222 protein-coding genes and 1 tRNA gene (1 of these 223 running past the window's edge) are annotated in these 226703 nt (G+C 70.3%); 150 read left to right on the forward strand and 73 right to left on the reverse strand.

The window, feature by feature from the left end:
* Nucleotides 1–146: 146 nt before the first annotated feature.
* Complete coding sequence (locus QRO03_RS12385; protein ID WP_285137803.1) at nucleotides 147–2261, reverse strand: S9 family peptidase; 2115 nt, start codon at nucleotides 2259–2261, stop codon at nucleotides 147–149.
* Nucleotides 2262–2450: 189 nt separating this feature from the next.
* On the opposite strand from QRO03_RS12385, the gene QRO03_RS12390 reads away from it, so the two are divergent.
* The 4 genes from QRO03_RS12390 (at nucleotide 2451) to QRO03_RS12405 (ending at nucleotide 6584) form a co-directional block, all read left to right on the forward strand.
* A complete protein-coding gene (locus QRO03_RS12390) occupies nucleotides 2451–3668 on the forward strand; it encodes an inorganic phosphate transporter (protein ID WP_285137804.1) in 1218 nt (405 codons plus the stop codon).
* Nucleotides 3668–3997 (forward strand): peptidase, encoded by a 330-nt coding sequence (locus QRO03_RS12395; RefSeq protein ID WP_285137805.1) that lies wholly within the window; start codon nucleotides 3668–3670, stop codon nucleotides 3995–3997. The genes QRO03_RS12390 and QRO03_RS12395 overlap by 1 nt, the downstream gene beginning before the upstream one ends.
* A gap of 39 nt (nucleotides 3998–4036) precedes the next feature.
* A complete protein-coding gene (locus tag QRO03_RS12400; RefSeq protein ID WP_285137806.1) occupies nucleotides 4037–4936 on the forward strand; it encodes a phosphodiesterase in 900 nt (299 codons plus the stop codon).
* 184 nt (nucleotides 4937–5120) lie between these two features.
* Nucleotides 5121–6584: an aspartate ammonia-lyase gene (locus QRO03_RS12405; RefSeq protein ID WP_285137807.1), complete on the forward strand. Its 1464-nt coding sequence runs from the start codon at nucleotides 5121–5123 to the stop codon at nucleotides 6582–6584.
* 141 nt (nucleotides 6585–6725) lie between these two features.
* Here the strand turns inward: QRO03_RS12405 and QRO03_RS12410 are convergent, their stop codons facing one another.
* Nucleotides 6726–7592, reverse strand: coding sequence for a fumarylacetoacetate hydrolase family protein (locus QRO03_RS12410; protein WP_285137808.1), 867 nt, complete (start codon nucleotides 7590–7592; stop codon nucleotides 6726–6728).
* A gap of 84 nt (nucleotides 7593–7676) precedes the next feature.
* On the opposite strand from QRO03_RS12410, the gene QRO03_RS12415 reads away from it, so the two are divergent.
* From QRO03_RS12415 to QRO03_RS12425, 3 genes are all read left to right on the forward strand, one after another.
* Nucleotides 7677–8837, forward strand: a complete 1161-nt coding sequence (locus QRO03_RS12415; protein ID WP_285137809.1) for a PrsW family intramembrane metalloprotease — start codon at nucleotides 7677–7679, stop codon at nucleotides 8835–8837.
* A gap of 224 nt (nucleotides 8838–9061) precedes the next feature.
* Nucleotides 9062–9427, forward strand: a complete 366-nt coding sequence (locus tag QRO03_RS12420) for an FKBP-type peptidyl-prolyl cis-trans isomerase (RefSeq protein ID WP_013583439.1) — start codon at nucleotides 9062–9064, stop codon at nucleotides 9425–9427.
* Nucleotides 9428–9577: 150 nt separating this feature from the next.
* Nucleotides 9578–10138 (forward strand): YceI family protein, encoded by a 561-nt coding sequence (locus QRO03_RS12425; RefSeq protein ID WP_285137810.1) that lies wholly within the window; start codon nucleotides 9578–9580, stop codon nucleotides 10136–10138.
* A 215-nt stretch (nucleotides 10139–10353) separates the two neighbouring features.
* Here the strand turns inward: QRO03_RS12425 and QRO03_RS12430 are convergent, their stop codons facing one another.
* From QRO03_RS12430 to QRO03_RS12440, 3 genes are all read right to left on the reverse strand, one after another.
* On the reverse strand, nucleotides 10354–11271 hold the full coding sequence (locus tag QRO03_RS12430; RefSeq protein WP_285137811.1) for a DMT family transporter: 918 nt from the start codon (nucleotides 11269–11271) through the stop codon (nucleotides 10354–10356).
* Between the two features lie 248 nt (nucleotides 11272–11519).
* A complete protein-coding gene (locus QRO03_RS12435; RefSeq protein WP_285137812.1) occupies nucleotides 11520–12824 on the reverse strand; it encodes an MFS transporter in 1305 nt (434 codons plus the stop codon).
* Complete coding sequence (locus QRO03_RS12440; protein ID WP_285137813.1) at nucleotides 12821–13042, reverse strand: DUF167 domain-containing protein; 222 nt, start codon at nucleotides 13040–13042, stop codon at nucleotides 12821–12823. The genes QRO03_RS12435 and QRO03_RS12440 overlap by 4 nt, the downstream gene beginning before the upstream one ends.
* 226 nt (nucleotides 13043–13268) lie before the next feature.
* Here QRO03_RS12440 and rpsO point away from each other — a divergent pair, with 226 nt between their 5' ends.
* Complete coding sequence (rpsO, locus tag QRO03_RS12445; protein WP_019180606.1) at nucleotides 13269–13538, forward strand: 30S ribosomal protein S15; 270 nt, start codon at nucleotides 13269–13271, stop codon at nucleotides 13536–13538.
* A 421-nt stretch (nucleotides 13539–13959) separates the two neighbouring features.
* On the opposite strand, the gene QRO03_RS12450 is transcribed toward rpsO, so the two are convergent.
* A complete protein-coding gene (locus QRO03_RS12450) occupies nucleotides 13960–15036 on the reverse strand; it encodes an isopenicillin N synthase family dioxygenase (protein WP_285137814.1) in 1077 nt (358 codons plus the stop codon).
* Nucleotides 15037–15228: 192 nt separating this feature from the next.
* Between QRO03_RS12450 and efeU the strand changes: the two genes are divergently transcribed.
* From efeU to QRO03_RS12480, 6 genes are all read left to right on the forward strand, one after another.
* Entirely contained in the window at nucleotides 15229–16293 is a 1065-nt protein-coding gene (efeU, locus tag QRO03_RS12455; RefSeq protein WP_285137815.1) for an iron uptake transporter permease EfeU, read from the forward strand.
* A 59-nt stretch (nucleotides 16294–16352) separates the two neighbouring features.
* Nucleotides 16353–17582: an iron uptake system protein EfeO gene (gene efeO, locus QRO03_RS12460; RefSeq protein ID WP_285137816.1), complete on the forward strand. Its 1230-nt coding sequence runs from the start codon at nucleotides 16353–16355 to the stop codon at nucleotides 17580–17582.
* Nucleotides 17579–18895, forward strand: coding sequence for an iron uptake transporter deferrochelatase/peroxidase subunit (efeB, locus tag QRO03_RS12465; RefSeq protein WP_285137817.1), 1317 nt, complete (start codon nucleotides 17579–17581; stop codon nucleotides 18893–18895). The genes efeO and efeB overlap by 4 nt, the downstream gene beginning before the upstream one ends.
* A gap of 220 nt (nucleotides 18896–19115) precedes the next feature.
* Entirely contained in the window at nucleotides 19116–20345 is a 1230-nt protein-coding gene (locus QRO03_RS12470; RefSeq protein WP_285137818.1) for an LLM class flavin-dependent oxidoreductase, read from the forward strand.
* Between the two features lies 1 nt (nucleotide 20346).
* Nucleotides 20347–20991, forward strand: a complete 645-nt coding sequence (locus QRO03_RS12475) for a CE1759 family FMN reductase (protein ID WP_285137819.1) — start codon at nucleotides 20347–20349, stop codon at nucleotides 20989–20991.
* 235 nt (nucleotides 20992–21226) lie between these two features.
* The gene (locus QRO03_RS12480; protein ID WP_285137820.1) at nucleotides 21227–21829 is read left to right on the forward strand and encodes a class I SAM-dependent methyltransferase; all 603 of its coding nucleotides are present in this window, start codon (nucleotides 21227–21229) and stop codon (nucleotides 21827–21829) included.
* A gap of 208 nt (nucleotides 21830–22037) precedes the next feature.
* Here QRO03_RS12480 and QRO03_RS12485 read toward each other — a convergent pair whose 3' ends face one another.
* Together QRO03_RS12485 and QRO03_RS12490 are read right to left on the reverse strand one after the other, a co-directional pair.
* Complete coding sequence (locus QRO03_RS12485) at nucleotides 22038–22736, reverse strand: Pr6Pr family membrane protein (protein WP_285137821.1); 699 nt, start codon at nucleotides 22734–22736, stop codon at nucleotides 22038–22040.
* A 144-nt stretch (nucleotides 22737–22880) separates the two neighbouring features.
* Nucleotides 22881–23663, reverse strand: coding sequence for a DNA/RNA non-specific endonuclease (locus tag QRO03_RS12490; RefSeq protein ID WP_285137822.1), 783 nt, complete (start codon nucleotides 23661–23663; stop codon nucleotides 22881–22883).
* A gap of 46 nt (nucleotides 23664–23709) precedes the next feature.
* Between QRO03_RS12490 and QRO03_RS12495 the strand changes: the two genes are divergently transcribed.
* Nucleotides 23710–24471, forward strand: coding sequence for a fructosamine kinase family protein (locus QRO03_RS12495; RefSeq protein WP_285137823.1), 762 nt, complete (start codon nucleotides 23710–23712; stop codon nucleotides 24469–24471).
* Nucleotides 24472–24728: 257 nt separating this feature from the next.
* On the opposite strand, the gene QRO03_RS12500 is transcribed toward QRO03_RS12495, so the two are convergent.
* The gene (locus QRO03_RS12500; protein ID WP_285137824.1) at nucleotides 24729–25343 is read right to left on the reverse strand and encodes a DedA family protein; all 615 of its coding nucleotides are present in this window, start codon (nucleotides 25341–25343) and stop codon (nucleotides 24729–24731) included.
* A 133-nt stretch (nucleotides 25344–25476) separates the two neighbouring features.
* Between QRO03_RS12500 and QRO03_RS12505 the strand changes: the two genes are divergently transcribed.
* Complete coding sequence (locus tag QRO03_RS12505) at nucleotides 25477–27444, forward strand: glycosyltransferase (RefSeq protein ID WP_285137825.1); 1968 nt, start codon at nucleotides 25477–25479, stop codon at nucleotides 27442–27444.
* A gap of 156 nt (nucleotides 27445–27600) precedes the next feature.
* On the opposite strand, the gene QRO03_RS12510 is transcribed toward QRO03_RS12505, so the two are convergent.
* Entirely contained in the window at nucleotides 27601–28902 is a 1302-nt protein-coding gene (locus QRO03_RS12510) for a coiled-coil domain-containing protein (protein ID WP_285137826.1), read from the reverse strand.
* 303 nt (nucleotides 28903–29205) lie between these two features.
* On the opposite strand from QRO03_RS12510, the gene QRO03_RS12515 reads away from it, so the two are divergent.
* The 5 genes from QRO03_RS12515 (at nucleotide 29206) to QRO03_RS12535 (ending at nucleotide 34815) form a co-directional block, all read left to right on the forward strand.
* The gene (locus QRO03_RS12515; RefSeq protein ID WP_285137827.1) at nucleotides 29206–31503 is read left to right on the forward strand and encodes a polyribonucleotide nucleotidyltransferase; all 2298 of its coding nucleotides are present in this window, start codon (nucleotides 29206–29208) and stop codon (nucleotides 31501–31503) included.
* A 232-nt stretch (nucleotides 31504–31735) separates the two neighbouring features.
* Nucleotides 31736–32761: an aldo/keto reductase gene (locus tag QRO03_RS12520; RefSeq protein WP_285137828.1), complete on the forward strand. Its 1026-nt coding sequence runs from the start codon at nucleotides 31736–31738 to the stop codon at nucleotides 32759–32761.
* A 78-nt stretch (nucleotides 32762–32839) separates the two neighbouring features.
* Nucleotides 32840–33442: a histidine phosphatase family protein gene (locus QRO03_RS12525; RefSeq protein ID WP_285137829.1), complete on the forward strand. Its 603-nt coding sequence runs from the start codon at nucleotides 32840–32842 to the stop codon at nucleotides 33440–33442.
* A gap of 111 nt (nucleotides 33443–33553) precedes the next feature.
* Nucleotides 33554–34366, forward strand: a complete 813-nt coding sequence (dapB, locus tag QRO03_RS12530) for a 4-hydroxy-tetrahydrodipicolinate reductase (protein ID WP_285137830.1) — start codon at nucleotides 33554–33556, stop codon at nucleotides 34364–34366.
* Nucleotides 34363–34815 carry a hypothetical protein gene (locus QRO03_RS12535; RefSeq protein ID WP_285137831.1) on the forward strand — a complete coding sequence of 151 codons (453 nt, stop codon included), beginning with the start codon at nucleotides 34363–34365 and terminating at the stop codon, nucleotides 34813–34815. Before dapB ends, QRO03_RS12535 begins: the two co-directional genes overlap by 4 nt.
* A gap of 153 nt (nucleotides 34816–34968) precedes the next feature.
* Here QRO03_RS12535 and QRO03_RS12540 read toward each other — a convergent pair whose 3' ends face one another.
* From QRO03_RS12540 to QRO03_RS12555, 4 genes are all read right to left on the reverse strand, one after another.
* Nucleotides 34969–35889, reverse strand: coding sequence for a TIGR01777 family oxidoreductase (locus tag QRO03_RS12540; RefSeq protein ID WP_285137832.1), 921 nt, complete (start codon nucleotides 35887–35889; stop codon nucleotides 34969–34971).
* Nucleotides 35882–36307 carry an OsmC family peroxiredoxin gene (locus QRO03_RS12545; RefSeq protein WP_285137833.1) on the reverse strand — a complete coding sequence of 142 codons (426 nt, stop codon included), beginning with the start codon at nucleotides 36305–36307 and terminating at the stop codon, nucleotides 35882–35884. Before QRO03_RS12545 ends, QRO03_RS12540 begins: the two co-directional genes overlap by 8 nt.
* A gap of 134 nt (nucleotides 36308–36441) precedes the next feature.
* A complete protein-coding gene (locus tag QRO03_RS12550) occupies nucleotides 36442–37011 on the reverse strand; it encodes a DUF4395 domain-containing protein (protein ID WP_285137834.1) in 570 nt (189 codons plus the stop codon).
* Complete coding sequence (locus tag QRO03_RS12555) at nucleotides 37004–37441, reverse strand: TlpA family protein disulfide reductase (protein WP_285137835.1); 438 nt, start codon at nucleotides 37439–37441, stop codon at nucleotides 37004–37006. The genes QRO03_RS12550 and QRO03_RS12555 overlap by 8 nt, the downstream gene beginning before the upstream one ends.
* Nucleotides 37442–37618: 177 nt before the next feature.
* Between QRO03_RS12555 and QRO03_RS12560 the strand changes: the two genes are divergently transcribed.
* From QRO03_RS12560 to QRO03_RS12570, 3 genes are read left to right on the forward strand one after another with little or no spacing between them, the layout of a single operon-like run.
* Complete coding sequence (locus QRO03_RS12560; RefSeq protein WP_285137836.1) at nucleotides 37619–38428, forward strand: thymidylate synthase; 810 nt, start codon at nucleotides 37619–37621, stop codon at nucleotides 38426–38428.
* On the forward strand, nucleotides 38425–38922 hold the full coding sequence (locus QRO03_RS12565) for a dihydrofolate reductase (RefSeq protein ID WP_285137837.1): 498 nt from the start codon (nucleotides 38425–38427) through the stop codon (nucleotides 38920–38922). Before QRO03_RS12560 ends, QRO03_RS12565 begins: the two co-directional genes overlap by 4 nt.
* A 1-nt stretch (nucleotide 38923) precedes the next feature.
* The gene (locus QRO03_RS12570; RefSeq protein WP_285137838.1) at nucleotides 38924–39676 is read left to right on the forward strand and encodes an SDR family NAD(P)-dependent oxidoreductase; all 753 of its coding nucleotides are present in this window, start codon (nucleotides 38924–38926) and stop codon (nucleotides 39674–39676) included.
* Nucleotides 39677–39713: 37 nt separating this feature from the next.
* Here QRO03_RS12570 and QRO03_RS12575 read toward each other — a convergent pair whose 3' ends face one another.
* Nucleotides 39714–40250, reverse strand: a complete 537-nt coding sequence (locus QRO03_RS12575; protein WP_285137839.1) for an NUDIX domain-containing protein — start codon at nucleotides 40248–40250, stop codon at nucleotides 39714–39716.
* Between the two features lie 96 nt (nucleotides 40251–40346).
* On the opposite strand from QRO03_RS12575, the gene dapA reads away from it, so the two are divergent.
* The 10 genes from dapA (at nucleotide 40347) to QRO03_RS12625 (ending at nucleotide 50865) form a co-directional block, all read left to right on the forward strand.
* Nucleotides 40347–41324, forward strand: coding sequence for a 4-hydroxy-tetrahydrodipicolinate synthase (gene dapA, locus QRO03_RS12580; RefSeq protein WP_285137840.1), 978 nt, complete (start codon nucleotides 40347–40349; stop codon nucleotides 41322–41324).
* A 77-nt stretch (nucleotides 41325–41401) separates the two neighbouring features.
* Entirely contained in the window at nucleotides 41402–43078 is a 1677-nt protein-coding gene (locus tag QRO03_RS12585) for a ribonuclease J (RefSeq protein ID WP_285137841.1), read from the forward strand.
* Nucleotides 43079–43240: 162 nt separating this feature from the next.
* Nucleotides 43241–43732 (forward strand): GNAT family N-acetyltransferase, encoded by a 492-nt coding sequence (locus tag QRO03_RS12590; protein WP_285137842.1) that lies wholly within the window; start codon nucleotides 43241–43243, stop codon nucleotides 43730–43732.
* Nucleotides 43733–43782: 50 nt separating this feature from the next.
* Entirely contained in the window at nucleotides 43783–46512 is a 2730-nt protein-coding gene (locus QRO03_RS12595; protein ID WP_285137843.1) for a DNA translocase FtsK, read from the forward strand.
* Nucleotides 46512–47096, forward strand: coding sequence for a CDP-diacylglycerol--glycerol-3-phosphate 3-phosphatidyltransferase (pgsA, locus tag QRO03_RS12600; protein WP_285137844.1), 585 nt, complete (start codon nucleotides 46512–46514; stop codon nucleotides 47094–47096). The genes QRO03_RS12595 and pgsA overlap by 1 nt, the downstream gene beginning before the upstream one ends.
* Nucleotides 47093–47620, forward strand: coding sequence for a CinA family protein (locus QRO03_RS12605; protein WP_502883041.1), 528 nt, complete (start codon nucleotides 47093–47095; stop codon nucleotides 47618–47620). The genes pgsA and QRO03_RS12605 overlap by 4 nt, the downstream gene beginning before the upstream one ends.
* Before the next feature lie 192 nt (nucleotides 47621–47812).
* Nucleotides 47813–48121 carry a helix-turn-helix domain-containing protein gene (locus tag QRO03_RS12610; protein WP_055957830.1) on the forward strand — a complete coding sequence of 103 codons (309 nt, stop codon included), beginning with the start codon at nucleotides 47813–47815 and terminating at the stop codon, nucleotides 48119–48121.
* A gap of 12 nt (nucleotides 48122–48133) precedes the next feature.
* The gene (locus QRO03_RS12615; protein WP_285137845.1) at nucleotides 48134–48358 is read left to right on the forward strand and encodes a DUF3046 domain-containing protein; all 225 of its coding nucleotides are present in this window, start codon (nucleotides 48134–48136) and stop codon (nucleotides 48356–48358) included.
* A 474-nt stretch (nucleotides 48359–48832) separates the two neighbouring features.
* Entirely contained in the window at nucleotides 48833–49894 is a 1062-nt protein-coding gene (gene recA / locus QRO03_RS12620; RefSeq protein WP_285137846.1) for a recombinase RecA, read from the forward strand.
* A complete protein-coding gene (locus QRO03_RS12625; protein WP_285137847.1) occupies nucleotides 49894–50865 on the forward strand; it encodes a regulatory protein RecX in 972 nt (323 codons plus the stop codon). Before recA ends, QRO03_RS12625 begins: the two co-directional genes overlap by 1 nt.
* 144 nt (nucleotides 50866–51009) lie before the next feature.
* Here the strand turns inward: QRO03_RS12625 and QRO03_RS12630 are convergent, their stop codons facing one another.
* Entirely contained in the window at nucleotides 51010–53691 is a 2682-nt protein-coding gene (locus tag QRO03_RS12630; protein ID WP_285137848.1) for a LuxR C-terminal-related transcriptional regulator, read from the reverse strand.
* Between the two features lie 201 nt (nucleotides 53692–53892).
* On the opposite strand from QRO03_RS12630, the gene miaB reads away from it, so the two are divergent.
* Genes miaB through dapF form a run of 4 tightly spaced genes read left to right on the forward strand, consistent with a single transcriptional unit; the run spans nucleotide 53893 to nucleotide 57695 of the window.
* Nucleotides 53893–55440 carry a tRNA (N6-isopentenyl adenosine(37)-C2)-methylthiotransferase MiaB gene (gene miaB, locus QRO03_RS12635; RefSeq protein ID WP_285137849.1) on the forward strand — a complete coding sequence of 516 codons (1548 nt, stop codon included), beginning with the start codon at nucleotides 53893–53895 and terminating at the stop codon, nucleotides 55438–55440.
* Nucleotides 55437–56366, forward strand: a complete 930-nt coding sequence (gene miaA / locus QRO03_RS12640) for a tRNA (adenosine(37)-N6)-dimethylallyltransferase MiaA (RefSeq protein WP_285137850.1) — start codon at nucleotides 55437–55439, stop codon at nucleotides 56364–56366. Before miaB ends, miaA begins: the two co-directional genes overlap by 4 nt.
* Nucleotides 56363–56806 carry a GNAT family acetyltransferase gene (locus tag QRO03_RS12645; RefSeq protein WP_285137851.1) on the forward strand — a complete coding sequence of 148 codons (444 nt, stop codon included), beginning with the start codon at nucleotides 56363–56365 and terminating at the stop codon, nucleotides 56804–56806. Before miaA ends, QRO03_RS12645 begins: the two co-directional genes overlap by 4 nt.
* Before the next feature lie 34 nt (nucleotides 56807–56840).
* Complete coding sequence (gene dapF, locus QRO03_RS12650) at nucleotides 56841–57695, forward strand: diaminopimelate epimerase (protein ID WP_285137852.1); 855 nt, start codon at nucleotides 56841–56843, stop codon at nucleotides 57693–57695.
* 151 nt (nucleotides 57696–57846) lie between these two features.
* Here dapF and QRO03_RS12655 read toward each other — a convergent pair whose 3' ends face one another.
* Nucleotides 57847–58491 (reverse strand): class I SAM-dependent methyltransferase, encoded by a 645-nt coding sequence (locus tag QRO03_RS12655; protein ID WP_285137853.1) that lies wholly within the window; start codon nucleotides 58489–58491, stop codon nucleotides 57847–57849.
* 100 nt (nucleotides 58492–58591) lie between these two features.
* Between QRO03_RS12655 and hflX the strand changes: the two genes are divergently transcribed.
* Nucleotides 58592–60109, forward strand: coding sequence for a GTPase HflX (gene hflX / locus QRO03_RS12660; RefSeq protein WP_285137854.1), 1518 nt, complete (start codon nucleotides 58592–58594; stop codon nucleotides 60107–60109).
* Nucleotides 60110–60250: 141 nt separating this feature from the next.
* Here hflX and QRO03_RS12665 read toward each other — a convergent pair whose 3' ends face one another.
* The 3 genes from QRO03_RS12665 to lexA all read right to left on the reverse strand — a co-directional run bounded on the left by QRO03_RS12665 (nucleotide 60251) and on the right by lexA (nucleotide 64069).
* Complete coding sequence (locus QRO03_RS12665) at nucleotides 60251–62143, reverse strand: S9 family peptidase (protein WP_285137855.1); 1893 nt, start codon at nucleotides 62141–62143, stop codon at nucleotides 60251–60253.
* Nucleotides 62144–62190: 47 nt separating this feature from the next.
* Nucleotides 62191–63252, reverse strand: coding sequence for a hypothetical protein (locus tag QRO03_RS12670; protein ID WP_285137856.1), 1062 nt, complete (start codon nucleotides 63250–63252; stop codon nucleotides 62191–62193).
* Nucleotides 63253–63382: 130 nt separating this feature from the next.
* A complete protein-coding gene (gene lexA / locus QRO03_RS12675; protein ID WP_285137857.1) occupies nucleotides 63383–64069 on the reverse strand; it encodes a transcriptional repressor LexA in 687 nt (228 codons plus the stop codon).
* 259 nt (nucleotides 64070–64328) lie between these two features.
* On the opposite strand from lexA, the gene QRO03_RS12680 reads away from it, so the two are divergent.
* The 6 genes from QRO03_RS12680 to QRO03_RS12705 are packed head-to-tail and all read left to right on the forward strand — an operon-like array spanning nucleotide 64329 to nucleotide 68688.
* Nucleotides 64329–64679, forward strand: coding sequence for a LysM peptidoglycan-binding domain-containing protein (locus QRO03_RS12680; RefSeq protein WP_285137858.1), 351 nt, complete (start codon nucleotides 64329–64331; stop codon nucleotides 64677–64679).
* Between the two features lie 55 nt (nucleotides 64680–64734).
* Complete coding sequence (locus QRO03_RS12685; protein WP_285137859.1) at nucleotides 64735–65829, forward strand: histidinol-phosphate transaminase; 1095 nt, start codon at nucleotides 64735–64737, stop codon at nucleotides 65827–65829.
* Complete coding sequence (gene hisB / locus QRO03_RS12690; protein WP_285137860.1) at nucleotides 65826–66440, forward strand: imidazoleglycerol-phosphate dehydratase HisB; 615 nt, start codon at nucleotides 65826–65828, stop codon at nucleotides 66438–66440. Before QRO03_RS12685 ends, hisB begins: the two co-directional genes overlap by 4 nt.
* Entirely contained in the window at nucleotides 66437–67087 is a 651-nt protein-coding gene (gene hisH / locus QRO03_RS12695) for an imidazole glycerol phosphate synthase subunit HisH (RefSeq protein WP_285137861.1), read from the forward strand. The genes hisB and hisH overlap by 4 nt, the downstream gene beginning before the upstream one ends.
* A gap of 46 nt (nucleotides 67088–67133) precedes the next feature.
* A complete protein-coding gene (gene priA / locus QRO03_RS12700) occupies nucleotides 67134–67880 on the forward strand; it encodes a bifunctional 1-(5-phosphoribosyl)-5-((5-phosphoribosylamino)methylideneamino)imidazole-4-carboxamide isomerase/phosphoribosylanthranilate isomerase PriA (RefSeq protein ID WP_285137862.1) in 747 nt (248 codons plus the stop codon).
* Nucleotides 67864–68688, forward strand: coding sequence for an SseB family protein (locus QRO03_RS12705; RefSeq protein WP_285137863.1), 825 nt, complete (start codon nucleotides 67864–67866; stop codon nucleotides 68686–68688). The genes priA and QRO03_RS12705 overlap by 17 nt, the downstream gene beginning before the upstream one ends.
* Nucleotides 68689–69051: 363 nt before the next feature.
* Here QRO03_RS12705 and QRO03_RS12710 read toward each other — a convergent pair whose 3' ends face one another.
* Nucleotides 69052–69477 carry a DUF1844 domain-containing protein gene (locus QRO03_RS12710; RefSeq protein WP_285137864.1) on the reverse strand — a complete coding sequence of 142 codons (426 nt, stop codon included), beginning with the start codon at nucleotides 69475–69477 and terminating at the stop codon, nucleotides 69052–69054.
* Between the two features lie 245 nt (nucleotides 69478–69722).
* Here QRO03_RS12710 and infC point away from each other — a divergent pair, with 245 nt between their 5' ends.
* The 30 genes from infC to QRO03_RS12860 all read left to right on the forward strand — a co-directional run bounded on the left by infC (nucleotide 69723) and on the right by QRO03_RS12860 (nucleotide 99497).
* The gene (gene infC, locus QRO03_RS12715; protein ID WP_502883045.1) at nucleotides 69723–70355 is read left to right on the forward strand and encodes a translation initiation factor IF-3; all 633 of its coding nucleotides are present in this window, start codon (nucleotides 69723–69725) and stop codon (nucleotides 70353–70355) included.
* A 48-nt stretch (nucleotides 70356–70403) separates the two neighbouring features.
* A complete protein-coding gene (rpmI, locus tag QRO03_RS12720; RefSeq protein WP_013583375.1) occupies nucleotides 70404–70598 on the forward strand; it encodes a 50S ribosomal protein L35 in 195 nt (64 codons plus the stop codon).
* 29 nt (nucleotides 70599–70627) lie between these two features.
* Nucleotides 70628–71011, forward strand: coding sequence for a 50S ribosomal protein L20 (gene rplT, locus QRO03_RS12725; RefSeq protein ID WP_055957776.1), 384 nt, complete (start codon nucleotides 70628–70630; stop codon nucleotides 71009–71011).
* A gap of 165 nt (nucleotides 71012–71176) precedes the next feature.
* Entirely contained in the window at nucleotides 71177–71974 is a 798-nt protein-coding gene (locus QRO03_RS12730) for a TrmH family RNA methyltransferase (protein WP_285137865.1), read from the forward strand.
* A gap of 76 nt (nucleotides 71975–72050) precedes the next feature.
* Nucleotides 72051–72812, forward strand: a complete 762-nt coding sequence (locus tag QRO03_RS12735) for an amino acid ABC transporter ATP-binding protein (protein ID WP_502883042.1) — start codon at nucleotides 72051–72053, stop codon at nucleotides 72810–72812.
* Between the two features lie 134 nt (nucleotides 72813–72946).
* Entirely contained in the window at nucleotides 72947–73849 is a 903-nt protein-coding gene (locus tag QRO03_RS12740) for a glutamate ABC transporter substrate-binding protein (protein WP_285137866.1), read from the forward strand.
* A 63-nt stretch (nucleotides 73850–73912) separates the two neighbouring features.
* Nucleotides 73913–74569, forward strand: a complete 657-nt coding sequence (locus QRO03_RS12745; RefSeq protein ID WP_285137867.1) for an amino acid ABC transporter permease — start codon at nucleotides 73913–73915, stop codon at nucleotides 74567–74569.
* Nucleotides 74566–75459: an amino acid ABC transporter permease gene (locus QRO03_RS12750; RefSeq protein ID WP_285137868.1), complete on the forward strand. Its 894-nt coding sequence runs from the start codon at nucleotides 74566–74568 to the stop codon at nucleotides 75457–75459. Before QRO03_RS12745 ends, QRO03_RS12750 begins: the two co-directional genes overlap by 4 nt.
* Before the next feature lie 51 nt (nucleotides 75460–75510).
* The gene (gene pheS / locus QRO03_RS12755; RefSeq protein ID WP_285137869.1) at nucleotides 75511–76551 is read left to right on the forward strand and encodes a phenylalanine--tRNA ligase subunit alpha; all 1041 of its coding nucleotides are present in this window, start codon (nucleotides 75511–75513) and stop codon (nucleotides 76549–76551) included.
* Nucleotides 76551–79061 (forward strand): phenylalanine--tRNA ligase subunit beta, encoded by a 2511-nt coding sequence (pheT, locus tag QRO03_RS12760; protein ID WP_285137870.1) that lies wholly within the window; start codon nucleotides 76551–76553, stop codon nucleotides 79059–79061. Before pheS ends, pheT begins: the two co-directional genes overlap by 1 nt.
* 513 nt (nucleotides 79062–79574) lie before the next feature.
* Nucleotides 79575–80624 (forward strand): N-acetyl-gamma-glutamyl-phosphate reductase, encoded by a 1050-nt coding sequence (gene argC, locus QRO03_RS12765; RefSeq protein ID WP_285137871.1) that lies wholly within the window; start codon nucleotides 79575–79577, stop codon nucleotides 80622–80624.
* Entirely contained in the window at nucleotides 80621–81778 is a 1158-nt protein-coding gene (gene argJ, locus QRO03_RS12770) for a bifunctional glutamate N-acetyltransferase/amino-acid acetyltransferase ArgJ (RefSeq protein WP_285137872.1), read from the forward strand. Before argC ends, argJ begins: the two co-directional genes overlap by 4 nt.
* A complete protein-coding gene (gene argB / locus QRO03_RS12775; protein WP_285137873.1) occupies nucleotides 81775–82677 on the forward strand; it encodes an acetylglutamate kinase in 903 nt (300 codons plus the stop codon). The genes argJ and argB overlap by 4 nt, the downstream gene beginning before the upstream one ends.
* Nucleotides 82674–83891 carry an acetylornithine transaminase gene (locus QRO03_RS12780; RefSeq protein WP_285137874.1) on the forward strand — a complete coding sequence of 406 codons (1218 nt, stop codon included), beginning with the start codon at nucleotides 82674–82676 and terminating at the stop codon, nucleotides 83889–83891. Before argB ends, QRO03_RS12780 begins: the two co-directional genes overlap by 4 nt.
* Complete coding sequence (gene argF, locus QRO03_RS12785; protein WP_285137875.1) at nucleotides 83888–84811, forward strand: ornithine carbamoyltransferase; 924 nt, start codon at nucleotides 83888–83890, stop codon at nucleotides 84809–84811. The genes QRO03_RS12780 and argF overlap by 4 nt, the downstream gene beginning before the upstream one ends.
* The gene (locus QRO03_RS12790) at nucleotides 84790–86022 is read left to right on the forward strand and encodes a heparan-alpha-glucosaminide N-acetyltransferase domain-containing protein (RefSeq protein ID WP_285137876.1); all 1233 of its coding nucleotides are present in this window, start codon (nucleotides 84790–84792) and stop codon (nucleotides 86020–86022) included. The genes argF and QRO03_RS12790 overlap by 22 nt, the downstream gene beginning before the upstream one ends.
* Before the next feature lie 9 nt (nucleotides 86023–86031).
* Complete coding sequence (gene argH, locus QRO03_RS12795) at nucleotides 86032–87462, forward strand: argininosuccinate lyase (RefSeq protein WP_285137877.1); 1431 nt, start codon at nucleotides 86032–86034, stop codon at nucleotides 87460–87462.
* A gap of 50 nt (nucleotides 87463–87512) precedes the next feature.
* Nucleotides 87513–88160: a SatD family protein gene (locus QRO03_RS12800; protein WP_285137878.1), complete on the forward strand. Its 648-nt coding sequence runs from the start codon at nucleotides 87513–87515 to the stop codon at nucleotides 88158–88160.
* Complete coding sequence (locus tag QRO03_RS12805; protein ID WP_285137879.1) at nucleotides 88157–88867, forward strand: hypothetical protein; 711 nt, start codon at nucleotides 88157–88159, stop codon at nucleotides 88865–88867. Before QRO03_RS12800 ends, QRO03_RS12805 begins: the two co-directional genes overlap by 4 nt.
* A gap of 141 nt (nucleotides 88868–89008) precedes the next feature.
* The gene (tyrS, locus tag QRO03_RS12810) at nucleotides 89009–90322 is read left to right on the forward strand and encodes a tyrosine--tRNA ligase (RefSeq protein WP_285137880.1); all 1314 of its coding nucleotides are present in this window, start codon (nucleotides 89009–89011) and stop codon (nucleotides 90320–90322) included.
* A 1-nt stretch (nucleotide 90323) separates the two neighbouring features.
* Nucleotides 90324–91109, forward strand: coding sequence for a DUF4184 family protein (locus tag QRO03_RS12815; protein ID WP_285137881.1), 786 nt, complete (start codon nucleotides 90324–90326; stop codon nucleotides 91107–91109).
* Between the two features lie 70 nt (nucleotides 91110–91179).
* Nucleotides 91180–92082 (forward strand): ParA family protein, encoded by a 903-nt coding sequence (locus QRO03_RS12820; protein WP_221189099.1) that lies wholly within the window; start codon nucleotides 91180–91182, stop codon nucleotides 92080–92082.
* Complete coding sequence (locus QRO03_RS12825; RefSeq protein ID WP_285137882.1) at nucleotides 92066–92938, forward strand: segregation and condensation protein A; 873 nt, start codon at nucleotides 92066–92068, stop codon at nucleotides 92936–92938. Before QRO03_RS12820 ends, QRO03_RS12825 begins: the two co-directional genes overlap by 17 nt.
* Nucleotides 92928–93575 carry an SMC-Scp complex subunit ScpB gene (gene scpB / locus QRO03_RS12830; RefSeq protein WP_285137883.1) on the forward strand — a complete coding sequence of 216 codons (648 nt, stop codon included), beginning with the start codon at nucleotides 92928–92930 and terminating at the stop codon, nucleotides 93573–93575. The genes QRO03_RS12825 and scpB overlap by 11 nt, the downstream gene beginning before the upstream one ends.
* Nucleotides 93572–94375: a pseudouridine synthase gene (locus tag QRO03_RS12835; protein WP_285137884.1), complete on the forward strand. Its 804-nt coding sequence runs from the start codon at nucleotides 93572–93574 to the stop codon at nucleotides 94373–94375. Before scpB ends, QRO03_RS12835 begins: the two co-directional genes overlap by 4 nt.
* 55 nt (nucleotides 94376–94430) lie before the next feature.
* The gene (locus QRO03_RS12840) at nucleotides 94431–95564 is read left to right on the forward strand and encodes a prephenate dehydrogenase (RefSeq protein WP_285137885.1); all 1134 of its coding nucleotides are present in this window, start codon (nucleotides 94431–94433) and stop codon (nucleotides 95562–95564) included.
* 46 nt (nucleotides 95565–95610) lie between these two features.
* Nucleotides 95611–96327, forward strand: a complete 717-nt coding sequence (gene cmk / locus QRO03_RS12845) for a (d)CMP kinase (RefSeq protein ID WP_285138027.1) — start codon at nucleotides 95611–95613, stop codon at nucleotides 96325–96327.
* The gene (der, locus tag QRO03_RS12850; RefSeq protein WP_285137886.1) at nucleotides 96317–97840 is read left to right on the forward strand and encodes a ribosome biogenesis GTPase Der; all 1524 of its coding nucleotides are present in this window, start codon (nucleotides 96317–96319) and stop codon (nucleotides 97838–97840) included. The genes cmk and der overlap by 11 nt, the downstream gene beginning before the upstream one ends.
* A 144-nt stretch (nucleotides 97841–97984) precedes the next feature.
* Entirely contained in the window at nucleotides 97985–98419 is a 435-nt protein-coding gene (locus tag QRO03_RS12855) for a DUF805 domain-containing protein (protein ID WP_285137887.1), read from the forward strand.
* A 175-nt stretch (nucleotides 98420–98594) separates the two neighbouring features.
* A complete protein-coding gene (locus QRO03_RS12860; RefSeq protein ID WP_285137888.1) occupies nucleotides 98595–99497 on the forward strand; it encodes an NUDIX domain-containing protein in 903 nt (300 codons plus the stop codon).
* 36 nt (nucleotides 99498–99533) lie between these two features.
* Here the strand turns inward: QRO03_RS12860 and QRO03_RS12865 are convergent, their stop codons facing one another.
* From QRO03_RS12865 to QRO03_RS12875, 3 genes are all read right to left on the reverse strand, one after another.
* A complete protein-coding gene (locus QRO03_RS12865; protein ID WP_285137889.1) occupies nucleotides 99534–100325 on the reverse strand; it encodes a bestrophin-like domain in 792 nt (263 codons plus the stop codon).
* A gap of 80 nt (nucleotides 100326–100405) precedes the next feature.
* Nucleotides 100406–100789, reverse strand: a complete 384-nt coding sequence (locus QRO03_RS12870; RefSeq protein ID WP_285137890.1) for an RNA-binding S4 domain-containing protein — start codon at nucleotides 100787–100789, stop codon at nucleotides 100406–100408.
* Nucleotides 100790–100833: 44 nt separating this feature from the next.
* Nucleotides 100834–101412 carry a GNAT family N-acetyltransferase gene (locus QRO03_RS12875; RefSeq protein ID WP_285137891.1) on the reverse strand — a complete coding sequence of 193 codons (579 nt, stop codon included), beginning with the start codon at nucleotides 101410–101412 and terminating at the stop codon, nucleotides 100834–100836.
* A gap of 144 nt (nucleotides 101413–101556) precedes the next feature.
* Between QRO03_RS12875 and QRO03_RS12880 the strand changes: the two genes are divergently transcribed.
* Nucleotides 101557–101630 (forward strand) — tRNA-Pro (locus tag QRO03_RS12880).
* 415 nt (nucleotides 101631–102045) lie between these two features.
* On the opposite strand, the gene QRO03_RS12885 is transcribed toward QRO03_RS12880, so the two are convergent.
* Nucleotides 102046–102354 carry a hypothetical protein gene (locus QRO03_RS12885; protein ID WP_285137892.1) on the reverse strand — a complete coding sequence of 103 codons (309 nt, stop codon included), beginning with the start codon at nucleotides 102352–102354 and terminating at the stop codon, nucleotides 102046–102048.
* A 149-nt stretch (nucleotides 102355–102503) separates the two neighbouring features.
* Nucleotides 102504–102857, reverse strand: coding sequence for a DUF7882 family protein (locus QRO03_RS12890; protein ID WP_285137893.1), 354 nt, complete (start codon nucleotides 102855–102857; stop codon nucleotides 102504–102506).
* A 314-nt stretch (nucleotides 102858–103171) separates the two neighbouring features.
* On the opposite strand from QRO03_RS12890, the gene QRO03_RS12895 reads away from it, so the two are divergent.
* Both QRO03_RS12895 and QRO03_RS12900 read left to right on the forward strand, forming a co-directional pair.
* Nucleotides 103172–104122 carry a manganese catalase family protein gene (locus QRO03_RS12895; RefSeq protein ID WP_285137894.1) on the forward strand — a complete coding sequence of 317 codons (951 nt, stop codon included), beginning with the start codon at nucleotides 103172–103174 and terminating at the stop codon, nucleotides 104120–104122.
* A 229-nt stretch (nucleotides 104123–104351) separates the two neighbouring features.
* The gene (locus QRO03_RS12900) at nucleotides 104352–105617 is read left to right on the forward strand and encodes a DUF3500 domain-containing protein (RefSeq protein ID WP_285137895.1); all 1266 of its coding nucleotides are present in this window, start codon (nucleotides 104352–104354) and stop codon (nucleotides 105615–105617) included.
* Nucleotides 105618–106119: 502 nt separating this feature from the next.
* Here QRO03_RS12900 and QRO03_RS12905 read toward each other — a convergent pair.
* Complete coding sequence (locus QRO03_RS12905; RefSeq protein ID WP_285137896.1) at nucleotides 106120–107247, reverse strand: recombinase zinc beta ribbon domain-containing protein; 1128 nt, start codon at nucleotides 107245–107247, stop codon at nucleotides 106120–106122.
* Nucleotides 107248–107272: 25 nt separating this feature from the next.
* Nucleotides 107273–107641, reverse strand: a complete 369-nt coding sequence (locus QRO03_RS12910) for a DUF732 domain-containing protein (RefSeq protein WP_285137897.1) — start codon at nucleotides 107639–107641, stop codon at nucleotides 107273–107275.
* 106 nt (nucleotides 107642–107747) lie between these two features.
* On the opposite strand from QRO03_RS12910, the gene QRO03_RS12915 reads away from it, so the two are divergent.
* On the forward strand, nucleotides 107748–108539 hold the full coding sequence (locus QRO03_RS12915; protein WP_502883043.1) for an SDR family NAD(P)-dependent oxidoreductase: 792 nt from the start codon (nucleotides 107748–107750) through the stop codon (nucleotides 108537–108539).
* Between the two features lie 91 nt (nucleotides 108540–108630).
* Here the strand turns inward: QRO03_RS12915 and QRO03_RS12920 are convergent, their stop codons facing one another.
* From QRO03_RS12920 to QRO03_RS12930, 3 genes are all read right to left on the reverse strand, one after another.
* Entirely contained in the window at nucleotides 108631–109167 is a 537-nt protein-coding gene (locus QRO03_RS12920; protein WP_285137898.1) for a DEAD/DEAH box helicase family protein, read from the reverse strand.
* A 118-nt stretch (nucleotides 109168–109285) separates the two neighbouring features.
* The gene (locus tag QRO03_RS12925) at nucleotides 109286–110275 is read right to left on the reverse strand and encodes a zinc-binding metallopeptidase family protein (protein ID WP_285137899.1); all 990 of its coding nucleotides are present in this window, start codon (nucleotides 110273–110275) and stop codon (nucleotides 109286–109288) included.
* A 55-nt stretch (nucleotides 110276–110330) separates the two neighbouring features.
* Nucleotides 110331–110519, reverse strand: coding sequence for an alternative tryptophan synthase beta-subunit (locus tag QRO03_RS12930; RefSeq protein ID WP_285137900.1), 189 nt, complete (start codon nucleotides 110517–110519; stop codon nucleotides 110331–110333).
* 172 nt (nucleotides 110520–110691) lie between these two features.
* Here QRO03_RS12930 and QRO03_RS12935 point away from each other — a divergent pair, with 172 nt between their 5' ends.
* From QRO03_RS12935 to QRO03_RS12945, 3 genes are all read left to right on the forward strand, one after another.
* Nucleotides 110692–111036 (forward strand): YnfA family protein, encoded by a 345-nt coding sequence (locus QRO03_RS12935; RefSeq protein WP_285137901.1) that lies wholly within the window; start codon nucleotides 110692–110694, stop codon nucleotides 111034–111036.
* Between the two features lie 23 nt (nucleotides 111037–111059).
* Nucleotides 111060–111269 carry a hypothetical protein gene (locus QRO03_RS12940; RefSeq protein ID WP_285137902.1) on the forward strand — a complete coding sequence of 70 codons (210 nt, stop codon included), beginning with the start codon at nucleotides 111060–111062 and terminating at the stop codon, nucleotides 111267–111269.
* A 374-nt stretch (nucleotides 111270–111643) separates the two neighbouring features.
* Nucleotides 111644–112456, forward strand: coding sequence for a shikimate 5-dehydrogenase (locus tag QRO03_RS12945; RefSeq protein ID WP_285137903.1), 813 nt, complete (start codon nucleotides 111644–111646; stop codon nucleotides 112454–112456).
* Between the two features lie 169 nt (nucleotides 112457–112625).
* On the opposite strand, the gene QRO03_RS12950 is transcribed toward QRO03_RS12945, so the two are convergent.
* The 4 genes from QRO03_RS12950 to QRO03_RS12965 all read right to left on the reverse strand — a co-directional run bounded on the left by QRO03_RS12950 (nucleotide 112626) and on the right by QRO03_RS12965 (nucleotide 117830).
* Complete coding sequence (locus QRO03_RS12950) at nucleotides 112626–114449, reverse strand: Na+/H+ antiporter (RefSeq protein WP_285137904.1); 1824 nt, start codon at nucleotides 114447–114449, stop codon at nucleotides 112626–112628.
* A gap of 63 nt (nucleotides 114450–114512) precedes the next feature.
* Entirely contained in the window at nucleotides 114513–115775 is a 1263-nt protein-coding gene (locus QRO03_RS12955) for an MFS transporter (RefSeq protein ID WP_285137905.1), read from the reverse strand.
* Nucleotides 115772–116362: a helix-turn-helix domain-containing protein gene (locus tag QRO03_RS12960; protein ID WP_285137906.1), complete on the reverse strand. Its 591-nt coding sequence runs from the start codon at nucleotides 116360–116362 to the stop codon at nucleotides 115772–115774. Before QRO03_RS12960 ends, QRO03_RS12955 begins: the two co-directional genes overlap by 4 nt.
* A 4-nt stretch (nucleotides 116363–116366) precedes the next feature.
* Nucleotides 116367–117830 (reverse strand): aminotransferase-like domain-containing protein, encoded by a 1464-nt coding sequence (locus tag QRO03_RS12965; protein WP_285137907.1) that lies wholly within the window; start codon nucleotides 117828–117830, stop codon nucleotides 116367–116369.
* Between the two features lie 19 nt (nucleotides 117831–117849).
* On the opposite strand from QRO03_RS12965, the gene QRO03_RS12970 reads away from it, so the two are divergent.
* Entirely contained in the window at nucleotides 117850–118164 is a 315-nt protein-coding gene (locus tag QRO03_RS12970; protein WP_285137908.1) for a hypothetical protein, read from the forward strand.
* 54 nt (nucleotides 118165–118218) lie between these two features.
* Here the strand turns inward: QRO03_RS12970 and QRO03_RS12975 are convergent, their stop codons facing one another.
* From QRO03_RS12975 to QRO03_RS12985, 3 genes are read right to left on the reverse strand one after another with little or no spacing between them, the layout of a single operon-like run.
* Nucleotides 118219–121572 (reverse strand): ATP-binding protein, encoded by a 3354-nt coding sequence (locus QRO03_RS12975; protein WP_285137909.1) that lies wholly within the window; start codon nucleotides 121570–121572, stop codon nucleotides 118219–118221.
* Nucleotides 121569–122300, reverse strand: a complete 732-nt coding sequence (locus tag QRO03_RS12980; protein WP_285137910.1) for a DUF4194 domain-containing protein — start codon at nucleotides 122298–122300, stop codon at nucleotides 121569–121571. Before QRO03_RS12980 ends, QRO03_RS12975 begins: the two co-directional genes overlap by 4 nt.
* Nucleotides 122293–123768, reverse strand: coding sequence for a DUF3375 domain-containing protein (locus tag QRO03_RS12985; RefSeq protein ID WP_285137911.1), 1476 nt, complete (start codon nucleotides 123766–123768; stop codon nucleotides 122293–122295). Before QRO03_RS12985 ends, QRO03_RS12980 begins: the two co-directional genes overlap by 8 nt.
* 282 nt (nucleotides 123769–124050) lie before the next feature.
* Between QRO03_RS12985 and QRO03_RS12990 the strand changes: the two genes are divergently transcribed.
* The gene (locus QRO03_RS12990) at nucleotides 124051–125403 is read left to right on the forward strand and encodes a hypothetical protein (protein WP_285137912.1); all 1353 of its coding nucleotides are present in this window, start codon (nucleotides 124051–124053) and stop codon (nucleotides 125401–125403) included.
* A 23-nt stretch (nucleotides 125404–125426) separates the two neighbouring features.
* Entirely contained in the window at nucleotides 125427–126980 is a 1554-nt protein-coding gene (locus QRO03_RS12995; RefSeq protein WP_285137913.1) for a S8 family peptidase, read from the forward strand.
* A gap of 177 nt (nucleotides 126981–127157) precedes the next feature.
* Here QRO03_RS12995 and QRO03_RS13000 read toward each other — a convergent pair whose 3' ends face one another.
* The 3 genes from QRO03_RS13000 to QRO03_RS13010 form a co-directional block, all read right to left on the reverse strand.
* Nucleotides 127158–128570: an APC family permease gene (locus tag QRO03_RS13000; RefSeq protein ID WP_285138029.1), complete on the reverse strand. Its 1413-nt coding sequence runs from the start codon at nucleotides 128568–128570 to the stop codon at nucleotides 127158–127160.
* 215 nt (nucleotides 128571–128785) lie between these two features.
* Nucleotides 128786–130180: an aspartate aminotransferase family protein gene (locus QRO03_RS13005; RefSeq protein WP_285137914.1), complete on the reverse strand. Its 1395-nt coding sequence runs from the start codon at nucleotides 130178–130180 to the stop codon at nucleotides 128786–128788.
* Entirely contained in the window at nucleotides 130177–130647 is a 471-nt protein-coding gene (locus QRO03_RS13010; RefSeq protein ID WP_285137915.1) for an Lrp/AsnC family transcriptional regulator, read from the reverse strand. The genes QRO03_RS13005 and QRO03_RS13010 overlap by 4 nt, the downstream gene beginning before the upstream one ends.
* Nucleotides 130648–130862: 215 nt before the next feature.
* On the opposite strand from QRO03_RS13010, the gene QRO03_RS13015 reads away from it, so the two are divergent.
* Nucleotides 130863–132848, forward strand: a complete 1986-nt coding sequence (locus tag QRO03_RS13015) for an ArnT family glycosyltransferase (protein WP_285137916.1) — start codon at nucleotides 130863–130865, stop codon at nucleotides 132846–132848.
* 138 nt (nucleotides 132849–132986) lie between these two features.
* Here QRO03_RS13015 and QRO03_RS13020 read toward each other — a convergent pair whose 3' ends face one another.
* From QRO03_RS13020 to QRO03_RS13035, 4 genes are all read right to left on the reverse strand, one after another.
* Nucleotides 132987–133784 (reverse strand): alpha/beta fold hydrolase, encoded by a 798-nt coding sequence (locus tag QRO03_RS13020; protein ID WP_285137917.1) that lies wholly within the window; start codon nucleotides 133782–133784, stop codon nucleotides 132987–132989.
* A gap of 110 nt (nucleotides 133785–133894) precedes the next feature.
* A complete protein-coding gene (locus QRO03_RS13025) occupies nucleotides 133895–134458 on the reverse strand; it encodes a flavin reductase family protein (protein WP_285137918.1) in 564 nt (187 codons plus the stop codon).
* Nucleotides 134455–135846, reverse strand: a complete 1392-nt coding sequence (locus tag QRO03_RS13030) for an NtaA/DmoA family FMN-dependent monooxygenase (protein WP_285137919.1) — start codon at nucleotides 135844–135846, stop codon at nucleotides 134455–134457. The genes QRO03_RS13025 and QRO03_RS13030 overlap by 4 nt, the downstream gene beginning before the upstream one ends.
* The gene (locus QRO03_RS13035; RefSeq protein WP_285137920.1) at nucleotides 135843–137270 is read right to left on the reverse strand and encodes a purine-cytosine permease family protein; all 1428 of its coding nucleotides are present in this window, start codon (nucleotides 137268–137270) and stop codon (nucleotides 135843–135845) included. The genes QRO03_RS13030 and QRO03_RS13035 overlap by 4 nt, the downstream gene beginning before the upstream one ends.
* A gap of 124 nt (nucleotides 137271–137394) precedes the next feature.
* Between QRO03_RS13035 and QRO03_RS13040 the strand changes: the two genes are divergently transcribed.
* The 6 genes from QRO03_RS13040 (at nucleotide 137395) to QRO03_RS13065 (ending at nucleotide 141450) form a co-directional block, all read left to right on the forward strand.
* Nucleotides 137395–137976: a helix-turn-helix domain-containing protein gene (locus tag QRO03_RS13040; protein WP_285137921.1), complete on the forward strand. Its 582-nt coding sequence runs from the start codon at nucleotides 137395–137397 to the stop codon at nucleotides 137974–137976.
* 162 nt (nucleotides 137977–138138) lie between these two features.
* A complete protein-coding gene (locus QRO03_RS13045) occupies nucleotides 138139–138549 on the forward strand; it encodes a ribosomal maturation YjgA family protein (RefSeq protein ID WP_285137922.1) in 411 nt (136 codons plus the stop codon).
* A gap of 93 nt (nucleotides 138550–138642) precedes the next feature.
* Nucleotides 138643–138939 (forward strand): DUF1905 domain-containing protein, encoded by a 297-nt coding sequence (locus QRO03_RS13050; RefSeq protein ID WP_285137923.1) that lies wholly within the window; start codon nucleotides 138643–138645, stop codon nucleotides 138937–138939.
* An 8-nt stretch (nucleotides 138940–138947) separates the two neighbouring features.
* The gene (locus QRO03_RS13055) at nucleotides 138948–139406 is read left to right on the forward strand and encodes a prepilin peptidase (RefSeq protein ID WP_285137924.1); all 459 of its coding nucleotides are present in this window, start codon (nucleotides 138948–138950) and stop codon (nucleotides 139404–139406) included.
* Between the two features lie 179 nt (nucleotides 139407–139585).
* The gene (locus QRO03_RS13060) at nucleotides 139586–140659 is read left to right on the forward strand and encodes a YihY/virulence factor BrkB family protein (protein WP_285137925.1); all 1074 of its coding nucleotides are present in this window, start codon (nucleotides 139586–139588) and stop codon (nucleotides 140657–140659) included.
* A 44-nt stretch (nucleotides 140660–140703) separates the two neighbouring features.
* Nucleotides 140704–141450, forward strand: coding sequence for an NAD(P)H-hydrate epimerase (locus QRO03_RS13065; RefSeq protein ID WP_285137926.1), 747 nt, complete (start codon nucleotides 140704–140706; stop codon nucleotides 141448–141450).
* A 70-nt stretch (nucleotides 141451–141520) separates the two neighbouring features.
* Here QRO03_RS13065 and QRO03_RS13070 read toward each other — a convergent pair whose 3' ends face one another.
* The gene (locus QRO03_RS13070) at nucleotides 141521–142276 is read right to left on the reverse strand and encodes a glutamine amidotransferase (RefSeq protein WP_285137927.1); all 756 of its coding nucleotides are present in this window, start codon (nucleotides 142274–142276) and stop codon (nucleotides 141521–141523) included.
* 68 nt (nucleotides 142277–142344) lie between these two features.
* On the opposite strand from QRO03_RS13070, the gene QRO03_RS13075 reads away from it, so the two are divergent.
* Both QRO03_RS13075 and QRO03_RS13080 read left to right on the forward strand, forming a co-directional pair.
* Nucleotides 142345–142572, forward strand: coding sequence for a response regulator (locus QRO03_RS13075; protein WP_285137928.1), 228 nt, complete (start codon nucleotides 142345–142347; stop codon nucleotides 142570–142572).
* The gene (locus QRO03_RS13080) at nucleotides 142569–143213 is read left to right on the forward strand and encodes a CYTH domain-containing protein (RefSeq protein WP_285137929.1); all 645 of its coding nucleotides are present in this window, start codon (nucleotides 142569–142571) and stop codon (nucleotides 143211–143213) included. Before QRO03_RS13075 ends, QRO03_RS13080 begins: the two co-directional genes overlap by 4 nt.
* A 100-nt stretch (nucleotides 143214–143313) precedes the next feature.
* Here QRO03_RS13080 and lpdA read toward each other — a convergent pair whose 3' ends face one another.
* Nucleotides 143314–144711 carry a dihydrolipoyl dehydrogenase gene (gene lpdA / locus QRO03_RS13085; protein WP_285137930.1) on the reverse strand — a complete coding sequence of 466 codons (1398 nt, stop codon included), beginning with the start codon at nucleotides 144709–144711 and terminating at the stop codon, nucleotides 143314–143316.
* Between the two features lie 9 nt (nucleotides 144712–144720).
* Nucleotides 144721–145362, reverse strand: coding sequence for a copper resistance CopC family protein (locus tag QRO03_RS13090; protein ID WP_285137931.1), 642 nt, complete (start codon nucleotides 145360–145362; stop codon nucleotides 144721–144723).
* 267 nt (nucleotides 145363–145629) lie between these two features.
* On the opposite strand from QRO03_RS13090, the gene QRO03_RS13095 reads away from it, so the two are divergent.
* From QRO03_RS13095 to QRO03_RS13105, 3 genes are all read left to right on the forward strand, one after another.
* Entirely contained in the window at nucleotides 145630–146115 is a 486-nt protein-coding gene (locus tag QRO03_RS13095; protein ID WP_285137932.1) for an FHA domain-containing protein, read from the forward strand.
* On the forward strand, nucleotides 146115–146801 hold the full coding sequence (gene ftsR / locus QRO03_RS13100) for a transcriptional regulator FtsR (RefSeq protein WP_285137933.1): 687 nt from the start codon (nucleotides 146115–146117) through the stop codon (nucleotides 146799–146801). The genes QRO03_RS13095 and ftsR overlap by 1 nt, the downstream gene beginning before the upstream one ends.
* A gap of 96 nt (nucleotides 146802–146897) precedes the next feature.
* The gene (locus QRO03_RS13105; RefSeq protein WP_285137934.1) at nucleotides 146898–147443 is read left to right on the forward strand and encodes a MerR family transcriptional regulator; all 546 of its coding nucleotides are present in this window, start codon (nucleotides 146898–146900) and stop codon (nucleotides 147441–147443) included.
* A gap of 202 nt (nucleotides 147444–147645) precedes the next feature.
* Here QRO03_RS13105 and QRO03_RS13110 read toward each other — a convergent pair whose 3' ends face one another.
* Nucleotides 147646–148458 carry a ParA family protein gene (locus QRO03_RS13110; protein WP_285137935.1) on the reverse strand — a complete coding sequence of 271 codons (813 nt, stop codon included), beginning with the start codon at nucleotides 148456–148458 and terminating at the stop codon, nucleotides 147646–147648.
* Nucleotides 148459–148526: 68 nt separating this feature from the next.
* Here QRO03_RS13110 and QRO03_RS13115 point away from each other — a divergent pair, with 68 nt between their 5' ends.
* The 3 genes from QRO03_RS13115 to QRO03_RS13125 are packed head-to-tail and all read left to right on the forward strand — an operon-like array spanning nucleotide 148527 to nucleotide 154970.
* Nucleotides 148527–151934 carry a pyruvate carboxylase gene (locus QRO03_RS13115; RefSeq protein WP_285137936.1) on the forward strand — a complete coding sequence of 1136 codons (3408 nt, stop codon included), beginning with the start codon at nucleotides 148527–148529 and terminating at the stop codon, nucleotides 151932–151934.
* 46 nt (nucleotides 151935–151980) lie between these two features.
* The gene (locus QRO03_RS13120) at nucleotides 151981–154482 is read left to right on the forward strand and encodes a nucleotide-binding protein (protein WP_285137937.1); all 2502 of its coding nucleotides are present in this window, start codon (nucleotides 151981–151983) and stop codon (nucleotides 154480–154482) included.
* Nucleotides 154479–154970 (forward strand): peptide deformylase, encoded by a 492-nt coding sequence (locus tag QRO03_RS13125; protein ID WP_285137938.1) that lies wholly within the window; start codon nucleotides 154479–154481, stop codon nucleotides 154968–154970. Before QRO03_RS13120 ends, QRO03_RS13125 begins: the two co-directional genes overlap by 4 nt.
* 152 nt (nucleotides 154971–155122) lie before the next feature.
* On the opposite strand, the gene QRO03_RS13130 is transcribed toward QRO03_RS13125, so the two are convergent.
* Nucleotides 155123–156949 (reverse strand): AMP-dependent synthetase/ligase, encoded by a 1827-nt coding sequence (locus QRO03_RS13130; protein ID WP_285137939.1) that lies wholly within the window; start codon nucleotides 156947–156949, stop codon nucleotides 155123–155125.
* A gap of 155 nt (nucleotides 156950–157104) precedes the next feature.
* Here QRO03_RS13130 and QRO03_RS13135 point away from each other — a divergent pair, with 155 nt between their 5' ends.
* The 3 genes from QRO03_RS13135 to QRO03_RS13145 are packed head-to-tail and all read left to right on the forward strand — an operon-like array spanning nucleotide 157105 to nucleotide 160103.
* Nucleotides 157105–158040, forward strand: a complete 936-nt coding sequence (locus QRO03_RS13135) for an ROK family glucokinase (RefSeq protein ID WP_285137940.1) — start codon at nucleotides 157105–157107, stop codon at nucleotides 158038–158040.
* A gap of 2 nt (nucleotides 158041–158042) precedes the next feature.
* The gene (locus QRO03_RS13140) at nucleotides 158043–158756 is read left to right on the forward strand and encodes a lysophospholipid acyltransferase family protein (RefSeq protein WP_285137941.1); all 714 of its coding nucleotides are present in this window, start codon (nucleotides 158043–158045) and stop codon (nucleotides 158754–158756) included.
* 9 nt (nucleotides 158757–158765) lie between these two features.
* Nucleotides 158766–160103, forward strand: coding sequence for a class II 3-deoxy-7-phosphoheptulonate synthase (locus QRO03_RS13145; protein ID WP_243222654.1), 1338 nt, complete (start codon nucleotides 158766–158768; stop codon nucleotides 160101–160103).
* A gap of 118 nt (nucleotides 160104–160221) precedes the next feature.
* Here QRO03_RS13145 and pknB read toward each other — a convergent pair whose 3' ends face one another.
* Complete coding sequence (gene pknB / locus QRO03_RS13150) at nucleotides 160222–162171, reverse strand: Stk1 family PASTA domain-containing Ser/Thr kinase (protein ID WP_285137942.1); 1950 nt, start codon at nucleotides 162169–162171, stop codon at nucleotides 160222–160224.
* A 60-nt stretch (nucleotides 162172–162231) separates the two neighbouring features.
* Entirely contained in the window at nucleotides 162232–163227 is a 996-nt protein-coding gene (locus tag QRO03_RS13155; RefSeq protein WP_285137943.1) for a LysM peptidoglycan-binding domain-containing protein, read from the reverse strand.
* Nucleotides 163228–163376: 149 nt separating this feature from the next.
* Here QRO03_RS13155 and QRO03_RS13160 point away from each other — a divergent pair, with 149 nt between their 5' ends.
* Nucleotides 163377–163721, forward strand: coding sequence for an Rv2175c family DNA-binding protein (locus tag QRO03_RS13160; RefSeq protein ID WP_285137944.1), 345 nt, complete (start codon nucleotides 163377–163379; stop codon nucleotides 163719–163721).
* 66 nt (nucleotides 163722–163787) lie between these two features.
* On the opposite strand, the gene QRO03_RS13165 is transcribed toward QRO03_RS13160, so the two are convergent.
* Nucleotides 163788–164867, reverse strand: coding sequence for a polyprenyl synthetase family protein (locus QRO03_RS13165; RefSeq protein WP_285137945.1), 1080 nt, complete (start codon nucleotides 164865–164867; stop codon nucleotides 163788–163790).
* A gap of 64 nt (nucleotides 164868–164931) precedes the next feature.
* On the opposite strand from QRO03_RS13165, the gene QRO03_RS13170 reads away from it, so the two are divergent.
* The 19 genes from QRO03_RS13170 (at nucleotide 164932) to QRO03_RS13260 (ending at nucleotide 183961) form a co-directional block, all read left to right on the forward strand.
* Nucleotides 164932–165327, forward strand: a complete 396-nt coding sequence (locus QRO03_RS13170; protein ID WP_285137946.1) for an SCO2097 family morphological protein — start codon at nucleotides 164932–164934, stop codon at nucleotides 165325–165327.
* Nucleotides 165328–165638: 311 nt separating this feature from the next.
* Nucleotides 165639–166070, forward strand: a complete 432-nt coding sequence (mraZ, locus tag QRO03_RS13175; RefSeq protein WP_055957500.1) for a division/cell wall cluster transcriptional repressor MraZ — start codon at nucleotides 165639–165641, stop codon at nucleotides 166068–166070.
* 99 nt (nucleotides 166071–166169) lie between these two features.
* Nucleotides 166170–167123, forward strand: coding sequence for a 16S rRNA (cytosine(1402)-N(4))-methyltransferase RsmH (gene rsmH / locus QRO03_RS13180; RefSeq protein ID WP_285137947.1), 954 nt, complete (start codon nucleotides 166170–166172; stop codon nucleotides 167121–167123).
* Nucleotides 167120–167746 carry a cell division protein FtsL gene (ftsL, locus tag QRO03_RS13185; protein ID WP_285137948.1) on the forward strand — a complete coding sequence of 209 codons (627 nt, stop codon included), beginning with the start codon at nucleotides 167120–167122 and terminating at the stop codon, nucleotides 167744–167746. Before rsmH ends, ftsL begins: the two co-directional genes overlap by 4 nt.
* A gap of 5 nt (nucleotides 167747–167751) precedes the next feature.
* A complete protein-coding gene (locus tag QRO03_RS13190; protein ID WP_285137949.1) occupies nucleotides 167752–169545 on the forward strand; it encodes a peptidoglycan D,D-transpeptidase FtsI family protein in 1794 nt (597 codons plus the stop codon).
* A gap of 64 nt (nucleotides 169546–169609) precedes the next feature.
* Nucleotides 169610–171022, forward strand: coding sequence for a UDP-N-acetylmuramoyl-tripeptide--D-alanyl-D-alanine ligase (locus tag QRO03_RS13195; RefSeq protein WP_285137950.1), 1413 nt, complete (start codon nucleotides 169610–169612; stop codon nucleotides 171020–171022).
* A complete protein-coding gene (gene mraY, locus QRO03_RS13200) occupies nucleotides 171019–172125 on the forward strand; it encodes a phospho-N-acetylmuramoyl-pentapeptide-transferase (RefSeq protein ID WP_285137951.1) in 1107 nt (368 codons plus the stop codon). Before QRO03_RS13195 ends, mraY begins: the two co-directional genes overlap by 4 nt.
* Nucleotides 172122–173642: a UDP-N-acetylmuramoyl-L-alanine--D-glutamate ligase gene (murD, locus tag QRO03_RS13205; protein WP_285137952.1), complete on the forward strand. Its 1521-nt coding sequence runs from the start codon at nucleotides 172122–172124 to the stop codon at nucleotides 173640–173642. Before mraY ends, murD begins: the two co-directional genes overlap by 4 nt.
* Nucleotides 173643–173653: 11 nt before the next feature.
* A complete protein-coding gene (gene ftsW, locus QRO03_RS13210) occupies nucleotides 173654–174907 on the forward strand; it encodes a putative lipid II flippase FtsW (protein ID WP_285137953.1) in 1254 nt (417 codons plus the stop codon).
* A gap of 120 nt (nucleotides 174908–175027) precedes the next feature.
* Entirely contained in the window at nucleotides 175028–176101 is a 1074-nt protein-coding gene (locus tag QRO03_RS13215; protein WP_285137954.1) for a UDP-N-acetylglucosamine--N-acetylmuramyl-(pentapeptide) pyrophosphoryl-undecaprenol N-acetylglucosamine transferase, read from the forward strand.
* Between the two features lie 191 nt (nucleotides 176102–176292).
* Nucleotides 176293–177699, forward strand: a complete 1407-nt coding sequence (murC, locus tag QRO03_RS13220; RefSeq protein WP_285137955.1) for a UDP-N-acetylmuramate--L-alanine ligase — start codon at nucleotides 176293–176295, stop codon at nucleotides 177697–177699.
* 2 nt (nucleotides 177700–177701) lie between these two features.
* Complete coding sequence (locus QRO03_RS13225; RefSeq protein WP_285137956.1) at nucleotides 177702–178631, forward strand: FtsQ-type POTRA domain-containing protein; 930 nt, start codon at nucleotides 177702–177704, stop codon at nucleotides 178629–178631.
* A gap of 280 nt (nucleotides 178632–178911) precedes the next feature.
* Complete coding sequence (gene ftsZ, locus QRO03_RS13230) at nucleotides 178912–180099, forward strand: cell division protein FtsZ (RefSeq protein WP_285137957.1); 1188 nt, start codon at nucleotides 178912–178914, stop codon at nucleotides 180097–180099.
* Nucleotides 180100–180170: 71 nt separating this feature from the next.
* On the forward strand, nucleotides 180171–180854 hold the full coding sequence (locus QRO03_RS13235; RefSeq protein WP_285137958.1) for a YggS family pyridoxal phosphate-dependent enzyme: 684 nt from the start codon (nucleotides 180171–180173) through the stop codon (nucleotides 180852–180854).
* A gap of 31 nt (nucleotides 180855–180885) precedes the next feature.
* Entirely contained in the window at nucleotides 180886–181359 is a 474-nt protein-coding gene (locus tag QRO03_RS13240; RefSeq protein WP_183417950.1) for a cell division protein SepF, read from the forward strand.
* Nucleotides 181360–181365: 6 nt separating this feature from the next.
* Nucleotides 181366–181668 (forward strand): YggT family protein, encoded by a 303-nt coding sequence (locus QRO03_RS13245; protein WP_055957458.1) that lies wholly within the window; start codon nucleotides 181366–181368, stop codon nucleotides 181666–181668.
* A gap of 135 nt (nucleotides 181669–181803) precedes the next feature.
* On the forward strand, nucleotides 181804–182436 hold the full coding sequence (locus tag QRO03_RS13250) for a DivIVA domain-containing protein (protein WP_285137959.1): 633 nt from the start codon (nucleotides 181804–181806) through the stop codon (nucleotides 182434–182436).
* A 9-nt stretch (nucleotides 182437–182445) separates the two neighbouring features.
* The gene (gene lspA / locus QRO03_RS13255; RefSeq protein WP_285137960.1) at nucleotides 182446–183036 is read left to right on the forward strand and encodes a signal peptidase II; all 591 of its coding nucleotides are present in this window, start codon (nucleotides 182446–182448) and stop codon (nucleotides 183034–183036) included.
* Between the two features lies 1 nt (nucleotide 183037).
* Complete coding sequence (locus QRO03_RS13260; protein ID WP_285137961.1) at nucleotides 183038–183961, forward strand: RluA family pseudouridine synthase; 924 nt, start codon at nucleotides 183038–183040, stop codon at nucleotides 183959–183961.
* Nucleotides 183962–184025: 64 nt separating this feature from the next.
* Here QRO03_RS13260 and QRO03_RS13265 read toward each other — a convergent pair whose 3' ends face one another.
* Nucleotides 184026–184499, reverse strand: a complete 474-nt coding sequence (locus tag QRO03_RS13265) for an NUDIX hydrolase (protein WP_285137962.1) — start codon at nucleotides 184497–184499, stop codon at nucleotides 184026–184028.
* A gap of 148 nt (nucleotides 184500–184647) precedes the next feature.
* Here QRO03_RS13265 and dnaE point away from each other — a divergent pair, with 148 nt between their 5' ends.
* The 5 genes from dnaE (at nucleotide 184648) to QRO03_RS13290 (ending at nucleotide 192712) form a co-directional block, all read left to right on the forward strand.
* Nucleotides 184648–188112 (forward strand): DNA polymerase III subunit alpha, encoded by a 3465-nt coding sequence (dnaE, locus tag QRO03_RS13270; RefSeq protein ID WP_502883046.1) that lies wholly within the window; start codon nucleotides 184648–184650, stop codon nucleotides 188110–188112.
* A gap of 95 nt (nucleotides 188113–188207) precedes the next feature.
* Nucleotides 188208–189644 carry a hypothetical protein gene (locus tag QRO03_RS13275; protein ID WP_285137964.1) on the forward strand — a complete coding sequence of 479 codons (1437 nt, stop codon included), beginning with the start codon at nucleotides 188208–188210 and terminating at the stop codon, nucleotides 189642–189644.
* Nucleotides 189645–189876: 232 nt separating this feature from the next.
* Nucleotides 189877–191178 carry a histidinol dehydrogenase gene (gene hisD, locus QRO03_RS13280; protein ID WP_285137965.1) on the forward strand — a complete coding sequence of 434 codons (1302 nt, stop codon included), beginning with the start codon at nucleotides 189877–189879 and terminating at the stop codon, nucleotides 191176–191178.
* A gap of 2 nt (nucleotides 191179–191180) precedes the next feature.
* A complete protein-coding gene (gene nrdR / locus QRO03_RS13285) occupies nucleotides 191181–191681 on the forward strand; it encodes a transcriptional regulator NrdR (RefSeq protein ID WP_285137966.1) in 501 nt (166 codons plus the stop codon).
* 5 nt (nucleotides 191682–191686) lie between these two features.
* The gene (locus tag QRO03_RS13290; RefSeq protein WP_285137967.1) at nucleotides 191687–192712 is read left to right on the forward strand and encodes a quinone-dependent dihydroorotate dehydrogenase; all 1026 of its coding nucleotides are present in this window, start codon (nucleotides 191687–191689) and stop codon (nucleotides 192710–192712) included.
* Nucleotides 192713–192915: 203 nt separating this feature from the next.
* On the opposite strand, the gene QRO03_RS13295 is transcribed toward QRO03_RS13290, so the two are convergent.
* The gene (locus QRO03_RS13295; protein ID WP_285137968.1) at nucleotides 192916–193488 is read right to left on the reverse strand and encodes a DUF3043 domain-containing protein; all 573 of its coding nucleotides are present in this window, start codon (nucleotides 193486–193488) and stop codon (nucleotides 192916–192918) included.
* Nucleotides 193489–193534: 46 nt separating this feature from the next.
* Here QRO03_RS13295 and QRO03_RS13300 point away from each other — a divergent pair, with 46 nt between their 5' ends.
* The 6 genes from QRO03_RS13300 to QRO03_RS13325 all read left to right on the forward strand — a co-directional run bounded on the left by QRO03_RS13300 (nucleotide 193535) and on the right by QRO03_RS13325 (nucleotide 199397).
* Nucleotides 193535–194929 carry a dipeptidase gene (locus QRO03_RS13300; protein WP_285137969.1) on the forward strand — a complete coding sequence of 465 codons (1395 nt, stop codon included), beginning with the start codon at nucleotides 193535–193537 and terminating at the stop codon, nucleotides 194927–194929.
* Nucleotides 194930–195000: 71 nt separating this feature from the next.
* Nucleotides 195001–195366 (forward strand): iron-sulfur cluster insertion protein ErpA, encoded by a 366-nt coding sequence (gene erpA, locus QRO03_RS13305; RefSeq protein WP_285137970.1) that lies wholly within the window; start codon nucleotides 195001–195003, stop codon nucleotides 195364–195366.
* A gap of 166 nt (nucleotides 195367–195532) precedes the next feature.
* Complete coding sequence (gene ctaC, locus QRO03_RS13310) at nucleotides 195533–196414, forward strand: aa3-type cytochrome oxidase subunit II (RefSeq protein ID WP_183417937.1); 882 nt, start codon at nucleotides 195533–195535, stop codon at nucleotides 196412–196414.
* A gap of 2 nt (nucleotides 196415–196416) precedes the next feature.
* Complete coding sequence (gene ctaD, locus QRO03_RS13315; protein ID WP_285137971.1) at nucleotides 196417–198180, forward strand: aa3-type cytochrome oxidase subunit I; 1764 nt, start codon at nucleotides 196417–196419, stop codon at nucleotides 198178–198180.
* A gap of 4 nt (nucleotides 198181–198184) precedes the next feature.
* Nucleotides 198185–198601, forward strand: coding sequence for a cytochrome c oxidase subunit 4 (locus QRO03_RS13320; protein ID WP_285137972.1), 417 nt, complete (start codon nucleotides 198185–198187; stop codon nucleotides 198599–198601).
* A gap of 4 nt (nucleotides 198602–198605) precedes the next feature.
* Entirely contained in the window at nucleotides 198606–199397 is a 792-nt protein-coding gene (locus QRO03_RS13325) for a PP2C family protein-serine/threonine phosphatase (RefSeq protein ID WP_285137973.1), read from the forward strand.
* 83 nt (nucleotides 199398–199480) lie between these two features.
* Here the strand turns inward: QRO03_RS13325 and QRO03_RS13330 are convergent, their stop codons facing one another.
* From QRO03_RS13330 to ctaE, 6 genes are all read right to left on the reverse strand, one after another.
* Complete coding sequence (locus QRO03_RS13330; RefSeq protein ID WP_285137974.1) at nucleotides 199481–200437, reverse strand: alpha/beta fold hydrolase; 957 nt, start codon at nucleotides 200435–200437, stop codon at nucleotides 199481–199483.
* A 32-nt stretch (nucleotides 200438–200469) separates the two neighbouring features.
* Nucleotides 200470–200877, reverse strand: coding sequence for a rhodanese-like domain-containing protein (locus QRO03_RS13335; RefSeq protein ID WP_285137975.1), 408 nt, complete (start codon nucleotides 200875–200877; stop codon nucleotides 200470–200472).
* A gap of 171 nt (nucleotides 200878–201048) precedes the next feature.
* Nucleotides 201049–202893, reverse strand: a complete 1845-nt coding sequence (qcrB, locus tag QRO03_RS13340; RefSeq protein ID WP_285137976.1) for a cytochrome bc1 complex cytochrome b subunit — start codon at nucleotides 202891–202893, stop codon at nucleotides 201049–201051.
* Nucleotides 202890–203948: a cytochrome bc1 complex Rieske iron-sulfur subunit gene (gene qcrA, locus QRO03_RS13345; RefSeq protein ID WP_285137977.1), complete on the reverse strand. Its 1059-nt coding sequence runs from the start codon at nucleotides 203946–203948 to the stop codon at nucleotides 202890–202892. The genes qcrB and qcrA overlap by 4 nt, the downstream gene beginning before the upstream one ends.
* 39 nt (nucleotides 203949–203987) lie before the next feature.
* The gene (qcrC, locus tag QRO03_RS13350) at nucleotides 203988–204800 is read right to left on the reverse strand and encodes a cytochrome bc1 complex diheme cytochrome c subunit (protein WP_285137978.1); all 813 of its coding nucleotides are present in this window, start codon (nucleotides 204798–204800) and stop codon (nucleotides 203988–203990) included.
* Nucleotides 204801–204816: 16 nt separating this feature from the next.
* A complete protein-coding gene (gene ctaE, locus QRO03_RS13355) occupies nucleotides 204817–205449 on the reverse strand; it encodes an aa3-type cytochrome oxidase subunit III (protein WP_183417929.1) in 633 nt (210 codons plus the stop codon).
* 185 nt (nucleotides 205450–205634) lie between these two features.
* Here ctaE and trpD point away from each other — a divergent pair, with 185 nt between their 5' ends.
* Together trpD and QRO03_RS13365 are read left to right on the forward strand one after the other, a co-directional pair.
* The gene (trpD, locus tag QRO03_RS13360; RefSeq protein ID WP_285137979.1) at nucleotides 205635–206696 is read left to right on the forward strand and encodes an anthranilate phosphoribosyltransferase; all 1062 of its coding nucleotides are present in this window, start codon (nucleotides 205635–205637) and stop codon (nucleotides 206694–206696) included.
* 3 nt (nucleotides 206697–206699) lie between these two features.
* Nucleotides 206700–207692 carry a PHP domain-containing protein gene (locus QRO03_RS13365; protein WP_285137980.1) on the forward strand — a complete coding sequence of 331 codons (993 nt, stop codon included), beginning with the start codon at nucleotides 206700–206702 and terminating at the stop codon, nucleotides 207690–207692.
* On the opposite strand, the gene QRO03_RS13370 is transcribed toward QRO03_RS13365, so the two are convergent.
* Nucleotides 207693–208604 (reverse strand): 5'-3' exonuclease, encoded by a 912-nt coding sequence (locus QRO03_RS13370; RefSeq protein ID WP_285137981.1) that lies wholly within the window; start codon nucleotides 208602–208604, stop codon nucleotides 207693–207695.
* An 80-nt stretch (nucleotides 208605–208684) separates the two neighbouring features.
* Between QRO03_RS13370 and QRO03_RS13375 the strand changes: the two genes are divergently transcribed.
* The 3 genes from QRO03_RS13375 (at nucleotide 208685) to QRO03_RS13385 (ending at nucleotide 210677) form a co-directional block, all read left to right on the forward strand.
* Nucleotides 208685–209083: a YchJ family protein gene (locus QRO03_RS13375; protein ID WP_285137982.1), complete on the forward strand. Its 399-nt coding sequence runs from the start codon at nucleotides 208685–208687 to the stop codon at nucleotides 209081–209083.
* A gap of 155 nt (nucleotides 209084–209238) precedes the next feature.
* On the forward strand, nucleotides 209239–209904 hold the full coding sequence (locus QRO03_RS13380) for an SDR family oxidoreductase (RefSeq protein ID WP_285137983.1): 666 nt from the start codon (nucleotides 209239–209241) through the stop codon (nucleotides 209902–209904).
* Nucleotides 209901–210677, forward strand: coding sequence for an isocitrate lyase/PEP mutase family protein (locus tag QRO03_RS13385; RefSeq protein WP_285137984.1), 777 nt, complete (start codon nucleotides 209901–209903; stop codon nucleotides 210675–210677). The genes QRO03_RS13380 and QRO03_RS13385 overlap by 4 nt, the downstream gene beginning before the upstream one ends.
* A 144-nt stretch (nucleotides 210678–210821) precedes the next feature.
* Here QRO03_RS13385 and QRO03_RS13390 read toward each other — a convergent pair whose 3' ends face one another.
* The 3 genes from QRO03_RS13390 to QRO03_RS13400 form a co-directional block, all read right to left on the reverse strand.
* Entirely contained in the window at nucleotides 210822–211472 is a 651-nt protein-coding gene (locus tag QRO03_RS13390; protein WP_285137985.1) for an LON peptidase substrate-binding domain-containing protein, read from the reverse strand.
* 149 nt (nucleotides 211473–211621) lie between these two features.
* On the reverse strand, nucleotides 211622–212689 hold the full coding sequence (locus tag QRO03_RS13395) for an FUSC family protein (RefSeq protein ID WP_285137986.1): 1068 nt from the start codon (nucleotides 212687–212689) through the stop codon (nucleotides 211622–211624).
* 3 nt (nucleotides 212690–212692) lie between these two features.
* Nucleotides 212693–213061, reverse strand: a complete 369-nt coding sequence (locus tag QRO03_RS13400; protein WP_285137988.1) for a winged helix-turn-helix transcriptional regulator — start codon at nucleotides 213059–213061, stop codon at nucleotides 212693–212695.
* 92 nt (nucleotides 213062–213153) lie between these two features.
* Here QRO03_RS13400 and QRO03_RS13405 point away from each other — a divergent pair, with 92 nt between their 5' ends.
* Entirely contained in the window at nucleotides 213154–214014 is an 861-nt protein-coding gene (locus tag QRO03_RS13405) for an SDR family oxidoreductase (protein WP_285137989.1), read from the forward strand.
* 106 nt (nucleotides 214015–214120) lie between these two features.
* Here the strand turns inward: QRO03_RS13405 and QRO03_RS13410 are convergent, their stop codons facing one another.
* Nucleotides 214121–214477: a DUF2834 domain-containing protein gene (locus QRO03_RS13410; RefSeq protein ID WP_285137990.1), complete on the reverse strand. Its 357-nt coding sequence runs from the start codon at nucleotides 214475–214477 to the stop codon at nucleotides 214121–214123.
* 52 nt (nucleotides 214478–214529) lie between these two features.
* Here QRO03_RS13410 and QRO03_RS13415 point away from each other — a divergent pair, with 52 nt between their 5' ends.
* From QRO03_RS13415 to QRO03_RS13425, 3 genes are all read left to right on the forward strand, one after another.
* Complete coding sequence (locus QRO03_RS13415; protein WP_285137991.1) at nucleotides 214530–214871, forward strand: TraR/DksA family transcriptional regulator; 342 nt, start codon at nucleotides 214530–214532, stop codon at nucleotides 214869–214871.
* Nucleotides 214872–215037: 166 nt separating this feature from the next.
* On the forward strand, nucleotides 215038–215253 hold the full coding sequence (locus QRO03_RS13420; RefSeq protein ID WP_285137992.1) for an SCO4848 family membrane protein: 216 nt from the start codon (nucleotides 215038–215040) through the stop codon (nucleotides 215251–215253).
* A gap of 123 nt (nucleotides 215254–215376) precedes the next feature.
* Entirely contained in the window at nucleotides 215377–216624 is a 1248-nt protein-coding gene (locus QRO03_RS13425; protein WP_285137993.1) for an MFS transporter, read from the forward strand.
* Between the two features lie 119 nt (nucleotides 216625–216743).
* On the opposite strand, the gene yidC is transcribed toward QRO03_RS13425, so the two are convergent.
* Together yidC and QRO03_RS13435 are read right to left on the reverse strand one after the other, a co-directional pair.
* Entirely contained in the window at nucleotides 216744–217418 is a 675-nt protein-coding gene (gene yidC / locus QRO03_RS13430; protein ID WP_350224134.1) for a membrane protein insertase YidC, read from the reverse strand.
* A gap of 215 nt (nucleotides 217419–217633) precedes the next feature.
* Entirely contained in the window at nucleotides 217634–217912 is a 279-nt protein-coding gene (locus tag QRO03_RS13435) for a DUF6412 domain-containing protein (RefSeq protein ID WP_285137994.1), read from the reverse strand.
* 61 nt (nucleotides 217913–217973) lie between these two features.
* On the opposite strand from QRO03_RS13435, the gene QRO03_RS13440 reads away from it, so the two are divergent.
* A complete protein-coding gene (locus QRO03_RS13440) occupies nucleotides 217974–218486 on the forward strand; it encodes a glycine cleavage system transcriptional repressor (protein ID WP_285137995.1) in 513 nt (170 codons plus the stop codon).
* A gap of 39 nt (nucleotides 218487–218525) precedes the next feature.
* Here the strand turns inward: QRO03_RS13440 and QRO03_RS13445 are convergent, their stop codons facing one another.
* Nucleotides 218526–218909, reverse strand: coding sequence for a DUF3054 domain-containing protein (locus QRO03_RS13445; RefSeq protein WP_285137996.1), 384 nt, complete (start codon nucleotides 218907–218909; stop codon nucleotides 218526–218528).
* A gap of 161 nt (nucleotides 218910–219070) precedes the next feature.
* Here QRO03_RS13445 and QRO03_RS13450 point away from each other — a divergent pair, with 161 nt between their 5' ends.
* Nucleotides 219071–219574 carry a metallophosphoesterase family protein gene (locus tag QRO03_RS13450; protein ID WP_285137997.1) on the forward strand — a complete coding sequence of 168 codons (504 nt, stop codon included), beginning with the start codon at nucleotides 219071–219073 and terminating at the stop codon, nucleotides 219572–219574.
* A 184-nt stretch (nucleotides 219575–219758) separates the two neighbouring features.
* On the opposite strand, the gene QRO03_RS13455 is transcribed toward QRO03_RS13450, so the two are convergent.
* The gene (locus QRO03_RS13455) at nucleotides 219759–220862 is read right to left on the reverse strand and encodes a fatty acid desaturase family protein (protein WP_502883047.1); all 1104 of its coding nucleotides are present in this window, start codon (nucleotides 220860–220862) and stop codon (nucleotides 219759–219761) included.
* A 251-nt stretch (nucleotides 220863–221113) separates the two neighbouring features.
* Nucleotides 221114–221317, reverse strand: a complete 204-nt coding sequence (locus QRO03_RS13460; protein ID WP_013583139.1) for a cold-shock protein — start codon at nucleotides 221315–221317, stop codon at nucleotides 221114–221116.
* Nucleotides 221318–221848: 531 nt separating this feature from the next.
* On the opposite strand from QRO03_RS13460, the gene QRO03_RS13465 reads away from it, so the two are divergent.
* Together QRO03_RS13465 and QRO03_RS13470 are read left to right on the forward strand one after the other, a co-directional pair.
* Entirely contained in the window at nucleotides 221849–222223 is a 375-nt protein-coding gene (locus tag QRO03_RS13465; RefSeq protein ID WP_285137998.1) for a biopolymer transporter Tol, read from the forward strand.
* Nucleotides 222224–222274: 51 nt separating this feature from the next.
* Entirely contained in the window at nucleotides 222275–222766 is a 492-nt protein-coding gene (locus QRO03_RS13470; protein WP_285137999.1) for a pyridoxamine 5'-phosphate oxidase family protein, read from the forward strand.
* A 35-nt stretch (nucleotides 222767–222801) separates the two neighbouring features.
* Here QRO03_RS13470 and QRO03_RS13475 read toward each other — a convergent pair whose 3' ends face one another.
* Entirely contained in the window at nucleotides 222802–222933 is a 132-nt protein-coding gene (locus tag QRO03_RS13475) for a hypothetical protein (protein ID WP_285138000.1), read from the reverse strand.
* 112 nt (nucleotides 222934–223045) lie between these two features.
* On the opposite strand from QRO03_RS13475, the gene QRO03_RS13480 reads away from it, so the two are divergent.
* Nucleotides 223046–223201 (forward strand): DUF2256 domain-containing protein, encoded by a 156-nt coding sequence (locus QRO03_RS13480; RefSeq protein WP_285138001.1) that lies wholly within the window; start codon nucleotides 223046–223048, stop codon nucleotides 223199–223201.
* Nucleotides 223198–224637, forward strand: coding sequence for a cryptochrome/photolyase family protein (locus QRO03_RS13485; protein ID WP_285138002.1), 1440 nt, complete (start codon nucleotides 223198–223200; stop codon nucleotides 224635–224637). Before QRO03_RS13480 ends, QRO03_RS13485 begins: the two co-directional genes overlap by 4 nt.
* 192 nt (nucleotides 224638–224829) lie before the next feature.
* Here the strand turns inward: QRO03_RS13485 and QRO03_RS13490 are convergent, their stop codons facing one another.
* A complete protein-coding gene (locus QRO03_RS13490; RefSeq protein WP_243222698.1) occupies nucleotides 224830–225045 on the reverse strand; it encodes a hypervirulence associated TUDOR domain-containing protein in 216 nt (71 codons plus the stop codon).
* 180 nt (nucleotides 225046–225225) lie between these two features.
* Between QRO03_RS13490 and QRO03_RS13495 the strand changes: the two genes are divergently transcribed.
* A protein-coding gene (locus QRO03_RS13495) for a catalase (RefSeq protein WP_285138003.1) crosses the window boundary here: on the forward strand, nucleotides 225226–226703 show its 5' portion. 52 nt of this gene lie beyond the right edge of the window; the window shows 1478 of its 1530 coding nt (coding positions 1–1478); its start codon is at nucleotides 225226–225228; the stop codon falls past the right edge of the window.

The raw sequence follows: 226703 nt of genomic DNA on the forward strand, positions 1-226703 counted from the left end.
GACGCAGACGCCGCGACGCAGACGCCGCGACGCAGACGCCGCGACGCAGACGCCGCGACGCAGACGCCGAACACGAACGCCCCGCCGACCGAGGCGGCAGGGCGTCCGGGGCGGCGGGGCGCGCAGGCCCGGCAGCGCGCCGGCGGTCAGTCGGCCAGGCCCAGCACGTCGAGCAGCCAGGCGAGTTCGAACGCGCGCTCGCGCCAGGCGTTGTAACGGCCGCTGACGCCGCCGTGACCGGCGACCATCTCGCACTTCAGCAGCGCGTCGGCGCCGACCTCGCGGAGGCGCGCGACCCACTTCGCCGGCTCGACGTACAGCACGCGGGTGTCGTTGAGGGAGGTCACGGCCAGCATGCGCGGATACTCGACGCCCTCGCGCACATTCTCGTAGGGCGAGTACGACTTCATGTAGGCGTACACGTCGGCGTCGTGCAGCGGGTCGCCCCATTCGTCCCACTCGATCACGGTGAGGGGCAGGGAGGGGTCGAGGATCGTGGTCAGCGCGTCGACGAAGGGCACATCGGCGAGGACACCGGCGAAGAGCTCGGGGGCGAGGTTGGCGACGGCGCCCATCAGCAGCCCGCCGGCGCTACCGCCCTCGGCGACGATGCGGTCGGGGGTCGTGTAGCCCTCGGACACGAGGTGACGCGCCGCCGCGACGAAGTCGGTGAAGGTGTTGCGCTTGGCCAGGAGTTTTCCGTCTTCGTACCACTGTCGTCCCATCTCGCCGCCGCCGCGGACGTGCGCGACGGCGAAGACGACACCGCGGTCGAGCATCGACAGTCGGGCCACCGAGAAGCCGGGTTCGATGGAGTGCTCGTACGAGCCGTACCCGTAGAGGTGCACGGGCCGGGGGATCGCGCCGGGCTCGCCGAAGGAGCGCTTCCACACCAGCGACACCGGCACCCGGGTGCCGTCGTCGGCGGGCGCCCAGACGCGCGCCTGGCCGTAGTCGGCGGGATCGAAGCCGCCGAGCACGGGCTGGCGCTTTCGCAGCACCAATTCGCCGCCGTCGATGACGTAGTCGTAGACGGTGCCGGGCGTGACGAACGATCCGTAGCCCAGTCGCAGCACGGGGGGTGCCCACTCGGGGTTCCCGCCGGTGCCCACGCTGTAGAGCGGCTCGTCGAACGAGATCTCGTCGACCGTGCCGTCGGCGTACGACAGCATGCCCAGGCGGGCGAGGCCGTCGCGACGGTAGCCGACCACACCCCAGTCGCGGAACGTGTCGACGCCGAGCAGTCGGTGACCGGTCCGGTGGGGGATGACGGTCTGACGCTCACCCCGAGGATCGGATGCCGCGACGCGCACGAGCTCGAAGTCGAGCGCACCGTCGTTGTGCAGGATGTAGAGCACGTCCTCGCCGTCGACGACGGCGTGCGACGACGAGTACTCGACGCCCTCGCGTCGCGGCCACACCACGCGCGGCTCTGCGCGGAGGTCGTCGGCATCGAGGAGCCACTCCTCCGACGTGATCGAGGACCCCATCTCGATGACGAGGAAGCGGTCGCTGCGCGTGAAGTCGGCGCCCACCCAGTAGCGGTCGTCGCTCTCGTGGAACAGCTTCACATCGGCGTCGACGGGGGTGCCGATCTCGTGCAGCCAGACGGTGTCGGGGCGCCAGGCGTCGTCGACGGTGGTGTAGACGATGAAGCGGCCGTCGGGCGAGAAGGAGGCGCCCGAGAACGTGCCGGGGATCTCGTCGGCGAGCGTCTCGCCCGAGACGAGGTCGCGGACGCGGACGGTGTAGCGCTCGTCGCCGGCGGTGTCGATGCCGTACAGCATGCGGGTGCCGTCGTTCGAGATCTCGAAGCTGCCGAGGGAGAAGAACTCGTGGCCCTCGGCCTCGACGTTGCCGTCGAACAGCACCTGCTCACCGGGAACGGGCCGATCGGGTGACAGCGTGGGCGGGGTCCAGTCGTCGGGGGAGTCCAGCGGAGCGCGGCACTGGATGCCGTACTGCGCACCCGCCACCGTGCGGCCGTAGTACCACCAGTCGCCCCGGCGGGCGGGAACGGAGAGGTCGGTCTCGAGCGTGCGGCCCTTGATCTCGCCGAAGATGGTGTCGCGCAGCGGCGCGAGGTGGGCGGTGCGCGCCGTTGTGTAGGCGTTCTCGGCCTCCAGGTGGGCGACGACCTCGGCGTCGTCCTTCGCGCGGAGCCACTCGTACGGGTCGTCGAAGGTGTCGCCGTGGTGGGTGCGCGCCGCGGAGCGGCGTTCGGTGACGGGTGGGGTCGGCTGGTGCTGGAGGTCGGTCACCGTTCCACGCTACTGCGCCGTCCCGACATCGAGCCGGGCGGCGCACTCCGTGCGCGTTTGACCATCGCCCCCGCCGGTGAAAGGATGACGACGCGACCTCGGTGAACGAGTGTCGAACTCCAGGTGAACTCTTCGTTCGTCACGCCGATCCCGTCGGCATCCCTTCCTCCTTCTCACGGAAAGCGAACGGTGGAGAGCGCAGCCCTCATCATCGTGCTGGTCATCGCGCTGGCACTCTTCTTCGACTTCACCAACGGTTTCCACGACACCGCGAACGCGATGGCCACGCCCATCGCGACCGGCGCGTTGAAGCCGAAGGTGGCGGTCCTCCTCGCCGCGTGCCTCAACCTGGTCGGCGCCTTCCTGTCGACCGAGGTCGCCAAGACGATCTCGGGCGGCATGATCCGCGAAGACCAGCTGAGTCCCGACATCTTCCCGCCGATCATCTTCGCCGGCCTCATCGGCGCGATCACGTGGAACATGCTCACGTGGCTGCTCGGACTCCCGTCGAGTTCGTCGCACGCCCTGTTCGGCGGCCTGATCGGGGCGACGCTGGTGGGCGTCGGCGCGAGCGCAATCGACACGGGCGTCGTGCTGAGCAAGGTCATCCTGCCGGCGCTCATCGCCCCGCTGACGGCGGGCATCATCGCCTTCACCGTGACCAAGATCGCCTACGGCGTCACCCGTCGCTACGACGCGAAGGCCGACGGACGCGACGGCTTCCGCTGGGGGCAGATCTTCACCTCGTCGCTCGTGGCTCTGGCGCACGGGACCAACGACGCGCAGAAGACGATGGGCGTCATCACCCTCGCCCTCATCACCGTCGGATGGCAGTCCAGCGCGAACCCCGACCCGCAGCTCTGGGTCATCTTCGCGTGCGCCATCACCATCGCGCTCGGCACCTACATGGGCGGCTGGCGCATCATCCGCACCCTCGGCAAGGGACTGACCGACGTCAAGCCCGCACAGGGGTTCTCGGCCGAGACCTCGACGGCGGCGACGATCCTGGCATCCAGCGCCCTCGGTTTCGCCCTGTCGACGACGCAGGTGGCTTCGGGATCGGTCATCGGCTCGGGCCTGGGTCGACGCGGATCGACCGTGCGCTGGAACACCGTCGGACGCATCATGATCGGCTGGGTGCTGACGCTGCCCGCCGCGGGTGCGGTCGGTGCGGCGGCGGCCCTCATCGTGGTGTGGCTGGGCGGCTGGGGCGTCGCGGTCGACGCGGTGATCGCGGTCATCATCATCCTGGGACTGTTCCTGCGCTCGCGCCGCGACTCGGTCACCTCGGCCAACGCGATGAGCGAGGTCGCCGACTCGGGAGCCGCGGTGAAGGTGCCGCGCAAGCCCGGACCGACGCGCCACCAGCGTCGCCTCGACCGCGACAAGGCCGGAAAGGACGCCTGATGGTCATCGACTGGGGAGCGTTCCTGCAGGTCTTCGTCGCAGCGATCGTGGGTGCGTCGATCGTCGTCACCTCGTACGCGCTGGGACTGCGCCTGCTCGTGCGCGGGGGGCGCCCGCCGCTGGTCACCCCGGCGGAGTTCACGGATGCCATCACCGTGCTCACCGAGAAGCAGCGCCGCCGCGGCGAGAAGGCGGTGGCCAAGGCGGCCCGGAAGAATCCGCTGAGCGACGGACAGAAGCGCCTCTCGCTGCTCGGCGCCTACGCCTGTTTCGCGGTGTGCGCGTCGGCGGTGCTCGGCGCGCTGCTGCTGATCCTGTTCAATCACTGACCCGGACGGCATGTCGGAGCCCCCTCCTAGGCTGAGGACATGGCATCCGTGCACTTCGGTCAGCACGCGCCCGCTGCGCGCGTGATCCTCCACCTCAGCGACACCCACCTGCTGGGCGGTGATCGTCTGCTCGGGGAGCGCTACGACACCGCGCGGCACCTGCGGCGCACGCTCGCGGCCGCCGAGGCGACCGGTGTGCGTCCGGATGCCGTGGTGTTCACCGGCGACCTGACCGACCTGGGCGAGCCCGAGGCGTACCGCGCCCTCCGCGCCGAGGTCGAGCCGTGGGCGGCGCGCCTGGGGGCGCCCGTCATCTGGGTGGCCGGCAACCACGACGAACGGCCCGCCCTGCGCGCCGAACTCCTCGACGCGGAGGCGAGCGAGGAGCCCGTGACCGGGGTGTGGGACCTCGGTGGGTTGCGGGTCGTCGCCCTCGATTCGACGGTGCCGGGCTGGCACCACGGCGACCTCGACGCCGCACAGCTCGACTGGCTCCGCGGCGTGCTCGCCGAGCCGGCCCCGCTCGGCACGATCCTCGCGCTCCACCATCCGCCCCTGCCCACGCACATCCCGTTCTTCGACATCCTCGAGCTCCGCGACCAGCGCGGCCTCGCCGAGGTGGTCCGGGGAAGCGATGTGCGGGCCATCCTCGCCGGCCATCTGCACTACTCCACCTCGGGCACGTTCGCCGGGGTCCCCGTCAGCGTCGCCGCGGCCTCCTGCTACACGATGGATCTCGCGCGCCCCGCCGATGAGGTCAACGGCATGGATGCCGGGCGCTCGTTCCACCTCGTGCACGTCTGGGACGACACCGTCACGCACGCCGTCGTCCCCGTCGTCGACGAGGAGGCGGCCGGTTTCTTCACTTCCGAGTGGACGGCGCGCATGGCGTCGCTGAGCGCCGAGGAACGGCTCGAGGCGTTCTCGCGCAAGCGATGAGGAGCGACCACCGGCGACCTCGTGACGTTCCGCGACGGCACACGGCGCGTTCGCGCCGGACGGGCAATAGACGCGCCGGACGGTGTGGATACGGCGGCAGGCCGTTGCGTCCACCGACGCCGCCCGAGGTGGTCGTTAGGCTCGTGGCATCCCTGCTCGCCGTGACACCCACAAGGACGTACCCATGGCTTTGGACGCGATGACGCGCACCCGTACCGAGACCGACTCCCTGGGATCCCTCGAGATACCCGCCGACGCGTACTGGGGCATCCACACCGCCCGCGCGCTGGAGAACTTCCCGATCGCCAAGCGCCCCATCTCGGTGTACCCCGACCTCGTGCGCGGTCTCGCCATGGTCAAGCAGGCGTCGGCCCGGGCCAATCGCGAGATCGGCGTGCTCGACGAGGCGAAGGCCGACCTCATCGACCGCGCCGCCCAGCGCGTGATCGACGGGGAGTTCCACGACGAGTTCACCGTCGGCGTCATCCAGGGGGGTGCCGGCACCTCGACGAACATGAACGCCAACGAGGTCATCACCAACATCGCCCTCGAGATGGCGGGCCGGGAGAAGGGCGACTACGCCTTCCTCTCGCCGATCGACGACACCAACCGCAGCCAGTCGACGAACGACGTCTACCCGACGGCGATCAAGATCGGCCTCTCGCTGACGCTCCAGAGCCTGTTGGAGGAACTCGCGCTGCTGCGGAAATCGTTCCTGGCCAAGGCCGAGGAGTTCCACGACGTGCTCAAGGTCGGGCGCACCCAGCTCCAGGATGCCGTGCCGATGACGCTCGGGCAGGAGTTCCACGGGTTCGCCACGACCCTCGGCGAGGACTACAGCCGCCTCACCGAGAACGCCTACCTGATGTACGAGATCAACATGGGCGCCACGGCCATCGGCACGGGGATCACCGCCCACGCCGGGTACGGGGGAGCGGTGCTGCGGCACCTGCGGGCGATCACCGGCCTCGACCTCGAGACCGCGACCGACCTGGTGGAGTCGACCAGCGACACCGGCGCCTTCATGTCGTTCTCGTCGTCGCTGAAGCGCAACGCCGTGAAACTGTCCAAGATCTGCAACGACCTGCGGCTGCTGTCGTCCGGCCCGCAGGCGGGACTCGGTGAGATCAACCTGCCGCCGCGCCAGGCAGGTTCCAGCATCATGCCCGGCAAGGTGAACCCGGTGATCCCCGAGGTGGTGAACCAGGTGGCCTTCTCGGTCGTCGGGGCGGACATGACGGTGACCATGGCGGTCGAGGGCGGCCAGCTGCAGCTCAACGCCTTCGAGCCGGTGATCGCCCACTCGATCTACCAGTCGATCACGTGGATGCGGCAGGCGATGTGGACGCTGCGCGTGAACTGCGTCGACGGCATCACGGCTAACCGCGAGCGCCTGGGCGCGATGGTCGGCTCCTCGGTCGGCGTCGTGACCGCGCTCACGCCGTTCATCGGCTACGCCGCATCCGCCGCCCTCGCCAAGACCGCGCTGCTGACGCACCGCAACGTCGCCGACCTCGTCGTGGAGGCGGGATTGATGACCCGCGACGAGGTCACGAAGCAGCTGTCCCCGGCCCGTCTGTCGGGTCTGCAGGCGGTCACGGCGGCGATCCCCATCGTCCGCTCCGCCGACAGCGTCGTGGAGGAGTGACCCGCTGAACGACCGAGGGCCGGGACGACGTGTCCCGGCCCTTCGTCGTGAATGCGGGGTCTCGGGGCGGCGAGGCCGACTCCCGGGGCGTTCCTGTCCCTCGTCTCCCGCGGAACGCCGTCTCGCGGGAGCGGGGCCGTCTCAGTCGAGGATCCGGCAGTGAGTCGTCAGCTCGCCGATGCCGTCGATGCCGACAGTCACGGTCGAGCGGTCGCGGAGGAAGATCTGCGGGTCGCGCGAATATCCGGCCCCGCCGGGGCTGCCCGTGGAGATGAGGGTTCCCGGCAGGAGGGTCACGGACTCGGACAGCTTGTGGATGAGTGTCGCCACCGACCGCACCATCTGGCCGGTGCTGGCATCCTGCACGGTGTGTCCGTCGACGACGGTCCAGATGTGCAGGTCCTGCGGGTCGGGGATCTCGTCGGCCGTGACCACGAACGGACCCGTCGGGGTGAACCCGTCGAAGGACTTGCAGCGCGACCACTGCGCCTCGGAGAACTGGATGTTGCGGGCGGTGATGTCGTTGACCACCGTGTACCCCCACACGTGCTGCAGCGCGTCGGCCTCGGCGATGTCGCGCCCGGGCCGGCCGATGATCACGCCGAGCTCGGCCTCGTAGTCGACCGCCTCGCTGAGTGCGCGCGGCCACGATGTGGTCGCCTCGTGCGCGGTCAGCGAGTTGGGCCACAGCACGAACACCGTCGGACCCGCGTCGGTCTTGAGTCCGAGCTCGCCCGAGTGGGCCGCGTAGTTCAGCCCCACGGCGAGGATCGAGGGGGGAGCGAGGACGGCCGAGGCGAACCGGATGCCGGAGAGGGGATGCCGCGGTGCCGCGGCCGCGGCCTCGCGCACGCGGTCGAGAAGTGCATCACCGCCGGCGATCAGCTGCTCGAGCGTCGCGGGGGCCCCGGCGAAGAGCGCGTCGACGAAGACGATCTCCTCGTCGTGGACCGAGACGAGACGGGGGGCTTCGGCCCCTTCCTGGGACTGGGCGTGGGCGAAGCGCATGTGTCCACGCTACCCGGACGGGCGCGCGGCCGGGGAGCTCGCAAGCCCGGATGCCGTGTCGGTGCTCGCCCCTAGGCTGTGCGCATGAGCTCCCCCTCGCCGTTCTCCCGACCGGGATCGGGTGAACCCACCCGCATCCAGGCCGCGCCCCAGGCCCCCGCCTCCGCGGCGCCCCCGCGGTCACGTCGGGGCGGCGTGGCGCTGTGGGTGATCGCCGTGCTGCTCGTGCCCCTGCTGGCGCTGCTCGTGCGGTATTTCACGGGCTTCCTCGGCACCGCGGCGTCGTTCATCGGTCTGATCCTGGCGGCGATCCCCTTCGTCATCGTGTGGTTCGCGGTGCGCTACATCGACCGGTGGGAGCCCGAGCCGCGGCGGCTGCTCGTCTTCGCCGTCGCGTGGGGAGCGGTCGCATCGGTGGTGATCGCGCTGGGCGTCGACCTGCTGATCGGTTTCGTGACCGGGGGACTCCCGCCGGCGATCGGCGCTGTCGTACAGGCCCCCGTGGTCGAGGAGGTCGCGAAGGGGCTCGGCGTGCTGCTGATCTTCGCGTTCGCGCGTCGCGCGTTCGACGGGCCCGTCGACGGCATCGTCTACGGGGCGCTCATCGGGGCAGGGTTCGCCCTGACCGAGAACGTGCAGTACTTCGCCATCAGCTACCTCGAGGGCGGGCCCGGGCAGGTGGCGAGCACGTTCTTCCTCCGGGCGGTGCTCTCGCCCTTCGCGCACGTCATGTTCACCAGCCTCGCGGGCTTCGCCTTCGGCCTCGCCGCCCGCCGCGGCCTGAGTACGCGTGCGGCGCTGGGCTACGGCATCCCCGGAGTGCTCGGCGCGATCGTGCTGCACGCGCTGTGGAACGGCTCGGCCACGTTCTTCGACTTCTTCGAGCTCTACGCGGCTCTGCAGGTGCCGCTGTTCGTGCTGTTCATCCTCGGCATCCTGGCGCTGCGGCGCGAAGAGACCCGCCTGACCAGGGCCCGCCTCGGCGAGTATTCGGCGGCCGGGTGGTTCACCCCGCAAGAGGTCGAGATGCTCGCCACCGGTCCCGGGCGTCGGTCCGCGGTCGCGTGGGCGCGCACCCTCCCCGGTGACCGGTCGCCCGTGATGAAGGCGTTCATCCTCGACGCCACGGCACTCGCGGCTGCGCGACAACGATCGCTGTCGGGTCGTGACCCGCACGCCCCCGCGACCGAGCGCTACCTGCTCGAGCGCACGATGGCGGCCCGGACGACACTGCTGTCGTCGTGAGGTCGCGCGGGCGGTGACCCGACTCTGCGGTCGGCCGACGGTCGGTCGTGCCGTCGGGTCGAACGCTCGGGGTCTTGACAGTCGGCCGGAGCGGGCGCACCATCGGAGTAGGCCAACTCAGCGCCCGGTAGACACGCAGGCATCGCCGCGGCACCGGGCGCTGAGTCTTTCCCCCGCCGTGTCCAGGGGCTTCGCGGGCGGCCCGGGCGTGCTTGGATGGAGACATGACTGATCGCACCAAGCCGGAGTTCGACGCTCCCAGCGGCCCCGCCCCCTCCGACCTCGTCATCCGCGACATCATCGTCGGCGACGGCGACGAGGCGAAGCCCGGCGACACCGTCACCGTGCACTACGCCGGTGTCGAGTACGAGTCCGGCGAGGAGTTCGACTCGTCGTGGGGCCGAGGCGAGAGCATCCAGTTCCCCCTCCGCGGCCTGATCCAGGGATGGCAGGACGGCATCCCGGGTATGAAGGTCGGCGGACGCCGCGAGCTCGTCATCCCGCCGCACCTGGCCTATGGTCCCGCCGGTGGACACTTCCTCGGCGGCAAGACCCTCATCTTCATCATCGACCTGCTGAAGGTCGGCTGACCGGGAGTTCTTCACCCGACGTTCATGAACCCGAGGGGGCTCCGGCTCCCTCGGGTTCGTCGTTTTCCTCGATTGTGGAATACATTCGTGTGAATGGGAGTTGGCATCGTCAGGACGCCGACACGGCTCCCACAGACCTCAAGGAGTGACATGACCGACACCACTGCCCTCGACATCCCCGGCTACAAGACCGGCACCTGGGTCCTGGACCCCGCCCACAGCGAGGTCACCTTCTCGGTGCGTCACATGATGATCTCGAAGGTGCGCGGCACGTTCGGCGTCAAGAGCGCCACGATCGTCGCCCCCGAGAACCCCTACGACGCCACCGTCGAGGCCTCCGTCGACGTCACCTCGGTCGACACCAAGGACGAGGGCCGCGACCAGCACCTCCGCAGCGCCGAGTTCTTCGACGTCGAGACGTACCCGACCATGGACTTCCGCTCGACCGGTATCCGCCTCGAGGACGGCGACTTCCTCGTCGACGGCGACCTCACGATCCGCGGCATCACCAAGCCCGCGACCTTCTCGCTCGACTTCGGTGGTTTCGGCACCGACCCGTGGGGCAACTACAAGGCCGGCGCGACCGCCAAGACGGTCGTCAACCGCGAGGACTTCGGTCTCACCTGGAACGCCGCCCTCGAAACCGGTGGCGTGCTCGTCGGCAAGGACGTCACCATCGAGCTCGACCTGCAGCTCGCGCTCCAGGCGTGATCGTTCCGCAGCGGTCGCTGCGGGCGTGATCCTTCACGAGGGCCCCGGATGCCACGGCATCCGGGGCCCTCGTCGTGTCCGGGCGCGCGGGGACCGCGCGCTCGCGCCTCGGCACGGTGTCTGTCGTGAGGGCGGATCGCGGCGTTCGTGCGCGGCCTGTCACGAGATCGGCGACCGGCGGTGACCCGGGCGCGCCGCGCTCCGGGACTCCTTGATCACACGCTCGCGTGTCGGGGCATCCGCAGTCGTTGCTGCACCAGCAGGATGCCGACGAACACCACGGCGGCGCCGACCGGCTCGTTCCACGAGATGCGCTCGCCGAGGACGATGACGCCGAGGGCCACGCCGACCACCGGCGTGATGTAGGTGACGGTGGACGCCCGGGTAGGACCCCACGCGCGCAACACGTTCTGATTCCAGATGTAGGCCAGGCCCGTACCGAGCATGCCGAGCGTCACGATGCTGCCGACCACCGCGGGCGTGAGGTGCATCGGCTCCGCGAGGATCAGCGGCGACAACAGCACCATCAACGCCGCCGCGGGACCGATGTACCCGAAGGCCAGGGCGATCCCCGAAAGCCCCGTGTCGCTGAGGAACCTCCGCACGTACGCGAGGCTGAACCCGTAGCAGGCGGTGGCGCCGAGGAGCGCGAGCTGGGCCACGGTGCTGTCGCCGACGTCGGCCACGGCGCCGGGGGCGATGATCACGACGACGCCCACGATGCCGATGGCGATGCCGACCAGCTGGCCGGGCTTGAGGCTCTCGACGCGGAACGCCGCCCAGGCCATGATCGCCGTCATGATCGGGGTCGTCGCATTGAAGATGCTTGCCAAACCCGACGACACGTGCTGCTCCGCCCAAGCGAACAGCAGGAACGGTACTGCGCAGAATGTCACCGCCAGCACGCACAAGTGTCCCCAGATGCGCCGGTCGCGAGGAAGACGCTCGCGACGGATGGCCACGATCGCGCCGAGGGCCAGGGCCCCGAAGAGCAGGCGACCGCCGGCGACCTGCGCCGGCGTCATGCCGGTGAGCGCGACCGCGATGAAGAGGAAACTCGAGCCCCAGACGACGCCGGCGAGGACGAACTGGACGGCGATCGAGACGGGGGAGGGAGAGGGACCGGATGCCACGTTTCCGACCCTAGGCCCGACGCCCGACATCGTTACGGCCGGGGCGATGCGACGTCCGGAATCCGCCGAGGGTCGGCAGTCGCACCCGGTCGAGACCGCGGTGGACGCCGGGCGCAGTTTCCCGGCGGGGTGCGGAGGCGGGTCGCGGTGCGGCTCGCGCGTGCGACGGCAGGAGGCGCGGTGGCGTGCGCGGAGCGGGCGGAGCCGGCCGATGCGGCGGGAGGACGAGCGAGGGCGGGGTGCGCCGGTCAGGGCTCGGGGTTCAGCGCGTCGTACTGGCGGAAGCGGGGCGAGAAGCGCACGAGGGTGCCCACCAGCGCGAGGATCAGGATGCCGCCGAACAGGGGCGGCACCCACAGGGCCGCGACGGTGGCAAGGGTCCCCGCGTAGAGGGCGCCGACGCGCGGCCCTCCGGCCACCACGACGATGAAGATGCCCTGGAGGCGTCCGCGCATGGCATCCGGAACCGCCGCCTGCATCATCGTCGAACGATAGATGGCGCTGACGTTGTCGGCGGCGCCGGAGACGGCCAGAACGATCGCGGCCAGGACGATGAGCCCGACGGCGGCGTGCGACTCGTCGACGAGGTCGGGGCGCATCCAGCCCAGCGAGGCCGCGAGCAGCACGCACCCGAACGCGCCGATCGACAGGCCGTAGACCTGAATGGCCCGTTCGATGCCGAGACCCTGGCGGCGGACGCGCCCGACGGGGCCGGAGAACAGGCTGGACAGGAAGGCTCCCGCCGCCACGGCCGCGGTGAGCACGCCGGTCGTGATCGCCCCGCCGCCGAGCAGCACGGCGCCGATGGCGGGGAAGAGGGCGATGGGCTGGCCGAACGTCATCGCGATGATGTCGAGCAGGTACTGCAGGCGGATGTTGGGAGCGCGGCGCAGGAAACGCACGCCGTCGCGCAAGGACTCCAGACCGGGGCGCACCACCTCGCCCTCGGGTCGCAGTTTCGGCAGCGACCAGAGTCCCAGGAACAGCGAGGTCATGAGCAGGACGTCGAGGGAGTAGGTCCACGCATACCCGGCGAAGGCCACGAGGACGCCGGCGAGGGCGGGCCCTGCCATCACCATGATGCCGACCGTGACGCCCTGCAGGGCCGCGGCGGCCGGCAGCAGATCGCGCGGGATCAGGCGCGGAGTGATCGCCGACTTCGTGGCCATGACGATCGAGTTCGCCGCGGAGTTGACGACGCTGAGGACGAAGAGCCACCCCACCGTCTCGAGGCCCGTCCACGCCAGGACGGCCAGGAGCGCGGTCGACGCGAACGTCACGACGGCTGCCAGCAGTGCCACGGTGCGACGGTCGAACGCGTCGGCCAGCATGCCGCCGTACAGTCCGGCCGCGATCATGGGCAGCAGCCCCGCCACCGCGATCATCGACACCGCGAGGGTGCTCTGGGTCAGCTCGAACACGTGCAGCATGACCGCGACCACGGTGAGCTGACCGCCGAGTCCCGCCAACGTCGAGCCCACCCACAGGCGCGCGAACGCGGGGGAGGTGGTCAGGGGGCGCAGGTCGATGAACGCGCTCTGCCGCACGCTCATGCGTCGACGTCCACGCGTTTCACGCGGGTGGCGTGCCCGCGCACGATCTCGACGTCGCGCGGCGGGACACCGAAGTGCCCGGCGAGAGCCTCGACGACTCCGACGTTCGCCGCACCGTCGACGGCGCGCTCGCGCACGTGCACGACGAGGCCGTCGGCGGTGTCTTCGACGAGGGGACCGCGCCGACTGCCGGGCCTGACGCGGACGGTGAGCTGCACGGGTCGAGGCTACGCCAGCCCTCCGACACCGGGTGCTGCGCGGCGGCATCCTGTGCACGCGTGGCGGGCACGTGGCTCGTCGCGGGCGCGGGGGAGTGCGCAGCGGTTCGGTGGTCGTGACCGGATGGGGTAGACTCATGCGGTTGCCGTTTGATCGGCCGCGGATAAAGAGAGCCCACGCATCAGGCGTCGGGCGCCGCGCAATGAGAGAAAGGGGATCCCATCTATGCCGCTCGAGTCTGACGCCAAGAAGGCGATCATCGAAGAGTACGCGACGCACCCCGGTGACACCGGATCCCCCGAGGTGCAGGTCGCGATGCTGACGCAGCGCATCAAGGACCTCACCGAGCACCTCAAGGAGCACAAGCACGACCACCACTCGCGTCGTGGTCTGTTCTTGATGGTGGGTCAGCGCCGCCGTCTGCTCGGCTACCTCCAGGACATCGACATCGCGCGTTACCGCTCGCTGATCGAGCGCCTGGGTCTCCGTCGCTAAGCGCGACCCCGCGTATATCGCTTTCTCGAAGGCCGTCCCACGGTGTGGGGCGGCCTTCGTCGTTCCCGGATGCCGTGGCGGAGCCCGTTCGCGAGCTATCGGTGCGCGTTCGCCGCGCCGCTCGCCCATATGGGGTGTGCTCGCCCCTCGGCGCGCCCGCGCGTCTTCGCGCTGCCGCCTCGGGGTGTCCACGCATAAACACGATCCGTGCGCAGAAACACGCTGACGAGGTGTTTATGCGCACGAAAGGCGTTTATGGCCGCGGGGAGCGCGTGTGAGGGGGCGAACCGCCGACAGCCGTGCCCGTTGCCCAGCCGCCCCGCCGCCCCGCCGCCCCGCCGAACGGCAGACCTGGCAGACGCGGCGGACCTGGCAGACGCGGCGGACCTGGTGGACGCGGCGGACGCGGCGGACGCGGACGTCAGGATGCCGAACGGGCGGCCAGCAGATCGGGATGCCAGCGCTCGGCGACGTCGGGATGGGCGCGCAGGCGCGACTTCAGCGCGTTCTCGCCGTAGGTCGCGTGGATCGGATTGGTCGGGTCGTCCTCGACGCCGCGGGCTGCGGCGGCCAACTCCGCGGGGAGCTCGATGATGGGCAGCCGCGCGTCGAGGGCGGGGTTGAAGAAGAACGGCACCGAGATGCGCTCGTCAGGGAAGCGCGGCGAGATCACGCGGTGGTTCGTGGCCCGGAGGTATCCCTGGGTGGCGTATTCGAGCAACTCGCCGATGTTGACCACGAAGGCCCCGGGCACCGGGGGAGCGTCGACCCACTCGCCGTCGCGCTCCACCTGCAGGCCGCCCTTGCCCGGCTCGACCCAGAGCAGCGTGAGGACACCGGAGTCCTTGTGCGCGCCGACTCCTTGCTGGGGGCTCGGGTCGTCCTTGCCGGGGTAGCGGACGATCTTGATCAGTGTCTGCGGGTCGCCGAAGTGGCGGTCGAAGTACTGCTCCTCCGCTCCGAGCGCGAGCGCCCAGGCGCGCAGCAGTTTGCGCGCGACACCGGTGAGGTGATCGTGCCACTCGGCCACGATGTCCTTCAGCTCGGGCTGGGCGGCCGGCCACAGGTTGGGTCCGATCAGGCGGGTGTATCCGGGTGAGTCGGGGGCGTCCGAACCCCCACCCGTCTCGTCGCCCACGTGCCGCGGGGAGCCCCCGGTCGTCGGGGCCCACACGGCCTCGCGCTCGGGACCGATGTCGATCTGCTCGCGCCAGTCGACGCGCCCCTGCGTGCGCTCGCCGCCGACGCGGGTGTATCCGCGGAAGTGCGGGCTCGTCAGGTTCTCGATCGAGAGCTTGTCGGCGTCGGGGAGGGCGAAGAAGTCCTTGGCCGCGCGCAGCAGGCTCGCCTCGAGCGCGGGGCTGACGCCCGTGCCGGTCAGGTAGAAGAACCCGACGTCGTGGGTCGCGGCGCGCAGCTCGTCGCGGAAGCGGGCGGCGGCATCCGGCCCCTGATCGAGGAGCGAGAGGTCGAGCACGGGGAGATTGAGGTCGGACATGCGACGAGGCTAGGTCGGTCTCCCGTCGGGTGGGGCGAATATTGCCGACGATTACCACGCGACGCGCCGCCACGGGAGGGTGGAGATGCGCGCAACGGTGAATATGCGTAATCTGTCATGATCAGGTGAGGCTGTCCTTACCTGATCCGCAGCGCCGCGGCTCCTCTGAACCCGAAAGTCGGACCACCGCCCGTGCTCGCAAGCTTCTTCGCCACCTTCCTGATCGGCCTCCGCGAAGGCCTCGAGGCCGCGCTCGTGGTCGGCATCCTCGTCGCCTACCTGACCCGCGTCGGACGCCGCGACGCGCTGCCCAAACTGTGGATCGGTGTCGGCCTCGCGGTCGCCCTCGCCCTCGGCGTCGGTGCGATCTTCACCTTCGGGGCGTACATGCTCACCTTCGAGGCGCAGGAACTGCTCGGTGGCGGCCTCTCGCTGCTGGCCGTGGCGATGGTGACCTGGATGATCTTCTGGATGCAGAAGGCCGGCCGCTCGCTGAAGGCGGGGCTCGAGGGCGGTGTCGACAGGGCGCTGCGCGGCGGTGTGTGGGCTCTCGTCGCCATCGGCTTCGTCTCGGTTGCGCGGGAGGGCGTCGAGACGACGCTCCTGCTGTGGTCGATGGTGCAGTCGTTCGGCGACTCTCCGAGTGCACTGCTGGGCGCGCTGGTGGGCTTGATCACCGCGGTCGTGCTCGGCTGGTTCATCGCGCGCGGCATGCTGCGCCTCAACCTCGGCCGCTTCTTCACCTGGACCGGGGGCTTCCTCGTCATCGTCGCAGCGGGGGTGCTCGCGTACGCCCTGCACGACCTCCAGGAAGCCGGTGCCCTTCCCGGACCGTTCGGCGCCGGAGCGCCCATCGATCCGACCACGGGTTCGGTCGCGATCGGGTGGGCGGGTTTCCCGTTCGGCTGGGCCTTCGACGTCTCGTCGGCGATCGCCCCCGACAGCGCGCTCGCCGTGCTGCTGCAGGCCACCATCGGGTTCATGCCCGCCATGACGTGGCTGCAGGTCATCGCATGGGTCGTCTACATCGGCGTCGTGGTGCCGCTGTTCATCCGCGGGGTGCGCTCGAATCGCCGACCGCGCGCGGCATCGACGGTGGATGCCACGGCATCCGGGTCCGACGTGTCGACGCCCACGGTCGCCACGTCCGGCGCATCGTCGCCCACAGCCGGCGCGTCGCCGCTCGGGGCCGCCCCGTCGCCGCCCACCGCGGCCGCGGCGACCCCTCACCCCTCCGGCGCGCCCGCCGCCTCCTAGACCCCCGGCTCCCGCGCGCCCGACGCCGCGGCATCCGCCCTCCATCCGAACGGAGCATCATGACCCCGACCCGCCTCCTCGCGGCCACCATCATGGCCGGCGTCGCCGCCCTCGTCTTCTCGGGCTGCGTCGCGAAGACCGACGCTGCAGCCTCGGGAGCCCTCTCCGTGACCTCGACCGCCGACGGATGCGCCGTCTCGGCGGCGTCGGCGCCGAGCGGCACGCTCGCCTTCGACGTGATCAACAAGAGCGCGCAGACGACGGAGTTCTACCTCCTGGCATCCGACGGTCTGCGCATCGTCGGCGAGGTCGAGAACATCGCCCCCGGCGCGTCGCGCAGCCTCACCGTGGTCGCACAGCCGGGGGAGTACTACACGCTCTGCAAGCCCGGCATGGTGGGCGACGGTGTGGGCCGGGCGAGCTTCTCGGTCACGGGCGAGGCGGTCGCGGTCGAGGGTCCGGATGCCGAGCAGAAGCAGCAGGCCGTCGACCTCTACGCGGCCTTCGTGAAAGACCAGGTCGGCCAGCTCATCCCCGCGGTGCAGACCTTCGCCGACGCCTACGAGGGCGGGGACGATGCGGCCGCGCGCGAGCAGTTCCCGCGCGTGCGCGCCTACTACGAGCGCATCGAGCCGATCGCCGAGGCTCTGGGCGACCTCGATCCCCGCATCGACTACCGCGAAGTCGACGCCGTCGCCGAGCAGCTGGACTGGACCGGGTTCCACCGCATCGAGAAAGACCTGTGGGTCCCCGCGCAGGACGCCCTGAACGCCGACGGTGAAACACCGGCGTGGACCGACTGGGCACCCTCGACCCCCGCCGAGCGGGCGACCTACGGCGACAAGCTCATCGCCGACACGCAGGAGCTGTACGAGTACGTGCACTCCGATGCCTTCACCCAGGCGCTCGACGCACAGGGGGTCGCGGGCATCTCGAACGGGGCGATCGCGCTCCTCGACGAGGTGGCCACCGGCAAGATCAGCGGCGAGGAGGACTGGTGGTCGGGCACCGACCTCTACGACTTCGCCGCCAACGTCGAGGGATCCAAGATGGCCTTCTCTCTCGTGCGCGACTTCGCCGAGTCGAAGGGCGACAAGGGCGCCGAGCTCGTCTCCCGCATCGACGCCGGGTACGCCGATCTCGAGGCGAGTCTCGCCGCGCACGGCTCGGCCGAGGCCGGGTTCGTGCCGTACGCCCAGCTCACCGAGGCCGACAAGCGTCAGTTCACCGACCTCATCAACGCCCTCGCCGAGCCGCTGTCGCAGCTGACGGTCACGATCCTGGAGTGAGCGTGGAAGAGCAGCAGAACCCGGATGCCACGGGCCCCGCGGCTCCCGATCCGGCGCCCGAGCGCGGGCTCTCGCGCCGGGGCCTCATGGGCCTGGCGCTCGGCGCGGGAGCGGCCGGCGCCGTAATCGGCGCCGGCGGGGGCGTCGTCGGCGGCATGGCGCTCGGCCGTGATCAGGCGCACGCGGCGACGGACGCCGTGGCTCCCGCCAGTGGCATCCATCAACCGGGGATCACCACCCCGGTGCAGGACCACCTGCACTTCGCCGCGTACGACATGATGGCGCGGACCACGCGCGACGACCTCGCCGAGCTGCTGGCGGACTGGACGTACGCCGCCACGCGGATGATGCAGGGTCTCGACGTCAGTGCGACCGGCGCGGTGGGCGGCTCGCCCGAGGCGCCGCCCGACGACACCGGCGAAGCGCTGGGTCTGCCCGCCAGCAACCTCACCATCACGTTCGGGTTCGGTCCGTCGCTGTTCGACGCTCGTTTCGGGCTCGAGGGGCAGCGCCCGGAGGGGCTCGAGCGTCTGCCGGCGTTCCTCGGCGACGACCTCGATCCGTCACGGTCCGACGGAGACCTGTGCATCCAGGCGTGCGCCGACGACCCGCAGGTGGCGGTGCACGCGATCCGAAACCTCAGTCGCATCGCGTTCGGGCGGGCGACGATCCGCTGGTCGCAGCTCGGTTTCGGCCGCACGTCGAAGACCACGGCCGCTCAGGCGACGCCGCGGAACCTCTTCGGATTCAAAGACGGAACGGCCAACATCCTCGCCGACGACACGGCGGCGCTCGATGTGAACGTCTGGGTCTCGGCATCCGAGGGTCCGGCGTGGCTGGCGGGCGGGTCGTATCTCGTCGCGCGGCGCATCGCGATGCTCATCGAGACGTGGGACCGCACGCGCCTGGCCGAGCAGGACCGGGTGGTCGGACGCGACAAGGCGAACGGGGCCCCGCTGTCGGGTGGTGACGAGTTCACGGCGCCGGACTTCTCGGCGTCCGGTGCCGCCGGAACCCCGGCGATCGACGCGCGCAGTCACGTGCGCCTCGCGCACCCCGACAGCAACGGCGGGGTGCGTCTGCTGAGACGCGGGTACAACTTCGTCGACGGCACGACCGACCTCGGACGGCTGAACGCGGGGCTGTTCTTCCTGTCGTTCCAGAGGAGTCCCGACCGCTTCATCACGGTGCAGCGATCGCTGTCGACGGATGCCATGGGCGAGTACCTCCGCCACGTGGGATCGGGGCTGTGGGCCGTGCCACCCGCGCCCGCGGCGGGCGCGTCGGTGGGCGCGGGGCTGCTCGGCGCGTAGCGCAGCCCGGCCGGCGGCCCGCGACCGGGCGGCGGGGCGCGAGATCACACGGTCGGTCCGAGCCCACCCGATCCGTCGACCGCGGAAGGTGCGATCTCGGACGGATCGTGTGGTCTGGAGAGCGTGGTCGCGGATGCCGCGCGGCGCGCGCGGAATAAACCTCGGCGTGGGGCGTTCCACCATGTATATTCAGATGCATACAAAACGGAGGCGCATCACGATGAGCGAGACGAACAACTGGCCGGGCATGCAGTTCGGTGTCATGACGGTGAGCGACATCACCCAGGACCCCACTACGGGCAAGACGCCGAGCGAAGCCCAGCGCATCAAGGACACGCTCACGATCGCCAAGCACACCGAAGAGGTGGGACTCGACGTCTTCGCCCTCGGCGAGCACCACAACCCGCCCTTCTGGTCGTCGTCGCCCACCACGACGCTGGCGTACATCGCCGCCCAGACCGAGCGCCTCATCCTCACGACCTCGACGACCCTCATCACCACGAACGACCCGGTGAAGATCGCCGAAGACTTCGCGATGCTGCAGCACGTGTCGAACGGGCGCGCCGACCTCATGCTCGGCCGCGGCAACACCGGTCCCGTCTACCCCTGGTTCGGCAAGGACATCCGCCAGGGGCTGCCCTTGACCATCGAGAACTACGACCTGCTGCACAAGCTGTGGCGTGAAGACGTCGTCGACTGGGAGGGGAAGTTCCGCACCCCGCTGCAGGGATTCACCTCGACCCCGCGCCCGCTCGACGGCGTTCCCCCGTTCGTCTGGCACGGCTCGATCCGCACCCCCGAGATCGCCGAGCAGGCCGCGTACTACGGCAACGGCTTCTTCGCGAACAACATCTTCTGGCCGAAGGAGCACTACCAGCGCCTGATCACGCTGTACCGCGAGCGTTTCGCGCACTACGGTCACGGCACACCGCAGCAGGCGATCGTCGGCCTCGGCGGCCAGGTGTTCATGCGCGCCAACTCGCAGGACGCCGTGCGCGAGTTCCGCCCCTACTTCGACAACGCCCCGGTCTACGGCCACGGCCCGAGCCTCGAGGACTTCAGCGAGATGACCCCGCTGACCGTCGGATCGCCGCAGCAGGTCATCGACCGCTACGCCGCGATGCGCGAGACCTTCGGCGACTACCAGCGTCAGCTCTTCCTCATCGACCACGCCGGCCTTCCCACCAAGACGGTGCTCGAGCAGCTCGACATCCTGGGCTCCGAGGTCGTGCCGGTGCTGCGCAAGGAGCTGCAGAAGAACCGCCCGGCCGAGGTGCCCGACGCGCCCACGCACGCCAACCAGATCGAGAAGATCTACGCCGGAGCCGCTCCCCGTCAGGCCGTCCCCGGCGCCAACCGCGGCGACAACCTCACCGCGGGCAGCCCGTACCAGGACGCCGCGCGCGCGGGCAGCGCCTTCGGCTCGGCCGCGACCAAGGTGGGTGCCTGACATGGCCGCCCGCCGCATCGCGGTCATCACCGCGGGGCTGTCGACCCCGTCGTCGACACGCATGCTCGGCGACCGTCTCGCGCACGCCGCCCTCGCCGAGCTGCACGCACGCGGGATCGACGCGACCAGTGACGTGTTCGAGCTGCGCGACTACGCGCACGAACTGACCGACAACCTGCTCACCGGCTTCGCGCCGCCCGCCCTCGAGCAGATGATCAACACGGTCGTCTCGGCCGACGGCATCATCGCGGTCACGCCGATCTTCTCCACGAGCTACTCGGGCCTGTTCAAGTCGTTCATCGACGTGCTCGACCCTCAGGCGCTGACGGGAACGCCCGTGCTGATCGGTGCGAACGCCGGCACCGCGCGGCACTCGCTCGCGATCGACTACGCCATCCGGCCGCTGTTCACCTACCTGCACGCCAATCCCGTGCCGACCGGTGTGTTCGCGGCATCCAGCGACTGGGGATCCAACGCCGACGAGGTCGCCCCGCTCGGCTCGCGCGTCGACCGTGGCGCCCGCGAGCTGGCCGACGCCATCGCCGCGCGTGAGCCCGTGCGCGACGCCGACCCGTTCGACCCGTCGTCGTACCTCGGCGAGGGACGCTCGTTCGGCCACCTGCTGGGCGGTCTGTCGGGGGAGTGATCCCGCCTCGGAGCCCCGCTGCCCTCGCCGGGTGGCGGGGCTTCGTCGTGCCGGCGAGGTGCTCGGGACGCGGCGCGCCGCGGAATCGGAGCGCCGCACCAGAATCGGGGCCGCACGGCCGTGGCATCCGATTCCGTCGCCTCGACCCGATCCTGTTGCGGTGCCGGTCGGTCGGCGCCTCGAGCGTCGGTGCGACGCGACGGCCCTAGGGTGGGGGCGACGAGAAGGAGCCCGGATGGATGCCGCGCAGTGGGACGAGCGCTACCGCGCCTCGGCCGGGGGAGTGTGGGCCGATGAGCCGCCCGCCGTCGTGCGCGAGATCACCGCGGCACTCCGGCCGGGGACCGCAATCGACGTCGCGACCGGCGACGGGCGCGCGGCGCTCTGGCTCGCGACCCGCGGCTGGACGACGACGGGCGTCGACTTCTCGTCGGAGGCGCTCGCGTTGGCCGCGGCGCGCCCCGGAGGGGATGCCGTGACCTGGGTGCACGGTGATGTCACGACGTGGGAGCCGGTGGCATCCGTCGATCTCGTCGTCGCGTGCTACCTGCACCTGTCCGACAACGCGGCCGCCGTGGCGCGGATGGCGGAGTGGGTCGCTCCGGGCGGTGCGCTCGTGATCGTCGGACACGACGTCGACAACATCGCGGCCGGAGGCCACGGGCCCGCAGACCCGGCGATCCTCTACACGCCCGCGCTTCTGCGTGGGGCGCTCGACGAACGCTTCCACGTCGCCCGGTGCGGGCAGGTGACGCGCTCCGCCGCGGATGCCGAGCTGCGCGGCGGGCATGCCGCGGCGGCGGTGGACACGGTGCTGCACGCGGTGCGGGTGCGCTGACCGAGGATGCGGCGGGCATGCCACGCGGGCGGTCGACCGCCGCCTTACGCGGTGCGGGTGCGCTGACCCAGGGGGCGTCGGGAGGGCCCGGCCCGCGGTGGAAGCTGTCGGGACCGGCGATCGGCGACGGGAGGCCGCGCGCTCCGGTTCCCGGACCCCTCTCACCCGGCGCGCCCGACGGTTCTGCACGCCCCGGGGGAAGGACTCGTCAGCCGCGCCCGCCGCGACGGAACGGTTTGCGCCGATCGGCGAACACGTAGCCGATTCCGACGACGAGCAGCAGGACGAAGACGATCGCGATCGACCCGAGGATCTCCGCGGGGGGCGCCTGTGCCGGATCGAGGAACGGGTAGGGGTAGTTGCTGGGCTTCGGCGCGAACCCGGTGAAACGCGGGTCGAAGAACGCCCCGCGCACCATCGTGTAAACCAGCCACAGCACCGGCCAGCCGAGGAAGGCGAGGTCGCGGGGACGGAAGCCCTGCCGTGGCTCGACGACGAAGAACCCCACCAGCGTGAGCAGCGGGGCGAGGTGGTGGAACACCTGGTTGTACACCGCGGCGAGGCCGGTCAGGTGCACGGACCGCGCGAGGAAGAGCACGTAGACGATGCCGGTCACGGTGATCCCGACGAGCGCCGCCAGGCGGAGGATCCTCCACCAGGCGGCACCCGACGGCCGGGGCCGCAGGCAGAGGATCGCGGAGGTGACGAGCACCAGCACGTTCGACTGGATCGTGAAGTAGCTGAAAGTGTTGGCCAGACTGCGTCCCTCGGATGCCGTGAGGATGCACTGCGCGATGAGGGTCACGGTGAGCCCCAGCGCCAGGATGCCGTAGGAGACGCGTACCGTCCGCCTCCGGCGCACGCTCATCGGCGGCAGGGTCACGTCGGGACGGGAGAAGCGGCTCACGCGCTCATGCTAGGGCGCGGCTCCCGTGTCGTCACGCTCACCCGCGAGGGCGATACCCCACAAGCGGCCGGACCGCAGGGACGCGGATGCGCGCGCACGGCGTGGTGTCGGGGCGCGCCCCCTGACGACGCAGCCGCGCCCCGCTCACAGCACGATGTCGGCGACCCCCTCGAGCTCGCGGGCGACCACCGGACGCAGTCCCCGCCGCACGAAGACATCGGCGTCGGCAAGCGGCCCGACGTCGAGTCCCGCTTCGGCCGCGATGTCGGTGATCGGCACCTGGAACGTGCGGAAGGTCCCGAGCGGCGTCACCGTCAGCCCCTGACGCGTGTCGACGAGCTCGGTCTGGTCGAGCACGAACCCGGCCGCCGAGAGCTCCTCACCGCTGCGCCACGCGGCGATCTTCCAGAAGCGCAACGGAACGCGGATGCCGCGATAGGGCGGGTCGGCCTCGTCGAGCACGGGGGCCGTGAACACCGCGATGCGCTGGTCGGTCGTCTCGGCGTAGGCGAGGACGTGGTCTTCGAGCCCGAGCCACAGCTCTTTGGACTGGTTGAACCCGGCGGCCTGCGGAGCGGCGTTCGTGTAGAAGAACGTCGCCTCGGTGGCATCCCGAGCCTCGGACGCCGAGCCCCAGCCGGGATCGCGGCGGCGCACGAGGTGACCCCGGTCGAGGTCGTTGCGGCTGTAGACCTCGGGACCGGCCTGCGCGTCGTCGTCGACCCGCGGGTCGAGACGCCACTCGCCCGTGCGGGGCTGATCGCGCAGCGTCGCGCCGTCGATGACGACGCCGGTGACGGCGGCGAATCGGCGCTCCTCATCGAGCAGCACCGAGAAGCGCGGATAGTCGAGCCGCGTGGCGGGTCGGGTGGGCGCGGGGAGGGGGAGGGGGATGCCGAGGAAGTCGGAGTCGTAGCCGTCGCTCATGCCTCCATCGTGCCGTGGACCTCCGACATCGCGACAGACTGGCGAGATGGAACAGCACGTGAAGACGAGGTCGGACGCGCCCGCCGGATTCTTCGCCGTCGAGGCCGCGGGCCTCGAATGGCTGGCGGCGGCGGAGGGAGCGCGTGTCGCGCGGGTCGCCGCCGTCGCGCGCGACCGCATCGTCCTCGAGCGCGTCGCCGAGGCGCGCCCGACCGCGGACGCCGCCGCCGCGTTCGGTGCCGCGCTCGCCGCGACCCACGCCGCCGGGGCCGACGCCTTCGGCTCACCGCCGCCCGGACACGACGGCGACATCTTCATCGGGCGCCGCTCGCAGCCCGCTCGTCCCACCGCGACGTGGGGCGCGTTCTACGCGGCCCAGCGCGTCGAGCCGTTCGTGCCGATCGCGGTGGCGGCGGGGAACCTGCCGGCAGCCGGAGCCGAGGTGGTCCGCCGCGCCTGTGCGGTGATCGCGGCCGGCGCGTTCGACGACGACGAACCGCCCGCGCGCCTGCACGGCGACCTGTGGGCCGGGAACGTGCTGTGGTCGCCCGAGGAGGTGGTGCTCATCGACCCCGCGGCCCACGGCGGTCACCGCGAGACCGACCTGGCGATGCTGTCGCTGTTCGGCTGCCCGTTCCTGGAGCACGTCATCGCCGCCTACGACCGCGTCCGGCCGCTTCGCGCCGGGTGGCGCGAGCGTACGCCGCTGCACCAGTTGCACCCGCTCGCCGTGCACGCCGCCGGGCACGGTGCCTCCTACGGCCGGGCGCTCGTCGACGCCGCGGAGCGGACGCTCGCGCTCGTGTGAGACGCCGGGCCCCGGCATCCGGGGTCACCTGTTCCCGGTGCGAACCGCACCGGGTGTGGCACGCCGGGCCGCGGCATCCGGGGTCACCTGTTCCCGGCGCGAACCGCATCGGCCGCGGTCCGCCGGGGCCGCGGCATCCAGAACCTCGCCGTCCCGCGCGATCCTCGCACCCGGTCGGGCAATTCCTGCGAGCATCGAGCGCATCTGCGAGGAACGCGCGAGCGTCGGCCCCGCCCCGCACCCCGCCCGACCCCGCGTCAGCCCGCCGGGGCCGCCGCCCGCCGCCTCGCCCGCCGCGCCAGCACGAGGTCGATCCCCACGCCGATCCCCACCGCCACCACGATCGAGACGACGACCGCCACGACGGGTCCTCCCGGCACCACGGCCGCGACGATCGCGCCGATCACGGCCTGATACGCCGCCCACGCCAGTGCGGCCAGCGCCGCCACCCCGAGGTAGCGCGCCGGATTCACTCTCGCAGCCCCCGCGGCGAGGTTGACGGCGAGCCGGGCGAAGGGCACGAAGCGCGCCGTGAAGAGGACGACCGCGGCGTTGCGCTCCAGGCGCGCCCGCGCCCACTCCAGCGCACCGCGCACGCGGGGTCCGCGCATCCACGCCCAGCGCTCCACACCGACGGTGCGACCGACCAGGTAGCAGCAGGCGTCGCCCGCGAAGGCCGCCGCCGCCGCCACGAGGATCACGGATGCCAGGGGGAAGGTCTCGTGCGAAACCGCCAGCGCCCCGAACGCCGTCACCGCCGCCTCGCCCGGGATGACGACCAGGAAGGCGTCGGCGAAGACCAGTGCGGCCATGCCGACGAGGGCCCAGGGGCTCGCGGCGATCGCCTGCAGCCACGCGTCGACACCGTCCATCCGGTCACTCTCCGCCGCCGATCGAGACGCGCGACGGACCGGGCGGTGACGCCCCGCGGAGCATCCGGTGAACATCGCGAACGTCGCCCCGATCCGTGTTCCCCGCCGGGCTCCGACGTCCCACCCTGGTGTCGTGAGAATCGCGCTGCTGGCCGAATCCTTCCTCCCGCACATGAACGGGGTCACCGGTTCCGTTCTCCATGTCCTGCGCCACCTCGCCGAGGCGGGGCACGAGACCCTGGTGATCGCTCCGAAGTCCGGCGACGTCACCGCCGACCTCCACGGCGCCCGCACGGAACTGCTGCGCTCCGTGCCGCTGCCGTCGTACCCCGAGGTGCGCGTCGTCTTCGCCCGGGCGGCGCGCCTGGGCGCCCTGCTGCGCGACTTCGACCCCGACGTCGTGCACCTGGCATCCCCGTTCGTGCTCGGGTGGCAGGGGCTCGCCGCGGCCGACGCGTTGAAGATCCCCTCGGTGGCGATCTACCAGACCGACGTCGTCGCCTACGCCCAGAAGTACGGGGTGACCCACGCCACCGCCCTCGTCGCCGGTCACGTCGCCCGCCTGCACCGTCGCGCGACCCTCACCCTCGCGCCCTCGTCGGCCTCGACCCGCCAGCTCGAGGGCCTCGGCGTCGACCGCATCCGCCGCTGGGGCAGGGGAGTGGATGCCGTGCGCTTCGCCCCCGAGCACCGCGATGCCGCGTGGCGGGCCGGTATCGCCCCGCGCGGCGAGCGCATCATCGGGTACGTCGGACGCCTCGCCCCCGAGAAGCAGGTCGACGACCTGCGGGCCCTCGCCGATCTCCCCGGCACCCGGCTGGTCATCGTGGGCGACGGGCCCTCACGTTCCGCGCTCGAGAAGGCGATTCCGGATGCCGTCTTCACGGGCCACCTGTCGGGCGAGGCCCTGGCGCGGGCCATGGCGGGCTTCGACGTCTTCGTGCATCCGGGCGAGAGCGAGACCTTCGGACAGACCATCCAGGAAGCCCTCGCCAGCGGCGTCCCGGTCGTCGCGACGGGGGTCGGCGGGCCCCTGGACCTCGTGCGCTCGAGCGTCGACGGGTGGCTGTACAAGCCGGGCGACCTCCTCGATCTGCGCGACCGCGTCGCCGACCTCGTGGGCGACGAGTCCAAGCGTCGCGCGTTCGCCCGCGCCGCCCGCGAGGCCGTGCAGGGGCGCACCTGGGAGGCCCTGACCCGCGACCTCGTCGGGCACTATCAGGATGCCGTGGCCCTCCGCCGCATCGACGACAGTCTTCTGCTGCGCGGGGGTCCGCGACCCGCCGCCCCCGCGGCATCCCGCACCCGGGGTCGCTGGACGCGGTACGTCGCCCTCGGCGACTCGCTCACCGAGGGGCTGTGCGACGGCTCGCGCATGCCGGCGGGGCAGTACCGCGGGTGGGCGGATCGCCTGGCCGAGCTGCTGGCGCACACGAGTGAGGCCGGACCGTTCCGATACGCGAACCTCGCCGTGCGGAGCCGACGGGTGCGCCACGTCATCGACGAGCAGGTTCCCGCCGCCCTCTCGCTCGAGCCCGACCTGGTGTCGATCCTCATCGGGGCGAACGACCTGCTGTCCCCGGGCCTGGTGATGCCCGCCCTCGTGGCCGAGGTCGACTCCGCGGTCCGGGCGATCCGGCGCACCGGGGCCGACGTGCTGCTGGTCACGACGTTCCTGCCGCGCCGGCCCGCCGCGCGCCTCTTCGCGCGGCGGTTCGCGGCGTACAACGTGGAGCTGCGGCGGATCGCCCAGGAGCAGGGGGCGATCCTGCTCGATCTGGAGGCCGTCGCCGAGCTCGGCGAGCTGCCGCTGTGGGCGGACGACCTCGTGCATCTGCGATCGTCGGGGCACCGCCTCGTCGCGTACCGCGCCGCCGAGGCGCTCGGGGTCCCCGACGCCCGCGCACTGCTCGACCTCGACGAGGCGTTGCACGCCGACACCGACGACGCTCCGCACGGCACGTGGCTCACCCGTGACGCCCTGCCGTGGGTGTGGCGCCGCGTGCGCGGGCGCACCGCCGGTGACGGCATCCTGGCGAAGCACGTCGGCTACGTCGAGCTGCCCACGCGCGGCGATCGGGAGCGAGCCCGCACGTCCTGACGCGAGCGTGCCGCGGTGCGGCGGCTTCGACGAGCTCACCCCCCGGTCGGGAGAACCCTGAGCCTGTCCACGGGGCCGGGAGAGCGCGGACCCGGTGACTTCGACAGGATCCGCCACCTCATGTGCGGCGTCGAGAGGCTCGGCCACCTCTGCGGGTCAGTACCAGCCGTTCCGCTCCGAGTGATCCCAGGCGCCGCACGGGCTGCCGTAGCGCGCGTCGATGTACGACAGGCCCCACGAGATCTGCGTCGCTCCGTTGGTGCGCCAGTCGAGCCCCGCGGACGCCATCTTCTCGCCCGGCAACGCCTGCGGGATGCCGTAGGCACCGCTCCATGGATTCTCGGCCTGCACGCGCCACCCCGACTCGCGGTTCCACAGGAGGTTCAGGCACGAGAACTGGTCGTCGCCCCAGCCGTAGCCGCCGATCTGGCCGCGGGCGTTCGCGCGGGCTTCGTCGGGGGTCATGATCGATGTCGAGGGTGGGGGTGCCGACCCGCCGCCCGAGCTGCCGCCGCCCGAGCCTCCGCCCGAGCTCGAGCCGCCGCCGGAGCCGGACCCGCCGGAGCCGGACCCGCCGGAGCCCGACCCGCCCGAGCCTGAGGACCCGCCGGATGCCGAGGACCCGCCGGATCCGGAAGACCCGCCCGCGCTGGAAGACCCGCCGGATGCCGGAGTACCGGTGCCCGCAGAGGCCGCCCCGCCGCCGGTCGCGCCGCCCGGTGCCGCGGCGTCCTGCTGCGCCTTCTCGCGAGCGCGCGCGGCCTTCTCGGCGGCGGCGGTCGACGCCCGCAGCGCCGCGAGCTGCGCGTAGAGGTCGTCGAGGCGCGCCTGCGCCGCCGCGACGCTGGCGGACTCGGCGTCCGCCTCGACCTGCGCCGTCTCGGCGGTGGCGCCGGCCTCATCGGCGAGTCGCGCCGCTTCCGCACGCGCCTGGTCGGCTTGATCACTCAGGGACGATGCGACGTCGGCCGCACTGCGCGCCTGACCGGCGGTGCGTGCGGTCGCCGTCGCCACCCGGTCCAGGATGCCGAGACGCGCGAGCAGGGAGTCGGGATCGGCGTCGGTCAAGAGCTGGGCGACGAGCGGCCCGCCGCCGACCGTGCGGTACAGGCGAGCGGCGGTCGCCCCGGCCCTCTCGCTCTTCTCCGACAGGTCGGTCGCCGCTTGGGTGCTGCGGGCGGCGAGAGAGTCGGCTCGCGCGGCCGTGGCCTCGGCGAGAGCCCGCGTGCGCTCCGCGGCGGTCGATGCGTCGAGGGCGCGGCGCGAGGCCTGCGCGGCCGTGGCTTCCGCGGCATCCAGTTGCTGCTTCACCTGGGCGACCGCGGCGTCGTCGACGGCCGCGAGCGGGGGTGTCGTCCGCGTCGAGAGGGCCGTGGCGCTCGCCGGAGCGGTGAGGAGGGCGCCCGCCAGCACGGCGCACGCGAGGAGCGTGTGACCTCTGCGACGGATGGGACCCATGAGGTCACGGTAGAGCACGCGGGCCGTCTGCGCCCAGCTCCGGAGCGCGGTCGCTGGTAGGGTGGACGCGAATGCCGTCTTGGCATCCGCTCAATTACATATGAGCTCACGGAGCAGGCCGGCAGACGCTGGTCCCCTGTGGTGGACTCCCCGTCGCTTGCCGGGTGGTCGTCTACTGGTGGCCAGTCGCCGGGATTTCCGGGCCGATACGTCGGCGCGCCCTTTCTGCCTGTTCCTGCTCCTTCGCATGTCAGCTCGTCGCCCACACGGGGCGGCGAGCCTAAACAAAGAAGGAGGGACCTCTTGGAAGGTCCAGAGATCACCGCCGCTGAAGCCGTTCTCGACAACGGCCGTTTCGGCACCCGCACCATCCGTTTCGAGACCGGCCGCCTCGCCCAGCAGGCGCAGGGCGCCGTCGCCGCCTACCTCGACGAAGAGACGATGCTCCTGTCGGCCACCAGCGCCGGCAAGCACCCGCGTGAAGGCTTCGACTTCTTCCCGCTGACCGTCGACGTCGAAGAGCGTTCGTACGCCGCCGGCAAGATCCCCGGCTCGTTCTTCCGCCGCGAGGGTCGCCCCTCCACCGAGGCCATCCTCGTGTGCCGCCTCATCGACCGCCCGCTGCGCCCGTCGTTCGTCGACGGCCTGCGCAACGAGGTGCAGATCGTCGTCACCGTGCTGTCGATCGCTCCCGGCGAGTTCTACGACGCCCTCGCGATCAACGCCGCGTCGCTGTCGACCCAGATCTCGGGTCTTCCGTTCTCCGGCCCCATCGCGGGTGTGCGCCTCGCGCTCATCCCGGGTCACGGCGAGAACGCCGACCAGTGGGTCGCCTTCCCGACCGTCACGCAGCTCGAAGACGCCGTCTTCGACCTGATCGTCGCGGGCCGCGTGCTCGACGACGGCGACGTCGCCATCATGATGGTGGAGGCCGAGGCCACCGAGGGCAGCTGGAACATGATCAAGGGCGGTGCGACCAAGCCCAACGAGCAGGTCGTCGCCGAGGGTCTCGAGGCCGCCAAGCCGTTCCTGCGTCAGCTCGTCGACGCGCAGAACGAGGTCGCCCGCACGGCGGCCAAGGAGATCCAGTCGTTCCCCGTCTTCCCGGCCTACAGCCAGCAGACGTACGACTTCATCGCCGGTCGCGCCTACGACCGTCTGGTGCCCGTGTACCAGATCGCCGACAAGCAGGAGCGTCAGAACGCCGACGACGAGGTCAAGACCTCGGTCAAGGAGCAGCTGCTCTCCGCCGTCGAGTCGGGCGAGCTGCCCGCCGTCGCGACGCTGGAGTTCAACGCCGCCTACAAGTCGGTCACCAAGACGATCGTCCGCGGTCGCATCCTCGCCGAGGGCGTCCGCATGGACGGCCGCGGTCTGGCCGACATCCGTCCGCTCGACGCCGAGGTGCAGGTCATCCCGCGCGTCCACGGCTCGGCGATCTTCCAGCGCGGCGAGACCCAGATCCTGGGTGTCACCACGCTGAACATGCTCAAGATGGAGCAGCAGATCGACTCGCTCTCGCCCATCACGAGCAAGCGCTACCTGCACCACTACAACTTCCCGCCGTACTCGACCGGTGAGACCGGCCGCGTCGGAAGCCCGAAGCGTCGCGAGATCGGCCACGGCTTCCTCGCCGAGCGCGCGCTCGTGCCGGTGCTGCCCAGCCGCGAGGAGTTCCCCTACGCGATCCGTCAGGTGTCCGAGGCCCTCGGCTCCAACGGGTCGACGTCGATGGGCTCGGTCTGCGCCTCGACCCTGTCGCTGCTGAACGCGGGTGTGCCGCTGCGCGCTCCCGTCGCCGGTATCGCCATGGGCCTGGTCACCGACGAGGTCGACGGCCAGACGCGCTACGCCGCGCTGACCGACATCCTCGGCGCCGAAGACGCCCTCGGTGACATGGACTTCAAGGTCGCGGGAACGAGCGAGTTCATCACGGCGATCCAGCTCGACACCAAGCTCGACGGCATCCCGTCGTCGGTCCTGGCCGCCGCCCTCACCCAGGCGAAAGAGGCGCGTCTGACGATCCTCAACGTCCTGAACGCCGCGATCGACGCGCCCGACGAGATGGCGCCCACCGCGCCCCGCGTCATCAGCGTGCAGATCCCGGTCGACAAGATCGGTGAGCTCATCGGACCCAAGGGCAAGACGATCAACTCCATCCAGGACGAGACCGGCGCCCAGATCTCGATCGAGGACGACGGCACCGTCTACATCGGCGCGACCGACGGCCCCTCGGCCGAGGCCGCCCGTGCCCAGGTGAACGCGATCGCCAACCCGACCAACCCCGAGGTGGGCGAGCAGTTCCTCGGAACGGTCGTCAAGATCGCGACCTTCGGCGCGTTCGTCTCGCTGCTGCCCGGCAAGGACGGCCTGCTGCACGTCAGCGAGGTCCGCAAGCTCGCCGGTGGCAAGCGCGTCGAGAACGTCGAAGACGTGCTCTCGGTCGGCCGCAAGATCCTCGTGCGCATCACGAAGATCGACGACCGCGGCAAGCTGTCGCTCGAGCCCGTCGTCGACGAGGAGGCCACCACTCCCGAGCCCGCCGACACGCAGGGTTCGGCGGCCGCGAGCGAGGGTCCCGAGGCTCCCGCCGAAGGCTGATCCTCACCTCTTCGGATGCCCGTCCCGCCTCGTGCGGGGCGGGCATCCGTCGTGTGACGGGTGAGACGGATGGGATCAGTGTGACGACGCCGCGCGCAAGCGTTACGCAATGTTTATCGGCAGACCGGGCGAAAGGCGGGTGCCTTTCGGGTGAACGCCTAATCTCGAAGTACGTCGGGGGGCGTGCTGATACGGCGTCGGCCGTACCGTCGCCCGACGCGGGGAGGACCCCATGAGCGGCTCGGGCGTCGGTGAGACGGCGACGCCGCGCCTGCGCCGCGATCGCGCCCCTCACCCCTCTGCGCCCGTCACGCTCCAGGGACCGGGTCTCGGCTCCCACGTGCGCGTGCCGCTGGGTGAGACCGGGTTCTCGGTCTTCCCGCTCTTCCTCGGCGGCGGCGAGTTCGGCTGGAACGTCGACGCCCGCGAGAGCTACGAGATCCTCGACGCCTACGCCGAGCTCGGCGGCAACGCCCTGCACACGGCCGACAGCTATGCGGCCGGCCGCAGCGAGTTCATCATCGGCGAGTGGCTGCGCACGCGCCGGATGCGCGACGACGCGGTGCTGACCGTCCGCGTCGGCGGTCACCCCGATCATCCGGGCCTCGACTCGGTCAACCTCGTACGCGCGGTCGAAGCCTCGCTCACCCGTCTCGGCACCGACCGCATCGACGTGCTCTCGCTCGATGCGGCCCGGGGTGGTAGGGGATTGCTCGAGGACACCCTCGCCACGAGCGAATGGCTGGTCGAGTCGGGCAAGGTCCGCGCGATCGGCGCCCACGGGTACACCGCGGCGCAGCTCGTGGAGGCGCGCATCCTGTCGTCCGCGGGGTACCCGCGCATCACGGTGCTCGACGTGCCCTACAACGTGCTGCACCGCGCGGAGTTCGACGGCGACGTGCGGCTGATCGCCTCCGCGCAGAACATGGCCGTCACCCCGTCGCACCCTCTCGCGCACGGCTTCCTTGCGGGCGAGACCCGCACGCGCGGGCAGTCGCCCAAGTCGGTGCGCGGCACGCAGGTCGCGGCGAACCTGAACCGCCGGGGGTCGCGGGTGCTCCGCGCGCTCGACGCCGTCGGCATGGAACTGGGACTCCCGGATGCCGCCGTGGCCGTCGCCTGGCTGCTCGCGCAGAAGATCGTCACGGCGCCGATCGTCAACGCGTACGCGCCGCGCCACGTCGTCGAATGCATGCGTGCCGTCGGCGTGCGCCTCAGTCGGGCCCAACTGTCGGATATCGCGCGCGCCGCCGAGTGACGGTCTCCTCTCCGGGGGCGTGACGTAGGCTGGTGGAACCGGCCGGGGGACGGCAGATCGACGACGGAGTGAGCTGACGTGACGCACTACATCTACCTGGTGCGCCATGGCGAGCACCAGGATGCCGAGCACGGACTCACCGACGGCCCCCTTTCTCCGCGGGGTCACCGCCAGGCCGCTCTGCTCGCTGATCGTCTCTCGGGGCTTCCCCTCGACGCGGTGTGGCACTCACCCCTCGAGCGGGCGGCCCAGACGGCGCGAGCCGTGGCCGACCGGTTGCCGGCGGTTTCGCCGGAGTCGTCGGCGCTGCTGTTCGACTGCGTGCCCACGGGGATGACCCCCGAGACGCCCGCCGCCTACGAGCCGTTCTTCGGGTCGGTCACCGAGGCCGAGGTCGACGCCGGTCGCGCTCAGATGGCCGACGCCACCGCCGAATTCCTCGCTCGCAAGGCCGGCGAGGTGCACGAGCTCGTCATCACCCACAACTTCGTCATCTCGTGGTTCGTGCGCGAGGTGCTGCAGGCACCCGACTGGCGGTGGATGACGATCAACCAGGCCTACTGCGGTCTCACCGTCATCGCGCAGAAGAAGGGCCGCCCCTGGACGCTGCTCTCGCACAACGACCTCGCTCACCTGCCGGTCGAACTGCGCACGGGGTTGGTCGACCCGCTCCCCGTCTGAGCCGCGACGGCCCGCCGGCGCCGGCCCTCGGGCGTCGGCAGACGCCGCGTCCGCGGCGCGTCTGTGGACAGAGCCCGGCCACCGCGCACGGCGCCGCCTAGGCTGGAACTCATGACGACACGCGTGGCCATCGTGGGCGGAACCGGCAAACTGGGCGGGGTGATCCGCGAGGTCATCGAGGCCGAAGAGGGGTACGAGGTCGTCGCGGTGCTGGGCTCCCGATCCGACCTCGCCGAGCTCGACGGGGCCGATCTCGTCGTCGACGCGTCGACGCCCGCCGTCTCGATCGACGTCGTCCGTGCCGCGATCGAACGCGGGATCAACGTCCTCGTCGGCACCTCCGGGTGGTCGAACGAACGGATCGCGCTCGTACGGCCCTTGGTCGAAGCGAGTGGCACCGGTGCGGTGTTCATCCCCAACTTCTCGCTCGGTTCCGTCATCGGCAGCGCTCTCGCGGCGGCCGCGGCGCCGTTCTTCCCCTCGATCGAGATCATCGAAGCGCACCGAGAGACCAAGGTGGATTCACCGAGCGGTACGGCCGTCCGCACGGCCGAGCTGATCGCCGCCGCCCGCGCCGACGTGGGGCCCGTCGAATCCCCTCACGTCGATCAGCGTGCGCGGGGCCAGCGCGTGGCGTCCGTGCCCATCCATTCCCTGCGACGCCCGGGTGTGATCGCACGACAGGAGACGGTCCTCTCCGGCGCGGGGGAGTCGCTGACCCTCGTCCACGACACCATCGACCCCGCCACGGCGTACGCCCCCGGCATCCGCATCGCCCTGGCGGCCGCCCGAGAGACGCGCGGCGTCGTGATCGGGCTCGACAGTTTCATCGACATCGGGGTGCGCACGCGTCCCGAAACGCCGGAGGCACCCGTCGCCGACGGCGACGTCTCCGGTCAGGTCGCCGGCGCCACCAGCGCATGAGGGTTCGCGTCGCCGTCACCCTGATGACGGTGCTCCTCCTGCTGTACGTCGTGCTGGCCGGGCAACGCGCCCTCATCCTGGTGACGAGCGGCGAACCCGTCGCCATCGCGATGGGCGTCGCGCTCATCGTGCTGCCGCTGCTGGCGCTGTGGGCGATCGGACGTGAGCTGTGGTTCGGCGTCCGTGCGCAACAGCTCGGCGAACGACTGGATGCCGAAGGGGGCCTTCCCGATGAAGACCTCCCGGTGCGGCCGAGCGGGCGCATCGAGCGTGAAGACGGAGACGCCCTGTTCCCGCGGTACCGCGCCGACGTCGAGGCGAACCCCGACGACTGGCGCGCACGGTACCGCCTCGCGCTGGCCTACGACGCGGCGGGCGACCGCCGACGGGCACGTTCCGCGGTGCGCACGGCGATCCGGCTCGAGAGCACGGAGCGCCGCGCGGGCTGAGGCGCCGTCGACGCCGTCACCCGCGACGAACCGGACGCGGATCGGGAGCGATGGCGCCGCGCCGCGGACCCCCGCTCGAACAGAGGACGCGCGCCGCGGCTCCGCGAGCGATGGCGCCGCATAGCAGCGTTCACCCTCGCGTGATGCGGCGGTTCAGTCCTCGCCGGGCGCGGGGACGGCGGATGCGACCGCCTCCTCGACCGTGCGGTGCGTGAACGTGAAGCCGCTGCTCTCCAGCGCCGCCGGACGCACGTCGGCATCCGACGTGAGAAGGGCCTCGGTCGCGTCCTTCCCGAGGGCGATCTTCACGCCCCACACGGGCGCCCGCAGCACGTAGGGGCGGTTCATGCGCTGCGCGAGGGCGAAGCCGAGGTCGTTCGCCGTCGCGCGGGTGGGACCGGTCAGGTTCACGGGTCCGGACAGGTCGGAGTCGATGACGTGACGGATGGCCCGCACCTCGTCTTCGAGGGTGATCCAGGGCCACACCTGGGTGCCGCGCCCGATCGGACCCGAGACGCCGAGCTTCGTCAGGAGGAGGAGGGGCTTCAGCACCCCGCGCTCGTGCACGACGGGAGCGGTGCGCAACAGGGCGACCCGGGCCCGGTCGCCCGCGGAGCGCGCGGCGTCCTCCCAATCGATGCAGATGTCGACGAGGAAACCTTCGCCGCGCGGGGAGTCCTCGGTGAGGACGGTCCCGGGCTGCGAGCCGTAGAAGCCGGTCGCGCTCGCGTTGACGAGCGCGGGAGCGTCGTCGCCCAGCGCGCGGACGGCGGCTGCCAGGGTGCGCGTGGGAGTGACGCGCGACCACAGCAGGGTGCTCTTGTACGACGGGGTCCACGGGAAGCGGCCGATCGACGCGCCGTTCAGGCAGACCACCGCATCGGCGCCCGCGATCACGTCGGGGTCGAGGGGAGTGGCGTCCTGCAGCCACTGCACCTCGTGCGGGCCCTGCGGGGCGTGGCGCACCAACGAGGTAACCTCGACGCCGTCGCCGCGCAGCGAGTCGATGAGGGCGGAGCCGATGAGGCCCGACGCGCCGGCGATGACGACGCGTCGGGCGGGGGTCTCAGGCAAGCGTCGCCTCAAGGGTGATGTCGATGCCCGAGAGCGCCTGCGAGACGGGGCAGTTGGCCTTGGCGTCGGCGGCGATCTTCTGGAAGGTCTCGTCGTCGAGGCCGGGGACGACCGCGTTGACGTTGAGGTGGCTGCCGGTGATGCCGGTGCCGGGCTTGAAGGTGACGGACGCGGTGGTGTCGACCGACTCCGGCGGCGTGCCGTTGTCGGCGAGGGCGTTGGAGAGGGCCATGCTGAAGCACGCCGAGTGGGCGCCGGCGAGAAGTTCTTCGGGTGTCGTGACCGAGCTCGACCCCTCGCTGCGGGCCTTCCAGTTCACGTCGAACGTGCCGATGCCCGACGAGGTGAAGGTGACTTCACCCGATCCCTCGAACAGGCTGCCCTTCCAGGCGGTGGCTGCTTCGCTCGTGACGGCCATGGGAACCTCCGTGATGTCTGCGCGGCCGGGGTGACCGCGGCGCGGTGCGCACGGTCTGGGCGACCGTGACGCGGCCCAGCCTAGTGAGCGCACATGGCGCCACCCGGGTCTTGACAGCCCCTCGCGCTCTCGCGTTAAGCGATGGCCGAACCGCGCCGACCCACGAGTCCGGTGCGCTGCAGGAGCAGGTAGAGCTGGCATCCCAGGCACAGTCCGAAAACGGCGTTGAGGAAAGCGGCGACGAAGGCCATCGCGGCGGCGATCGGCAGCGCCCACGGGACCCCGGCGACGTGCAGCAGCAGACCGACCGCGGTCACGAACAGGCCCACGCCCTGGGCGAAGCGCGGGGGGCGCGGGTCTTCGAACGTGGTCGGCGGCGACAGGCGCGGCTGGATCACCCGGCGGTACAGAACGCCCCACGGCGCGGTGCGGGGCGCGGCGACGCCCCAGACGAAGAGCACGGCGACGACGAGCACCAGGAGGAAGCCGGGGTCGGTGACGCGCGCGGGCAGCGATGCCTGCTGCACGGCCCAGACCGACGGAGCGAAGGTCTGCCCCGACAGGGGTTGGTAGGCGAAGAAGCCCTCGGTGGCGCGTGTCGAGATGCCGACGAGGCTGAGCACCGTCGCGACCAGCAGAAGGACGGCGGTGATGGATGCCGCGAAGCGCGGGCCGCGGGCGTCGATGCGCGACGTCTCAGGCATGGGTGTCCTCCGTGAGCAGTCGGTCGAGCTCGAGTTCGACGACGGCGCGGCCGGGCGTTCCGCCGAACCGCGTGCGGATCGCCCCCCGTCGGTCGAGGACGAGGGTGGTGGGGGTCTGCAGGACGCGGAACCGCTGGGCGAGGTCGGGACGGTGCGTGAGATCCACGTCGAGGTGGCGGACGCCGCCGCGCGAGTCCGCGACTTCGGCGAGCATGCGGTGCACACCGGGGCAGCGCGAGCACATCTCGGTGCTGAACTGCAGCAGGGTGGCCTCCGCACCGAGCCCGTCCGCACCGAGGCGTCGGGGGTCCACGACCTCGGCCGAATCGACCGCGCGGGCGCGGCCCTGCCGCCGGCGCAGGGCGAGGCCGACGACGGCCGTCAGGGCGACGAGCACGCCGACCGAGAGGAGCGCGAGAGTCAGATCCACGACACGCAACGCTAATGCGCGGGAACGGTCCGGGGGCCGATGAGTCGCCGCATGACGCCGAGCGCGGGGGCTCCCCGGAGTGCCGGCGCACCGGTAGCCCTCCTCCCCAGCCGGAGTCCGTCCCCTGTGCCGCCGGCGTCCCCTCCTCCCGGCTCCCACGCGGGTATCGTGAACCGCGTGACAGCCGACATCCCCACCCCTTACGAAGACCTGCTCCGCGACGTCCTCGCGACGGGGGTGCACAAGTCCGATCGGACGGGCACCGGCACCACGAGCGTCTTCGGTCGACAGATCCGTTTCGATCTGGCCGAGGGCTTCCCCCTCGTCACCACGAAGCGCGTGCACCTCAAATCGATCGTGTACGAACTGCTGTGGTTCCTGCGCGGGGAGTCGAATGTCGCCTGGCTGCAGGAGAACGGCGTCTCGATCTGGGACGAGTGGGCGGATGCCGACGGCGAACTCGGCCCCGTCTACGGCGTGCAGTGGCGCTCGTGGCCGACCGCGGACGGCGGCACCATCGACCAGATCACCCAGGTCATCGAGCAGATCCGCCGCGACCCCGACTCGCGTCGGCTCATCGTGTCGGCGTGGAACCCCGCCGACATCCCCGACATGGCGCTCGCGCCCTGCCACGCGTTGTTCCAGTTCTACGTCGCCGACGGCAAGCTGTCGTGTCAGCTCTACCAGCGCAGCGCCGACATGTTCCTGGGCGTCCCGTTCAACATCGCGTCCTACGCGATGCTCACCCTCATGGTCGCGCAGCAGACGGGCTTGGAGCCGGGCGAGTTCGTCTGGACGGGCGGCGACTGCCACGTCTACGACAACCATCAGGAGCAGGTGCGCGAGCAGCTGAGCCGCGAGGCCTACCCGTACCCGACCCTGCGATTCGTGCGCACGCCGGAGTCGATCCTCGACTACCGGTACGACGACATCGTCATCGACGACTACCAGCACCACCCCGCCATCCGCGGAGCCGTCGCGGTATGACCGTCGGGCTCGTCTGGGCGCAGGCGCACGACGGCGTCATCGGCGCCGACGGGGGGATGCCGTGGCACGTGCCCGAAGACCTGGCGCACTTCCGGGCGGTCACGGGGTCGTCCGACGTGATCATGGGGCGGCGCACGTGGGAGTCGCTTCCTCCGCGATTTCGGCCGCTCCCGGGTCGCCGCAACATCGTGGTCACCCGTTCCGCGGACTGGGCGGCCGACGGAGCTGAACGCGCCGCGTCTCTCGACGATGCGCTCTCCCTGGCCGCGGGTGACGAGGTCTGGGTCATCGGGGGTGGTCACCTCTACGCCGAGGCCATCCACCGCGCCGACGTCATCGAACTGACCCGTCTCGACGTCGACGTCGAGGGCGACACCTTCGCCCCGTCGCTCGACGGGTGGCGCGCGGTGTCCGGCGACCCCGCCGAGGGCTGGCACACGTCGACGAGCGGCGTCCGGTACCGCTTCGAGACCCTCCGCCCGTCGGAGCGCTGACGTGGCGACCGCGCTGATCACCGGCGCCAGCTCGGGACTCGGTGCCGAGTTCGCCCGCCAGCTCGCCGCCCGCGGGGCAGACCTCGTGGTCGTCGCGCGTGATCGCGTCGCGCTCGAGGCCCTCGCCACCGACCTGCGCGATCGCCACCGGGCGCGGGTCGAGGTGCTCGCCGCCGATCTGCTCGACGACGACGCGCTCGCCGCGGTCGAAGCGCGTCTCGCCGACGGCGTCGACGTGCTCGTCAACAACGCCGGTTTCGGACTCGATCTCGCTTTCGCCCGCAATCCGATCGACGACGAAGTGCGGCACCTGCGACTGCACGTGGAAGCGGCCATGCGTCTCACCCATGCCGCGCTCGGGCCCATGCTCGCGCGGGGGAGGGGTCGCATCGTCAACGTCGCCTCCGTGGCCGGCTTCGTGCCGCGCGGCACCTATGGCGCGGCGAAGGGCTGGCTCATCTCGTTCAGCCGATGGGCGAACGTGGTCTACCGGCCCCGGGGCGTCACCGTGACCGCGGTGTGCCCCGGCTTCGTGCACACGAAGTTCCACGAGCGCCTCGGTCTCGCCCCCGGGCAGGAGGGGGTCGCACCCGGTCTGTGGCTCGACGCCGAGACGGTCGTGCGGCAGGGGCTCCGTGCGTCCGCCCGCGGGCGCGCGGTGAGCGTGCCGTCGTGGCGTTACAAGATGCTGGTGGCGGGTTCGCGCCTGCTCCCCGACGGCGCTGTCGTCAAGGCGGCCTCACGAGGGCGCTGAGGCGCACCACGGCGCGCCGACCCTCACGCGGTCGCGGTCAGCGGAACCGCCCCAGCCGGATGCCCGCGAAAGCCAGCGCCGCGATCGTCTCGCCGTCGGTGATCTCGCCGTCGGCCATGAGGCGCAGGGCATCGGCGAACGGCACCCACCTCACGGCGTCTATCCCCTCCTCGCGCTGCGAGGCCGCGGCATCCGCCACCGTCAGACCCCGCGCGAGGAAGACGTGCTCGGGGGCGTCCGCGATGCCGTTGAGGGCGTTCATGCGCCCGAGGGACTGCCACTCGGATGCCGTGATCCCCGTCTCCTCGAGGAGCTCGCGCTGGGCGGCCGCCAACGGATCCTCCCCGTCGGAGCCGCCCGCGGGAACCTCGATCGAGCGCCCCGTCGTGTAGCGGTCCAGCTCGATCAGGCAGACGCGGTCCGCCTCGTCGAGCGCGATCACGAACACCGCGGGATGCTGCATCCGCACGACACCGTAGATGCCGTCGCCGTGCGGTCCGGTCACCTCGTCCTCGCGAACGTGGATCCAGCGATTCTCGTACACGGTGCGCGTCGCGCGAGTGCTCCAGGCCATGCCGCCACCCTAGGCCGCACCCCCGTCGGGGATTGTTCACCCGCGACGGGCGCCCCGGGCCGGGGGAGGCGCCCGCCGAACAGATAACCTGGACGTATGACGCACTCCGGCAATCCCTTCGGTCAGGTGCTCGTCGCGCTCATCACCCCGATGACCGCCGACGGCGAAGTCGATTGGCCCGCCACCGAGAAGCACATCGACGACGTCATCACCGCCGGGGCCGACGGCATCGTCGTCACGGGGACCACGGGTGAGACCTCCACCCTCACCGACCCCGAGAAGCTGCGGTTGGTCGAGGTCGGAAAAGACGTCTCGGCCGGACGCGCCAAGATCATCACCGGTGGCGGATCCAACGAGACCGCGCACGCCATCGAGCTCTACCGGGCCAGCGAGAAGGCCGGCGCCGACGGCATCATGATCGTCACGCCGTACTACAACAAGCCCACGCAGGCCGGCATCCTGACGCACTTCCGCCTCGTCGCCGACGCGACAGACCTGCCGGTCATCCTTTACGACATCCCCGGCCGCACGGGCGTGCCCATCAAATACGAGACGATCCTGCGCCTCGCCAAGCACCCCAACATCCTCGCGATCAAAGACGCCAAGGGCGACTTCAGCGAGGTCAGCCGCGTGCTGAACCAGACCGACCTGATGTACTTCTCGGGCGACGACGCCAACGTGCTCCCGCATCTGTCGATCGGAGCGTCGGGCCTCATCGGCGTGACGGCCAACATCGCCGCGGCCCCGTACCGCACGATCGTCGATGCCGTCAACGCCGGCGACCTGGCATCCGCCACCGCCGCCCACAAGGGCCTCGAGCCCCTCGTGCGCGCGGTCATGACGCACGTCCCGGGCACGGTCGCGGCGAAGTACATCCTGCACGGCCTCGGCCGCATCGGCAGCCCGCGCGTGCGTCTGCCCCTCGTGGGCCCCGAAGAGTGGGAGGCCGCCGTGATCGAAGACGAGCTGGCCCTCGTGAAAGACGTCGCCGGCGCCGACTTCTCCAACTTCCGCCCCGACCGCAACGCGGCCGCCGGCGGTGCCCTGCCGAAGGTGCACGGCACCACGCGATAAGAACATGGGCGTCCGCCGATCCGCGGCCAGGGACGCCACACGAAGAGATGCCACGCGGTGGCATCCGAGGAGGCAATATGCCCACGACCGTCTACGATCCCCCCGCCCTCGCTCCCGGTACGCTGCGCGTCATCCCGCTCGGCGGCCTCGGTGAGGTCGGTCGCAACATGACCGTGTTCGAGTACGAGGGCAAGCTCCTCGTCGTCGACTGCGGCGTGCTGTTCCCCGAGGAGCACCAGCCCGGGGTCGACCTGATCCTGCCCGACTTCGAACCCATCAAGCACCGTCTCGACGACGTCGTCGGCGTCGTCCTCACGCACGGCCACGAAGACCACATCGGTGCGGTCCCTTACCTGCTGAAGCTCAAGGGCGACATCCCCCTCATCGGCTCCGGTCTCACGCTCGCGCTCATCGAGGCGAAGCTGAAGGAGCACCGGATCCGCCCTTACACGTTGACCGTGAAAGAGGGCCAGCGTGAACAGGTCGGTCCGTTCGACCTCGAGTTCGTCGCCGTCAACCACTCCATCCCCGACGCCCTCGCCGTCGCCATCCGCACACCCGCGGGCCTCGTGCTGGCCACGGGCGACTTCAAGATGGACCAGCTCCCGCTCGACGGCCGCATCACCGACCTCCGCGCCTTCGCGCGCCTCGGCGAGGAGGGCGTCGACCTGTTCCTGGTGGACTCCACCAATGCCGACGTGCCGGGCTTCACCCCCGCCGAGAAGGCGATCGGCCCCGTGCTCGACCAGGTCATCGCGCGCGCGCCGCGCCGTGTCGTCGTGGCGAGCTTCTCGAGCCACGTGCACCGTGTGCAGCAGGTGCTCGACGCCGCGCACGCGAACGGACGCCGCGTGGCGCTGCTCGGCCGCAGCATGGTGCGCAACATGGGCATCGCCGCCGATCTCGGCTACCTCAACGTCCCCGACGGGGTGCTGATCGACTACAAGAAGGCCCGCGACCTTCCCGACGACAAGATCGTCTACATGTCGACCGGTTCGCAGGGCGAGCCGATGGCGGTGCTCAGCCGCATGGCCAACCTCGACCACGCGATCGAACCGGGCGAGGGCGACACGATCATCCTGGCATCCAGCCAGATCCCCGGGAACGAGAACGCGATCTACCGCGTGATCGACGGGCTGACCAAGCTCGGCGCGACCGTGGTGCACAAGGGCAACGCCAAGGTGCACGTGTCGGGTCACGCCGCCGCAGGCGAACTGCTCTACTGCTACAACATCCTCAAGCCCAAGAACGTCCTGCCCGTGCACGGCGAGTACCGCCACCTGATGGCGAACGCGAAGCTCGCGCGCGAGACGGGGATCCCGGAAGAGAACACGATCCTCGGCGAGAACGGCACCGTGGTGGACCTCCGCGACGGCGTCGCCCGCGTCGTGGGCCAGGTCGACATCGGATTCGTCTACGTCGACGGTTCGTCGGTGGGCGAGATCACGGATGCCGACCTGAAGGACCGCCGCATCCTGGGCGAGGAGGGCTTCATCTCGGTGATCGTCGTCGTCGATTCGGCGACGGGGAAGATCATCTCGGGTCCCGAGATCCACGCCCGTGGTTTCGCCGAGGACGACAAGGTCTTCGACAGCGTCAAGCCCAAGATCGCCGCGGCACTGGCCGAGGCGGCGAAGTCGGGTGTCCGCGACAACCACGCGCTCCAGCAGGTCGTGCGCCGCACCATCGGACGCTGGGTCAACCAGTCGCTGCGCCGTCGGCCGATGATCGTGCCGATGGTCATCGAGGCCTGATCGTCACGAAGCGCCGCGGGTTCGCCCGCGGCGCTTCGTCGTCTGCCACGGTGGGCTGTCTTCGTCGGTGATCGTCGTGTGCGGGCCCGGGAGTGGCGAGCCCTGCTGCCCCGCTGACCCCGGCGTTCCGTCACGGGTGCCGCTTGTCGCTATCATGCGGGCATGCCCGCTCTCCCGATCCGCGCGGCGCTCCGGTCCGACGGCGTGTTCCTGGCCGACATGGCCGTCGAGGCCGCCAACTGGCGTGCCGGCGCCGCGCGTCCGCGCCACGAGATCATCAGCAGCCCGGAGTACAGCAGGTACATCGCCGGCTGGCTCCGTCCCGGCGACGCAGGTTTCGTCGCGGAGTCGCCCGGCGGCGAGCCGGTGGGAGCCGCGTGGTACCGCATGCTGCCGCGCGACGAGCCCGGATTCGGGTGGGTGGGCACCGGCGTCCCCGAACTGATCATCGGCGTGAGGCCGGTGTGGCGAGCCCACGGGACCGGTCGTGCCCTGCTGCGGCGGCTCACCGACCACGCCCGCGGCGAGGGCTACGCGCGCATCAGCCTCAGCGTCGAGCGGGACAACTACGCGGTCACGCTGTACCGATCGGAGGGCTTCGCGGTCGTCCGCCGGGGGATCGGACGCGACGCCATGGTCAAGCGGCTGGGCTGAACCCCGCGTCGGTGCGAGCGAATGTCGGAGGTGCCGCCTACCGTGGAAGAATGGCTCGTACCTCGTCCCCGTCCGGCGGCCGCGCCCCCGCTAAGGGGTCGGCGCGGTCCAAGGCCCCCGCTCCCGCGCCCAAGCGCTATGTCGACGAGCCCGAGAAGCCCGCGGTAGCCGTCCGCGCGTGGATGGCCGTCGCCCACGGCGTGGGCGGCATGTTCCGCGCGTTCGGCCCCGAGACCCTCGAGCGCGATCAGCGTCGCGACGGATTCCCGTTCTTCCTCGTCGTGCTCGCCGTGATCGGTGCGGTCGTGGAGTGGTTCTTCATCGGAACGGATGCCGCTGCGCTCATCAGCGCCTACAGCTTCGGCGCCCTCGTCGGTCGCGTCGCCTTCGTGCTGCCGGTGCTGCTGCTCCTGCTCGCGGGCTGGCTGTTCCGCCACCCGGCGTCCGTCCACGACAACGGGCGGGTGGGGATCGGCTTCGGCCTGTTCGTCGTGACCCTGGCCGGCTTCCTGCACGTCGCGGGCGCTCGTCCCGTTCCCAACGAGGGCGGCCTGCCCGCGCTGAGCCCAGCCGGTGGGATCGCCGGGTGGATCGTCGGCGAGCCCCTCGCGCTCGTCCTCACCGACGTCGGCGCCTACATCGCGCTGTCCGTACTCGTCGTGTTGAGCGTTCTGATCCTCACCAAGACGCCGCCCAATCGCATCGGTCGCCGTCTGGGCGACCTCTACGCGTGGATGTTCGGCGTCGAACGCACCGAACGGCCCGACCCCGCCACCAAGGCCCTCCCCGTCGACGACGACGATGACACGGCCGCAGAGAAATCGCTGCCCTGGTGGCGTCGCAATCGTTCCGGGCGCGAAGAAGACACCGACGGCGCGCTCGGGTCCGACGACCTCACGACGTTGCTGTCCCCGGGGACGCCGCAGGGTGGCTTCGAGTCGGCCGTCGTGGCCCCCGAGCCGGTCGCACCGCGCGCGGCGACGCCGTCGGTGACGCCGCCGCCGCGACCCCCGGCCCCCGATGCGGTGACAGAGGTCTTCGATCCGCGCGTCCTCCAGGCGGCGGCGTCCGGCCGCGGGCTCCACGACGACTCGCCCGTCGACGACAGCATCGACGACGACGATCTGCCCGGCATCGCGGGCCTCGGCGGCGACAACGCCGGTGCGCCGCCGGCGGCGAACTACCGCCTCCCTGCCGTCACCGCGCTGGCCAGCGGCACGCCGCCGAAGGCGCGCTCCGCCGCCAACGACGCGGTCGTCGCGGCCATCGAGAGCGTCATGCAGCAGTTCAAGGTCGACGCGCGCGTCACCGGGTTCTCGCGTGGCCCGACGGTCACGCAGTACGAGATCGAGGTGGGGCACGGCGTCAAGGTCGAGCGCATCACCGCTCTGACCAACAACATCGCCTACGCCGTCGCCTCGAACGAGGTGCGCATCCTCGCCCCCATTCCGGGCAAGAGCGCGATCGGCGTCGAGATCCCCAACGCCGACCGTGAGATCGTGACGCTCGGCGACATCCTCCGGTCGGATGCCGCCACCACCTCGACCCACCCCATGACCATCGGCGTCGGCAAAGACGTCGGCGGCGGGTTCGTCGTGGCCAACCTCGCGAAGATGCCCCACCTGCTGGTCGCCGGTTCCACCGGTTCCGGCAAGTCGAGCTTCGTGAACTCGATGATCACGAGCCTGCTCATGCGGGCGAAGCCGTCCGACGTGCGCATGGTGCTCATCGACCCGAAGCGCGTCGAACTGACCTCCTACGCGGGTGTCCCGCACCTCATCACCCCCATCATCACGAACCCGAAGAAGGCCGCCGAGGCGCTGCAGTGGGTCGTGAAAGAGATGGACATGCGCTACGACGACCTCGCGTCGTTCGGGTTCCGTCACATCGACGACTTCAACCGGGCCGTCGTCGCGGGCGAACTGAAACTGCCGGTGGGCAGTGAGCGCGTCCTCAAGCCCTACCCGTACCTCCTCGTGGTCGTCGACGAGCTCGCCGACCTCATGATGGTCGCTCCCCGCGACGTCGAAGACTCGATCGTGCGTATCACGCAGCTCGCCCGCGCCAGCGGCATCCACCTCGTCCTGGCTACCCAGCGACCGTCGGTCGACGTCGTGACGGGACTGATCAAGGCCAACGTGCCGTCCCGTCTCGCGTTCGCGGTGACGAGCGTCACCGACTCCCGCGTCATCCTCGACCAGCCGGGCGCCGACCGTCTGATCGGTCAGGGCGACGGACTGTTCCTCCCGATGGGCGCCTCCAAGGCGCTGCGGGTGCAGGGCGCGTGGGTGAGCGAACAGGAGATCGAGAAGGTCGTCGCGCACGTCACGCAGCAGGCTCGCCCCGAGTATCGCTCCGACGTGCAGGCCGCGGCCGAGAAGAAAGAGATCGACGCCGACATCGGAGACGACCTCGAGCTGCTCCTCGCCGCCGCCGAGCTCGTCGTGTCGACCCAATTCGGTTCGACCTCGATGCTGCAGCGCAAGCTCCGCGTCGGCTTCGCGAAGGCCGGGCGTCTGATGGACCTCCTCGAGTCGCGCGAGATCGTCGGCCCCTCCGAGGGGTCGAAGGCACGCGATGTGCTCGTCACCAACGAGCAGCTGCCGGCGGTGATGGCCCGCCTGCGCGGCGACGACACCCCGTCCGCGCCCGCGGCCGCGGCTTCCGACGACCGGTACGGCGACGATCCGATCGAGGCGCAGTTCGAGGGTCTCCCGGTGGTCGACGACGATGACGACGAAGGTTCGGAAGACGCCTGGCAGTTGACGGGACGCGACTGATGGCCGTGCATCCTCAGCTGCCCAACGCGATCACAATCGCGCGCATCCTCTGTGCGCCGATCTTCCTGTGGATGCTCCTGGCCGACGCCGGGGAGGACGGCGGGTTGCGATGGGCGGCGGCGGTGCTGTTCATCGTGGCGATCGCCACCGACGGCGTCGACGGCTACATCGCGCGCCGGTACAACATCGTCAGCGATCTCGGCAAGCTCCTCGACCCCATCGCCGACAAGGTGCTGACGGGGGTCGCCTTCGTCGGCCTCTCGATCCTGGGCGAGCTCGACTGGTGGGTCACGATCGTCGTGCTCGTGCGCGAGATCGGCATCACCGTCTACCGCTTCATCGTCGTCAGCGATCACGTGCTCGCCGCTGCCTGGATGGGCAAGCTCAAGACCGTCTTCCAATCGATCGCGCTATCGATCGCCCTCCTGCCGCTCGCCAGCCTGTCGGACGCGGCGGCGTGGCAGAGCGCCGTGTGGTGGGCGAGCGTGGTGACGATGACGATCGCGGTGATCCTCACGATCGCGTCGGGCATCGACTACATCGTGACCGAGGTGCGCGCGTCGCGGAAGCGCAGGAGCCGGTGATCGACGCCGTCCCCGAGGACTTCGACGAGACCGTCGTAAGGACGCCCCGAGAAAGCGCCGCGCTGCTGCTCGAGCGTCTCGGGGAGCTCGGGTGGACGATCGCCGTCGCCGAGTCCCTCACCGGCGGCCTCGTCGTCTCTTCCCTCGTCGACGTCCCGGGTGCTTCGCGCGCGGTGCGCGGGGGAGTGGTCGCCTACGCGACCGACCTGAAGCACGGTCTGCTGAGCGTCGATCAAGCGCTCCTCGACGCCCACGGGGCCGTCCACCCCCGTGTCGCGCGGCAGATGGCGAGGGGTGTGCGTGACGTGCTCGGCCGTGACGGTGTCGCCGCCGATGTCGGAATCGCGACGACCGGGGTCGCCGGGCCCGACGAGCAAGACGGCCAGCCCGTGGGAACCGTGCACATCGCCGTGTCGACCCCCCTCGGTACCCGCGTCGACTCGCTCGTCATCGCGGGCGACAGAGAACGCATCCGCCGAGAGACCGCCCATCTGGCCATCCGACGCGCGTTGGCTGCGCTGTGACGGGCCTCCGGGACGGTGCCCCGTCGTCGATCGCGCACCGTCGAGGATTGCGGGAACAAATGATCGCACATCCTGGTTTCGTCCAGCGATTCCCATCCGGTGCACAGCGCGCGGCATTAGGGTGACCACAGACGGTGTTTCACAGTCGTCCATTCGGGCGACGACGGAATCAGCAGTGAGGAGGGCCCCAAAATGATCCTGGTTCGTCAAGAGATCGGCGAAGTCCTGCGTGACCTCCGCCAGCAGAAGGGGCGCACCCTCCGCCAGGTCGCCAGCCGCGCGAGCGTGGCCCTCGGTTATCTCAGCGAGGTCGAGCGCGGTCAGAAAGAAGCGTCCAGCGAGATCCTCGCCTCCGTGGCCGAGGCCCTCGACGTTCCCATCTCGACGATCATGCGTCAGGTGGGCGACCGCCTGTCGGTGCTCGAAGGCCTGCAGACCTTCCCCGACGTCGTCCCCGACGAGCTGGTGGCGTCGGTCGAGCCTGAGCTCTCGCTCCGCTGATCCTTCCCGCACATGCGTCGTAGCGAGTTCGATCGCGCCGTCACCGATGAGTTCGGCGCGCGCGGTGGGTCGCTTCTCACCGATCTGGTCCTTTCGGCCGTCGGTGGCCGAACCAGCGCCGACGCCTTGGCCGCGGGCGTCGAACCGCGCGAGGTCTGGCTGGCTCTCTGCGAAGAGACCGATGTGCCCGACAATCGGCGTTACGGCGTCGGCCGGCTGGAACCGCGTCGGTCCTGAACGACGCGTCCCCGGTACGGTCCCGGGTCGCGTCGCCGTCGTGACGGGCGCGTCGTCGTTCGCCCCGCGGGACTCCGGGGCACGAGGTCGCGCTGCTGTCGTGACGTGCGCGTCGTTCCCGTCCTCTGGGACTCCGGGGTGCGAGGTCGTGCTGCCGTCATGACGTGCGCGTCGCCCCGTGGCAGCGCTGCGCCCGCCTGGAGGTCGATACCGCCGACGCCGTCGCGTACGACATTCGTACATAACTTCTCGGCGTGTCCTCGAAACTACGTTCGATCGGGGCGTAGGCTCCTTCACAGCAGGGAAAGTGACGTGTTCGTCCCCATATGGGCGGTGATCCGACACCAATGTCGGAGGCCCTCCCTAACGTGGAGAACGTCGAACGACACCTGAACGCCTTGTCGGGTTGATCCACCGTCGGTGGAAGACGCGACAGCCTATAGGCGACCGGAACGCGAGCAGAAAGAAGATGTCATGCCCTCACCCGCAGAGCGCGAGAAGGCCCTCGAGTCGGCCCTCGCACAGATCGACCGTCAGTTCGGAAAGGGCTCGGTCATGCGACTGGGCAGCGATGAGCGTGCGCCCATCGAGACCATCCCCACGGGGTCCGTCGCGCTCGACGTGGCCCTCGGCATCGGCGGTCTGCCGCGCGGCCGTATCATCGAGATCTACGGGCCGGAGTCGTCGGGTAAGACGACCCTGACGCTGCACGCCATCGCCAACGCGCAGCGCGCCGGCGGCATCGCGGCGTTCATCGACGCCGAGCACGCCCTCGACCCCGAGTACGCCAAGAAGCTCGGTGTCGACATCGACGCCCTCCTCGTGTCGCAGCCCGACACCGGCGAGCAGGCCCTCGAGATCGCCGACATGCTGATCCGTTCGGGAGCGATCGACCTCGTCGTCATCGACTCCGTGGCGGCGCTGGTTCCCGAGGCCGAGATCAAGGGTGAGATGGGCGACTCGCACGTCGGTCTGCAGGCCCGCCTCATGTCGCAGGCCCTCCGCAAGCTCACCGGTGGCCTGAGCAACACCAAGACGACGGCGATCTTCATCAACCAGCTGCGCGAAAAGATCGGTGTGTTCTTCGGTTCGCCCGAGACCACCGCCGGAGGAAAGGCGCTGAAGTTCTACGCGTCGGTTCGCCTCGACATCCGTCGTATCGAGACGCTGAAGGACGGCACCGAGGCAGTCGGTAACCGCACGCGTGTGAAGGTCGTCAAGAACAAGATGGCCCCGCCGTTCAAGCAGGCCGAGTTCGACATCCTCTACGGCATCGGCATCTCGCGAGAGGGCAGCCTGATCGACTTCGGTGTCGAGCACGCGATCGTGAAGAAGTCCGGTGCGTGGTACACCTACGAGGGCGAGCAGCTCGGGCAGGGCAAAGAGAACGCGCGCAACTTCCTCATCAAGAACCCCGACATCGCGACGGAGATCGAGACGAAGATCAAGAACAAGCTCGGCATCGGTGGGACTCCGGCCGACGCTATCGGGGCCGCTCCCGCGGACGACGAGCTGGCCGCACGTCGCCCGGCGTGATGACAGACGACGGTAACGGTTCGGGGCGTCGCCCGTCGGGCGTGGCGGGCGATGCCCGCGGGGCCGCCGGGGCGGGCGACGCCCGTAGGGCCCGCGCAGCGGGCGACGACCGAGCAGCCGACGCGGCATCGGATGCGCCCGGTCAGGGTCAGCGGATCCTCCACGGTGTGCCGCGCGCATCCGAAGGCGACGCCCTGGCACCGGTCATCCCGCTGTTCGGTTCGCGGAGTCGGGCATCGTCCGCGCACCCGTCGCTCGGACGCGACATCGCGGACGTGCCCGCGGATGCCGCTGCCGATGCCCCTGGCGGGCAGGTCGCGAGGCGCCCCCGCCTGCGGCCACTGCGAGACCTCGGCGGTGCCGACGACGCGTCCGGACCGAACGAGGCTGTCGCGGGCCCGACGACGTCGCGCGGCGGCGACGACGACGATGTCGCGGCGACGGAAGAGACACGTCAGCGCGCCGAAGCGGTGCTCCTGCGCAAGCTGCGGTCGCGGTCGCTGTCTCTCTCCGAAGCGCGAGGCGTGGTGCGTGGCACAGAGGGTGCTGATGATTTCCTCGCCGATGAGATCGTCGATCACTTCGTCGACCTCGGGTATCTCGATGACGCCACGTTCGCCGAACAACTGGCAATGTCGGCCGTCGAGAAGCGCGGAGAGGGCCGTCGCGCCGTGGCCGAGACGCTGCGCAAGCGCGGCATCCCGCGAGACGTCGCCGAGGCGGCTCTCGCGGCCCTACCCGATGACGACGCCGAACGTGCGCTCGATTTCGCCCGGTCCAAGGTGCGTGCGGTCGAGGGCGTGGAGTACGAGGCGGCGCTCCGCCGCCTGGCCGGGCAACTGGGTCGCCGGGGCTACCCCTCGTCAGTCGCTCTGACGGCGGCACGCTCGGCCCTGGCCGAAGCGGGCATCGGTCGGTCGCGGCCGTCGACCCGTCCTGCCTCGGGTGTGCGCTTCACCCCCGACGAGTGAACCGCGGTGCCGTCCCCGGTAGATGAGGGGGGCGCGGCCGTCTGCGCGTCTTGCTCTGTGCACTTCACTCCCGACGAGTGAACCGCGGTGCCGTCCCCGGTAGATGAGGGGGCGCGGCCGTCTGCGCGTCTTGCTCCGTGCGCTTCACTCCCGACGAGTGAACCGCGGTGCCGTCCCCGGTAGATCAGGGAGCGCAGCCGTCTGCTCGTCCGCAGGGGGCGCCGCAGGGTTTACGCCGTTGTCCTCCACCGGGGCCGAGGGGCGCGCCGCCGCCCGCTCGCGCTCGACCTCGGCGGCGACCATCCGCCCCAACTCCTTGCGGGACGCCGCGCCCACCTTCGCGCGTGCCTGGTAGATGTGCGACTCCACCGTTCGCACCGACAGGAACAGCCGGGTCGCGATCTCGCGGTTCGTGAGGCCCTCGTCGGCCATCAACGCGATCTCGTGCTCTCGCGCGGTGAGCTCACCCGTCGCGACGCTCAGCTCCGGCGGGCGAGGGAAATCGACCATGGCGTCGGAATGTTCCCGGCTCACGTCACGCGTCGACCACAGCGCATGCAGGCGCAGCTCGTCGACGGGGAGGTCTTCCTCCGCGCTCGATCGCGCCGAGGCCCGACGGACCGCCTCGGCCGCCAGGGGCAGGTCGGTGGTCGCGGCGAGCTGCACCAACTCGTCGACCTCGTCTTCGCTCGCGGCACCCAACGCGGTCAGACGGAACAGGTCGCGGATACGCAGGGCCGCCGCCGAGCGACCTCGCGTCAGGTCGGCCGCGCCGCGAGCCGCGACGCGCGCGGCGTCATGGCGTCCCTCCGCCGCGAGGATGGTCGTCTGCACGTACAGGCTGCTCCGTCGCAGAAGGGGGATGCCGCGGTCGTCCAGACGAACGAGGATCGCGCGGGCGTCGTCGAACCTGCCGGCCAGGGCGAGTTCCTCGGCGACGCTCAACTCGATCATCGTCGTGTCGAGGTCGGCGACGGCCGACGGGGTGCGGGACATCGCCGACGCCAACTCGCGGCGTGACTCCAGGGCCCGCCCGGCGCCGGCGAAGGCGATCGCGGCCGCGGCGCCCGCCAGGGTCAGCTCCGCCCCGTCGCCTTCACGTGCGGTCCGGGCCAGTTCGCGCTCGAGGCGCGCGTGCACGGCGGCCCCATCGGCTCCGGCGATCTGATGACCTGCCAGCATCGAGATGAGAGCCGTGAGCCGGTCGCGGGCGAGGAGCCCATCAGAGACGTACCGCGCGTCGAGCATGCGCTCTGCGGCGCGGTAGCAGACGCGCGCCCGCCGCCAGCCGCCGGCGATGGCCTCGGCCGTGCCCGCCGCCACGAGGGCGCGCAGGCGTGCCGCCGGTGCCGCCGAGACCTCCGCGGTGGCGCGCCCCGCGAACTCGGCCGCTGCGGTCCATTCCAGCCGCGCGCCTGCGTGTGCCGCCTGGGCGAGCAGCTCGTCGACGCGGGCGTCTGCGAGAGCCCGATCGGGGGAGGTTTCGCCTCGCCGCTCGTGCCCCTGGTCCTCGACGACGCCGCGGGCCAGTCGACGCCGCATCTCGACGTCGCCGCCGTCGTCGGTCCCATCCGCGCCGACCGCGACCCGGGCGGCGAGCTCGGCTTCGAGTCGGAGGGCGGGGACGTCCGCCGACTTCAGCCCCCGCGCCGCGTAGGCGGCCGCGTGTGAGGCGTCCCCGCGATCATTCGCCTCTCGCGCGGCATCCAGGGCGATACGCGCGCGGACCGCCGGGGCGTGGGCGGCTTCGCCGGAGAGCTGCGGGCCGAGACGATGCCAGCGCTGAGCGATCGTCACGGCGACGGCGGGACTCCACCACTCGTCCGACTCCGCGAGCATCCGTCGTCCCACGGCGTCGACGAGGGCGTCGATCCGCGCGACGCCCAGTCGGCGTTGCGCCTCCTGCGCGATGAGGTCGTTCGCCGTGAGGCGGCGTTCGGGCGAGGGGTCCGCGTGGAGGAGTCCGCGCGCGGTCAGCGCCTGGAGGCTGTCGACCTCGAAGAACCGGGTCGCCACAGCCATCTCGAGATGGGCGAGACGACGGATACCGGCGAGGCTCTCGAGGTCGTCGGTGGGCATGTCGGACATGTGCCGTTCGAGCGCGACGGCGAGTCGGCTGTGTGGAGCGATCGAGCGGAACGCCTCCAGCGGATCGCGACCGGCCCGCGCGTCCGCGATGGCGTGCAGCACGAGACGGCGGAGAAGGGCCCTCGAACGGTCGGCGCGCCACACGAGCGCCGCGCGCGTGGGGCTGTCGAGGAGCCCCGCATCGGGGAAGACGTCGATGAGGCGGAACGCATCCTCATCGGACAGTTCGGTGAGATCGACGCGTCGCGCCAGCCCCTCGACCCAGAGGTCCCGCAGCCCGCGACGGGCGCCGTCCGCGTCGTCGTGCGGCTCGATGTCCCGAGGTCGGGCGGTGCGGTGCGCAAGAACCGCGACGAGGCTCCGGGATGCCACGGCGCGGGCGATCGCCTGCGCCGACGCCGCATCGAGGAGCTCGATGTCGTCGACGACGAGCACGCCGTCCATGACCGTGTGATCGTCCGAGGGTGTCCGCAGCATCGCGAGCGCGGGGTCGGCGGCGGCATCGACCGCGCCGAAGGGCTCCCGCGACAGAGCCGAGGCGGTGTGCAGAACGACGGCGTGACCGCCGAGACGCTCGATCTCAGCGGTGATCCCGCGCAGCAGATGACTGCGACCGCTCCCGCGCGGACCCGCCACGACGAGCGAGGCTCCGTCCAGGACGCGCGCCGCCCACGCCCCTGCATCCCGATCCGCGCCGATCGCTTCCACCGAGCGCAGCTTCCTTCGGTCGCTGTGCATGCTTCCCCCTGGCACCCGTTGGTACACGCTATCGCCGCGGACGCGTGGTGCACGTCCGGCGGACGCAGGCTTCTGCCCGGTTCGCGCCACAGCACGCCCCGTGCGCCGCCCTGCGGCGCCCCGGGGGCGCCACGCGGCAGCAGAGCAGGGGGTGGACGACCCGCGCGGCTCCGGGGTGGGCCGCTTAGACTTGCACGCATCATGACCACCCCCGTTTCCTCCCCGACGCTGATCGCGCCGTCCTCCGCCGCGCTGGGCGCCGAGGGTCCGCGCACCTACGAGGTCCGCACCTTCGGATGCCAGATGAACGTGCACGATTCAGAGCGTCTCTCCGGTTCCCTGGAGAGTGCGGGATACGTGCGCGCCGACGCCGGCGTCGAGGCCGACGTCGTCGTCATCAACACGTGCGCCGTCCGCGACAACGCGGCCGGCAAGCTGTACGGCACGCTCGGTCACCTCAAGTCGCGCAAGGACGCGCACGCGGGCATGCAGATCGCCGTCGGCGGGTGTCTCGCCCAGATGGACAAGGACGCCGTGCAGCAGAAGGCCCCCTGGGTCGACGTCGTCTTCGGCACGCACAACATGGGATCGCTGCCCGGCATGCTCGAGCGTGCGCGGCACAACGGCGAGGCCGAGCTCGAGATCCTCGAGTCGCTGGAGATCTTCCCCTCCACCCTCCCCACCAAGCGCGACTCGATCCACAGCGGGTGGGTCTCGATCTCCGTGGGGTGCAACAACACCTGCACGTTCTGCATCGTCCCGAGCCTGCGCGGCAAAGAGAAGGACCGTCGCCCGGGCGACATCCTCAACGAGATCCGTCTGCTCGTCGACGACGGTGCGATCGAGGTCACGCTGCTCGGACAGAACGTGAACTCTTACGGCGTCGAGTTCGGCGATCGTCTCGCCTTCGGAAAGCTGCTGCGCGCCGCGGGTGAGATCGAGGGCCTCGAGCGCATCCGCTTCACGAGCCCCCACCCGGCGGCCTTCACCGACGACGTCATCGCCGCGATGGCCGAGACCCCGGCCGTCATGCCGCAGCTGCACATGCCGCTGCAGTCCGGCTCCGACCGCATCCTCAAGGCGATGCGCCGGTCGTACCGGAGCGAGAAGTTCCTCGGCATCCTGGACCGTGTGCGCGAGCGCATCCCGTACGCGGCGATCACGACCGACATCATCGTCGGCTTCCCCGGCGAGACCGAAGAGGACTTCCAGGAGACCCTGCGCGTGGTGGAGGCCTCCCGCTTCTCCAGCGCCTTCACCTTCCAGTACTCCATTCGCGAGGGCACCCCGGCGGCCACGATGGCCGATCAGGTGCCGAAGGCCGTCGTGCAGGAGCGCTACGAACGCCTCACCGCCCTGCAGGACAGGATCGCGGCCGAAGAGAACCGGAAGCAGCTCGGCCGCACCCTCGACGTGCTCATCTCGGCCGGCGAGGGCAAGAAGGATGCCGAGACGCACCGCCTCACGGGTCGCGCCGAGGACAACCGGCTCGTGCACGTCGAGGTGCCCGCGGGGTCGCCCGTACCGCGACCCGGTGACGTCGTCTCCGCGACCGTGACGCACGCGGCACCCTTCCACCTGCTCGCCGACTCGCCCGACGGCGCACCCCTGCGGATCCGCCGCACGCGCGCGGGTGACGCGTGGGACCGCTCGCAGGCCGAGTCGTGCGGTGTGCCCGCCCCCGCCGGCGAGAGTGACGCGCCGCGCGCGGTGTCGCTGGGTCTTCCCACCCTCCGCGTCGGCGTGTGACCGCGCCCGTCCTCTGGGCGGTCGTCGGCGCGACGGGGACCGGCAAGACCGGCCTCTCGCTCGACCTGGCGGACGCCCTCGCAGCCCGCGGGCGCCGCGCCGAGATCGTCAACGCCGATGCGATGCAGCTCTACCGCGGCATGGACATCGGCACCGCCAAGGTCCCCGAGGCCGAGCGTCGCGGCATCCCGCACCATCTGTTCGACGCCCTCGCCGTGACCGACGAGGCCGCGGTCGCCTGGTATCAGGATGCCGCCCGCACGGTGATCAGCGACATCCACCGCCGCGGTGCGGATGCGATCCTCGTCGGGGGATCGGGTCTGTACGTGTCGAGCGTGCTGTGGGACTTCCGTTTCCCTCCGCGCGACGAGGCGCTGCGCGCACGCTTGGAGGCCGAGCTGGAGGCCGCGGGGACGGGTGCGCTGTACGCACGACTGCGCGAGACCGACCCGGTCGCCGCCGGTCGCATCGACCCGCGCAACGGGCGCCGCGTGGTGCGCGCGCTCGAGGTTCTGGCGCAGGGCGGAGAGACGCACGGCGGTGCGCTTCCGGACGCACCGGAGTTCTGGCATCCGCACACGCGGATCGTCGCCACGGCGATCGATCGGGACGAGCTCGTGCCGCTGCTCGACGCGCGTGTCGACCGCATGTGGGAGCAGGGTCTCGTCGACGAGGTGCGCGCGTTGCGCGCGGACGGCCTCGAGCGGGGGGTGACCGCCGCGCGGGCCATCGGGTACGCGCAGGCCCTCGGTCAGCTGCGGGGCGACCTCACCCGCGCGGAGGCGATCGCCGAGACGCAAGCGCTCACCCGGCGCTACGCGCGCCGACAGGTGTCGTGGTTCCGGCGCTACGCCGACGCCGCGTGGGTCGACGCCCGCCGTGTGGATGCGACACGTCTCGCCGCCGGGGGAGGGGGAGGCGCGTGAACGTCCGGATCCGTCCCTTCGCGCTCCCCGACGAGGAGGCGGTCGTCGCGCTGTGGGACGCGGCCGGACTCACCCGCCCCTGGAACGACCCGCGCGCCGACATCCGACGCAAGCTCTCCGTGCAGCCGGAGCTGTTCCTCGTGGCCGTCGATGTCGACAGCGTGGTCGGCAGTGTCATGGCCGGTTACGACGGTCACCGTGGATGGCTGTACTACCTCGCCGTCGCGGCGTCGCATCGCGGACGGGGTGTCGGTCGCGTCCTGGTCGAGGAGGCGGAGCGATTGCTCGAGGCCATGGGGTGTCCGAAGGTGCAGCTCATGGTGCGCCCCGACAACGCCGGCGCCCGTGGCTTCTACGATGCGCTCGGCTACGAGCCGTTCGACACCTGGTCGACCGGCAGACGTCTCATCGTCGACAGTCCTCCCTCCGCCGTCGACTGAACGATCACGGCGGGCCGCTCCCTAGACTGGAGACATGGCGACTCTTCCGTTCACCAAGGGCCACGGCACCGGCAACGACTTCGTGGTGGTGGCCGACCCCGACGGCGAGCTCGACCTCTCCGACGCGCAGGTCGCGGCCCTGTGCGACCGACACTTCGGCATCGGCGCCGACGGACTGCTGCGCGTCGTGCGCACGACGGCGATCGTCGAGGGGGCGGATGCCGCGGCATCCGGTGCCGAGTGGTTCATGGACTACCGCAATGCCGACGGCTCGAAGGCGGAGATGTGCGGCAACGGCACCCGCGTCTTCGCGCGGTACCTGACCGACACCGGTCTCGCATCGATCGACGAGGGGCTGCCCATCGGCACCCGCGCGGGAGTCAAGACGCTCACGCGCAGCGACCGCGGTTTCGAGGTCGACCTCGGGGTCTTCGAGGTGGATGCCGACGAGACCCTCGTCCGCGCGAAAGGTCTGTCGGTGGCGCGCCCGGGCGTCGGCATCGACGTAGGGAACCCGCACGTGGTCGTCGCCCTGTCGTCCGACGCCGAGCTCGACGGTCTCGATCTCGTGTACCAGCCCGTGCTCGACCCCGCTCCTCGGCACGGCGCGAACGTGGAGTTCGTCGTCCCGGCCGATCCGCTCGTACGCGACGGCGTCGGCGCGATCCGGTTGCGCGTGTTCGAGCGCGGTGTCGGCGAGACGCTGAGTTGCGGTACCGGCGTCGCCGCGGCCGCGCTCGCCGTGCGGCACTGGGCGGGTCCGGCGGCGCCCGATCACTGGGTGGTCGACACCCCGGGCGGCACATTGGGCGTGCGCGTGTTCGGCGGGCGGGTGTTCCTGTCGGGCCCCGCCTCCCTGGTGTTCACCGGCGAGGTCGCACTCGCCTGACCGGCGGGCGATGCGGCGCGAGATCACACGATCGGCTCGAGCGCGCACGGAACGGGTCACCGAGGCCGTGTGACCTCGCGCGGGACGTGTGCTCTCGGCATCCGTCGGCGCTCGCCCCGCCCCGGGTCGGCCACCGACGCCGCCGTTCCCGTCAGGAGACGATGTCGATGGGCTCGCTCGGCGGCGAGCCGTGGCGGCGTACGCGGATCACGCGGAACCCGCGGCCCGTCGCAGCCCGCTGCACGCTGTACCCGTCGACGAACGTGGCGGCGAGCCAGCGCTGCAGGGAGTCCGATCCCAGGTTGCGCTGCACGACGAACCATCCGTCCGAGCGCTCCGACAGGCGGGGGATCCACTGCTGCAGCATTCCGTGCAACTCGCTCTTGCCGACGCGGATGGGCGGGTTCGAGCGGATGGTGCGGAACGCGACCCCGTCGGGAACATCCTCGGGGCGCACGGCGTTGATGTTCGTGAGGCCGAGCGACTGCGCGTTGCGCCTCACGAGATCGAGAGCACGCTCGTTGACGTCGACCGCCCAGATGGTCGCGTGCGGTGAGGCGAGCGCCAGCGACAGCGAGATCGGACCCCACCCGCACCCCAGGTCGAGGAAGTGCCCGCCGGCGGGAGGGGGCGGGGTGTTGGCGAGCAGCACCGAGGTGCCGGCATCCACATGATCGGGACTGAAGACGCCGCCCGCCGTGACCACCTCGAGTTCACGACCGGCGAGCGTCACGCGGATGCGACGGAGCTGCTCGGGACTCGACGGCGACGCGCTGAAGTAGTGCTCGCTCCCCATCACGCCAGGATATCCGACCGTCCCCTCGGGCGTCGGGGCGGATAAAGTGCCAGAACACCGAGATCACCGCCGCGGCAGCGTCCGCGGCCGAAAGGAACACATGACCGAACAGACCACACCCCCGAGCATCGACGCGTCTCCGGTCGACCCGGTGGACCGCGTGCTCTCGCGCGCCGAAGCGCATCGCGGGGTCCGGGTCTTCGGTGCCGCGCAGGCGATCCAGGATGCCACCACCGCCTACGGCGGCGATGCCGACGGTGACCAGTGGGACCGCGAGGAGCGCGCCGCCCTCCGGCGCGTCGCCGGGCTCTCCACCGAGCTCGAGGACGTCACCGAGGTCGAGTACCGCCAGCTGCGCCTCGAGAACGTCGTCCTCGTCGGCGTGCACCCGCAGGGTGAGCAGGCGGATGCCGAGAACTCGCTGCGCGAGCTGTCGGCACTGGCCGAGACGGCCGGTGCCGTCGTGCTCGACGGCGTGCTGCAGCGCCGCCCGCACCCGGATCCCGCGACCTACGTCGGACGCGGGAAGGCGGCGGAACTGCGCGACATCGTCGCCGCGGTGGGTGCCGACACCGTCATCGCCGACACCGAGCTGGCACCCAGCCAGCGCCGTGCGCTCGAGGACGTCGTGAAGGTGAAGGTGATCGACCGCACGACGGTCATCCTCGACATCTTCAGCCAGCACGCCAAGAGCCGCGAGGGTAAGGCGCAGGTCGAGCTCGCCCAACTCGAGTACCTCCTCCCGCGCCTGCGCGGCTGGGGTGACTCGATGTCGCGCCAGGCCGGTGGACAGGTCGGCGCGGGCGGTGCGGGTATGGGCTCGCGCGGACCCGGTGAGACGAAGATCGAGCTAGACCGCCGACGCATCCGCACGAAGATGGCCCTGCTGCGCAAGCAGCTGCGCGACTTCGCACCCGCCCGCGAGGCGAAGCGGGCCGAGCGCAAGCGCCACACGATCCCGTCAGTGGCGATCGCCGGCTACACCAACGCCGGGAAGTCGAGTCTGCTGAACCGGCTCACCAGCGCCGGTGTGCTGGTCGAGAACGCTCTGTTCGCGACCCTGGATGCCACGGTCCGCCGTTCCGAGACGAGCGACGGTCGCGTCTACACGCTGACCGACACGGTCGGCTTCGTGCGCAACCTGCCGCATCAGTTGGTCGAGGCCTTCCGCTCGACCCTCGAGGAGGTCGGCGACGCCGACGTCATCCTGCACGTCGTCGACGCCTCGCACCCCGACCCGGCCGCGCAGCTGATGACGGTGCGCGACGTGATGGGCGACGTCGACGCGAACTTCGGTCAGGAGATCGTCGTCTTCAACAAGGCGGACCTGGTCACGGACGACGACCGACTCGTCCTGCGCGGACTCGCGCCGAAGGCCATGTTCGTGTCGTCGCGCACGGGCGAGGGCATCGACGAACTGCGCGCGGCCATCGAAGAGGCCCTGCCTCTGCCGGCGGTCGAGGTGCAGGCGGTCGTTCCGTACGACCGCGGCGACCTGGTGTCGGCCGTGCACGAGAGCGGGCTCATCCTGGCGCAGGAGCACCGTGAGACCGGAACGTTCCTGCACGCCCACGTGGGTGCCCGCCTCGCGGCGGAGCTGGAGCCGTTCGCGGCCTGACGAGAGACGAAGAACCCCGCCGACCACTGATCGGCGGGGTTCTTCGCGTTCGCTTTCCGGGCGACTGGAGCTTCTCTCCGTGCGCCATCGGCGAGCCGGACGGGCCGTCGCCGCATTCGGCGGCCGCGCGGTCGCCGGTGATCAGTCGAGCTCGAGTGCCGCGACGCCGGGGGTCTCGAAGCCGAAGACCGCGCCAAGGAAACCGAGTTCGCGTTGCAGCGAATCGACGACCGTCTCGGCACGCCGGAAACCGTGCCCCTCTCCCTCGTACAGCACGTAGGCGTGGGGGACACCGTGCGCGGCGAGGGCGTCGCGGATCGCCTCGGCCTGCGACGGAGGGACGACCCGGTCCTCGGTGCCCTGCAGGATCAGCAGCGGCACGCGGAACCGCTCGGGACGACTGAGCGGCGACCGCTCGATGTAGACCTGTTCCGCGTCGGGCAGCGGTCCGATGAGACCGTCGAGGTAGCGCGCCTCGAAGTCGTGGGTGTCTTCGGCCAGGGCGCGGGCGTCGCCGACGCCGTAGCGGGAGATGCCCGCGGAGAAGACGTCGGTGCGGGTGACCGCGGCGAGAACGGTCCATCCGCCGGCGGAGCCGCCCGCGATGGCGAGGCGCTCGGCATCGGCGAGCCCCGCCGCGGCGAGGGCGGATGCCGCCGCGGCGACGTCATCGACGTCGACGACCCCCCACTGGCCCTTGAGCCGGTCGCGATACGCGCGACCGTAGCCGGTGGAGCCGCCGTAATTGACGTCGAGCACGCCGATGCCGCGACTGGTGAGGAACGCCGTCTTCGCGGAGGGCGCGGGGCCGACGTGGGACGTCGGTCCGCCGTGCACGAGCACGACATACGGCGGGCGTTCGTCCGCGGGGGCGGTGATGTCGGGATGCGTGGGCGCGTAGGCGAAGGCGTGCACCGGGCCGTGGGGCCCCTCCGTCTCGAGGGCGCGAGCCGACGGCATCCATTCGTCGCCCCAGGAGCCGGATCCGCCCGTCACGAGGTCGACGGAGCCGGTGTCGAGGTCGACCAGCCACAGGCCGGAGCGCCCCGCCGCGTCCCCGCCCGAGATCAACACCCGGCTACCGCGCGCGTCATCGACCGCGGCGCCGGCGACCACGGGAACGTCGAGCGGGCGCACACCAGACGGGGCGATCTCGACGATCTCGTCGGCGCCGTCGGTTCGCACCGCGACGATGCGCCCGTCGCCCGCCGCACCGAACCACCGCGTGCCGAGCACCCACAGCCCACCGCCGGTGTCGGCGTCCGCCGGCGCGACGGGCTGAGCATCACCGTCGAGGGGACGGCGGAAGAGGTTCCAGCGGCCACCCGGATCGTCGGCGTAGAGCAGTTCGTCGTCGGCGAGCCAGACGGGCTGCAGGGGTGCGCGGTTCGCGCCGTGCGCGAGGTCGTGCACCTCTCCGGAGGAGAGGTCGGCCACGCGCAGGATCGTGGCGTCCCACGGCATGTCGGGGTGGTTCCAAGCGATCCACGCGAGCCGCGTGCCGTCGGGGCTGAGGGCGGGCTGGGCGAGGAAGTCGCTGCCGTCGGCGAGCACGTCGACGGCTCCGGATTCGTCGGTGGCGATGCGCACGATGGCCCGCGCCGGCACGCGCTCTGCACCGTGCGTCTCGCGGACCGCCAGCAGCGTGCCGTGCTCGAACCGCAGACCCCCATGGCGCGCGGCGTCGTCGGACGGGGTGAGGGCTCGCGCCTGACCGCCCGGGCGCAGGGCGTACACCCGCTGGTCGGTCTTCTCGACGTAGTAGAGCTCGCCCTCGTCGGACGCGGTCCAGGCGCCGCCCCCGTACTCGTGGACCGCGGAGCGAGCATTGGCGGGAGCGGGGAGCACCGTCTCGACCGAACCGTCGGCGCGGCGGCGCCTCACGGCGACCCGGCCGGCCTCGACGGGGACGGACTCGCCCCACCACACCTCGTCGCCGACCATCCGCGCACCGTCGATACGCGGGCTCGACTGCGCCACCGACTCGGGGGTGATCGGGGAGGGCCAGGAACCGTAGGGGAGGGTGTCAGGCATGGCTCCCACCCTACGGACCCCCTCCGACACGCGGCGAGGCGGTGTCCTCAAGCCCCGACGGGTCGCTTCTGCACGCCGAGGCCGCCCACCCACTCGCGGATGATCTGTCGCTGCGCGTCGTCGCAGGTGTAGCCGTAGCCGACGCTCACCTCCCAGTACGAGAGGTCGTCGATGGGCACCTCGTGGTCTAGAGACCACCCATCCAGGAACGTCAGGGCGTAACAGTCCGCCATGGTCTCCATGTCGCCGGAGAACGCGGTGAGAGCGGATGCCGTGGCTTCGGGGTTCGTGAACTGCAGCACGTGGGCGTACTCGTGGTACGCGACGCCCGTGCGGATCCAGTCCGTCAACTGCGGGTCGGAGCGCGTGTCTCCGCTGACGTGGACGACGAAGGGACCGCCCTCCGCCACGCACGCCATGGCTTCGAGACCGCACGGGCGGTTGGTCTCGTCGAAGGCCATGCTCACCCACCCTCCACCGAGGCTGTCGAAGGTGGCCTCCCACGGGGTTCCCGTGGCGTTGGTCGAGGCTTGACCGCGCGCCGCCGCCGCTCGGTTGGACAGCACGGCGGTGAACGCCTCGACGTCGACGACGTCCCGGCTCAGTGCTCCGGCGGTCCACCGGTGCTGCCACGCGCTGTCGGCGAAAGCCTCGATCTCGGTCCACGGGACGAGCGTCGCGTACGGGAGGCCGACCAGCGGATCGATCGTCGAGTAGAGCTCGGTCATCGCAGCGCCGAACTGCTCCTTGCGGTCGATGAGGCCGCGCTGCTCCTCGATCTCGCGCTGCTGCTGCTGGATCTGATTCCGCTGGTCGTCGATCTGGGAGCGCGACTCCGACAACTGCGACGACAACCAGAGAAAGCCCGCTCCCGCGGCCACGATCGATACCGCGAGCGCCGCGCCCAGGAAGACGGTGCTCCGACGTGGACGGCGCCGCGAGGGGGGCGACGAGATGAGCGGGGAGGGGGCGGCGGCGAGGTGCTCGCCGGGATACCCGGCGTCGACGAGTCGGCCGTCGTTGTCACCCTGGGCGGCGGCGGCCGCGTCGGGATCGTTCGGAGCGGGGGTGGTCGACGGGGAGTCGCCCGGGGTGGTTGTCGATGACACGGATCTCGCCTTCTCTGCGCGTCCGGTCATGGTAGCTGCGGCGCGTGTCCACCCCGTTTCGTCCTGTGGAGAACGACCGCGGTCTGTAGGGCGACGCGCGCACCCCGTGTCGTCGCACCGGGCGGCTGCGTCAGACCGCGCGCAGCACCGCCACGACGCGACCCAGCACGACGGCCTCATCGCCGAGGATGGGCTCGAACGCGCTGTTGCGGGGGAGGAGCCAGGTGTGACCGTCGCGGCGACGGAATGTCTTGACCGTGGCTTCACCCTCGAGCATGGCGGCGACGATCTCACCGTTCTCGGCGTTCGCCTGGGAGCGCACGACCACCCAGTCGCCGTCGCAGATGGCGGCGTCGATCATCGAGTCGCCCGAGACCTTGAGCATGAACAACTCGCCCTTTCCGACGAGCTGGCGGGGGAGGGGGAAGATCTCCTCCACCTGCTGGTCTGCGGTGATGGGCACACCCGCCGCGATCCGGCCGACCAGGGGCACGAGGGCGGCGTCGCCCACCGAGGGTGCGGTGTCGGCCGGGTTCTCGGCGGCGGTGCCGGGAAGGTCTATCAGCACCTCCATCGCGCGGGTCTTGCCCGGGTCGCGGCGCAGGTAGCCGCTGAGCTCGAGCTGATTCAGCTGATGGGTGACGCTCGACAGCGACTTCAGGCCGACGGCGTCGCCGATCTCGCGCATGCTCGGCGGGTAACCGTGCCGCGCGATCGATCGCTGGATGACCTCGAGGATCGCGAGCTGCTTCTCGCTGAGGCTCTTGCGCCGACGCGTCTGCGGTCGTTCGCGGCCGGCGGTCGTCGCGTCGGTCATCTGATGCTCCCCTCGCGCCGCGGGAAGGGCGGCGGAAATTCGAATGTCGGAGGTTGGTGATGAGGTCTCCGTGTCGAAACCGTATCCGGTCGACGAGGCGAATCGCGTGGAAGCCCACGCGTGTCGCGTTCGATTCGTATCCGACATACGTCGTCTTGACACCCGCACAGTATCGAAGATAGATTCGGAATACAGATTCGCACTCCCGCCCTCCCGGCCGAGGGTGGGGTGCGAATCTCTCCCCACTGAGGAGCACACCATGACCAGCATCGCCATCTCCGCCCCCGCCACCCGCCTGCGCATCACGCCGCGCGGTCGCCGCGTCGTCACCTTCCTGGTGTCGCTGCCGCTCGTCGTGGCTCTCGGTGTCGCGATCGTCGGCGGCGGTGCCGCGCTGGCCTCGAACGAAGCCGGCGCATCCGCCGGCTCGTTCTCCGAGGTCACCGTCATGAGCGGCGACACCCTGTGGTCGATCGCTGAAGAGCTGGCACCCGCGGCCGACCCCCGCGACGTCGTCGCCAAGATCTCCCGTCTCAACGCCCTCTCCGGCGGTTCTGTGGCGGCCGGTCAGCGCATCGCGATCCCCACCGAGTACGCCCCCGCGAACTGACCTCGCCCTCGCGCCGGTCATGCCGCGTGAGTCGCCACGACGCCCGCCGCCTACGATGGGTGGGGTGACCGTACGCCTCGACGACCTGCCCCTACGCGACGATCTGCGGGGAATGACCCCGTACGGAGCACCGCAGGCGCCGCTTCCCGTCGCGCTGAACGTGAACGAGAACACGCATCCCGTTCCCTCCGAAGTCGCAGACGACATTCTCGATGCCGTCGCCCGGGCCCTCCGTGACGTCAACCGCTATCCCGACCGTGAGTTCACAGGACTCCGAGAGGCGTTCGCGCATTACCTGGGCCACGGCCTGGGGGCCGAACAGATCTGGGCGGCCAACGGCTCGAACGAGGTGCTGCAGCACATCCTCCAGGCGTTCGGCGGTCCCGGTCGGACCGCGATGGGCTTCGCTCCCACGTACTCGATGTATCCGATCCTCACGCGCGCGACGGGTGCGCGGTGGATCGCCGGTCACCGCGAGCACGATTTCTCGCTTACTGCGGAGTCCGCAGCGGCGCAGGTGCGCGAACAGCGTCCCGACGTGGTGTTCCTGTGCGCGCCCAACAACCCCACGGGCACCCCTCTCCGACGCGATGTCATCGAGGCGGTCTACGACGCGACCGACGGTGTCGTCATCGTCGACGAGGCCTACGAGGAGTTCGCCCCGCGCGACGAGCCGTCCGCCGTCGCGCTCCTTCCGGGTCGTCCGCGGTTGGTCGTCTCCCGCACGATGAGCAAGGCCTTCGCCTTCGCCGGTGCGCGGGTGGGCTACCTCGCGGCCGACCCAGCCTTCGTCGACGCCCTGCGCCTCGTGCGCCTGCCGTACCACCTGAGCGCACTGACCCAGGCGGCGGCGACCGCCGCTCTGGGCCACGCCGAGACCATGCTTGCGATGGTCGACGAGATCGTCGCTCAGCGCGATCGCATCTCCGCGACGGTGTCCGCGCTCGGGTACACGGCACACGAGTCGTGGACGAACTTCGTCCTGTTCGGAGGGGTCGATGACCCGGCCGCGACGTGGAAAGCGCTGTACGACCGCGGCGTGCTCATCCGCGACGTCGGCATTCCCCACCACCTGCGCGTCTCGGCCGGAACGGCCGACGAGACCACCGCGTTCCTCGACGCCCTCGCCTCGATAGGATCCCGATCATGACCGGCCCCGCAACGCCCCGCACCGCCTCGATCACGCGCGAGACGAGCGAGTCGCACATCGAGCTCGAGCTGGATCTCGACGGGCGCGGTGCGAGCGACATCCAGACGACGGTGCCGTTCTTCGACCACATGCTCACGGCGTTCGCGAAGCACTCGCTCACCGACCTGCGCGTGCGCGCCACCGGAGACACCCACATCGACGCCCACCACACGGTCGAGGACACCTCGATCGTGCTCGGCCAGGCGATCCGTCAGGCACTCGGCGACAAGTCCGGCATCGCGCGCTACGGTGACGCCCTCGTCCCGCTCGACGAGGCACTCGCGCAGGCGGTGGTCGACATCAGCGGTCGTCCGTACCTCGTGCACACCGGCGAGCCCGCCGGATTCGAGCACCACCTCATCGGGGGTCACTTCACCGGCTCGCTCGTGCGCCACTCGTTCGAGGCCATCTCCATCCACGCCGGGCTCACCGTGCACGTGCGCGTCCTGGGCGGACGCGACCCGCACCACATCGCCGAGGCGGAGTACAAGGCGCTCGCGCGCGCCTTCCGTCAGGCCAAGGCACTCGATCCCCTCGTCGACGGCATCCCGAGCACGAAGGGCGCGCTGTGACGGCCAAGCCCGTCGTCGCGGTCCTCGATTACGGGTCAGGCAACGTCCACTCCGCCGTGAAGGCGCTCGTCGAGGCGGGCGCCGACGCGCGGCTGACGTCCGATCGGTCACTGCTGCTCGACGCCGACGGACTGCTCGTGCCCGGCGTCGGCGCGTTCCGCGCTGTCATGGATTCATTGAACGCCAGTCGCGGGGGCGAGATCATCGACCGCCGTCTCGCCGGTGGGCGGCCGGTCCTCGGCATCTGCGTCGGCATGCAGGTCATGTTCGAGCGCGGCATCGAGCGCGGCACCGACACCCCGGGGCTGGGGGAGTGGCCGGGCACGGTCGCCGAACTCACGGCCCCCGTGCTGCCGCACATGGGCTGGAACACCGTCACCGCGGGCGAGGGTTCCCGACTGTTCGAGGGCATCGAGCGCGAGCGGTTCTACTTCGTGCACTCCTACGCCGCACAGGAGTGGTCGCTCGCCGTCACCCCGCCGTTCCCACAGCCGTCCGTGACGTGGTGCACGTACGGTGCGCCCTTCATCGCGGCGGTCGAGAACGGTCCGCTGGCGGCGACGCAGTTCCACCCCGAGAAGTCGGGCGAAGCCGGCATCCGCCTCCTCGCCAATTGGATCGACGGGCTGCGCGCGACTACTGTGTGACCTCGTGCCCCGGCTCGGCGAGATGCGCCGAAGGGTGCGAGGAGCCATGAACGATTTCGCGTCCACGCCCGAACTTGTGCTGCTTCCGGCGGTCGATGTGGCCGACGGTAAAGCCGTCCGCCTGACCCAGGGCGAGGCCGGTACCGAGACCAGCTACGGCGACCCCGTCGACGCGGCCGCCGACTTCGCCCGCCAGGGCGCGCAGTGGATCCACCTCGTCGACCTCGACGCCGCCTTCGGCCGTGGCAGCAACGCCGGCGTCATGCGCAAGGTCATCAAGCAGGTCAAGGGCGTGCAGGTGGAGCTCTCGGGCGGCATCCGCGACGACCGCACGCTGGAGGCTGCGCTCGAGAGCGGCGCGAGCCGTATCAACCTCGGCACGGCGGCGCTCGAGAACCCCGAGTGGGCGGCAGATGTCATCAACCGCTACGGCGAGGCCATCGCCGTCGGTCTCGATGTGCGCGGCACGACGCTCGCGGCCCGCGGGTGGACGCGTGACGGCGGCGATCTGTGGACGGTGCTCGATCGTCTCGAGGACGCCGGCTGCAGCCGTTACGTCGTCACCGACGTCACCAAGGACGGTACGCTCCGCGGCCCCAACATCGAACTGCTGCGCGAGATGACCCAGCGCACCCCGAAGCCGATCGTCGCCTCCGGCGGCGTGTCCAGCCTCGACGACATCGCGGCGCTGCGCGACCTCGTGCCCCTCGGAGTCGAGGGCGCCATCGTCGGCAAGGCGCTCTATGCGGGGCAGTTCACGCTCGCTGAGGCACTGGATGTCGCCGGACACTGACGGTCCGAACGGGCACGACCCGCACGATCACGGTCACGGCCCGCACGGCGCCGCAGCCGACTCGGCCGGCCTCCCCTGGGAGGGGCGCAGCTTCTCGGCCAATCCGCACTCGGGCGATGACGGGTCGGCCGATCCGGCACTGCTGTCCGCTCTCCTCGCGTTCCGAGCGGCGGAGGGCGACGCCCGCGCGGTGGTCGATGCCTACCGCGAGGCGCGCCTGCTGATCCCCCTGGTCGCCGAGAAGGGTGACCACGGTATCGGCGCGCACGGGCTCGAGGTCGACAAGACGCAGGAACTGTCGATCGTCACGGTCGCCGCGCCGGACGGACGCAAAGTCCTCCCCGTCTTCACCTCGGTCACCGCGCTCCAGACCTGGGATGCCCTGGCGCGACCCGTTCCCGCCGACGGTCGACGCACGGCGCTGGCCGCGGCATCCGAAGACACCGAGCTCATCGTCATCGACCCGGGATCGGAGACGGAGTTCGTCGTCCGCCGTCCCGCGGTCTGGGCGATCGCCCAGGGCGAGTCGTGGGAGCCCGCCCATACCTCGCCGACGGTCTTCACGGGCTTGCAGCAGAGCATCTCGGGTGAACTCGCGGTGCTCGACCTCGCGGTCGAATCGGGCGATCCCACGGGGCGTCTGCGCGGGCCGGAGCTCGTCGTCCACCTGCAGCTGATGTCGGGCCTGGAGCAGGAGGAATTGGATGCCGTCCTCGCTCGCGTCGCCCGCCGGTGGGCGTCCGATGACCGTATCGCCGTCCTCGTCGACTCGCTGACGGTGAAACTGCACCGCAGCACCGAGTCCTGACCGCGCCGCCTGCCCCGCCGGCAGGCCGACTCATGCGCTTCCGTCCGCCTCCCTCGAGTGTTCCGGGGGAGCCGGCCCGCGGCTCAGGGCGCTGAGATGCCCCCTTCCCTGCGAGTCAGGGGAGGGACCCGCAGCTCATACCCATGCGGGTGTCACGAAGGAGTCGCCCTGCGGCAGAGGACTGCGGGGGTGCCCCTTCCCAAGTCGACCCGCAGCAGCTCATACCCATGCGGGTGTCACGAAGGAGCCGCCCTGCGGCAGAGGCGAAGGGGTGCCACTTGTCTTAGGTCGATCGCTGCAGGGGCCCCGTTCTCGACCTCAGACAAGGGGCACCCCGTAGCCGATACCCCCAGAGCGAACGACCTACGTGACGGGACCCGTCCACTTCTCGCCCGGCCCCTTACCGATCGGGTCCTGGATCGTCGACGCCTCACGGAAGGCCAGTTGGAGCGAGCGCAGCCCGTCGCGCAGCGATCGCGCGTGCATGTCGCTGATCTCGGGGGCGCCGGCCGTGATGAGACCGGCCAGGGCGTTGATGAGCTTGCGCGCCTCGTCGAGGTCGAGCTGGTGGGCGGGATCGTCGGCGAGTCCCGTCTTGACCGCGGCGGCGCTCATGAGGTGGACGGCGGCTGTCGTGATGACTTCGACGGCCGGCACGTCCGCGATGTCGCGGGTCGCCGAGGAGGCTGCACGCTCCTGCTCCTCCCATCGCGCGAGACGTTCGTCTTCGCCGCCGTGGCGGTGTGCGGAGTGGTCTTCGGCGGGCTGGTCGGAGGGGTTCGTGTCCACGTGAATCTCTCTGCTAGACTGTGGCGGGCTTCGGAGCTTTCCGCTCCGTACGAAAGAGGATCACATCCCACCCGCGCTTGCCGTTCCAGGCTACCGGGTTCCCGCACTCCGCTCCGTTTCGCACGGGGTCGCCTGGGTGCAGAAGCCGGTGCTGACAGCACCGTGCCGGGTGGCGTGTTTCTCCTCTTCGCCCGCGATTCGATCGGATCGCGGCGGCCGTCATCCGCAGACAAGAGGAGTTCCGCATCAGCGATCCCCGCACCAACGAGCGCATCCGAGTCCCGGAGGTCCGTCTCGTCGGACCCAACGGCGAGCAGGTCGGCATCGTCCGCATCGAAGCTGCGCTGCGCCTGGCCCAGGAAGCGGACCTCGACCTGGTCGAGGTTGCGCCGAGCTCGAAGCCGCCCGTGGTCAAGATCATGGATTACGGCAAGTTCAAGTACGAGGCCGCTCAGAAGGCCAAGGAGACGCGTCGTAACCAGGCGAACACCGTCCTCAAAGAGGTCCGGTTCCGCCTGAAGATCGAGGCCCACGACTACATCACCAAGCTCAAGCGCGCCGAGGGCTTCCTCCAGGCGGGTGACAAGGTGAAGGCGATGATCCTGTTCCGCGGTCGCGAGCAGTCGCGTCCCGAGCAGGGTGTGCGTCTGCTCCGCAAGTTCGCCGAAGACGTCGCCGAGTTCGGCACCGTCGAGTCGAACCCCACGATCGACGGTCGCAACATGGTGATGGTCGTCGCTCCTCACAAGAACAAGTCCGAGGTCAAGACCGAGCAGAACGCTCTGCGCACCGCGAACCGCGAGGCGGCGCGCAGCGCCGCGCGCGGCGACTCGGAATCGGACTCGGAAGAAACCCCCTCCTCGGCCCCCGCCGAGTAGAGCTCCCCAGACTCCCGCTCCGCCGGGAAGACCAACGAAGGAAGACAGATGCCGAAGCAGAAGACCCACTCGGGCGCCAAGAAGCGCTTCAAGCTCACCGGTAGCGGCAAGCTCATGAAGCAGCAGGCCGGCATGCGCCACAACCTCGAAGGCAAGGCCTCGAAGCGCACCCGCCGCCTGAACCAGGAGCAGGTCCTGGCCAAGGGCGACTCGAAGGTCGCCAAGAAGCTCCTCGGTCTCTGAGCGCCGACGCACGTTAGGAAGAAACAGAAATGGCTAGAGTCAAGCGGGCAGTAAACGCCCACAAGAAGCGTCGCGTCATCCTGGAGCGCGCCTCCGGTTACCGCGGTCAGCGTTCGCGCCTGTACCGCAAGGCCAAGGAGCAGGTCACCCACTCCCTGGTCTACGCGTACCGCGACCGTCGCAAGCGCAAGGGCGATTTCCGTCGTCTGTGGATCCAGCGCATCAACGCCGCGTCCCGCCAGAACGGGCTCACGTACAACCGCTTCATCCAGGGCCTCGGCCTCGCGGGTGTGCAGGTCGACCGCCGCATGCTCGCCGAGCTCGCGGTGAACGAGCCCACCGTGTTCGCCTCGCTCGTGCAGACCGCCAAGGCGGCCCTGCCCAGCGACGTCAACGCGCCGAAGTCCGCGTAACCCGCGTCTTCCTTCCGGAACGGGCGTCCTCCTCGCGAGGGCGCCCGTTCCGCTTTTCCTCCGCTCCGGGGGGCGCGTATCGGCTCCGCGTTCGCCGAGCGCCGCATCCCGTCGGCGTCCGCGCGGCATCCGGGGTGCATGCCGGGGGAGCCATACACTGAGGGCGTGCTGGAGAACCCCCGTTCGCCGCGGGTGCGCGCCGTGGCCAAGTTGAGCAAGCGAGCCGCCCGTCAGGAGACCGGACTCTTCCTGCTCGAAGGCCCCCAGGCGGCGCGCGAGGCCCTCGCGTGGGCCCCCGAGACGGTGCTCGAGCTCTACGCCACCCCGAGCGCCCTCGAGAAGCACGTGGATGTGCGCGACGCCGCCGAGCAGGCGGGCGTCGACCTGCAGTACACGACCGAAGCGGTCCTGGATGCCATGGCCGACACCGTGACGCCGCAGGGCATCGTCGCGGTGGCACGGCAGGCGCCGACGGCGTTGAAAGACGTACTCGCGGCGGGCCCGCGGCTCATCGCGATCTGCGAGGAGGTCCGCGACCCGGGCAACCTCGGCACCATCATCCGCGCCGCCGACGCGGCGGGAGCGGATGCCGTCATCCTCACCGGACGCACCGTCGATCCCTACAACCCGAAGGTCGTGCGCTCCACGACCGGGTCGCTGTTCCACCTGCCGGTGGCCGTCGATCTCGAGCTCGCCGACGTGGTCGAGCGCGTGCACGAGGCGGGTCTTCGCGTCGTCGCCGCCGACGTCGGAGGCGACGATTTCCTGGCATCCCGCGGCGTCCTCGCGGAGCCGACCGCGTGGTTGTTCGGTAACGAGGCGCGGGGTCTCGACGACGAAGCGCTCGCGCGCGCCGACGTGGCGCTACGGCTTCCCATCTACGGTCGCGCCGAGTCGCTCAACCTCGCCACGGCGGCGAGCGTGTGCCTCTACGAGACGGCTTTCGCCCAGCGGGCGCGCTGACAGCGGCTGTTACAGAACGGTTAAGGCGCGCGCCGGAAGGTGGTCGGCGGCGTGTCTCCCTCATAGTGTGGGGGGCATGGCATCCGTTCCCCCGACGACCTCCGAGCCTCTGGTCGTCGTCTCCGACGTCCAGAAGCACTACGGGCAGTTCCAGGCGCTCAAAGACATCGACCTCACCGTCGACCGCGGCGAGGTCGTCGTGGTCATCGGACCCTCGGGTTCGGGCAAGTCCACGCTCTGCCGCACGATCAACCGCCTCGAGACCATCACGAGCGGCACGATCACCATCGACGGCAAGGAGCTTCCCAAAGAGGGGAAGGGCCTCGCCGAGCTGCGTGCCGACGTGGGCATGGTGTTCCAGTCGTTCAACCTCTTCGCCCACCTGACGATCCTCGAGAACGTCACTCTCGGACCCCTCAAGGTCCGCAAGATGAAGAAGGCGGATGCCGAGAAGGAGGCGCGTGCGCTCCTCGATCGCGTGGGTGTCGGGCATCAGGCCGACAAGCTTCCCGCGCAGCTCTCGGGTGGTCAGCAGCAGCGCGTCGCGATCGCCCGCGCGCTGGCGATGAAGCCCAAGGTCATGCTGTTCGACGAGCCCACCTCGGCCCTCGACCCCGAGATGATCAACGAGGTGCTGGACGTCATGGTCGGTCTCGCCAAGGACGGCATGACCATGATCGTCGTGACGCATGAGATGGGCTTCGCCCGCAAAGCCGCCAACCGCGTCGTGTTCATGGCCGACGGGCAGATCGTCGAGCAAGCGGTGCCCGAGCAGTTCTTCACCAACCCTCAGTCCGACCGGGCCAAAGACTTCCTGTCGAAGCTCATCACCCACTGACGGCATCCATCATGACGGCGACGAACGAGGAAGTTCTTCGCCGAGGCGCGAGCGTCCCCACCCCCGGGGGATCCGCCGCGCCCTTCCCCGAGACCCATCTATCCGCACAGCACACGTAACCAAGGAGACATCACATGCGTAAGACACGTTTTCTCGCCGGCGCGAGCATCGTCGCCGCCGGCCTGCTGGCCCTGACGGCCTGCAACAGCGGCACCCCCGGCGCGGCCCCCGGCGCCGAAGGCGATGGCGCCGACACCACCCAGCTGTGGGAGGTCGCCTCCGACGTCTCGCTCGACGGCAGCCCCACCTACGAGCGCATGGTCTCGGCCGACAAGGTCGTCGTCGGCGTCAAGGAAGACCAGCCCGGTCTCGGTTTCAAGGATCCGGTCAGCAACGAGCGCGGCGGCTTCGACGTCGAGATCGCGCAGTGGATCGCGGCGTCCCTCGGCTTCGACGCCGACAAGATCGAGTACAAGACGATCCCCTCGGCCAACCGCGAACAGGAGCTGGTGAACGGCAACATCGACTACTACGTCGGCACCTACTCCATCACCGACAAGCGCAAGGAGTCGATCGACTTCGCGGGTCCGTACCTGATCACCGGCCAGGGTCTGCTGGTCGCGGCCGACAACGACGACATCAACGGCCCCGACGATCTCGCGGGCAAGATCGTCTGCTCGGTGACGGGCTCGACGCCGCTGCAGCGTATCCGCGACGAGTACAGCCCCGGCGACACGGTCGAGTACGACACCTACACGCAGTGCCTCGAGCAGCTGCGAGCCGGTTCGGTCGACGCCGTGACCACCGACCAGGCCATCCTGGCCGGTTACGTGGCACAGGAGCCCGACGCGTTCAAGATCGCCGGTGACACCTTCAGTGAGGAGCGCTACGGCGTCGGCCTCCCGAAGGGCGACACGGTGCTGAAGGACCACATCAACACCCTCTTCAACGACGGTGGCGATGTCTGGACCGCGCTGTTCGACAAGAACCTCGCGCCCTCCGGCATCGAGGGCGAGCAGCCCACCGCCGACGAGTGACCCGTTCGGGGGCGGCGCTCTCGCGCCGCCCCCGAAACCCGTCTTCCGAGATAAGGACCACGCATGGGTGTCATCACCGACAACCTCGACATCTGGAGCGAAGCGCTCGTTGGCACGCTCGTGCTGTTCTTCGCCGGCGGCGCCCTCGCGCTCATCCTCGGCATCATCGTCGGCGCGATGCGCGTGTCGCCGATCCCGATCGCACGCGGCGTCGGCACGTTCTACGTCAGCGCCATCCGCAACACCCCTCTGACCCTGGTGTTCTTCGCCTTCGTGTTCGCACTGCCCCCTCTGCTGGGGCTGCGCCTCACGGGTGATGTCTCGCTCACGCTCGGCATCTGCGCACTGGGCATCTACACGGCCACCTACGTCGCCGAGGCGATCCGCTCGGGCGTCAACACCGTTCCCGTCGGCCAGGCGGAGGCGGCTCGCGCCCTGGGCTTGGGCTTCGGCCAGGTCATGACGCTCATCGTGCTGCCGCAGGCTTTCCGTTCCGTCATCCCGCCGATGATGAGCGTGTTCATCGCCCTGCTGAAGAACACCACCGTTGCCGCCGGGTTCTCGATCGTGAACCTCGGCTCCGTCCGCAACTACCTCAGTGAGCGCGGCGAGAACGCGTTCATCGTCATCCTGTGGATCATGGTCGCATTCGTCGCGCTCGTCCTGCTGCTGTCCTGGCTGCAGCGAACGCTCGAGAACCGATGGAGGGTCGCACGATGAGCAGCGTCCTGTACGACGTCCCCGGCCCCCGGGCGATCGCCCGCAACCGCATCCTCGGCGCGCTCACGATCGTCGTCGTACTCGGCATCGTGGGCTTCTTCGTCTGGCGTCTCGCGGTGACCGGGCAGTTCACCGCCCAGAAATGGTCGGCGTTCACCTACACGAACGTCTGGGTCCAGATCGGCGAGGCCACGATGCGGACGATCGCGGCGTTCCTCGTCGCGGCGGTCGGTGCGCTGGCGCTCGGCTTCGTCCTCGCGATCGGTCGCCTGTCCGACCACGCGTGGGTGCGCTGGCCCTTCACCGCGGTGATCGAGGTCTTCCGCGCCATCCCCGTCCTGGTCTTCATGTTCCTGCTGTACTACGGCTTCCCCGTCATCGGCATCCGCATGGAGCCGTACTGGGCTGTGGTCATCGCCCTCGTCTGCTACAACGGCTCGGTGCTCGCCGAGGTCATCCGCGCCGGTGTCGAGTCGCTGCCGCGAGGCCAGAGCGAGGCGGGCTACGCGGTCGGTCTCCGCAAGGCCGGTGTCATGCGCCTCGTGCTGCTGCCCCAGGCCATCCGCGCGATGATGCCGGTCGTCATCGCGCAGCTCGTGGTCACCTTGAAGGACACCGCACTCGGGTTCGTCATCACCTACCCAGAGCTGCTGTTCTACGCGAAGTACATCGGCGCCCAGCCGAGCGTCGGCTCGCCGATCATCCCGGCGACCATCGTGATCGGTGCGATCTACATCACGCTCTGTCTTCTGCTGTCATTCGTCGCGAACCTCGTCGAGAAGCGTCTGCGCCGATCGCCGCGCGGCGAAGTAGCCTCCGCCGTGCAGCCGCTGCAGCAGGGCGCGACCGACACCTCGCTGATCGTCGCGCAGCGCGGATCGGCCACCTGAGTCGTCCCGACGGGCGGGGGGTGTCCCCGCCCGTCGGTAGACTCTCATCTCGTGTCCGACGCACCCGAGATCACCCCCGAGGCCGTCGCCTCCGCCGTCGATGCCGCCCTCGCGGCCATCGCCGCGGCCGCGACCACGGCCGAGTTGAAAGCCGCCCGCTCCGCGCACACCGGTGAGCAGTCCGCCCTCGCGCGGCTGAACGCCCAGATGCGCCAGGTCGCCCCCGACCAGAAGGCCGCCGTCGGCAAGCTCGTCGGCCAGGCCCGCGGCCAGGTGAACCAGGCCCTCACGGCCCGCGAGGCGGAACTGGCCGAGGCCGAGACCGCCGCGCAGCTCGAGGCCGAGCGCGTCGACGTGACGGCGCTGCCACAGCGCGCCCGCGTGGGGGCGCGGCATCCCATGTCCGTTCTGCAGGAGCAGGTGTCCGACATCTTCGTCGGCATGGGGTGGGAGATCGCCGAAGGCCCCGAGCTCGAGCACGAGTGGTTCAACTTCGACGCGCTGAACTTCGACGTCGATCACCCCGCTCGGCAGATGCAGGACACGTTCTTCGTCGACCCGGTCGCCCGTCACCTGGTGCTGCGCACGCACACCAGCCCCGTGCAGGTGCGCTCGATGCTCGAGCGCGATCTGCCCATCTACGTGCTGTGCCCGGGCCGGGTGTACCGTACCGACGAGTTCGACGCCACGCACCTGCCGGTGTTCACGCAGTTCGAGGGCCTCGTCATCGACAAGGGCATCACGATGGCGCACCTCAAGGGCACGCTCGACCACGCCGCGCGCGTGCTGTTCGGTCCCGAGGCCAAGACGCGCTTCCGCGCGAACTTCTTCCCCTTCACCGAGCCGAGTGCCGAGCTCGACCTCTGGCACCCGACCTTCAAGGGCGGCGCGCGCTGGATCGAGTGGGGCGGCTGCGGCATGGTGAACCCCAACGTCCTGCGGGCGGCCGGCATCGACCCCGAGGAGTACTCGGGCTTCGCCTTCGGCATGGGCATCGAGCGCACGCTCATGTTCCGCAGCGACGTGCAAGACATGCGCGACATGGCCGAGGGCGATGTGCGCTTCAGCGAGCAGTTCGGAATGGTGGTCTGATGCGCGTCCCGCTCTCCTGGTTGCGCGAGTACGTCGACGTACCCGCCGAGGCGACTCCCGACGACGTGCTCGAAGCGCTCGTGTCCGTCGGATTCGAAGAAGAAGACGTGCACCGCTTCGAACTCTCCGGCCCCATCGTCGTCGGTGAGGTGAAGGAGTTCACCCCCGAGCCGCAGTCCAACGGCAAGACCATCCGCTGGTGCCAGGTCGATGTGGGCGCCGAGCACGGGGGAGTGCGCGGTGTCGTGTGCGGCGCGGGCAACTTCTTCGCCGGTGACAAGGTCGTGGTGACCCTGCCCGGTTCCGTGCTGCCGGGGCCGTTCCCGATCGCCGCCCGCAAGACGTACGGCCACGTGTCCGACGGCATGATCGCGTCGGCGAAGGAGCTGGGGCTCGGCAGCGAGCACTCCGGCATCCTGCGTCTGATCGACCTCGGGATCGACGCGCCGGTCGGAACGGATGCCATCGCGCTGCTCGGGCTCGACGACCTCGCCGTCGAGATCAACGTCACACCCGACCGCGGCTACGCCCTCTCGCTGCGCGGCGTCGCCCGCGAATACTCGCACGCGACGGGCGCGGCCTTCCGCGACCCCGGGACCGGCCACGACGACGCCGTCGCCCGCACGCCGCAGGGCTTCCCGATCACGGTCGACGACACGGCACCCATCCGCGGCCGCGCGGGCGCGACGGAGTTCGTCGCCCGCATCGTGCGCGACGTCGACCCCTCGCGTCCGACTCCGCCGTGGATGATCACGCGCCTGTCGCTCGCCGGCATCCGTTCGCTCGGTGTGCTGATCGACATCACCAACTACGTCATGCTCGAGCTCGGTCAGCCCATCCACGGCTACGACCTCGACCGGCTGCAGGGCGGCATCACCGTGCGCCGCGCGGAGCAGGGCGAGAAGCTCGAGACCCTCGACGGCCAGGTGCGCACGCTCAACGCCGAAGACCTGCTCATCACCGACGAGTCCGGTCCGATCGGTCTCGCCGGCGTCATGGGTGGTGGTCCCACCGAGATGAGCGATGCGACGCGCAACGTCCTCATCGAGGCGGCGACCTTCGACCAGGTGTCGATCGCCCGTACCGCCCGTCGGCACAAGCTGCCGTCGGAGGCCTCGCGTCGCTTCGAGCGCGGTGTCGACCCGCTCGTGCCGTACGTCGCCGCCGAACGCGTCGCATCGCTGATGGTCGAGCTCGCCGGCGGCACGCTCGACACCGAACTCGGCGGATCCCTGTCGTCGACCTACCGGCGCGAGCCCATCACGCTGCCCGCGGGCTTCGTGTCGGGACTGATCGGCGTCGACTACACCGACGACGAGACCGTCTCGGCGCTGCGCCTCATCGGCTGCTCCGTCGAACCGCACGACGCCGGCTGGGCCGTGACCGCGCCGTCGTGGCGCCACGACCTGACCGACAAGTGGACGCTCGCCGAAGAGGTGGCCCGCATCGAGGGCTACGACCGCATCCCCTCGGTGCTCCCCACCCCGCCGTCGGGCCGCGGCCTGACCGCCGCGCAGCAGGGCCGCCGACGCGTCTCGAACGCCCTCGCCTCGGCCGGGTACGTCGAGACCCCGTCGTTCCCCTTCACCACCGAGGAGCAGAACGCGCTGCACGGCTCTCCGTCGGGCGACAGGCTGCCGAGCGTGAAACTCGCCAACCCGCTCGACGGGCTGTCGCCGTTCCTCCGCCGCTCGCTCGTGCCGGCCCTTCTGCAGGTCGCGCACCGCAACGTCTCGCGCGGCATCGTCGACCTGGCCCTGTTCGAGGTCGGCACGGTGTTCCTGCCCAAGCCCGGCGTGCAGTACGGCACCGCGTCGGTGCCGCCCCTGGCGGTGCGTCCGGATGCCGCAACCCTCACCGCGCTCGACGCCTCGATCCCGCCGCAGCGCCGCCACATCGCCGTGCTGCTGGCCGGTCACACGGTGCCGAAGCAGCCCGGGCAGCCGGCCGTGGCCGCCGACCTCGCCGACGCCGTCGACGCCGTGCGCGTACTGACGGCCGCCGCAGGCCTCGACATCGAACTCGTGCAGGCGCAGCGCGCCGCCCTGCACCCCGGGCGGACCGCCCGCGTGCTCGCGGCGGGACACGACATCGGCTATGTCGGAGAGCTGCTGCCCGCGGTCGCCGCCGGGGCCGACCTGCCGGGCCGCGTGCTCGTCGCCGAGCTCGACCTCGATGCGATGCTCGACCTCGCGCAGGCTCGCGTGGTCGCCGCCTCGCTCTCGGGCTTCCCGGCGGCGACGCAGGACGTCTCGCTCACCGTGCCGCTCGACGTGGCCGCCGGTGCCGTGCGCGCGGCGCTCCTCGAGGGCGGCGCACCGCTCCTCGAGGGCGCGCGCCTGGTCGACGACTATCGCGGCCCCGGGCTCGCCGAGGGCTCGAAGAGCCTGACGTTCGCACTGCGCTTCCGCGCGGCCGACCGCACGCTCACCGCGGCCGAGGCGACGGACGCCAAGCTCGCCGGCGTCGCCGTGGCCGCAGAGCGTTTCGGCGCCGCGATCCGCGACTGAACGCTCCCTCCGAAGCGCCGCCGGCTCCCGCCGCGCGGCGCTTCGGTGTTCGCGGGCGGGGAGACCCGACCCTCCGTGCGGCGCTTCGGCTTTCGCGGGCGGGGAGACCCGACCCGTCGTGCGGCGCGTCCGAGGTCTGGGCGCTCGGCGCCTGGGCGGCGCCTCAACCTCGATCCGCGCGGGCGTCGTGCCCGGGTTCAGTGGGCCGGCGCCCGAATCCCCGCCCGCACGACGCAACGGTGACGGCGCCCCGCCCCGTCCGCCGCCCGCGCCTCGCGGATCACCGCGCCCGCGCCGATTTGCCCGTCCGCCCGCGGGGCGGCTACCCTCGCCACATGTCGTCGATCACCGTGCGCCCCGAGGAGCTCTTCGTGAGCGCCGGTGGCGAGCGTCGACGTCGGGTCACGCGCCGACTCTCGGCGACCTCGTAAACCCGCCGACGGTCGGGCATGCGGGCGTCGCCGCTCCGGTTCACGCTGATTCAGCACACGCCCCGACTCCTAAGGTAGAAACATGACCCTCTCGGTCGCCGTCTCCGGCGCTTCCGGCTATGCGGGCGGCGAGATCCTGCGCTTGCTCGCGGCCCATCCCGATGTCGAGATCCGCACGGTCACCGCGCACTCCAGCGCCGGCCAGCCGCTCGTCGCGCACCAGCCGCACCTCCGCTCGCTCGCCCACCTCGAGCTGCAGGCCACGACACCCGAGGTGCTCGCGGGGCACGACGTGGTGGTCCTCGCCCTCCCGCACGGGCAGTCGGCGCAATACACCGACGCTCTCGCCGACACGCCCCTGGTGATCGACGCGGGCGCCGACCACCGGCTCACCTCCGCTGAGGATTGGGCAAGGTTCTACGGGGGAGACCACCCCGAGCCCTGGGCGTACGGGGTGCCCGAACTCACCGTCAACGGCGTCAAGCAGCGCGAACACCTGCGGGGGGCGACTCGCATCGCCGCCCCCGGATGCAACGCCTCGACCGTCGCACTCTCGCTCGCTCCCGGGGTGGCCGCGGGGGTGATCGACCCGGGCGACATCGTCTCGGTGCTCGCCGTGGGTCCGAGCGGCGCGGGCAAGGCCGCCAAGACCAACCTCCTGGCCAGTGAGATCCTTGGCTCGGCGAACCCGTATGCCGTCGGCGGTACGCATCGTCACATCCCCGAGATCCGCCAGGCGCTCGCCGCCGCGGGGGCGTCGGCCGACGGCATCCGGATCTCCTTCACCCCGGTGCTGGTGCCGATGTCGCGGGGCATCCTCGCCACCTCGACGGCTCCGATCCGCGGTGACGTGACGGATGCCGAAATCCGCGCCGCGTGGGAGGCCGCGTACGCCGACGAGCCCTTCGTCGAACTGCTGCCGGCGGGGGTCTTCCCGCGGACGGCCGACGTGCTGGGCGCGAACGTCGCCTCGCTCGGGCTCGCGATCGACCGGGGTGCGAACCGCGTCATCGTCGTCGCCGCCGTCGACAACCTCGTCAAGGGCACGGCTGGCGCCGCCGTGCAATCCATGAACATCGCGGTGGGCCTCGACGAGGCCACCGCCCTTCCCCTGAATGGAGTCGCCCCGTGAGCGTGACCGTCGCCGCCGGATTCGAAGCGGCAGGGGTCGCCGCAGGGCTCAAGTCGACCGGGGCGCGCGACGTCGCCCTCGTCGTCAACCGAGGACCGCTCAAGGTCGGAGCCGCGGTGTTCACATCGAACCGTGCCAAGGCCAACCCGATCCTGTGGTCGGAGCAGGTCGTGAAGGACGGCGTCGTCGAGGTGGTCGTGCTCAACTCCGGTGGCGCCAACTGCTTCACGGGCTCGTTCGGGTTCCAGACGACCCACCAGACCGCCGAACGCGCCGCCGAGCTCCTCGGTGTCGGGGCGGGCGACGTGGTCGTCTGCTCGACCGGGCTCATCGGCACCGGCGACGAGGTGTTCCGCGCCAAGGTGCTCGACGGCGTCGAGCAGGGTGTCGCCGCGCTCTCCGCCGACGGCGGTGAAGACGCCTCCCTCGCGATCATGACGACCGACTCGAAGCCCAAGCGGGCCGTCCGCACCGGCGACGGGTGGGCGATCGGCGGGATGGCCAAGGGCGCCGGCATGCTCGCACCGGGACTTGCGACGATGCTGGTCGTCATCACCACCGACGTCGTGCTGGAGCCTTCGGAGGCGGATGCCGCGCTCCGCGCCGCCACCCGGGTGAGCTTCGACCGGCTGGACTCCGACGGGTGCATGTCGACCAACGACCAGGTGACGTTGATGGCGAGCGGGGCGAGCGGCATCCGTCTCTCCGCCGACGAGTTCACCGCCGCGCTGACCGCGGTGTGCGACGACCTCGCCACCCAGCTGCAGGGCGACGCCGAGGGGGCGAGCCACGACATCACCATCCGGGTGACCGGTGCCGCCGGCGAGGACGACGCGGTCGAGGTCGGCCGTTCCATCGCCCGGAACAACCTCTTCAAGGCCGCGATCTTCGGCAACGACCCCAACTGGGGACGCGTGCTCGCCGCCATCGGCACGACCGGGGCGGACTTCGACCCCTATGACGTCGACGTGTGGATGAACGGCGTGCGCGTGTGCACCGCCGGCGGTCCCGACCGCCCCCGCGAAGACGTCGACCTCACGCCCCGCGCGACCGACCTCGTCGTCGACCTGCGCGTCGGCTCGGCCACGGCCACCATTCGCACCAACGACCTCACGCACGATTACGTCCACGAGAACAGCGCCTACTCCTCATGACCCACGTCGATCTGCAAGACACCGATCCCGCCGAAGCCAGCGACCGGGCGGTCACGCTCGTCGAGTCGCTGCCGTGGGTGCGCAAGTACCGCGACCAGGTCGTGGTGGTGAAGTACGGCGGAAACGCCATGGTGAGCGAGGAGCTGCAGGACGCGTTCGCGGCCGACATCGCCTACCTCCGCTACGTGGGCGTCAAGCCCGTCGTCGTGCACGGCGGGGGACCGCAGATCTCGTCGATGCTGAACCGGCTCGACATCCCCAGCGAGTTCCGTGGCGGCTACCGCGTGACCTCGACCGAGGCGATCGGCGTCGTGCGTATGGTGCTCACGGGCCAGATCAACCCGCAGCTGGTCGCCAAGGTCAACGCGCACGGCCCGTTGGCGACGGGCCTCAGCGGCGAGGACGCCGGCCTGTTCGGCGGTCGTCGTCGCGGCGTGGTCGTCGACGGCGTCGAGCACGACCTCGGTCGGGTCGGCGACGTCGTCACCGTCGACCCCCAGACCGTGCTCGACCACCTCGCCGCCGGTCGCGTACCGATCGTGTCGAGCATCGCGCCCGACCTCGACAACCCGGGCACCTCGTTGAACGTCAACGCGGATGCCGCGGCGGCCGCCCTCGCGACGGCGCTCAACGCCAAGAAGCTCGTGGTGCTGACCGACGTGCCCGGCCTCTACGCCGACTGGCCGAACCGGGACTCTCTCGTGTCGCACCTGACCTCGACCGAGCTGCGCGCGATGCTGCCGAAGCTCGAGTCGGGGATGATCCCGAAGATGCAGGCCTGTCTCGACGCGGTCGAGGGCGGAGTCCCGACGGCCGCCATCATCGACGGACGCGTGCCGCACTCGGTGCTCGTCGAACTGTTCACCAACAAGGGAATCGGAACGGAGGTGGTCGCATGACCACCGCAACCTGGCAGGAAGACGCCGGACGCGATCTCGTCCGCAGCTTCGGCGACCGGATGGCCCTGTTCGTGCGCGGGCAGGGTGCCTACGTCTGGGACAGCGACGACAAGAAGTACCTCGACTTCCTCGCGGGCATCGCCGTGAACGCCCTGGGCCACGCCCACCCGGTGTTCGTCGAGGCGCTGACCGCGCAGGCGTCGACGCTCTCGCACGTCTCGAACTACTTCGCCACGCCGCCGCAACTGGCGATGGCCGCACGCCTGAAGCGCCTCGCGGGCACGGGGGAGTCGGGCCGGGTCTACTTCGGCAATTCGGGCGCCGAGGCCAATGAGGCGGCGCTGAAACTCGCGCGCCTGCACGGCCGCGGCACCGACCGCACCCGCATCCTGACGCTCAAGGGCGGCTTCCACGGCCGCACCATGGGCGCGCTCGCTCTGACGGGCAAGCCCGCGCTCCAGGCCGACTTCCTTCCGATGGTGCCCGGCGTCGAGCACATCGACGCGACCATCGAGGCTCTCGACGCCGCGATGGACGAGCGCGTCGCCGCCCTGCTCGTCGAGCCCATCCAGGGCGAGGCCGGGGTGGTCGAGCTGCCCGAGGGGTACCTGCAGGCCGCGCGCGAGATCACCGAGCGGCACGGCGCTCTGCTGATCGTGGACGAGATCCAGACCGGCGCCGGGCGGACCGGCTCCTGGTTCGCCTTCCAGCACGCCGGCATCGTGCCCGACGCCATCACCGTGGCGAAGGGGATCGGCGGCGGCTTCCCCATCGGTGCGCTCATCACGTTCGGCGCGGCCAGCGACCTGTTCTTCCCCGGTACCCACGGCTCGACCTTCGGCGGCAACGCCCTCGGCACCGCGGTCGGCGGCGCCGTGCTGGAAGAGATCGAGTCCGCGGGACTCGTCGACAACGCCGCGCACCGCGAGACGCAGCTGCGCGAGGGCATCGCTGCTCTCGGTTCTCCGCTGATCTCGGGTGTCCGCGGCCGGGGTCTGCTGCTGGGCATCGGGCTCACGAGCCCGGTCGCCAAGGCCGTCGTCGCCGCTGCGCAGCAGCACGGCCTGATCGTCAACGCCGCGAACGACGACACCATCCGCATCGCCCCGCCGTTGACGATCAGCGATGCCGAGGTCACCGAGTTCCTCGAGCTGTTCGGCGCCGCCCTCACCACCGTCTCCGATGCCCTGATCCTCGAAGGAGCCCCCGCGTGACCCGCCACCTGCTGCGTGACGACGACCTGACCCCGGCCGAACAGGCCGAGATCCTCGACCTCGCCATCGAGCTGAAGAAAGACCGCTGGGCGCAGAAGCCGCTCGAGGGCCCGCAGACCGTCGCGGTGATCTTCGACAAGTCGTCGACCCGCACGCGCGTCTCGTTCGCCGTGGGCATCGCCGACCTCGGCGGCTCCCCGCTCATCATCTCCACCGCCAACAGTCAGCTCGGCGGGAAGGAGACCCCTTCCGACACCGCCCGCGTGCTCGAGCGCCAGGTGGCCGCGATCGTCTGGCGCACCTACGCGCAGGCGGGGCTCGAGGAGATGGCGCGGGGCACCCGGGTGCCGGTCGTCAACGCCCTGAGCGACGACTTCCACCCGTGCCAGCTGCTCGCCGACCTGCTCACGATCCGCGAGCACAAGGGCGATCTGAAGGGGCTGACGCTGTCGTTCTTCGGCGACGGGCGCAGCAACATGGCTCACTCGTACGTGCTCGCCTGCGTCACCGCCGGCATGCACGTGCGAGTCGCAGCCCCGACCGACTACGCACCCCGTGCCGACGTGATCGCGGATGCCGAGCGCATCGCCGCCGAGACCGGGGGATCGATCACCCTGTCGAGCGACCCCGAGGCCGCGGCATCCGGAGCCGACGTCGTCGTCACGGATACATGGGTGTCGATGGGCAAAGAAGAGGAGAAGATCGCCCGCATCCGCGACCTCGGCGGCTTCAAGGTCACGACCGAGCTCATGACGCGGGCCGCGGGCGACGCGATCTTCATCCACTGCCTCCCCGCCGACCGCGGCTACGAGGTCGACGCCGAGGTCATCGACGGACCGCAGAGCGTGGTGTGGGACGAGGCCGAGAACCGTCTCCACGCCCAGAAGGCGTTGCTGGTGTGGCTTCTGCGTCAGCAGTGACGATCTCGCCGATCGGTCGCGCCTGGGCCCGCTTCGACGGGCCGGGCCGACTGGTCGGCGTGGATCTCGCGCGCGGCCTGGCGGTGCTCGGCATGCTCGCCGCGCACCTGCTCGACACCGAGCGCCGGCTCACCCTCGACCCCGAGACCTGGGTGACCCTGGTGAACGGGCGTTCGTCGATCCTGTTCGCGACCCTCGCGGGCGTCTCGATCGCGATCGTGACCGGCGGGTCGCGGCCGATCGGGCCCGAGCGTCGCCCCCGTGCCGCCGCGCGATTGGCGTTGCGCGGGGCGATGCTCTGGATCATCGGCATGCTGCTGGTGGCCACCGGTGTGCCGGTGTACGTCATCCTCCCCGCGTACGCCCTGCTGTTCGTGCTCGCCCTACCGTTCCTCGGAATGCGTGCACGGGGACTGTTCGTCGCGGCGGGGGTGCTCGCGCTCGTGATGCCGTGGATCCAGCCGGTACTCGACGCCGCACCCATCTGGGCGGGGCGCGCGGGCGCGGAGATCTCTGCGGCAGTCGGGTGGAACTATCCGTTCACGGTGTGGATCGCTTTCCTGCTCGCCGGGATGGGGGTGGGGCGGCTCGACCTGCGTCGACTCGACGTGCAGGCTGCGCTCGTGACGGCGGGCGGGGCCCTTCTGCTCGCGGGCTACGGCGCCGCCCTCGCCACCGCCCCGGCCGTCGCCGGGCGCCCCTATCTGTCGACCGTGCTGACCGCCGAAGACCACTCCTCGGGACTGTGGGAGGTCATCGGCTCGGGGGGCTTCGCGCTCGCCACGATCGGCGTGTGTCTGCTGCTGTGCCGGACGCCGCTGCGGTGGGTGGCCGTGCCGCTGCGGGCGGTCGGATCCATGCCCCTGACGGCCTACGTGCTGCAGCTGGTGGTGTGGGCCCTCGTCGCCCTCGCCCTGCTCGGCGACACGGGTGATCTGTACGGCATCCGCGAGGCGGGGCTCTTCCTGCCGCTCACCCTGGGTCTCATCGCCGGGTGCACGGTGTGGGCGCTGACCCTCGGTCGCGGTCCCCTGGAGTGGCTCATCGACCTCGTCGTGCGGCTGGTCGTCGGACGGGATGCCGTGGACGCCGGCGGTCCGCGCATCGCCGTCGGGGGAGTCGCCGGCCCGCGTTCCGGCGACGGCTCCGGGGGCCCCGGCGCGGGTTCCGGCTCCGGCTCCGGCTCCGGCGGTGTCGGCGGCCCTCGGTAGGCTGAGAGCATGAGTCACGAGAGCGGTCAGACGACGAACGAGGGCGCCCTGTGGGGGGCCCGTTTCTCGGGCGGACCGTCTCCCGAACTGGCGGCGCTGAGCCGCTCGACCCACTTCGACTGGGATCTCGCGCTCTACGACATCGCGGGCTCGCACGCCCACGCGGCCGCTCTGGAGGCGGCGGGGTACCTCACGGCCGACGAAGCGCAGACCATGCACGACGGTCTCGACGATCTCGCCGCCCGCGTGCGCGACGGCTCGCTCGTCGCGGCTCCCGGCGACGAAGACGTGCACGGCGCCCTCGAGCGCGTGCTCATCGAGACGGTCGGTCCGGCCGTCGGTGGCAAGCTGCGCGCCGGCCGCAGCCGCAACGACCAGATCGCCACCCTGGTGCGGCTCTACCTGCTCGATCACGCCCGCACCATCACCCGCGAGGTGCTCCGCCTCGTCGACGCCCTCGTCGCCCAGGCCGAGGCGCACGAGAACGCCATCATGCCCGGGCGTACGCACCTGCAGCACGCCCAGCCGGTGCTGCTGGCGCATCACCTGCAGGCCTACGGCTGGGCGTTCACGCGTGGCATCGAGCGCCTGCGCGACTGGTCGGTGCGCGCCTCGGTGTCTCCGTACGGCGGCGGTGCGCTCGCCGGTGCCACCCTGGGTCTCGACCCGCAGCTCGTGGCCGACCGTCTCGGGCTCGCGCGCCCCGCCGAGAACTCGCTCGACGGCACCGCGTCGCGCGACGTCGTGGCCGAGTTCGCTTTCATCACCGCGATGATCGGCGTCGACCTGTCGCGGTTGTCCGAAGACGTCATCTTGTGGAACACGCGCGAGTTCGGCTTCGTCACCCTCGACGACGCGTACTCGACGGGTTCGAGCATCATGCCGCAGAAGAAGAACCCCGACATCGCCGAGCTCGCTCGCGGCAAGGCCGGGCGCCTCATCGGCAACCTGTCGGGTCTGCTCGCCACGCTCAAGGGTCTGCCGCTGGCCTACAACCGCGATCTGCAGGAAGACAAAGAGCCGGTCTTCGACTCCGTGCGCACCCTCGAGCTCGTCCTGCCGGCCTTCTCCGGCATGATCGCGACACTGCGCTTCCACACCGACCGCATGGCCGAGCTCGCCCCGCAGGGGTTCTCACTCGCCACCGACGTCGCCGAATGGCTCGTGCGCCAGGGCGTCGCGTTCCGTGACGCGCACGAGATCTCCGGCTCCCTCGTGCGCGCGTGCGAGGAGCGCGAGATCGGGCTCGAAGACGCCGACGACGCCCTGTTGGCATCCGTGTCCGCGTCTCTCACCCCCGCGGTGCGCGAGGTGCTGACCATCGAGGGCTCGGTGGCGAGTCGCACGGGTGCGGGCGGCACCGCTCCGGAGCGGGTGCGCGAACAGCGCGAAGACCTCGTCGCCCGCGCGCAGTCCGCCGCCCGAACGCTGATCGATTGATATCAGCTATTCGCTTATCAAAACGGAATGATAAGCGATAGGCTTATGTCATGACCGTCGTCGTGATCGCCGATATCGTCGCCTCCCGGCGGCTCGACGATCGCGCCTCCGCTCAGCGCCGCATCGCCGGGGTGGTCGAACAGGTCGACGCCGATCTGCCGGTCGCCCGGCACGCGCTGACCGCGACGGTCGGCGACGAACTGCAGGGCGAGTACGCCCGCCTCGATGACGCCCTCGCCTCGCTGCTGCTGGTGCGCCTGAGTCTGCCCGACGACATCGACTGCCGCTTCGGCGTGGGGGTGGGCGAGGTGCGCCCCATCGTGCTCGATGACCGCACCGTGCCCGAGGGGCCCGCGTGGTGGGCCGCGCGGACGGCCGTCGAGACCGTCGAGCGGATGCAGCAACGCGCCGCGCCGTTCGCGCGTACCTGGATCGCCGCCTCCGAGGGAGAAGATGCCGCCATGGTCGATACCGTCGCCGTCGCAAACGCCTACGCCCTCGCGCGCGACCAGCTCGTCTCGGCGATGAGCGAGCGCACGCGCCGCCTCACCGCCGGGCGCTGCCTCGGACGATCGCAGCGCGAGCTCGCCGAACGCGAGGGCATCAGCCAGTCGGCGGTCTCGCAGGCGCTCGCCGCGGCGGGCTCGGCCGCGCTCGTCGAGGGCTTCGCCGTGCTCACGCGGAAGGGCCGCGCGTGATCGCCGCGGGTCTGCTCCTGCTCGCCGTCGGCGCGGTCGATCTGCTGCGCCAGATGATCCGCACCCGTCGGTGGGTCGCCTACGCGATCGCCGCGGCGCTGCTCATCATCGCCGCGGCGGGTGTCGACGCCGTGATCGCGGGGTTACTCGCCGTCGCCGTCGCCGCCATCTGGACCTGGGTCGTCCCCGAGCACGGTCCCGCCCGCGCGGGGCTCTGGCCCGTCGCGCTGCTCGCGCTCGCCGCCGCCGCGTGCGTGGTGGTCGCTCCCGGCCGCGCGCGTCCCGGCATCCTGGGCGGAATGTGGGCCTCGTACCGCCCGACGGATGCCGTCTCGATCGACGTGGTCGTGCTGGTGGTGGGATGCCTGGTGTTCCTGCTCGAGTCCGGTAATGCCGTGGTGCGCATCGCTCTGCGCTCGGAGATGGGCTCCGGTGAAACTCCCGACGAGACAGCTGCGCCGACGCTGAAGGGCGGCCGGCTGATCGGGCCGCTGGAGCGCATCCTCGTCTTCGCGCTGACGCTGGCGGGGGCCTACACGCTCATCGCCGCGGTACTCGCCGCCAAGGGGATCGTGCGCTTCCCCGAGATCTCCCGCGACGGCGACGGCGGAGACCGCGCGGAGTACTTCCTCATCGGGAGCCTCGTCAGCTGGGTGACCGCGTTGGCGGCGGCGTTCCTCGTGGCGTGGGGCATCGCGCCCGGCTGAACCGCAGACCCATCTCCCTGGTCGCGATCGCGTCGACGGTGCAGCGCGCGAACGGGGCCACCGCGCGAAGTCGGCCGAGTCCGGCTACGTGAAGGACCGGCGGCATCCGGAGTCCGACACCCCCGCTGATACCCTGAACCGGTGTCTGCCTCCATCGACGCGGCGCCCGTGAGCGCCCTCGCACCCGCCAACGACCCGACCTTCGACAACGTCTGGGACGAGCTGGTGTATCGCGGACTCGTGCAGGTGTCGACCGACGAGGGCGAGCTGCGAGAGCTCCTCTCGGGCGACCCGATCGTGTTCTACTGCGGCTTCGACCCGACCGCGCCGAGCCTGCACCTGGGAAACCTCGTGCAGCTGCTGACCATGCGTCGTCTGCAGCTCGCCGGTCACCGACCGCTCGGTCTCGTCGGCGGCTCGACCGGTCTCGTCGGCGACCCGCGGCCGACGGCCGAGCGCACGCTCAACACCCGCGAGACCGTCGAGGAGTGGGTCGGGAGGCTCCGTGCCCAGGTCGAGCGCTTCCTCACCTTCGAGGGTGAGAACGCCGCCCGCATCGTCAACAACCTCGACTGGACGGCGCCGCTCAGCGCCATCGACTTCCTCCGCGAGATCGGCAAGCACTTCCGCGTCGGAACGATGCTGAAGAAAGACGCCGTCAGCGCGCGCCTGAACTCCGAGGCCGGGATCAGCTACACCGAGTTCAGCTACCAGATCCTGCAGGGCCTGGACTACCTCGAGCTGCACCGCCAGTACGGCTGCGTGCTGCAGACCGGCGGCAGCGACCAGTGGGGCAACCTCACCAGCGGCACCGACCTGGTCCGCAAGGTCGAGGGCGTCTCGGTGCACGCGATCGGCACGCCGCTGATCACCAACAGCGACGGCACGAAGTTCGGCAAGAGCGAGGGCAACGCCATCTGGCTGGATGCCGAGATGTGCAGCCCGTGGGTGATGTACCAGTTCTGGCTCAACACCGACGACCGCGACGTGATCGAGCGCCTCAAGGTCTTCACGTTCCTCACGCGCGCCGAGATCGACGAGTACGCCCGGCTCGTCGCCGAGGAGCCCTTCCGCCGGGCCGCGCAGAAGCGTCTCGCCCGCGAGGTGCTCACGACGGTGCACGGCGCCGAGGCCACCGAGGCCGTGATCGCCGCGACCGAAGCGCTGTTCGGCCAGGGCGATGTGAAGACCCTGGATCCCGCGACCCTGCGCACCGCTCTCGAGGAGCTGCCCCATGCGACCGTCTCCGCGGGCGCCACCGTCGTCGAGGCGCTCACCGCCACGGGCCTGTCGTCGAGCCTCAGCGACGCGCGGCGCGCGATCGCTCAGGGTGGCGTCTCGCTGGACGGTGAGAAGGTGACCGCCGACGACGCGATCGTCGCGGGTTCGCTCCCCGGCGGGGTGTCGGTGCTGCGGCGGGGCAAGAAGACGCTCGCGGGACTCTTCCTCAGCTGACATGCCGTTCACCGTCAGCCACGCGGTCGTCGCGCTGCCGTTCCTGCGTACACCGCTCGTGCCGGCGGCCATCGCCATCGGCGCGATGACGCCCGATCTGCCGTTGTTCCTCCGCGGCATCGTGCCGTCGTACGCGGTGACGCACGACCTCGTGTGGCTCCCCGTGACGGTGGTCATGGCGTTCGTACTGCTTCTGGTGTGGCGGTGCGTCCTGCGTCCGGCGACCCGTGAGCTGACGCCCCGGATCGTCGCGGATCGCCTTCCCGTGGGGTGGGATGCCGGGGCTCCGGCTGCCGTGCGCGAGACGCTCGGCGGGGGAGTGGTCGGCATCCTGTGGCTCGTCGCGTCGCTCGCGCTCGGGGTGGTCACGCATGTCGCGTGGGACTTCTTCACGCACGAGGGCCGGGCGGGCGACGCGTTGTTCCCCGCGCTCGAGCAGCAGTGGGGGCCGCTGCTGGGCGTGAAGTGGTTGCAGTACGGCTCGGGGGTGTTCGGACTCGCGGGGCTCGCGGTCTTCGGGCTCTGTTGGCTCTCGCGGCAGGAGCCGCGCCCGGTGGTCCGGGTGCTTCCGGATGCCGTCCGGCTGGCGTGGTGGGCATCGCTGCCGCTGGCGCTGCTCGCCGCGACCCTCGTGGCGCTCGCGGGCGAGGGCGGCTTCGACGCGGACTACACGCCCACCCATCTGATCTACGGCGTGCTGGTGAAGGTCGCCGCCGCCTGGGGCGTGGCGACGCTCGTGCTGGCGTCGGGCGTGCAGGTGCGACGACGGGTGTCCGCGCGCGTCTGACGTCCGAACGCGCCTCCGCCCGCGGGTCACGCAGGTCGCGGAGCGGGCGGCGGCTAGACTCGACGACGTTATGACGAAGGCGGGAGACTCGGTGTCGGCGAGCACGAAGGGCACGAAAACGGGCGCGGACGAGGTCATCCTCGGACCCACCGGACGCCCCTACCAGGGGTTCCCCACCCCGAAGCCGCTCGACGGACACGGTCCCGCCCGCATCATCGCGCTGTGCAACCAGAAGGGTGGCGTCGGCAAGACGACGACGACCATCAACCTGGCCGCCTCCCTCGCCGGTTACGGCCGTCGCGTGCTCGCGATCGACTTCGACCCGCAGGGCGCCCTGTCGGCGGGACTCGGCATCCAGACGCACGACGTGCCCACCATCTACGACCTGCTGCTCGACACCAAGCGCGACCCGCGCGAGGTCATCGTGGCCACGCGCGTCGAGGGCCTCGACCTCCTGCCGGCCAACATCGACCTGTCGGCGGCCGAGGTGCACCTCGTCAACGAGGTCGCCCGCGAGACGATCCTCGCCCGGGTGCTGCGCAAGGTGGCGGCGGACTACGACGTCATCCTGATCGACTGCCAGCCCTCGCTCGGCCTGCTCACCGTGAACGCGCTCACCGCCGCGCACGGCGTGCTGATCCCGCTCGAGTGCGAGTTCTTCGCCCTGCGTGGAGTGGCGCTGCTGGTCGAGACGATCGACAAGGTGCGCGACCGGCTCAACCCAGCGATCGAGCTCGACGGCGTGCTGGCCACGATGTACGACCCGCGCACGCTCCACTCGCGCGAGGTGCTCGAGCGCGTGGTCGAGGCGTTCGGCGACGACGTGCTCGAGACGGTGATCGGTCGTACGGTGAAGTTCCCGGATGCCTCGGTCTCGGGCATGCCGATCACGGAATTCGCGCCCGAGCACGCCGCAGCCCAGGCCTACCTGCGGCTGGCGCGGGAGCTGGTCGCCCGTGGCGCCGTCGCCTGACGACACCCTCGCCGACGTCGCGCCGGCCGCGCCTGCGCCGGTCCCTGAGCCTGTCGAAGGGTCCGGCGCCGACGCCCCCGGTTTCCGCGTCACCCTTCCCGTGTTCGACGGACCGTTCGACCTGCTGCTCACGCTCATCTCGCGGGCGGAGCTCGACATCACAGAGGTCGCCCTCAGTCGCGTGACCGACGAGTTCATCGCCTACCTGCGCGCGATGGGTCCGGACGGCGACCTCGACGAGGCGTCCGAGTTCCTCGTCGTCGCCGCGACCCTGCTCGACATGAAGATCGCCGGACTCCTCCCGCAGGGAGAGCTGGTGGATGCCGAGTCGGTGGCGCTCCTGGAGGCGCGCGACCTGCTGTTCGCGCGCCTGCTGCAGTACCGCGCGTTCAAAGAGGTGTCGGCGTGGTTCGCCCGCTGCCTGCAGCGCGAGGACCGACGGCACACCCGCAGCGTCCGCCTCGACGAGAAGTACCGCAGCGCCGTGCCGGAGCTCAAGTGGACCCTCAGCGCCGACGACTTCGCCGCCCTCGCGGTGGTGGCGTTCGCACCGAAGCAGATCCCGACGGTGGGCCTCGACCACCTGCACGCGCCCCTGATCAGCATCCGCGAGCAGGCCGCCATCGTCGTGACCCTCCTCCGCTCGGCGGGGACGCTGAACTTCCGCGACCTCGTCGCGGGCGTCACCGAGACGGGGGTCGTCGTCGCGCGGTTCCTGTCGATCCTCGAGCTGTACCGGCACGCCGCGCTGTCCTTCGAACAGCTCGAACCGCTGGGGGAGCTGACCCTGCGCTGGACCGCCGAACGGTGGTCGGAAGACAACCTCGCCGCCCTCGGAGCCGACTATGACCGCTGACCCCACGATCGATGAGACCGCGCCGGTCGCGGACACCGCACCCGCGACGGCGACGGGCCCCGCGCAGCGCCCGAGTGACGCGGCATCCGTCGCCCGTCGACTCGAGGCGATCCTGCTCGTCCTCGACGAACCCCAGGGTCTGGTGAGTCTCGCGGCGGCGGTCGCAGCGCCCGTGCCCGCCGTCCGCCAGGCCGTCGAGGCGCTCGTCGCCGACTACGACGGTGAGACGGGCGGCCCGCGTCGGGGATTCGAACTGCGCGAGGTCGGGGGTGGGTGGCGCCTCTACGTGCGCGAAGAGCACGACGACGTCGTGGCCGAGTTCGTGAACACCCAGGCCCCTTCGCGCCTGTCGCAGGCGGCGCTGGAGACCCTGGCCGTCATCGCGTACAAGCAGCCCGTCACGCGGGGGCAGGTGGCATCCATCCGTGCCGTCAACGTGGACTCGGTCGTTCGGACGCTGCTCTCGCGCGGGCTGATCACCGAGGTGTTCACCGACCCCGACACGGGGGCCATCCACTACGGCACCACCGACCAGCTGCTGGTCAACCTCGGCATCAACTCGCTCGACGAGCTGCCGCACATCTCGCCGTTGCTCGACGACGGCTCTGACGGATTCGACGGAGAGGTACTGAAATGAGCGACGATTCGACAGGCTCGGCGACCGAGGGCGCGGGCGAAGGCTCGGCGAGCGATGACGGCATCCGCTTGCAGAAGGTGCTCGCGAACCGCGGAGTGGCCTCGCGCCGCGTCGCCGAGCAGATGATCGTCGAGGGACGCGTGCGCGTCAACGGCGTCGAGGTGACCGAGCTCGGTCGCCGCATCCACCCCGAGACCGACCTCGTCGACGTCGACGGGGTGGCGATCCAGCTCGACGAGTCGAAGCGCTACGTCATCCTGAACAAGCCCACCGGGGTCGTGAGCTCGATGAGCGACGACCGAGGTCGCCCCGACCTGCGCCAGTTCACGACGGACTGGGAGGAGCGCCTGTACAACGTGGGCCGACTGGATGCCGACACCTCGGGCCTGCTCGTACTCACGAACGACGGAGACCTCGCGCACGTGCTCGCCCACCCGAAGTTCGGGGTGACGAAGGTGTACATCGCCAAGGTCGAGGGCCAGGTGCTGCCGCAAACCATCCAGCGCCTGATCAAGGGCGTCGACCTGGAGGACGGACGCATCGCCGCCGACAAGGCGCGGCTGCTCGACTCCTCGCGCGGTGAGAGCCTGGTCGAGCTGACGCTGCACTCGGGCAAGAACCGCATCGTCCGACGGCTGATGGCGGAGGTCGGCCACCCGGTCGTCGAGCTCGTGCGGCGGCAGTTCGGACCCCTGCACCTGGGAACTCTCCCGGTGGGAGCCGCGCGCGAGTTGACTACAGTAGAACGCGGTGCCCTGCTGACGCTGTCTCGTCGAGACGGCGACACTCCGACGGAGTGAGCCTCCGGGGCGTCTTGCGGCGCCTGGCGCACCGCACAGGGCAGCAGGAGACCCGATGAGCGAACCGAACGGAACGTCCGCGCGCGCGGCCGGTCCCTTGGCGACCCGCACGAGCGGCACCGTCCGCGTCGTCGGCTCCGGCCTGCTGGGCGCGAGCATCGGCCACGCCCTCACGGCCCGCGGGGTCGACGTGGTGCTCGTCGACGCGTCTCCTTCGCAGCTTCGCCTCGCGATCGACTACGGCGCCGGGCGCGCCGAGCACCCCGACGACGCGCCCTCGCTGATCGTGGTGGCCGTGCCGCCCGACGTCACGGCCGACGTCGTCCAGCGCGAGTTGGCCGCGTACCCGGATGCCGTGGTCACCGACGTCGCGAGCGTGAAACTCGAGCCGCTGCGCACTCTTCGCCGGCGCGGTGTCGACCTGACGCATTACATCGGTTCGCACCCCATGGCCGGACGCGAACGCGGGGGAGCGATCTCCGCCCGCGCCGACATCTTCATCGGACGCCCGTGGGTGGTGTGCCGCGACGGTGAGACCTCCGCGCACGACCTCTCGCTCGTCGAGGGACTGGCGCTCGACCTCGGTGCGAGCCTCATCGAGATGACACCCGAGGAGCACGACGAGTCGGTCGCCCTCATGTCGCACGTGCCGCAGTTGGTGGCGAGCCTGCTCGCCGGCCGCTTCGTCGAGGCGCCCGACGGCTCGCTGCGTCTCGCCGGCCAAGGGGTGCGCGACACGACGCGCATCGCGGCATCCGCCCCGGAACTGTGGGTTCAGATCCTCGGGGCGAACGCCGCCCCCGTGGTCGAGGTGCTCGACCAGCTCGCCGCCGATCTCGGCGACGTCGCCGACGCCCTGCGCGACCCCGAGGTGGCGGGCGCCAGACGCACGGTCGCCGACACCATCCGCCGCGGCAACGAGGGCGTGGAGCGCCTGCCAGGCAAACACGGACAGAACCGCCGTTTCGACACCTTCGTCGTCATGATCGACGACACCTCTGGCCAGCTGGGTCGCCTGTTCGGCGAACTCGGCGACCTCGACGTCAACGTCGAAGACCTGCGCCTCGAGCACTCGCCCGGAGCCCCGTTCGGTCTCGCCGAGATCAGCGTCGTCCCAGGCGCCGTCCGCCGTGCCGTGGACGGGCTCCAGCAGCGCGGATGGCGGATTGCGAGCACCACCCATGACTGACTCCACCCCCACCATCTTCCGCTCGGGTGTCTCGACGCCGCTGACGATGCCGGTCGACGGGTCGGCGCCCGAGGGCGCGGCATCCGCTCCGGTGGTCATCGCGATCGACGGCCCCGCCGGCAGCGGCAAGTCGAGCGTGTCGAAGGCGACGGCGGTGCGACTCGGCTACGGCTTCCTCGACACCGGCGCCGCCTACCGCGCCCTCGCGTGGCACGCGCTCCAGCACGGGGCCGACACCTCCGACGCCAGCGCCGTGCTCGATGTGTTCGGTGACTTCGACTACGCCATCTCACTCGACACGACCCACCGCTGGGTGCGCGTCGGCGACGTCGACGTGACCACGGCGATCCGGGAGCCCCGCGTCACCGACGCCGTCAGCGGCGTGGCGCGTGTCGCGCCGGTGCGCAAGGCGGTGAACGAGCTGTTCCGCCGGCTCGTGGCATCCGCCGCCGTGTCGGGTGTCGTCGTCGAGGGTCGCGACATCACCACGGTCGTGTTCCCCGACGCGCCCGTTCGCATCCTGCTGACCGCGGCCCCCGAGGTGCGGGCGGCGCGGCGCAGCGCCGAGCTGACCGATCAGGATGCCGCCAAGGTCGCCGCAGCGCTCCACCGCCGCGACGCCGCCGATTCCACGGTCGTCGACTTCCTCACCGCCGCCCCCGGCGTCGAGGTCGTCGATTCGACCCTCTTGAATTTCGAACAGACCGTCGACGCCGTGCTGAGCGTCGTCGACTCCACGATGGGAGCCCGCGATGGGCGTTGAAGACGAGTACGAAGGCGGGCCCGACCAGCTCGCCGAGAAGATGGAGCAGCTCGACGAGGTGCTCGCCGAACAGCGGGCCGAAGCGCTGCGCGCGGGGCTGGAGGACTTCGACCTCGATGAGGACGACGCCCAGCTGCTGGCGGGCCTCGCCTCGGGCGAGGGGGCGATCGAGTTCCTGCCGGCGCTGCCGGTGGTCGCGATCGTCGGCCGCCCGAACGTCGGCAAGTCGGCCCTGGTGAACCGCATCCTCGGTCGCCGCGAGGCCGTGGTGGAAGACACCCCGGGTGTCACCCGCGACCGCGTCACGTACAAGGCCGAGTGGCTCGACCGGCGTTTCTCACTGGTCGACACCGGCGGCTGGGAGCCCGATGCCCGCGGCATCGACCGCTCGGTGGCAGCGCAGGCCGAGGTCGCGATCGACCTCGCCGACATCGTGCTGTTCGTGGTGGATGCCACGGTGGGCGCGACCTCGACCGACGAGCACGTCGTCAAGCTGCTGCGCAAGAGCGGCAAGCCGGTGTTCCTCATCGCGAACAAGGTCGACGACGCCCGCCACGAGCCCGAGGCCGCAGCCCTGTGGAACCTCGGACTCGGTGAGCCGCACCCCGTCTCGGCGATCCACGGGCGCGGCGTCGCCGACCTGCTCGACGAGATCATGAAGGTGTTGCCCGAGGTCTCTGCGGTGGCGAAGTACGAGATCGGCGGCCCGCGCCGCGTGGCGATCCTCGGTCGTCCCAACGTCGGCAAGTCGTCGCTGCTGAACAAGGCGGCCGGCGAAGAGCGCGTCGTCGTGAACGAGCTCGCCGGTACCACCCGCGATCCCGTCGACGAGGTCGTCGAGCTAGGTGGCAAGCTCTGGACCCTGGTCGACACCGCCGGCATCCGTCGCCGCGTGCACCTGTCGCAGGGCGCCGACTTCTACGCGTCGCTGCGCACCTCGACGGCGCTGGAGAAGAGCGAGGTCGCGGTCGTCGTCATCGACGTGTCGCAGCCGATCAGCGTGCAGGACCTCAACATCATCGACCTCGTGCTCGAGTCGGGCCGTGCGCTCGTGCTGGCGTTCAACAAGTGGGACCGCCTGAACGACGACGACATGGAGAACCAGGACCGTCGCCGCTACCTCGAGCGCGAGATCGAGCAGGACCTGGCGCACGTCGCGTGGGCCCCGCGCGTGAACATCTCGGCGCGCACCGGTCGTCACCTCGACAAGCTCGTGCCCGCTCTGGAGACGGCGCTGGAATCGTGGGACACCCGCATCCCCACCGGCAAGTTCAACGCCTTCCTCTCGGAGCTCGTCGCCGAGCACCCGCACCCGCTCCGCGGCGGCAAGCAGCCCCGCATCCTGTTCGGCACGCAGGCGGCGACGCGTCCGCCGACGTTCGTGCTGTTCACGACCGGGTTCCTCGACCCGGGCTACCGCCGGTTCATCCAGCGGCGCCTGCGCGAGATCTACGGCTTCGACGGCAGCCCGATCGTGCTGAACATGCGCATCCGCGAGAAGCGCCAGCGCTGACCCGCGTCGCGAACGCCCCGGTTCCCCTTGCGGGGGTCGGGGCGTTCGTGCGTGAGTGCAAGGGTACGGGGCTGACGCCGCTACCCCGATACAGTCGGGCGACGGAGCCGACGCGGCATCCGGTACCTGCACGGGAGACACGTCATGACCCACGTCGCACCACCCCTCGACCAGCCGTATTACGGCGCGCCTCTCGGAGCGGCCGTCCGCCGCTTCTTCGCGAAGTACGCCACGTTCCGCGGTCGTGCCAGTCGCAGCGAGTACTGGTGGTGGGTGCTGGTGGGTTCCGTCGTCGGCGCGGTGCTGAACGCGCTGCCGACGCTGACCGACGGGGTGCGCCTCGAGGCCGACGGATCGATGACGATCACCGGCCCCCTCGGCGTCATCCTCACCTTCGTGTGGGTCATCTGGGCCGTGGCGACCTTCATCCCGACATTGGCGGTGCTCGTGCGTCGCCTGCACGACACCGGCCGCAGCGGCTTCTGGGTGTTCCTTGCGCTCGTGCCCGTGATCGGCGTGCTTGTGCTCGTGGTCTTCACCGTGCTCGGCCCGCGACCCGAGGGCGCGCGTTTCGATTGACGGGTGGTGCCGGCGCGCCGTGGGGGAGCGCGAGCGGCGTCGGACGCGTTCGATGATCACGCCGGTCGCGTGACGCGGGGACGCTCCTCTTGCACAGGCGTGATCGAGCCGCCGCCGCGGTGCGAAGTGCCGGCCGGCGGTGCCGGGTGCGCGCGGGTGTGCGAGGCTGAGAGCGATGACCATCGAGCCTCCCGCCGCGCACGAACCGCGGCGTCCGCACGGGCCCCGCGATCCCGGCGACGCCTGGGTCGTCGCGCCCACCGGTGAGAAGTACTGGGGTCGTTTCGGTGCCGCGGGGCTGCTGGCCCTCGACGCCGAGCGGGGCGTGCTGCTGCAGCACCGCGTGTCGTGGAGTCACTTCGGCGACACCTGGGCCCTGCCCGGCGGTGCCCGACACGAGGGCGAGTCGGCGCGCGACGGCGCGCTGCGCGAATCGGGCGAAGAGGCCGGTGTACCCGAGGATGCCGTGCAGGCACGCTTCGAGAGCGTGCTCGATCTCGGCATCTGGTCGTACACGACCCTCGTCGCCGACGTCACCGCGCCGTTCGAGCCCGTGATCAGCGACCCCGAGAGCGTGGCGCTGGCCTGGGTGCCCGTCGACGAGGTCGATGCGCTGCCCCTTCACCCGGGTTTCGCCTCCGCCTGGCCGGCCCTGCGTGCCGCCCTCGACGTGCGTCCCGCCATCGTCGTCGACGTGGCGAACGTCGTGGGTTCGGTTCCCGACGGCTGGTGGAAGGATCGCGCGGGTGCCGCCGGGCGTCTGCTCACCCGCCTCTCGGCTCTGGCCGAGGGGGGAGTGGATGCCACTGAGCTGGGGCTTCCCGCGACGCGATGGTTCCCGTTCGTCGGTGCCGTCCTCGAGGGTGAGGCGCGCGCCGCCGACGTCGACCACGATTTCGTGGCGGTGTGGCGGGCGTCGGGTTCCGGCGACGATCAGATCGTCGCGGTGACCGAGAAGCTGGCAGCAGCGTGGGACCCGCTCATCGTCGTGACCAGCGACCGCGGTCTCGCGGCGAGGGTCGAGGCTCTCGGCGCATCGGTGCGCGGCTCGGGATGGTTGCGCGACCTCCTCGGCTGAGGGAACCTGTGCCCGCGAGGTCTCGCCGACAGTGCGTTATGGCGCGTGAGCGAACAGTCCGGTGAGCAGGTCGCGGAAATGCTCCGGCGTGACGGCGATCGGTCCGGAATACACGTGGTCGAAGCCCGCGATGGAGTAGACCAGGATCGCGAGGAACGTCGAGATCAGTCCGCTCATCAGCAGGTGGATCCGTAGGTCTTTCACCTCGATCAGGGCGAGCAGCACGGCGTTGAGGACCGCGCCGACACCGATGACGATCCACAGCATCCACGGCAGCGACAGGTGCGTCAGCGAGATGCGCTCGCGCCGATCGGTGACGAACGTGTTGAAGGCGCCGATGGCTTGGGACTTCGCGACCACATCCGAGTCGTTCGCGGGCTGGAACTCAGCGATGGCCCGCTGAACCTCGGTGACGTACTCGTCGGTCGCCTCGGGGGCGATCCGCTGTTCCTGCAGGGGCCAGTCCTCAGTGATGACGGCGTTCGTGTACGCGACGAGCGCGCTCTTGAGATCGGATGCCGCGGGCTCGCTCATGAAGCCCGCGTCGCGGTAGAGGACGGCGACGGAGGAAGACTCCTGGACCACGACGCTGTTGACGAGGGCGAAATTCCCATACGCCCCGGCCGCGATGAGGCCGAGCGTGACCCCGTAGATGATGCCGTAGGCCCCGACCGCGTAGCTCAGGATCCGGTCCCATTCGCCCCGCCCCGCCGATGCCTTCTGCACCCATCCACGCAGGAGCAGGACAAGCAGGCTCGACACCCCGACGACGGCGAGGACGAAGAGGGGGAGTCCCACCCAGACCGGAAGATCGAAGAACGACGGCATCGGCTTCCTTCCGGAGGGTGTACGAAATCATCGCAGATCCGCCGCTCGCGGGGGATGCTGTTCGCGCCCTCCGGCGCCGTCTAATCGCCGTCGCGCCCGCGGAGCTTCTCGATCTCGCGACGGTCGCGTTTCGTGGGGCGACCGGCACCCCGGTCGCGGACCGGTACGAATGGCATGCTCTCCTTCGACGGGGGCGGGGGAGTGCGGTCGTCGACGGACTCGGCCACGAGGGCGGCGCCGACCCGCTTCGCGATCGTCTTCTTCACGACGAGGATCCGGTCGAACCCCTGGACGCGCACGCGCAACTCGTCGCCCGGCCGCACGGGTTGAGCGGCCTTCGCGCGTTCGCCGTTGACGCGCACGTGTCCGGCGCGGCACGCGGTGGTCGCGGCCGAGCGGGTCTTGTAGACGCGGATCGCCCACAGCCACGCGTCGACGCGTGCGGTGGTGCTGGCATCCGTCATGTGTGGGGTCCCCGTTCGGCGAACCTCCATCGTAAGACGGCGGGTCAGTCGCCGAGCGTCAGCGCCACGAGAGCGCGGTCGGGCTTGGGTCGGTCGACGACGGTGAACCCCGCCGCCTCGAAGACGGGCAGGACGCCGCGGAACAGTTGGTTCGACGATTTCTTCGCCGCGGCGGGGTCGAGCGGATACCCCTCGATCACACGGGCGCCCCCCTCGCGGGCGACGGCGACGGCGGCCTCGAGGAGTCGGGCGGTCAGGCCCTTCCTGCGGTGCTCGGTGCGGACGACGAAGCACGACACGGCCCACACGTCGTCGGCGTCCAGCGGTTCTTCGGTGGATGCCGTGACGTCGCGGGTGCGCACGAGTCGGGGCTGCGTCGTGCGCGGTCCGACGCGCACCCAGCCGGCCGGCTCGCCGTCGACGTAGGCGATCAGGCCGGGTGGGCGATCCCCGGCGAGCTCGGTGCGGAACATCTCGGTGCGATCGTCGACGGACGCCTCCTTCCGCGGGGCGTTCGGCAGGATCCACCACTGACACTGGCACTCGGGGCCGTCACCGCTGTCGAGGGCGACCTCCGCGTCGTCGAATCGGTCACCGGTGGCGGGCAGGATCTCGATCGTCATGTCCGCGACCGTACCGAGGGGCTCCGACATCGGCAATGCTCTGCCCCGCCTGCCCTCGTCGAACCCGCACACGCCCGGGGCGCCGCTGGTTCGCGAGACGCGCGCGGAGCGGCTAAGATAGACGAGTTGCCCGCTCGCGGGTAACGGGATGTGGCGCAGCTTGGTAGCGCACTTGACTGGGGGTCAAGGGGTCGCAGGTTCAAATCCTGTCATCCCGACAGATAGGGCTGTTGGCAATACGGATTGCAAAACAGGCTGACGAAGTCGGAGAACACTAACGGCCCCTGCGGGTTCGCAGGGGCCATTAGTGTTCTCGCCGTCGGTCGCTGGATTCTCGAGGTCCGCTGCGGTGGGAAACGGTGCTCGCGGGGTCTCTTTGGGTAGAGGGACGGTTTTGGGGCGCGACGAGCGGCGACCGGAGCAAACAGCTTCACGGGAGGCGGATGCGCGTCCCTCCCAACCAGGCCGATAGATCAACGTCGCGCATTCTGCGGACGATGGTGTTGTGAGTGGGATGTCGCCACCTGTCGATAAGGGACCCCGACCACACATCTCTCCCGCGAAATGGGCACGTGGGTTGTCAACGAGCTGAGACGATGCCCACCGCGGCGTCACTTCAATGCCCTCTGGGGGTCAGATGACGTCGAACGAAGTATCGACGTCGTACATACCGGGGGAAGCCGTAGAGCAGTCGGTGGCTTCTTCGCCATTCTCGGTGCCGACGCCCACCTCCACGATGTCGACTGTGATGAAGATGACGGATGCGATGGTGGCGAAGATGCTGACGCGCCGGCCCGCATCCAGGGGGATCTCGACAAAGTCGCCCCCGGATCGTGCGGCGTCTCTGATGGCGGCTTTCAGCACGTCGACGTGCTCCATGGAAGCGAGAGGATAGGTCACGTCAGCGACCGTAAGGAACGCCCGCTGGATGGTGTGTGACATGGCGGGGACGGTAGCCCCGACTCTGCCTCGCGCGTACCCCGCTTGCGCTTAGGTCGCACGTGTGTTCGCCGAAGACGACAGGGCAAGCTGTCTCGCACAGAGCACCGACAGAGTGGCGTCGTGCCGCTATCCCGAGTGTGAGTCAACTGTCAGACGTTGGGGACTTCCTTGAACACCATTTCCTCGCGCTGACCGTGGGCGATGGGTGACTGCGGCTCCGGCACCAGGTAGAGCCCGCGACCCGAGTTGGCGGTGTCGGTGAGGGCATGCAGCCACGACGGGTTCAGCTGCGGGGTGCGTCCTCCGCTGAATTTGAAGACGATGCTGGAATGAGCGTGCAGGTAGACGCTGGTACGCCCGCCGCCGGTGCTCAGGTCGTCTTTCCATGAGAATGAGAACGACTCGCCGCGGCGCAGCTTCGCCATGATCACCGCCTGCAAATGCGCAAGGGCACGATCTTCGAAGTCGGCCTTGGTGTCCTTCTCGTAGATGAACTTCCCCACAATGCCACTCTCCTCTGTGCCCCTCGGTAGTGAGTCTCGATGAGAACTTAGCGCCTCCCCCCTGTCGGCTGAGCAGGATTGCGGGGGTGGGTGAACCGGGTCCGCACTTCCAGTGAGCGAGTTCTTTCACTCGTTTCACCGCAGATGACCACTAGGCGGTGCCAGGAGAAACGATGCTCGATCGACGGCCAAGGCCGGGGGAGATGGGCCGGCGCCGGCGGGAGAGTATCCGGCATGGCCGAAGATCGCGAGGGGGCCGCGCAAAGGAGGGTTTGCGCCACACACTTCGGAGACCATCCCCCTTTGGAGGCGACATGTATTTTCACCTGCAGGAGTTCATCAACGAAATCGCTCAAGACGAGCCCGACCCCGCCGCGGCCAACGCGTTACAGGAGGGATTGGGCGGACAGTTCGGCGAGATGCGCACGATGATGCAGTACTTGTTCCAAAGCATCAACTTCCGTGGCCCATCCGGCAAGGCGTACAAGGACCTCATCCAGGGCATCGGCACCGAGGAGATCAGCCATGTTGAGCTCATCGGCACCACGATCTCCCGGCTCCTCGACGGTTCACCCGCCTACCAGGGCAAGCCCACCGATCCAGTGGATCAGCCCGGCGCCGGTGGCGCGACGCCGCTGAGCATCGCCGTGGACCACAGCAACATCCACCACTACCTGGTCGGCGCACAGGGCGCGCTGCCCGTCGACGCAGCGGGCAACCCCTGGTCGGGAAGCTACGTCTACAACTCCGGCAACCTGGTCCTCGACCTGCTGTACAACCTCATGCTCGAATCCACCGGGCGCCTGCAGAAGTGCCGCCTATACGAGATGACCGACAACAAGATGGCCCGCAGCACCATCTCCTACCTCATCGTTCGAGACCAGGCCCATGAGAACGCGTACGCGAAAGCACTCGAGACGCTAGGCGTCAACTGGCGCACCTCGCTGCCGATCCCGAAGACGAACGCCGAACAGTTCCCCGAGGTGAAGCGTCTCGTCGATCTGGGTCTGCAGAGCAAGCAGTACTCGTTCGACCTCGGCAACCAGTCAGAGGCGGGCAAGATCTTCCAAGGCGCCTCGCCCTCGAACGACGGCACGCAGCTGGACGCCAGCGAGCAGGCCCCCGTCGGAACGCCGATCACAGTGGCGCCCGAACGCCCGGAGGAGTTCTCGCCCGGCGCCGACGCCCAGCTGCGGGAGCTGATCGAAGCGACTGCCGCGATGGAGATGGCTGACATCGACGCCACCTTCGGCCGCATGAAGTAGAGCTCGCCACCCGTAGCGCCGTACCTCTGTGAGCTGGGGTGCGGCGCTGCGTGGAAGCGGGTGGTCGGATACGCAGCGCGAGCACGCAACCGTCACACCCGTCTCGTTCACTGGCCGCCTGCGGAGGGAACGGGATACGTGTCGGCGCCCGCTGAGGGCGAGCGCTCTCATAGGAACGCCCAAGGTTCAGTGAGGGGCCCGTTTGGGTGGCACCTCCACCATCGTGGACATGCACGCAGGCTTCCTCTCCCGCTTCCACCGCTCCGACGTCGACACCCCCGTCCACCGGGCCCGCCCTCTCACCGCACTCGCCGCCGGCGCCGTTTTGCTGTCGGTGACCCTCACCGGCTGCGCGGGGGCCACGGCATCCGTCGAACCGACCGCCACCGCGACGACCTCGGTCACGCAGGAGGTGACGGCGACGACCACCGCCGCCACGACGACCGACACCGACGGCACCTCGGCCACGACGACCGCCGAGACCATCACCGACACCGCCGCCGCCGCCGAGGCGTTCCTCGCGACGCTGAGCGACGAGCAGCGCGACGCCGTGCTCTACGCCTTCGACGACGAGACCAAGACCACGTCCTGGTCAAACTTCCCCGTCACCTTCGTCCAGCGCGCAGGGCTGAACCTCGCCGACCTGGCCGACGAGCAAAAGACCGCGGCCCTCGCGGTGCTCGAGTCGCTGCTCAGCGACGAGGCCCACGCGACGGTCGTGGGCATCATGAACGGCGACCAGTACCTCGCCGATTACTCCAGCTCGGGCGATGCCGGCGTGCTCGGGCAGTACTACATCGCGTTCTTCGGTGACCCCTCCGACACCTCGTCCTGGGAAGTGCAGTTCGGCGGTCACCACCTCGGCATCAACGCCACCCTCGACGGATCGACGGATGCCATCACCTTCGCCCCCACACACCTCGGGGTGCAGCCGGCGGTCTACACCGACGACAGCGGCACCGAGATTCAGCCCTTCGACGGTATCTACACCGCCGCCTTCGCGTTCTACAACAGCCTCACCGCCGAGCAACAGGCCACCCTCACCTCGGGAGACGTGTCGATGTGCGCCCCCGGCGACACGTGCGACTTCTCCGCCGGCGCAGGCCTCACGGGCGCTGACCTGACCGACTCGCAGAAGCAGCTACTGCTGGAGCTGATGGCCAATTGGGTCGGCATGGCCGACGAGCAGACCACCGCTGATGCTCTCGCGAAGATCGAGGCGACGTTGGACACCACCGTCATCGCGTGGTCGGGGGAGACCACCTACGACATGACCACCGGCGACGGCATCAACTTCTCGATCTCGGGGCCGAACGTCTATATCGCCTTCCAGGCACAGCAAGGCTCGGCCGGCGCTGACGTCGCCGGCGTCACCACCTCGGGCTGGGGCCACGTGCACACCATCTACCGCGACCCTTCCAACGACTACGCCAGCAGCGTCGAGCAGCAGGCGTCGACCGGCATGGGCGGAGGCCCCGGCGGCGGTGGCGCCTGAGCATGAAGCTCACCACATGCGGACGGCCGGCTCACCAGAAGAGCCCGCCGTTCTCATAGGCGCGCGTCGCTCGCGATGTCGTTCAGATCACCAACGGCACGCCTTGACAGCGGGTCGGACCGCAGGTGGATCGAGCAGGACTGGGCGGACGTCGTCCCGAGCCCGTTCGTCCGCACCGCCGGAGTTCCTGTTCGTTTGCTCCCACGGCCCCGTCTAGAGACACTACCTCGGGCTCTGGCGCAGGTCCTGGCGCCGCTTGCGTCTCCTCCGCGACAGGAATGCTCCCCGCCGGTGCGGACTCCTCCTCGGCGGGAGCGGCGCGGCTAGCGAGCATCAGCCCACCAATCAAAGCCAGGCTTGCGGCGGTACCGCGACCACACGAAGGCCTCAGCGGGGCTCGCCGACGCGACCACGACAGGGACCCGCTTCCTCGCCCGGTGAGACGGGGATTGTGCGGGCTCGTGCCCGTCTCTGTCCGCTGGTGTCTGAACCGGTGAGGTCATCAAGGAGTCGCAGGTTCAAATCCTGTCATCCCGACCAATTGATTGTTACTCAAACCATTGGACAAGCAGTCCCTCTGGTTGGTCGACGAAGAGGAGCCTTTCGCGGAAACGCGGGAGGCTCTTTCGTTTGTGAAACTGGCGCTCGCTTGCCACTCGTGGAGCGCTTCGTTGACGTCGGTGCGGACAGGACGGATGTGTATGCCGTCGTCTTCGACGAACACGGTGAGGCGCTTGAAAAACGCGGCCAGAATGTCGTGGCGAGTACTCCGCGCCAGGCTGGTGTAGAGGTCACCGGGGTTATCGAGGAGGTCTACGTATGCGAGGACGCGTTCGGCGCCCGATCGGAGGTGCGTCTCCGTCTTAGCCAGCCGCTCTTTGATGGAGGCCTTCTGAAGGGTGATCTCATTCAACCTGCCGCGCAGTTTGTCACTAGGCATCGTGCCGTCGGCGGCGAGGTCGATAAGTCGATCCTCCTGCGCTTCCAGCGTGGTCAGCTGCTTCCGCAGACCGTCCTTTAATTCCCTGTCGGCGGCTTGCAGCGTCTCCATCGCTGCGGTGACCTCACGTCTGATGGTGTCCACGGATTCCGTGTGGAAACGTTCGGCGGCGACGGCGCGGGTGACGGCTGCTTCGATGTCGTCGAGCCGCATGGTGCCGATGGTGCAGTTGCCGCGTTGTTTGGCGGCGCATAGGTAGTACTCGTAAGTGCCGCCGTTGCCGACATTCTGACTGTAAACGAGACGGCTGGTCCGGCCTTCTGACTCGCATTGTCCGCAGGCGAGCATGCCCTTCAGGTAGTGAAAGTGGGTGATATCCCGGTCGCCCTTGCGGTTGCGGCGATCGAGGATCTTCTGGACGGCCAGGAAAGTGGTTTTGTCGATGATGGCTTGGTGGCGTCCTGCGTAGAGGGCACCTTTGAAGCGGATGGTGCCGGCGTAAAACGGGTCGCGGAGGATCTTCGCGAGCAGCCGCTGCTGCATCTCGGCGAGGGTGGGGTGACCGTCGGCGCTGATCCGCCGCCGGGCGGGGACCCGCGGATCGCGCTCCTCCCACAGCCGACGGTGAAAAAAAGCGTCCTCCGGGGTCCAGCGCCGAAGACGCAGACGTTCCGACTGCATGCCGTGCATGGCGGTGATGTGCGTCAGCGCGCACTCACGGCGTGGGCGCGTACTCCGGACACAGATGGATGCCGGAGATCACGACGACCGCGCTGGCTTCGGGCTCCGAGATCGCGCCGCCCTTCATCGAGTCGAAGACCTCTTTCGGGGTGAGGCCGTTGTCGAACGCCTTGCAGACCGCCCGGCCGAGGTCGATCCACAGGCCCGCGTTGGAGAGGTCGGTCTGCGGCAGCTGTTTGCGCAAGGCCGTGTAATACGCGGTCTCCTGCGCGAAGGCCTCCTCGGCCGCGGAGCTCGTCGCCGTCGGGGTGGCGGAGCGCGACGGCGCGACGGGGAGCGCGCCGCACCCCGACAACATCCCTGCCGCCAGGATGGCGGCCGCCAAGGCGCCGATCTTCCTCATGCCGCGAGCGTAGGCGAACCCCTGCGCGCAGGCGAGGGGTGTCATCCCCCTGCGTCGCGGCGGGGCCCGAGAGTAGCGTCGGTCGGGAACAGGGGAGGGGTACGAGATGAGCAGCACCATCACCATCGATCTGGAGGGGAGAACCGCGGTCGTCACCGGGTCCACGCAGGGGATCGGTCTGGCGATCGCGCGACGCCTCCGCGAAGCCGGGGCTGACGTCGTCGTGAACGGTCGCACGGCCGCACGCGTCGACCACGCCGTGTCGATCCTCGGCGAGGGAGTGCGCGGGGTCGCCGCCGACGTCACCACCGCCGAGGGCGCCGAACAGCTCGTACGCGAGGTCGGACGCGTCGACGTGCTCGTCAACAACCTCGGGATCTTCGGTTCCACCCCGGCGCTCGACATCGACGACGACGAGTGGCATCGCTTCCTCGACACGAACGTCGTGTCGGCTGCACGCCTCATCAGACTCACCCTGCCGGGCATGATGGAGCGCCGATGGGGGCGGGTGCTCAACATCGCAAGCGACTCGGCCGTCGTCATCCCGGAGGAGATGATCCACTACGGCGCGTCCAAGAGCGCGCTGCTGGCGGTGTCGCGCGGGTTCGCGAAGGCGGCGGCCGGCACCGGCGTCACGGTCAATTCGGTGATCGCCGGTCCCACGCACACGGAGGGCGTCGAGGATTTCGTCTACGAACTCGTCGATCGAGACCTGCCGTGGGACGAGGCGCAGCGGGAGTTCATGAGGACGGCCCGGCCGCAGTCGCTCCTCCACCGACTCATCGAGCCGGAGGAGATCGCGAACATGGTGACCTACCTGGCGTCACCGCTCGCCTCGGCCACCACCGGTGGCGCCCTGCGCGTCGACGGAGGTTACGTCGACAGCATCCTGCCCTGAGACCTCCCCACGCCCCGGATGCCGCGGGTCGCGGCTCCGACCGGCCGGGCGGGCGCGGGTCCCGGCCGAGGCGGCACGCCCCCGCGCCGCATCAGGGCAAGAACGCCTCCACGGCCGCCACCCGCTCCGCCGGCGTCCCCGTGATCTCGCGCACGAGCACGTGACCGGCGACCAGGTCGGGGTCGTCGATCAGCTCGAGCAGCACGTCATTCGTCGTCTCGCGCAGAGCGATGTGTTCGTCGTCGGAGACGGGGATCGCATCACGCGTGGTGAGGGGCAGCACGACCAGCACGTCGACGGTCCGCATCGCCGCCACGATCAGAGCGGTCGCGTGATCTCTCACCTGCTCGTCCAGCTCGCCCCCCGACAGCTCGGCCCACGCGAGGAGGTAGGCCAAGAAGTCGAGGGGACCGCGCTCGGCGATCAGGTCACTCGCGGTCTCGACGATCAACCGGTCGGCCGACAGGCGCAGTTGCGCCGCGAACATCGCGGCCGAGGGCGAGTCGGATGCCTCGTCGAGGAGCTCGAACGGATCGGGGAGCACCTCGAACTCCGGATGCCGCAGCCTGAGGTCCGCGATTAACGTGCTCTTGCCGCTGGCATGGGTTCCGGAGACGACGATGCGCACGCCGCGACACTACCCGCGGCTCGCACCGAGAGCAGGGTCAGCACACCGAGCCTCGGCGCGCCCCGGTGCTCCAGCCGCGGCGACGCGGCGAAGTCGAACGTGAGGCTCAGCCCGCCCGTCAGCACTCCGGTCGAAGCGACGCGATGAAGTCGAGCTTGTCGAGAACCGGGTCCGGGATGACGAACGGGTACAGATCCGCCTTGCCCATCGACCGGTTGACCATGTTGAGCGCGGTCGACAACGGCATCCACGTGTCCGTCACGAACGCGCGGAACGTGGGGGAGTCCTCGGGGCCGGACGTGCGCGCCAGGCCGTAGATGTGGGCGGTTTCAATCGTGTCGGTCATGTGGAGGAAGTGCGCCCAGGTCTCGGCGAAGTCCTCGTAGGGGTGCATGGTCGCGTAGGTCGAGATGTAGCGCTCCCACCAGTTCGCGGGCGGCCCCTCCGAGTAGTGGCGGTCGATCTCGGCCTGATAGTCGGCGGTCTCGTCACCGAACAGACGTCGGGACTCGGCGATGCGGTCGGTGTCCTCGACGAGACGCCACTGCATGTAATGGCCCACCTCGTGGCGGAAGTGTCCGAGCATGGTGCGGTACGGCTCGCCGAGCTGCTCCTGCACGCGCACGCGATACGCGTCGTCGCTCTCGGCGAGGTCCATCGTGATGACCCCGTCGGCGTGGCCGATCGTGACGTTCTCGGCCACGCTCGACAGCAGGTCGAAACAGAGGCCGTGCTGCGGGTCTTCATGCTTGCCGACGACGGGGAACCCGAGGCGGTCGAGGTCGACGAGCAACCAGCGCTTTGCGCGCTCGGCCACCGGGTACTGCGAGAGCCCCTCGGCATCCGCGTCGTTCGGCCGCACCCGTGTCAGATCGCACGCCGCGCACTGACCGCCTTCGAACCGCGCGAGCCACGTGCACCCCGACAGGTTCAGGTTGCGGCAGACGTGCCAGACGAGCCCCGCGGCATCCACGTAGCGTCCCGAGCCGTCGACCGGGACGATGTCGGCCTCTTCCCGGGAGTAGCCCAGCCCCGTGCCGCAGGAGAGGCAGACGGAGTTCTCGAAATACAGGGCATTGCCGCACACGCGGCATCGGAAGGCTTTCACGTGTCGAGACTGTCACGCTCTCGGCGGAGCGACCGGGTGGTTGCGTGTCGGGCCCTCATCGCGGCGAGGACTCGTTCAGCAGCGAGACCTCGCGAACGTCGAAGAGTCCGCGACGGGCGCGCACCATCGACACGCCTCGGCCGCGGAGGTCTTCGGCCAGTTCCACGGTCAACGGGCCTTCGAGCGACTTCCGCCACCCGTCCTGCAGCGTGTAGACGTGCGTCACGGTTCGGGGTCGGGACATGAGCACCTCCGATCGGAATCTAGCCAAAACAATGTCGTGCCTCGCGGAATGTTCCTGGAGCGTCACGTGCCGGGTGCTCGGCCGTAACGAAGGCGTTCGTAGCTCCCGTCGCGCGTCACGGGACCGTTCACCGCGTGCGACGATCGCCGATCCCTCGCCGGATAATGGCGGGATGACCACGGCCCGCATCATCCTGTTGTTCGCGCTCGCCGCCGTCGCCGAGATCGGCGGCGCGTGGTTGATCTGGCAGGCGGTGCGCGAGAATCGCGGGTGGTGGCTGGCACTGCTCGGCATCCTGGCCCTCGGTGCATACGGGTTCATCGCCGCCTTGCAGCCCGACGCGCACTTCGGGCGCGTGCTCGCCGCCTACGGAGGGGTGTTCGTCGCGGGGTCGCTGGCGTGGGGGATCGTCGTCGACGGCTTCCGTCCGACCATGTGGGACTACATCGGGTCGGCGGTCGCGCTCGTGGGAGCGGGGATCATCATGCTCGCCCCGTCAACGCCTGCGGTCGACTGAGCCGCGGGCGTACGCTGGCGAGCATGACCAACGTGCCCGGAGACGTGAACCGGCTGCGTGCCGTGATCGCGAAGATCGACTCCGACAACCCGCTCAAGGTGCCCTTCAGCTACAACCAAGGGCACGTCAGTCCTCGCCTCGACCGGCTCGAGGCGAAGCTGTCGTACATGGCGGACTACATCGCGTATCTCGAGCAGCGGATCGAAAGCCTAGAGGCTCAAGTAGTTAGCTAGGCGAGATATTAGGCAGTGTCAAGTGCACTGCCCTCCGCCGTTTCCTGCGCCACACTCATCGAATGAAGAATGAGAATGCGCCCCACGAGGGCATCGCCGACGATTTCGCCGCCATCGAGACCGAGCGTCCGTTCGGGTCGTACTTGTCGGTGATCAACGGGGGAGCGTAAATCGCCCCGGACCTCTGTGCGAGGTCCACCACGACAGGGCCGGACGCCGAAAGGCTCCGGCCCTTCGTCGTGCCGGGTCGGACTCCCGCGCGTCCGTGCTCCTCGCAAGGCGCCGCCCGACGCGACGGCTCCGTCTGCAGCATCGTGTTCGCCCGCGTGCCCGCCCTAGCATGGGAGATCCGCCCACGCGACGAGATGAGACCCATGCCCGAGCTCAGCAAAGACACCACCCTCTGCATCTCCCTGTCGGGTCGCCCGTCGAACATCGGCACGCGTTTCCACAACTTCCTCTACGCCGAACTCGGCATCGACTTCGTCTACAAGGCGTTCACCACCACCGACATCGCGGCGGCGATCGGGGGCGTGCGGGCCCTCGGCATCCGTGGCTGTTCGGTGTCGATGCCCTTCAAAGAGGCGGTGATCCCCCTCGTCGACCGCATCGAGCCGTCCGCCGCGGCGATCGGCTCCATCAACACGATCGTCAACGACGACGGAGTGCTGACCGCGTCGAACACCGACTACGAAGCCATCGCGAGCCTCATCGAGAGCCACCGCCTCGACCCCGCGGCATCCGTCCTCGTGCGCGGCTCGGGGGGAATGGCCAAGGCCGTCGTCGCCGCCTTCCACGGCGCGGGCTTCACCGACCTCACGGTCGTGGCGCGGAACTCCGCGGCGGGCACGGCGCTCGCCGAGACGTACGGCGCGAGCTGGGTCGCCGACGACCCGCAGCCCGGCGCCCGCATCATCGTCAACGTCACCCCGCTCGGGATGGACGGGGCGGATGCCGATGCCCTCTCCTTCTCGTCGGAGCACATCGCCGCGGCCGAGACGGTGTTCGACGTCGTGGCGTTCCCGGCGGAGACGCCGCTCATCCGTGCCGCGCGCGACGCGGGCAAAGCGGTGATCACGGGTGCCGAGGTGATCGCCCTTCAGGCCGCCGGCCAGTTCGCGCGGTACACCGGCGTCACCCCCACCCTCGACCAGGTTCGGCGGGCGTCAGCGCACTCGCGCGCCTGAGCGCGGCGGCCCGCTGCGATGGACGTCGGGGCTCACTCGCGTGGGGGCCCGCTGCGACGGGGTCGGGGAGTGCACGGGCGGCGACACTGCGCATCCGGGCGGCCGGAGTGCTGTGGCGCGGTTATCTCCCCGCGTGTCACTCCACCGTCTTGTCGGCGCCGCGCGGGCGTCACTCCACCGTCTTGTCGGCGCCGCGCGCGCGGATCTCCTCCAGGTCGAGGCCCGCGAGGATCTTGCGCGCGACCAGGTCATCGATGGTGCCCTCTCGGCGCAGGCGCAGCAGCACCTCGCGCTTGCGATCCAGGATCGCCAGACGCAGCCGCTGCGCCTCTTTGTGGCGGAGGAGCGGGGAGCGCTGGGTGACGTCGATGTCGTCGCTGACGGCGAGCATCTCGAACGGCCCCGTCATGGGCCTCGCCGCACCCGCGCCCGCGTCGGCGGTGGAGTCGATGACCCGGCCGTCGGTGGGCGGTCGCGAGACCGCGCCCGAAGAGGGTTCGCGATCGTCGTCGTTGGAGGCGCCCGGCGGGATCGGTCCCATGGCCGATGGTGACTCGTCGTCGAGCGACGCGTCGAGTTCGGCGAGGTCGCGTTCCTCCGCCGCGCGCTGGCGGGCGACGGCCCGGGCGTTCGCGAGTTCCAGTCGCTCATAGCCCTCGCGGCGCGCACGGTCGCGCACCCGGTCGCTGACCCCGTGCTCGACGGCCAGCTCGTCGAGGGCGGCCAGCGCCGCGCCCGAGATCGCGCGCTCGGCCAGCTCGTACTCCTCGATCGCCGCGTCGTCGCTCGGCAGCTTCGCCCACCGGATCACGACGGGCAGCAGGGGCCCCTGCACCAGCAGGGTCAGGACGATGACGCCCGCGGTGACGAAGACGATGGCATCCCTCCCCGGAACGGGATCGCCGGCGGCCGTCACGGTCGGCACCGACAGTGCGATCGCGAGCGACACGGCCCCGCGGAAGCCCGAGACCGTGCTCACCACCCGCGAGCGGTGCCGGAGCGAGCGCGACGCCGCCGCCGGGGGACGCGAGAACGGCGAGAACAGCCACTGGAAGAGGTAGCGCACGATGAACAGCGCGATCCACGCCGCCAGAGTGATGAGGAGCAGGATGCCGATCTCGGACGGCGAGATCTCGTGCAGCACGAGCTGCACCTCGAGCCCGATCAGCACGAAGAGCGCACCGTTGAGCAGGTAGACGCCGAAGGGCCAGGTGGCATCCGCCGCTCGGCGACTGATCGCGGTGGTGATGCGCGGCGACACCCACGCGACGATGAGACCGGCGAAGACGACGGCGAGCACCCCCGACGCCTCGATGATCTCGGCGATGAGGAACGCCACGAACGGCACGAGCACCAGGGTGAGGTTGATGGTGAGGGTGGATTGCATGCGCCGCAGTGCGAAGAAGGCGAGGGCGGCGACGGCGATGCCGGCGGCGGCTCCTCCGAGGTACGACAGCAGCACCATTCCGGTGATCTGCAGCGGCGTGATCTGATCGCCCAGCAGCAGCGCCACGGCGATGGCGTAGAGCACGAGAGCCGTGCCGTCGTTGGTGAGGCTCTCGGCCTTCAGCTTCATGAAGGTCTTCGCCGGGAGCAGTCGGCCGAGGGCGGCGACCGCGGTCGCGTCGGGCGGGGCGACGGCGGCGCCCAGCACGAGAGCGGCCTCCCACGGCACACCCATCCAGGTGGCGACGCCGGCGACGGCGAAGGCGGACGCCACGACCAGCAGTGTGCTCATCGGGATGATGTAGCGGAGCGACCTGCGCACCGAGCGCAGCGACGTCGTCCACGCCTCGCGGAACAGCATCACCGGGAGGAACAGCAGCAGCACCGTCTCGGGCGGGAGCTCGATCTGTCGCAGCTCGGGGATGAACCCGAGGGCGAGGCCGATGACGAGCAGCACGAGGGGCGTCGCCACTCTGAGTCGCGGCGCCAGCACCGTGCCCACGAGCATGGAGAGGCCCAATAGAACCGTGATCTCGAGTCCCTGCATGCGTCCCGCCTTTCGCCGTGCCCCTGACCTCAGCGTAGAGAGGGCGGCGGACATTCCCGAGGCTCAGCGCGACTCTCGACGCACGATCGTCAGCGCGACGAGACCCGCCGCCACGTAGAGCGCGCCCTGCACCTGCAGGGAGGCGTCGAACGCCGTCCCCGACCCCACGAATCCTCCGATCAGCGTGCCCACCGCCTGCAATGCCGTCAGCGCCGCGAACAGCAGGCTCGTCACCCGTCCGCGGTGGGTCGCGGGCGTCTCCCGGTCGACGATCGTGAGCATCGCCGTCATCGCGACGAGCCCGGGTGCGCCGACGAGTGCGAACAGCACCACGTACACGGGAAAGGATGTCGTCAGGGCGGGAAGGTTCCAGATCGTCAATGTCAGCGCCCCGAACCCGAGGATGGAGCCCGCGGCCAGCCGCCACGGCGCGACACGCCCGACCACGCCCATCAGGCCCAGCCCCGCGACCAACGCGCCCACCGCCTGAATGCCGCGGAGGATCCCCACCTCGGTGTCGCCGCCGCCGAGCGAGCGCTGCACGAAGAGCACGAACAGGATCGTGAAGAGCCCCTGCGCGAGCGACATCAGCATCGCCACGACCATCAACCGGCGAAGCACGCGGTCGGCGGCGACGATGGCCAGACCCGATCCGAGTTCGGCGAAGAAGGTGGCGCGGGGCGGGGCGCCGGCGGCATCCCTCTCCCGCGTGTGCGGGGTCGCGAGGTCGGCGAGCGGGGGAGTCTCGGCATCCGTTCGCCTTCTCGCTCGCACGAAGAGAACCGCGCATGCCACGGCGTATGCTGCGGCGGTCGCGACGACCACCGCGTCCACGCCGCCGAGACCGAGCACCAGACCACCGAGGGGTGCGCCGACGAGACGGGCGAGGCCCGATCCGACCCCGAGCAGTTGATTGACCGGGGCGACGTGCGCGGGGGGAACGAGGCCCGCCGCCACGCTCGGACGGGCCGGTTCGATGATCGCGCCGAGGACGGACTGCACGATGGCGACGAGATAGACGATCCACAGGTCGTCGACGCCGTCGACGAAGAGCAGGGGGAGCACCGCGACGACCTGCACCGCGGCCGTGCCGCCCATGAGATGCCAGGGGTCGGCGCGGTCGATGAGGAGTCCCGCCAGGGGAGCGGCGGCGACGGAGAGCACCGCCTGCAGCACGAACACGATCGAGGTGATGAGGGGGGATCCCGTGACGCCCAACACGAACAGCGGGAGCGCGACCAGCAGCATCCAGTCGGCCGTCTCGGCGATGGCTCCGCCCGAAACGAGACGGATCACCCCGGGGTAGCGCCAGGTTCCGGCCGTCATGTCGAGCCGCCGAGGAACCGGGGGTCCACGACGCCGCGGATCGAGACCGAGGCGACCGCGCCGTCCGCCGGAGCCGGAGATCTGGTCGCGCGGATGTAGGGGCGGATGACCTCGTCGATGCGGGCGCCGATCGTGGCGAGTTCATCGGCGGTGACCAAGACGGCGTAGTCGCTGATGACGGCCGCCTCGCGCCAGGCGGCGGGGAGGGTGCTCTCGTGTCGGAGGAAGTCGGCGAAGCGCGCGTCGGTGTCGGCGAACCACGCCGAGCGCACGGCGGCGCGCGCGAGGTCATCGCCGGGACCACCACCCGCGTCGAGGTCGATCCCGGTGATCGTCGCCTGCCACGGGCGCTTGCGGGCATCGCCGGCGTCGGCGTCGGCGCGTTCGACGAGCCCGAACTTCGCCAACTCCCGCAGGTGCCAGGAGCAATTGGATGCCGTGAGCCCGACGGCCGCGGCGCACTGCGTGGCGGTCTGCGCACCGACCGTGAGCAGGTGGGAGAGGATCGCGAGGCGAGACGGTACGGCCAGCGCCGCGAGCATGTCGGACGTGGGGACGATGCGGCGCTCCGGCAGATCTGAAGTCACGACTTCATAATAGTGGGCGTCCTCTCTGTCCGATATAGCCCGCCCAGGCCCGGCCCAGTCGTTCCAGCCCGCCCTCGAGCACCGTCGGAGCCGGGGTGACGGGGATGCGGATGTGGTCGTCGGCATCGAAGTCCGCGGCGAACTGCGCGGAGCCCGCGACCGAGACGCCGAAGCCCGCCGCGTGTCGCGCGAACGCCCCCGCCGAGCCCGACGGGATGCGCGCCCACAGGCACAGGCCGCCGCGCGGCGGACGGAACCGCCAGTCGGGCAGGTGCGTCGACAGGAGTCTTCCGGCGACGACGGCGGCCCCGCGGTGCACCGTGGCGAGATCCCTGCGGAGCGCGGGTGCCTCGGCGAGGAGGTCGAGTGCGAGCAGCTGCGCGGGCACGCTGGTCGACAGGTCGCTGCTCTGGCGGAGTCCCCGGAGGCGCCGGACGAGCACCGGATCCGCGCGCAACCAGCCCACCCGCAGACCCTCCCACGCCCACTTCGACAGCGATTCGACCACGACGATCGGCGCGTCGGGGCGGAGCGCCGCGAGCGAGGGCGGGGTGACCCCGTCGAACGATGCGTGGGCGAGCACGCGATCCTCCACCACCGTGACACCGTGCTCGGCGGACAGCTCGGCGATGCGCCGACGTATCGGAGGGGTGGTCTGCACGCCGGTCGGGTTGTGGTTGTGCGGGTTCAGGGCGATGAGCACGGGACGGCGCACCACGATCGCCGCCTCGAGCGCCTCGACGTCGATGCCGGAGGGGGTGAGGCGGATGCCGTGCACGAGCCCGCCGCGCCGCCGCACGGCATCCGTGAGTCCGGGCCAGGCCACTTCTTCGGTGAGCACCGTGTCGCCGGGGGAGACGAGCTCGTCGACGAGCAGGCTGAGCGCCTGCTGCGCGCCGTGCGTGACGAGGATCTGCGCCGAGGTCGTCGGCGTGCCGTCGGTGGTCATCGCGGCGGCGATCGCCGCGCGCAGGTCCGCGAGGCCGGCGGGGTCGGCCTCGACCGTGGTGGCGTTCAGCACGGGCCGGTGGCGCTGCACGATGTCGACGGCCCGCGGCGAGATCGCCGGCACGGCCCGCAGCAGGTCGATGCTGGAGGGGAGGGTGGCGTACAACGCCTCCCCGCGCCCGGCGGCGTGGCGTGCGGCGGTCGGGGCGGCACCGGCGATGCGTGTTCCGCTTCCCTGGCGCCGGTCCAGGATGCCGTCGTCGTAGAGGCGTGCGTACGCGCTGACGACTGTTCCCCGCGAGACGGCGACGGTGGCGGCGAGCGTGCGCTCCGAGGGCAGGCGGTCGCCGCCGCGCAGTTCGCCCTCGCGGACGAGGCGCGCGATGCCGTCGGCGAGGCCGGCCGCGAGCGTGGTGTCGGCGCTGGCCCATCTGCCCAGGCGCTCGGCCAGGCGTTCGGCCGACACGGTGGCCGTGCGATGGTCCACCAGGGCGGAAGTGGCTCTGTCGACGAGGGTCATAGCCCCCGATTCTGGGCCAATGAACGATCTCATCGCGGACGAAGCCCTCATTCTCGGTCCAGTGAGTCCTGATTGGACCATTGCCGAGATGCTCTCGTGGATCGGTGCGGACGACGCGCGATGCCACGACGAGCGACTGGTGGGGGCCCTGGACGCCGTCTGCCGTGCGCTCGACCCCGGTGCCGTGCCCCTGACCGGGCGCGTGGTGGCACTCGTGCGTCAGCTCGCGATGCAGGTTTCGGTGCGGCCCGGGTCGGGGGAGCGGACCGTGGGCGAGGTGGTCGGTGTGCGTTGGCGATCGGCGCGGGATGCCGACGTGCTGGTGGGCGTGTGATGAGCGGCGGGGTCGCCGCGGGGTACGGAATCGACGACAGGCCCGCGCCCAGCCTCACCCCTCCGCGGCCACCCCCACCTTCGCCTTCGCCCACGAGCGTCCGCGCGTGTCCTTCAAGATGTCGTACTCGACGTCGACGTGCGGCTCGATCGCGCTGTACTTGTCGTTCGGCGCGCCGATGACGAGCTGGAAACCGAGCCCGCGCCACGCGCCGATCGCGCGCTTGGTGAAGTGCGCGTCGGCTTTGATGAGCGCCTCGTCGAGGAACACCGGCGCGTACCGCGGGCGCTCGGCCCCGGCATCCCCGAGCTGGTATCGGAGCGCGGCACCAACGATGAACGCGATGAGCTCCTGCGACTCGCCACCGGATTTCTCGCCGATGTGGTCGTAGAGGGCGACGTGCTCCCCGGTCTCGGCGCGGAAGCGCTCGGCGCTCACCCGCACGTGGTTGCGGACGTCGACGAGGTCGGCGAAGTCCGGCGCGGTCGGGCGGATGCGGCCGATGAGCCGGGCCATGCGCCCGTAGACGGCTTCGCGCTCCTCGTCCGATTCGGCCGCGTCGATCGCGGCGCGCACATCCCGCAACTCCCGACGGAACCGGCGACGCACCTCCGACTGGCTCTCGCGCGGCACGATCTGCAGACGGTGCGCGTCGTCGTAGAACGGCAGGTCCTGCATGATGTCGTTGATCGGCGCGATGCGCTCGCGGATCTCGCGCAACGCCCGCGTCAAGGCCGAGTCGAGGCTCGTCAGATCGTTGCCCGACAGGCGCAGCAGCGAATCCCTCCACTCGGCCTCCAGCTCGTGCAGGCCGCTGGCCTCGAGGTCGGCGAGGATGCGCTCGAAGTCGCCGAGCGATTCGTCGGGATCGGCGAGCAGGTTCGGGCTCGGCCACCGGTCGATGAAGGCCGTCAACGTCCGTCGGAGGCCGTCGCGCTGGTCGGCCCACGTCTCCTGCGCGGCCCGCTGCTCCTCGAGCAGACGCTTCGAGGCGGATTCGAGGGCCGCGTCGAACCGCGCGAGCGCCTGAGACGGCGTGGCGTCCGACGCGCCCGGCGCCACGAAGAGACTGTCGAGGTACGCGAGCTCGTCGGCCGTGAGGGCGATTCCCGCATCGTCCGCGCGCTCGAGCAGGATCTGCGCGGCATCCACGTCGTCCGTGATCTCGGCCCACCGTGCGGCGAGCGCCTGCTGCTCGGTCTTCGCCCCGCCGATCTCCTCGCGCAGCCGGGCGGCGCGGGCCCGCGTTCCCGAGATCTGCTCCTGCAACTCCGCGATCCGCGGGTTCCCCGCGGTGATCTCGGCGATCGTCTCGGTCCAGCGCTCGTGGTCGCGTTCGACGGATGCCACATCGATCTGATCCCACGACAGGTCGGCGATCTTCTCGAGGGCGCTGCGCCGTTCGTCGAACGCGTCCAGGGCCGCCGCCGCCTCATCGACCGCGGCTTTGGCCGTCGTGAGGTCGCGGCGTGCCGTCACGATCTGCTCACCGAGCTCGGTCAGCCGCACGCGCGAGGAGAAGCCGAGCACGCTCTGGCGCGTCGAGCCGCCGTGGGCGCCGCGCGAGCCCTGACTCGTCTGACCGGACACGGTCACGGCAAGACGGTGGGTGGCGAGCTCCGCGGAGGAATCCACGCACACGAACGCGAACTGCTGCTCGAGCCGGTCCTGCAGCCAGCCGGTGAACAGGGAGCGGCGGTACTCCAGGCGTCCGGGCAGCGTCGCGGGGTCGAGGCCGGCGCGCTCGGGGAGCCCCGTCGGCACCCCCTCGAACCGCAGACGTTCCGACACGCGCACGCCGTCGATCGCGGACCGGAAGGATGCCAGGTGCGCGGCATCCACCAACAGCGTCGTCGCGAACCCGCCGAGGGCCAGAGTGAACGCCCCGCGCCACGGCTCGTACTCGGTGCGGACGTCGACGAGCTCGGCCACGAAGGGCAGCTCGGCGGCGGTGAGTCCGGCAGCCGCGGCCAGCGCCTCGCGCGCCTCGTGCAGGCGTTGCGGGATGTTGTCGTCGCGTGTCTGCGTGCGGCGGTACTCGGCCTCGAGGGCGGCGAGCGTCTGGCGCAGGTCGGTGTGGGTGCTGCTGGCCGAGACGAACGCGTCGCGGACGGCCGTCTTGGCATCCGCGTCCGCGAGGGTGCGTCGTGCCTCGTCGACGAGGGCGGCGAACCGATCGGCCGACGCCACGTCGACCCCCAGCACCGCCTGCGCCGCCTCGAACCGTTCGCGGTCGCGCTGCATGCCCGCCAGGCGACGCTCGAGCCCCCGCAGCTCACGCTGGGCGGCGTCGAGTCGGTCGCCGCCGGCCGCGCGCAGCACATCGCCGAGCCCCTCGCGTTCGGCCTCGGCCGCATCGGCAAGCCCCTGCCGTTCGCGCACGAGCGCATCGGTGGCGTGCGTACGGTCGCGCAGCTCCGCCTCGACGGCTCCGAGCAGGTCGACCCGTCGCTGCGCACGCCACAGCGACGCGCGCGACGCGGGATCGCCGAAGCGCCCGAGAGCGTCGATGAGGCGGAGGCGCTCCGCGGCTTCGTCGATGCGCGTCTTCATCGCCCGGATGGGCTGCAGCGCCCGCACCTGCTGCCGCGCCTCGAGCATGCGCGTACGCGTGGATTCGAGTCCGTCGAAGTGCGACACGACGGCGTCGGCGACGGCGAGGGTCTCGGGTTCTTCCAGCACCATGCGCTTGTAGAGGTCGTCGACCGTCGTGATCTGCTGCCCGGCTTGGATGCGGGCGAGCAGGCTCATCGCCTTGGTGCCCGCCCCGGCCGCGCCGATGCCCAGCACCGCGTGCAGTCTCGCCGAGAACTCGCGGTCGGTCGCGAGGGTGTCGAGTCCCGTCGCCCGCACCGCGGCATCGGAGAGGTGGGTGCGCGCCGCCGGCTCCAGCGCGCGCAGATCGAACCCGCCGTGCACGGTCGCCCGCACCTTGACGGCGTCGTCGAGGGTGCGCGCGGCCGCCGGGATGTACCACGCCCGCACCGCCGTGAACCGGGCGCCGTCGTGGTCGGCCCACGTCATCGCGATCGCGGTCCACGTGTCGACGCCGTCGCCGCGCAGCACCCGCACCTTCGTGCCCTCGTCGGTGCGCGACTCGTCGAGCTTGCCGCGACCGTACGACAGGATGTTGCGCTGTTCCTGCCCGCGCGGTCGCCCCACCACCGCGCCGTTGGACGCGCCGTTGAACGGGGTCGTGTGGGGCATCATCAGCGCTACATAGGCGTCCATGAGCGTCGACTTGCCCGATCCCGACCCGCCGCACAACAGCGTGGCGGTGGGTGCGAAACGCACGCGGTGCGTGCCGTCGTAGCCGCCCCAGTTGACGAGCTGCAGGTCTTCGGCCACCCACTGCTGCCCGCGGGAGGCGGCGGGGATGAGCCCGAAGAGCGTGTCGAGCATGGTCATGGGAGATCTCCCTCGGTGATGTCGGGGGAACCGGATGCCGTGACCTCGCCGCCGACGGAGCGTGCGGCATCCGTCGTCTGCTCCTCCAGCCACGTCTGCAGTTCCCGCAGCGTCTCGGCGCTCAGGACGACCTCGATGAGGGGGCCGATCCGGTAGCGGCCCTCGGACTCCTCCTCGATGATGCCCTCACGGTCCAGGCGCGCGATGGCGGTGCGGACGGCGCGCTGCTGGCTGGCGCGCGTGCCGTCGCTCTCGGCGAAGTAGGTCAGCACGGTCTGCTCGACCTCTTCGACGTCGACGCGGGCCGAGGCGGTGCCGGCCGTCGACTCTCGCTGGAACACCGTGCGCAGGTACACCAGCACGAGGGTCTCGGCGCGCGAGTACGCCTCGTCCTTCAGGAGGATCGGTACGTCGAGCTCGTCGCTGCGCACCTGCTCCTTGTACGCCACGCCCCGGGAGTGGTCGACCACCAGCCGCACGAACAGGTCGTTCAGACGCGACTCGATCATCTGCTGGTGTTCGATCAGCAGTTTCCATTCGGTGGGGGAGTTCTCCGCGCTCAGGAAACGGCGCTGCAGGATGCGCACGAGCACGCGCCGAACCTCGGCGTCCAGGATGCCGCGGTCACCGGCGAACAGCGCGTCGGGGTCGTTCTCCATCGCGACGGGGGCGATGAACGCGGGGGTGTCGGTGTCGTCTCGACGGGCGAGGGCGTCGACGTCAGTCATCGGTGTCGCTTTCTCTCGTGCCGCCGGCTGTGACCGCCCCGAAGGCGAACCGGCGGATGGTGCCGTCGGGGCGCACGGCCTCGACGATCGAGACGTCGTCGGTCTCGGTGAGGCCGCCGCGGTGCGCGATCTCGAGCAGGCCGACGAGGTCGACCGGGCGGCGGGTGCCGGCGTCGGCGCCGGCGAAGGCGGTCGCGAGGTCGAAGCCCGGGCCGAGGGTGGCGACGTAGGCCTCGAGTTCGGCGTAGTGCGGTCCGCCCCAGGCGCGCGTGTCGACGCCGGCGAACTCGACATCGGGATCCTCGGATGCCAGCGGCTCGGGCGCACCGCTCGGACGCACGTCGTTGAGCGACTGCCGCAGATGACCGATGTCGGCCAGGGGCAGCGTGCGCACGGGCTCCACCCGGCCGGGGGCGCGGGTCTGGCTCCAGCGGTGGAGACCCGCCATGACTCCGCGGAGCAGATCGTCGACCTGACGATCGCGGATGGGGTCGTGCGTGCGCACCTGTGCGGTGATGACGTGCGACGCGCGCCGCTGGGCGGTCAGCACCTCCTGCACACCGGCCTCGACGCGGCGGGCGATGGCATCCAGTTCGCCCCGTTGCTCGGCCGTCATGAGCCGCGAGAACGGCTGGGTGAGCACCGCGTGGAGCTGGTCGGTCAGGTCGTCGATGTTCTCGGGATCGCCGATCAGGCGGAGAGCGCCCTGGAAGGCCCGGCCTTCGGGGGTCGCCTGCATCACCTGGCGGCCCCGTTCGAGGTACTCGCGCAGTACCTCGCCGGTGGGACGGACATCGCGGCGGAGCTCCGCGACGACATCGCGCTGCATGGCGGTGATCGATTCGGCCACGCGCGAGAAGTCGGCGGGCAGCTCGCGGGCGAGATGGATGACGTTCTCGGCCTCCTCGAGCAGATGCTCGTCGTCGAGGGGCTCGATGACGCCCTCGTCCAGCGAGGCGAGTTCGGCGTCGATGGCTTCGCGCTCGGCGAGCAGCACCTCGCGGCGGCGCACGGGATCGCTCTCGGCGTCGCGGGCGAGCCGCTCGACCGCATCGAGCAGCGTGCGCACGCGCGAGCGCGAGACGCGGGCACGGCCCCCGCCCGCGCGACCGGCGATCTCGAGCGCGCCCACGGCGTGCGCCGACAGGCGGTACACCTCGACGTCGTCCTCGATCTGCAGGCCCAGCCATCCCACACGCACCCATCCGCGACAGATCTCGCGGGCGGAACCGGCGGGGATACGGCGATCGTCCTCACCGTCGAGCCCGGCGGCGCGCAGCTCATCGATCGCCTCGGCCACCTCCACGTGCGCGTCGGCGACGGCGACGGCGGGGCGGTCGGGCGAGAACAGCACCGACAGCACGGCCACGACGAAGGGGGCGAACCGTCCGTGCAGCAGATCGAGCGTGGGGTTCTTGAACGCCGTGACCGAGCGCAGGTAGGCGGCTTCGGCGCGGGTTCGGGTCACTGTCTGCAGTCTACCGGCGGGCTGACGCGGGTCGTGATCCCGCGTGCGCGGGTGAGCCGGCGGGCGAGTTCTCGGCGTCCCCGCCGTCGCTCGCGTGCGTCTGCGCCACGTGCGCACGCGGGCTCGAGGCCTTCACCCCGACGCCGGGCTGTCGAAGCCGAACCCGCGCGACCGTGGGGTGCGGCAGTGTCGCGCACACGTCGTGTGCCACCGCCGCACCCCGGCGTGCGTGCCGCCGCACCCGCCGCCGTATCCGCCGGTGCCGACCCAGGAAGGACGACCGTGCGTCACACCCTCGAAGGCCGCTCCGCCGCGGCGGAGCCCCCCACCCGTCGCGGGGTGCTGCGGACAGCGGCGTGGGCGGTCCCCGCGGTCGCGCTGACCGCGACCTCGCCGGCGTACGCGGTGAGCGGCCGCACGCTGTCGTTCTCGGCGGCCTCCTATGCCGGTGTCACGTGCGGCACCATCACGGACGCCGCCGTCCGCGCGCTCGACGGCACCGACGCGTTGACGGGGGCGAGTGTGGTGCTGCAGCTGTCCGACGGGTACACGTTCGACGGCGGCGCGACCACCGCGACGGTCGTCACCGATGCGGGCGGCTCCGCGTCGTGCGGAACCCTCCACGTGCCCGCGGGAGGTGCGACCGGCACGATCGCGGCATCGGCGGCGGGGACGACGGGCGCCACTGCGACCCTCACCTCGTTCGACGCGCGTCTGCTCACCTCGCCGCGCGGACTCACCGACGCCTCGCTCGTTCCGACGGGCGCCGCCCCCGTCGCGCTCGACCTGTACCTGGCGGCGGGCGCCCTCTACCGTTCCGGCGTCGGCGCGGTCGCGACGGGGATCGCGTCGACCGGGGCACTGGTGGAAGCGCCGGAGGCGAACGGCGCGTTCCTGCTTCCCGTGCGCCTGACCGACGGCTCCGCTGCGGTCTTCGACACACGGGCCGCCACCGTCGCCCCGGCCGTGGGGACGCCGACCGGCGCCACCCCGGTCGCCGGCGATCTCTTCCTGTCGGGTACGTCGATCTACCGCTCGGGCGTCGTCCTCGCCGCCGACGTCGACATCACCGGGCAGTTCATCGAGCACGACGAGGGTGCCGGCGGCACCGGCCGCTTCTTGCTGCCCTACCGCGCGACCGATGGGACACCGCGACTGCTGCGCGTGCCCGATGGCGACACCCGTGCCGCTCACGAGTACGGCGAGGCCGACGGCCCACCGGCGGGGGCGATTCCCGTCGCCGACGACCTGTTCATCGCCGGCGGCGACCTCTACCGGGTGAGCTGGGACGGGGCGAGCCCCTACGGCACCGGGGTCGTGGCATCCGGGATCGCGTCGTGGGGAACGCTGACCCCCAACCCGTTCTACGCCGGCGAGCGACTCCTCCCCGTCGTCACGACAGCGGGGACTGCGGCACTGTTCATGGTTTCGGGTAACGCCGTGCGCACGACGACCGCCGTGCCCGCGGGCTCCACCCCACTCGGTGCCGATCTCTTCCGAGTCGGTTCCACCGTCTACCAGGACGCGGTGGGTGCGGTCGCCTCCGACGTCACCGGCGTCGGGCAGCCCGCCCCGGAATCCTTCGGGTCGTCGCGCGTCGTCGTCCCCCTCACCTCGGCGTCGTCGTCATGCTGAGCAGCAAGCGAGAAGGAGACCTCGTGTCGCAGCGTCCCCGTCCCCTCGGTCGGTTTCGGTGGTGGGCGCTGGGCGTGACCGGCGCTCTGCTCGTCGCGTGCGGTCTGTTCGCGGCGGGGGTCGCTCCGCTGCCCGAGACGCATGGCGTCGCGGCGGCATCGCTGCCCACGCCCGGCCCGAGCACCTCACCACCGGTCGCGGGCACGTGGAGCGACGCGCTCGGCATCCCCACCGACGCCACCGACGAGGAGCGCCTGCGGATCAAGCTGACGTACGACATGGTGACGGTGCCCGTCGATCGCGAGGCCGACCTGCGGGCGGTCGAGGGTGTCGAGGTCGTCCACTCGAAGACCTTCGGCGACACCGTCTACGCGGTGGTCGCGTCGCGCGACGCCGCGATGGTGGCGGCGTCGGTCCCCGGGGCGGTCGTCACCCCGAACGAGAAGATCACGGCCAGCGCCGACCAGTCGCCCGTGCCCTCGTGGAGTCTGGACGCCGTCGACAACACCGCCGCGGCCGGCGACGACCACTACCTCTACGACTCCGACGGCACGGGGGTGACCGCCTACGTCGTCGACAGCGGGGTTCAGTCGGACCACCCCGACTTCGGCGGCCGTGTCGACGCGGCCGCCGGTCACGACGAGGTCGGCGACGGACGAGGCACCGAGGACTGCAACGGGCACGGGACGCACGTCGCCGGCACCATCGGGAGCACGACTTACGGGGTCGCCAAGAAGGTGCGCATCGTGCCCGTGCGGGTGCTGGGGTGCGGACGGGAGGGGTCTTACTTCGACCTGCTGTTCGGCATGATCTGGATCGCCGAGGACAACGACTCCGCACAGTCGGTCGTGAACATGAGCATCGGCAGCCCGAAGGCCGATCTGGTGAACGCCTTCGCTGAGGACCTCGTCGATGCCGGGTTCGTCGTCGCGGTCGCGGCCGGCAACGAGACCCAGAACGCGTGCAACACCTCGCCCGCGAGCGCTCCGAAGCTCATCACCGTGGGAGCGTTCGACTCGTCCCGTTCCCTGGCCTGGTACAGCAATTTCGGCCCGTGCGTCGACATCCTGGCCCCGGGCTCCGACATCACCTCGACCTGGCCCGGATCGAGCACCGCCGTCGCCAGCGGCACCTCGATGGCTTCCCCGCACGTCGCAGGGCTCGCCGCGCGTCTGCTGCAGCTGAACCCCACCTGGGGCACACCGCAGGTGCAGGCGGCGCTGACCGGCGCGGCGGCCTCAGGGCACATCTCGGGTCTTCCGGGCGCGACGGTGAACCTCGTCGCCGCCGTGCCCGGCGTGCCGAAGATCGTCACGGTCGCCGCCACCCCCGCCGCCGACGGTGTCGGTATCGCGTGGACGACCAACGCCATCGGAACCTTCACCGCGTTCACGGTGACGGTCACCGACACGACGACCGGTCGCGCGTTCCCCGTCACGGTGTCAGCGCTGCGGTCCTCGACCGTCTTCACCGACGTGCAGGCGGGTCACACCTACGCCGTGGCCGTCGCGGGCACCGCGCGCATGCCCGACGGCACGGTCGTCACGACCGACACCATGACGGCCAACGGCCCCTAGCCGAGACATCGGGTCGCGCGGGGATCTCTCGTCCCGCGCACACGACAAGGGTCGCGCGGGGATCTCTCGTCCCGTGAACAGACCAGGGCCACGCGGGAATCTCTCGTCCCGCGCACACGACGGGACCGCGGCATCCCTCCCGAAGGAGACAGGATGCCGCGGCCCCGGCCACTGTGCTCAGACCTCGGAGTGCGGGCCCGACACCGTCTTGTTGACGCCCGTCACCGGCTGGTTCTCGTCGAACGAGGCGATCGGGCGGCGGAAACCCCGCGTGAGGATGACGAGATACACCACGCCGAGACTGGTCCAGATGAGACCGCCGATGAGTGCGTGCGCGTCGAGGTTGACCCACAGCAGGCCCGTGAGGAGCACGCCGATCCCCGGCATCACGACGTAGCGGAAGATGTCGCCGGGCGTCTTGCGCAGGCCCTTGCGGATGGCGAACCACGCGATGACCGACACGTTCACGAAGGTGAAGGCCACGAGCGCGCCGTAGTTGATGTACGCCGCGATCTGCTCGAGGGTGAACGAGATGGCCAGCAGGCTCACGAGGCCCACGATGACGATGGAGATCGTCGGAGTGTGCGTCTTGGGGTTGACGAAGCCGAAGATGCGGCGCGGCAGCACGTTGTTGCGCCCCATCACCATCAGCATCCGCGAGACCGACGCGTGCGAGGCGAGCCACGACGCCAGGGTCGCCGCGAACCCGGCGGCCGTGAGCACGGCCTGCAGCACCGGGCCGCCGACCTGGACGCCGATCTCGGGCAGGGTGCTGTTCTCGATCGCCTCGGTCGGGAACGCCGACGCGTCGGGGAAGCGCAGCTGCGTGACATACGCCGCGATGAGGAAGATGACGCCACCCGCGACGAGGGTGAGGAGGATCGCGCGGGGCATGATCTTGGGCGTCTTGGCCTCTTCGGAGTACATCGAGACCGCATCGAACCCGATGAAGGAGAAGCACACGATCGTGGCGCCCGCCAGGACGGCGCCGAACTGCACCTCGTCGTGGACGAAGGGTGCGATCGAGACCGGCGTCCCCGCTCCCGCTCCGCCGACGAGCTGCACCACCACCATGACGACGAAGACCGTCATGACGAGGATCGAGAACACCAGCAGGATCATGTTGATGTTCGAGGTCCCGCGCATGGTCAGGTAGATGACGCCCGTGACGCCCGCGGTGAAGACGACGACCCAGAGCCAGCCGGGCACGTCGGGGAAGAGCGCCTCCATGTAGCTGCGCAGGATCAGCGCGTTGACCATGGGGAGCAGCAGGTAGTCGGTGAGGGCGGTCCACCCGACCACGAAGCCGACGCCGGGGTGGATCGACTCGCGGGCGTACGTGTAGGCGGAGCCCGCGCTCGGGATGACCCGCACCATCTTGCCGTAGCTCACCGCGGTGAAGGCGAGCACGATGAGGGCCACCGCGTAGGCCGCGGGGACGACGTTGTTCGTCTCGTCGGCGACGAGGCCGAAGGTGTCGAAGACGACGGTCGGGGTCATGTAACCGAGGCCGAGGCCCACGATCGACCAGAGGCCGAGGGCGCGGGCGAGCTTTGCTGCCGAGCCGGACGTGGCCGTCGGGGCGGCGATGTTGTCGTTCGTGGCTCCTCCTGGAGGGTGCGGTGCGCGATCGGTGTCGCGCGAGCGGGTGCGGTGCGCGATCGGGTGTCGCGTCCGTGGAGCTGATGTCGGGTACAGCACGCGGAGCACCGCTCTGAGTGGGAGCGGACGTGTCGGCCGGGGTCTGGCCGTGGAGCGGAGCGGGTGAGGATGCCGAGCGGGGTGGGCCCGGCATCCTCGATCCCTCAGAGGCGGTTCGCCGCCTCGGTGAGGGTCGCGCGGAGGATCTGTTCGATCTCGATGAACTCGGACGGACCGATGGTCAGGGGCGGGGCGAGCTGGATGACGGGATCGCCGCGGTCGTCGGCGCGGCAGTAGAGCCCGGCGTCGAAGAGGGCCTTGGACAGGAAACCGCGGAGCAACCGCTCGGACTCGTCGTCGTCGAAGGTCTCTTTCGTCGCCTTGTCCTTCACCAGCTCGATGCCGAAGAAGTAGCCGTCGCCGCGCACGTCTCCCACGATCGGGAGATCGAGGAGCTGCTCCAGCGTCGAGCGGAATACGGGGGAGTTGGTGCGGACGTTCTCGAGCAGCCCCTCCTCCTCGAAGACGTCCAGGTTCTCCAGTGCCACTGCGGCCGACACCGGGTGTCCGCCGAAGGTGTAGCCGTGCGGGAACGACGCGTCGCCGTGCGCGAAGGGCTCGTAGACGCGGTCGCTGATGATCGTTCCCCCCAGAGGCGAGTAGCCGCTCGTGACGGCCTTGGCGAAGGTGATCATGTCGGGCTGGTAGTCGTAGGCGCTGGCGCCGAAGTAGTGCCCGAGGCGCCCGAACGCGCAGATGACCTCGTCGGAGACGAGCAGCACGTCGTACTTGTCGCAGATCTCGCGCACGCGCTGGAAGTACCCCGCCGGGGCGGGGAAGCATCCACCGGCGTTCTGCACCGGTTCGAGGAAGACCGCCGCGACCGTCTCGGGCCCCTCGAACTGGATCATCTGCTCGATGCGGTCGGCGGCCCAGAGGCCGAACTCCTCGGGGGTGCCGCCTCCGAAGCCCGACTCTTCGGCGCGGTAGTAGTTCGTGTTCGGCACGCGGAAGCCGCCGGGGGTGACGGGCTCGAACATGTGCTTCATGACGGGCAGACCGGTGATGGCCAGGGCACCCTGCGTCGTGCCGTGGTAGGCGATCGCGCGGGAGATCACCTTGTGCTTGGAGGGTTTGCCCTGGGTCTTCCAGTACTGCTTCGCCAGTTTGAAGGCGGTCTCGACGGCCTCGCCGCCTCCGGTGGAGAAGAAGACGTGGTTGAGGTCGCCGGGGGCGAGGTGCGCGAGCCGCTCGGCGAGCTCGATGGCGGCGGGGTGGGCGTACGACCAGAGCGGGAAGAACGCCAGCTCCTCGGCCTGCTTCGCCGCCGCCTGCGCGATGCGTCGGCGTCCGTGGCCGGCGTTGACCACGAACAACCCGGCCAGGCCGTCGATGTAGCGCTTGCCGGTGGAATCGAAGATGTGGTGGCCCTCGCCCTTGACGATGATCGGGACGCCGGGTCCGTCGGTCATCACCGACTGACGGGAGAAGTGCATCCAGAGGTGGTCGCGGGCTTTCGCCTGGAGGGTGGAGTCGTGGTCGGTGTCGAGAAGGGTCATCGTGTTCCCCAGTTGTAGAGCTGACGGTGGAGCTTGAGATAGACGAACGTCTCGGTCGAGACGATGTCGGGCAGCGACCGGATGCGGTCGTTGAGCAGGTCGATGAGGTCGTCGTCGCTCTCGCACACGACCTCGACGAGCAGATCGAACGACCCCGCGGTCGAGACGACGTACGTCACACCGGGGAGCTCGGTCATGTGCGCCGCCGCGACCCGGGTGTCACCGGAGACGCGCACGCCGATCATGGCCTGGCGTGCGAATCCCAGCTGCAGCGGATCGGTGACCGCGACGATCTGGAGGATGCCGGCATCCTGCATCTTCTGCACGCGCTGGCGCGTCGCGGTCTCGCTGAGGCCGACGGCCTTGCCGATCTCGGCGTACGAGCGGCGCCCGTCCTCCTGCAGCTGCTCGACGATCGCCTTCGAGACGGTGTCGAGGGCGGCGCTGCGTTCGGTCGTAGGAGCCATGATGGGCGACGGTATCAGCGCTCGCGGCGTCTTATCAATGAGGATTCCGACATTCACGAGGGTGTAACAGTGCGGAAACCGTCGCAGGGCGGCGGTCCTTCACCGTCTGGGCGCGCGCGGCCGCGGCCTCCTAGCCGTCGGCGCGCCCGTCATCCATCGCTCCCGCATAAGTTCCGTGAGGGTGCGCCTAGGGGTCCGGTGCCTACGATGCGCCGGTGAGCGCCGTCCTGTCCTCCCCGTCGATCCCCCTGACCCCCGCGACGACCGTAGCCCGCCGCCCGCGCGGCTGGACTCTCGGGCTGGTCGCGATCGGCTCCGTGGCGCTCGTCCTCACCGGATGGGAGGTCTGGGCGGGGACACCGTCGGAGTACTACGCGTCCATCGCGCTGTCGATGAGCCGATCCTGGTCGGACTTCCTCTTCGGCGCCGTCGACCCGGCCGGCACGGTCACGCTGGACAAGATCCCCGGCTCGTTCTGGATCCCCGCGCTGTTCGTCCGGGTCTTCGGATACTCCGCCTGGTCCGTCATCCTCCCCAACGCCTTCGCGGCGGTGGGTGCGGCCCTCGTCACCGCGGTCGCGGCGCGTCGGCTGGCAGGGGTGCGCGCCGGTCTCATCGCCGGAGCGGTCGTGGCGGTCACGCCGATCCTCGTGGCCGTCGCCCGGTCGAACCAGCCTGAGGCGTTCTTCGTGCTGGGAATCTCGCTCACCGCCTACGCGGCCGTCCGAGCCGTGCAGGAACGACGTGCGGGGTGGGTGGTCGCCGCCGGCGCCTTCATCGGGTTGTCGTTCCAGTTCTACATGCTCGAGGCCTGGGCGGTGTGGCCCGCGCTGGCGGCGGCCTACCTGTGCACCCGGCAGTCGTGGGCGCGTCGCCTCGGCCACCTCGCCGTTGCCGGGGCGGTGAGTCTCGCGGCATCCCTCTGGTGGGTCGCGGTCGTCTCCCTCGTCCCCGCGGGGAGTCGTCCCTACATCGGCAGCACGCTCACGAACGACCCGTGGGAGATGGTGTTCGGCTACAACGGCCTCGGCCGGTTCTCGGCCACCGCCGACAGCGCCGCGTACGAGTCGTTCACCCCGCCGTTCTCGGGGGATCCCGGAGTCCTGCGTCTGTTCAACATCCAGCTCGCCGGCCAGGTCGCGTGGCTGCTGCCCGCTGCGGTGCTCGCTCTGGTGGTGCTCTGGGTGCTGCGCTTCCCCCGCCCGCTGGCGGTGCTGCTGACCGTATGGTTCGCGACGTTCGCGGCGATGTTCTCGGCGGTGTCGGGAATGCACCAGTTCTACACGGCCGCCCTCGCCGTCCCCCTCGGGCTCGTCGTGGCCACCGCCCTCGCGGTCGCCCGGCGGGCGGGTAAGACGTGGCCGCAGGTGGCCATCGTCGGTGTCGCCGGCGCGACCGCACTCGGGATCGGTCTCGCGTACGGCGGGTACAGCGTCCCCGTCGCGGTCGCCCAGGCCGCCGTGGCGGGGGTCGCGATCGCCCTCCTCCTCAGCCGCCACCGGGCCCGACCGGTGACGACCGTGGCGCTGCTGGTCGGGCTGCTGCTCACGCCCGCCGTGTGGTCGGCGGTGACGGTCGCGCACCCGAACTCCATCAATCCCGTCGCCGGCGGTGTCTCGACGATGTCGGGGGGCTTCGGTGCGGGGATGCCGGGCGGCGGTGGCCGTGGCGCGGCCGGACCGGGCGCGATGCCCGGGGGCGGCGGAGCACCCGGCGGCTCGTCGGCGCAGGGCGGGTTCGGACAGGCTCCCGGCTCGAGCGGTGGGCGCGGCGGGACCGACGGCGGTGGGGGACGCCCGTCCGGCGCATTCGGCGGCGGGTCGCCGCAGGGGACAGATCAGGGCGGCGTCGACACCACCCTTCTCACCTGGCTCACGCAGAACGCCGGTGGGTCGACCTACCTCGCCGCGACCTTCGGCGCCCAGTCGGCGGCGCAGCTCATCGTCGCCTCGGACGGCGGATCGTTCCTCCCGATCGGCGGCTTCAACGGCACGGATGCCGTGCCCACCCTCGACGGGTTCGTCTCCCTCGTGCAGTCGGGACAGGTGCGCTACGTCATCGACGAACAGCGGCGCGGGAGCGGCGGGACCGGTGGCGGCGACTCCTCGGACACGACGACGTCGGCGCAGATTCGGGAGTGGGTCGTGCAGAACTGCGCGGTCGACGACAGCGCCCCCTCGACGGTCTACGCCTGCGGGTGAGCGGGGCGTGACCGGCAGCCGGGTCGCGGTCGTGCGGGTGCGGTCGCGGTCCCGTGTGGGTGAACGGTGCGGTAGCGGTCCCGTGTGGGCGAACGGTGCGGTCGCGGTCCGACGTCGGTGGGGTGTGCGGTCTCGGCCTCAGTGCCCTCGGGCGAGGAACTCCAGACCGGCCTCGCGGAACGACCGCGAACCGGGGGCGTTGACGTGGTGCCGCCCCGGGATGTCGGCGAATTCGCCCTGCGGGAGAAGCGAGGCCAGGCGGGCCGACTGATCGTGGATCGGATCCTGCGTGCCGGTGGCGATCAGCACCGGCTGCTGCGGAGGCGACGCCGGATCGGGGTCGGTCTCGCCCAGGCGCATCCCCTCGGCGATCGCGACCAGAGCGCGCAGGTCGTTTCCGGGGACCCGTTCGGCGAGGGAGACATACCGAAGAGTCGTCGCGTCTTCGACCGGCGTGCCGTGGTCGAGGAAGGCGCGGGCCTGGTCGACCTTCAGCCGGGCCAGGGGGCGGCCGTCGGGGATGCCGCCGAGGACCGCCCGCTCGACGTGTTCGGGCGCGTCGACCGCGAGCTGCCAGCCGACGCGACCGCCCAGTGAGTACCCGAGGTATCGGACCGAATCGAGCAGATAGGTGTCGAGCACCGCGACGAGGTCGGACACCAGGGTGGGCATCGTGTACGACGCGGCGTCGAAGGGCTTCTCGCTCGACCCGTGCCCGCGCTGGTCGACCGCCACGACGCGGAAGCCCGCGCGCAGCAGGTCGCGCACCCACCCGGTATTGACCCAGTTGTCGCGCGTGCTCGAGCCGAAGCCGTGGACGCACAGGACCGGGTCGGCGTCTGCGTCACCCCACGTGTACGTGGCGAGGCGCACATTGTCGCCGACGATGACGTACTGCGGCGCGGGCATCTCGGTCAGGGCGGGGACGGCATCCATTCCTCCGATCCTGGCAGATGCGCCGTCCTCGCCCGGGGTAGTGGTCATAGTGGTCTCACGGGTTTTCCGCGCGACCGTCGGGGTGTCCTGAGGGCCCGTGCTCCGGCCCCTCAGCCCGCTCCGGGCTCGATAACGGGGTCCCGCGGCGCCGGGTGGAACGTCCCGAACGCGGCGTCGTGGTGGAGCAGCGGCGGGTACTCGGGAGCGAGGCTCGATCCGACGATCTCGAGCACGACGAGCAGATGGTCGCCCGCCGGATGCTCGGCCGCGACCGCGCACTCCAACCACACCGGTGAGCCGTACAGGGTCACCGCACCCGAGGGGAGCTCGGTGTAATCGACTCCGTCGAAGCGCGCCGCGCTGTTGCGGGACGCCAGCTGATGCACCGACTCGCGGTGAGCGGCGCCCAGGATGCTGACTCCGAGTCGGGCCGCCCCGCGCAGGCGCGGCCAGGTGGACGAGTGCCTCTGGATCGAGAGCGACGCCATGGGCGGGTCGAAGCTCACGCCGGGGGCGAAGGAGGTCGCGACCATCACGGTGGGCGCTCCCTCCACCATCGCGGCGATGGCGACGACCCCCGTCGGAACCCCGGTGAACGTCGCCCGCACCCTGTCGGAGTCGAGGTTCCCGTAGGCCTCGTTCCACCCGTCGAATCGCAGGGGTCGATCACTCATGCGCTCGCCGCCCGCTCGATGCGCTCGTGCCGGTACGCGCTCCCCGGATGCGTGGCGGGAAGCCGATCGTCGTCATGCCCGAGCAGGCGTCGACGCATCGTGCCGCCCAGCGGCACCTCGGGCAGCATCCCGCGTTCCCGCAGGATCGGCACGACGAGGTCGATGAAGTCGCGGTAGGACGCCATCCCGCCGTAGGTGTACTCGATGAGGAACCCGTCGATGTCGGTGTGGTCCACGATCCGCTGCAGCTGATCGGCGACGGAGGTCGGCGTCCCGGTCACCCGGATGCCGCCGATCGAGGTCGTGATGCGATCGAGGATCTCCGCCACCGTCGGTGACTCGTCGCCCTGCTGGAACACGCCGAGCGTCGACTTGCCGACCTCGGTCGAGACGTCAGCCAGCGTGGCGTCGAGGGGGAAGGCCATTAGATCGACGCCGCTCCAGCCCATGAACAGTGCCGCCGCGGCCTCGCGGGACGGCGTGGCATCCAATTCCGCGCGCAGACGCTGCGCCTCCTCCTCCGTCTCGCCCACGATGATCGCCACCGCGTCGATGACCTTGATGTCGCCGGGGTCGCGTCCGTTCTCGACGGCACGGCTGCGCAGGTCCGCGACATTGGCCTTCACCACGTCGAGGTCGCGGTCCTGGATGAAGATGCACTCTCCGAAGCGTCCGGCAAAGGCCCGGCCCGCAGCAGACGTCCCCGCCTGCAGCAGCAGCGGGGTGCGCTGGGGCGACGGGATCGCCGTGAAGTACCCATCGAGCGCGAAGTACTCACCCTCGTGCGTGATCCGGTGCACCTTCGACGGGTCGGCGTACGTGCGTGACGCCTTGTCGAACACGACCGCGTCGTCATCCCAGCCGCCCTCCCAGAGCTTCAGTGAGAGTTCGAGGAATTCCGTGGCGCGGCGGTAGCGCTCGGCGTGAGGGGTGACGGCTGTCTGCCCGAGCAGCTTGGACAGGGCCACCTGGTTGTCACTGGTGACGATGTTCCAGGCGATGCGCCCCTGCGTGAGGTGATCCAGGGTCGTGAACGCACGGGCGTTCAGGTTGGGTTGCTGCGCCGTCGTCGACGCCGTGACGACGAAGCCGAGCCGGTCGACGGTCGCCGCGAGCCCTGACACGAGAAGCATCGGATCGTGCACGGGGATCTGCACCGCCTCGCGCACCACCACCTCGGGAACCGTGCCGTCGGGCTGCATCGGGTAGCCGAGCGCCTCGGCGAGGAAGAGGAAATCGAAGCCGCCGGCCTCGAGTTCTCGCGCCATGTTCTGCCAGTACGGCAGCGTCGCGAAGCCCTCGGTATCGCTGCGGGGATGGCTCCAAGCGTTGCTGATGAAGTTCGGCGTGAACTCCTCGAACGCGCCGAGGATGATCGTCTTGGTCATGCGGGTGCCCCTTGCGAGGACTCGGGTGCGGGGGAGTCGGTGGATGCGGATCCGGCGGATGATGGGACCGAGAACAGGCGGCGAAGCGGCGCGTAGATCGCGACGGCGACGACGAAGCCGACGATGAAGGTGATGTCGCCGAGGTCGGGGAGGGCGGCGGCGGCCGCGCCGACGTACAACGTCTGGTTCGAGAACAGACCGATCGACACCGCGAGCGCGACGACCATCGCGATAACTCCGGCGGGGTTGCGATACGCCCGAGCGGTATAGGTCTCGGGCTCGACGTCGCGCACCGTCATCCGGTCGGCTATCACCACGCCCAGCCACGGAGCGATCCAGTAACCCATCACGAAGAGGAAGTTCTGGTAGCTCCCCACGTCGCCGAGTGCAAACACGGCCAGGACGATCCCGACGATCCCCACGCACACGACGATGGCCGCGCGGGAGAAGGCGGTCGGGAGACGGATGCCGACGGCGCCGAACGACAGCCCGCTCGAATACAGGTTGAGGGCGTTGGCGCACAGTGCCCCGCACCAGATCGCCAGGAGTGTGAAGGCTCCGAGCCAGTCCGGCAGCAGCGATGTGTACGAGGCGGTGGGGTTGTCGGCGCTCCACGCGGCGACCCCGACGGCGGTGACCGCCGCGGCACCGGCGACCTGCAGCACGGAGCTCGAGCCCCACACGCCGATCGATGCGAAGACGCCCGCGCGGGTGGCATCCGAGGGGCGGAGATAACGGGAGTAGTCGGCGGCGAACGGCGCCCACGCCACGGTGTATCCGAACGAGGTGCTGACGGCGAGCCAGAAGGCCCCGGGGATCGGCGCGGCGGGCGTCGATGGATCGGCCTGCGCAGCGATGAGGACGATCCCGACGGCGAAGATGACCGCCAGCGCGGGGAAGGCATAGCGCTCGAAGGCGTGGATGAGGTTGTAGCCGCAGAACGCGAGCGCGAGCGAGACCGCGGCGCTGATGAGCATGCACGGCAGTGTCGGAAGCCCGGTCAGCGCGGCGAGGGCGAAGCCACCGCTGACCGAGTTCACCGCGAACCACCCCACACCGACCAGGACGGCATTGAGGAGGCCCGGGAGGCGGTTGCCGACGAATCCGAAAGCGCGTCGACTGATGACGAGCTGCGGCAGACCCGTGAGCGGCCCCCACCGCGTGAGCACGAAGTGGAACGCCGTGGCCGCGGTGTTGCCGAGCAGGATCGCAGCGATCGCCCCGGGCAGGTCCAGTCCGAAGTAGAGCACGGCGAGCGCGCCGACGAAGATGGTCGCGAACTCGAGGTTCGGGGAGGCCCATGTCCACAGCAGGTCGCGCGGACGGCCGTGGCGGTGGTCGAGGGGGATGGCCTCGACGCCGCCGGGCTCGATCGACGCGATCTTCGTGCCGTACTCTCGGGAAGTGATTTCGGGTGCGCGCATGGCGCTGTCCTCTCCGTCGGTGGTGCGCGTTGTGTGTGGGGAACCGGGTGTGCACGTGCGGGTGGAGCACAAGGTGATAATCTGCAGTTATCACTGCTGACGATAACCGGGGGTTATAACGGGCGTGTTTCATGATGTTGAAGACTCGGGTTCGACGACGGGACCGGCGGACGGTATCGGCGCGCGAGTCCGGGACCAGCGGCGGGCACGCGGGTGGTCGATGCGCGAGTTGGCTCGCCGAGCCGGGGTGTCGCAGCCGTTCGTGTCGAAGTTGGAGAGCGCGCAGCTCGTTCCGAGCCTCGCCACCCTCTACGCGCTCGCCGATGCCCTCGACGTCGGCCCGTCGACCCTGCTCCCGCCGACCGGGGGAAGCAGCACGGCCGGCCGCGAGAGCCTGCATCTGACACTGGCCGACGGCACCGGCGTCGAGCACGTCGAACTGCTGGCGGGTGGCGCCGGAAAAGTCCTCCAGGCATACGAGTTCCGACTCGACGACGGCGAGGGCGACGAGTCGTGGTTCCAGCACTCCGGCGAGGAGTTCGTCTACGTCGTGGCGGGGGGACTCCTCTCCCAGCGCGACGGCCTCGACGAAATCGAACTCGCGGCAGGGGCGTCGTTCTCGATCGATCCGACGGTGCCGCACCGGTGGCGGGCCCTCTCCGGTGGTGCGACGTTCCTCCTCGTCTGCAGCGAGCACGTTCGTTGATCGGAACGGAAGGGGCCGGATGATGGGGAGCGTGACGCGGTCGAGGCGGATGTGCTGTTGCCGCGTGTGCGCTTCGGCATCGCGCACCGGGGCGGCCACCGTCGCGGGCCCGACTGTGTGTCCGCGAAGATGCGCGCCCACCCGCGCCGCCGGAGTGCCGGCGTGACGCCCGCGCACCGTCGTCTCGTCGCCCTGGCGGCGCTGGTGGTGGTGGTCGCGGCGGGGCTGGTCGTCGCCGAGGTCCTGCCGTCGTCGGTGACCACCGACATCGCGGGCGATGCCCTCTACGCCGTCGCCGTGTACACCGGACTCGTCCTGCTCCTGCCTCGGGCCCGCCGGCTGATCCTCGGGATCGCGGCGACCGGGTGGTGCGTCCTCGTCGAGGTGCTGCAGCTCAGCGGACTCCCGGCCGCGCTCGCCGAGCGCGTACCGCCGGTCGCGCTGGTGCTCGGGACGGGTTTCGACGCGCGCGACCTGGTCGTGTACGCGAGCGCGGTGCTCGTCGCCACCGCGGTCGATGCGGCGGTCAGCCGACGGGTGCCCCGCCGCGAGTCGTCCCTGGCCGATTCCTGACGCGTCGGGCGGGTGACCCCTCCTCCCCGGGGACGCTGCCGCGGCGGCGTCCGAGGCCCGGAGTAGGGTGACGGCGGACGAGAGGAGGCCCGCGTGATCGTGCGATTCGACGGCGACGTGTTCCGCTGGGAGGCCCGCAGCGACAGCGACTGGTACTTCGTCGCGCTCCCGCCCGAGTTGAGCGCCGACATCCGTGAAACGCAGACGTTCCGCCGGGGCTTCGGGGGCGTGCGGGTCGAGGCGACGATCGGCGGGTCGATCTGGCGCACGTCGATCTTCCCGCAGGCGGGCGAGGTCTACGTGCTCCCGCTCAAGCGTGCGGTGCGCGACGCCGAGGGGATCGAACCCGGATCCACCGTCGTGGTCGACCTCTTCGTCCTCGACGCCTGAGATCCCGGATGCCATGGGCACTCGCCCCCGCGCTCACGGCGTTCGCGGTGCTCGGCGGCGTCCTCGCGGTGGTCGACGCCCGCACCCACCGCCTGCCCGACGCCATCCTCCTGCCGGGCGGCGCGACCGTGCTGGTGCTCCTGGGCGGAGCCGCCGTGACGATGGGGGAGCCGCTGCGTGCGGTGGGGGTCGCCGGGGGAGCGGCGGGGGCGTTCGTCGCCTGCCTCACCGTGCACCTCGCCCGCCCCTCCGCGTTCGGCGGCGGTGACGTCAAGCTCGCGGGACTCTGCGGCGCGGTGCTCGGGTGGATCGGCCCCGAGGCGGTGGCATCCGGGATCGCGCTGGGCTTCATCGCCGGCGGGATCGCTTCGACCGGCGCCGTTCTCGCCGGGGCGCGCGATGCGTCGATCGCCTTCGGACCGTACCTGCTCGCGGGGGCTTGGGCACGTTTGCTGGTGGGTCCGTGAGCGGGTGCGCCCGTACCTGCTCGTGGAGGCGCAGGCATGCGTGCTCGCTGGTCCGTGAGCGGGTGCGCCGCGGGGGAGCGGTGGGCTCGAGCGCGCCGCCCGACCGGGCGACGCTGTCCCGCCCGCGCGCCGCGGTCAACCCTGCTCGGGCGTCGGCGCCGCGTCGATACGCTGAGCCCATGCTCGACCTGATCCGTCGCGTCACCGCGTGGGCGCTGTCGCTCCGCCTCGTGCGCGCCTTCCTCGTCTACTCGGGAGCGCGCGGCCCGAGCCTGGCCGACAGCGTCACCTATCGCACGCTCTTCAGCCTCTTCGCCGCCGTGCTCATCGGTTTCTCGTTCGCCTCCCTCTGGCTGGCGGGGAACCCGGAGGGGCTGAGCGCCCTCGTGCGGTCGGTGAACAGCGTGGTTCCGGGGCTGGTCGGCGAGAACGGACTGATCAAGATCGAGGACATCGATGCGCCCGCCGGACTCACCATCGCCGGCATCGTCGGCTCGCTGGGTCTGATCGGTGCCGCCATCGGAGCGATCGGGTCGTTGCGCGCCGCCCTGCGCCAGATCGCCGGCGTCACCACCGACGACACCCTCGTCGTGTGGGTGCTGCTGCGCAACCTCGCCCTCGCGATCGGCATCGGCGTCGCCCTCGTGGCGGGTGCGGCGGTCACCTTCCTCGCCACCGCCGGCCTGACGTTCGTACGGGAGCTCCTCGGCGTCTCCGCCGACTCCTGGGTCACCGCCGTGCTCACGTGGCTGCTGTCGACGGTGGTGGTGCTCGCGCTGGACTCGGCCGCGATCGCCGCCGCCTTCGCGCTGCTGTCGGGCGTGCGCGCCCGGCGCGGCACCCTCATCCGCGGCGCACTGATCGGCGGCGTCGGCCTCGTGGTGCTGCAGCAGCTCTCGGGACTCTTCGTCGGAGGCGCGAGCAGCAACCCGCTGCTGGCGACCTTCGCCTCGCTCATCGCCCTTCTGCTGTGGCTGAACCTTTCGAGCCAGGTCATCCTCATCGCCGGCGCCTACATCACGGTCGCCACCGAGGAGGACCACGACCGCGTGCGGGCGAAGTACGGTGCCGCGACGATGATCCAGTTCCGCGTCCGGCGTGCCGAGAAGGCGATGAGCGCCGCCCTCGGTGAGCTGAACGCCGCGCGGGAGGCCGAGGCGAAGGAGCGCGAGACCCTCGCCAAGACCGATCCCGCGGCTGCGGCACGGGAGAGCGACGCCGAGCACGACGCACGGGCGAAGAGCGATGTCTGACGACCCGACCGGCTTCGACGACGGCGCTCGCGGAGCGACGAGCCATGTCTGAGACCGCGGGTGACAGCGGGAGCCGCGTTGCTGCGCCCGCGGCGCACCGCACCGCGGCCTACACGGCGGATGCCGTGCGGGCCGCCGAGGCTCCCCTGATCGCCGAGGGTCGGCCCCTCATGAGGTGGGCCGCCGAGGCTCTGGCCGAGATCGTCGCGGTCGAGCTGAACGCAGCCCCCGGTGCCGTGCTCGTGCTGGCCGGCGCGGGTGACAACGGCGGCGACGCGCTGTACGCGGCCGCTGACCTCGCGGGCCGCGCGGGCGGCGTCGACGTCGTCCTTGTACGCGACCGCGTGCACCGCGCGGCACTGGATGCCGCGACCGCGGCCGGCGCACGCGTCGTCTCGGCGAGTGACGTCTGCACCCGCCTGAGCGAATACGCGCTCGTGCTCGACGGCATCCTGGGGATCGGCCGGTTGAGCGATCGACGGCTCCGCGGGTCCGCCCGCGCGCTCGTCGAAGCCCTTCTCGCGCTCCCCGAGCGCCCGCGTGTCGTCGCCGTCGATGTGCCGAGCGGCCTCGATCCCGATGACGGGTCGGCGGAGGGTTCCGTGCTCCCCGCCGACGTCACCGTCACGTTCGGGGCCGTGAAGGCCGGGCTCGTGCGCGGGCGCGGTCCCGAGCTGTCGGGGCGGGTGCACCTGGTCGACCTCGGGCTCGAGCCCGCACTGCGTCGCGCGCACCCGGCGGTGACCGCGCCGATCGCCGTCGTGCGGGTCCCCGCACGTCATCGGCTATGACGGAGCGCTCGAGCGCTCGCCCGCGCTTCGTCACCGCGACCGCCGGGCGGGAACCTCGCCGGGGGAGCGGCTAGCGCGCGTATCTCTCCACGAACGTGCGCAGCATGCGCGACGGCACTGTCACGGGCGCACGGCGCACGGCCGCGAGGGTGGTCTGCAACTCCTCGGCGGCGAAGTAGCCGTAATCCGCGTAGGCGTGGATGCGCGTGACGATGCCGTCGACGTCGAGTTCGGGATGGAACTGCGTCGCGTAGACGTTGCGGCCCACCCGGAACATCTGCACCGGGCACGTGGGGGACGACGCCAACAGCACCGCCGCCCCGGGCAGCGTCGTGATGGCCTCCTTGTGTCCGACGAAGGCGGAGAACGTCTCGGGCAGGCCCTCCGCCAACGGATCGGTGCGGCCGTCGTCGGTGAGGGTCACCTCGACCACGCTGATCGGTTCGGCGAAGCTGCCGTCGATGGTGGCGTCGAGGTGCGTGCCGAGGGTGCCGACGCCGTAGCAGGCGCCGAGGAACGGCACGTCGCGGGCGACGACCTCGTCGAGCAGTGCCGCCATCTCCGCCTCGACCCGTCGCTGCACCGACGACTTCTTCTCGAGAGGGTCGGAGGCGTTGAAGGGGCTCCCACCGACCATGATGCCCGCGACGTCGTCGAGGTCGAGAGCGGGCATGGGCTCGCGCTCCAGGCGGATGCGGCGCAACCTCTCGGGCGGCAGACCGGTGTAGCGGAGGAAGAGCGCGTACTCCTCGTCGGCCGGCAGATCCTCCGCTCGGGTGGCGAGCAGGACGAACGGGCGATCGCCGGGCAGGTCCGTCCATGTCACCCGAGCGATTCTAGGCGAGCACTGTCAAGGCGCCGGGCGGTGTCGGGGCCGCGGTCTACGCTTTCCCCATGGCTATCGCACGACTGACCGGAGGCCCGCTCGACGGGCAGGTCCTCCCGCTCGAGAACGACTCCGACGACACGCTGATCATGCCCTACAGCGAGGGGCAGCTGGTCTACCGCCGCCAGGGCGAGCCGACGAACACCGGCGAGTCCGACGGCCCCACCGAGGCGGTCTTCGCGTTCTCGGAAGAGACCGAAGACATCAACCCCGACGCCGACGGCCGCGACGATTGAGCGGAGCCGCCCACGGCGCGTCGAGCGTCGAGGTCGAGGCCAAGTACGACGTCGACGACGCCACGCCGCTTCCGGACTGGTCGGCGCTGCCGGGTGTCTCGAGCGTCGGTGACCCCGAGCCCCGTGACCTCGACGCGCGCTACGTCGATACGGCAGACGCCGCGCTCGCCCGCGCGGGCGTCGCGGTCCGTCGGCGGCGCGGCGGTCCCGACGAGGGGTGGCACGTGAAGGGTCCGTCGCAGGGCGGGGGGCGCAGCGAGCGTCAGTGGCCGCTCGGCGACATCGCCGATGACGAGGCCGACCCGATCGTGCCCCCGGCGGTTCAGGATGCCGTCGCCTCGATCGCCGCACCCCCCTTGACGCCGCTCGCGCGCGTGCGCAACGACCGCACGGCGTACGCCCTTCTCGACGCCGAGGGAGAGGCGGTCGCCGAGTTCGTCGACGACCGTGTCCGGGCGCGCGACGAGCGACGAGGGGTGGATTCCGCGTGGCGTGAGTGGGAGGTCGAGCTCGGCCCGGCGGCGCCCGAAGACGATCAGGGGCGTGCGACGTTCTTCGCCTCCGTCGATGCAGCGGTGTTCGCCGCGGGCGGTCGACACGCGGCATCCGGATCCAAGCTCGCCCGCGCCCTCGGCCACTGACCACCCACCCGTTCCCGCAGCACCGCCACCCGGCAGACCGGAGGCGAATGCGGAAGGCCCGCCCGGCGAACCGGGCGGGCCTTCGACGTCGTGCGGCGGGTCAGAGGTTGATCATGTGACCCGTGAGGCCGTGGAACGCCTCCTGCAGGCCTTCCGACAGCGTGGGGTGCGTGTGCACGTTGCGCGCAGCCTCGAGGGCGGTGAGGTCCCACTTCTGCGCCAGGGTGAGCTCGGGCAGGAGCTCCGACACGTCGGGGCCGATGAGGTGGCCACCGATGAGCTCGAGCGTCTCGGCGTCGGCGACGAGCTTGACGAAGCCGACCGGCTCGCCGAGGCCGTTCGCCTTGCCGTTGGCCGAGAAGGGGAACTTCGAGACCTTGATGTCGTGGCCGGCGTCGCGCGCCTGCTGCTCGGTGAGACCGAACGAGGCGACCTGCGGGTTGCAGAACGTTGCGCGCGGCATGTTGCGGTAGTCGCCCAGCGTCTGCGTCTCGGCCTTGCCGATCGTCTCGGCGGCGACCACACCCTGCGCCTCGGCGACGTGCGCGAGCTGCAGCTTGGCGGTGACGTCGCCGATCGAGTAGATGTGCGGCACGTTGGTGCGCATGTGGTCGTCGATGTTGATGGCACCGCGCTCGGTGAGCTTCACGCCGGTGTTCTCGAGACCGAAGCCGTCGACCTTGGGCGCGAAACCGATCGACATGAGCACGCGGTCGGCGTCGATCGAGCCCTGCGCGCCGTCCTTGCCGGTGTAGGCGACGGTGACCTTGTCGCCGTGGTCGGTGACCGACTCGACCTTGGTGGAGGTGAGGATGTCGACGCCGTAGCCCTTGTACTGCTTCTGGATCTCTTTCGAGACCTCGGCGTCCTCGTTGGGGAGGGCGCGGTCGAGGAACTCGATGATGGTGACCTTCACGCCGTAGTTCGTCATCACGTAGGCGAACTCCATGCCGATGGCACCGGCGCCGACGATGACGATCGACTCGGGGAGCTCGCGGGTGAGGATCTGCTCCTCGTAGGTGACGACGTTCTCGCTCAGGGTGACGCCGGGGAGGAGACGCACGGTCGAGCCCGTGGCGATGATGACGTTGTCGAAGGTGACCTGCTCCTTCGAGCCGTCGGTCTTGGTCACGTCGATCGTGTGGTCGTCGGCGAAGTAGCCGCGGCCCTCGTACTCGGTGACCTTGTTCTTCTTCATCAGGTAGTGGATGCCCTTGACGTGGCCGGCGGCGACACTGCGCGAGCGGTCGAACGCCTTGCCGAAGTCGAAGTGCACGTCGCCCGAGATGCCGAACAGGTCGGCCTTCGCGTGGAACGTGTGCGCGAGGTCGGCGTTGCGCAGGAGCGCCTTGGAGGGGATGCAACCCACGTTGAGGCACACACCGCCCCAGTACTTCTCTTCGACGATCGCGACCGACAGTCCGAGCTGTGCGCCGCGGACGGCGGCGACGTACCCGCCGGGACCCGCACCAAGAATGACCAGATCGTAATGAGGCATGGGTCAAGCCTATCGTCCGGCGCCGCCGCCTTCGGCGGTGTTCCGCGGCCCGCGGGAGGCGAAGACGTACACCAGCACACCGGCCACGATGACCAGCGCCACCACGAGCAGGATCCACGGCAGCGGGGACGCCGGAGCCGCCGCCTCGACGGGGGCGGCGGTGGGTTCGGCGGACGCGGCGGGCGTCGCCGGCTCGGTCGCCGAGGCGGTGGGGGAGGCGGTCGCGGTCGCGGACGGTGTCGGGGTGGGGGAGGCGGCCGGGACCGAGAACGCGAACTCGCCGTCGATGGGGTGACCGTCGCTCGACACCACTCGCCAGCGCACGGTGACGGCACCGGATGCCGGGCCCGCCAACGCCTGCGTCACCTCGGCGCCCGCGGCCTCGGGCGTGCCGTCGGTCAGCGAGGCGCCGGAGGCGTCGGTCACCTCGACCACCGTCGCGCCCGCGTCGGGGAGCACGTCGGCGCTGAAGGACAGTGTGATCTGCTCCGGCAGCGCCTCGAGCACGCTGTCGGCGGCCGGGTCGGTCGCGACGAGTTCGTCGTGCGCGGAGGCCGGAAGGGCCGGGACGAGGAGGGCAGCGGCGGCCAGGAACGCGGTGGCCAGGACGGCGGGAAGGGTGCGCCGGCGCGGCGCCTGGGGGGACCTCATGCTCCGACCCTAGTTACGGCATCCGAGGAAGGGCCTGGGAGCGACGGCGCTCCCCGGGGGGTCGGAGCCCGACGCGCACCGTCACCCGGACTCGACAGGGGCGTGCTCGGGTCGATAGGTTCGAGTGTCTCGTCGACCGTTTCGCGCCCCGAACCGCGGTGCCGGTATCGGCGGGCCGAGACACATCACGCATCACCATGGCCCGCTCGAGGCCGGTCGCCCTTCCGGCGCGAACCGGTCGGTTATGGTGAATGAGAAGGAGAAGCCGTGGACGAGACAAGCCGATTCGAGCGAGACGACATCCGACGCGCAGGCGAGGCCGCCGCCGCCGGTTCGAACGACACGACCCAGACCCACGACGCCGACCTGTCGTTCGTCCCCTTCGGTGCGGACCTCACCGAGGCCGAGGTCGAGGCGATCGGCGCGCTCCCCTCCGGTGCCGCCCTGCTCATCGTGCGCTCGGGTCCCACCACCGGTGCCCGCTACCTGCTCGACACCGACATCACCACCGTCGGCCGCCACCCCGAGGCGGACCTGTTCTTCGACGACGTCACCGTCTCGCGCCGGCACGCCGAGATCACGCGCACGGGAACGGCCTTCGAGATCGTCGACCAGCGCTCGCTCAACGGCAGCTACGTCAACGGCGAGCGCGTCGACCGCGCCGCGCTCGTCAACGGCAGCGAGGTGCGCATCGGAAAGTTCCGCCTGAACTTCTTCGGTTCGCCGGTCGATCTGCCCGCGGCAGAGCACTGATGGCGGCAGCCCCGTCCCGTAGTCGTCAGACGGCTGCGGGGCTGCTGAGCATCGGGCAGGTGCTCGCGCGCCTGACACCCGATTTCCCCGCGCTGACCTCCAGCAAGCTGCGTTTCCTCGAGGTGCAGGGCATCGTCTCGCCCACGCGGACCGAGTCCGGATACCGCAAGTTCTCTCCCGCCGACCTCGAACGACTGCGCCTGGCCCTCACGCTGCAGCGCGATCACTACCTGCCGCTCGTCGTCATCCGCGACTACCTCGCCGATCTCGACGCCGGCCGCAATCCTGCGCCGCCCACCTCGATCCCGTCGATGACCAGCGCCCCGCGCCGGTACCGTCGCGACGAGCTGCTCGCCGCGGCCGGCGCCGGGCCCCAGCTCCTCAACGACGCCGTGAGCACCGGCGTCATCGTCGGCGCCGAGAGCTACCCCGAGCAGACGGTCGCTCTGCTGCGGGCACTCGTCGCCCTCGATCGTCACGGCATCGAACCGCGCCACGTGCGGGCGCTGCGCCAGAGCGCCGAGCGCGAGGTGTCCCTGGTCGAGTCGGCCTTGTCGGCGCTGCTGCGCCGCCCCGACGCGCCGTCGCGGGCGCGCGCGAGCGAGCTCGCCCCCGAGTTGGCGACGCGGCTCGACGAGGTGCGCACCATGTTCGTCCGTGACGCCCTCGACCGGATGCTCTCCTGAACGCGACACGCCGCGCCCCTCGGAGCGGATGTCATTGCCGGGGCACCTCCGCTGATCTAGCGTGGAAGCAACGAACCGAAGAGGAGGGACGCGAGCATGAACGCTGGCGACGCACTCGGTGAACCTCGGTTCGCCGCCGACCTCCTCTTCACCGACGGTCTGCCCGAGATGGACGACGACACCGGGTACCGCGGAGCGGTCGCCGCACGAGCGGCGGGCATCACCTACCGCCAGCTCGACTACTGGGCGCGCACCGAACTGGTCGTCCCGACCGTCCGCGGCGCCAGCGGATCGGGATCTCAGCGCCTCTACGGTTTCCGCGACATCCTCGTGCTGAAGCTCGTGAAGCGCCTGCTCGACACCGGCATCTCGCTCCAGCAGATCCGCACCGCCGTCGAGCAGCTGCGCGCCGCCGGCATCCGGGATCTGGCGGGCACGACGCTCATGAGCGACGGTGCCTCGGTGTACCTGTGCACCTCGAACGACGAGGTCATCGACCTCGTCAGCCGTGGTCAGGGCGTCTTCGGCATCGCCGTCGGCAAGGTCCTCCGCGAGGTCGAATCCACTCTCGTCGATTTCGAGTCCGCTCAGCCCGACGCGGTCGACGAGCTCGCCGCGCGCCGCGCCGCACGCACCGCCTGACGCCGACTCCTTCGAATCCCGGATGCCATGGCATCCGGGATTCTTCTTCGCCGGGGCCGCGCGAGTCGCGGAGGTTCGGTGCTCGGCCGCTCTTCGAAGCGCCGATTCCCGGCGATTCGCGCGTGCCGCACAGCAGACCGGAAACGACAGACGCCGTCCGGCTGCGGGGCAGCGGGACGGCGTCCGGACGGAGCGAGTGCGGTCAGGCCTGGGGCGCGTCGCCCGCGACGGGGATGCGGCCGGTGCGGACGATCCGGTCGAGCAGAGCGTCGAAGTCGGCAGCCAGTTCCTGCGCCGAATCGCCGGGCCAGACGTGGAGCGGCTTCGCCGCACCCTGCGCCTGCTGGAGCGAGGTGCGCTCGGGCAGCTGCGGGTTGAGCACGAGGGGACCGAACATGTCGCGCAGTTCCTTGATGCGGAACTGGTGCTCGATCGACTGCGGGCGTACGCGGTTGACCACGACGCCGAGCGGCTGCAGGCGCGGCGAGAGGCCGCGACGGATCTCCTCGATCGCGCGGAGGGCGCGGTCGGCGGCGGCGACGGAGAACAGTCCGGGTTCGGTGACGACGACGACGCGATCGCTCGCCGCCCACGCGGTGCGCGTGAGGGCGTTGAGCGAGGGGGCGCAGTCGATGAGCACGAGGTCGTACTCGCTCTCGATGGTGGCCAGGGCCTCCTCGAGCTTCCAGACGTCGCGCACGCTCGGGTGCGGGCCGTCGAAGTTGATCGCCGACGGGCTCCCGATCATCACGTCGATGGTGCCGGGATGCACCTTCGCCCACCCGCTGGAGGTGATCGCCTGACGCACGACCTTCTCTTTCGGGTTCGCCAGGACATCAGCGATGTTGAGACGGCCGGCCACCGAGATGTCCATGCCGGTCGACACGTCGGATTGGGGGTCGAGGTCGACGACGAGAGTGCGAACGCCACGTGCGAAGGCTGCGGAAGCCAGCCCGAGTGTCACGGTCGTCTTGCCGACCCCGCCTTTGAGAGAGCTGACGGAGAGTACGTGCACGAGAGTCCACGTTACCTTCCCCTAGGCTGTGAGCACATTCAGCCCCGCCAGATCGACCTGAGGTGCGCATGTTTTCGAAGATCCTGGTCGCCAACCGTGGCGAGATCGCCATCCGGGCGTTCCGCGCCGCCTACGAGGTGGGAGCCCGCACGGTCGCGGTCTACCCCTACGAGGACCGCGCGTCGCTCCACCGGCTCAAAGCCGACGAGGCCTACCAGATCGGCGAGCGCGGCCACCCCGTGCGCGCCTACCTCGACGTGGACGAGATCATCCGCGTCGCCCGTGAGTGCGGCGCGGATGCCATTTACCCGGGGTACGGCTTCCTGTCCGAGAACCCGGAGCTCGCCGAGAAGGCCGCGGCCCACGGCATCACGTTCATCGGCCCGCCCGCCGAGGTGCTGTCGATGGCGGGCAACAAGGTCACCGCCAAGGAGCACGCGATCGCCGCCGGCGTGCCGGTGCTGCGCTCCACGCCGGCGTCCGACGACATCGACGCGCTGCTGGCGCAGGCGGAGGAGATCGGCTTCCCGATCTTCGCCAAGGCGGTCGCGGGTGGGGGTGGGCGCGGCATGCGCCGCGTCGAGAGCATGGGCGAGCTGGCGCCGGCCCTGGCCGAGGCGATGCGCGAGGCGCAGAGCGCGTTCGGCGACCCCCGCATGTTCCTCGAGCAGGCCGTGCAGCGCCCGCGTCACGTCGAGGTGCAGATCCTCGCGGATGCCACGGGCGAGACGGTGCACCTCTTCGAGCGCGATTGCTCCGTGCAGCGTCGCCACCAGAAGGTCATCGAGATCGCTCCTGCCCCCAACCTCGACGACGCGGTGCGGCAGGATCTGCACCGCTTCGCCGTCGCCTTCGCCCGCTCGATCGGGTACCAGAACGCCGGCACGGTCGAGTTCCTGCTCGAGACCGCGGGTCCCCGCACGGGCGAGGTCGTCTTCATCGAGATGAACCCGCGCATCCAGGTCGAGCACACCGTGACCGAGGAGGTCACCGACGTCGACCTCGTGCAGTCGCAGATGCGCATCGCCGCCGGTCAGACACTCGCCGACCTGCACCTCCAGCAGGGCGACATCCACCTGCGCGGGGCGGCCCTGCAGTGCCGCATCACGACGGAGGACCCCACGCAGGGCTTCCGCCCCGACACCGGCAAGATCACGACCTACCGCTCGCCCGGCGGCGCCGGCATCCGCCTCGACGGCGGCACGACGGCCGCGGGATCCCAGGTCAGCCCGCACTTCGACTCGATGCTGTCGAAGCTGTCGTGCCGCGGTCGGGATTTCCCCGCGGCCGTTGCGCGCGCCCGTCGCGCCCTGGCCGAGTTCCGCATCCGCGGGGTCTCCACGAACATCCCCTTCCTGCAGGCCGTGCTCGACGACCCGGCGTTCATCGCGGGCGACCTCAGCACGTCGTTCATCGACGAGCGTCCCGAGCTGCTGCGGGGACGTGAGTCGAAGGACCGCGGGACGAAGGTGCTGTCCTGGCTCGTCGACACCACAGTCAACCGCCCGAACGGTGAGAACCCGCTCTCGATCGACCCCGGCGCCAAGCTCCCGCCTCTCGATTTCGCTGCGCCCGCCCCCGCGGGTTCCCGCCAGCGTCTGCGGGAGCTCGGTCCGGCGGGATTCGCCCGGGCGCTGCGCGAGCAGACCGCCCTCGCCGTCACCGAGACCACCTTCCGCGACGCGCACCAGTCGCTGCTGGCCACGCGCGTGCGCACCCGCGACCTCGTGCGCGTCGCCCCGCACGTCGCCCGTCTCACCCCGGGCCTGCTCTCGGTCGAGGCGTGGGGCGGGGCGACGTACGACGTGGCCCTCCGCTTCCTCGGCGAAGACCCGTGGGAGCGTCTCGACGCGCTCCGCGAGGCCCTGCCCAACATCGCGATCCAGATGCTGCTGCGCGGGCGCAACACGGTCGGCTACACGCCGTACCCCACCGAGGTCACCGACGCGTTCGTCGCCGAGGCCGCGGCATCCGGTGTCGACATCTTCCGCATCTTCGACGCGCTCAACGACGTGTCGCAGATGCGACCGGCGATCGACGCCGTGCTCGCCACCGGCACCGCCGTCGCCGAGGTCGCCGTCTGCTACACCGGAGACCTGCTCGACCCGGCCGAGAACCTGTACACCCTCGACTACTACCTGCGTCTGGCCGAGCAGATCGTGGAGGCGGGCGCGCACATCCTCGCCGTCAAGGACATGGCGGGCCTCCTGCGTCCCGCCGCCGCGGCGAAGCTCGTCTCGGCGCTGCGCGACCGGTTCGACCTGCCCGTCCACGTGCACACGCACGACACCGCCGGCGGCCAACTCGCCACCCTGCTGGCCGCGTCCGATGCGGGGGCGGATGCCGTGGACGCCGCCGCCGCGCCCATGGCGGGCACCACCAGCCAGCCGTCGCTGTCGGCCCTCGTCGCCGCCCTCGCGCACACCGAGCGCGACACCGGCCTCGACCTCGGCGCCGTGAGCGACCTCGAGCCGTACTGGGAGGCGGTGCGTCACCTGTACCGCCCCTTCGAGTCGGGCCTCGCCGGTCCGACGGGCCGCGTGTACCGCCACGAGATCCCGGGCGGGCAGCTGTCGAACCTGCGTCAGCAGGCCATCGCCCTGGGCCTCGCCGACGACTTCGAGCTCATCGAGGACATGTACGCCGCCGCCGACCGCATCCTCGGGCGCGTGCCGAAGGTCACCCCGTCGTCGAAGGTCGTGGGGGACCTCGCCCTGCACCTCGCCGCCGTCAAGGCCGACCCGGCCGACTTCGAGCAGAACCCCGAGAAGTACGACGTGCCCGACTCGGTCGTGTCGTTCATGGCGGGCGAGCTCGGCGACCTGCCGGGCGGCTGGCCCGAACCGTTCCGCTCGAAGGTGCTCGCGGGCCGGGACGCCAAGACCGGCGTCACCCCGCTCACCGACGACGACACCGCAGCCCTCGCGGGGGAGCCGGGCGATCGACGAGCCCGTCTGAACCGCCTGCTGTTCCCCGGCCCGACCCGGACGTTCGAGGAGATGCGGGCGAACTACGGCGACCTCAGCGTCCTCGACACCGCCGACTACCTCTACGGGTTGCGTGCCGGTGGCGAGCACGTCGTAGAGATCGAGCGGGGCGTTCAGCTGTTCGTCGGGCTCGAGGCCGTCGGCGACGCCGATGAAAAGGGCATGCGCACCGTCATGACGACCCTGAACGGTCAGTTGCGCCCGGTGTTCGTGCGCGATCGTTCGATCGACGTCGAGGTGCGCCAGGCCGAGAAGGCCGACACCTCCAAGCCCGGTCAGATCGCGGCGCCCTTCTCGGGCGTCGTGACGATGAAGGCCAGCCCGGGCGACCGGGTGGCGGCGGGACAGGCGGTCGCGTCCATCGAGGCGATGAAGATGGAGGCGGCGATCACCTCGTCCGTCGAGGGAGTCGTCGAGCGCGTCGCGATCGGTAGCACACAACAGGTCGAAGCAGGAGACCTTTTGCTGGTGATCCGCCCGTCGCAGTAGCCTGGGAGGGGGCGCTTTCGCGCCCTCCTTCCGTTTGGAGACTGCAGTGACCCCCGACCGCACCGACGCGAACCCCGACGAGAACGCCGAACACGGCGTCCTCGACGAGAGCGGGAACCTCGATACCGCCAGCATCACGATCCTCGGTGGGCACATCGCTCAGGTCAACGTCGACCTGCCTGTGGCCGGCGACGACGACCTCGACGACGACGTGATCGAAGACGAGATCCCCATCGACGACCCCGGTCGTCCCCTCCTCGATGCCCCGCACGAGCGTCGTTCCGACAAGGGCGACCGCGAGATCGCCCACGTGCACCACGTCGAATCGCTTCCCACCGGCGACATCATCCTCGAGCCCCACGACGAGCCCGACGCGTCGACCTCCGGCGACGAGAACCATGACGTGCAGGATGCGGAGCTCGTCGACGACGAGCACGGCGCCGACGCCCCGCAGGTCTGGGACGCCGGCCATGTCGAGCACGCGCAGGCTGACGACGCGGAACACGAGACTCCGCACACCGAGCACGCCGAGTCCGACGACCGTGCGCACGCGGAGGCTCCGCAGGCCGAGTCCCACGTCGAACCCCCGGAGGCGCCGCACGCCGAGGCGTACGACGCCGAGCACGCTGACGCGCACGCCACCGGGCACGCCGACGCAGACGGAGCCGAGCACGTCGACCAGGTCCCCGAGCCGGACGCCCACGACGGAGCCGAGTCGTTCGCGACCGGGACGGACTCCGCCCACGACGCCCGGCACGGACACGGTGACGACGACACGGCCTACGATCTCCGCGAAGTGGCCATCACGTCCGCGCACGCAGATGCGCCGGACGACGTCCGTGCCTCCGACCTCCACGACGCCGAGATCGTCGACGACGTCGAGCTGTTCGAGGCCGACGCCGCTGACCCCGACGACATGCCCGGGGTCGGCGTGACCGACGCGGCGGAACCGGAGAGCGCGCACGGCCTCGACGGCGCCCCCGAACACTCGGACGACACCCTCGAGGTGCGGGATACCGCGGCGGCCGGCACAGCCCTGACCCACGCGCCGTGGATCCCTGTCTCCGATCGCCCCCGCACCGATGACGACGACGCCGTATCCGCGCCCGCGGATGAGACGGACGAGCCCGCGAGCGGGTCGGCGACGGCCCCGGAGGAGGACGACGTGGCATCCGAGAACGACATGCCCGACACCGAGGCGACGGCATCGTCGGGCGCGGGGCCCTCCGCGACGACGGACGCCGCGTCGCAGCCCACCGGCGCCCCGGGCACCGGCCCCGTCTCCACCCCGGCGGGGGAGACCCCGGCGAACGGTGACGCCCCCGCGCCGACCACCGCGTCCACGACCGGTCCCGTCGCGGCCGCGTCCGACGCGACGCCGGCGACGGGGCCCGTGCCCGCCACCCGCGCCGAGCGTGCGGCGACGGGCGCCATCGGCACCCTCCCGCTCACGCGCCGCGGCGCGCACCAGGCCGACGAGGCCGCGCGCGCCGCCGACGAGGCCGCGCGCGTCGACCGTGCGCACGCGATGGAACGCGTCCGCACGCCCGCGCCCGACGTCACACTGACCTCGAAGCGCATCGGACAGATCGACGACTCCCGCGAGAGCTCCGATCTGCTCACCGCCGACCGTCTGCTCGACCCGCGCCAGATCTCCAAGCCCGAGCCCGAGGGACTGTGGCAGCAGCTCGTCTACTCGGTCTCGGGTCATCGCATCAATCTCGGCGACGGGCGCCGTGCCCGTGACCGAAAGGACCTCGACCAGCGCATCGCGGCGCCTCTCACCGGGGGCGCGCGCTTCGTACCGGTTCTGTCGCGCAAGGGCGGAGTGGGTAAGACCACCGTCACGTCGCTGCTGGGGATGGCCCTCGCCGATGCACGCGACGACCGCATCATCGCCGTCGACGCCAACCCCGACCGCGGGACGCTCGCCGACCGGGTGGGCCGGCCGAACGGTCGCACCGTCCGCGATCTCGTGCGCTCCCATGACGAGGTCGCCGGTTATCACGACGTCTCCTCGATCGTGGCCCGCGACGCCACGCGCCTCGACGTGCTGGCATCCGACGCCGATCCGCGGGTGTCGGAGGCGTTCAGCGACGACGACTACCGACGCGTCGCCGACGTGGCCGCGCACTACTACTCCATCGTGTTGACCGACACCGGCACGGGCATCGTGCACTCGGTGATGGGCGCGACACTCGAACTCGCCCACACGGTCGTCATCGTCGCGGGGCTGTCGGTCGATGAGGCCCGACTCGCGTCCGAGACCCTCACCTGGCTCGAGACCAACGGGTACGCCGCGCGCGTACGCGATGCCGTCGTCGTCCTGAACAACTCGCGGCCGGGCACCCCCCTCGTGCGCGAGAGCGAACTCGAGGCGCACTTCCGCTCACGGGTGCGCACCGTCATCCGGATGCCGTACGACGCACGCATCGCCGCCGGCAGTGCGATCACCTTCCGCGACCTGCAGCCTTCCACGCGGCAGGCGGCGCGCGAGCTCGCGGCGGCAGTGGTCGAGGGACTGCGTTCCCCGGTGGCCGCCGCATGACCGTACGTCCGATCCGCGTGTTCGGCGACCCGGTTCTGCGCGCCGTCAGCGCGCCCATCGACCAGATCGACGACGGCGTCCGAGCCCTCGTACAGGATCTGATCGACACCGTCGAACTGCCCGGTCGCGCGGGCGTCGCCGCCCCTCAGATCGGCGTGGGCCTGCGGGCGTTCAGCTACAACATCGACGGCTACGTCGGGTACGTGCTCAACCCCGTGCTCGTCGAGACGCGCGGCGAGCCGGAGGCGGTGGGGGAGGGATGCCTCTCGGTCCCGGGTCTCTGGCACGATGCCATCCGCTACCCGTGGGCGAAGGTCGTGGGGATGGACCTGGACGGCGCCGAGGTGGTGCTCGAGGGCGAGGGACTGCTGGCGCAGGCTCTGCAGCACGAGACCGACCACCTCGACGGCATGCTCTACCTCTCGCGCCTGCCCGCCGACACGCGCCGCGAGGCGATGCGCCAGGTGCGCGAGAGCGACTGGTTCTGACCCTCGCGAGACCGCATTCCCCTGGTGTGGGCGTCAGTCCCGTCTCGCGTTGAGTGCTCGAGGCTGTGCGCGTCGCGGAGGACTCGCGTCGTCGCCGTGACGGACGACGGCCCGGTCCTCCGAAGGGGCCGGGCCGTTCTTCGCGACCGGAGTCAGGGGAGCGAGACGTTGGTCGTGTTCACCGGCACGGCGTAGAGGTCTTCGATGGCCTCGGCGTGGTCGGACACGATGACGTTGCGCTTGATGCTCATCTTGGGCGTCAGGTGCCCGCTGGCCTCGGTCCACTCCGTGGGGAGGATCGTGAACTTGCGGATCGACTCCGCGCGCGACACGCGGGTGTTGGCGCGGTCGACGGCGCCCTGCACCTCGGCGCGCACCTTCTCGTTCTCGGCCGCGTCGGCGAGCGACATGTCGGAGGGGAGGCCGTTGTTGGCGAGCCACGTCGGCAGCATCTCGGTGTCGAGGGTCACCAGCGCCGCGATGAAGGGTTTGTGGTCTCCGACCACCACGACCTGTCCGACGATCGGGTTGGCTCGGATCGGATCCTCGAGGGCGGCGGGGGCGACGTTCTTGCCTCCGGCGGTGACGATGATCTCCTTCTTGCGACCCGTGATCGTGAGGAACCCGTCGCCGTCGAAGGCTCCGATGTCGCCGGTCTTGAACCACTCGCCGTCGAAGGCCTCGGCTGTGGCCTCGGGGTTCTGCCAGTACTCGCGGAAGACGTTGATGCCGCGCACCTGGATCTCGCCGTCGTCGGCGAGTCGCACGCCCACGCCCGGCAGGACGGGGCCCACGGTGCCGATCTTGGACTTGGTGGCCAGGTTGACCGTGGCGGGGGCGGTGGTCTCGGTGAGGCCGTACCCCTCGAGGATGACGACGCCGAGGCTGCGGAAGAAGTGACCCAGACGTGGGCCGAGCGGGGCCGACCCCGACACCGCGTACACGACGCGGCCACCCATGGCATCCCGGAGCTTCGAGTAGACGAGCTTGTCGAAGAGCGCGAACGTGAGCTTGAGCCCGAGCGGGATCTTCTTGCCCTCCTGCAGGCGCTGCGAGTGCTCGATCGCGGCGTCGGCCGCGGCGCGGAAGATCTTGCCCTTGCCGCCCGCCTCGGCCTTCTGCTCGGCGGAATTGTAGACCTTCTCGAACACGCGCGGTACGGCGAGGAGGAAGGTGGGCTGGAACGAGCCGAGCGCGGGAAGGAGTTGCTTCGTGTCGGGCTGGTGGCCCGTCTTCACCCCGGCGTGCACGTTCAACAGCGAGATGAAGCGTGCGAAGACGTGAGCCGTCGTGATGAAGAGCAGCGTGGAGGCGCCTTCCGTCTCGACGACCTCGTGCAGGGCCTTGGCGGAGTTGCGCGCCAGCTCCACGAAGTTGCTGTGCACCAGCACGCAGCCCTTGGGGCGACCGGTCGAGCCCGAGGTGTAGATGAGGGTCGCGACGTCCGACGCCTTCGCGAGGTGGCGGCGCCGCTCGATCTCTTCGTCGGTGATGTGCGTGCCCCCCGCCACGAGCCTGTCCAGGTCGCCCGCGTGCATCGCCCACACCTCGCGCACGAGGGGGACGTCGCTGCGCACCTCGTCGAGCCGCTCGGCATGGTCGGCCGATTCGAGCACGACGGCGACGGCGCCCGAATCCGCCAGGATCCACGAGATCTGCGCGGGGGAGCTCGTCTCGTACACCGGCACCATCACGGCGCCGGCGTAGAACAGCGCGAAGTCCACGAGCGTCCAGTCGTACGTGGTACGTGCGATGAAAGCGACCTTCTCACCCGGCTGCACCCCCGCGGCGACGAACCCCTTCGCCAGGACGATGACCTGCCTCTCGAACTCGGCGGCGGTCACGTCGCGCCATCCGCCGGCGTCGGGGACGGCGAAGAGGGGGCGGTCGGGGGTCGCCCGGACGCGGTCGGCCAGCAGGTCGGACGCGTTGGCATCCGGATCTGCGGGGACGATGAGGGGAAGGTCGAACTGGATCACGGTAACTCCTTCGGCACCGGAAAGAACGTCGAGCGGTGCGTCGAGTCTATCCGCACGGTTTCCGGCGACACCGGGACGCGGCGTCCCGCGCCGCGCACGCGGCATGGCTAGACTTCACCGGGCCGAGCCGCTCGGTCGGCCCGGAAGGGAGCGCGGTGCACAACGTCGGCATCGACATCGGGGGCACGAAGATCGCGGGAGGCGTCGTCGACGACGACGGCACCATCATCGAGAAGCTCCGCGTCGACACCCCCATCGACCCCGCCGCCCTCGTGGATGCCGTGGTCGACATGGCCGACCACCTGCGGCGCGCGCACGACATTCACGCGATCGGCGTCGCGGCGGCGGGCTTCATCAGCCTCGACCGCAGCACGGTCATCTACGCCCCCAACATCGACTGGCGCGACGAACCACTGCGCGCCCGCCTCGAGCAGCGTCTCGACGCGCCCGTCACGATCGAGAACGACGCCAACGCCGCCGGCTGGGGCGAGTACCGCTTCGGGGCCGGTCGCGGCGTGCACGACATGGTCATGCTGACCATGGGCACCGGTGTCGGGGGCGCCGTCGTCAGCGGCGGCGAACTCTTCCGCGGTGGACACGGCATCGGCGGCGAACTCGGCCACATGCGCTTCGTGCGCGGCGGTCACCCCTGCGGATGCGGGCAGAACGGATGCCTGGAGCAGTACGCCTCGGGCCGCGCGCTGCAGCGCGAGGCGAACGCGATCGCCGACGAGGGCGGCATCGGCGCGGCCCTCGCCGCGATCCGCGAAGAGAAGGGCGCCATCCCCGGGCCCGCCGTCTCGCGGCTCGTGCTCGCGGGCGACCCGGGTGCGGTCGAGGCCCTCCGCCGCGTCGCCACCGCCCTCGGTGAGGCGTGCGGCGGCTTCCAGGCCGTCCTCGATCCCGAGCTGTTCGTCATCGGCGGCGGCGTCGCACAGCTGGGTGCCGACCTGCTCGCCCCGGTGAAGCTCGCGTACGAGACGTCGCTGCCGGGGTACGGTGAACGTCCGGTCGCCGAGTTCGCCATCGCACGTCTGGGCAACGACGCCGGCCTGATCGGGGTCGCCGACCTCGCCGGGAAGGAGCGCTGACGATGTTCTACTGGCTGATGAAGTACGTGGTCATCGGGCCCGTCATCAAGGCCGTCTTCCGCCCGTGGATGGTGGGGCGGCGCAACATCCCGGCCGAGGGGGCGGCGATCCTCGCCAGCAACCATCTGTCGTTCTCCGACTCGATCTTCCTGCCGCTCATGATCGACCGCCGGATGGCGTTCCTCGCCAAGAGCGATTACTTCACCGGCAAGGGCATCAAGGGCTGGGCGACGAGGATGTTCTTCACCGCGACGGGTCAGCTGCCCATCGACCGGTCCGGCGGCAAGGCGTCGGAGGCTTCGCTCAACACGGGCCTCGGCGTGCTCGGTCGCGGTGAGCTCCTCGGCATCTATCCGGAGGGCACCCGCAGCCCCGACGGCACGCTCTACCGCGGCCGCACCGGGATCGCCCGAATGGCGCTCGAGGCGCGCGTGCCGGTCGTGCCCGTCGTCATGGTCGACACCGGCGCCGTGATGCCGATCGGTCAGCGCCTGCCCCGGGTCGGGCGGGTCGGCATCGTCATCGGCGAACCGTTGGACTTCTCGCGGTTCGAGGGCATGGAGGGTGATCGTTACGTCCTGCGTTCGGTCACCGACGAGATCATGGTGGCGCTCCAGCGCCTCGGCGAGCAGCGTTACGAAGACGTCTACGCCTCGACCGTGAAGGACCGTCTGGCCACCGCGCAGGCGGCAAAGGCGCCGGCGTCCCGCCACTAGACTTCAGGGGTGAATCAGCAGCTCCACGACCTCGACCACTGGCGATCCCTGCCCATCAAGCAGCAGCCCCAGTGGTATGACGAGGGCGCGGTGGCCGCGGCATCCGCAGAGCTGGCGACCCTCCCGCCGCTGGTCTTCGCCGGCGAGGTCGACAACCTCCGCGACCGTCTCGCGCGCGCCGCCGCAGGTCAAGCGTTCCTCCTGCAGGGCGGTGATTGCGCCGAGACGTTCGCCGGCGCGACCGCCGAGCAGATCCGCAACCGCATCAAGACGGTGCTCCAGATGGCGGTCGTGCTCACGTACGGCGCCTCGATGCCCGTGGTGAAGATGGGCCGCATGGCCGGGCAGTTCGCCAAGCCGCGCTCGAGCGACGTCGAGACGCGCGGCGACGTGACGTTGCCCGCCTACCGCGGCGACATCGTCAACGGCTACGACTTCACCGAGGCGTCGCGCCGGGCCGATCCCGCGCGACTGCTCAAGGGCTACCACACGGCGGCCTCGACCCTGAACCTCATCCGCGCCTTCACGCAGGGCGGGTTCGCCGACCTCCGCGAAGTCCACAGCTGGAACAAGGGCTTCGCGAGCACGCCGGCCAACCAGGCCTACGAGGCGATGGCGACCGAGATCGACCGGGCCATCAAGTTCATGGAGGCCGCCGGCGCGAACTTCGACGAGCTGACCCGCGTGGAGTTCTACACCGGTCACGAGGGCCTGCTCATGGACTACGAGCGCCCCATGACGCGGATCGACTCGCGCACGGGCCTCGCGTACAACACCTCGTCGCACTTCCAGTGGATCGGAGAGCGCACGCGCGAGCTCGACGGCGCGCACGTCGACTACTTCTCGAAGATCCGAAACCCCATCGGCGTCAAGCTCGGTCCCACGACCACGCCCGAGACGGCGCTCGCGCTCATCGACAAGCTCGACCCCGAGCGGGAGCCGGGCCGGTTGACGTTCATCACGCGCATGGGGGCCGGCAAGATCCGCGACGCCCTGCCGCCGCTCCTCGAGGCCGTCCGCGACTCGGGTGCCGTGCCCCTGTGGGTCACCGACCCGATGCACGGCAACGGGATCACCACGCCCACCGGCTACAAGACGCGTCGCTTCGACGACGTCGTCGACGAGGTGCGCGGGTTCTTCGAGGCGCACCGCTCGGTGGGGACGCACCCCGGCGGCATCCACGTCGAACTCACCGGTGACGATGTGACCGAGTGCCTGGGCGGCTCGGAGCAGATCGACGAGGCCACCCTCGCGACCCGCTACGAGAGCCTTTGCGACCCGCGCCTGAACCACCGCCAGAGCCTCGAGCTGGCCTTCCTCGTGGCCGAGGAGCTCGAGAAGCGCTGACCGGCGCCGCCGTCTCGCCGACGCCCCCGATCCGCTGCGGTCGGGGGCGTCGTCGTCCGAGCGGCAGCGCCCTCCACGGGCCGAGGGAGGCGCGCGAGCGGGGCCCCGACGGCGCCCGCTACAGCGTCGGCGTCAAGGTGATGGTGCTGCCCTTGGGGGCGGTCTCGCCCGCCTTGGGGTTCGTGGCCCGCACCTTGTAGATGTCCCAGTACGTGAAGCCGAGCGGCAGTGTGCCGTCGTCGATACCCGCGTTCACCTCGAACCCGAGTCCCTCCAGCGCCGTCACGGCTTCGCGGATGGTCATGCCCACGACGTTCCCGGGGATCTCGACCGGCTCCGGCCCGATCGAGACGATCAGCGGCACGGTGTCACCGGGGCGCCAGTTGCCGTCGCCGTCGCGATCGCCGATGCCGATGACGATCCCGGACGCCACGCTGTCGCTGTACCGCTCCGAGATCGAGGTGGCGAGGCCGGCCTCGTCGAGCGTGCGCTCGGCGCGCGACTGCGATTCGCCCGAGACGTCGGGGAGGGGGCCGAGCGAGACGACGAGAGATGCCGCGTCGCCCTCGTAGACGGTGCAGCCGTCGGTGCAGCCGATCGCGTCGCCGCCGGATCGCGGGATGACGGATGCCGCCAGCACGGTGCCGTCGCCGGCGTCCGAGAACTCCCTCGTCGGGTCGCCCATGCCGACGAACGCGGCCTCGAAGATGCCGTTGACCTCGTCGGCGCTCTTGCCGGCGAGGGCGGGGATCTGGTGCGTGGCGGGGCCGACGGAGACGAACACGGTCACGAGCGTGTCCTTGTCGAGTCGCTCGCCCGGTGCGGGGTCGGATCCCACCGTGGTGCCCGCGGGGATGTCTCGGTCGTTGACCTCCTGCGCCTGCGCGCGTAGCTGATTGGTGGCCAGCAGCGTCTCGGCGTCGGCGAAACTCCGCTGGGACACGTCGGGGACGGCCACGAGCGAGCCCGGGCCCGAGCCGAAGTACCACCCGGTACCCGCCGCGCCGACGGCCAGCAGCAGCACGAGCACGAGCGTCCAGACGCCCCGGGTCGTCCGGCGGCGGGTGCGCGTGCGCAGGCGCGCGGCGTTGTCGGGCTCCTCGGTGGTGGCCACGGGCAGTGACGCGGTCTGGGGGAGCACCTTGGTGAGCTCGCGCGACTCGGCGGCGCTGGCGGCCCCGGTGGTGCCCACGGCGACCGCCCGTGCGACCTGGGGAGCGAGCCCCAGTTCTTTCTCGACCGCGCGCAGGCGCTCCAGCATCGTGCCGGCGTCGAGCGGGCGGTCATCGGGCCGCCGCTCGGTGGCCCAGAGCACGAGCTCGTCGAGCTGTTCGGGCACCGACGGGTTCTTCACGCTCGGGCGGGGGACCGAGTCGGTCGCGTGCTGATACGCGATCTGCATGGGCTGCTCGCCCTTGTAGGGCTGCTCGCCGGTGAGCATCTCGTAGAGCATGATGCCGAGCGAGTAGATGTCGCTGCGGGCGTCGGCGGTGCCGCGGGTGACGAGTTCGGGCGCGAGGTAGGCGATGGTGCCCATGAGTTGCGCGCCGCTGGCGGTGTTCGCGGTCGTCGCCCGGGCGAGGCCGAAGTCGCCGATCTTGATACGGCCGTCCTCGGCGAGCAGCACGTTCTCGGGTTTCACGTCGCGGTGCACGATGCCGGCGCGGTGGGCGGCGGAGAGCCCCGACAGGATGGCATCCATGATCGTCAGGGTCTGATCGATGGTGAGACGTCGGTGCTCGCGCAGGAGTTCGCGCAGCGTGATGCCGGGGAGGTACTCCATGACCAGGTAGGCCATCTCGCCGTCCTGGCCCTGGTCGAACACGTTCACCACGTGCGGATCGCTCAGGCGCGCGGCAGAGCGGGCCTCCTGGATGAACCGGCTCTGGAAGACGGTGTCGTCACTGAGGTGGCCGTGCATGACCTTCAGCGCCACCCGACGCTCGAGTCGCAGGTCGGTGGCGACGTACACGGTCGCCATGCCGCCGCGCGCGATGCGCGCGCGCACCCGATATCGGCCGTCGACGAGACGGCCGATCAGCGGGTCTGCCTGCTGACTCGTGCTCACGTGTCGAGTCTACGGAGCGGCCCCTGTGAGCCCGGGCAACGGCTCACCGTGGGCCGCGACTCAGCCCAGGACCGCGAGCCACGTGGTCGCGGGTTGCTCCCACTGCGCGTACCGGTCGGGGTAGGCCGAGATCTGCACGGCCTGCGCGGCATCGGCGTAGGGCATCTGCTCCCAGCCGGGGATGTCGAGCAGCCCCCGCGTCGCGTAGCCGTTGGGGTCGGACGGGCCGCCGTAGAACACGCGCGTCGCGCGGTCGGGGTCGCGGATCTGCTCGGGCGTGCCCCAGCCCATGCTCGGACGCTGCTGGAAGAGACCGAGCGAGTCGCGGTCACCCCAGTCGAGGTTGCGCAGCCACGACTCCTGCATCGCGGTGCCGAGGGCGATCCGGATGCCGTGGTCGGAGACGCCGAGTTCCCGTCCGATGCGGATGATCAACCGGGCGTTGTCGGACTGCTCGGCGTCGAGGCCGGGGGCGGTGACCGCGGCGACGGCGGCCGGAGCTGCGGCGGGAGCACCGGAGGGGATCTGCAGCACGTCGCCGGGGTAGATGATCGAGGCGCGGGTGAGGCCGTTCGCGCTGAGGACCGCGTCGAGCGACACGCCGTTGGCGCCGGCGATCGCCGAGATGGTGTCGCCGGGCTGCACCTCGTGCGTCACCGCCGCGGGCGCCGGGGCCGGGGCGGGAGCGGGTGCGGGCGGGGCGGGAGCGGCGGGCGCGCCGCCCAGGACGAGCACCTGGCCGGGCCGGATGACGCTGTCGGGGCCGAGTCCGTTCGCCGCCTGCACCGAGGCGACGTCGGTGCCGTTCGCGCGGGCGATGGCCCACACGGTGTCACCGGGTTGCACGGTGTAGGTGACGGCACCGGTCGCGGCGGTGAGCACCGGGAGCATCTTCAGCGGTGCGGTCGGCAGGGAGCTCAGGGGCGGAGCGGGGGGTGCCGCGTGCGCCGCGCCCTCTCCGGCGAGGCTGAGGGCGATGGTGCCCGCCACGGCGGCGGGCCAGGCCGCGACCACGCGTCGGGTCGTCGGCGGAGCGGGAAGGGGGAGTCGTCGCATGGTGGGGGGATTTCCGTTCGTCAGACTGCCCGCCACGCTCGCATGCCGCGATACGGATGTCAACGTGTGAGGCGCATGTGACACGTGTGACAGACGTGACGGATGCCTTGCCGCGGCGTCCCGTGGGCGGAGGGTGAGATAGTTGCACCGTGACCGAGACGACCCGTTACGAAACCGACTGGCTGACGATCCCCGACCTCGTGGAGCTCCTCGACGAGCCCCTCGGCCGCGTGCGTCGATTCATCGACGAGGACTACCTCGTCGGATCCCGCCGTGACGGTGTGTTCAAGGTGCCCGCGGCGTTCCTCGCCGAGGGTCGGCCGCTGCCGGCGCTGCGCGGGACGATCATCGTGCTGCACGACGTCGGGTTCGACCCCGACGAGACCATCGACTGGTTGCTCACGCCGGAGCCGACCATCGGCGTGGCTCCCATCGAGGCACTGCGCGCGGGTCGCAAGAGCGAGGTACGCCGGGTCGCCGCGACTCTGGCCTGAGTCGTCGCGGCTCGCGAGCCGGCCAGGCGAGCGGTGCGTCGAGGTATCGGAGCCGGTGGCGTCCGTTCAGGCCGCGCGATCGGTGGCCGCCCGGGCGAGCGCCCGGAGCTCCTCCACCGCATCGGCCCGCAGCGGCGCCTCGGTCAGCGCGAGGTCGGCCCGACGGGCGTAGTGGGCGATGAGCTCCTCGGTGCGGGCGAGCGCGCCGCTGTCGACGATGGTGCGCTGGAGGATGCCGATCTGCTCGGCATCCAGAGCCGGGTCGCCCAGCCGCCGGTCGATCGCCTGACGCTCCTGCGGTGAGACGGCTTCGCGGGCGTAGGCCACCAGCACGGTGCGTTTGCCCTCGCGCAGGTCGTCGCCCACGGGCTTGCCCGTCACGGCGGTGTCGCCGAAGACGCCCAGAACGTCGTCGCGCAGCTGGAACGCCATGCCCACGTCGTGGCCGAAGCGACCGAGCGCGTCGCTCTGCGCGTGGGCGGCGCCGCCGAGCGCCGCACCGATCTGCAGGGGCTGCTGGATGCTGTAGCGCGCCGACTTGTACGACGCCACCCGCAGCGCCCGCTCGGCGTGCGTGTCGTCGGGGTGGACGGTGTACGCGGACTCCTCCGCGACGTCGAGGAACTGACCGATGGTCACGTCGCGGCGCATCTGCGCGTACGCCCGTCGGGTCGCGTCGGCGGTGGGGGAGCCGCGCAGGCCCTCCTCGAGCAGGTCGTCACTCCAGGCGACCAGCAGGTCGCCGAGCAGGATCGCACCCGACCGCCCGAACGTGTCGGCGTCGCCCGTCCACCCCGACTCGCGGTGCGCGCTCTGCAGGGCGCGGTGCGCTGCGGGTTGTCCGCGACGGGTGTCGGAATTGTCGACGAGGTCGTCGTGCACGAGGGCGGCCGCGTGGAAGATCTCGAGCGAGGTGGCGACGGCCAGGGCGGCGTCGTCGAAGCCGGTCGGGGACGGGCGTACGGCCCCCCACCCGGTGAGGCAGAAACGCGCGCGCAGACGTTTTCCGCCGCGGAGCGCGGAGGCGCCGGAACGCGTGAGCATCTCGGCCTCGGGACCGAGAGCGGCGGCGTACAATAGCTGTTCGGTGAGGAAGTTGTCGAGTCGCTGGGAAACAGCTTCGATCGGTTCCGGCGAGGTCGGCACGGGCCTAGCCTAGTGATCCTCGCCCCACGTAGAATCGACCACACCGAAGAATAGAGGGGGATGCATGCCACTCTCCGAACAGGAGCAGCGTCTGCTGGATGAGATGGAGCGCCATCTCATGAGTAACGACACGGACGTCGTCACTGCCCCCAGTCGCGCCCTGAGCTACCGCAACATCGTCCTCGGCTCGATCCTGGTGCTCGCCGGGCTCGGCGCTTTGGTGGTGGGCGTGTCGATCGGCTTCAATACGGGCTTCCTCGGCATCGCGATCGGTGTGCTCGGCTTCCTCCTGATGGTGGGCGGCGTGATCTTCGCGGTGACCCCGACCCGCGGTTCGGTCGCCGCGGCCCCCCCCGCGGGAGCATCCGGCGCCGCCAAGCCCCACGGCGCACGAGGCTCGGGTTCGTCGTTCATGGACCGCATGAACGAGCGGTGGGACCGCCGCCACGAGGGGCAGTAACCCTCCACAGTTTTCGTGAAGCACCGGCTCTTCGGAGCCGGTGCTTCTTCGTGCGCCCGGGGAGTGGCATCCGATGTCGCGCCCTTGCGGGCAGGATCCCTCCTTTTTCCTCCACGCGCGGCCTCGCGCTGCCGTCGACTGCGCCGAGAACCGCGTCGTTCCGGGCATCTTGCGCGCCGCAGCGAGGAGCAGCCGGCACCGTACACGCCGCCGATCCTCCACGGAAGATCCAGCTTTCGATAGCTAAGTGGAGGCCAGTGGAGTAAAGTGGAGAAAACTTCGCAGGCCGGACGAAGGGGGTGGACGCCCGAATGCTGCTCGGCACGCACACTCCCAAGCTCGATGACAAGGGGCGCGTCATCCTGCCCGCGAAGTTCCGCGACGATCTCGGCGCCGGAGTGGTGATCACCCGGGGGCAGGACCGATGCCTCTACGTGTTCAGCACCGAGGAGTTCGAGCGCGTGCACGAGCGGATCCGCGAGGCTCCGCTCAGCAACAAGCAGGCCCGCGACTTCCTGCGCATGTTCCTCTCGGGGGCCAGCGCCGAGAAGCCCGACAGTCAGAACCGCATCACCGTCCCCCCGGCCCTGCGCAGCTACGCCGGTCTCGGTCGCGAGCTCGTGGTCACCGGCGTCGGCGCCCATGCCGAGATCTGGGACGCCGAGGCCTGGAACGCCTACGCCGAGAGCAACGAAGACACGTACGCCGAGATGGAGCAGGAGGTGATCCCGGGATTGTTCTGACCCTCCGGCTGTGATTCCCAGCCGCACGCCCTGACGCACTTCCCCGGCGCCAGGTCGATGCGGATGGGGATCAGAGCCGAAGGATCGGACCCCGTCATCATGGACATCCGCGACATCCACACCCCCGTCCTGCTCGAGCGTTGCGCCGAGCTGCTCGGGCCCGCGCTGCGAAAGCCCGGCGCCGTGTTCGTCGACGGCACGCTCGGCATGGGAGGTCACTCCGAGGCCTTCCTCGAGCGCTTCCCCGAGGCCCGCCTCATCGGCCTCGACCGCGACACCGACGCCCTGCGCATCGCGGGGGAGCGGCTCGCGCGTTTCGGCGACCGCGTGACCCTCGTGCACACCGTCTACGACGGGATCGCCGAGGCCGTGGCCTCCGCCGGCGTCGACAAGGTCGACGGCATCCTGTTCGACCTCGGGGTGTCCTCGCTTCAGCTCGACGAGGCCTCCCGCGGTTTCGCCTACGCGCAGGACGCCCCCCTCGACATGCGCATGGACCAGACCACCGGCGTCACCGCCGCCCAGGTGCTCGCCACGTACGGCGAGGGCGACCTGCGCCGGATCTTCGAGCGCTACGGCGAAGAGAAGCTCGCCGGGCGCTATGCCCGCGCGATCATCGCGGCCCGGGCGGCGGCGCCGCTGGAGCGCTCGGCCGAGCTCGTCGCGGTGCTGCAGGCGGCGACGCCGGCCGCCGTGCTGCGCGAGCGTCACCCGGCCAAGCGCGTCTTCCAGGCCCTGCGCATCGAGGTCAACGCCGAGCTGTCGGTGCTCGAGCGCACGATCCCCGCCGCCCTCGGTGTGCTGGGCGTCGGCGGACGCATCGTCGTGCTGTCATACCAGTCGCTGGAGGACCGTCTGGTCAAGCGCGTGTTCGCGGCGGCGTCCACCTCGACCGCTCCTCGGGGACTGCCCGTGGAGCTGCCCGAGCACGCGCCGACGTTCCGGCTGCTCGTGCGCGGCGCCGAGCTCGCGAGCGACGAAGAGCGCGCGACCAACCCCCGTGCCACCCCCGTGCGACTGCGCGCGGCCGAGAGGATCCAGGAGGACGTATGAGTGCATCCCCGGCCATCGACCCCCGGGTCGTCGACGATTTCCTCCCCGACTTCCCGACGCCCGTCCGCGAGCGCCGTCTCACCGTCGTCCCCGCCCCCGCCCGTCGGCGGGTACCGCGGAGGCTGTTCGGCATCATCGCCGTCTCGGGCGCCGTGGTGATCGTCCTCGCGCAGATGGGGCTCAGCATCCTCACGACGCAGAGCTCGTTCGAGATCGCTTCGCTCACGCAGCAGCAGCGCGACCTGACCTACCAGAAGCAGATCCTCTTCGATGAGACGGCGGGCCTCAACTCCCCGCAGTACCTGGCCGCCAACGCCGCGGCCCTCGGCATGGTCATCGATGAGTCTCCGACCTACATGCGTCTGAGCGACGGCGCGGTCGTCGGCTCCGACAAGCCGGCCGACACGACGTCGTCGGTGGATGCCAAGGGCCGCGGCTCGGTCGGCAACTCCCTCATCGCGGGTGTGCCGCTGGTCACCGATCCGGCGGCTGCGACGACCGAGACGGGCGGCACGGCCCCCGAGGCGGCGACCACGGCCCCGGCCGAGGCGACGACCCCCGACACCGGATCCGCGACACCCCCGCCGATCAGCGACGGTCTGCCCACTCCCGCGACACGATGAGAGCCATGACGACAGCCACCTCCCGGTCCCCGCGGCGTCGCACCGTCATCGCCCTCGCCGTGGTGTTGATCGTGCTCGTCGCCTTCGTGGTGCGACTGATCGACATCCAGGTCGTGAACGCCCGCGAGCACGTCGACGACTCGCTCTCGATGGGACTGCAGTCCTCGCGCACGCTGTACGCCTCGCGCGGGCCCATCGTCGACGCGAACGGCACGCCGCTGGCGACGAGCATCAACCGCTACGACGTGCAGATCGACCCGTCCCTCGCCGTCGACGGTGTGACCACCTACGACGACGACGACAACGAGGTCACGACCCCGTGGCCCGAGCTCGCCGGGCGCATCGCCTCGGTGCTCGGTCAGGACGCGCGAGACGTGCAGAAGATCGTCACAGATGCCGTGGCCGACAACCCCGAGTCGCAGTACGCCGTGATCGCGAAGGGTGTGTCCACCGAGCAGTACCGGGCTCTCGCCGACCTCGGGCTGCCGTTCCTCAGCTTCCCCCCGCAGGCGGGTCGGGTGTACCCCGACGGCGCCGTCGGCGGCAACCTCCTCGGTTTCGTCGGTAGCGATGGTCAGGCCCTCGCGGGCCTAGAGTCGGCGGACGACTCGTGCCTGGCATCCACCAACGGCAAGGTCGTCTTCCAGCAGAGCCTGCACGGCGTGGTGCTCCCGGGCACCCAGGTCGTCACCCAGCCCGCCGTCGACGGTGGCACCCTCCAGCTCACGATCGACCGCGACCTGCAGTGGTACCTCGGTCAGCTCATCGCCGAACAGGTGCAGAACACCGGGTCGCTGCGCGGCACGATCACGGTCGTCGAGGCCAAGACCGGCAAGATCCGGGCGCTGGCGGAGTACCCCACGGTCGACCCCAACGACCCCACCGCGACGCCGGAGACCGACCGCGGAAGCGCCGCCTTCGGAGACCCGAACGAGCCCGGATCGACGATGAAGGCCATCACGGCGGCCATCGGGCTCGACAGCGGTTCCTTCACCTCCGGCACCACCGTCACGGCGTCGTCGCGCGAGGAGTTCGCCGACGGTGCGCGCGTCTCCGATTCGTTCGCACACCCCGAGAACCGCTACACCCTCACGGGCGTGCTCATCGACTCCTCGAACGTCGGCATCTCGAAGTTCGGCGACATGATCCCGCTGGACACCCGTATCTCGTACCTCGAGAATTTCGGGCTGACCCAGCCGACGGCCGTCGGCTTCCCCGGCGAGTCCTCCGGCATCCTGCGCGATCCCGCGGGGTGGGACAAGCAGACCTTCTACAACACCACGTTCGGACAGGGCCTCGCCGTCACGGTGCCGCAGCTGGCGGGGGCGTACCAGACCATCGCCAACGGGGGAGTGCGCATGCCGCTGACCCTCGTCGAGGGCTGCACCGCGGCCGACGGCACGGTCACCGACGTGCCCGACGCCCAGGGCGAGCGGGTCGTGTCGGAGCAGGCGGCCGACACGGTCTCGCAGATGCTCGAGAACGTCGCGACCCAGGGCACGCTCGCCGACCAGGTGGCGATCCCCGGGTACCGCGTGGCGATCAAGACCGGTACCGGCGAGAAGACCGACCCGGTGACGGGCGCCTACAAGTCCGACGCGTACTTCACCACGATGATCGGTTTCGCCCCCGCCGACGACCCCGAGTACGTCGTGGAGGTCAACCTCGACGAACCGCGGACGGTAAAATCGTCCGCGGCCACCGCGCCCGCGTTCCAGAAGGCCCTGACGCAGGTCCTCAAGACCTACCGGGTCATCCCCTCCGGAACCACGACCCCCGAACTGCCCAAGTTCGGCTGAGACACCCGCACACCGGTCTCGTCTCGGTAACGAATGCGACATCGGAAAGGGCGTCCGCACAGCAATGATCTCTCTCAGCCTCTCCCATATCGCCGACGTGCTCGGCGGTCGCCTCGTCGCGCGCCGCGGCGACACCCCCGACACCCTCGTCTCGGGCCTGGTCGACACCGACTCGCGCCTGATCGCACCCGGCGACATCTTCGTCGCCAAGCCCGGTGAGACCACCGACGGGCACCTCTTCGTCGGCACGGCCGTCGAGCGCGGAGCGGCACTCGCGATCGTCGAGCGCGAGCTCGACGACGAGGTCAGCCAGATCGTGGTGCCCGATGTCGTGACCGCCCTCAGCGACCTCGCTCGCGACGTCGTGGCCCGCGTGCGCGCCGCCGGCGAGCTGAAGATCGTCGGCATCACCGGCTCCAACGGCAAGACCACCACCAAGAACCTGCTCGCGCGCATCCTCGAGGCCGAGGGCGAGACCGTGTCTCCGCGGGCATCGTTCAACAACGAGGTCGGCGCCCCCCTGACGATGCTCCGCGTGACGGATGCCACCCGCTACCTCGTCAGCGAGTTCGGCGCGAGCGCCCCCGGAGCGATTGCCCACCTCGCGGGCCTGGTCACCCCCGACATCGGCGTCGTGCTGATGGTCGGAATGGCCCACGCCGGCGGCTTCGGCGGCATCGAGTCGACCTTCCACGCCAAGAGCGAGCTCGTGCGCGCCACCCGCGAGGGGGGCCTCGCCGTGCTGAACGTCGACGACCCGCGTGTCGCGGCGATGGAGCCCTTCGCGCGCGAGCGCGGTCAGGGCGTGCGCTGGTTCGGCCGCAGCGAGCGCGCCGAAGTGCGCGCCCTCGACGTCGAGGTCTCGGCATCCGGTACCCGCGCCGACCTGCTCGTCGACGGGCAGGCGTACACGCTGACCCTGCGGGTGCTGGGCGAGCACCACGTCATGAACGCCCTCGCCGCCCTGGCCGCCGCGACCGCCCTGGGTGTGCCGGCCGCCGACGCGATCGCGCGCCTCGAGACGGTCGAGATCGCCGAGCGGTGGCGCATGCAGCCGCTGGGCTCCGACCGCGTGCGCATCATCAATGACGCCTACAACGCCAGCCCCGACTCGATGGCTGCGGCACTGCGCACGCTCGCGCAGATCACCGGTCCGGGCGAACGCACGGTCGCCGTGCTCGGGGCCATGAGCGAGCTGGGCGAGTACGCCGACGAGGAGCACGACCGCGTCGGCCTGTTGGCCGTGCGTCTTCGCATCCAGCGCATCGTCGTCATCGGACCCGAGGCCCGCCGCATGTACCTCGAGGCCATCGCCCAGGGGTCGTGGGACGGGGAGGCCGTCTTCTTCCCCGACGCCGATGCCGCCTACGACTACCTCTCGACCGAACTGCGCGACGGTGACCGCGTGCTGGTGAAGTCGTCCAACTCGGCGGGGCTCCGGCATCTCGGCGACCGTCTGGGAGACTTGTTCGCGTGAGATCACTTCTGACAGCAGCGGCGATCTCGCTCGCCTTCACCCTCTTCCTCACCCCGGTCTTCCTGCGATGGTTCCGGCGGTGGGGCTGGGGTCAGGTCATCCGCACCCCCGAGAACGTGCACAACCCCTCGCACGGGGCCAAGCGCGGCACGCCCACCATGGGCGGCACGATCTTCATCCTCGGAACGATGATCGGTTACCTCATCGGTTCCTACGCCGGCAACAACCCGCCGACGCTGTCGGGGCTGCTGGTGTTGTGGCTGATGCTCGGATTCGGCGTCGTCGGCTTCATCGACGACTACATGAAGGTGCGCCACCAGAACAGCCTCGGTCTGTCGGGCTGGCGCAAGATCGCCGGCCAGATCATCGTCGCGGTCCCCTTCGCGATCGTGGCCCTCAACTTCCCGAACAACTTCGGCCAGACTCCCGCCTCGGAGTACATCTCGGTCTTCCGCGACATCCAGGTGCTCTCGCTCTTCGCCCTGGGCCCGGTGCTCGGCTGGCTGCTGTACCTGGCGTGGATCTCGTTCATCGGCACGGCGGCATCCAACTCCGTCAACGTGGCCGACGGGCTCGACGGTCTCGCCGCCGGCTCCGGCATCTTCGTCGTCGGCGCGTACAGCCTCATGGCCTTCTGGCAGAACAAGCAGATGTGTGCCGACGTGCTCGATCCCGCGGTGCAGGCCGGGTGCTACGCCGTGCGCGACCCGTTCGACCTGGCGATCGTGTCGGCGGCGTTCGTGGGCGCGCTGGTCGGGTTCCTGTGGTGGAACGCGCCGAAGGCGAAGGTCTTCATGGGCGACTGCGGATCGATGGCCATCGGCGGCGTGATCGCCGCCATGGCGATCCTCACCCGCACCGAGATCCTCCTCGTGCTGATCGCCGGCGTCTACGTGATCGCGTCGGGTTCGGTGATCCTCCAGCGGGCGTACTTCAAGGCCACCAAGGGCAAGCGCCTGTTCCTGATGAGCCCGCTGCACCACCACCTCGAGATGCGCGGCTGGCCCGAGGTCACGATCGTCGTGCGCATGTGGATCATCGCCGGCCTCCTCGCCGTCTCGGGCATCGGATTCTTCTACGTCGAATGGCTCTCACGCGTATGACCGACCTCTCCTCGCTCACCAGCTGGCACGCCGACTGGAAGGGCCTGCGCGTCGCCGTGCTCGGGCTGTCGGTCACCGGGTTCTCGGTCGCCGACACCCTCTCCGAACTGGGCGCCGTCGTGCTCGTCGCGACCGAGAGGGCGGATGCCGAGTACGCGCGGCTCCTGCCCGTTCTCGGCGTCGACCTGTACGAGGGGCCGCTGGACGCCGTGCCCGCCGCCCTCGTCGACTTCGCGCCCGAGGTCGTCATCGCATCCCCCGGCTTCGCGCCGCACCACCCGGTGATCCTCTGGACGCAGGAGCAGGGCATCGCCCTGTGGGGCGACGTGGAGCTCGCGTGGCGCCTGCGCGACAAAGTCGTGCGCGCCGACGGACGCCCCGCCGACTGGGTGCTGATCACGGGCACCAACGGCAAGACCACCACGACGCGCCTGACAGCCGAGATGCTCGTCACGGCGGGCCTGCGGGCGGCACCCGTCGGCAACATCGGCACCCCCGTTCTCGACGCCGTACGCGACCCGAGCGGCTTCGACGCGCTGGTCGTCGAGCTGTCGAGCCATCAGCTCTGGTATCTGAACCAGCAGCGCGGCGCCGACGCGCTGTCACCGCATGCGGCGGTGTGCCTGAACCTCGCCGACGACCACCTCGAGTGGCACGGCGGCGCCGACGCCTACCGCGATGCGAAAGCCGGTGTCTACGCCCGCACGCGCGTGGCCTGCGTCTACAACAAGGCCGACGTCGCGACCCGGACGATGGTGGAGGATGCCGAGGTCATGGAGGGCGCGCGCGCCATCGGCTTCGACCTCGGCGTCCCCGGACCCAGCGACCTCGGCGTCGTCGACGGCATCCTCGTCGATCGGGCGTTCCTCGAGGAGCGGGCCACCTCGGCCCTCGAACTCACCACCGTCGCCGACCTCGCCGCGCACGGGCTCGCCGCCCCGCACGTCGTGGCCAACATCCTCGCCGCGAGCGCCCTGGCCCGTTCGCTCGGTGCGACGCCGGCGCACATCCACGACACCCTCGAGCGCTTCCGCCTCGACCCTCACCGCATCCAGGTCGTCGGTGCGCACGCCGGTGTCACGTGGGTCGACGACTCCAAGGCCACCAACCCGCACGCGGCCGCCTCCTCTCTCGCCGCCTACCCCGGCGCCGTCTGGGTCGTGGGCGGTCTGCTGAAGGGCGTCGACCTGAGCGAGCTCGTCCGTTCGCGCGGCGACGCCGTGCGCGCGGTGATCGTGATCGGCACCGAGCGCGGCGACATCGTCGCGGCGTTCGCGCGACACGCCCCGGCGGTGCCGCTGTTCGAGGTCGACCACGCCGAGACTGAAGACGTCATGGCCCAGGTCGTCGAACTGGCGGCGGGTGTGGCCCGAGAGGGAGATACCGTTCTCCTCGCTCCCGCGGCGGCATCCTTCGACCAGTTCTCGTCCTACTCCGACCGCGGTGAGCGCTTCGCCGACGCGGTACGGGCGTGGATCGCGGGTCAGGACGACGGAGCGATTCGACCGAACGACTGAGGGGGACACGCGTGACCACGACGGCGCCCCCTCCGCGGCAGGCCCCCGACGACCAGCCCGAGCGGGGTGGGCTGATCGCCCGCGTCTCGCTGGGGCGGGCTTTCCGTCCGGTGTCGACCGAGTTCCTGCTGATCGCCTCGGCGGCGCTGCTGCTGACGGGCTTCGGTCTGGTCATGGTGCTGTCGGCGACCTCGGCGCTGGACGGGGGGCAGAGTCCCTTCGACCACGTGATGAAGCAGAGCGTGTTCGCGATCGTGGGCATCCCGCTGATGTTCGTCCTCAGCCGCGCCCGCATGGCGTTCTGGCAGAGGGTCGCCTGGCCCGCGCTGATCTTCGCCACGGCGTTCCAGCTGCTGGTCTACGTGCCCGGAGTCGGCATCGCCGCGAACGGCAACCGCAACTGGGTGATGATCGCCGGCTTCCAGTTCCAGCCCGCCGAATTCCTGAAGCTGGCGCTGGCGCTGTGGATGGGCGCCGTGCTGTACCGCAAGCGCCGGCTGCTCACCTCGTGGGCGCACGTGTTCATCCCGGTGGTGCCCGTGTCGGTGCTCGTCATCGGCACCGTGCTCGGTGGTAAAGACCTCGGCACGGTGATGATCCTCGTGCTGGTCGTGCTGGGCGCCCTGTTCTTCGCCGGTATCAAGCTGCGCATGTTCATCGTGCCGGCGGTTCTGTCGGTGGCGGTGGTGCTGTTGTCGGCGGTCGGCAGCGAGAACCGCATGGAGCGCATCGGCAGTCTTTTCGCTCCCGATGACGCGTCGTGCTACTACACGACCTGCTACCAGTCGTTGCACGGCGTGTGGGGCCTGGCGAGTGGGGGACTGTTCGGCCTCGGCCTCGGCAACTCGAAAGAGAAGTACGACTGGCTCCCGGCTGCGGCCAACGACTACATCTTCGCCATCATCGGTGAAGAGCTGGGCCTCATCGGGTGCATCGTCGTGCTCGTGCTGTTCGCCCTGTTCGCCGTGGGTGCGTTCCGAATCATCCGTCGCACCGACGACACGTTCGTGCGCATCATCGCGGGCGCGATCACGCTCTGGATCGTCGGTCAGGCTCTGGTCAACATCGGCGTCGTGCTGCGCGTGTTCCCCGTGCTGGGCGTGCCGCTGCCGTTCATGTCGCAGGGCGGAACCTCCCTGCTGTCGGTGCTGATCGCCTGCGGCGTGCTGCTGTCGTGCGCGCGCACGCTCCCGGACCGTCGCGCGGTCGCCGAGGCCGACGCGCCCCGGCGCGCCACGGGCCGGCGCGCGGCTCGCCGGAGCTGAGGCGCTCCGTCGCGCGACCGGGAGCGCTGAGCGACTCCGCCGGCCCTGTGACGTAGCCCGCCTCGCGACCAGGCCCGCCTCGCGACCAGGCTCGCCTCACGACCTGGTTAGGGTCGTACGGTGACGACTTACCTCCTCGCCGGCGGCGGCACCGCCGGGCACGTCAATCCTCTCCTCGCCGTGGCCGACGGACTCCGCGCGCGCGATGCCGCGGCCGACGTGCTCGTGCTCGGCACGCGCGAGGGGCTGGAGGCGCGCCTCGTGCCCCTGCGCGGCTACGAGCTGCTCACGGTCGCGAAGGTGCCGTTCCCGCGCCGCCCCGACCGCGCGGCCGCGGTCTTCCCCACCCGCTTCCTGCGGGCCGTGGCGCACGTGCGCCGACTCATCCGCGCCCGCGGCGTCGACGTCGTGATCGGGTTCGGCGGATACGCCGCGGCTCCCGCCTACATCGCCGCCCGCCGCGAGCGGGTGCCGTTCGTCGTGCACGAGGCGAACGCGAAGCCGGGCCTGGCGAACGTGCTGGGCGCGCGACGCGCCGCGGCGGTCGGCGTGGCCTTCGCCGGCACCCCTCTGCGGGGTGCGCGGGAGGTGGGGATGCCGCTCCGCCACGAGATCGTCGGACTCGACGCCGCGGCATGCCGCGCCGAAGCGGCCGCGCACTTCGGACTCGACGCCGCCCGCCCGACCCTCCTCGTGTTCGGCGGGTCGCTCGGCGCCCTGCGGCTCAACACGGCATTCGGGGGAGCATGGCGCGACGTGCTCGACGCGGGCTGGCAGCTGCTGCACGTCACGGGACAGGGATCGGATCTGCCCGATCCCGCCGTCGACGGGTACGCGCTCGTGCGCTACGTCGACCGCATGGACCTCGCGTTCGCCCTGGCAGACTTCGTCGTCTCGCGCTCGGGCGCGGCGACGGTCAGCGAGATCAACGCCCTCGGGATCCCCGCGGTCTACGTGCCATACGCCGTCGGCAACGGCGAGCAGAGCCTGAACGCGGCCGCCTCGGTGCGCGCGGGCGCGGCGATCCTCATCGCCGACGCCGACCTGACGCCCGAGCGCGTGCGTTCGGAGATCGTGCCGCTGCTGCGCGACGACTCCCGCCGCACGGCGATGCGCGACGCCGCCGCGCGGACCGGCATCCGCACGGGCACCGAGAACGTCATCGCGCTGATCGACGAGGCGCTCGCGGGCTGAAGCCCGGACCGGCACGGCGCGACGGGTCCACGTCGGCGCGCACGACGGTCCGAGGCCGCGCAGCGCGACGGTCCCGGCCCGGCGGCAAACGGTCCGAGGACCCGCGGGGCGACGGTCCGTGGGCTTCGCAGCGTCCCCGCGGGCGCGCCGGGGCATCTGCGCAGGGTGGGCGACGTAAACTCGCAGACGCCATGATCAGACCCGACCTGAGCCTCCCCCTCCCCGAGGACATCGCCTCCGCCCACTTCATCGGTATCGGTGGATCGGGCATGTCGGGGCTCGCCCGCATGTTCCTCGACCGCGGCATCCGGGTGTCGGGTTCCGACCGCTCCGACAGCGCCGCCCTGCGAGACCTCGCGGCGCGTGGCGCGACCGTCCACGTCGGTCACGACGCCGCCCACCTGGGCGACGCCGACACGGTGGTGCACACCGGCGCCATCTGGCCCGAGAACCCCGAGTTCGTCACGGCGAAGCAGCGCGGACTCCACGTCATCCACCGCTCCCAGGCCCTGCACTGGCTCATCGGGGGTCGACGTCTCGTCTCGGTCGCCGGCGCGCACGGCAAGACCACCTCGACCGGCATGATCGTCACGGCCCTCCGCACCCTCGGCGTCGCACCCACCTTCGTCAACGGGGGCGTCATCGCCGACCTCGGCGTCTCCAGCGGCACCGGCGCCGACGACCTCGTCGTCATCGAGGCCGACGAGTCCGACGGCACCTTCGAGCTGTACGACACCTCGGTAGCGCTCATCACCAACGTCGACCCCGATCACCTCGACCACTACGGCTCCCGCGACGCGTTCGACGCCGCCTTCGCCCGTTTCGCGGATGCCGCGAGCGAGGCCGTGGTCATCTCGGCCGACGACCCCGGTGCGCGCGCCGTGCGCGAGCGCATCACCCATGCGGGCGTCGTGACCTTCGGCGAGGACGCCTCGGCCGACGTTCGCCTCAGCGGCATCCGCACCGACGGCCCCGTCGCCTTCACGCTCACCGCCGGCGGCGAAAGCGTCGACGTGCGGCTGCGCGTGCCGGGCGCCCACAACGCGGTCAACGCCGCCGGCGCGGTCGCCGTGCTGCGCGTGCTCGGACATTCGCTCGCCGATGCCGCTCGCGCCGTCGAGGGCTTCGGTGGAACCGTGCGCCGCTTCGAGCTGCACGGGGTGGCGCAGGGTGTCAGCGTCTACGACGACTACGCCCACCACCCCACCGAGGTGGCCGCAGCCCTGTCGGCCGCGCGCACTGTCGTGGGCGAGGGGCGCTTGATCGCGATCCAGCAGCCGCACACCTATTCGCGCACGCAGGAGATGTACCGCGAGTTCGCCGAGGTGCTCGAGACCCACGCCGACCACACCGTCATGCTCGACGTGTACGGCGCCCGCGAAGACCCGGTGCCCGGGGTCACGGGAGAGCTCGTGAGCGGAGCGTTCGCGGATCCCGCGCACGTGCACTACGTGCCCGACTGGCAGGCGGCGGCGGACTACACCGCACTTATCGCTCGCCCGGGCGATTACGTCATCACCCTCGGCTGCGGAAACGTCTACCAGATCATTCCGCAGGTGCTCGACGCGCTCTCGCGCACCGAGGCCGCGGCGGTCTGAGCGTGAAGCGGCCCTCGCCCCTTCCGCAGCAGCCGGAGTCCGTCCGTCCGGCCGCGCGGGCTGAGCGCACCGGGGAGCGCCACGACCCCGCGGCCGGTGCCGCACCGGTGACGCCGCTCGTGCGCCCGGAGGCGGTGGATGCCGTGGGGGAGCCGACCCTCGAGGGGGCGGGCTTCCGCGACGTGCTGCGCGCCTCTCGCGCCCGCCGTCGCGCGCTGTCGGCCGAGGTCAAGCGGTTCACGGTGCGCAGTCGCCGTCGTCGTAACCTCTGGATCGGCGTGGGCGCGGCGATCCTCGTCACCGTCGCCGGCACGGCGGGCGCGGCGTACTCGCCGCTGTTCGCGGTCGAGCGCATCGACGTCGTCGGCACCTCGCAGCTCGATCCGGCCGCCGTCACCGATGCCCTCGGCGGTCAGCTGGGAACCCCTCTCGCGCTCGTGGACGACAGTGCCGTGAAGGCGGCCCTCGTGCGCTTCCCGCTCGTGGAGTCCTACACGCTCGAGGCCCGGCCGCCGCACGACCTCGTCGTGAACATCGTCGAGCGCACCCCCATCGGCGCCATACAGGGCGCGGCGGGTTTCACGGTGGTGGATGCCGCCGGCGTCGCCCTGTCGACCACCCCCGACGCCCCGGCCGGTCAGCCCGTCCTCGACATCGCGGAGGGGACGCAGTCGGCGGCGTTCCACGCCGCCGGGCGGGTCATGCGAGCTCTGCCGGACGCGGTCCGCGCGCAGGTCACCGGCGTCTCGGCATCCACTCCCGACGACGTCACCCTGACGCTGGGCGCGTCGGGCTCGACGGTCGTGTGGGGGAGTGCCGAGCGTTCGGCCGAGAAGGCTGTCGTGCTCGACCGGCTGATGCAGAAGAGCCCGCCCGATCGCGCCAGAGAGTACGACGTGACCTCTCCCGACGCGGGCGTCGTCCGTTCCTAGAGTCGCTCTCGCAGGCCATGTCGACGCGGTGCGTGGGGGCATGAGCGCGCGCGGGGGTGTCGTGGTGTACGGCGACCGTCATCCCGTCGCGCCTTCTCAGCGCGGGTGCGGCCGAGCCTCCGCCACGGATCTGCGAGGCGATAGTCCGACACGCCGCGTGTCGGGCGAGCGGCATCCGATGCGCCACCTACCTTCGAGCTAAGGAATTGCATACCGGGCAATTCTTTAACCCTCAACATGAGGTTTAAAGTTTCGGGTTCGGGGACAAACGGAGGCCGGCATGAGCCACAACCAGAACTACCTCGCCGTGATCAAGGTCGTCGGTGTGGGCGGCGGCGGCGTCAACGCCGTCAATCGCATGATCGAGCTCGGCCTTCGCGGCGTGGAGTTCATCGCGATCAACACCGACGCGCAGGCGCTGCTGATGAGCGACGCCGACGTCAAGCTCGACGTGGGTCGCGAGCTCACCCGGGGACTCGGCGCGGGCGCCGACCCCGAGGTCGGCCGTCGCGCCGCCGAGGACCACGCGGAGGAGATCGAAGAGGCCCTGCGCGGCGCCGACATGGTCTTCGTCACCGCGGGCGAGGGTGGCGGGACGGGCACCGGCGGTGCCCCGGTCGTCGCCAAGATCGCGAAGTCGATCGGCGCGCTGACCATCGGTGTCGTCACCAAGCCCTTCTCGTTCGAGGGACGCCGTCGCCAGAGCCAGGCCGAGGCGGGTGTCGGACGTCTGAAGGAAGAGGTCGACACCCTCATCGTCGTGCCCAACGACCGCCTGCTCGAGATCAGCGATCGCGGGATCTCGATGATCGAGGCCTTCGCCACCGCCGACCAGGTCCTGCTCGCGGGTGTCCAGGGCATCACCGACCTGATCACCACGCCGGGTCTGATCAACCTCGACTTCGCCGACGTGAAGAGCGTCATGCAGGGTGCGGGGTCGGCTCTGATGGGCATCGGCTCCGCCCGCGGCGCGGACCGCGCCATCAAGGCCGCGGAGCTCGCCGTCGAATCCCCCCTGCTCGAGGCGTCGATCGAGGGTGCGCACGGTGTGCTGCTGTCGATCCAGGGCGGTTCGAACCTCGGCATCTTCGAGATCAACGACGCCGCACAGCTCGTCAAGGAAGCGGCCCACCCCGAGGCGAACATCATCTTCGGCACGGTCATCGACGACACCCTCGGCGACGAGGTGCGCGTCACCGTGATCGCCGCCGGTTTCGACGGGGGCGAGCCCTCGCTGCGCATCGATCCTGTCGGCGCCCAGCGTCCGGCATCCACCCCGGTGCTGCCCGCGATCCCCGCCGACGACGTCGCCCGCGACCTCGACGCGGCCGAGGAGCAGAAGGCCACGGCCGAGCGCGTCCCCGAGCGTCGCCCGGAGCCGGCGCCCGTCACCGCGCGCGTGCCCGAGACCTCGTACGACAACGGCTACGCCGACGACGACCTCGACGTGCCCGACTTCCTGAAGTAAGCACGCACGAACTCTCCGACGAAAGCGGGTCCGGTCACCACCGGGCCCGCTCTCGTCGTCGAAGGAGCCCCATGGACACCGCCCTGGCCGATCGTCTCGCCGCCGTCGACGCGCGCATTCAGGATGCCGCCCGCGCGGCCCACCGCGACGCCGCCGCCATCACCAGGATCGTCGTGACGAAGTTCCATCCCGCGACCCTCGTGTCGGAGCTCCACGCCCTGGGCGTGCGGGACGTGGGGGAGAACCGGCAGCAGGAGCTCACCGCCAAGCGCGCCGAGCTGGACGGCATCCGGGACCTCCGGTGGCACTTCATCGGTCAGGCCCAGACGAACAAGGCGCGCGCGGTGCGGGCGGCGGCGGATGCCGTGCACTCGGTCGACCGCGCGCGCATCGCCGACGCTCTCGACGGCGCCGACGGTGACGGCCCGCTAGATGTGCTCCTGCAGGTGAACCTCACCGACGACGCGGGCCGCGGCGGGGTCGACCCCAGCGGCGTCGAGGAGCTCGCCGCGCACGTCGCGGGGCTGTCGACCCTACGCCTGCGCGGCGTCATGGCGGTCGCGCCGCTCGACGAAGAACCCGTCCGGGCCTTCGAACGGCTGCGCCGGTCAGCCGACACGGTGCGCTCCGTCGTCCCCGACGCCGAGTGGATCTCCGCGGGCATGACGGGCGACTTCCCCGAAGCGATCGCGATGGGCGCGACACACCTGCGGATCGGTTCCGCAATCACGGGCCCGAGGCCCCCGCGCGACTAGCCTCGAACCAGACGAGCGAACGGAGGATGCGATGTCGAACCCCCTCAAGAAAACGATGGTGTACCTGGGCCTCGCCGACGAGGAAGAGACCTATGAGGAGACAGCGCCGCAGCCCATCGCGCGCAAGCAGCCCGCACAGACTGCTGCTCCCCTCGAGAAGGCCGCGCCGGTGACCCCCCTGCACCGCCCCGCCGTGGTGCGTCAGCCCACCGCCGGGCCCGTGAGCGAGATCCTCACGGTGCACCCCAAGCAGTATCGCGACGCGCAGACGATCGCCGAGAACTTCCGCGAGGGCATTCCGGTCATCATCAACCTGTCGCAGATGAGCGACGCCGACGCGCGTCGCCTGATCGACTTCGCGAGCGGACTCTCGCTCGGGCTGTACGGTCGCATCGAGCGGGTGACGAGCAAGGTGTTCCTGCTCTCTCCCGAGAACATCGCCGTCTCCGGCGACGGTGCGATCGCGCAGGCCGACCCCGAGGGTGCGCCCTTCGCGTCCCAGTAACGCGTCGTGGCCGTCCTGAGCCTGGTCGGCTCCATTCTCAGCGTCATCCTGTTCATCTACATCGTGATCCTGCTCGCGCGCCTCGTGCTCGAGTACATTCCGATGTTCAACCGGGAGTGGCGTCCGCGCGGCGCCACCCTGGTGCTCGCCGAGATCGTCTACACCGTGACGGATCCGCCCATCAAGCTGATCCGTCGCGTGATCCCGCCCCTGCGCATCGGGGGGATCGCGATCGACTTCGGTTTCGCGATCGTGATGTTCGTCTGCTTCCTTCTGCTCAGCGTCACGCGGTCCCTCGCGGCCGCGTGACCCGCATCGCCGCCGTCTCTTCGACAGTGCACTTCGACACTGTGGAGGGGCGGCGGCTATGCTGTTCCGAAGCGGTACGCCTCGGTGCGACACCCCCACCCCTTCTTCATCAGAGCTCTCGAAAGAGGAATCACCATGGCACTGACCCCCGATGACGTCGTCACCAAGCAGTTCCAGCACGTGCGTTTCAAAGAGGGTTTCGACCCCGACGAGGTCGACGACTTCCTCGACGAGATCGTCGTCGAGTGGCGCAAGACGATCGCTGAGAACGACGAGCTGAAGAACAAGCTCGCGGCCTACGAGTCCGGCGAGGCCACCCCCGCCGCCGCAGAGGCGCCCGCCGCCGAGGCGCCCGCCGCCGCCGCCGAGCCCGTCGTCGAAGAGGCTCCCGCCCCGGCTCCGGCCCCCGTCGCGTCGACGCCGACCCCCGACATCGAGCCCGCCGCCCAGAGCGCCGGCATCATCGAGCTGGCCCAGCGCCTGCACGACGAGCACGTCGCCGAGGGCCGCGCACAGCGCGACCAGCTCGTCAGCGACGCCCAGGCCCAGGCGGCGTCCATCGTCGCCGAGGCCGAGCAGAAGGGCCGCGAAGAGCGCGCCCGTCTCGAGAAGGAGCGCGTGACGCTCGAGGGCCGCATCACCGAGCTGCGCAACTTCGAGCGCGACTACCGCTCGCAGCTGCGTTCGTACATCGAGGGTCAGCTCCGCGACCTCGACACCACCGCGACGTCCTCGGGCTCGACGCCGGTGTCGGCGATCGGTCTGTAGGACCACTCTTTGCGCAGTCGTTCTCCTCTGCGTCCGGCGGCGGCCGGCATCGTCATCGCGATTCTCGCGGTGCTGGTGCTGGCCGCCGACCAGTTGGCGAAGACCGTCGCCATCGACACTCTTCCCCCGGAGCGCGTCGTCCCCGTGCTGGGCGACGCCCTGCAGTTCTATCTCGTCCGAAATCCCGGTGCCGCCTTCTCCCTCGGCGAGGGAGTGACGTGGGTGTTCACCATCGCGCTGGCGGTCGTCGCCGGCGTCATCGTCTTCCTCGCTGTGCGGCGTGTGCGATCGCGGCTGTGGGCCGTCGTGCTCGGTCTTCTCCTCGGGGGTGTGCTCGGCAACCTCACCGACCGTCTCGTGCGCGACCCGGGCTTCCCGGTGGGTCACGTCGTGGACTTCATCTCGACCCCCTGGATGATGCCCGCGATCTACAACGTCGCCGATATCTTCATCGTCTCGATGATGATCTCGGTCGCCATCCTCGTGCTGGTGGGGCTCCGACTCGACGGCACGCGCGAGACGCGCGCCTCGAGGGCCGAAGCCGCCACCGCAGACACCGACGGCGAAGTCGAGCCGTCGCCCGAGCAGGGCACCCGCTGACATGGAGTCGCGGAGTCTGCCCGTCCCCGACGGGCTCGAGGGAACGCGCGTCGACCAGGCGCTGGCGAAGATGCTCGGCTTCTCGCGGACCTTCGCGGCCGACGTCGCCGACGCCGGGGGAGTGAGCGTCGACGGGCGCACCGTCGGTCGGTCCGATCGCCTCCGCGCGGGCGCTTGGCTCAGCGTGGAATGGGAGGCCAAGCGCGAACCCGAGATCGTGCCGGTCGCGGTCCCCGACCTCGGCATCGTCCACGACGACGACGACATCGTCGTAGTCGACAAGCCCGCGGGCGTGGCCGCCCACCCCTCGGTCGGCTGGGAGGGGCCCACGGTCCTCGGTGCCCTGGCGGCGGCGGGCTTCCGCATCGCCACGAGCGGCCCGGCCGAGCGACGCGGAGTCGTGCACCGCCTCGACGCGGGCACGAGCGGTCTCATGGTCGTCGCCAAGGCCGAGCGCGCCTACACACTGCTCAAGAGCGCGTTCAAAGAACGCGAGGTCGAGAAGATCTACCACGCCGTCGTGCAGGGTCATCCCGATCCGCTCAGCGGAACCATCGACGCGCCGATCGGGCGGCATCCCCACCACTCGTGGAAGTTCGCCGTCACCCCCCACGGCAAGGACTCGGTCACTCACTACGAGACCCTCGAGGCCTTTCCCCGGGCATCGCTCCTCGAGATCCATCTCGAGACGGGCCGCACCCACCAGATCCGCGTGCACATGGCCGCGCACAGGCACCCGTGCGCGGGCGATCCCCTGTACGGGGCCGACCCCACCCTGTCCGCGCGCCTGGGGCTGACGCGGCAGTGGCTGCACGCCCACCGATTGGCCTTCACGCACCCCGGCACGGGGGAGTGGGTCGCGTTCGAGTCGCCCTACCCGCCCGACCTGGCGCGCGCGCTGGAGATCCTCGGCGACGGAGCCTGACGCCGATCCTCACCCGTGTCCGCACGATTCCACCCGCGCCGCCGCCTTCGGGATCGTGCGGTCCTCAGCGCCCGCCCTCGAAGAGCGTCGGGTGATCGTCGAGCGCCGCCCGCACGCGCGCCGACATGTCGGCATCCAGGATCTCGTCGAGGGCGGTGATCGGATGCCACCCGACCTCGGTCATCTCCCCGTCGACCGGCACGGGGTCGCCCGAGATCCAGCGGCACGCGAAGGTCAGGTCGAGATAGTCGCTCTGGTCGCCGTTGGCGTAGGTCACCCGCGGGATCTGATGCACCCAGGCGAGCCTGTCGACGCTGATGCGCACCCCCGCCTCCTCCTCCGCCTCGCGGACGGCGGCGTCGGCGGGTTCCTCGCCCGGGTCGACGATGCCGGTGATCGGCGTCAGCCGTCCGTTGTCGCTGCGGCGACCGAGCAGCACCTGCCCGTCGTGCACGATGACCGCGGTCACCCCCACGAGAGGGAGGGGACGGATGCCGATGTGACGGCGGAGCTCCAGCACGAAATCAGGGGTGGGCACGCGCCCACCGTAGCCGAGCCGCGCGCGGTGGTCGTCGCCGACTGGGCGTCCGCCCCGAACATCGAGGGGCGATGTCGGAGGCCGAACGTACACTCGATACGTGGCAGCAGACTCCTTCGCTCACCTTCACGTGCACAGCGAGTACTCGATGCTCGACGGCGCCGCGCGCATCGGCCCGATGGTGCAAGAGGCCGTCAAATTGGGCATGCCGGCCATCGCGGTCACCGACCACGGCAACACCTTCGCGGCCTACGAGTTCTACAAGACCGCGAAAGACGCCGGCATCAAGCCGATCATCGGCATCGAGGCGTACGTCACCCCCGGCACGCACCGTTCCGACAAGGCGCGGGTGCGGTGGGGTACGCCCGAGCAGCAGGGCGACGACGTCTCCGGTTCGGGTGCGTACACGCACATGACGCTGCTCTCCGAGACGACCGAGGGCATGCACAACCTGTTCCGGCTGTCGTCGAGGGCGAGCATGGAGGGGTACTACTTCAAGCCCCGCATGGACCGCGAGCTGCTGCAGACCTACGGCAAGGGTCTCATCGCCACCACCGGCTGCCCCTCGGGGGAGGTGCAGACGCGTTTGCGCCTCGGCCAGTACGACGCCGCGCGCGCCGCCGCGGCGGAGTTCCAGGACATCTTCGGCAAAGAGAACTACTTCGCCGAGATCATGGACCACGGACTCTCGATCGAGCGGCGCGTCATGACCGACCTGCTGAAGATCTCGAAAGACCTCGGCATTCCGCTCGTCGGCACGAACGACCTCCACTACACCCATCAGCACGACGCCACGAGCCACGCCGCTCTTCTGTGCGTGCAGTCGGGGTCGACGCTCGACGACCCGAAGCGCTTCAAGTTCGACGGCGACGGCTACTACGTCAAATCGGCCGCCGAGATGCGTCAGGTGTTCCGTGACAACCCCGAGGCGTGCGACAACACCCTGCTCATCGCCGAGCGATGCGAGGTCGAGTTCGACACCTCCGCGAACTACATGCCGCGCTTCCCCGTCCCCGCGGGCGAGACCGAGGGCAGCTGGATGATCAAAGAGGTCGAGAACGGCCTCCGCGACCGCTATCCCGACGGCATCCCCGACGACGTGCGCAAGCAGGCCGAGTACGAGACCGACGTCATCCTGCAGATGGGGTTCCCGGGCTACTTCCTCGTCGTCGCCGACTTCATCAACTGGGCCAAAGACCACGGCATCCGCGTGGGTCCGGGCCGTGGCTCGGGCGCGGGGTCGATGGTCGCGTACGCGATGAAGATCACCGATCTCGATCCGCTCAAGCACGGCCTCATCTTCGAGCGCTTCCTGAATCCCGACCGCGTCTCCATGCCCGACTTCGACGTCGACTTCGACGACCGTCGTCGCGGCGAGGTCATCCAGTACGTCACCGAGAAGTACGGCGACGAGCGTGTGGCGCAGATCGTGACGTACGGCACCATCAAGGCGAAGCAGGCCCTGAAAGACGCTGGGCGCGTCCTGGGCTTCCCCTTCAGCATGGGCGACCGTCTCACCAAGGCCATGCCCCCGGCCGTGATGGGCAAGGACATGCCCCTCGACGGCATGTTCAACCCCGAGCACCCGCGGTACAAAGAGGCGAGCGAGTTCCGCACGCTCATCGAGACCGACGCCGAGGCCAAGACGGTCTTCGACACCGCCCTGGGGCTCGAAAACCTCAAGCGCCAGTGGGGCGTGCACGCCGCCGGCGTCATCATGTCGAGCGAGCCCCTCATCGACATCATCCCGATCATGCGCCGCGAGCAGGACGGCCAGATCGTCACGCAGTTCGACTACCCCGCGTGCGAGTCGCTCGGCCTGATCAAGATGGACTTCCTGGGGCTGCGCAACCTCACCATCATCAACGACGCCCTCGACAACATCGAGGCCAACCGCGGCCATCCGCTCGTGCTGGAAGACCTCGACCTCGACGATGCGGCATCCTACGAACTCCTCGCCCGCGGAGACACGCTCGGCGTCTTCCAGCTCGACGGCGGACCCATGCGTTCGCTGCTGCGCTTGATGCGGCCCGACAACTTCGAAGACATTTCGGCGGTGCTGGCGCTGTACCGCCCCGGTCCCATGGGCGTGAACTCGCACATCAACTACGCGCTGCGCAAGAACAAGCAGCAGGAGATCGAGCCGATCCATCCCGAGCTCGAGGAGCCGCTCGCCGACATCCTCGACACCACCTACGGCCTCATCGTCTACCAGGAGCAGGTGATGGCCGTCGCGCAGCGTGTCGCGGGGTACACGCTCGGTCAGGCCGACCTTCTTCGCCGCGCGATGGGCAAGAAGAAGAAGAGCGAGCTCGACAAGCAGAAAGAGATCTTCTTCGGCGGCATGACCGAGCGCGGCTTCGGCGACGTCGCGCAGCAGACGCTGTGGAAGGTGCTCGAGTCGTTCGCCGACTACGCCTTCAACAAGGCGCACACCGCCGCCTACGGGCTCGTGTCGTACTGGACGGCCTACCTCAAGGCGCACTACCCGGCCGAGTACATGGCCGCGCTGCTGACGAGTGTCGGTGACTCGAAAGACAAGATGGCGGTCTATCTCAACGAGTGCCGCCGCATGGGCATCAAGGTGCTGCCGCCCGATGTGAACGAATCGATCCGCTTCTTCGCGGCCGTCGGCGAAGACATCCGCTTCGGCCTGGGCGCGGTCCGCAACGTCGGCACCAACGTCGTCGACGGCATCGTCGCCGCGCGCCAGGACGCCAGGTACACCTCGTTCCACGACTTCTTGTCGAAGGTGCCGATGCACGTGGCCAACAAGCGCACGGTCGAATCGTTGATCAAGGCCGGGGCGTTCGACTCGCTCGGGTCGACCCGGCGCGCTCTGGTCGAGGTGCACGAAGACGCCTGCGAAGGCGCCGTGCTCGACAAGCGACGGGAGGCGAACGGCGAGGTCGGCTTCGACTTCGACTCGCTGTGGGACGAACCGCAGCAGGTCGTCAAGGTTCCCGAACGACCCGAGTGGACCAAGAAAGACAAACTGGCGTTCGAGCGCGAGATGCTCGGACTCTACGTGTCCGACCACCCCCTCGCGGGCCTCGAGGTTCCGCTGGCCAAGCACGCGTCCACCTCCATCCACGATCTGCTGGCGTCCGAAGACGTGCAGGACGGCGATCAGGTCACCGTGGCGGGTCTGCTCACCAGCGTCCAGCACCGGGTGGCGAAGCAGAGCGGCAACCCCTACGGCATGATCACCGTCGAGGACTTCAACGGCGAGGTGACCGTGATGTTCATGGGCAAGACCTACGCCGAGTTCGCACCGGTGCTGCAGGCCGACTCGATCCTCGTCGTGCGGGGTCGGGTGTCGCGCCGCGACGACGGCCTCAACCTGCACGCGCAGAGCGCGTTCGCGCCCGACCTCGAGGGGCTCGATGAGACGGGCGGTCTGACGCTCATGGTGCCGGAGCAGCGCGCGAACGAGGCGCTGGTCGGAGAACTCGCACAGATGCTGCGCCGGCATTCGGGCTCGACCGAGGTCGTTCTCAAGCTGCACAAAGGCGCGACCGCGAAGGTGTTCGAGGTGCCGATGCCCGTGCGCGTCACGGCCGACCTCTTCGGTGAGCTGAAAGGTCTGCTCGGGCCGAACTGCCTCGGCTGAATCGCCCCCGAACCTCCCGCTGCAAGCCCCGCGGATGCCGACGAGCCCGTGATTAGGATGACCAGGCGCTCCGGCGCCCTGGTGAAAGGATCATCGTGACCGATCAGAACCCCCACGACGAGAACACCCTCGGCGATCGCGAGCGTCTCGCCGCGCCCGTCGACGAGACGCCCACCCACGACCGCCCCGTCCCGTCCGCCCGCACGGGGGAGCACCGTTCCGTTCCGGCGTCAGCGCACGCCAACTCCGGCGCGCGCGACCACGACCAGCTCCCTCGCACGGGCGATGCTCCGCAGTACGGCGTCGGACCGTTCTCCGTCCGCGAGGTCGCCCTCCTCGGCATCTGGGTGGTCGCCTTCTTCGTGTCGTTCTTCCGGATCAACATCCTCGACTCGCCGTCCGGCGTGCTCATCGGCGGTCCGAACGTCTGGCTGTCGGGACTGTGGTGGATTCCCACCGTCGCGCTCCCGACCGTCGCCGTGGGCCTCCTCGTGCTCCGCCGGCTCTCGCCCCAGGGCATCCGCCGCGTCGGGTCCCTCGGCATCGACCAGTTCGCCTCGGTCGCCTTCACCGTCGCGGCGTTCGTCTGGGTCTCCTGGGTGTGGGACACCGTCGTGATCTTCAACGAGACCGGCATCTGGACGCGGTCGTGGGTCATCTGGGTCGAAGCCATCGTCCTGCTCGCAGGAGTGGTGCTGACCGTCTTCGGACCCCTCATCCCGCCCTTCTCCCAGGACTTCCGGGGCCGCGAGGAGGTTCCGGCGCACCGCAGCGCCCGCCCCATCCGCGCCGTCGTCGCCCGACCCCGCGCTCCGCGTGCACCGCGCACGCCGCGCCGCGGCGCGGACGACCACATCCCGGCGCACCCGGGCGAAGAGTCGCCCGGCCGCCACGGCGTCGACGAGGCTGTGCCCGGCAGCTACACCGGATCGACCGACCTCGCGCACGACGAGGCGGCCCCGCGCACCACGGTGCTTCCCGCCCACTCCGAAGGCGACAGTGACACCGACGTCTTCGCACCCCTGCGCGCGGATCGCGACGACCGGGCCGATGACGCGCAACGATTCGACGCGTACCGCTCCGACGAGGCCCGCGACGGTGACCGCCGCCACGACGCGTACCGCTCCGAAGACGATCGGTACATCGACGCCCCGCGGCTGCACGGTGACCGACGCGACGACGACCGTCACGACGGCGACCGACACGATGACGACCGTCACGACGACGACCGTCAGGGCGAGCACGGCCGCTCCGCATACCTGCGCGAGGGGCAGCGCCGGGAGGACGAGTCGCACCGCGCCGGCGACCGCGATGCGCGGAACTCCCGTGACGAGCACCCCCACGCGCAGGCGTTCTGGGCGCTCGCGCCGGAGCAGCGCGAGATCGTCGACGATTACGGCACGCCGATCTTCCACATCGGCCCCACGGCATGGGCGCTCGTCGTCGAAGACCGGGGCGAGACGTTCGTGGTGCGCCACGACGACGGACGTATCGGCTACCTGCACGACGTCTCGGGCATCACGCGGGGTTGAGCACCGCCCTGCGAGCCGCCGCCGTGTGGGCGGCGGCTCGCAGGGCGCACGTGCGGCTGCTCGGCGGGTGCCCGTGGTGCGACCCCGCGGACGGTCCGCGCGACGAACGGCACGTGTCTTCGACGGTTGCCCGAGCAGCATCCGATGAGACCCTGTCCGCCCGGCTGAACACCGACTGCGAGCCGCTCGCCGCGCGCCAGGCACGGTGCGCACGGCCGGTAGCCTGGGACGCATGCTCCGCACGATCGATCTCCGCGGCCGCGTGCTCTCGCCGGCCGAACTCCTGGCCGTCGTCCCGCGCGCCGATGCCGCGCGGGATGAGGCCCTCGTCACGGCTGCGCGTCTCGTCGACGACGTGGCCCACCGCGGCGAAGAGGCACTGCGCGAGCAGGCTGCGCGGTTCGACCGAGTGAGCGACCACGCCCTCCGCGTCCCCGCCGACCACCTCGAAGAGGCCTTGCGAGATCTGGCCCCCGAGATCCGGGCGGCCCTCGATGCCGCCATCGAGCGGGTGCGCACGGCATCCGCCGCGCAAGTCCCCCCTCCCGTCGTCACCGAGATCGGCGTCGGCGCCCGCGTGACGCAGCGCTGGCAGCCGGTGCGCCGCGTCGGCCTGTACGTACCGGGCGGCAAGGCGGTCTACCCCTCGAGCGTCGTGATGAACGTCGTCCCGGCCCAGGTCGCGGGCGTGCGCGAAGTCGCGCTCGCCTCACCCCCGCAGTCAGCGTTCGGCGGACGCGTCCACCCCGTCATCCTCGCGGCCGCGCGTCTGCTCGGCGTCACCGAGGTCTACGCGATGGGCGGCGCCGGCGCCATCGGGGCCTTCGCCTACGGGGTGTCCGAGATCGGCCTCGACCCCGTCGACGTCGTCACCGGACCCGGCAACAACTTCGTCGCCTCCGCCAAGCGCGCCGTGGCCGGTCGCGTCGGCACGGACTCCGAGGCGGGGGCGACCGAGATCCTCGTCGTCGCCGACGACAGCGCCGAGCCCCACCTGGTCGCGGCCGACCTCGTCAGCCAGGCGGAGCACGACGAGCAAGCCTCTGCCGTGCTCGTCACCGACTCCGCCGCGCTGGCCGAGGCCGTGCAAGCGGCCCTGCCCGCCCGCGTGGCGGCGACCCGTCACAGCGAGCGCGTGACCGCCGCCTTCCACGGCCCGCAGTCGGCTGTCGTGCTCGTCGACGACGTCGCGCAGGCAACCGCGTTCAGCAACGCCTACGCTCCCGAGCACCTGGAGCTGCACCTCTCCGATCCTCGGCCCGAGGACTTCGTCAACGCGGGAGCGGTCTTCGTCGGGCCGTACACGCCCGTGAGCCTGGGCGATTACCTCGCCGGCAGCAATCACGTCCTCCCCACGGGTGGTCAGGCGCGTTATGGAGCAGGGCTTTCGGCGGCCACGTTCCTGCGGCCCCAGCAGGTCGTGGAGTACGACCGTGCGGCGCTTTCCGAGGTACGGGATGCCATCGTCACCCTCGCCGAAGCCGAGGCGCTGCCCGCGCACGGCGAGGCCGTGACCGCGCGCTTCGAGGTCTGACCGTGCACTGCCCGTTCTGCCGCAACCCCGACTCCCGCGTCATCGACTCCCGCACGAGCGACGACGGCCTCAGCATCCGTCGCCGCCGGCAGTGCCCGAAGTGCGGAGGACGGTTCTCGACCGTCGAGACCGCGAGCCTCAACGTCATCAAGCGTTCGGGTGTGGTCGAGCCGTTCAGCCGCGAGAAGGTGATGTCGGGCGTGCGCAAGGCGTGTCAGGGAAGGCCGGTCACCGACGCCGACCTCGCGGTGCTCGCCCAGCGGGTCGAGGAGGCCATCCGTCAGACCGGATCGTCGCAGATCGAGGCGAACGAGATCGGTCTGTCGATCCTCGGCCCGCTCCGTGATCTCGACGAGGTCGCGTACCTGCGCTTCGCGAGCGTCTACCAGGCGTTCGATTCTCTCGAAGACTTCGACGCGGCGATCGCTCAGCTGCGCGCGGATCACGCGGACCGCGCCGCCGCCCCCGCAGACGACGAGCTCGACAGGCGTCCAGTAGCCTGACGGTGATGTATCCCCTTCTCTTCCGCACGATCCTCACCCGCCTCGATCCCGAGTTCGCCCACCACCTCGGCGCGCTCGTCATCCGCGCCGCGGGCGTCGAGCCGGTGGCATCCGTCGTCCGCCGCTTCACGTCACCGGCATCCGACCAGCGGGTGAAGGCCCTCGGGCTCGACTTCCCGTCGCCCTTCGGCGTCGCGGCGGGTTTCGACAAGAACGTCACGATGGGGCGGGGCCTCGGCGCCCTGGGGTTCGGCCACGTCGAGGTGGGCACCGTCACGGCGCTCCCGCAGCCGGGCAACCCCAAGCCGCGCCTGTTCCGCCTCGTCGCCGACCGTGCGGTGATCAACCGCATGGGCTTCAACAACGACGGAGCGGCTGCGGCCGCAGCCAAGCTCCGGCGTCTGCGCCGATCGCGCACGCGTCCGGTCATCGGTGTGAACATCGGCAAGAGTCGTGTCGTCGCCGTCGAGGACGCCACCACCGACTACGTCCGCAGCGCAAAGATGCTCGCGCCGCTCGCCGATTACCTCGTGGTCAACGTCTCCTCACCCAACACGCCGGGACTCCGCGGGCTCCAGGCGGTCGAGACGCTCCGTCCGCTCCTGACGGCCGTTCGGGATGCCGCAGGCGACACCCCGCTCCTGGTCAAGATCGCGCCCGACCTCGACGACGCCGAGGTGCGCGACATCACGCGACTGGCCGTCGACGCGGGTCTGTCGGGCATCATCGCCACGAACACGACGATCGAGCGTACGGGACTCCGGACGGATGCCGCGACCGTGGAAGCCGCCGGCACCGGTGGGCTGTCCGGCGCACCGCTGAAGGCGCGCGCGACCGCGGTGCTGCGCCTCGTCCGCGAGGCGGTCCCGGCGGAGTTCGTGGTCATCTCGGCCGGGGGAGTCGAGACCGCCGAGGACGTGCGCGAGCGCCTCGCCGCCGGTGCGACCCTGGTGCAGGGGTACACCGGATTCCTCTACCGCGGGCCGCTCTGGGCCCGTCAGATCAACCGCGGCCTCGCTCGCGCACGCTGACGGCTCCGCCGCCGGCGTCCGCTGGCTTCACGCCTGCCGCCGCTCGCTGACGCGCCCGTGCGACGCGTACCCGTGTCGGGTGTCCACGACACGCCGCTGCGCGCGCGGTCGCGCGGAGTGTCGTGGACACTCGACGCCCGCGGCGGCGACGCAACGACGAAGCGGCGCGCCCGAAGGCGCGCCGCTCGTCGGATCGGGTGAGGTCAGACCGGGTACTGGCCGCGCTTGACCTGCGCCTTGGGCAGACGCATGAAGCGCATCTGCACGGTGCGCATCGCCGCGTACCAGCCGAGACCCTTCTCGAGCCGGCTTTCGCCGAACTTCTCCTTCGCGGCCTTCTTCACGCGGATGGAGGTGATGATCATGTCGCCGACGACGAACAGGATGAAGATCCACAGCGCCACGAACGACCAGTACTGGAAGATCGACATGGGGATGAGGGTCGCGACGATGACGAGCACCATGAACGGCATGACGCCCTCACCGAGGTGCCATCCGGCATCCACGAAGTCGCGCGCGAAGCGGCGCTGGGGTCCGCGGTCGCGCACCGGGAGGTAGCGCTCTTCGCCGGCGGCCATGCCGATCCGGGCCTTCTCGCGCTGCGCGGCGAGGTCGGCGCGAGCGCGGGCCTTGGCCTCTTTGGTGTCGGGAACGAGGGGACGCTTGCGTGCAGCCTCCTGCTCGGCGCGCGACGGGGTCGCACGGCCCTTGCCCGTGCCCATCTCCGACGGGTCGACGGGGGTGTCGTTGGGTGCGGGGGCGGGGGACTTGGCCACGGGAAACCTCGGTGCTTCGCTGATCAGGAGATTTAAGATTACCCGCATGACCCTCGACCTGTCCCGGCAGGACGCTGTGCAAAATGCAGCGGACTCCGGCATCCCCGCAGCCCTCGCCGATCTCGGTTCCCTCGTGCGCATCCCCTCGATCGCCTGGCCGGCGTTCGACCAGTCCGCGCTCGTCGAGAGCGCCGATGCCGTCGCCGCCCTTCTCGAGGGCACCGGCGTCTTCGATTCGGTGAAGGTCGCGCGCGCCGCCATCCCCGACACCGACGAGATGGGTCAGCCCGCGGTGCTCGCGTCGCGCGCCGCGCGCAACGGACGACCCACGGTGCTGCTGTACGCGCACCACGACGTGCAGCCTCCCGGCGACGAAGCGCTCTGGGACTCCCCGCCGTTCCAGCCGACCGTGCGCGGCGGACGTCTCTACGGTCGCGGCGCCGCCGACGACAAGGCCGGCATCATGGCCCACGTCGGTGCCATCCGCGCCGTGGCCGAGGTGCTCGGAGACGACCTCGACCTGGGCCTCGCCGTCTTCATCGAGGGCGAAGAGGAGTACGGCTCCCGATCGTTCGCGCAGTTCCTGTCCGACAACGCCGAGGTGCTCCGCTCCGACGTGATCGTCGTCGCCGACTCGGGCAACTGGGACGAACGCACCCCGGGACTCACCGTGTCCCTGCGCGGCAACGCCCGCTTCACCCTGACGGTCAAGACGCTCGAGCACGCGTCGCACTCGGGCATGATGGGCGGCGCGGTCCCGGATGCCATGCTCGCCACGGTCAAGCTGCTCGCGACCCTCTGGGACGACGACGGCGCGGTGGCGGTCGACGGTCTCGCGGTGCGCGACGCCGCGACTCCCGATTACGACGAGGCGAAGCTGCGTTCGGAGTCGGGCCTGCTGGAGGGAGTCACCCCCATCGGGCGCGACTCGATCCTCAGCCGCATCTGGAACAAGCCGTCGATCACGATCACCGGATGGGATGCCACGCCCGTGTCCGCGGCATCCAACACCCTGGCTCCCGAGACGAGCGTCGTCATCAGCGCACGTGTCGCTCCCGGACAGGATGCCGAGGAGGCGTTCGCCGCGATCGAGAAGCACCTGCGCGCGCACGTCCCGTTCGGCGCGCGGCTGGAGTTCAGCGACGTCGACTGCGGCGATTCGTTCCTCGTCGACACGAGTGGATGGGCCGTCGGTGACGCACGCGAGGCCTTCGCGAAGGGGTACGGGGTCGAGTCCGTCGACGTGGGCATCGGCGGATCGATCCCCTTCATCGCCGACCTCGTGCGCGAGTTCCCGGCCGCCCAGATCCTCGTCACGGGAGTGGAGGATCCGCACGCGCGGGCGCACAGCCCCAACGAGTCGCTGCACCTCGAGACGTTCCGCAACGCCCTCGTCTCCGAGGCCCTCCTGTTGACCCGGTTGAACGACCGAACCGTCTGACGGGGCCGCCGCGGCGGGATCGGCGTAGACTCCATACGTCCCCGCGACCGATCAACCCGAAGGGCATCGCCATGACCGACACCACTCTGTCGTCCTCCGCCGACACCCGCGAGCACGGCGTGGGCCTCACCGCCGCCGCCTCCGACAAGGTGAAGAGCCTGCTGTCGCAGGAGGGTCGCGACGACCTGCGTCTGCGCGTCGCCGTCCAGCCCGGCGGATGCTCCGGACTCATCTACCAGCTCTACTTCGACGAGCGTTACCTCGACGGCGACAAGGTCGTCGACTTCGACGGCGTCGAGGTCATCGTCGACGACATGAGCGTGCCGTACCTCGACGGTGCGAGCATCGACTTCAAGGACACGATCTCCGAGCAGGGTTTCACCATCGACAACCCCAACGCGCAGGGTTCCTGCGCCTGCGGCGACAGCTTCCACTGAGCTCGGTCGCTGTTCGACAGCGTCGTTTTCGAGAACCCCCGGGACCACGGATCACACCGTGGAATCCGGGGGTTCTCGATGTCTCGGCACTGGACGAATGGCCTGAGAACGGTGAGAGGTTGCCGTAGACTGTCAAAGCTTCATCCACGACCCGGAAAGGTGCATTGTGCCCTCCAAACGTCGCCTTCGTTGGGCAGCGCTCCCTCTCGGGATCGCGTCCGTCGCACTCCTCTCGGGCTGCACCACGACCCAGCTGCACGGATTCCTGCCCGGCTTCGTCGATGACGGAACACCTGCCACGAACCACACCGACATGGTCGCCGGTCTGTGGGTCAACTCGTGGATCGTGCTCCTCGCCGTGGGTGTCATCACCTGGGGTCTCATGCTGTGGTCGGTCATCGCGTACCGCCGTCGCCGCGGCCAGTCGGGCCTGCCGGTGCAGCTGCGCTACAACATGCCGGTCGAGATCTTCTACACGATCGTCCCGCTGATCCTGGTCGTCGGTTTCTTCGCCTTCACGGCGCGCGACCAGAACACGCTCGAGACGCAGTACGACGACCCCGACGTCTCCATCACCGCCTACGGCAAGCAGTGGGCCTGGGACTTCCAGTACAACGGCGAAGAGGAAGACAACTCCGACGCCGTGTACTCCATGGGCGTGCAGGCCATCGCCACGTCCGACGGGTACGACCTCGACGACGTGCCCACCCTCTATCTGCCGGTGAACAAGACGGTCAAGATCGACCTGCGCTCGCGCGACGTCATCCACTCGTTCTGGATCATCGACTTCCTGTACAAGAAAGACATGTACATCGGCCGCGACAACGAGTGGTCGTTCATGCCCACTCGCGAGGGCACGTACGAGGGCAAGTGCGCCGAGCTGTGCGGTGAGTACCACTCCGCCATGCTCTTCAACGTCAAGGTCGTCAGCGAGGCCGAGTACGAGGATTACCTCGACTCGCTGCGCCGCGCGGGCGACGTCGGTGACATCAGCGACCTGTCGCGTCTGCAGAACCTGACGACGACCGGTACCGAAGGGAACGAGTGATCATGGCCACGACGCTTCCGCTCCAGGGGACGGGCCCCTCGCGGCCGACGACTCTCCCGCCGCGTCAAGCCGCACTGCTGAGCACCACGCGTGTGGAGCAGAAGGGCAACCTGGTCGTCAAGTGGATCACCTCCACCGACCACAAGACCATCGGGTACATGTACCTGATCGCCTCCGTGATGTTCTTCATGCTCGGTGGCGTGATGGCGCTGATCATCCGTGCGGAGCTCTTCGAGCCGGGCATGCAGATCATCCCGACCAAAGAGCAGTACAACCAGCTGTTCACGATGCACGGCACGATCATGCTGCTGATGTTCGCGACGCCGCTGTTCGCCGGCTTCGCCAACGCGCTGCTGCCGCTGCAGATCGGTGCCCCCGACGTCGCGTTCCCCCGTCTGAACGCGTTCGCGTTCTGGCTCTTCCTCTTCGGGTCGACGATCGCCGTCTCGGGCTTCCTCACCCCGCAGGGTGCGGCCGGCTTCGGATGGTTCGCCTATCAGCCGCTCGCCAATGCGAGCTTCTCGCCGGGCGTCGGCGGAAACCTCTGGATGCTCGGCCTCGGCATCAGCGGTTTCGGCACGATCCTCGGTGCGGTCAACTTCATCACGACCGTGCTGACCATGCGCGCGCCCGGTATGACCATGTGGCGCATGCCGATCTTCTCCTGGAACACGCTCATCACGAGCATCCTGATCCTGCTCGCATTCCCCGTGCTGGCGGCCGCCATCTTCGCCGCCGCCGCCGACCGCGTGCTCGGCTCGCACATCTACAGCCCCGAGAACGGCGGTGTCCTGCTCTGGCAGCACCTCTTCTGGTTCTTCGGTCACCCCGAGGTGTACATCATCGCGCTGCCGTTCTTCGGCATCGTCTCCGAGATCTTCCCGGTCTTCAGCCGTAAGCCGATCTTCGGGTACAAGACGCTGGTCTACGCCACCATCGCGATCGCTGCGCTCTCCGTGGCCGTGTGGGCGCACCACATGTACGTCACCGGCGGCGTGCTGCTTCCCTTCTTCGCCCTGATGACCATGCTCATCGCGGTGCCGACGGGTGTGAAGATCTTCAACTGGATCGGAACGCTCTGGCGCGGGTCCGTCACCTTCGAGACGCCGATGGTCTTCGCCCTCGGCTTCCTGGTGTCGTTCGTCTTCGGTGGTCTGACCGGCGTCATCCTGGCATCGCCCCCGCTCGACTTCCACCTGTCCGACTCGTACTTCGTGGTCGCGCACTTCCACTACGTCGTCTTCGGCACCGTCGTGTTCGCGATGTTCGCCGGCTTCTACTTCTGGTGGCCCAAGTGGACCGGCAAGATGCTGAACGAGCGTCTCGGCATGGTGCATTTCTGGATGCTGTTCGTCGGCTTCCACATGACCTTCCTCATCCAGCACTGGCTCGGCGTCGACGGCATGGTCCGTCGTTACGCCGACTACGCCGCCGCCGACGGGTGGGCCTGGGAGAACCAGCTGTCGACCGTGGGATCGATGATCCTCGGCGCCTCGATGATCCCCTTCCTGCTGAACGTATGGATCACCGCCCGCAAGGCGCCGCGCGTGACGGTCGACGACCCGTGGGGCTACGGAGCATCGCTCGAGTGGGCGACCTCGTGCCCGCCGCCGCGTCACAACTTCACCTCGATCCCGCGCATTCGTAGTGAGCGTCCGGCGTTCGACCTGAACCACCCCGAAGCCGGTATCCCGGTGGGCGTGGGTCCGGCCAAGGACGCCCCCGATGCCCCTGTCGTCGACGCTGCTGCTGGAGAGGTCAAGTAAGTCCATGCGTACCAACGTCAACCTCTGGTGGATCCTCGCGGTCTTCTCGTTCCTCATCGCGGCGATCTACACCGTCTGGAGCCTCATCCAGCACGGCGGCGTCGAATGGGTCGGCACGGTGGCGCTCGCGTTCCTCGGGCTCATGTCGTCGATGATCGCGTTCTACATCGGCCGGGTCATGAAGTCTCAGCGCGGTGATCTGCCCGAAGACACCCTGACGGCCGACATCGATGACGGCGACCCCGAGATGGGCGAGTTCAGCCCCTGGTCGTGGTGGCCCATCGTGCTCGCCGCGTCGGCGGCGATCGCCGTGATCGGACTCGCTGTGGGCAGCTGGCTCGTCCCCGTCGGTTTCGTGGTCTTCGCGATCGCGATCGTCGGCTGGGTGTACGAGTACTACCGCGGGTACTTCGCACGCTGATCCTGTGCCCGTTCGGCTGATAACGGCCGCCGTCTCGGATGCCGGCGCCCATCGTCCCACCAACCAGGACGCCGCGTTCGCGGCGTCCTGGGGTGCGGCGGTCGCTGACGGCGTCGGTGGCGGCCCGTCCGGTGACCTCGCCTCCGCGGCGCTGGTCCACCGTTTGGTCGCGACGCGTGGGGGAGGGCTCGACGCCGACGGCCTCCTCGTGCGCATCCGCGAGGCGAACTGGGATATCCGGGCGCACGTCGAACGCGATCCCGCGCTCGAGGGCATGGCAACGACCTTCACGGGGATCTTCCTGAGCACTACGGGCGACCTGCTCCTCGCGCACACCGGGGACTCCCGCGCTTATCTGCTGCGCGACGGGGAGTTCTCTCGCGAGACGCGCGACGACTCCTACGTGCAAGCTCTCGTCGACCACGGCATCATCCCGCCCGAAGCGGCCGCAGCGCACCCGCGTCGCAACATCATCACCGCCTCTCTCGGCGGGGCCGAAGGAGACGTGGTCTCCGTCGCAGAGCGTCCGCCGCGCGTGGGAGACCGGTGGGTGCTCTGCAGCGACGGACTGACCGACTACGTTCCCGAGGCCGACGTCGCACGGCTCATCGGCGAAGCGTCCGGCCCGCGTGAGGCCGCCGCCTCCGCGGTCGCGCTGGCGCTCGAGGCGGGGACGCGCGACAACGTGACCGTCGTGGTGTGCGACGTCGTCGATGACGACGAGACGACCACCGTGGATCCGGTGTTCTTCGGGTCGGCGGCGCGATGGTTCGCCGAGGACGTCGAAACCGCCTGAGTCGACACCGGGCGAGCAGGACGCGCCGGAGCCGGTAGAGCCCGAGTCGGCACTGCCTGAAGCGGGGACTCCTCCGAATGGGCTCACAAAGCCGCGTCTCTCGCGAAACCGTCCATTGCTTCCATCGCCAGCTCCGCGCTCCGCGGGCCGCCGTGTCCCTCTTCCTCGACGATCTGCAGCCTGCTGCCCGGCCATGCCCGGTGGAGCTGCCACGGCGTCAGGACGGGGCCGCTGATGTCGCGTCGCCCGTGCACGAGCACCCCGGGGATCCCGGAGAGCTGGGACGCCCGTGCGAGCACCGACTGATCGCCGGGCAGGAAGCAGTCGTTCGCCCAATAGTGCGTGACGAGGGTGGCGAAGTTCAGGCGGTGCCTGTCATCCGGGTGCAGCGGGCCGGGCGTCGCGTGCGGTCCGAGCGAGATGTGAGCGGCTTCCCACGCGTCCCACTCGTCGGCGGCTCGCCACCGCACCGCGGGCGAGGGGTCTGCGAGCAGTCGTGCGTATCCATCGATCGTGCGTTCGTCGTCACGCACGGCTGCGCGCAACCGTTCGTGCGCTTCGGGGAACACGGGCGCGATGCCGTCGGTGATCCAGTCGATTTCGCGGCGGTGGCCCGTCGTCACGGCGAGGTTGACGATCTCGGTGACACGATCGCGGTGCGAGAGCGCGTACGCGAGGGCGAGGGTGGATCCCCAGGACACACCGTGCACGAGCCACCGTTCGACGCCGAGGTGCACGCGAACGGCCTCGACGTCGTCGATCAGCTGCGTCATCGTCTGCGTCCGCAGGCTGGCGAGATCGTCGGACGCCCACGGTGTGCTGCGACCGCACCCGCGCTGGTCGATGCCGATGATGAGGTGCAGCGCGGGGTCGAAACGACGACGGTACCCACCGGGCCCGAGGCCGCCACCCGGTCCGCCGTGCAGATAGATCGCCGGTCGGCCCCGCGGGTTGCCCGAGGTCTCCCAGTAGAGTCGGGCCCCATCGGGCCGGTCGAGGAAGCCGCTCGCGAAGGGGGAGATCGCAGGATGGGGAGGCATCCCGGCATCCTACGGCGAGGTGTGCCGGGGTGTCAGCGACGCACGACCATCACGGTCGCATCGAACACCCGCTCGCATGGTCCCTCGTCGTTCTCGAACGGCTGTCCCTCGCGCACCCAGTACTCGTAGCCGCCGATCATCTCGCGCACGTCGTAGCCCAGCTGGGCGAAGGCGAGAGCACCCTTCTGACCGGCATTGCAGCCGGGGCTCCAGCAGTAGACGACGACGGGCATGTCGAGGGGAATCTCTGATGAAGCCCGCTCGGGGATGACGCGGTATGGCATGTGGATCGCCCCCGTCACGCGGCCCTGCGACCAGGCGTCGTCGCCTCGCACATCGACGAGCACGAAGCGATCGTCGGCCTTCTGGGCGGCGTAGACGTCAGAGGGATCGGTCTCGACGGAGAGGCGGGTGCGGAAGTATTCGGCGGCGTCGGTCATGCTCTCACGTTAGGCAGCGGCTGTGCGATGGGGGAGAGGCCCGGATGCCACAATGCCCCGGCATCCTGCCAGAAACCCTCCCGAGTGTCGCGAGGTCCAGTGCGAGCCGACTGATGGTCACCGACGACGAAGCCCCGGTGCCGTGGCACCGGGGCTTCGCTCGAGAGGGACTTATTCGCCCTTGTCGCCGCGGGGGCGGTTGGCTTCTCCGAGACCCTTGGGAGCGGGGATCTCGACCTCGACACGCTCGCCGACAGCGTTGCGGGGGCGTCCGTCCTCATCGGCACGGGCATCGGCGCCGGCGATCTCGTCGGCCTCCTCGTGCTCGATGTGGTCGAGCTCGTGGTGCTGGTGAGCGACTGCCGCGTCGATCTCGGCCTGCGTGAGGGGTGCGAGACGGTCTTCGAAGAACCACCGCGACACCGACGCGCGAATGTTCTCGTGCCAGGGGATCTGACCCTTTTCGTTCGGGCGGACCACGAGAGGCTCATACGTCTCGTTGTCGACGAGCTTCCAGCGCTCGAACTCGTCGACGGGCTGGTGAACCTCGATGTACTCGCCGCCGGGCAGGCGCACGATGCGACCCGACTCGTAGCCGTGTAGAGCGATCTCTCGGTCCTTCTTCTGCAGCGCGATGCAGATGCGCTTGGTGACGAAGTAGGCGAGGATCGGGCCGAGGATCAGCAGGGCCTGGAGGGCGTGGATGACACCCTCCATCGTGAGGTGGAAGTGCGTCGCGATGATGTCGGACGATGCCGCGGCCCACATGACGGCGTAGAACGTGACACCGGCAGCACCGATGGCGGTGCGGGTAGCGGCGTTGCGCGGACGCTGGGCGATGTGGTGCTCGCGCTTGTCTCCGGTGACCCACGCCTCGATGAAGGGGTAGACCAGCACGAGGACGATGAACAGACCGAGCACGGCGACCGGGAAGATGATGTTCCAGGACCAGGTGTGGCCCCACAGCACGAACTCCAGGTGCGGAGGCACGAGACGAAGCGCGCCGTCGGCGAAGCCGATGTACCAGTCGGGCTGGGTACCGGCCGACACGGGCGACGGGTCGTACGGACCGTAGTTCCAGATCGGGTTGATCGTCACCAGGGCGGCGATCATGACGATCACGCCGAACGTGATGAAGAAGAAGCCACCCATCTTGGACGCGTACACCGGCATGATCGGGTAGCCCACGACGTTGCTGTTCGTGCGGGCGGGGCCGGCGAACTGCGTGTGCTTGTTGATGATCATGAGCATGAGGTGCACGGCGAGCAGCGCGACGAGGATCGCCGGCAGCAGCAGGATGTGCAGCGTGTACAGACGGCCGACGATCGTCGTACCGGGGAACTCGCCGCCGAAGAGGAGGAACGAGGTCCAGGTGCCGATGATCGGCAGGCCCTTGATCATGCCGTCGATGATGCGGAGGCCGTTACCCGACAGCAGGTCGTCGGGGAGGGAGTAACCCGTGAAGCCCTCGGCCATCGCCAGGATGAAGAGGATGAAACCGACGACCCAGTTGAGCTCGCGCGGCTTGCGGAACGCACCGGTGAAGAACACGCGGAGCATGTGCACGCCGATACCGGCGACGAACACGAGCGCCGCCCAGTGGTGGATCTGACGCACGAGGAGTCCGCCGCGCAGATCGAACGAGATGTGCAGCGCCGACTCCATGGCGGCCGACATCGCGATACCGCGCATGGGCTCGTACGCACCGTTGTAGTGCGTCTCGACCATCGACGCCTGGAAGAAGAACGTCAGGAACGTGCCGGAGAGCAGCACGACGACGAAGCTCCACAGGGCGATCTCGCCGAGCATGAACGACCAGTGGTCGGGGAAGACCTTGCGGCCGAGTTCCTTGACCAGGCCCGACATGCTCGTGCGCTCGTCGAGGTAGTTCGCCGCGGCGCCGACGAAGCGGCCCCCGAGCGGCTTGCCGTCACGACCGGCGGGCGCCTGCGGCGGACCGGAGTAGACGGCCGGTTCGGTCGTGACGTTCTCGGTGGGGTGAGTACCGGTACTCATGAGCGCTCCCAGAAGCTGGGGCCGACGGGCTCGTGGAAGTCACTCTGGGCGACGAGGTAACCCTCGGCGTCGACGGTGATGGGGAGCTGCGGCAGGGGACGGGCGGCCGGGCCGAAGATGACGGCCGCGCCGTTGGCGACGTCGAACTGCGACTGGTGGCAGGGGCACAGGAGGTGGTGGGTCTGCTGCTCGTACAGCGCCACGGGGCAACCGACGTGGGTGCAGACCTTGGAGTACGCGATGATGCCGTCGTACGACCAGTCGAGATTGTTCGTCTCGGGGTTGAGCTGCTCGGGCTGCATGCGCATGAGCAGCACGATGGCCTTGGCCTTCTCTTCGAGGTAGCCCTCGTCGTGGCCGAGGCCGGCGAGCTCTTCGGGGATCACGTGGAACGCGGAGCCGAGGGTGACGTCGGCCGCGCGGATCGGACGACCCGAGGGGTCGTGCGACAGGCGCATGCCTTCTTTCCACATCGTGTGGCTCAGCATCGTCACGGGGTCCTGATCCTGCGGTGCGAGTCCGCGGAAGAGGGTGATGCCGGGGATGATGGATGCCGCGAGGGCGGCGAACATCGAGTTGCGGATGATCTCGCGACGACCGAAGCCCGAGTCCTTGTCGGCCTCGGCGAAGACGTTGATCGCACCCTCGCGAACCTCGTCACGCCCGCGCGTCGCGTGGCGGTCCTCGATGTACTCCTTGTCGGACATGACCGACTTGCCCCAGTGGATGGTGCCGATGCCGATGGCGAGCAGCGCGAACGCGATGCCGAGCCCGATGAAGAGGTTGTTGTAGCGGATGTCGATCATCGCGCCCGACTCGATCGGGAAGATCATGTAGGCGATGCTCGCCCAGATGCTCGCCGCGACCGAGATGTAGAACAGGGTGTAGACCGTGCGGACCGCACGCTTCATCTCCTGCGGGTCCTTGTCGGTCATCCGCTGACGGTGACCGGGCAGGCCCGGGTTGTTTACGGCGTCGGGAACCGCGACGGCGAGGCCCGAGCCGGGCTTCCAGGAAGCCCTCTCGTGCTCGAGTGCGTCGTCCTCGTGTGCCATGGTGCTCCTCGTGCGTTTACGTAATGTCGAAGACGACGGTCAGTTGGACTTCGCCGTGATCCACACGGTCAGGGCGATGAGCGCCCCGATACCGAAGATCCAGATGAACAGACCCTCGGAGACCGGGCCCAGCGACCCGAGGGCGTAGCCACCGGGGGAGTCGGTCTTCTGTACGTACATCAGGTACGAGATGACGTCGCGCTTGTCTTCGGGGGTGAGGTTGAGGTCGTTGAAGACCGGCATGTTCTGCGGGCCCGTGACCATCGCCGCGTACATGTTGACGGGCGTGACCGTGTGCAGGTCGGGTGCCCACTTGCCCTCGGTCAGGGCGCCACCTGCGCCGGCGACGTTGTGGCACATCGCGCAGTTGATGCGGAAGAGCTCGGCTCCGTGGGAGAGGTCGCCCTCTCCGTCGACGAGGTCTTCGGTGGGGTAAGCCGGTCCGGGGGCCGACGACTGCACGTACGCCGCGATGGCGTTGATCTGCTCTTCGGTGAACTGCACGGGCTTGACCGGAGCCTGCGGGCCCTGGGCCTGCAGCGGCATGCGGCCCGTCGAGACCTGGAAGTGCACGGACAGCTCGCCGACGCCGAACAGCGACGGCCCCTGCTGGCTGCCCTCGAGGTTCAGGCCGTGGCAGGTCGCGCAGTTGGCCTGGAAGAGCTTCTCGCCCTCTTCGACCGCTGTCGCGGAATTGGCCTCGCTCACGGGCGTGGTGGAGGTCGCGGCCATCGCGGCCGATGCGCCCGCGTAGGCGCCTCCGGTGAGGAGGAGTCCGATACCGATCAGCGCTGCGGCGGCCAGGGGGCTACGACGCCCGGAGGACCGACGAGTCTTCTTCTCGCGTGCCATGTGGAGTACAGCTCTCTTACTTGAGGAAGTAGATGACGACGAACAGGGCGATCCAGACGACGTCGACGAAGTGCCAGTAGTACGACACGACGATCGAGGTGGTCATCTCTTTCCGGCCGAAGTTCTTCACGGCGTACGCGCGGCCGATCACGAGCAGGAAGGCGATGAGGCCACCCGTCACGTGCAGGGCGTGGAAGCCGGTGGTCAGGTAGAAGGCGGAGGCGTAGGGATTGGCACTGATGGGCATGCCCTCGGCCACCAGCGTCGCGTACTCCCACACCTGTCCCGACACGAACACCGCGCCGAGGATGAAGGTGAGGTAGAACCACTCCACCATTCCCCACTGCTTGAAGCCGGTGGCCTTGCCCGTGCGGTACGGCTGGTACCGCTCGGCGGCGAAGACGCCCATCTGGCACGTGACCGACGACAACACGAGGATGAACGTGTTGACCAGCGCGAAGGGGACATTGAGCAGCTGGGTCTCTTCGGCCCACAAGGACGCGGAGGTGCTGCGGAGGGTGAAGTAGATCGCGAAGAGGCCTGCGAAGAACATGACCTCGCTGCCCAGCCACACGATGGTGCCTACGGCGACCGGGTCGGGTCGCTTCACGGCACGCACGGCCTGGGAATACGTCGCTGAGGTCGTCACCGTTCCATTATGCGCGATCTGCGGGCCCGATCATCCCATCCCCAACATGAGTTATTCCATCGTCGAGACTTAGGGAAGCCTCAGAATCCGCAAGGAATCCCCGGTACGGAGCAGGTTCGCGCTGCCCTCGGCTGCGGCGCGGATCGCGACACGGCGAGGCGACACGCGTGTGAAAGGATCGTCCCATGGCGGAACGCTTCACCTGGCCCGATCTGCTCGCCTCGCTGCTCGCCGGCGACGACCTCAGTGTCTCGGAGTCCACGTGGGCGATGAGACAGGTCATGGCGGGCGACGCGACTCCCTCGCAGCTGGCCGGATTCCTCATCGCGTTGCGCGCGAAGGGTGAGACCGTCGAAGAGATCGTCGGCTTCCGCGACGCCATCCTCGAGGCGGCGGTGCCCCTCCCCGTCCGTGCCGAGGTGCTCGACATCGTGGGGACCGGCGGCGATCGTTTCGGCACCGTCAACGTCTCCACGATGGCGGCCATCGTGGCCGCGGCATCCGGGGTTCCGGTCGTGAAACACGGCAATCGCGCGGCGAGCTCGTCTTCGGGATCGTCCGACGTGCTGTCGTCGTTGGGGATCGCGCTGACCCTCGCACCCGACAAGGTCGCGGAGACGCTCGATCGCACGGGGATCACCTTCGCGTTCGCGTCGGCGTTCCACCCCGGCTTCCGGCATGCCGGTCCGACACGGGCGGAGCTCGGCGTGCCGACGGTCTTCAACTTCCTCGGACCCCTCTGCAACCCCGCGCGCGCCGAAGCGAACGCCGTGGGTGTGGCTCACCTCGACCGCGTGCCGTTGATCACGGGCGTGTTCCGCACGCGCGGCGCCACGGCACTGGTGTTCCGCGGTGACGACGGCCTCGACGAGCTCACCACGACCGGGCACAGCCGCCTCTGGGAGATCAGCCGGGGCGATGTGCACGAGCACGACTTGGATCCGCGCGATCTCGGCATCCCCCTCGCCGACATCGACGACCTTCTCGGCGGGTCGCCCGACCACAACGCCGAGGTCGTGCGGCGGGTGCTCGCGGGCGATGCGGGACCGGTCCGCGACATCGTTCTGCTGAACGCGGCGGCGGGCCTGGTGTCGTTCCGTCTCTTCCAAGATGCCGCCGAGGTGCAGCGTCCGATCCTCGAGCGTCTCGCCGAGGCGCTCTCCGACGCGGCCGCGGCCATCGACGACGGTCGGGCGGCGGCGAAGCTCGACGACTGGGTGCAGACCTCGAAAGAGCTGTCGGAGTAGCGGATGGACCCGCTCGAGGCGCTCACCGAGATCGCATACCTGCTCGAGCGGGAGAGGTCGTCGCGGTACAAGTCGAAGGCGTTCCGCACCGCGGCCGCCGCGATCGAGGGGCTCAGCGACGCGGAGCTGCGCGATCCCGCGCTGCGCCGGCGCCCCGGTATCGGCGATTCCACGTTCACCGTGATCCAGCAGGCGTTGGCCGGGGCCGTGCCCGAGCGACTCGCGACGCTGCGCGCCGAGTCGGCGCCGACCGGGGGTGCGGAGTTGCGCGCCCGGCTGCGCGGCGATCTGCACAGCCACAGCGAGTGGTCCGACGGGCTCACCCCGATCGAGGCGATGGTGGAGGCCGCGCGGGGACTCGGCCACGAGTACCTCGCCCTGACCGATCACTCGCCGCGCCTCACGGTCGCCAACGGACTGTCGCCGGAGCGCCTGCGCGCGCAGATGGAGGTCGTCCGCGGCCACCGCGGCGGCGGGTTCACGTTGCTCACCGGTATCGAGGTCGACATCCTGGACGACGGCAGCCTCGACCAGCAGGACGAGTTGCTCCGCGAACTCGACGTGGTCGTGGCATCCGCTCATTCGAAGCTGCGCATGGAGCACGCGCCCATGACGAAGCGCCTGGTCGCCGCGGCGAGAGACGCGCGGGTGGACGTGCTGGGGCACGTGACGGGACGGCTCGTCGAGGGTGCGCGGGGAACGCGACCGCCCTCGGATTTCGACGCGGTCGCCGTCTTCTCGGCGTGCGCCGACTCGGGCGTCGCGGTCGAGATCAATTCGCGTCCCGAGCGGCAGGATCCGCCCGACGAGCTGCTGACGATGGCCGTCGAGGCGGGGTGTCTGTTCTCGATCGACTCCGATGCGCACGCGCCGGGGCAGCTGTCGCTCCTCGACTACGGCGCGGCGCGGGCCGAGGCGCTCGGCGTTCCGGTCGACCGCATCGTCACGACGTGGCCGCTGGACAGACTGCGCGACTGGCTGGAGCGCTCGCGCTGATCAGCGCCGGAGCGCGGTGAGGGCCCGCGTCATCGACGAACCGAGGTTCCAGGTGTCGGCGAGCGCCGTCGCCCGCCCCTCGTCGATGGTGCGGATCCGATCGTCGAAGGCAGCGAGTTCGAGATCGCGGGCGACGCGCACCACCGTCGGCGCGACGTCGAGGTAATCGCTCGCCGCGAGGATCTTCGCGCGCTGGGCGGGAGTGCCCGCCGAGCCGTCGGCGGCGGCGGCGCGGATGCCATCGAGGTCGCCGCAGGCCGCCAGGAGCGACGCCGCGGACTTCTCCCCGACGCCCGCCACCCCGGGCAGACCGTCGGAGGGGTCGCCGCGCAGCGCGGCGAAGTCGGCGTACTGTGCGGCGTGCACACCGTACCTGCCGACGACGGCGGCGTCGTCGACGATCTCGAGGTTGCTCATCCCGCGTGCGGTGTAGACGATGCGGATGCCGCGATCGTCGTCGATGAGCTGGAAGAGGTCCCGGTCGCCGGTGACGATGTCGACCGGTGCGTCGGCGCGCGTGGCGAGGGTTCCGATGACGTCGTCGGCCTCGTGCTCGGCCGCCCCCACGATCGGGATGCCGAGCACCTCGAGCGCCGCGCGGATCACCGGGATCTGCGCCTCGAGCGGGTCGGGGACCTCCTCGACGTCGGTCCCCTCGGGCACCGCCTCGACCACGCGGTGCGCCTTGTAACCGGGCAGGAGCGCGACGCGCCACGCGGGACGCCAGTCGTCGTCCCAGCAGGCGACGAGACGCGTGGGTTCGTACGTCGTCACGAGCTTGGCGATCATGTCGAGCAGCCCGCGTGCGGCGTTCACCGAGGTGCCGTCGGCCGCTTTCACCTTGTCGGGCACGCCGTAGAAGGCGCGGAAGTACAGCGACGCGGTGTCGAGGAGCATGATGCGGTCGGTCACGGGTTCGATCCTGGCACGCGGGGGATCGCGGTGCGACGGTCGGCGGGTCGGCACCGGTGCGGAGAACCTAGAGTGGCGGGATGTCTTTCGGGTCGGCATCCACTCGTCCGTCGGCGGCAGCCGAGTGCCCGTGCGGAGGCGGCGCGTTCGGGCGGTGCTGCGGGCCGATCCTCGACGGCGCTCCCGCGCCCACTGCGGAGCGGCTGATGCGTTCGCGGTACACGGCGTTCGCCCTCGGTGACCGGGTGCACCTCACCCGGACGTGGCATCCGCGCACCCGGCCCGACGAGATCGACGTGGACGACGGCACGTCGTGGCACGGCCTCGTCATCGAGCACGCCGTCGAAGACGGGGATGCCGCTGTCGTGGCGTTCCGAGCGAGGTGGCGTCAGCACGGGGGCGACGGGGAACTGCGTGAACGCAGCCGGTTCGTGCGTCGCGGCGGCCGCTGGGTGTACGTCGACGGCGACGTCGGCTGAGGGCGTCAACCCCGCCGACCGATGTCGGTGGTGCTGCGTAGGGTCGTGGACGGATCTCGGGCGTTGCTGCGGCGATGCGGTGCAGGAAGCCTCGGCCCATCGGGTCGACCGCCTGCTCTCGGAGATGCCGATCGACAACGTAGGAGGACAACGACATGGAACGCATCGTGATCATCGGCGGGCACGGCAAGGTCGCGCTGCATCTGGCCCGACTGCTCGCCGATCGCGGCGACGAGGCCACCTCGGTCATCCGTAACGCCGACCAATCCGACGACATCGCGCAGGCGGGCGCAACGCCCCTCGTGCTCGACGTGGAGAAGGCCGACGTCGACGAGATGGCGGACGCGTTCTCAGGAGCAGACGCCGTCGTCTGGTCGGCCGGTGCCGGCGGGGGCAGCGCCGAGCGCACGTACGCCGTCGACCGGGATGCCGCGCAGCGCGCGGTCGATGCCGCGGCGAAGGCGGGCGTGCGGCGCTTCGTCATGGTGTCGTGGATCGGGTCGACGCCCGACCATGGGATCGACCCCGACGACTCCTTCTTCGCCTACGCCGACGCGAAGCTCGCCGCCGACGATCACCTGCGCGCGAGCGAGTTGGACTGGACGATCCTCGGCCCGGGCACTCTGACGCTCGACCCCCCGACGGGGCGCATCACCACCGCCCCCCAGGGCAAGGGCGAGGTCTCGCGGGCCGACGTGGCGGCGGTCGTCGCCGCCACGCTCGTGCAGCCGGCCACGATCGGCCGATTCATCCGCTTCGGCGCAGGCGAGACCCTCATTGCCGAAGCCATCGTCGACCGCACGACAGGAGAAGACGCATGAGCACCCTTCCCGAACAGGCCCAGACCTTCGCGCGGCTGCACACCGCCCCCGAGATCCTCCGCGTCGTCAACATCTGGGACGTCATCTCGGCGCAGGCCGTCGCGGCGCTGCCCGAGACGAAAGCCCTCGCCACCGCCGGCCACTCGATCGCCGCGACGTTCGGATACGAAGACGGCGAGAACATCCCGCTCGACGTCATGCTCGACATGGTCGGCCGCATCGTGGCCGCGGTCGACGTGCCGGTGACCGCCGACCTCGACTCCGGCTTCGGCAACCCCGGCGAGACCACGCGCCGGGCGATCGGCGTCGGAGTGGTCGGGGCGAACGTCGAAGACAAGGTGCAACCGCTCGCCGATTCGGTGCGCGCCGTCGAGGCCGTGATCGCGGCGGGTGAGGCCGAGGGCGTGCCCTTCGTGCTCAATGCGCGCACCGACGTGTTCCTCAAGGGCGCCGACCGTCCCCTCGACGACAAGGTCGCGGATGCCGTCGAGCGCGGTCGCGCGTTCCTCGCCGCCGGGGCCACCACGGTGTTCGTCCCGGGGAAGCTGGATGCCGAGACGACGCGCCGCCTGGTGGAGGGGCTCGGGGACCGCAAGCTCAGCGTGATCGGCGTACCCGGTGCGCTGACGGCGGCGGAGTACGAGGCGCTCGGCGTCGCGCGCATCTCGTACGGTCCCCAGACGCAGCGCGTCGCACTGACCGCGCTGCAGGATCTCGCCATCGATCTCTACCGCGACGGCGTCATCCCCGCGACGGTGCGTGAACTCAACTGAGCGAGCGTGCGAGGTCCGGGGTGCCGTGGGACACGGTCGCCTCGGGCCTCGGGCGTCCCGGCTCTTCTGCGGGGCGCCGAGACGCCGCACGCCGTGGCGACGAACGGGCGGGATGCCCGTGAGTCTTCCACGCGGTGAGCGCCGTCAGTCGTCGTCGAGGCCCTCGTCGTCGACGACGATGACTCCGTCGGGCACGGGGTCGTCCAACAGCGGTTCGGCGGCCAGCGTGAGATCTATGGTCGCGCGCAGCAGCCCACCCAGAGTCGACGAGCGCAGCAGATCCATCTGGTCGAGTTCGCCCAGCGGTGCGATCGCCGCCAGTTGCCACGCGCGGGGGAGCGGCTCCTCCGACAGCTCGACCTCGGGATCCCACCGCGTGCCCCCGAATTGCTGAGCCCGGGCGAGAACGCGTCGCACGATCCGTTCGGCCTCCTCGAGCAGGGGGGTCAGGGCGTCGTTCCACTCCAGATCCGGCAGTGCCCGGACGTCGGCACGGGGGTAGGGGTCGTCATCGAGCCATGCGACGATCTCGAACCGTTCGGTTCCGCGCGCGACGATCTGCATCTGCCCCGCCTGGGGGACGACATGGCTCAGTTGCGCCATCGTTCCCAGGGCGAAGCGCTGGTCGCCCCCGCCGGTCTCGGTACCGCGCTCGATCAAGACGACTCCGAACGACGGGTCGGTCTCATCGAGGAGCCGGCCGAGCATGACGAGGTAACGCTCCTCGAAGATCCGCAACGCCAGGGGCGTGTACGGGAAGAGGACGGCGCCGAGGGGGAACATCGCGGTACCCATGTGCCCCAGTCAACCAGCGCGGAGCGCGGTGGGGGCGCGCGCGGGGGAGATTCGCAGCACGGTCGTCCACACCGCCGTTCGGAGGGCGCCACGGCATCCGCCCGCTGAGCCACCCGCCGAGGTCGAGCGGGGCGGGGGTGGGGAACCGATCAGAACGCGTCGCCGCGGAGCGTCTCGTGCACGCGATGCAGATCGGTGAGCATCGACCCGACCAGTACCCAGTGCGCCGGCGACGGCGTCTGGATCTGCAACGGGCGCGTGAGGGCCGGTTCCTCGACGGCAGAGGCCTGGATGCTGCGGCCCGAGGCGGTGTCGAGTCCGAAGGCGAGGCGCACGTCGTGCGCCGCGCGGTGCAACTGCTCGGCGATCGCGCGGACGGCGGGCTCGTCGACGATCGACGAGTCGTAGCCGTCGTAGACCGCGCGCGTCATGCCCACGGTCTGGGTGACCACCGGCGTGAACCGGTCGAGCAGGTCGCCCATGGCGGCGAGGTCGGTGCGGTGGCGGCCGCTGCGCGGGTTCAGCGCCAGCGAGTCCTCGCCGTCGCGCAGTGCATCGGCTGCGGCGTCTCGCACCGGTCGCAGCAGGCGCGCCTCGAGCAGGAGACCCTCGAGAGAGGCCGGGGTCTGCGGACTCTCCAGCGCGTCCGCGAGGCGCTCGAGCGAGGCGGCGAGCTCGCGTCCGAGCGTGTCGACCTTCTCGCGCGCCGGAGGCACGAGCACCGGCGGCACGAGCACGGCGTTCACGACGATGCCGATGGCGGCTCCGATGAGCGTCTCGAGCACGCGGTCGAGCGCGTAGTTCGGGGTGGCGGTACCCAGGGCGAGCACCAGCAGCGCGCTGATGGCGATCTGGTTCGTCGCGCCGGGCGAGATGCGGGCGGCCCACGCCACGACCAGCGCGACACCGGCCGACAAGAGGGCGACCCACGGCTGCGAACCGAAGGCGAGCCCGAGAAGCGCGGCGATCACGACGCCGACGATGACGCCCACACTGCGCTCCACGGCGCGGGTGAACGACTGGTTGACGCTCGGCTGCACGACCAGGAGGGCCGCGATGGCCGCGAAGATCGGGGGCGGACCCTGCACGAGCCACCCGGCGAGCAGCCAAGCGGCGACGATGGCGAGCGCGGATTTCGCCACCTGCAGGAGCGGGACGCGGCGCGGCGTGCGCACGTTCAGGCTTCCGCGCATCTGTCGCATGTCGGGAAGACGCATGGCTCACCCCTTCCGCGCGACGATGTCGTCGGCGTTGTGGGCGACCCACTCCATGAGAGGGATGACCCGTGTCATGAGGTCTCGACCCCGGTCGGTGAGGGCGTACTCGACGCGCGGCGGCACCTCGGGATACGCGGTGCGGGCGACGAGGCCATCTGCCTCCAACGTCTTGAGGGTGCTGGCGAGCATTTTCTCGCTGATCCCGGCGACGTTGCGACGCAGGACCCCCCAGCGCTGGGTGCCGTCGGACAGTGCGAGCAGCACGAGCACGCCCCACTTGCCCATGACATGGTCGAGCACGGTGCGGGTGGGACACCCGTCGGCGAAGATCTGCGGGTTGCGCCCCCGCAGATCGGCAAGACTGACGCTCATGTGAGTACCTAACCAGAAAGTGGGTACCGTCATTCCGGAATGCGCGGGCGTGGCGCAGGTTGCACAGGGCGTACCCATCGAAAGGACACCCCATGACCCTTCTCGTCACCGCCGCCTCCGGCCAGCTCGGCCGCCTCGTCGTCGATGCACTGCTGCAGCGCGGTGTGCCGGCATCCGACATCGTCGCGGGAGTGCGCACCCCCTCCAAGGCCGACGACCTCGCTGCGCGCGGTGTCGGTGTGGTCGAGCTCGACTACGTGCGTCCCGAGACCCTCGCACGCGCGTTCGCGGGTGTCGACCGCGTGCTGCTCATCTCGGGCACCGACGCCGATCGTGTCAGCGGCCACCGCAACGTCATCGCCGCGGCACGAGACGCCGGCGTCGAGCGCCTCGTCTACACCAGCGCCCCCCGCGTCGACGAGATCGACTACGCCCTCGGCGCCGATCACAAGGCGACCGAGGAGGCCATCGCCGCCTCGGGCCTGTCGGCCACCGTGCTGCGTCACAACTGGTACACCGAGAACTACCTGGATGCCGTGACCCGCGCCGCCGACACCGGCGAGATCGTCGCCGCGGTCGGCGATGCGCGCGTCGCGAGCACAAGCCGTCGCGACTACGCGGAGGCCGCAGCCCTCGCCCTGACGACCGACGAGCTGGCCGGGCGGACGCTCGAAGTGGGCGGAGACGTGGCCTGGACGTACGACGAACTCGCGGAGGCGGCGACCGAGGTCCTGGGTCGCCCGGTGACCTACACCCCGGTCACGATCGCGCAGCTCACGGCAGGTCTCGAGGCGGCGGGACTGGATGCCGGGACGGCGGCCTTCGTCGCGGGCATCGACGACGCGATCGCTCGCGGTGCGCTGTCGCAGACCGACGGGACGCTCTCGCGCCTGCTCGGGCGTCCGACGACGCCGCTGGTCGAGGGACTGCGCGAGGGCATCGCGGCACGCTGAGACCCCGGCGCGCGAGAGGCGCCGCGCAGTGGAGAGGAGCCGGACCCCTCGCCGTGGTCGCACCCACGCGACGGGGTCCGGCCCCGGTGTTCGCGAGTGCAGAACGTCAGCGAGTCTCGGCGACGGCTGCACGGGCCGTGAGACGCCGCTGACGCATCGCGAGGAAGAGGGGGAACGTGAAGGCGAACGCGGTGACCCCCGACAGCACGATGTACAGCCACGCGAACCGCATGCCGAGGCGGCGGGCCTCCACGATGATGAAGATGCTCCCCGCGACGGCGACCACGAGCAGATCGACGGTGATGGATGACACCGCCGGGCCGCTGGACACGAGATCACCGATGAAGTCACGCATCTGCACGATGGCGAGGGCATTGAAGGTCCACGTGCCCACGAGGCCGACGACGGCCAGCACGAGGAAGGCCACGGCGGTCGGTGTCCAGTGACGGCGGAGTTCGCTCATGCGCTGATCCTGCCCGAGAGCCGATGTCGGAGGTGGGGGCTAGCGTCGGAGCATGGATGCCGTCACCGCCACGCGCCTGCTCGATGACCGCGAACGCGAGGTCGTGCATCGTCTCAGTCGTCTTCGTGAAGACGAGGACAGTCTGCGGCACGACCGCGCCGACGCCACCGCCGATGACGAGCACGACCCGGAGGGGTCCACGCTGTCGGGCGAGTGGGCCCAGGTCGACGCGCTGCGTCGCGGTGCCGAAGCCGAGCGCGCGGAGATCCTCGCGGCGCGGGAGCGCGTGACATCAGGTGTCTTCGGGGTGTGCGAGAGGTGTGGGTCGGCGATCACCGACGCCCGTCTGGAGGCGCGGCCGTTCGCCCGGTTCTGCATCGCGTGCGCATCGTGACGGCGGGTGCCGTCCGGCGGGTGCGGTGTCGTCCGAGCGGGCTTCGTGCGGTTACGTCGTGAGCCGAGGCCACCGCGCGTGGGGCCACTCCCGCCGGGAGAACGCGTCCGAGCCCCGGACGACGGTCCCCGTGCCGCGCGCATCCGCCGACGCATAGGCTCGAGGTGTGGAACCCCTGCTGATCGTGCTGCTGTTCGCCAATGCCGTGTTCAACGTCGTCGTCTGGCCGCGGTTCTACCCGCGGATCGCGAAGGATCCCCGCGCGCGGAATGCGGCGGGGAAACCGACGCCGTTCCTCATCGTCCACACGGTGCTGATCGCGATCGCCCTGGTGCTCGCTCTCGCGTCGGTGATCGCCGCGATCGCGGCGCTGATCGGCTGATTCCGCGCCCCGGCGGGACGCCGCAGGTAGACTGAGGCCGCGGGATCTTCCCGCCGCACGGTGTAACTACCTGCCCGGTCCGGCAAGGCGGCACGTTCCTTCCGCCCCCCCGGAGACCGATACATGACATCGCCCTCGTCGCCGAGCGCCGTCGCCCACCGACCGTTGATCCGTCACACGGGGGCGTGGTACTTCCCCGTCGCATTCGTCGCGCGACTGCCGTTCGCCATGATGACGGTGGGCGTCCTGGCCCTCGTCGTCGCCTCGCGCGGGTCCGTCGCCCTCGGCGGGTTGACCTCCGCCGCGGTGGGACTGGGCGTCGTGATCGCCGGCCCCGTGCTGGGCGATCTGGCCGATCGGTACGGCCAGCGGCGTGTACTCGTGCCGGTCGGGGTGCTCAACGGCATCCTGCTCGCGGTGTTCCCGCTGGTCGTCGCCACCGCGACGCTGGACGGCGTGCTTCTCGCCGCCGCGATGGCCATCGGCCTCACCGGTCCGCAGACCGCGGCGATGTCGCGCACACGGGTGATGGCGCTGATCGGCGAGCGCGTGGCCCCCGATCGCCGCGAGCGGACCTTCTCTCGCGCGATGGCGTACGAGTCGGCCGCGGACGAGACGGCGTTCGTGATCGGACCGTTCGTCGTGGGCGTGCTGGCCGCCCTCGTCGCGCCGTGGGCCCCCATCGCCGGTGCCGCGGTGCTGAGCTTCGTCTTCGTGACCGCCTTCGCGCTCCATCCGACCGGGCGCGCCGTCCCGGAACGGTCCGAGCGGGAGGCGATGGCTCCGTTCCGGGAGCTGCTGCATCCCCGCATGCTCGTCCTCGTGGCGGCCGTCTTCGGCGTGGGCCTGTTCTTCGGCTCGACGCTGACCTCGCTCACCGCGTTCATGGAGGCGCAGGGCGCGCCCGAGGCGGGGGCCCTTCTGTACGGGGTGATGGGCGTCGGCTCGGCCGTGCTGGCACTCGCCGTCGCCGTACTCCCGGCTCGGTTCACGCTGCGGTGGCGCCTGGTCGTCTTCGCCGTGGTGCTCACCGCGTCGGCCGGGGCATACACGGTGGGCGGCTCCGTCGCGACGGTGACGGCGGTGCTGTGCCTGATGGGCATCGGGGTCGGCCCCTCGTTGGTCACCCTCTTCAGCCTCGCCGGAGCCCGCGCGCCGCGCGGTCGCACCGCCTCGACGATGACCCTCCTCGCTTCGGCGTTGACGCTCGCTCAGGCCGCCGCGTCGGCGGTGACCGGGGCCGTCGCCGAGGGCGCGTCGGTGTCGACGGCCATGCTGTTCCCGGCCGCGGCGGCTCTGCTGGTGCTGGCGATGGCCGCGGTCAATGCATCCGCATCGCCGCGGTGGGACGCGGTCGCGCGCGCGGCCTGACGGGCGCCGCCTCCGCCGCCCGGGGGACAGACCGTGCGCACCGTCTGTTGAGCGGCGCATCGCCGTACCGGGCGACGGGTCGGGCCGGCCACGGCCCGGCCAGGCGTCGGTCGCGGCCGTCACGAGGGCAACGGGTAGCGCCGCCGGAGCAACAGACGCTGCGCGAGTGTCCACACCGTCGTCACGGCGAGGTAGAGACCGGCCGCCACCGGCACGAACACGGCCACCACCGCGGCACTGAAGTGCAGGGCGCCCACCAGTCGAGCCATCCACCTCGGTGCGGCCGGGTCGGCGGACGGACGCAACAGCCGCCGCGTCATCTCTGCCGCGAGCGCGATCACGGCGACGAGCGTGCCGACGACGGCCAGGGTCGCGGCATCCGTCATGCCCGTCGACAGCGCGTCGACGAGGCTGCGACCGAGCGGGACGCCGAAGAGCTGGTGGGCGAGCAGCTCGTTCGCGTGTCCGCCGACGGTGGGGTGCAGGAAGACGGCATAGAGCAGACCGACCACCGGCGCCTGAGCGAGGACCGGTAGGCAGCCCGCGAGGGGCGAGGCGCCCTCGTCGCGGTAGAGCTGCATGGTCTCGCGCTGCAGGCGCTCGGGACTGCGAGCCCACCGCTCCCGGAGCATACGGAGTCGAGGCGCGAGGTGGGCCCGACTCTGTTCGGCGCGCGCCTGCGACACCCCGACCGGAATGAGCACGATGCGCACCACGAGGGTGACGACGACGACGGCCAGTGCGGCGGCGGCCGAACCGGCGAGGGGATCGAGAAAGGATGTGAGAGCGAGCATGGCTCGCGTGGCGAGGTCGAGGAGGAGGGCGAGAGGGGGCAGGGCGAAGAGGTCGATGGGGCGTCCGTTCGAGTGAGGCGATCACGGGCGGATCGGTCACGGGGCGCGAGCGTGCCTCGTCTCGTGTGCGAGCGTCGGGCCGCTGTGGCGCGGGTGACCGGCACCGCGGACCCCGGATGCCACGGTCTCCGCCGAGGGAGGCGGGATGGGCGGGACTACGCGGTGCGGACCAGGAATCCCGGGGCGCGCGGACGTGGATGCCCGGCGGCGTCGGGGTCGCTTTGGGCGAGCGGGGCCGACGGATCGATGGGTCGCGCGGACGGCGGGGGAGCACCGCCCGTCAGGATCGGCAGCATCACCAGGACGATCGCCACGGTGACAACCACGGCCGCCGCCAGGACGACCGCGAGCAAGGGTGCGCCGTCACCGGGCGTGAGGGCCGCCTCCATCGAGGCGAGCATCACGTTCAGCACGGCGATCACCGATGCGATCATGCGCGTTCACCCCCTGGCGGAAACTCCACGGTAGCAGCGCCGCGCTCGCTACGCTGGGGGCATGGTCACCCTCGTGCTCACCGTCGTCGGTGACGATCGCGCCGGACTCGTGTCCGCTGTCGCCGACATCGTCGATGCCCATGGCGGCAACTGGGAGAACAGCGAGCTCGCCGAACTCGCCGGTGCCTTCGCCGGGATCGTCGAGGTCTCGGTGTCCGCCGACCGTGCGGAGGCGCTGCGTCGGGCGCTCGAGGGCTTGGCGGGAACCCTCGCGGTCACCGTTCACACCGGCTCGGCCGCCGCGTCGGCATCCGCCCCGCGGACGGTGACCCTCGACGTGGTCGGCAACGATCGACCGGGCATCGTGCGCGAGGTCTCCGCCGCGCTCAACGCGCGGGGTGTCAGCATCGAGCGGATGTCGACGCAGACGACGGATGCCGCGATGGCCGGCGGACGCCTCTTCGAGGCCGCGATCACCGTGACGCTGGTCGACGGGGTGGAGGTCGACGACCTGGTCACCGAGCTCGAGCGCCTCGCGGCCGAGATCCAGGTCGACGTCTCACTCAGCGACTGAGTTCCGACCCTCGGCCCCCGGGCGTTCGTGCCCGGGCGCTCACGCGCGGCGCGAGCGGGCCACCAGCTGAGCGACGCCGCGCCAGCCGAGCAGGAACAGCGCGAGGGTGATCGTCGCGACGATGACGAACGCGACCGGGACGCCCTGGCCGCTCAGGGCCCGCAACACCATGCCCAGCACGACCGTCACGGCCCACACCGGCAGCCCGGTGCGGAGGACGGCGACGGGGCGACGCCACGCGCGGGTGATCGACCAGCCCACCAGCAGGGCGACCAGGAACGGCCAGGCCGTCGTCGCCAGCCCCGCGCCGAACGGACCGAAGACATCGCCTTCGTGCGTCGCTCGACCGATCGCCGCGAAGAGGATGACGAGAGCGGCGTCCACGATCAGGGGGACGACAGGGAAGCGACGGGGAGTGGACACGCTTACATTGTCGTCGCTCGTCGGGCGATGGTCGTGCGCGATGGAGTTCGCACCTTCGCGCCGCGCCCGACCCGGCGCGCGCGGCACTGTTCGCCGACGTGAAGGAAGACGATTCCGCCGCGAGGCCGAGCCTCGGACACGCCGGTGGGTAGCGTGGGGGAATGGTGACCCGACTGCTCCTCGTGGCCGACACGCACGTCCCGAAGCGAGCGCGTGCCCTTCCGGATGCCGTGCGCCGAACGGCATCCGACGTGGACCTGATCGTGCACGCCGGCGACTGGGTGACCGGCGACCTGCTCGATGAGCTGAGCGCCCTCGGTACCGTGTGCGGCGTCTGGGGAAACAACGACGGCGAGGACCTGCGATCCCGGCTGCCGGAGATCGCGCGCGCCGACATCGACGGCGTTCGGGTCGCGGTCGTGCACGAGACGGGAGCGGCGACGGGGCGGGAGAAGCGGATGGATACCGCATTCCCCGACACCGACCTGCTCGTGTTCGGCCACAGCCACATCCCGTGGGACACGGTGACCCCGAACGGTCTGCGTCTGCTGAACCCCGGTTCGCCCACCGATCGCCGCCGCCAGCCCGTCTGCACCTTCATGACGCTCACCCTCGCCGAGGGCGACGTTCGCGACGTCGTTCTGCACGAGATCTCCCGCGCCTGACGCGGGCCGGCACCGACCAGCCCGTCGACGGGCGTTCGCCTCACGGCCGGCGGCGGTTCCGACGCGTCCCGTCGGTCGACGACGCTCGCGCGCGGGTGCCGGGCCGTGTGCGTGCCCCCCACGATCGCGGGAGAACGACGAAGGCGCCGCCCCCGAGGGGACGGCGCCTTCGTAGGGAAGGGTCTTACTTGACCGAGAGGTGACGCGTCGATCCGGTCAACGGGCAGTCGAACGGGTCGCGGGCGGCCAGACCGACCTCGTTGAGGTAGCGGATGACGATGCCGTAGGACTCCAGCAGCGACGTCTCGACGTAGGGCACACCGAGGGTCTTGCAGTGCTCGCGCACGATGGAGCGTGCACGGCTGAGGTGCGGGCGCGCCATGTTCGGGAACAGGTGGTGCTCGATCTGGTAGTTCAGTCCACCCATGAGCCACGTCGCCCACCAGCCGCCGCGGATGTTGCGCGAGGTGCGCACCTGCTTGCTGAAGAAGTCGAGCTTGGCTCCGGGGGCGATGACCGCCATGCCCTTGTGGTTCGGAGCGAACGACGCGCCCATGTAGACGCCGAAGACGGCGAGCTGCACACCGAGGAACGCGAACGCCATGCCGAGGGGCAGGAACACGAAGATCGGGGTGATGACAAGCGCGTGCCGCAGCGCGAGCAGGCCGAGCTCCTGCCAGCGACCCTTGATCTCTTCGCGGGAGAACAGGTGGCGGAGGGCGAGCACGTGCAGGTTCAGTCCCTCGAGCGTGAGCAGGGGGAAGAACAGCCAGCCCTGACGGCGGGTGATCCACCGCTGCACGCCACGGGCCTTCGCCGCGTCCTCGTCGAGGAACGAGATCGTGTCGATCTCGATGTCGGGGTCTTTGCCGACACGGTTCGGGTTGGCGTGGTGACGGGTGTGCTTGGACGCCCACCACGACTGGCTCATGCCGACGATGCCGTTGCCGATGATCAAAGCAAGGCGATCGTTGGCGGGGCCCGAGGTGAGGATCTGCCGGTGGTTAGCCTCGTGTGCGAGGAACGCGACCTGGGTGAACAGGATGCCGAGGGCAGCGGCGATCAACAGCTGGTACCAGCTGTCGCCGAGCAGGATGAATCCGGTGATGGCGCCGGCGAAGCCGAGCCCGACCGCGATCGCGACGAGGAGGTAGAAGCGGGGGGTTCGGGCTAGGAGCCCGCTCTCGCGGACGACCTGCGACAACTCTGTGTAGGCCTTGGCGATGGGGGGGAACTCGGTGGTGCCGGAGTACGTCTGACGAACGGGGCCGAGGCGGGACTCGACGATGGTGGAGGCGATGAAAATTCTCCTCGGATCGGGGGTGACCGTGGTCGGGAGCCGGGTGGTTACCCGGGGTGAGGCCCACACTACGTGCCCTCGTATGGGGCCCTCGGAATACATCCACATGTGCAGGAGGCTCACGGCAAACGGTCATACCCGCGACACGGCCGACACCGGTGTCACGGCGGCACCGGAAAACACCGGAAGCCGGGCTCATCGCGCCTGCGACGAGCCCGGCTTCCGGGTCTCAGCGGAGCTTAGAGGGGGCGGATGTTCGCCGCCTGCATGCCCTTGGGGCCCTGCTCGGCGTCGAATTCGACCTTCTGCGCTTCCGTCAGCTCCTTGAAGCCGTTGCCCTGGATCGCGCTGAAGTGCGCGAACAGGTCGGCGGAGCCGTCATCGGGAGCGATGAAGCCGTAGCCCTTTTCGGAGTTGAACCATTTCACGGTGCCAGTGGCCATCGTGTTCTTCCTTTTTATTCATGTTGAGCCGCAGACGCGACCGTGGGCGCCGCTCCGACGAGTGCGGAGCGGACGGGGACGCCGCGGTACCGAGTCGGTACCGCGGACGCGGTATCCGTCGACCGCAGCCTGAGCTGCGTCGACGGAGATATGGAAGCCGAGATTTTCGCCGAGAGGACCCTGGGCTTCGAAGCCCGAGGTGCCCGCGCCGACGAAACCGGCGTAATCGGATCCGGCCATCGCGACGTACACGTCGAGATCGGCCTGGCGCCACGATAGTGGCGAAGGGTGAAGCAGAGACACAAGAACTTTCCGCGAGTGCGACGCGAGGACCGAAGCCGTCGAGCGGGGCACGCGATGTTTGGGGGTGGGATTGCTGTCGTAAACGGCTCGGCGCCGTGCGCCCGGCATCTCAGCGATGAGGCGGGCGTCGATGAAGCAAGTCCCAGAACGAATGGCACCAAGTTAGCACGGAAGTCTGAACGGTGCCGGGGAGTTTCACCCGCCGACATCGTCGGCTGCAGTGGGGTGATGGCATCCGGGAACGAGGAAGACCCCTCCGACGACGAACGATGGCTCGTCATCGACGGTCGCCGCTGGCGCCGCACGGACCCGGCCCTCCCAACCGACGTCGCCGACCGCCTGCGCTCGCACCTGGGGCGGGCACGCGCCGCCGTCCGCTCGGCCAAGCACGCCGAAGATCCCGCCGTGCTGACCGCCGTGCGCCACCGTGTGGGGGTGGCGAAGGCGGGCCTGGGCGAGCGCGGTCCCCGCTGGTGGGATGACGCCGTTCCGGCGCGCGTGGAACGTGCCAGGGCGGCCCTTGACGAGCTGGACCGTCTCGCGCCGCCGGTCGATCACGGCCGCGCTGCGAGAGCAGACGACGACGCCGACGTCAACACGTAGCGATGGCGCGGGCCCACGCGGTGGGCTGGAGCCTTCGACGAGAGGAATGACATGTCATCCACCGGATCCGAGCTGGAGAAGCTCAACGAACTGCTGAAGAAGTTCCGCTTCGCGATGGTCACGACCCGCGCGGAGGACGGCGCCCTGCACGCGCATCCGCTGACGGTTCAGGAGACCGAGAGCGACGGCGACCTGTGGTTCATCGTGGGGACGCACGCTTCCGCCGTCGCGCACGTGCGACGCGACCCGAAGGTCGGGCTGTCGTTCAGTTCCGACAGCACGTGGCTGTCGCTCGCGGGCGAGGCCGAGGTCGTCGACGACCTGGCGAAGCTCAAGGAGCTGTGGTCGACGAGCGTCGAAGCCTGGTTCCCCGACGGCCCCGAGTCACCCGGTGTCACGCTGCTGCGCGTGAACACGCTGAGCGGCGAGTACTGGGGCAGCGCAGGTGGACGCATCGCCACCGCCATCGCCCTGGTGACGTCGAAGGTCACCGGCGAACGCCCCCAGGGTGGAGAGAACGAGAAGTTCGACCTCCCCGCCTGATCGACGGGCCGGGCCCCGCGGGGCCCGGCCACCGATCATCCCCCCGACGGGTTGTCGACCGGGGTGTCGTCGTCATCCGTCGTGTCGGGGATCTGAGGCGGGTCGGCGGTTTCCAACTCGTCGGGTTCGTCGGCGGTGTCTGGGGCGTTGTCCGGTGTCGATTGCATGGGGTCAGCCGATCACGTCCGTGACCGGCCACGCGCGGGCCTTGTGCACACCGGATCAGTGTGCGAGCGCAAGCCCCCGGAGCGCGAAGCGCCCTCTTGCGACGATGTCGCCATGTCACGACCTGAGGTGCGCTCCAAGCCCTGCGCCTTCTGCGGGCGCCCGTTCACCGATCGCAAACGCTGGAGCGGCCGTGACCAGTGGGATCAGGTGCTGTACTGCTCGCGCGGATGCCGGGCGAAGGCCGCGACGCAGAGGCGGCACGCGTGAGGGCGGCCCTGATCCTCGCGACGCAGCAGTTCGCCGAGCATCCCGCGTTCGCCGACGACGGTATCGAGGAGTTCTTCTTCATCGAGTCGGCACCGCGGTTCCGCAAGCTCCCGTACCACCGGCATAAGATCGTGCTGCTGATCTCCGCGATGCGGCACACGGCCGCCCGGCTGGAGGCCGAGGGCAAAACGGTCCGCCGGATCGCCCTCGACGACGACCTCACGTTCAAGGCGGGGCTCGAACGCCTCCTGAAGGCGCACCGCGTCACCGAACTGACGTGGATGAGCGACCCCAACCGTCCCGTCGACGAGCGCATCGCCGCGATCTGCGCCGACCACGGCGTCGACACGGCCATGTTGTCGGACGGGCTGTTCCTCACCCCCGAAGAAGAGGTCGACGGCTGGTTCGCCGAGCATCCGACACCGCTGATGGAGGACTTCTACCACTGGCAGCGCCGGCGCACCGGCATCCTGATGGACGGGGGCAAGCCCGCGGGGCGCAGGTGGAACTTCGACGCCGACAATCGCAAGCCGCTTCCCAAGAAGGGCGTGCAGATCCCGTCGCTTCCGCAGCCGGAGCACGACGAGATCACCCGCGCGGTGATCACGGAGGTCGATGAGCTGTTTCCCGAGCACCCCGGCGAAGCGGGGGATTTCTGGCTCCCTGTGACCCCGGAGGACGCCCGCGACTGGCTCGACGTGTTCGTCGCCGAACGTCTGAACGACTTCGGCCGCTACGAGGACGCGATGAAGGCCGACGAGCCGTTCCTCTTCCACGCGATCATCTCGCCGATGCTCAACATCGGTCTGCTCACCGTCGAAGAAGTGGTGGCCGCGGCAACGCGTACGGATGCACCCCTGGCATCCGTCGAGGGATTCATCCGGCAGGTGATCGGATGGCGCGAGTACATGCGCGGCATGTACCGGGCGCACCCGAAGCTCGAGCATGTCAACGCCCTGCACCTCGACAAGCGCATCCAGAAGTACTGGTACTCGGGTGAACGGATGCCGAGCGACCTGCCGATTCCGGTGCGGACGGTCCTCGAGCGCGTGCACCGGTGGGGCTACGCGCACCACATCGAGCGGCTCATGGTGCTGGGCAACTGGTTCCTCCTGCAGGGATACGCGCCGCGGGAGGTGAACGCGTGGTTCCTCGCGCTGTTCGTCGACGCGTACGACTGGGTCATGGTGCCCAACGTCATGGGGATGAGCCAGTTCGCCGACGGCGGGTTCGTCGCCACGAAGCCGTACGTGTCGGGCGGGGCGTATCTGCAGAAGATGGGTTCGTGGTGGCCGTCGGCGGCGGATGCGAAGGATTCCGTCTTCACCGACGCGTACTGGGCGTTCCTCGAACGCCACGAGGACGTTCTGGCCGGCAACCACCGGCTCGGCCTCGCGCTGGCGCAGATGCGCAAGCGGCGCGACGCGCGGGAGTAAGGCTCGGAGAGGTGGTTGAGCCTGTCGCGGCCACGTGTTTGTTGGTTCCGGTCCCTTCGACAGGCTCAGGGACCTGAGTTGGAGAGGTGGCCGAGCGTGTCGAAGCCACTTGTCTTTGTTGGTTCCGGTCCCTTCGACAGGCCCAGGAACGGCGCGAGCGCGGTCGCTGAGCCTGTCGAAGCTCCCGCGGTGTCAGCTCTTCAGCTTGTTGAGGGCAGAGCCCTTGTGGGCGGCCTTCGCGCCGGACTTCTCCGACTTCACGATGAAGGCCGGGTCGTCGTCGGATGCCGTGAACTTCTGGCCGTCGTGTTCGAAGTCCTTCGTCTTCTTCTCCACGACCTCGCCCTGCGTGCGCCCTTGCGGGGTATCCCAGCTGACCCGGTCGCCTTTCGACAGATCCTTCGCCATGACGCGTCCTTTCCGTTGATGTGGGTTCATGGTGTCGAGCGGCCGGACGGTGCCTCGGGGGATTGACAGCCGCGGGACGGTACGTCGCCGGGGGGAGATCCGCAATGCCTCGTCGATGTCGGAGGGGGTGCGTAGCGTCGGGGACGGGTCGCCCCCGCGGCCCGCGACGTGAGGAGAGCCATGACCGAGCCGACCACCCAGAACAACGGAGCGCCCGTCGCCAGCGACGAACATTCCCAGAGCGTCGGCGCCGACGGCTCGATCGCCCTCACCGATCACTACCTGATCGAGAAGCTCGCGCAGTTCAACCGCGAGCGCGTGCCCGAGCGCGTCGTGCACGCCAAGGGCGGCGGTGCCTTCGGCACGTTCCGCACCACCGGCGACGTCTCGGCGTATACGCGGGCGGCGCTGTTCCAGCCGGGCGTGGAGACCGAGATGCTCGCGCGTTTCTCGTCCGTCGCCGGCGAGCAGGGGAGCCCCGACACCTGGCGCGACCCGCGCGGCTTCTCGCTGAAGTTCTACACGACCGAGGGCAACTACGACCTGGTCGGCAACAACACCCCCGTCTTCTTCGTGAAGGACGGCATCAAGTTCCCCGACTTCATCCGGTCGCAGAAGCGCCTGCCCGGCAGCCACCTGCGCGACAACACGATGCAGTGGGATTTCTGGACGCTCTCGCCCGAGAGCGCGCACCAGGTGACGTGGCTCATGGGCGACCGGGGCATCCCGGCATCCTGGCGCCACATGAACGGCTATGGATCGCACACCTATCAGTGGATCAACGCCGAGGGCGAGCGATTCTGGGTGAAGTACCACTTCCACACCGACCTCGGTCACAAGACGTTGACCCAGGACGAGGCCGATCAGATCGCGGGTCAGGACGCCGACTTCCACATCCGCGACCTCTACGCCGCGATCGAACGCGCCGAGTTCCCGACGTGGACGCTGAAGGTGCAGATCATGCCCTACGACGATGCCAAGACGTATCGCTTCAACCCCTTCGACCTGACCAAGGTGTGGCCGCACGAGGACTACCCCGAGATCGAGGTGGGCACGATGGAGCTCAATCGCAATCCGGGCAATTACTTCGCCGAGATCGAGCAGGCGGCGTTCGAGCCGTCGAACTTCGTGCCCGGCATCGACGGCAGCCCCGACAAGATGCTGCAGGCGCGCATCTTCAGCTACGCCGACGCCCACCGGTACCGCGTCGGCACGAACTACCAGCAGCTGCCCGTCAATCGTCCCCACACCGAGGTGCACTCGTACTCGAAAGAGGGCGCGATGCGCTACGAGTACAACCCGCCCGAGGTCCCGGTCTACGCCCCCAACTCGGTCGGCGGCCCCGCGGCCGACCCGCGCCGTGCGGGCGACGGCGGGTGGCAGAGCGACGGCGACCTCGTCCGCTCGGCGGCGACGCTGCACCCCGAGGACGATGACTGGGGCCAGGCGGGAACGCTCGTGCGTGAGGTGATGTCCGCTGAGGAGCGCGACCGTCTTGTGGAGACCATCACGGGTCACGTCGGAGGAGTCACGCGCGCCGACGTTCGCGACCGGGCCGTGCAGTACTGGAAGAACGTCGACGCCGAGGTCGGTTCCCGCGTCGAGGCGGCCCTGCCGCCACTGGAGGGATCGACGGCTCAGGGCGAGCAGCTGAGCGA

The sequence above is a fragment of the Microbacterium sp. lyk4-40-TSB-66 genome (assembly GCF_030209475.1).
In the GTDB taxonomy this organism is placed as follows: domain Bacteria; phylum Actinomycetota; class Actinomycetes; order Actinomycetales; family Microbacteriaceae; genus Microbacterium.

Bases quoted from the DNA above. Each gene is read 5' to 3' on its own strand.
- QRO03_RS13405 (WP_285137989.1), top strand. From the start codon at position 213,154: ATGACCCTTCTCGTCACCGCCGCCTCCGGCCAGCTCGGCCGCCTCGTC.
- QRO03_RS12450 (WP_285137814.1), bottom strand. From the start codon at position 15,036: ATGTCCGACCTCAATCTCCCCGTGCTCGACCTCTCGCTCCTCGATCAG.
- QRO03_RS13235 (WP_285137958.1), top strand. From the start codon at position 180,171: ATGGACACCGCCCTGGCCGATCGTCTCGCCGCCGTCGACGCGCGCATT.
- QRO03_RS13240 (WP_183417950.1), top strand. From the start codon at position 180,886: ATGTCGAACCCCCTCAAGAAAACGATGGTGTACCTGGGCCTCGCCGAC.
- QRO03_RS12910 (WP_285137897.1), bottom strand. From the start codon at position 107,641: ATGAGGAAGATCGGCGCCTTGGCGGCCGCCATCCTGGCGGCAGGGATG.
- QRO03_RS12575 (WP_285137839.1), bottom strand. From the start codon at position 40,250: ATGGCCTGGAGCACTCGCGCGACGCGCACCGTGTACGAGAATCGCTGG.
- QRO03_RS12425 (WP_285137810.1), top strand. From the start codon at position 9,578: ATGACCGACACCACTGCCCTCGACATCCCCGGCTACAAGACCGGCACC.
- QRO03_RS13475 (WP_285138000.1), bottom strand. From the start codon at position 222,933: ATGCAATCGACACCGGACAACGCCCCAGACACCGCCGACGAACCCGAC.
- QRO03_RS13480 (WP_285138001.1), top strand. From the start codon at position 223,046: ATGTCACGACCTGAGGTGCGCTCCAAGCCCTGCGCCTTCTGCGGGCGC.
- QRO03_RS13465 (WP_285137998.1), top strand. From the start codon at position 221,849: ATGGCATCCGGGAACGAGGAAGACCCCTCCGACGACGAACGATGGCTC.
- qcrC (WP_285137978.1), bottom strand. From the start codon at position 204,800: ATGGCACGCGAGAAGAAGACTCGTCGGTCCTCCGGGCGTCGTAGCCCC.
- lpdA (WP_285137930.1), bottom strand. From the start codon at position 144,711: ATGCCTCATTACGATCTGGTCATTCTTGGTGCGGGTCCCGGCGGGTAC.
- QRO03_RS13390 (WP_285137985.1), bottom strand. From the start codon at position 211,472: ATGGGTACCGCGATGTTCCCCCTCGGCGCCGTCCTCTTCCCGTACACG.
- priA (WP_285137862.1), top strand. From the start codon at position 67,134: ATGAACGATTTCGCGTCCACGCCCGAACTTGTGCTGCTTCCGGCGGTC.
- pheT (WP_285137870.1), top strand. From the start codon at position 76,551: ATGCGCGTCCCGCTCTCCTGGTTGCGCGAGTACGTCGACGTACCCGCC.
- QRO03_RS12400 (WP_285137806.1), top strand. From the start codon at position 4,037: ATGGCATCCGTGCACTTCGGTCAGCACGCGCCCGCTGCGCGCGTGATC.
- rpmI (WP_013583375.1), top strand. From the start codon at position 70,404: ATGCCGAAGCAGAAGACCCACTCGGGCGCCAAGAAGCGCTTCAAGCTC.
- QRO03_RS13115 (WP_285137936.1), top strand. From the start codon at position 148,527: ATGTTTTCGAAGATCCTGGTCGCCAACCGTGGCGAGATCGCCATCCGG.
- QRO03_RS13425 (WP_285137993.1), top strand. From the start codon at position 215,377: ATGACATCGCCCTCGTCGCCGAGCGCCGTCGCCCACCGACCGTTGATC.
- recA (WP_285137846.1), top strand. From the start codon at position 48,833: ATGCCCTCACCCGCAGAGCGCGAGAAGGCCCTCGAGTCGGCCCTCGCA.
- QRO03_RS12820 (WP_221189099.1), top strand. From the start codon at position 91,180: ATGACGAAGGCGGGAGACTCGGTGTCGGCGAGCACGAAGGGCACGAAA.
- QRO03_RS13075 (WP_285137928.1), top strand. From the start codon at position 142,345: ATGGCTATCGCACGACTGACCGGAGGCCCGCTCGACGGGCAGGTCCTC.
- argB (WP_285137873.1), top strand. From the start codon at position 81,775: ATGACCCACGTCGATCTGCAAGACACCGATCCCGCCGAAGCCAGCGAC.
- QRO03_RS12875 (WP_285137891.1), bottom strand. From the start codon at position 101,412: ATGACGATCGAGATCCTGCCCGCCACCGGTGACCGATTCGACGACGCG.
- QRO03_RS12840 (WP_285137885.1), top strand. From the start codon at position 94,431: ATGAGCGAACCGAACGGAACGTCCGCGCGCGCGGCCGGTCCCTTGGCG.
- QRO03_RS12395 (WP_285137805.1), top strand. From the start codon at position 3,668: ATGGTCATCGACTGGGGAGCGTTCCTGCAGGTCTTCGTCGCAGCGATC.
- QRO03_RS12550 (WP_285137834.1), bottom strand. From the start codon at position 37,011: ATGCCTGAGACGTCGCGCATCGACGCCCGCGGCCCGCGCTTCGCGGCA.
- QRO03_RS12800 (WP_285137878.1), top strand. From the start codon at position 87,513: ATGACCGTCGTCGTGATCGCCGATATCGTCGCCTCCCGGCGGCTCGAC.
- QRO03_RS13090 (WP_285137931.1), bottom strand. From the start codon at position 145,362: ATGAGGTCCCCCCAGGCGCCGCGCCGGCGCACCCTTCCCGCCGTCCTG.
- QRO03_RS13410 (WP_285137990.1), bottom strand. From the start codon at position 214,477: ATGAGCGAACTCCGCCGTCACTGGACACCGACCGCCGTGGCCTTCCTC.
- QRO03_RS13320 (WP_285137972.1), top strand. From the start codon at position 198,185: ATGCGTACCAACGTCAACCTCTGGTGGATCCTCGCGGTCTTCTCGTTC.
- hisD (WP_285137965.1), top strand. From the start codon at position 189,877: ATGCTCCGCACGATCGATCTCCGCGGCCGCGTGCTCTCGCCGGCCGAA.
- QRO03_RS13065 (WP_285137926.1), top strand. From the start codon at position 140,704: ATGTCTGAGACCGCGGGTGACAGCGGGAGCCGCGTTGCTGCGCCCGCG.
- dapB (WP_285137830.1), top strand. From the start codon at position 33,554: ATGACGACACGCGTGGCCATCGTGGGCGGAACCGGCAAACTGGGCGGG.
- argC (WP_285137871.1), top strand. From the start codon at position 79,575: ATGACCCTCTCGGTCGCCGTCTCCGGCGCTTCCGGCTATGCGGGCGGC.
- QRO03_RS12950 (WP_285137904.1), bottom strand. From the start codon at position 114,449: ATGCAGGGACTCGAGATCACGGTTCTATTGGGCCTCTCCATGCTCGTG.
- QRO03_RS12470 (WP_285137818.1), top strand. From the start codon at position 19,116: ATGAGCGAGACGAACAACTGGCCGGGCATGCAGTTCGGTGTCATGACG.
- rpsO (WP_019180606.1), top strand. From the start codon at position 13,269: ATGCCGCTCGAGTCTGACGCCAAGAAGGCGATCATCGAAGAGTACGCG.
- trpD (WP_285137979.1), top strand. From the start codon at position 205,635: ATGGCGGAACGCTTCACCTGGCCCGATCTGCTCGCCTCGCTGCTCGCC.
- ftsZ (WP_285137957.1), top strand. From the start codon at position 178,912: ATGAGCCACAACCAGAACTACCTCGCCGTGATCAAGGTCGTCGGTGTG.
- QRO03_RS13435 (WP_285137994.1), bottom strand. From the start codon at position 217,912: ATGATCGCATCGGTGATCGCCGTGCTGAACGTGATGCTCGCCTCGATG.
- cmk (WP_285138027.1), top strand. From the start codon at position 95,611: ATGCCGGTCGACGGGTCGGCGCCCGAGGGCGCGGCATCCGCTCCGGTG.
- QRO03_RS12655 (WP_285137853.1), bottom strand. From the start codon at position 58,491: ATGGGGAGCGAGCACTACTTCAGCGCGTCGCCGTCGAGTCCCGAGCAG.
- QRO03_RS12735 (WP_502883042.1), top strand. From the start codon at position 72,051: ATGGCATCCGTTCCCCCGACGACCTCCGAGCCTCTGGTCGTCGTCTCC.
- QRO03_RS12855 (WP_285137887.1), top strand. From the start codon at position 97,985: ATGACCCACGTCGCACCACCCCTCGACCAGCCGTATTACGGCGCGCCT.
- QRO03_RS12740 (WP_285137866.1), top strand. From the start codon at position 72,947: ATGCGTAAGACACGTTTTCTCGCCGGCGCGAGCATCGTCGCCGCCGGC.
- mraZ (WP_055957500.1), top strand. From the start codon at position 165,639: ATGCTGCTCGGCACGCACACTCCCAAGCTCGATGACAAGGGGCGCGTC.
- QRO03_RS13330 (WP_285137974.1), bottom strand. From the start codon at position 200,437: ATGCCTCCCCATCCTGCGATCTCCCCCTTCGCGAGCGGCTTCCTCGAC.
- QRO03_RS12975 (WP_285137909.1), bottom strand. From the start codon at position 121,572: ATGACCATGCTCGACACGCTCTTCGGGCTCATCCCCGCCGCCTCCCGC.
- QRO03_RS13020 (WP_285137917.1), bottom strand. From the start codon at position 133,784: ATGGATGCCGTCCCCGCCCTGACCGAGATGCCCGCGCCGCAGTACGTC.
- murC (WP_285137955.1), top strand. From the start codon at position 176,293: ATGATCAGACCCGACCTGAGCCTCCCCCTCCCCGAGGACATCGCCTCC.
- QRO03_RS13395 (WP_285137986.1), bottom strand. From the start codon at position 212,689: ATGCGTCTTCCCGACATGCGACAGATGCGCGGAAGCCTGAACGTGCGC.
- qcrA (WP_285137977.1), bottom strand. From the start codon at position 203,948: ATGGCACACGAGGACGACGCACTCGAGCACGAGAGGGCTTCCTGGAAG.
- QRO03_RS13105 (WP_285137934.1), top strand. From the start codon at position 146,898: ATGAACGCTGGCGACGCACTCGGTGAACCTCGGTTCGCCGCCGACCTC.
- QRO03_RS12520 (WP_285137828.1), top strand. From the start codon at position 31,736: ATGAGCGGCTCGGGCGTCGGTGAGACGGCGACGCCGCGCCTGCGCCGC.
- QRO03_RS13470 (WP_285137999.1), top strand. From the start codon at position 222,275: ATGTCATCCACCGGATCCGAGCTGGAGAAGCTCAACGAACTGCTGAAG.
- QRO03_RS12435 (WP_285137812.1), bottom strand. From the start codon at position 12,824: ATGAGCGTGCGGCAGAGCGCGTTCATCGACCTGCGCCCCCTGACCACC.
- QRO03_RS12610 (WP_055957830.1), top strand. From the start codon at position 47,813: ATGATCCTGGTTCGTCAAGAGATCGGCGAAGTCCTGCGTGACCTCCGC.
- QRO03_RS12480 (WP_285137820.1), top strand. From the start codon at position 21,227: ATGGATGCCGCGCAGTGGGACGAGCGCTACCGCGCCTCGGCCGGGGGA.
- rplT (WP_055957776.1), top strand. From the start codon at position 70,628: ATGGCTAGAGTCAAGCGGGCAGTAAACGCCCACAAGAAGCGTCGCGTC.
- QRO03_RS13030 (WP_285137919.1), bottom strand. From the start codon at position 135,846: ATGACCAAGACGATCATCCTCGGCGCGTTCGAGGAGTTCACGCCGAAC.
- pgsA (WP_285137844.1), top strand. From the start codon at position 46,512: ATGGCCGTGCATCCTCAGCTGCCCAACGCGATCACAATCGCGCGCATC.
- QRO03_RS13260 (WP_285137961.1), top strand. From the start codon at position 183,038: ATGGAGTCGCGGAGTCTGCCCGTCCCCGACGGGCTCGAGGGAACGCGC.
- QRO03_RS12625 (WP_285137847.1), top strand. From the start codon at position 49,894: ATGACAGACGACGGTAACGGTTCGGGGCGTCGCCCGTCGGGCGTGGCG.
- QRO03_RS12935 (WP_285137901.1), top strand. From the start codon at position 110,692: ATGACCACGGCCCGCATCATCCTGTTGTTCGCGCTCGCCGCCGTCGCC.
- QRO03_RS13035 (WP_285137920.1), bottom strand. From the start codon at position 137,270: ATGCGCGCACCCGAAATCACTTCCCGAGAGTACGGCACGAAGATCGCG.
- QRO03_RS12780 (WP_285137874.1), top strand. From the start codon at position 82,674: ATGACCACCGCAACCTGGCAGGAAGACGCCGGACGCGATCTCGTCCGC.
- QRO03_RS12905 (WP_285137896.1), bottom strand. From the start codon at position 107,247: ATGCACGGCATGCAGTCGGAACGTCTGCGTCTTCGGCGCTGGACCCCG.
- QRO03_RS12945 (WP_285137903.1), top strand. From the start codon at position 111,644: ATGCCCGAGCTCAGCAAAGACACCACCCTCTGCATCTCCCTGTCGGGT.
- QRO03_RS13190 (WP_285137949.1), top strand. From the start codon at position 167,752: ATGACGACAGCCACCTCCCGGTCCCCGCGGCGTCGCACCGTCATCGCC.
- QRO03_RS12705 (WP_285137863.1), top strand. From the start codon at position 67,864: ATGTCGCCGGACACTGACGGTCCGAACGGGCACGACCCGCACGATCAC.
- QRO03_RS12535 (WP_285137831.1), top strand. From the start codon at position 34,363: ATGAGGGTTCGCGTCGCCGTCACCCTGATGACGGTGCTCCTCCTGCTG.
- QRO03_RS13490 (WP_243222698.1), bottom strand. From the start codon at position 225,045: ATGGCGAAGGATCTGTCGAAAGGCGACCGGGTCAGCTGGGATACCCCG.
- yidC (WP_350224134.1), bottom strand. From the start codon at position 217,418: ATGCTCGCTCTCACATCCTTTCTCGATCCCCTCGCCGGTTCGGCCGCC.
- QRO03_RS12510 (WP_285137826.1), bottom strand. From the start codon at position 28,902: ATGGGTCCCATCCGTCGCAGAGGTCACACGCTCCTCGCGTGCGCCGTG.
- QRO03_RS12410 (WP_285137808.1), bottom strand. From the start codon at position 7,592: ATGCGCTTCGCCCACGCCCAGTCCCAGGAAGGGGCCGAAGCCCCCCGT.
- QRO03_RS13195 (WP_285137950.1), top strand. From the start codon at position 169,610: ATGATCTCTCTCAGCCTCTCCCATATCGCCGACGTGCTCGGCGGTCGC.
- rsmH (WP_285137947.1), top strand. From the start codon at position 166,170: ATGGACATCCGCGACATCCACACCCCCGTCCTGCTCGAGCGTTGCGCC.
- QRO03_RS12415 (WP_285137809.1), top strand. From the start codon at position 7,677: ATGAGCTCCCCCTCGCCGTTCTCCCGACCGGGATCGGGTGAACCCACC.
- QRO03_RS12870 (WP_285137890.1), bottom strand. From the start codon at position 100,789: ATGACGGATGCCAGCACCACCGCACGCGTCGACGCGTGGCTGTGGGCG.
- QRO03_RS13250 (WP_285137959.1), top strand. From the start codon at position 181,804: ATGGCACTGACCCCCGATGACGTCGTCACCAAGCAGTTCCAGCACGTG.
- QRO03_RS12590 (WP_285137842.1), top strand. From the start codon at position 43,241: ATGCCCGCTCTCCCGATCCGCGCGGCGCTCCGGTCCGACGGCGTGTTC.
- QRO03_RS12955 (WP_285137905.1), bottom strand. From the start codon at position 115,775: ATGACGGCCGGAACCTGGCGCTACCCCGGGGTGATCCGTCTCGTTTCG.
- QRO03_RS12865 (WP_285137889.1), bottom strand. From the start codon at position 100,325: ATGCCGTCGTTCTTCGATCTTCCGGTCTGGGTGGGACTCCCCCTCTTC.
- QRO03_RS12860 (WP_285137888.1), top strand. From the start codon at position 98,595: ATGACCATCGAGCCTCCCGCCGCGCACGAACCGCGGCGTCCGCACGGG.
- QRO03_RS12595 (WP_285137843.1), top strand. From the start codon at position 43,783: ATGGCTCGTACCTCGTCCCCGTCCGGCGGCCGCGCCCCCGCTAAGGGG.
- QRO03_RS12585 (WP_285137841.1), top strand. From the start codon at position 41,402: ATGCCCACGACCGTCTACGATCCCCCCGCCCTCGCTCCCGGTACGCTG.
- QRO03_RS13335 (WP_285137975.1), bottom strand. From the start codon at position 200,877: ATGACCGACGCCGCCGAATACTTCCGCACCCGCCTCTCCGTCGAGACC.
- QRO03_RS12815 (WP_285137881.1), top strand. From the start codon at position 90,324: ATGCCGTTCACCGTCAGCCACGCGGTCGTCGCGCTGCCGTTCCTGCGT.
- erpA (WP_285137970.1), top strand. From the start codon at position 195,001: ATGACCGACACCACTCTGTCGTCCTCCGCCGACACCCGCGAGCACGGC.
- QRO03_RS12915 (WP_502883043.1), top strand. From the start codon at position 107,748: ATGAGCAGCACCATCACCATCGATCTGGAGGGGAGAACCGCGGTCGTC.
- QRO03_RS13025 (WP_285137918.1), bottom strand. From the start codon at position 134,458: ATGAGTGATCGACCCCTGCGATTCGACGGGTGGAACGAGGCCTACGGG.
- QRO03_RS13415 (WP_285137991.1), top strand. From the start codon at position 214,530: ATGGATGCCGTCACCGCCACGCGCCTGCTCGATGACCGCGAACGCGAG.
- QRO03_RS13005 (WP_285137914.1), bottom strand. From the start codon at position 130,180: ATGACCCTTCTCGACACCGACCACGACTCCACCCTCCAGGCGAAAGCC.
- QRO03_RS13155 (WP_285137943.1), bottom strand. From the start codon at position 163,227: ATGCGACGACTCCCCCTTCCCGCTCCGCCGACGACCCGACGCGTGGTC.
- hisB (WP_285137860.1), top strand. From the start codon at position 65,826: ATGACCGGCCCCGCAACGCCCCGCACCGCCTCGATCACGCGCGAGACG.
- QRO03_RS13055 (WP_285137924.1), top strand. From the start codon at position 138,948: ATGCCATGGGCACTCGCCCCCGCGCTCACGGCGTTCGCGGTGCTCGGC.
- QRO03_RS12630 (WP_285137848.1), bottom strand. From the start codon at position 53,691: ATGCACAGCGACCGAAGGAAGCTGCGCTCGGTGGAAGCGATCGGCGCG.
- miaB (WP_285137849.1), top strand. From the start codon at position 53,893: ATGACCACCCCCGTTTCCTCCCCGACGCTGATCGCGCCGTCCTCCGCC.
- hflX (WP_285137854.1), top strand. From the start codon at position 58,592: ATGACCGAACAGACCACACCCCCGAGCATCGACGCGTCTCCGGTCGAC.
- QRO03_RS12565 (WP_285137837.1), top strand. From the start codon at position 38,425: ATGACCGTCGGGCTCGTCTGGGCGCAGGCGCACGACGGCGTCATCGGC.
- QRO03_RS12420 (WP_013583439.1), top strand. From the start codon at position 9,062: ATGACTGATCGCACCAAGCCGGAGTTCGACGCTCCCAGCGGCCCCGCC.
- ftsL (WP_285137948.1), top strand. From the start codon at position 167,120: ATGAGTGCATCCCCGGCCATCGACCCCCGGGTCGTCGACGATTTCCTC.
- ctaD (WP_285137971.1), top strand. From the start codon at position 196,417: ATGGCCACGACGCTTCCGCTCCAGGGGACGGGCCCCTCGCGGCCGACG.
- QRO03_RS13140 (WP_285137941.1), top strand. From the start codon at position 158,043: ATGTTCTACTGGCTGATGAAGTACGTGGTCATCGGGCCCGTCATCAAG.
- QRO03_RS13400 (WP_285137988.1), bottom strand. From the start codon at position 213,061: ATGAGCGTCAGTCTTGCCGATCTGCGGGGGCGCAACCCGCAGATCTTC.
- QRO03_RS12495 (WP_285137823.1), top strand. From the start codon at position 23,710: ATGGAACAGCACGTGAAGACGAGGTCGGACGCGCCCGCCGGATTCTTC.
- murD (WP_285137952.1), top strand. From the start codon at position 172,122: ATGACCGACCTCTCCTCGCTCACCAGCTGGCACGCCGACTGGAAGGGC.
- QRO03_RS13010 (WP_285137915.1), bottom strand. From the start codon at position 130,647: ATGGCTCCTACGACCGAACGCAGCGCCGCCCTCGACACCGTCTCGAAG.
- QRO03_RS12500 (WP_285137824.1), bottom strand. From the start codon at position 25,343: ATGGACGGTGTCGACGCGTGGCTGCAGGCGATCGCCGCGAGCCCCTGG.
- QRO03_RS13170 (WP_285137946.1), top strand. From the start codon at position 164,932: ATGCCACTCTCCGAACAGGAGCAGCGTCTGCTGGATGAGATGGAGCGC.
- QRO03_RS13380 (WP_285137983.1), top strand. From the start codon at position 209,239: ATGGAACGCATCGTGATCATCGGCGGGCACGGCAAGGTCGCGCTGCAT.
- efeO (WP_285137816.1), top strand. From the start codon at position 16,353: ATGACCCCGACCCGCCTCCTCGCGGCCACCATCATGGCCGGCGTCGCC.
- QRO03_RS12545 (WP_285137833.1), bottom strand. From the start codon at position 36,307: ATGGCCGTCACGAGCGAAGCAGCCACCGCCTGGAAGGGCAGCCTGTTC.
- QRO03_RS13060 (WP_285137925.1), top strand. From the start codon at position 139,586: ATGCTCGACCTGATCCGTCGCGTCACCGCGTGGGCGCTGTCGCTCCGC.
- QRO03_RS12970 (WP_285137908.1), top strand. From the start codon at position 117,850: ATGAACGATCTCATCGCGGACGAAGCCCTCATTCTCGGTCCAGTGAGT.
- QRO03_RS13300 (WP_285137969.1), top strand. From the start codon at position 193,535: ATGACCCTCGACCTGTCCCGGCAGGACGCTGTGCAAAATGCAGCGGAC.
- QRO03_RS12980 (WP_285137910.1), bottom strand. From the start codon at position 122,300: ATGACTGACGTCGACGCCCTCGCCCGTCGAGACGACACCGACACCCCC.
- der (WP_285137886.1), top strand. From the start codon at position 96,317: ATGGGCGTTGAAGACGAGTACGAAGGCGGGCCCGACCAGCTCGCCGAG.
- QRO03_RS12930 (WP_285137900.1), bottom strand. From the start codon at position 110,519: ATGTCCCGACCCCGAACCGTGACGCACGTCTACACGCTGCAGGACGGG.
- QRO03_RS12685 (WP_285137859.1), top strand. From the start codon at position 64,735: ATGGGTGGGGTGACCGTACGCCTCGACGACCTGCCCCTACGCGACGAT.
- QRO03_RS12895 (WP_285137894.1), top strand. From the start codon at position 103,172: ATGTATTTTCACCTGCAGGAGTTCATCAACGAAATCGCTCAAGACGAG.
- QRO03_RS13440 (WP_285137995.1), top strand. From the start codon at position 217,974: ATGGTCACCCTCGTGCTCACCGTCGTCGGTGACGATCGCGCCGGACTC.
- dapA (WP_285137840.1), top strand. From the start codon at position 40,347: ATGACGCACTCCGGCAATCCCTTCGGTCAGGTGCTCGTCGCGCTCATC.
- QRO03_RS12680 (WP_285137858.1), top strand. From the start codon at position 64,329: ATGACCAGCATCGCCATCTCCGCCCCCGCCACCCGCCTGCGCATCACG.
- qcrB (WP_285137976.1), bottom strand. From the start codon at position 202,893: ATGAGTACCGGTACTCACCCCACCGAGAACGTCACGACCGAACCGGCC.
- QRO03_RS12940 (WP_285137902.1), top strand. From the start codon at position 111,060: ATGACCAACGTGCCCGGAGACGTGAACCGGCTGCGTGCCGTGATCGCG.
- dapF (WP_285137852.1), top strand. From the start codon at position 56,841: ATGGCGACTCTTCCGTTCACCAAGGGCCACGGCACCGGCAACGACTTC.
- QRO03_RS12900 (WP_285137895.1), top strand. From the start codon at position 104,352: ATGCACGCAGGCTTCCTCTCCCGCTTCCACCGCTCCGACGTCGACACC.
- QRO03_RS13125 (WP_285137938.1), top strand. From the start codon at position 154,479: ATGACCGTACGTCCGATCCGCGTGTTCGGCGACCCGGTTCTGCGCGCC.
- QRO03_RS13385 (WP_285137984.1), top strand. From the start codon at position 209,901: ATGAGCACCCTTCCCGAACAGGCCCAGACCTTCGCGCGGCTGCACACC.
- QRO03_RS12750 (WP_285137868.1), top strand. From the start codon at position 74,566: ATGAGCAGCGTCCTGTACGACGTCCCCGGCCCCCGGGCGATCGCCCGC.
- QRO03_RS12665 (WP_285137855.1), bottom strand. From the start codon at position 62,143: ATGCCTGACACCCTCCCCTACGGTTCCTGGCCCTCCCCGATCACCCCC.
- QRO03_RS12475 (WP_285137819.1), top strand. From the start codon at position 20,347: ATGGCCGCCCGCCGCATCGCGGTCATCACCGCGGGGCTGTCGACCCCG.
- argH (WP_285137877.1), top strand. From the start codon at position 86,032: ATGAGTCACGAGAGCGGTCAGACGACGAACGAGGGCGCCCTGTGGGGG.
- QRO03_RS12615 (WP_285137845.1), top strand. From the start codon at position 48,134: ATGCGTCGTAGCGAGTTCGATCGCGCCGTCACCGATGAGTTCGGCGCG.
- QRO03_RS13290 (WP_285137967.1), top strand. From the start codon at position 191,687: ATGTATCCCCTTCTCTTCCGCACGATCCTCACCCGCCTCGATCCCGAG.
- QRO03_RS12835 (WP_285137884.1), top strand. From the start codon at position 93,572: ATGAGCGACGATTCGACAGGCTCGGCGACCGAGGGCGCGGGCGAAGGC.
- QRO03_RS12405 (WP_285137807.1), top strand. From the start codon at position 5,121: ATGGCTTTGGACGCGATGACGCGCACCCGTACCGAGACCGACTCCCTG.
- QRO03_RS12885 (WP_285137892.1), bottom strand. From the start codon at position 102,354: ATGTCACACACCATCCAGCGGGCGTTCCTTACGGTCGCTGACGTGACC.
- QRO03_RS13460 (WP_013583139.1), bottom strand. From the start codon at position 221,317: ATGGCCACTGGCACCGTGAAATGGTTCAACTCCGAAAAGGGCTACGGC.
- dnaE (WP_502883046.1), top strand. From the start codon at position 184,648: ATGCTCGACGGCGCCGCGCGCATCGGCCCGATGGTGCAAGAGGCCGTC.
- QRO03_RS13375 (WP_285137982.1), top strand. From the start codon at position 208,685: ATGTCTTTCGGGTCGGCATCCACTCGTCCGTCGGCGGCAGCCGAGTGC.
- QRO03_RS13450 (WP_285137997.1), top strand. From the start codon at position 219,071: ATGGTGACCCGACTGCTCCTCGTGGCCGACACGCACGTCCCGAAGCGA.
- QRO03_RS13365 (WP_285137980.1), top strand. From the start codon at position 206,700: ATGGACCCGCTCGAGGCGCTCACCGAGATCGCATACCTGCTCGAGCGG.
- QRO03_RS12745 (WP_285137867.1), top strand. From the start codon at position 73,913: ATGGGTGTCATCACCGACAACCTCGACATCTGGAGCGAAGCGCTCGTT.
- lexA (WP_285137857.1), bottom strand. From the start codon at position 64,069: ATGACCGACGCGACGACCGCCGGCCGCGAACGACCGCAGACGCGTCGG.
- QRO03_RS12965 (WP_285137907.1), bottom strand. From the start codon at position 117,830: ATGACCCTCGTCGACAGAGCCACTTCCGCCCTGGTGGACCATCGCACG.
- QRO03_RS12490 (WP_285137822.1), bottom strand. From the start codon at position 23,663: ATGAGCGACGGCTACGACTCCGACTTCCTCGGCATCCCCCTCCCCCTC.
- scpB (WP_285137883.1), top strand. From the start codon at position 92,928: ATGACCGCTGACCCCACGATCGATGAGACCGCGCCGGTCGCGGACACC.
- ftsR (WP_285137933.1), top strand. From the start codon at position 146,115: ATGGCGGCAGCCCCGTCCCGTAGTCGTCAGACGGCTGCGGGGCTGCTG.